Below are 177,240 nucleotides of genomic sequence, written 5' to 3' on the forward strand. Positions count from 1 at the left end.
ATCGGGGAGGACCTGGTGGCGTGGCTGCGGCGTCCGGCCCCCGTAGCCGGCGCAGCAGACCGGGACGAGGAGGTCTCGGGCGGTGCGGTGTCGGACGGCGGGGACCTGGACAGGCCGGATCTTGCGGCGGAGCTCGGGTTCGGCGACGCGCCGGGCGGGACCGACGAGGACGCGGACCCGCCCGGCGACTGGGCACGTACCGAGGCATACGCCGTCTCGGATCCTGAACCCGACGCGGAGCCGTCGGCAGCCGGCTCGGCTGATGACGACGAGGCTCGCGAGGCGGACCCGGGAAAGTAGGCTGGGCCCGTGCAGACGCCCTCCGGTCACCCCGTCGAGTCCACTTCCGCCAAGCGCCTGGTGGTGCTCGCCTCGGGCGGCGGGTCCAACCTCGCCGCGCTCCTCGCGGCGCACGACGACGCGGCGTACGGCGCGCGCGTGGTCGGCCTCGTGACGGACCGGCCGACGGCGGGAGCGCTCGACCTGGCGCGGGACGCCGGGGTGGCCTCCGCCGTCGTCGCGCTGAAGGACTTCGACGACCGCGCGGCCTGGAACGACGGCGTGCTCGAGGCCATCTCGGTGTTCCAGCCCGACTACGTGATCCTGGCCGGGTTCATGCGCATCCTGGCGCCGGGCGTCGTGCGCAAGTTCGAGGGCCGGATGATCAACACGCACCCGGCCCTGCTGCCCGCCTTCCCGGGTGCGCACGGCGTGCGCGACGCGCTCGCCCACGGCGTCAAGGTCACCGGCTGCACGGTGCACGTGGTCGACGACGGGGTGGACACCGGCCCGATCCTCGCCCAGACGGCCGTCCCGGTGCTCGACTCCGACGACGAGCCCACCCTGACCGATCGGATCAAGGTCGCCGAGCGCGCGCTCCTGGTCGAGACCGTCGGCCGCCTGGCCCGCGAGGGCCTGCACGTCGCGGGCCGCACGGCCGCGATCGGCCGCTGACATCGGTGCTCCGCCGTCCGCCCGTGCTGTCAGCTCTCCTTTGAGGCCCGGCTTTCTCCGCTTTCCGGCTGTCCAAAGCGAAGAAACCCGGGCCTCAAGGGCGAGCGGCGGACGCCGGTTGTCCACAGCTTGATGATGTTTGATCAGCGTTGATGGTTTTTGCGTGCTCATATTGACTCATGCGACCACTCAAGCCCTTGCCCGTGCAGCTGGAGCTCATCGCCTGCCGGCAGGAGGGTCTGATCTCCGCCGCGCAGCTCGACGGCATCGGCGTCGACGCCTCGTGGCGGTACCGCCTCGTCCGGCAGTGCCGGCTGATCCGCGTCACGCAGGGTGTGTACGACACCGACGTCGTGCCACCCGCCGAGCGGTCACGTCCTGACCTGCTCGACCACCTCCGACGTCGTCCCGCGTGGGTCGGCCTGCTGGCCGCCGGCCCGGGATCGACCGCCGTCGGCCTGTGCGCCCTCGCGCTGTACAAGGTCAAGGGGCTGCCGCGCACCATCCCCTCCGAGGTGGTCACGCCCGACGGGCACTGGCGGCCCGGGCGGGACGGAATCACGTTCCACAAGCGCGGCGACATGGTGACCGGCCGGTTCGCCGGCGACTTCCGGATCGCGAGCGTCACGGACGCCCTCGCCCTCGGCGTCGGGAAGATGCGCCGGGACGACGCCGTGGCCGCGATGGACGACCTGCTGCACACGCGGTCGGTCACGGCGGACGATCTGGCCCGGGCCCACGACCTGGCGCGAGGGCACCGCGACGTCGAGGCGACACATCCCTGGTGGCGCCTTGCGGACGGCCGGTCGGAGTCGCCCCTCGAGTCCGTCGCCCGTCTGGTCTGCCTCGACACGGGGATCCCGCCGGACACCCTGCAGCTCGTGCTCCTGGGGCCGGACGGCGCCCACCTCGGCCGGATCGACCTCGCCTGGCGGCTGCCGGACGGCACCTGGCTGCTCGTCGAGATCGACGGCGTCGAGGTGCACGGCGCGCCGGCCGCGGTGTTCCGGGACCGCACCCGGCAGAACGCGCTGGCCTCCGCGGGCGACTCGCGCCTGCTGCGGTTCACGGCGAAAGACCTCCGGGTCCGCATGCCGGAGGTCCTGACCGCGTTGCTGCGCCAGGCCGGCTGGACGCCGGGTTGCTACGACGACGCCGGTGTCCCGGTAACCCTGGGCGCCCGGTCGCTGTCCCGCCCTCCGCCTCGATGACTGCCCCGGCGAGTCGTCTTCGAGGCCCGGCTTTCTCCGCTTTCAGGCGGTCCGAAGCAAAGAAACCCGGGCCTCAAAGGTGAGTGGGCGACCGCGCTTGACCTCCAGGCGTCGTGAGGCGGACATTTCACCCGGTACCTTGTGCGGCGTGAGCGCTGAGACCCCGACGTCCGAGACCCTGACATCCGCGACATCGGCAGCCGGGCGTGGGTCCGGGTCGTCGCTCGTCGTCGGCGGGCCGACGCCGCCCGGGCCGACGCCGCCCGGGCCGACTCCGCCCGGGCCGACGCCGCCCGGCACGGTCGCCCCCGAGCCGCCTCTCCGGCACAACTCCGCCTACGTGCTGCTCACGACCGGGCGGTTCGCGCAGGCGATCGGCGCCGGCGTCGGCACGTTCGCGATCCCGCTGCTGGCGTTCGAGGTCACGGGGTCCGTGGGCCAGGCGGGCCTGATCAGCGGCATCGGCCAGGCGGGCGCGCTGCTGGCGACGCTGCCGGCGGGCGTCGTCGCGGACCGGGTCAACCGGCGGCTGCTCCTGGTGGTCGCCGCCGCGACGGGCACTGCCCTGTGGGCCACGGTGGTCGCGGCAGGGCTGGCCGGGTCCCTCGGCGCCTGGCACCTGGCGGCGGTGTTGTTCGGCTCCTCGCTGGTCAGCGCGTTCGTGAACCCGGCGTCGGGCGGCGCGCTGCGCGCCGTCGTCCCCGCCGCCCAGATGGCGAACGCGATGGCCGTGAACCAGGGGCGGATGGCGGCGGTCGCGCTGTTCGCCGGACCGGTCGGCGGGTTCCTGTACGGCATGGCGCACGTGCTGCCGTTCGTCGCGTCCGTGGTGGGGCACGTGATCGAGGTGGTGGCTGTCTCGTTCGTGCGCAAGCCGCTCAACGGTGAGCGGACCGAGCGGTCCCACCCGCTCGTCGACCTGCGCGAGGGGCTGCGGTTCGTCGGCGCGGTGCCGCTGTTCCGGGCGGTGCTGGTGCTGATCACGCTGCTGAACCTCACCTCGATCGCCCTTGTGGTGGCCATCAACCTGGAGCTGGTGCGCACCGGGACGGATCCCCGGCTCATCGGCCTGGTGGACGCCTGCGCCGGCATCAGCATGCTCGCGGGCGCGATCGTCGCGGGCCCGATCGTGCGGCGCGTCCGCGTCGGGCGGTTCGGGATCCTCACCATCGGGCTGCTCGCCACCGCGCTGGTCGTCATGGCGCTGGCGCCCACGTACTGGGTGTTCGTCGCGATGCTGGCCGTCGGGGTGTTCCTCTACCCGGCGCTCAACGCGGGCTTCACCGGCTACCTCACGGTGATCATCCCCGACCGCATGATGGGCCGCGCCACCTCGCTGCTCGGGCTGACCGGCCTGATCGCGGCGCCGGCCGCGCCCGTGCTGGGCAGCGCGCTCCTGGAGGGCTGGGGCATCGGCGTCACGTTGTGGGTGATGGTGGGCGCCATGGTCGCGGTGCTCGTGGCGCTCCGCCTCACCCGCCCGCTGATGCGGATCGGCAAGCCCGACACCTGGGCGGCCGACGCGCTGGAGTAGCCCGCCGGCTCACTCCTGAGGGCTCTGCTCGGCCGCGAGGTCACGAGGGCCGACGGCGAAGATGACCTGGTAGTACTTCCGCTCCGTGGCGTCGGGTGCCGCCCGCTTGCGCTCGATGGTCAACTCGGACCAACGGTCGAGGACCGCTTTGACCTCGTCGGCCATCTCGCGTGCCTCCTCGCTGGTGAAGAAGCCGTCGTGGGCCAGGCCGAGCCTGAGGTCCTCCTGTTCCTCGGGAGCCGTGCGGTCCCGGAGGAACATGGCGCGCAGCCATCGGAGGTAGGGGTCGAACAGGGTGCCCGCGTCCGCCAGGCCCGGGTCCACGGTGAACTGCTGGATGACCCGCTTCCAGACCCGGTCCCGCTTGTCGCGGGCGAGCTCCGGCGCTTCCTCGATGAGGCCGGCCTTGGCGAGCACCCGCAGGTGGAAGCTCACCGAGTTCGCTGGTTCGTCCAGCGCCTTGGCCAGGTCGGCGGCGCGCGCATGTTCCTGGACCGCGAGCTCGAGCACGATGCGCTGCCGCAGCGGGTGCGCGATCGCTTTGAGCGTCTCGGGGTCGTTGATGCGGAACACCTCGTCCTGGCTCACCCGGCGAGACTACCAACTACCCGCACGATAAATTGCGCAAGGAGCATTGCGCAATGCCTGTTGCGGGATCTACGGTTCCCACATGACGACCGACGAGGTAGCGGGGCAGGGGCCGGGCGAAGCCCCCGCGACGGACGTGACAACGACGAACAATCTGTGGAAGAACCGGTCCTACCGCCTGCTCCTGACCGGAGCGACGGCGGAGGACGTCGGCGCGGCCGTCGGCGCATTCGCCGTACCGCTGGTCGCCTACGCGGTGACGGGGTCGGTGGTGCAGGCCGGTGTGATCGCGTTCGTCGGCCAGCTCGGGTCGGTGCTCATGACGCTTCCGGCCGGCGTGATCGTGGACCGGGTGGACCGCCGTCGCCTCATCATGGTCGGCGGCACCATCGCGGCGCTCGCCTGGGCCGGCGTCGTGGTCGCCGGCCTGGTGGACGGGCTGACGATCACCGCCCCGCACCTCGCCGCGGCCCTGTTCGTCTCGTCGGCGGTGGGCGCGCTCATGGACCCTGCCGGAACAGCGGCGCTGCACGCCGTGGTGCCCAAGGGCCAGCTCGGCCAGGCCATGTCCGTGGCGCAGGGGCGGGACGCCGCGGCCACGCTGCTCCAGGGGCCGCTCGGCGGGCTCCTCTACGGCATGAGCACCGTGCTGCCGTTCGTCGTCTCGGCGGTGGGCCGGCTGGTCGCCGTGGTTGCCACGTCATTGGTGCGCGAGCCGCTCAACGGCGACCTCGCCGCGGCGCGGGCCGAGCACCCGCTCGCGGCGCTCCGGGAGGGGCTGCGCTACGTGTTCCACGTGCCGTTGCTGCGCACCGCGATCTGGCTGTTCATGCTGGTCAACGTGGTTCTGAACGGCATGATGGTCGCGATCAACCTGCACCTGGTGAGCACCGGGACGCCGCCCCTGCTCGTCGGCCTGGTCAACACGGCGGTCGGCGTGGGGGTCCTGGCGGGCTCGGTCCTGGCAGGCGTCCTCGTCGGGCGGGTGCGCGTGGGCGCACTGACCGCGCTCGCGCTCGGGGTCTCCGGCCTCGCGGTGGTCGCGATGGCCGTGTTCCCGACCTACTGGGGCTTCATCGGGGCGCTGACCGGGATGATGCTCTTCGCCCCGGCGCTCAACGCCGGCCTCATCTCCTACGTCACGGCGATCACGCCCGGCGGCATGCAGGGGCGGATGTCCGCCACGATGGGGCTGACCGGGCTCGTCGCCCTGCCGACTGCGCCGCTCCTGGGCAGCCTGCTGCTGGCGGGCGTCGGGATCGGTACGGCGATGTGGTGCTTCGCCGCGGCGTGGGCGGTGCTCTTCGGGGCGGTGTTCCTGGTGCGTCCGCTGTGGCGCATCGGCCTCCCGGACACGTGGGAGGCCGATGCGATCGAGTGGCCGGCGGCGACGTCGTCGGCCACCTGACCGTCAGACGGCGGACCAGCCGCCGTCCGCCGCGATGATCGCCCCGTTGAGGTTCACCGAGTCGCGCGACAGCAGGAAGGTGATGGTCGCGGCCAGCTCCTCGGCCATGGCGAGGCTGAGGATGTTGACCTGGTGGGGCCGCAGCACCGGCGCGCCGAACTCGGCCTGCCCGGGTACCGGGATGCCCGTGGCGACGCCGCCGGGCGCCACGGCGTTGGTGCGGATGCCGTGCTTCGCGTACATCACGGCGTTGGACTTGGTCAGGCCGACCACCGCGTGCTTGGAGGCGGTGTAGGCGACGCCGGCGGCCGAGCCGCGCAGCCCGGCCTCGGAGGCGACGTTGACGATGCGCCCCTCCTTCGCCGCCAGCATCCCGGGCACGACGGCGCGGGTGAGCCGCATGGTGCCCTCCAGGTTCACGCGCAGCACCCGCTCCCAGAGGGCGTCGCTCACCTCGTGGATCGCCGACATGTCGTCCATGATCCCGGCGACGTTGGCCAGCGCGTCCACGCGGTCGCCCGCGGCGGCCACGATGCGGTCGACGTCGTCCTGGTCGGAGATGTCGCCCGCCACGGGGACGATCTCGGCGCCGGCGGGCAGGCCCGTCAGCGTGGTCGTGAGCTCGTCGAGCTTCTCCTTGGAGATGTCGGCGGCGATCACGCGCCCGCCCTCGCGCGCCACGCGCGAGGCGACGGCCCGGCCGATGCCGGAGGCCGCGCCGGTGACCACGACGGTCTGGCCGGCGAAACGGCCGGGCGTGATCTGCTCGGCCCAGCCGGCGGCGGTCCGGGCGCCTCCGGCGGCCGCCGCGTCGGCCGCGTCAGCCTCCTCCGGCGCCGCCTCCCGGTACGCCGCGATCAGCCCGTCGAGCGCCTCGGCGGGGAACTTGCCGCCGGACATCGCGACGAGCTGTTCGAGCTGCAGGCCGCGGGCGGGGGTCAGCGAGTCCGGGGTCGCCCCGCCCTGCGCGAGGAGGCCGGCGAGGATCTGGCTGCCGACGGGGTGGTCGAGCCACTCGCCGACGGTGGAGTGAACGGTCAGTGCCATGGTCTGCTCTCCTCGAACGGGGTTGGTACCGGACAACACTGTCCGGTATCTAGAATACCGCTATGACCGGCGTACTTCGCGACCCCCGCCCCGGTGCCGTCCCCCGCGCGACGACGCGCCGCGGGGGAACGCCCAACCTCGGCCCGCGCGCCGCGGCGGGCAACCGGGCGGCGCTGCTGGCGGCGGCCCGCGAGGTCTTCGGGTCCGCCGGGACCGGCGCGCCGCTGAGCGCGGTCGCCAAGCGGGCCGGCGTCGGGCAGGGGAGCCTGTACCGGCACTTCCCGGACCGTATGGACCTCGTGGTCGCGGTGTTCGACGAGCAGGTGATCGCCGTGGAGGAGCTCGCCGCGACCCCCGAGGCCGGCCTGGCCGACCTGCTCGGCCTGGTCACCCGGCACGCCGTCGACTCGGTGGGGTTCGTGGACCTGGTGCGCTCGCGGGTGCCCGCGGACGAGCGGGTCGTCGCCCTGGGGGAGCGGGTCGCCGTCGCGCTGGGCACCCGGCTGGCGGGTGCGATCGAGTCGGGTGACGTCCCGGCCGGGACGACGCCGGACGACCTGCTGCTCGCGGTGGCCATGATGGCCGGCGGGCTGTCGCAGGCCGAGGGCGAGGACCGGGAGCGCCGGGCGAGCCGGGCCTGGGAGCTGCTGGGCTTCGAGGTGCGGATCCCGGACGGCGTCTGACCGCGCCGCGCGCGTCCGGTCTCAGCCGCGCCGCCCTGCTGCCTGCTGCCCCCCGATCCAGCCGAACACCGCGGCCGGCCCGATCGTCGAGCCCGGCCCCGGATAGGTGCGCCCCATCACCGACGCGGTCGTGTTGCCCGCCGCGTACAGGCCCGCTATCGCGCTGCCGTCCTCCCGCAGCACGCGCGCGTGCTCGTCGGTGAGCAGCCCGCCCTTGGTGCCGAGGTCGCCGGGCACGATCCGGAGCGCCGAGAACGGGCCGCGTTCGATCGGCGCGAGGTTCGGGTTGGGTTTGACCGTCGGGTCCGAGTAGTAGCGGTCGTACGCGGAGTCGCCCCGGCCGAAGTCGAGGTCCTTCCCGGTGCGGGCGAACCCGTTGAACCGCTGGACGGTGTCGCGGAAGGTGTCGGGGTCGAGCCCGAGCTTGCGGGCCAGCTCCTCGAGGGTGTCGGCGTACACGAGCGTGCCGTTGGCCACGTGCCGCTCGCGGCCGTTCAGGAGCGACGTGTTGAGGTACCGGCGGCGCGCGCGGACGTCCATCACCACCCACGACGGGATGGCGGGCACCTGCTGGTCCCGCTCCAGCATGGCGTGGCCGAAGTCGATGTAGCTCGTGGACTCGTTGACGTACCGGGCGCCGGAGGAGTCCACCACGATCGAGTACGGCATGGACCGCTCGGACAGCACGAACCCGTTCATGCCCGCGCCTCGGGTGTCCACCCCGGCGCCCCACCAGGCGTCGTCCATGAGCGCGAGCGCGCCTCCGGCCCTCGCCCCTGCCTCGATGGCCGTGCCCTGGTCGTCCTGGGAGGCGGCGCTCCAGCCGGGCACACCGTGGTGCTTCTGGCGCCACTCGGTCCGGTGCGCGAACCCGCCGGCGCCGAGCACGACGCCGCCCCGGGCCCGGACGGCGCGCCGGTCCTCCGGGGGCCCGACGACGGCGCCGACCACGGCGCCGTCCTCCACCAGGAGCTCGGCCAGCGGCGTGCCGAGCCGCACCTCGGTGCCCTGCTGCCGCACGATCTCCATCAGGGAACAGGCCAGGGCCGCACCCATCCCGACCTGCCGCTTGCCCGTGACCAGGCCGCCCAGCACCCGGAACACCAGCCGGGCCCCGCGGACGAAGCCGGAGGGCGTGGACCAGGCCCGGTTCAGCTCGTAGAAGTCGTCGTTCAGCACGGCGAGCGGCACGCCGTCCTTGACGCGCGACTGCTCGATCCAGCTCCCGAGCCGCTTCGTGTCGTACGGCCGGGGCTCGATGGACCGGCCGATCTTGCCGCCCGGTCGCTCCGGGTAGTAGTCGGGGTACTTCTTCGCGGCCGACCAGCGCACCCCGTGCCGCTCCAGCGTCGTGACCAGCTCGTCGACGGTGTCGACGAACACCTCCCGGCGGGCGGTCGAGCTCGCCGGGCCGACGTCGCCGATCGCCGCCTTCAGGTACGTCAGCGCCTCCGCGCGGGAGTCGGCGATCCCCGCGCGCCGCATCACCGGGTTGTCCGGCAGCCACAGCCCGCCGCCGCTGCGCATCGTGGTGCCGCCCCAGCGGTCCGCCGACTCCACGACCAGCACCTTCGCCCCGGCGTCCGCCGCGGCGATCGCCGCGCAGAGCCCGGCCGCGCCCGTCCCGGCCACCAGTACGTCGACCACTTCTTCCTGCGTCATCGCTCGTTCCTGCGCCATCGCAGATCCCTCCGGCTCCTACCGGACGACGTTGTCCGGTTGGGGCACAACCTACCCCCGTGCCCCCGGAAGGCCGCAAGACCCACGCGCCGGAACGGCACGGCCCCGCCACCGCTAGACTGCACCTGGCCGTGACTGGCGAGGGTGGGTCACCACCGGGGAGCGGCCGACCGACCCGTGATGCGCGCCGCCCGCCTGGGTGCCAGGGTTTTCCACGAGGCTACTTCCGAGGAGAACCGCCATGTCCGGCGCCCCGTCCACCCCTGACGTCCAGCTCACCGACGACTCGCAGCGCCCCGTGCGGCGCGCGCTGCTGAGCGTCTACGACAAGACCGGCCTGATCGAGCTCGCCACCGCGCTGCACGACGCCGGCGTCGAGCTGGTCTCGACCGGCTCCACCGCGTCGAAGATCGCCGACGCGGGCATCCCCGTCACCCCGGTCGAGGAGCTCACAGGCTTCCCCGAGTGCCTGGAGGGCCGCGTCAAGACGCTGCACCCCCGCGTGCACGCCGGCATCCTGGCCGACACCCGCAAGCAGGACCACCTCGACCAGCTCGCCCAGCTCGAGATCTCGCCGTTCGAGCTCGTCGTCGTCAACCTCTACCCGTTCGCGGCCACGGTCGCGTCCGGCGCCGGGCCGGACGCCGTCGTCGAGCAGATCGACATCGGCGGGCCCTCCATGGTGCGCGCCGCGGCCAAGAACCACCCGTCCGTCGCCGTCGTCGTGGACCCGGCGCGGTACGCCGACGTCGTGACGGCCGTGCAGGCCGGCGGCTTTACCTACGCCCAGCGCAAGGCGCTCGCCGCCGCCGCGTTCGTGCACACCGCGACGTACGACGTCGCCGTGGCGTCCTGGATGGGCTCCGTCGTCGCCCCGACGGACGCCGTGGACGGCGCCGACGGGCCCGTCTCGACCGGCTTCCCCGCCTGGGTCGGCGGCACCTGGGAGCGCGCCGACGTGCTGCGCTACGGCGAGAACCCGCATCAGCGCGCCGCCCTGTACACCCGCGGCGACGGCGTCACGGGCCTGGCCCAGGCCGAGCAGCTGCACGGCAAGGCCATGAGCTACAACAACTACGTCGACGCCGACGCCGCGTGGCGGGCCGCCTGGGACCACGAGGGCCCCGCCGTGGCGATCATCAAGCACGCCAACCCGTGCGGCATCGCCGTCGGTGGCGACATCGCCGAGGCGCACGCCCGGGCACACGCGACCGACCCGGTCAGCGCGTACGGCGGCGTGATCGCGGCCAACCGCACCGTCACGGCCGCCGCCGCCCGGCAGATCGCCCCGGTGTTCACCGAGGTCGTCGTCGCGCCCGGCTTCGAGCCGGAGGCGCTGGAGATCCTCCAGGCCAAGAAGAACATCCGGCTGCTCGTGGTCCCCGAGGCACCGGCCGGCTCCGTCGAGACCCGGCCCATCTCGGGCGGGCTGCTCATGCAGGCCACCGACCGGTTCCAGGCCGACGGCGACGCCCCCGAGAACTGGACCCTGGCGACCGGCGAGGCCGCCTCGCCCGACGTGCTGGCCGACCTCGCGTTCGCCTGGAAGGCCGTGCGTGCCGCCAAGTCGAACGCGATCCTCCTGGCCAAGGACGGCGCGGCCGTGGGCATCGGCATGGGCCAGGTGAACCGCGTGGACTCCTGCCGCCTCTCGGTGGAGCGCGCCAACACCCTGGCCGACGGTGAGTCGGGCCCCGTCGAGCGCGCCCGCGGCGCCGTCGCGGCCTCCGACGCGTTCTTCCCGTTCGCGGACGGCCTCCAGGTGCTGCTCGACGCCGGGGTCACCGCCGTCGTGCAGCCGGGCGGCTCGATCCGCGACGAGGAGGTCGTCAAGGCCGCCGCGGCGGCCGGCGTCACGATGTACCTGACGGGCACCCGCCACTTCGCGCACTGACTAGACGACGGCGTCCTTGAGCTTGACCGCCGGGTCCAGCGCGCGCTCCAGGTCGACCTCCAGCGGCACCCCGCGGTTCATCAGCTTGCGCAGCTGCCCCACCTCGCGCGGGGAGTCGACCAGCAGCATCGCCCGGACGGTCGCCACACGGTGGCCGTCCGGGGTGCGGCGCAGGTGCCGGTCGAGCGCGTTCTCCAGGTACAGGACGCCCCAGCCGCCCGACGCCGCGGGGGTGCCGCGCAGCACCACGTCGTCGAACGGGGACGGCACGCCGAACAGAGCCAGGTCGTGCCCGAGCTGCTGCGAGAAGACGTACGGCGCGTGCGCCGGGATCGGGGCGAGGCCGAGCCGTTCGCGCACGTGCTCGGGCTCCGCGGCGCGCTCGTCGAGCCCGAGCAGGGCGCGCACCGTGACCTCGGGATCGTGCAGGGCGGCCGACCAGTGCCCACCCGGCACCGGCCCGAACACCGGGTGCTCGCGGGTCGCGATGTCGCCCACGGCCCAGATGCGGCGCAGGGCGTCGAGGTGCAGGCGTCCCGCCGGGTCGGTGGGGGAGTGCATGCCCATGAACCGGCCGGCGCGGTTGACCCGGAGCCCGCCGTTCCCCTCCAGCGGCAGGGAGCCCGCGAGCCAGCGCGTCGCGGGGCGTGCTCCCACGGCGGCCAGCACCAGGTCGGCCTCCAGCACCCGGCCGTCGGCGAGCACGACGCTGCCGCCGCCGGGCGCGCCGTCGGGCGGTCCGGGCAGCACCTTCTCGACGGCGACGCCCGTGACCAGGGTCACCCCGGCGTCGTCGTACCAGGGGGCGAGCAGGCCGCCCACCATGCGGCCGAGCTGCCGCTCCAGCGGGACCGGGCCTGCCTCCACGACCGTGACGCGGGCGCCCGCGCCCGCGGCGACGCCCGCCACCTCCGCGCCGATCCATCCCGCCCCGACCACCACGAGCCGCATCCCCGGCACGACGGCGGCGCGCAGCCGCTCGGCGTCCGGGGCCGTGTGCAGGGTCATCGCGGCGTCCCAGCCCGCGGGGCGGACCGGGGCGCTGCCCGTGGCGAGCACCACCACGTCGGCCACGACGTCGTCGCCCGACGCCGTCCGCACCACCACCCGCTCCTGGTCCACCTCGAGACGGGTCGCCGGGTCGGCGAGCCGCAGGTCGTCGGCGAGGGCGGTGAGGTCGATCCCGAGGTCGTCGGAGAGCCAGACCGGCTCCGTGCGCTTGAGCAGCTCCTTGGACAGCGGCGGGCGGTCGTAGGGCGGCAGGCCCTCCGCGCCGAGCACCGTGAGGCGCCCCTCGAAACCGTGCTTCCGCAGCGCGGCGGAGGTCTGCGCACCCGCCAGCCCCGCACCCACGACGACCACGCTGCTGGGGACCTGACCTGAAGGGGACGGCATGGACCTCACGGTAGCTCGCAGGCCGCCAACCTGGGAATGTGCTTTGCGTCAGGTTGCAAGCAGGTCACGGTCCTGCAGAATCGCGACGTTTCGGTTGTACCCTCGTCCCGTGGATCTCAGTGAGATGCGGACTACCCCCGGCGCCACGAGCCTCCTCGAGCCGGGCTCGGTCGGAACCGCTACGCTCGAACGCACCGGACCGGCCGACCTGATGACGGCCACCACGACGACCAGCCAGGAGCTCGACCGCAGTGAGCCAGCCAGCGGCGAGGACTCCGACATGAGTCCGGCCGAGCCGCAGCGGAGCAACCTCGCGATCTGGCTCGTGCTCGCGGGTGTCGGCATCTCCGTGCTGCTCGGGCTGATCGCGGGCGCGCGCGCCGGGGCGATCGGCATCGGGGTGGTCCTCGTGGTCTGCGCGATCTTCCGTGCGGTGCTCGACAGCCCCGTCGGGCTCGTCATCCGGACCCGGACCATCGACATCATCCTGTACGGCGCGACCGCTGTGCTGATCGGCGCCCTCGCCGTCGCGACGCCGAGCATCTGACGCCGAGCATCTGACCGGGCGCCGGACCTGATCCGGCGGCCGGGCCCGGCCTAGCGGCCGGCGCCCTCGAGCGAGCCCGTCACCGGCTGCTCCGACTCCACGACGCAGAGGATGCGGCGGTCGCCCTCGGCCCAGCTCTCCTCCGACGGCGCGATCGGCCAGTAGAGCAGCTCCGACTTGGCCCACCGCAGGCCCACGTACTTGGTGAACTGCGGGTAGCAGTACGCGTCCGCGGCGTCCCACAGCGCCTGCTGCGTGGGGGTCGCGCCGTTCTTGGCGAGGCTGTCGGCCGCCGTCGTCTGCGCGTAGATCTCGCCGCCGTGCGCCGTGGTGCAGGGCACCACCGGGATCCGGTACAGCGTGGTCTGGCCCGACGTCGCCGCTGTGTCGATGCAGTCGCCCACATGCAGGTCCGGGATCTCCGCCCCGGCGGTCGCCTCGGTGTCGGCGTCGGGCGTGGGCGCCTCGCTCGGCTCCAGCCCGCCGCCGGCCTCCGGCGTGGGCAGCGCGTCCGGGTCCTCGGCGTACGGGTCGGCGTACGGGTCCTCGGCGTAGGGGTCGGTCGTGGCGTACGGGTCGTCGGTCGGCGTGAGGGACGGCGTCGGCTCCGTGAGCACGGCGCCGTCGTCGCGCTGCTCGATGCCGAGCGGGCCCGCCAGCGCCGGCGGGACGAAGTCCCGGGCGGCCGAGACGAACCCGGGCGGGAGGGCCGACGCGTAGGTGGGCGCCGCGGCGACGGCGATCCACAGGCTGGCGATCCCGAGCACGCCCACGGTGACCGCGCCCAGGGAGAAGTCGAGGGTGCGCACCGACGACTTCTTCGCGCGGCGCACGTTGCCCGTGCCGTTCGCCTCGGCGGTGCGCATCGACTGCACGAGCGCGGGGATCGCGAGCGGCCAGAAGAACAGGAACGCCGCGACCACCCAGCCGGCACGGGTCGGGTAGGGGAGCTCGTTCGGGTCGGCCTGCTCCCCGGTGCCCTCGGGCTTCTGGTCGTCCGGGCCGTCGTCGTCGGTGCCGTCGTCTTCCGGGCCGTCGGCGTCCCGGCCGGCGTCCGAGCCGTCGTCGTCCGGTCCGTCCACCACCGGGGCTTCGGCCGGCACGGTCTCCGTCGCCTCGCCGGCCCCCGGGTCCGTCACCTCCGGGTCCGTCACCTGCGGTTCCGTCACCTGCGGTTCCGTCCCGTCGGGCTCGGTGGCGGCGCGGGGAGTCTGCGTGGTGTCGGCCATGATGCGCGATCGTAGCGCTGGGAGGTTTCGTGGTGGAAGACGGCGGCCCCGGGCTCCGGATCCCTACGAGCTGCCGACCCGCCCGGTCAGAGCGGTGTCGGACTCGACGAGGCACGCGATCCGCCGGTCCAGCGTGCGCCAGTCCCAGGCATCCGGCGCCATGTACCAGTGGTGCAGCCCCGACCGCTCCACGGGTGTCGCGGTCCGCTCCTCCAGCTCGGCCAGGCAGACCTCGTCGGCGTACTCGGCCATCCATGCGTCACCCGGGTAGTCCGGATAGCTGCCGTCCTCGTTCTGGACCAGCGCCTTGTCGGCCACGTACGTGATGTCGTACAGCTCTCCGCCGTGCGGCTCGTCGCACGGCACGACGGCGACGGTCCGCACCACGTCGGTCAGGTCGTCGGTGAGGTAGCAGTCGCCCTCGTGGAGCTCCCACACGCTCGTCCCGGCCGCCGGGCCGGAGCCGGGTTGGTCGTCGGCGGCGTAGCTCGTCGCCGACTCCGTCCGGTCGTCCTGCGCCGCGGCCCAGAAGCCGAGCGCGAAGAGCCCGGCCGTCGTCGCGACCAGCGCCGCGCAGGTGACCACGATCGTGAACACGAGGGCTGCGATCCCGATCCGGCGTGCCTTCGTTCCCTCGGCGGCGGCCTGCTCGCGGTCGCCGGCGGCCAGAGCCGCCGTGGCCCGCTGGGTGTGCGGGTAGGCCGCGACACCGAACGGCCACCAGGTCAGCAGCGCCACGAAGGCCCAGCCCGAACCGGTGGACGGCTCGGGTGCGGGCCGGGGCGCCACCTGATGGGGTGCCGGCCCCGGCTGGTAGGGGGCGGGCAGGTAAGGGTCAGGGCGGAGCGCGAGGGGCGCGTACGGGTCAGGAACGTCGCTCATGAGTTGACCTTCGGCTCGAAGACCTGCGGGTGCGCCGAGAACTCACCCTCCACGGGGTACAGCGCCTCGATGAAGCACACGCTCGTGCGGTCGCCCGCCGCCCAGTCCTGCCGGGTGGGCTGGAAGGTCCACACGGGGGAGCTCTCCACGGCCGGTCTCCCCGAGTAGGACTCGTACCGGGACCAGCAGTCGTACCAGACGTCGTCCTCGAGGGCCTTGGTGCCGGGGAACTCGGTGTGGTGGTGCTCGGTGACCCCGATCACCTGTCCGTCGTGCAGCCGGCTGCAGGGGATGACGTCGATCCCCGCCCAGGGCGAGTCCCAGTCAGGTGCCATGAAGCAGTCGCCGGTCTGCAGGTCGAGCGGGTCGAGCGAGATCGGCTCCCGCTCCGGCGCGGCGGCCGTGCGGTAGGACTCGACGACCGGTGGGGCCTCCGCCGTCCGGATGCCGGCCTGGTCGAGCAGGCCCGGCCCGTACTGCAGGCCGAGCACGACGAGGGTCGCGTCGACCGCGAGGGCGAGTGCCGTCCAGACCGAGCCGACCAGCACGCCGGTCCGGGCGCGGCTGCGTGCGGCCTCCCCCTCCCTGGCGGCGGTCACGACGTCTCCGGCGCCGACGGCGCGTGCCGCCCGGTTGGCTGCGAGCACGGCGGCGACGGCGAGCGGCCAGAAGAGGATCGCGCAGGCGGTGATCCAGCCACGGTGCAGCGGCACCTGCGGGACGGGTGAGGGGACTGTCACGACAGATCTCTATCAGGTGATTCGTCCTCGTCCTGCTGGTGTGACCGTTTCGTAAGCCGACTTCACCCTCGGGATCGCCGCGGTCCACACCGTCGCTCGCCGGTACGACGCCGGGGCCGCACCTCCCGTACGGAAGGTGCGGCCCCGGCGTCGTGCGGGTGCGGCGAGCGGTCAGGCCTTGTCGTCGGCCTTCTTCTCCGGCGTGGCGGCGGGCTCGGCCTCGGCGGTCTTCTCCGGGGACTCGTCCGTGGACTCGGCCACGGGGGCGGACTGCGCCGTGACGGGCTCGGCCGGCTCGTCGTCCTCGTCGTCCTCCTCGTCGAGCTCGAGCTCCTCGGGCTCGACCGAGGCGAACGCGCGGTAGAAGAGCGCGGCGAGGGCGGCACCGACCAGCGGGGCGAGCCAGAACAGCCAGAGCTGGCGGCCGGAGCCGTCGCCGCCCCAGTTGTTCGCGAAGAGTGCGGCGGCCGTCGAGCGGGCCGGGTTCATGCCGGTGTTGGTGACGAACCACGAGACCAGGGTCAGCGCGGCGATGGCGCTGCCCACGGCGACGGGGGCGTAGCCGATCTTGCTGCGGCGGTCGTGCACGCCGAGGTACACGCCGACGAGGATCGCCGAGATGATGACCTCGACGAGCAGCGCCGGGAGCCAGTCGAACTGCGCCTGGCCCTGGGTCTGCAGGTAGAGCGGGGAGTGCTGCGAGAAGCCGTTGACGGCCGAGTCGAACGCGTCGGAGGTGTTCTCCTTGCCGAGCAGCGCGAGCAGCGGCTGCGGCACGGTCGCGAACAGCACGGCGGCCGCCAGGATCGCACCCACGAGCTGGGCGCCCCAGTAGCTGAACATGTTGCTGACCGAGATGCGGCCGCTGAGCCAGGCGCCCAGCGAGATCGCCGGGTTGAAGTGCGCACCGGAGACGCGGCCGACGGCTGCGGCACCCGCGATGTAGGCGAAGCCTCCACCGAGCGCCACGCCGAGCCCGCCGACCGTGTTCAGCGGGCTGTAGACGAGCACACCCACGATCACGAGCGTCAGCAGGAACGTGCCGAAGGTCTCGGCGAGCAGGCGGGAGAGCAGGCTGGGCGACCGCTCCTCGACCTCGGTGACGCCGCTGGTCGCGGCGAGGTCCTGGGACATGAAGTCAGATCCTTTCGGTGGCACACCATTCGGTGCGCGTCATGGCGGCGTGCAGTGCGATGTCGCGCACATCCTGCCATTACCCGCCTGAACAAATCCTGAATACGCGCGGGCATTTTCTTCACCGTACCCGCGCTCGGTACCAGGCGGGACACGGATCGTGCCAGGGGCTGGGCGAGGCGGGGCGGTCGATGCAAGAGTGGGGTCATGACTGAACCCGTGAATGTCACCGTCACCGGAGCCGCTGGCCAGATCGGGTATGCGCTCCTCTTCCGCATAGCCGCGGGCGAGATGCTCGGCGCGGACACGCCAGTACGGCTCCGACTCCTCGAGATCCCGCAGGCCGTCGCGGCCGCGGAGGGCACCGCCATGGAGCTCGACGACTGCGCCTTCCCGAACCTGGCCGGCGTCGAGATCTTCGACGACCCGGTCAAGGCCTTCGACGGCGTCAACGTCGCCCTCCTCGTCGGTGCCCGCCCCCGCGGCGCGGGCATGGAGCGCGCCGACCTGCTGGAGGCCAACGGCGGGATCTTCGGCCCCCAGGGCCGGGCGATCAACGACGGCGCCGCGGACGACGTCCGGGTGCTCGTGGTCGGCAACCCCGCCAACACCAACGCCCTCATCGCGGCGTCGAACGCCCCCGACGTGCCGGCGACGCGGTTCACCGCGATGACCCGGCTCGACCACAACCGGGCGCTCTCGCAGGTCGCGGCCAAGACCGGGACCCCCGTCAGCGAGATCCGCAGGCTCACCATCTGGGGCAACCACTCCGCGTCGCAGTACCCGGACCTGTTCCGTGCCGAGGTCGGCGGCCGGCCCGGCGCCGACGTCGCGGCCGACACCGCCTGGCTCACCGACGACTTCATCCCGACGGTCGCCAAGCGCGGCGCCGCGATCATCCAGGCGCGCGGGGCCTCCTCGGCGGCGTCGGCGGCCAACGCGGCGATCGCGCACGTGCGCGACTGGACGCACGGCACCCCCGAGGGCGACTGGACCTCGGCGGGCCTGTGGTCCTCCGGCGAGTACGGCGTGCCGGAGGGGCTCGTCTCCTCGTTCCCGGTCACGTCCGACGGCACGGGCGAGTGGAAGATCGTCGAGGGGCTGGAGATCGACGAGTTCTCGCGCGGCCGGATCGACGCGAGCGTCGCCGAGCTCGTGGAGGAGCGCGACGCCGTCCGTACCCTGGGCCTGATCTGATCCGCCCGCGCCGACGTGTCAGACGCTCAGGTCTCTCGGGTGACCTGAGCGTCTGACACGTCGGGCGTGAGGTGCGTCTCGTGATTCCGGGGAGGCGGGGCCTCTCAGGTATCTTGATATCGAGAGATCGGCACATTCCAACATCCCGGGGAGTCAGCCACACCCATGTCCAAGATCATCTATACCCACACGGACGAGGCCCCGCTTCTGGCGACGTACTCGTTCCTGCCGATCGTCTCGGCGTACGCGGCCAAGGCCGGTGTGGACGTCGAGACCCGCGACATCTCGCTCGCCGGCCGGATCATCGCCCAGTTCCCGGAGCGGCTCACGGAGGAGCAGCGCCAGGCGGACGCGCTCGCCGAGCTGGGCGAGCTGGCGAACGACCCGGCGGCCAACATCATCAAGCTGCCGAACATCTCGGCGTCGGTGCCGCAGCTCAAGGCGGCCGTCGCCGAGCTGCAGGCCCTCGGCTACGACCTGCCGGACTTCCCGGAGAGCGTCGAGACCGACGAGCAGAAGGACGCGCGCGAGCGCTACGGCCGCGTCATGGGTTCCGCCGTGAACCCGGTGCTGCGCCAGGGCAACTCGGACCGCCGCGCCCCCGCCTCGGTCAAGAACTACGCGAAGGCGCACCCCCACCGCATGGGCGCGTGGTCGGCCGACTCCAAGACCAACGTCGCGACCATGGGCCAAGACGACTTCTTCTCCAACGAGAAGTCCGTGATCGTCGAGGCCGACGACACGCTGCGCATCGAGCACGTCGCCGCCGACGGCACCGTGACCGTGCTGAAGGAGTCGCTGCCGGTGCTGGCCGGGGAGGTCGTCGACGGCACGTTCCTCGACGCCGCCGCGCTGGACGCCTTCCTCGCCGAGTCGATCGAGCGGGCCAAGGCCGAGGGCGTCCTCTTCTCGGTGCACCTCAAGGCCACGATGATGAAGGTCTCCGACCCGATCATCTTCGGCCACGTGGTCCGCGCGTTCTTCAAGCCGGTCTTCGAGAAGTACGGCCAGGACCTCGCCGCCGCCGGCCTGTCGGCGAACGACGGCCTGGGCGGCATCTTCGCCGGCCTGGCCGCGCTGCCGAACGGCGCCGAGATCCGCGCCGCGTTCGACGCCGCGCTGGCCGACGGCCCGAAGATGGCCATGGTGAACTCCGACAAGGGCATCACCAACCTGCACGTCCCGTCCGACGTCATCGTCGACGCCTCGATGCCCGCCATGATCCGCATCGGCGGCCACATGTGGGGCCCGGACGGCGAGGAGGCCGACACCCTCGCGGTGATCCCCGACTCCTCGTACGCCGGGATCTACCAGACCGTCATCGACGACTGCCGCGTCAACGGCGCCCTGGACCCGGCCACGATGGGCTCCGTGCCCAACGTCGGTCTCATGGCGAAGGCGGCCGAGGAGTACGGCTCGCACGACAAGACGTTCGAGATCGGAGGCGACGGCACCGTCCGCGTCGTCGACGGCTCCGGCGCCGTGCTCATCGAGCACGCCGTCCACGCCGGTGACATCTGGCGCGCCTGCCAGACCAAGGACGCGTCGATCCGCGACTGGATCAAGCTGGCCGTCACACGGGCCCGCCTGTCGGAGACGCCCGCCGTCTTCTGGCTGAACTCGCGCCGCGCGCACGACGCCAACCTGATCCGCAAGATCGAGCAGTACCTGCCGGAGCACGACGCCGAGGGCCTCGAGATCCACGTCATGGACCCGGCGGAGGCCACGGCGTTCTCGCTCGCGCGCATCCGCGAGGGCCTGGACACCATCTCGGTGACCGGCAACGTGCTGCGCGACTACAACACCGACCTGTTCCCGATCCTCGAGGTCGGCACGTCGGCCAAGATGCTCTCGATCGTGCCGCTGATGAACGGTGGCGGCCTGTTCGAGACGGGCGCCGGCGGCTCCGCGCCGAAGCACGTGCAGCAGCTCGTCGAGGAGGACTACCTGCGCTGGGACTCGCTCGGTGAGTTCTTCGCGCTCGCCGCGTCCTTCGAGCACCTCGCGGTGACCGAGGGCAACGCCCGGGCCCAGGTCCTGGCCGACACCCTCGACCGCGCCACCGGCACGTTCCTCAACGAGGACCGCTCCCCGGGCCGCCGCCTGGGCACGATCGACAACCGGGGCTCGCACTTCTACCTGGCCCTGTACTGGGCACAGGAGCTGGCCGGGCAGTCGGACGACGCCGAGCTGGCCGCCACGTTCAAGCCGCTCGCAGAGGCGCTGGCCACGGGTGAGCAGGCCATCGTGGAGGAGCTCGTCGCGGTCCAGGGCAAGCCTGTAGACATCGGCGGGTACTACCGTCCGGACGACGCCAAGGCGTCCGCGGTGATGCGCCCGAGCGCCACCTTCAACGAGGCGCTCGCGTCCCTCTGACGCTCCCTGAGGGTTGGAGGGCTGTGATGAGGGGGTGGGTGGGAGTCCGGACTCGGACTTCCACCCGCCCCCTGCTCGCACGCCCGACGAGGATCACGCTCGCCGTGGGAACGGTCGGGCTGGTGGTCTGCCTCGCCGCCGCATGCTCGGCCAATGCCGTGGAGGTCCGGCGCGCAGGCGGGCCGGACTCGAACGGGGTCATGTCGAGCGCGATGGCTGACATGAAGCGTGGTGAGCCGATGTTCGTGGGGCTCATGAGCATCTGCGTGGCCGGGGCGGACGACGGGACGGTCACCGAGGTGCGGGCCATCGACGCCGCCGAGGTGACGGTGACCTCGTTCACCGTGGTCCCGGGTGCGGCGGACGATGCGGCGGACCGTGGTTCGCTGACACGATCCGGATACGACGTGTCTCATCATGTGGTGAGCAGCCAGTGCGGCAGTGCCGGGCTCGACGGCGTGTCGACGCTCCTCGTGGAGCTGGAACGTGAGGTCGACCAGAGCCGCACGCTCGAGGGATTCGACGTGGACTGGGTAGCGGGCGGCGGAAGCGGAACGTTCTCCTACCTGTACCAGGTCTCCATCTGTGCGCCGAAGGACGACGCCTGCACCGCGTTGCAGTAGCCGGCACATCGATCGGCCCGTGTGCACGGTTGCCGGCCCGGTGAGCCTCCGGGACCGCTCCACCGTGACCTTGGTCGCTCCTGTGGAAAAAGAGGCGGGGAGTGTCGGTGTCTCGACGTAGCCTCGGGAAACGATGATCGACGCACCGCGCACCCCTGAGACCACGCCACTTCCTGAGGCGTCGCCTCGCCCTGCGCCGACGCCGACCGACCCGGCCCGCCGGCTCGACTGGCGGCGGCTGCGCGGTCCCGCCGCGGTCGTCGCGCTGCTGGCGCTCACCGCGGGTGCTGTCGGCCTGGCGCTGGGCACTGTCGCGGCCGGCCGGCTGGCCGCCGACGCGACCGTCGTCGGGCTGGTGCTGCTCGCCGTGTGCGTCGTCGGTGGTGCCGTGTTCGACGGCATCGGCCAGGTGACCTGGGCGAGCGTCGTGGACCGCGCCGAGGGCAAGCTCCGCAGCGACCTGCTCAGCGCGGCCCTGCGGCAGCCGCTCGCCACGCTCTCGGAGCAGGCGGTCGGCGAGGTGCTCGACCGGGTCGACGACGACACGCACGCCGTCGGCACCCTCGTGCGCCGCCAGCTGTGGGGCGCCGGCCGCACGGTGGTCGGCGTCGTGCCCATGTGGATCATCGCCGGCATCACCTGGTGGCCGGCCTGGCTGCTGTTCCCGGTGCTGGGCGGCATCGTCGCCCTGCTCACCCGGCCTCTGCTCGGCGAGATCGCGCGCCGCAAGGTGATCGAGGAGGCCGCCTGGACGGACCACGCCGCCGCCTTCGAGGAGGCGGTCGCCGCGCGGAACGACCTGCGCACCAGCCTCGGGCAGGCGTTCGCCGTGCGCCGCGTCGCGCAGCTCTCGGCGATCGTGCACCGGAAGTTCCATGAGGTGGTGCGCGTCGAGGAGCGCCTGCTGCGGCGGGCCGGCCTGGTGATGTACGCGCTGCTCGCCGGAACCGCGGTGACCTGTGCGGTCGTGGCCGCCGGGGGCGGCCTGTCGGTGCAGCAGCTCGTCACGCTGTTCCTGGTCACCGCGATGTTCGTGGGGCAGATGGACAACCTGGTGCACCACCTGCCGGACATCCAGGAGGGCCTCGGCGCGGTGCTGCGCATCCGGCAGATGCTGGAGGTCGAGCCCGAGCCTGAGGGCGGCGACGACCTTCCCGAGGGTCCGCTCGGTCTTGAGCTGCGGGACCTGACCTTCGCCTACGACGAGGGCACCTTTGCTCTGAGCGGCGTGGACCTGCTGGTCCCCGCCGGCGAGACCGTCGCCCTCGTGGGCCGTACCGGCTCCGGCAAGTCGACGCTGGCCGCGCTGCTGTCGCGCGCCGTCGAGCCGGAGCGGGGGTCGGTGTTCCTCGGCGGCGCCGACGTGCGCGACCTGGACCTGCAGAAGCTGCGCGGCGCCGTGGGTGTGGTCACCCAGCGCACCGAGATCATCGCCGGCACGCTCGCGGAGAACATCGCGCTGTTCGCCGACGTGCCGCGTGCCGACATCGAGGCCGCGGTCCGCGAGCTCGGCCTGACCGACTGGACGGCCGGCCTGCCCGACGGCCTCGACACGCTCCTGGGCCCCGGCGGCACCACGCTGTCGGCGGGGGAGGAGCAGCTTGTCGCGTTCGCGCGGCTGCTCGTGCGGCACGTGCAGCTCGTCGTGCTCGACGAGGCGACCGCGCGGATGGACCCGCTCACGGAGGCGCGCGTCGTCGCCGCGTCCGACCGGTTGCTCAGCGGGCGTACCGGTGTGCTCATCGCGCACCGGCTCGGCACGATCGAGCGCGCCGGCCTGGTGGCGGTCCTCGACCGCGGCCGCGTCGTGCAGCAGGGCCCCCGGGCGCGGCTCGCCCGCACGCCCGGACCGTTCCGCTCGCTGCTGGAGGCGGGCGCTAGTGACGGCTCGCTGGAGGACTCGGCGGCCGAGCCCACGCCGGCCGTCGCCGAGGTGCGCGCCCAGACGGTCACGGCGTCCGCGGACGGCGAGGCCGACACGGCCGCACCCGACGCCGAGGCCACCGCGCGCGACGCGGGTGCCGGCACCAGCGGCGTGGCCGGGCCCGACGCGGCCACGCCCGACGCCGTCGGCGGCCGCCGACGGGCGGGCACCCCGCCCGACCTGACCCCGCCCGGGGACGGCCCGAGCCTCGCGCGCGGCGTGCTGCACGCGCTGTTCGTCCGCCCGAAGTGGGGCGTGTTCGGCGCGGTCCTGTTCCTCCTGGCGAGCCTCGTCGCGGCGCAGGGCGCGGTCAGCGGGTTCCTGTGGGGCCGCACGGTCGAGGTCGTCGGTACCGGCGAGCTGCCTGTCGGCCTGCTGGTCGCGCTCGCCGCGCTGCTGCTCCTGCAGCCGCTGTTCATCTCCCGCGCGCTGGGCGTCTACCCGCGCTGGTGGGTCGAGGTGCTGCTGCGCATCCGGATGTCGGTCATGCACGGGCAGACCCGGCAGTACCGGCTGCCCGCCACGCCGCCCGGCGAGGTGGTGGCCCGGTCCATGGACGCCGACCGCTTCGTGCGGTACGCCGACCGCTGGGTCGACTTCGTCAACGGCCTCGCGATCGTGGCGGTCACGGCGTTGATCAGCGGCACCTGGACCGCCGGTGCCGTACTGCTCGCGGTCATGGTGGTCTCCGCGGCGGCCTCGGCCATCGGCCGGCCCATCGCGGGCCGCTCCGCGGCCGGCTCCTCGGCGGCGCGTGCGCGGTTCGGCCGTGCCCTGGTGTCGGCGCTCGACTCGGCGCGCACGGTGAAGCTCGCCGCCCGCACGCCCGACGTGCGCCGCCACCTCGGCGATGTCGACTCCGGCCGCGTGAAGGCCGCGATCTTCGAGCACCGGGTGCAGGCGGTGCTCGACTCGGTGCCGCTCGTGACCCTGTACGCGGGCGTCGTCGTCGCGTGGTCGTTCCTGCTCACGGGCAGGTGGGACCTGGCCACGACGCTGCTCGTCGCGAACGCCGTGACCGGCTTCGCGTGGTTCGGGGTCGTGGCGGGCGCCGTGGTCACCGAGGCGCCCGGTACCCGCGCCTGGCAGGTCGCGACCGCCCGGTTCGCCGGCGGCACCGACCTGGTCTCGCGCCAGCCGGGAGTGGACCTGGTGGGAGGCATCGCGCCCGCCCCGGAGCCGGCCCCGCGGGAGCCGCTCGACCTCCTGGAGCTGCGCGATCTGACCGCGGTGCACGACGACGGCACGATCGGCGTCTCCGACGTCGACCTCGAGATCCGCCGGGGCGAGCTGGTGCTGCTGCTCGGGCAGGTCGGGTCGGGCAAGTCGTCCCTGTTGTCCGCGCTGGCCGGGCTCATGGAGCACACCGGCCACGTCCGGTGGAACGGCACCGAGGTGACCGACGCCCAGGCGTTCCTGCGCCCCGGCCAGGTGGCGCACGTGGCCCAGGTGCCGCGGGTGCTGTCCGGCTCGTTCTCCGACAACGTGCAGCTCGACCACGCACGTGACATCGACGGCCCCGTCCAGGGCGCACGCCTCGAGCAGGACATGCGGGACGCCGGCGGCCCGCACGCCCTGGTGGGCCACCGCGGTGTGCGTCTCTCCGGCGGCCAGGTGCAGCGGCTCGCGCTCGCGCGGGCGCTCGCGGCGGACACCGAGCTCCTGCTGGCGGACGACGTCTCCAGCGCACTGGACGCCTCGACCGAGATCGAGCTGTGGGCTGCTCTGCGGGAGCGGGGCACCACCGTGGTCGGCGCGACGTCGAAGCGTGCGGCGCTCGCCCGCGCCGACCGCGTGGTGGTGCTCGTCGACGGCGCCGTGGCCGACGTCGGCCCGTGGTCGGGTCTGGCTCCGCGCTGGAGCCACCTGGCGGGCTGATCGGGGGGCGGGCAGACTCGTTGCCGAGGTGGCGATGAGTCCGCCCGCCCGCCGTCGTCGGACCGGGGGGAGAGCCGCGGTGCGGCACCTAGCGAGGAGAACCCCATGGCGAAGATCGTGTCCAGCCTGTTCATGGCGCTCGACGGCGTCGTCGAGCCGGACAAGGGCAACTGGCACTTCCCGTACTTCAACGACGAGCTGGGTGCGGCGGTCGACGACACGCACAACACCGACGTCTTCCTGTTCGGGCGCATCACCTACGACTCGTTCGCGGGCGCCTGGCCCGAGCGCGAGGAGGCCGGGGGAGAGGACGCCGGGTTCGCCAGGCGGATCGGTGACATCCGCAAGATCGTCGCCTCGCGCAGCCCGCTCGACCTCACCTGGCGCAACTCCGAGCAGCTCCAGGGCGACCTGGTCGAGGCCGTCACCGCGCTGAAGAACGACCCCTCGATCCACAAGATCGGCCTGTCGGGCTCCATCTCGGTGGTGCGGCAGCTGCTCGACGCAGGGCTGCTCGACGAGCTGCACCTGTTCGTGCACCCGGCCACCGCGGGCGGCGGCCTGCGGTTGTTCCAGGACGGCGACCCGGAACGGCCGATGAAGCTCCTGTCGGCGACACCCTTCAAGACGGGTCTCGTCTACCTGGTCTACACCCCGGACCCGAACCCTCCGACCGGCGGCTACGAGGAGGCGGTGGGTCAGCTCCCCGAGGTGTGACCGCGAGCCGCCGGGCCGGCCCCGGTGCTACCGCGGCGCCTCCACCCGGTGCGGCAGCACGAACACCAGCAGGAACGCCCCCACGGACAGCCCCGCGCTGGTCGCCATGGCCAGGGTCGCGCTGTGCGCGAAGGCGTCGGCGACGACCTCCGGTGTCGGGCGGCCGGGCGGGAACGTGAGGGAGCCGAAGAGCACCGAGCCGACCACGGCGATACCCGCCGCCGAGCCGATCCGCTGCATGGTGCCGATCACGCCGGACGCCGCGCCCGCCTCGTCGCGGTCCACGGTGGCGACGATGAACTGCGCGTTCGGCGCGATGAACAGGCCGCTGCCGATGCCGCCGATCAGCAGCGGGCCGGCCAGGTACCAGTGGGTCAGGTCTCCGGTGGGTACCAGCCAGAGCACGAGCCACACCGAGACCAGGCCGACGGCGACCATGCCGGTGCCGATCACGAGCACGGTCCGGCCCAGCCGGTGGGACAGCCGCTCGCTCTGCGACGCGCCCGCGATCGAGCCGATGGCGAACGGTACCGACACCAGGCCCGAGGCCAGCGCCGAGTGGCCCAGCCCGGACTGCCAGAAGATCGAGATGGTGAAGAAGATGCTGGTGAACGCCGCGAAGTAGACCAGCGCGAGGATCACGCCGCCGGTGAAGGCGGGGTGCGAGAACAGGTGCGGCGGCACCAGTGGGCTGCCGTTGCGGGCCACGACCCGGCGCTCCCAGAACGCGAACGCGACGAGCAGCAGCAGCCCGCCCACCAGCGACGCGAAGGTCCACCAGGGCCAGCCGGCGTCCTCGCCCTCGATGAGCGGCACCAGGAGGGCGACGAGCGCCACCGAGACGAGCAGCAGCCCGACGACGTCGACGCCGCGCGCGGCGCCCCCGACGACGATCCGCGGCAGCAGCACGATCGCGGCGGCCACCGCGATCACGCCGAACGGCAGGTTGACGAAGAAGATCGAGCGCCAGCCCTCGTTCTCGCCGAATGCCTCGATGAGCAGGCCGCCGATGATCGGGCCGAGGGCGGTCGAGAAGCCGATGGCCGCGCCCATCACCGCGAACGCCTTGCCGCGGGTGCGGCCGGTGAACATGAGCTGGATCAGCGCCGTGACGGCCGGGAAGAAGATGCCACCGCACAGGCCCTGGACCACGCGCGCCACGATGAGCTCGGTGGCCCCGTTGGCCAGGCCGCACCAGAGGCTGGCGAGCGTGAACCCGGTCAGGCCCACGACGAAGACCCACTTGTGGCCCACCCGGTCGCCCACCCGCCCTGCGGGGATCAGGGCCAGGCCGTAGGCCAGCGCGTACCCGGAGATGATCCAGGAGAGCGTGCCCTCGGAGGCGTCCAGCGAGGTGCGGATGGTCGGCAGCGCGACGTTGACGATGGTGGTGTCGAGCAGAGCCATCGAGACGCCGAGGATGAGCACCGCGAGTGCGAGCCAGGAGCTGCGCGGGGGTGCGCCCGGTGCGTCGTCCGGGGCCGCGGGTGTGGGGGAGGTGGTCACAGGCACGAGCCTAGGGTGGCGCCATGGAACTGACCTTTCGTGAAGCTGAACGGGACGACCTCGAGCGGATCGTCGAACTCATCGCCGACGACGCCGTCGCGGCCACCCGGACCGGCACCTACGGCGCCGCGCACGTCGCGGGTTTCGAGGCCGTCGCGGCGAGCCCGGACAACGAGCTGGTGGTCGCCGAGGCGGGTGGCGAGGTGATCGGCGTCATGCAGCTCACGTTCATCCCCGGGATCTCCCGCAACGGCGCCTCCCGGCTCCTGGTCGAGGCGGTGCGCGTGGACAAGGCGCAGCGCGGCCAGGGCATCGGTCGCCTGATGATGGAGCACGCGCACGACCGTGGCCGGGCGCGCGGCTGCGCGCTGGCCCAGCTCACGTCCGACAAGCAGCGGCCCGAGGCCCACCGCTTCTACCGGAACCTCGGTTACGAGCAGTCGCACGAGGGTTTCAAGCTCCCGCTCTGATACCACTTGCGCGCGTTTCGCCTACCGCTAGAACTGGCGTCCCCCGACTCTTGCTGCAAGGTTCTGCAAGCGTTACAGTCGCGCTCGGATCACACACTTGGGTTCCGGACGACGAAGGGGTCATCCATGTCTCGCACCGCGCGCCCGCGCCCCGTACAGGTCGGCGCGGCCGCCGTGGCCGTCACGCTGGTGGCCTCGGTAGGGCTCGCCGCGTCGGCCTCGGCGGCGCCGGCCAGGCTCACGGCAGCCACGGCAGCCACGGCAGCCACAACGGACCGCACCGCCGCCCTGGTCGGCAGCCTCCAGGACGAGCTCGGCTGCGCCGCCGACTGGGACCCGGCCTGCGCCGCCACGGAACTGGTGGCCCAGGGCGACGGCACCTTCGTGGCCGAGTTCGAGATCCCCGCGGGAACGTACGAGTACAAGGTCGCCCTCGACGACGCGTGGGACGAGTCCTACGGGCGCGACGGCGGCGCGGAGAACGCGCCCCTGCACCTGGCCGGGCCCGCGACGGTCCGCGTCTCCTACGACGACACGACCCACCGCACCGCGCTGACGCCGCTCACCCTGGCCGGGGACTACACGGAGGTGGACGAGGCCCTCGTCCACGACCCCGTGCGCCAGCCGGGCGGCGACGAGCGCTTCTACTTCGTGATGACCGACCGGTTCGCCAACGGGGACGCGTCCAACGACGAGGGTGGCCTGGACGGCGACCGGCTCACGACCGGCTTCGACCCGACCGACAAGGGCTTCTACCAGGGCGGCGACCTCGCCGGCCTGCGGCAGAACCTCGACTACATCGAGGATCTGGGCACCACGGCCATCTGGCTCACCCCCAGCTTCCTCAACCGCCCGGTGCAGGGCTCCGGCGCGGACGTGAGCGCCGGCTATCACGGCTACTGGATCACGGACTTCACGCGGATCGACCCGCACCTGGGCACCAACGCCGAGCTGGAGGCGCTGATCGACGACGCCCACGCCCGCGGGCTCAAGGTCTACTTCGACATCATCACCAACCACACGGCCGACGTCGTCGACTACGCCGAGGGCACCTACGACTACGTGGACCAGGCGACCACCCCGTATCAGGACGCCGCCGGCAACCCGTTCGACCCCGCAGACTTCGCCGGCACGGGCAGCTTCCCCGAGCTCGACGCCGCCGCCAGCTTCCCGTACACGCCCGTCGTCGACCCGGCCGACCAGGACGTCAAGGTCCCGGCCTGGCTCAACGACCCCACGCTCTACCACAACCGGGGCAACTCGACGTGGGAGGGCGAGTCGGTCACCTACGGCGACTTCAGCGGCCTGGACGACCTGATGACCGAGCACCCCACCGTCGTGGACGGCTTCGAGGAGATCTACAAGGCGTGGATCGACCTGGGCATCGACGGGTTCCGCATCGACACGGTCAAGCACGTGAACTTCGAGTTCTGGGAGGAGTGGTCCACCGAGATCCAGGACTACGCCCGGGACCGGGGCAAGGACGAGTTCTTCACCTTCGGCGAGGTGTACGACGCCGACGCCGCCAAGACCTCCCCGTACGTGCGCCGCACCGACATGAGCTCCGTGCTCGACTTCTCGTTCCAATCGGCCGCCACGAGCTACGCGAGCGGCAACAGCGCCCAGCGGCTCGCGGACCTGTACGCCTCCGACGACCTGTACACGACGCCGCACAGCAGCCCGTCCGCCCTGCCGACGTTCCTCGGCAACCACGACATGGGCCGTGTCGGCTACATGCTCGCGGGCGCCGAGAACCCGCTGGAACGCGACGAGCTGGCGCACGAGCTCATGTACCTCACCCGCGGCCAGCCGGTCGTCTACTACGGCGACGAGCAGGGCTTCGCGGGCACCGGCGGCGACAAGGACGCCCGGCAGACGCTCTTCGCGACGCAGGTCGACGAGTACGCCGACCAGCCGCTCGTGACGGGTGAGCAGGCCGGCAGCGTGGACCGCTACGCCACAGACGCGCCGCTCTACGAGCACATCGCCGCCCTGGCCGAGCTGCGCGAGGACCACCCGGCCCTGGCGAGCGGCGCCCAGATCGAGGGCTACGCGGAGGACGGCGCGGGCGTCTACGCCTTCTCCCGCGTCGACCGCGAGGAGCGGGTCGAGCACCTCGTCGCCGCGAACAACGCCGCGCAGCAGCGCACGGTCACGTTCGACACGCTCACCCCGGGCGCGACCTTCGCGCCGCTGTACGGCACCGACACCCCCGTCACGGCCGACGCCGACGGCGCGGTCACGCTGACCGTCCCCGCGCGCTCCGCGGTCGTGCTGGTCGCGGACCGTGCGGTGGGCGCCGACTCGGCCGGCGTCGCCGCCGTCGTCCCCGGGGCGAACGCCCGGCCGGGCGCCGCGGTGACCGGCGTGGCCCCGGTGGCCGCCGGGATCGACGACGCCTGGGCCGAGACCTCCTTCGCCTGGCGCGCCGTGGGCACCGACGAGTGGCACGACCTCGGCACCGCCGAGGACACCTCCCCGCGCGTCTTCCACGACGTCTCCGCGAACGGCGCCGGCCTGCCCGACGGCACGCTGGTCGAGTACCGCGCGGTCACGCGCGACGCGGACGGCGACCACTCCGCCGCCAGCTCGTACGCGTCGGTCGGCGTGGACGTGAGCGGCGTCGTCGACGACCCCACGGACCCCGACATCGACCTGGTCACCGTGCCCGGCTCGCACAACAGCGAGATGGGCTGCGCCGGGGACTGGACGCCGGACTGCGAGGCCGCCCGCCTCACCCTGGCCGACGACGGCACCTACACCGGCACGTTCGAGCTGCCCGCCGGCTCCTACGAGTTCAAGGTGGCCCTGAACGGCTCCTGGGCCGAGAACTACGGCGCCGACGGCGTGCGGGACGGCGCCAACGTCGCCTACTCCACCGGCGGCGGCCCGGTCACCTTCACCTGGGACCCGGCGACCAAGGTGCCGTCGGTCGAGGTCGGCACCCCGGGTACACCCGGCGAGGGCCAGCAGGCCGCGCACTGGGTGCGGCAGGGCCTCGTCCTGGTCCCGGCCGCGGGCTTCGGCAGCGGCGACACCTGGGCGCTGGAGACGGACGCGGCGTCGTACGCCCTGACCCCGGGCGAACTGCCCGCGGACGTCGCCGAGGACTTCCCCCACCTGGCCGGCCACCTCGCCCTGGAGGTCGAGGGCCTGAGCCGGGCCGCGGCGGCGTCGGCCCTGACGGGGGCGCTGCGCCTGACCCGGCACGACGGCGAGACCCTGACCGCCGCCACCGGCGTGCAGATCCCCGGCGTGCTGGACGACCTGTTCGCGACCGACCGTGCGCTGGGCGTGACCTGGCGGGGCAGCAGGAGCGCCTCGTTCGCACTCTGGGCGCCCACCGCCCGCGCCGTGACGCTGCAGGCGTGGCCCGCGGGCCGTTCGCTGGACACCACCCCGCGCACCTTCGCCATGACTCGGCAGCGGGACGGCGCCTGGACGCTCGACGGCGGTCGCGCCGACCGGAGGCTCGACTGGCAGGGCGCCCGCTACCGCTACGCCGTCGAGGTGTACGTGCCGAGCACGGGTCAGGTCGAGACCAACGTCGTGACCGACCCCTACTCGGTGGGCCTCACGCTCGACTCGACCCACTCGGTCGCCGTCGACCTCGACGACAAGGCATGGCAGCCCAAGGTCTGGCGCACCACGCCCGCGCCGCGGGTGGAGCGGGCCGTGGACCAGACGATCTACGAGCTGCATGTGCGCGACTTCTCCAGCTCCGACGAGACCGTGCCCGCCCGACTGCGCGGCACCTACGGCGCGTTCGGGGTCAAGAGCTCGGACGGCATGAGGCACCTGCGCTCGCTGGCCGACGCCGGGCTCACGACCGTGCACCTGCTGCCCACGTTCGACATCGCGACGATCCCCGAGGACCGGGCCGACCAGGCCACCACGGGCGACCTGTCCGGGTTCGCGCCCGACGGCACGGAGCAGCAGGCCGCCGTCGCCGAGGTGCAGGGCAGCGACGCCTTCAACTGGGGCTACGACCCGTACCACTTCATGGCGCCGGAGGGCTCCTACGCGGTCCGGGCCGACGGCGGGGAGCGCGTCGCCGAGTTCCGCTCGATGGTCGGCAACCTGCACGGCGCCGGGCTCCAGGTGGTGTTGGACCAGGTGTTCAACCACACCGCGGCGTCGGGCCAGGACCCGAAGTCGGTGCTGGACCGCGTGGTGCCGGGCTACTACCACCGGCAGAACGCGACCACGGGCGCCGTCGAGACCAGCACCTGCTGCCAGAACGTCGCGACCGAGCACGCCATGGCCCAGCAGCTGATGGTGGACTCCGTGGTCACCTGGGCCCGCGACTACCACGTGGACGGGTTCCGGTTCGACCTCATGGGGCACCACTCCCGCGAGAACATGGAGGCCGTGCGGGCGGGGCTCGACGCGCTCACGCTGCGGCGTGACGGGGTGGACGGCAAGAGCGTGTACCTGTACGGCGAGGGCTGGGACTTCGGCGAGGTCGCGGGCAACGCCCGGTTCGAGCAGGCCACGCAGGGCCAGCTCGGCGGTACGGGCATCGGCACCTTCAGCGACCGCCTGCGCGACGCCGTCCACGGCGGCTCGCCCGTCGACGGGTCGTCCCTGTTCACGCAGGGCTTCGGCACGGGCCTGTTCACCGACCCGAACGGCAACGAGGCCCGGCTGGAGGACCCGGCGTCGGTCAACGACGGCGGCGCGGACGAGGCGGCCGACCTGGCCCACCAGACCGACCTGGTCAAGCTCGGCCTGGCCGGCAACCTGCGCGCCTACGAGGTCACCACCTCGTCCGGGGAGCGGGTCCGGGGCGACGAGCTGGACTACCGGGGCGCGCCTGCGGGCTACGCGGACTCGCCCGAGGAGGTCGTCACGTACGTGGACGCGCACGACAACGAGACGCTGTTCGACCTGCTGACGCTCAAGCTGCCGGCGGACACCACGATGTCGGACCGGGTGCGGATGAACACGGTCTCGCTGGCCACGGCGGCGCTGTCGCAGTCGCCCTCGTTCTGGCACGCGGGCACCGACCTGCTGCGCTCCAAGTCCCTGGACCGCAACTCGTTCGACTCCGGCGACTGGTTCAACACGATCGACTGGTCGGGGCAGGACAACGGGTTCGGCCGCGGCCTGCCGATGGCCGCCGACAACGAGGACACGTGGCCGTACCAGCGGCCGCTGCTCGCCGACGCCGCGCTCAAGCCGGACGCCGACGACATCGGGTTCTCCGCGGCGCAGTCGCGCGAGCTGCTGGAGCTGCGGCACTCGACCGAGCTCTTCCGGCTGGGCTCGGCCGACCTGATCCAGCAGAAGGTGACATTCCCGGGCTCGGGGCCGGACGCCGTGCCCGGTGTGATCACCATGTCGATCGACGACCGCGCGGGCCGGACCGACGTCGACCGGAAGCTGGACGGCGTGCTGGTGGTGTTCAACGCGTCGCCGGACGCGGCCACGGTCGAGGTGCCCGAGCTCGCCGGCCGGGACTACGCGCTCTCGCGCATCCAGGCGCGCGGGGCGGACGCCGTCGTGCGGCAGACCACCTGGGACCGCTCGGCCGGGGCGGTCACCGTCCCGGCGCGGACCGTGGCAGTCCTCGTGGACCCGCGGGGCTGAGCGAAGGGCCACGTCGCGGCGCCCCGCCGTCGCGACGTGGCCCGCCGGGCGCCGGGTAGGTGACAGCGCTGACAATTCTTCGGCGGAGTCCCTTGACTAGGGCCCGCCAGGGGTGAATCGTGTGCGTCAGTTGGCCCGGCGGCGTTGCCGGGTTCGCACGACGCAAGGGAGCTTCATGCGCACGGCACGATTCCTCATCGCACCCGTCACCGCGGCGGCACTCGCCCTCTCGCTCGGTGCCTGTGGCTCCGGTGGAGGCGGCTCGGACTCCTCCACGATCAAGGTGGCCTACCAGAAGTTCGGCAACTTCACGCAGGCCGACGAGCTGTTCAAGGACGTCAAGGCCGACTACGAGAAGGCCAACCCCGGCATCACCGTCGAGCTCGTGCCGATCGAGGCGCAGCAGAACGACTACTTCACCAAGCTCGCCCTGATGAACCGGTCGCCCAGCACCGCCCCGGACGTCATGTACGAGGACACGTACATGATCAAGTCCGACGTCGAGGCCGGGTACCTGGCCCCGCTCGACGACTACCTGGCCGAGTGGGACGAGTGGGAGCAGTTCGTCGACAGCGCCAAGGAGGCGGGCGCGGGCGACGACGGCAAGACCTACGGCGTCTCCATGGGCACCGACACGCGCGGCCTGTGGTTCAACAAGGACGTGCTCGCCAAGGCGGGCCTGCCCGAGGACTGGGCGCCGAAGTCGTGGGACGAGCTGCTGGAGGCGGCCCGGGCCATCAAGGAGTCCGACCCCGACGTGGTCCCGTTCAACATGTACTCCGGCAAGCCCCAGGGTGAGGCCGCGGTGATGCAGGGCTTCGAGATGCTGCTGTACGGCACCGGCGACACCCTCTACGAGGACGGCAAGTGGGTGCTCGGCTCCCAGGGCTTCGTCGACAGCCTCGACTTCATCACCACCGTGTTCACCGAGGGGCTCGCGCCCACGCCGCAGCAGGCGCTGGACACCAACATCGGCAACACCGTGCAGGCCGAGTGGCTGCCCGAGGGCAAGGTCGGCATCGCGCTCGACGGCTCCTGGGTGGCGGGCAACTGGCTCGAGTCCGGCGTCGCGCCGTGGCCCGAGTGGTCCGAGAAGATGGGCACCGCCCCGATGCCCACCCAGGACGGCTCCGACCCGGGTGCCGTGAGCATGTCGGGCGGCTGGACCCTCGCGATGGGCTCCGGCTCCAAGAACCCGGACGCCGCGTTCGAGTTCATCTCGATGGCGCTGAACCGCGAGAACTCCCTCTGGTTCGACGTCGCGAACAGCCAGATCGCGGTCCGGACCGACGTCGCCGAGGACCCCGAGTACACGGCGACCAACCCGACCACCGAGTTCTTCACCGGCCTCGTCGACGTGACCAACTTCCGGCCCGCGACGTCCGACTACCCGAAGGTCTCCAACGAGATCATGGTCGCGATGGAGGCCGTGATGACCGGCCAGCAGACACCGGAGGAGGCGGCCGCCGCCTACGACGAAGCGGTGACGGGCATCGTCGGCGAAGAGAACACGGTCCAGGGCTGACCTGATGGCCGTCACGTCCCGCGGCGTGGCGCGGGTGGTTCCGCTCGCGCCCGCCGTCGTCCTGCTCGCGCTCTTCATGCTCGGCCCCGTGATCTGGTCGTTCTACGGCTCGTTCACCAACGCCGCCCTCACCGGCCCCGCCGCCCTGAGCCCGGAGTGGATCGGGTTCGACAACTACGCGGCGCTGGTCAGCGACCCCGACTTCCCGAAGTCGTTGTGGCTCACCGTCGTGTTCGTGTTCCTCTCCGCCGTGGTGGGGCAGAACGTCATGGGCATCGCCCTGGCCGGGCTGCTCCGCTCCGCGGTCAAGCCGGTGCGCTCGATCGCCTCGACGGTCGTCGTGGCCGCGTGGGTGCTGCCCGAGATCGTCGCGGCGTTCGCCGCGTACGCGTTCTTCCACTCCGAGGGCACGCTCAACACGCTGCTCGGCGGCATCGGGATCACGGGGCCGGACTGGCTCTACTCGACCCCGATGCTCGCGGTGATCCTCGCCAACATCTGGCGGGGTACCGCCTTCTCGATGATGGTCTACTCGGCCGCCCTCGCGGAGGTGCCGCCGGAGCTCACGGAGGCCGCCCAGCTCGACGGGGCGAACGGGTTCCAGCGGCTCGCCTTCGTGACCGTCCCGGTCATCCGGCGCAGCATCTCGACCAACCTGATGCTGACCACGCTGCAGACCCTGTCCGTGTTCACGCTCATCTACGTGATGACCGGCGGCGGACCCGGCACCGACAGCTCGACCCTGCCGATCCTGGCCTACCAGGAGGCGTTCAAGTTCGCGCAGGTCGGCTACGGCACGGCCATCGCGACCGTGATGATCATCGTGGGCGGGATCTTCTCCGTGATCTACATCCGCGCGCTCCGACCGGAGGTGGACTGATGACGGACACGATGACGAGGCCCGCCGCGCCGGCCCGGAGCGGGGCCGGATCGCTGGCCGCGCCCCGCGGCACGGCGACCAAGGTGGCCGCCAACGTGGTGCTGCTCGTGATCGCCCTGTGCTTCGTGCTCCCGATGGCGTGGGTGGTCGTGGCGTCGTTCGACGCCGAGGCGACGCTCTCCTTCGGGCTTCCCGACGCCGTGACCACCGCTAACTTCGCGGCGATCATGACGCCGGAGCTCACCTGGCTGCCGCTGTGGAACGCGTTCGTCCTGTCCGCGGGGTCGGGGGCCATCACGGTGGTGGTCGCGGTGCTCGCGGCCTACCCGCTGTCGCGGTACCGCATGCGGTTCGGCAAGTACTTCCTGTACTCGGTGCTGTTCGGCACCTGCCTGCCGATCACGGCGATCATGGTCCCGGTGTACGCGCTGTTCGTGCAGCTCAACCTGCTCGACTCGCTGCCGGGAACCATCTTCTTCATGGCCGCGACGTCGCTGCCCATGGCGATCTGGATGACCAAGAACTTCATGGACTCGGTGCCGATCTCGCTGGAGGAGGCGGCATGGACCGAGGGGGCGTCCGCGATGCAGGCGCTGCGCCGCGTGGTGCTGCCGCTCATGCGGCCGGGCATCGCCGTGGTGTTCATCTTCGTGTTCGTGCAGGCCTGGGGGAACTTCTTCGTCCCGTTCGTGCTGCTGCTCTCCCCGGAGAAGCAGCCGGCGGCCGTGAGCATCTTCGCGTTCTTCGGCCAGTACGGGTCGGTCGCCTACGGGCAGCTCGCCGCGTACTCGCTGCTCTACGCCGCGCCGGTGCTCGGCCTGTACGTGCTGGTCACCCGCATCTCGGGCTCGGCCTTCGCCCTGGCGGGCGCGGTCAAGGGCTGACGCGGCCTGGCGGTCCGGCCGGCCGGGCTGCCGCCGGGCTGGCCGGGTAGCCGAACGTAGGGTTGGTCGCTCCATGGAGCATCATGAAGCGACCAACCCTACGTTCGGCGCATTACCAGTTCGAGCGGGCGCTCCTCGGGGTGCGCGGAGGTCTTGCGGCCTCGCAGGCAATTAGTACTATTGAGAGCGCGAGGGGCAGTAGCCCCGAGAAGTGAGCCCGAGAGCCTTCCGGACGGTCGGTGTCTCGGGCTTCGCGCTGTCCCCTGCGATCAGGCGTGGATCTCGTGGAGCACGAGAGGGCGCACCTTCGCCCGCCAGGACTGGTCCCGGTTCCAGGCCCAGGCGATGGCGTCCGCGGCCCAGAGCAACGGCTCCTCGTGCCGTTCCCGGTGGTCGTAACGAACGTCGGTCTTGTGCAGCTCCTCGAAGAGCCACCGCTTGTCGTCGGGAACAAGAGTCCGGTCCGTCTCGAGGACGAGGAAGGACGCCTCCTTCTCGACGCACGTCCTGGCGAGAGCCCTGACACAGAGCTCTCGTGGCGTCTGCGGCGTCCGCCGGTCCGGCGCCGAGACGATGAGCGCGTACACGTCCAGCTCGACCAGCGTGCGTACGACGGCGTCCCGCACGGCATCGCGTTCCGAGACGAAATGGATGCTTCTCTGCCCGGGGCGTCGAAGGGCTCGCAGAGCGCTCCGGAGGTGCAACACGGCACCCGACGCGACAAAGACGCCGACCAGCAGAAACCCCTTGGCCTTCGACTCGTCGACGTATACCTGTGCCCTGCGCGGTGGCTCGCGTACCAGTTCCGTGCTGGTCGACACCCACTTCAAGAAAGGTCCCCGTTCGAACGCCAGTGCGCGAGATATCTAGGCCGTGGCATGCGCTTCTGGCCTCGGCAGGGGACAACTCTATGTCTGGAGCGCCGGGACGGCCTCCTGAGGGGGACTGCTCTCAGTGGCTCGTTCGACCCGGGCGGTCAGCGGAAGACGACCGTGCGGCGGCCGTCCAGCAGCACCCGGCGCTCCGCGTGCCAGCGGACGGCGCGGGCCAGGGTGCGGCGCTCGACGTCCTCGCCGATGCCCACCAGGTCCTCGACCGTGCGGGAGTGGTCCACGCGTTCGACGTCCTGCTCGATGATCGGTCCCTCGTCGAGGTCGCCGGTCACGTAGTGCGAGGTGGCGCCGATGATCTTCACGCCGCGGTCGTGCGCCTGCCGGTACGGCCCCGCGCCCTTGAACGACGGCAGGAACGAGTGGTGGATGTTGATGACCTGCCCGCTGAGGTCGCGGCACAGCTCGTCGGACAGGATCTGCATGTACCGGGCCAGCACCACGAGCTCGGCGTCGGTCTCCTTGACCAGGCCCCGCAGCGTGGCCTCCGCCTCGGCCTTGGTGTCCTTGGTGACGGGCACGTGGTGGAACGGCTTGCCGTAGAAGGCGGCGATGTCCTCCAGGTCGCGGTGGTTGCCCACCACGCCGACGACGTCGATCGGCATGCGCTGCGACCGCTCCCGGTAGAGCAGGTCCACGAGGCAGTGCGCGGCCTTGGAGACCATGACGAGCGTGCGGATGCGCCGGCCCACGACGTCGAGCGTCCACGTCATCTGGAACCGGCCCGCCACCTGCGTCATCGCGGTGGTGAGCTCCTCGCGCGACGCCGTCGACTCGACCTGCACGCGCATGAAGAAGAGGCCCGACGTCGGGTCGCCGAACTGCTGCGACTCCGTGATGTTGCCGCCGTGCTCCGCGAGCATGCCGGCCACCGCGTGCACGATTCCCGGCTGGTCCGGGCAGGACAGGGTCAGGATCCAGTGGGTGGCAGCGGTCACGTCGTTCACGCGGTCAGGCTAACCCGGAGCGGCGACTGGCGGGATCTCGTCCCGCGAGAGCTCGCGGCGCATCACCCAGCGCCGTCGGCCGCCGCTCACCCCGCCCGTCTCGGCCGCCCGCTCGAAGCCCGCCGCCTCGAACATGCGCACCGTGCCGACGTAGCCGCTGATCACGTCCACGCGGTCGGGACCCGTGTCGGCCGGGTAGCCCTCGACCACCTCGGCGCCGTGCGCCCGCGCGTGCTCGACGGCACCGGCCAGCAGGTGGTGCATGAGGCCCCGCTTCCGATACCCCGCGCGGACCACGAAGCACACCGCCACCCAGGCGTCGCGGTCGTCGACGAACGGGATGGTGCGGCTGTTCATGAGCCGGCGGTACGTGGAACGGGGCGCGATCGAGCACCAGCCCGCCACGACGTCGTCGACATAGACCAGCACACCGGGGCCGGGCTCGGTCTCGCAGAGGTTCCGCATGTAGTCGGGACGCTCGTCGTTGCGCACGCGGCTGTCCCGGTAGCTCATGCACCAGCAACCACCGCCGCCCGGCTTCTTGACGCCCACCACCTCGTAGAAGTCGTCGTACCGCCCGACGGCGGGCCGCACCTCGATACGCTCCATGACCCCGAACCTACGCCGGGTCACCGACACGCCGGACCGGACCGTGGTCGCCGTCGACCCGGGCGTGTCACCTCTGCCACCATGGACCCATGAGCAACTCCACCACGACGATCGCCCTGGTCGAGGACGACCATGCGGGCGAGCTCCTCACGCTGCGCCGCGCCGCGTTCGTCACCGAGGCCCAGCTGTACGACGACCCGAACATCCCCCCGCTCACCCAGACGCTCGCCGAGCTGCGCGAGGACCTGGCGCGGGACGACGTGGTGACGATCGGCGCGTGGGAGGGCCACCGGATGATCGGCTCGGTGCGCGTCGAGATCGAGGGCGAGAAGGCGACCCTCGGCCGCCTCGCCGTGGCCCCGGACAAGCAGGCCCGCGGCATCGGCACCGAGATGCTGTTCGCCGTGCTCCCGTACCTGCCGGAGCAGACCACGGAGATCTGGGTCTTCACCGGCAAGGACTCCAAGCAGAACCTCGCGCTGTACACCAAGCACGGGTACGAGGAGCAGTACGACAAGGCCGCGGGCGACCTGACCTACACCTACCTGCGGCGTGTGCTCGGTGCCGCGGGCGCGCAGCCGGTGCCGCAGGAGAAGTAGCTCAGAAGCCCCACGCGTGGAAGGACTCGATCTCCATCCACGCGTCGAACCGTGGGTTCTCGCGGTTCGGGTAGGGCTTGCCGCCGTAGTGGACGGAGAGCCGGTCGATGCCGGCCAGTCCCTCGTCGGGCGTGATCGTCACGGTGCCCTGGAGGCTGACGTGCCGGTACCAGCTCTCGCCGTCGAGCACCGTGAGGGACACGCGCGGGTCCGCCCGCAGGTGGTCCAGGCGCTTGCGGGTGCCGTCGAGGTTCAGCAGCACCCGGCCGTCCTCGTACAGGTACCAGGTGGCCACCGACACGGGCGCGCCGTCGGGCCGGACGGTCGCCATGACCGCGTGGTTCGGGCGTTCGAGGACCTTCGCGATGTGCTCCGGGACCGGGGGCTTGGTCACTTCGTGCTCCTTTGACGTCGGGCGTTCGCCGCAGCCAATCAGGTATCGCGGCCCCGGCCAAGTGCGTCCGGCGACCGGAGGAGCTCCGGCGGGTACGGGGCCGGGACGTGCCGCAGCGTGCGGAGCGCGGTGCGCTCGGTCTCCGCGGCGCCGTCGAGCACGTCGAACCGGTCCAGCGCCACCTCCGCCGCGAAGTGCGTCGCGACGACGCCGAGCCCGGCGAACCCCGCCACGTGCTGCACGCGGCCGCCGGCGGCTTGGCCGAGGAGCGGGCCGGACCCGTTGGGGGTGCCGGCCGCGCCGCCCCACCGGTGCGTGAGGCGGACGCCCTCGAGCTGCGGGAACGTCGTCAGGAGATGCTCGGCGAGGCGCCGGGAGGCCGCCGGCCGGTTCTCGTAGGTGCGCCGCATGCGTCCGCCGGGGTGGTAGACGGCGTCGTGCCCGCCGAACACGATCCGGTCGTCGGCCGTGAGCCGGTAGCGGTGGGCCCGGCGGGCCAGGTCCCGCAGCCCCTGCCGGCCGCGCCAGCCGATGGCGCCCAACAGCTCGGCGGACAGCGGCTCCGTCGCGATCGCGTACTCGTACACCGGCACGGTGTGCCGGCCGTACCGCCGCAGCAGGGACGGGAACGCGCCCGTCCCGAGCACCACACGGTCCGCGCGCACGGCGGCCTCGCCCGCGGGCGAGGTGGTGCGCAGGACGACGTCACCGCCCGCGTCCCGCCCCGGCGGCACCAGCCGGGTCACCCGCGTGTGCTCGAAGATCTCGACGCCGAGCGCGCTCGCCGCCCGCGCCAGCTCGGCGGCCAGCCGCGCGGGGTGCGTGAGCACGATGTCGTCGGGGCGGACCAGGCCCGCCTCGTAGGTGGGGCTGGCGATCTCGGCGCGCACCTTGGCCCGGTCGAGGAGGGTGTGCGGTGCGCCGACCCGGGCGGCGGCGCCCGCGGCCTCCTGCAGCCGGTCGATGTGATGGGGCTCCACGGCCAGGTCGACCACGCCGGTGCGCTCCCACGGGCAGTCCAGGCCGAGCTCGACCACGGCGGACCCGACGGCCGCCAGGTTCTCCTGGCCGAGCCGGGTCAGCGCGGCGCGCTCGTCGGCGTCGGGCCGGCCGCCGTGCGTGAGCCGCGTGCCGCAGAACCCGTCGTCGCGGCCGGACGCGGCCCAGCCGACGGACCTGCCCTCGATCAGCACCACCCGCGCGCCGGGGTGGCGCTGCCTGGCCCGCAGCGCCGCCCACAGCCCGGCGTACCCGGCGCCGACCACGGCGACGTCGGCCCGCACCGGGGCCGACAGCACGGGGTAGGCGGCGGGCTCGCCCAGGTCGTCCTGCCAGAACACCGCTTGACGCGTCCTGGACAGGGCATGGTCGACGACAGACCTGGCCGGAACGTTACGCTCGAAGACGGTCTGCCGCCGGTGCCCCATGTCGCAAATCTAGCCAATGCCCGATGAATGCTGGTTTCGGCCAGGTGAGAGCTGGATGACGCCGCAGGTGAACGGTCAGCCGGCGAGGCAGACCGTCTCGAAGCTGCGGGTCGCGTCGTACCCGAGCTCGAGCTTGTCCTGGGTGCCCTCGGGGCACTCCATCCCGCTGACGATGAGCCCCGAGACCTTGCGCGCGCCGTCCGACGAGCAGGCGAGCTCCCCGCCGTTGCCGTCCACGCAGTCGCCGCTCACGAGCTGTCCGCCGCCCTTGCCCGGGTCCCCGGGGTGGTCGTCGGCCAGGTTGCGCGCGCACACCGCCTGCGTCTCGCCGCCGGCCTGGCCGTCCTTCTGGAAGACGACGTCGGTGCCGGCCGGGCAGTGCAGCTGCGCCAACGACACCGCGTCCTGGATCTCGAGGATCGAGACCGTGGCGTCGGGGTCGTCGCACAGCAGGGGTCGGTAGGCGTCGGCCCCGTCCGTGCCCGAGGGCGACGGGTTCGGTCCGGCGCACGCGTCGACCGCCCACGCGGCGGCGGTCTCGTCCGTGCCGTCGGGTCCGAAGAAGTGGATGCCCACGGCGACGATCACGCCGGCGGCGACGAGGAAGGCGACGACGGACCAGATCCAGTCCCGCCGCATGCCGCCCTTGCGCCGCCCGGTCCCGCCGTCGGCCCCGCCGGACGGCAGGTCCGGGCCGGGTGGCGGGGTGCGGCCGGGTGGCTGCGCCTGCCCCAGCGGCGTCGCGCCGGACCGGGCCGGGAACTGACCGGTCCGTGGCTGGAACTGGCCGGGGCGCTGGACCGGCTCGAACTGGCCGGTGTGCCGGCCCGGCTGGGACTGGCGGCGGCGCGGGTCTGGCTGGTGTTCCGGAACACCTGCGTCCGGTGACACGGGGGAGGGCATGGCGGCACAGTAGCGACGTCGGGGTGAATCGCAAAAGGGTCTCAGGTACTTTCGCTGCAATCCTGCGGTTCCTGGCCTGCGGCCGGGTGCGAGGCGGGCGCACCCCGGGCGCACCCCGGCCGCGCGGTACGGGCTCCGGCCGCCGCTGCTACGATCTTCGGGTCGCGACTGGCGTCAGGTGGATCACCACCGGGGAGCGACGAGTCATGCCGACGACGGGTCGTTCGCCTGGGCCCTGGGTCACCTTGTGAGAGGTGCACGCCCGGGCCAGTCGTGTCACGGCGCGTGTGCCCTCCACCGCCGTCCGACCTCTCCCCGTCCCGCATGAATCGAGGAACCATGAGCGCATCGACTCCCGACCCGCTCTCCACCCCGCTCGCCGAGCTCGACCCCGAGATCGCCGCCGTCCTTACCGGTGAGCTGGCCCGCCAGCGCGACACGCTCGAGATGATCGCGTCCGAGAACTTCGTGCCGCGCGCCGTCCTGGAGGCCCAGGGCTCGGTCCTGACCAACAAGTACGCCGAGGGCTACCCGGGGCGCCGCTACTACGGCGGCTGCGAGCAGGTGGACATCGCCGAGAACCTGGCGATCGCCCGTGCCAAGGACCTGTTCGGCGCCGAGCACGCCAACGTCCAGCCGCACTCCGGCGCCCAGGCCAACGCCGCGGTGCTGCACGCCCTCATCAACGCGGGCGACAAGATCCTCGGCCTCGAGCTGGCCCACGGCGGCCACCTCACGCACGGCATGCGGATCAACTTCAGCGGCAAGCTGTACGACGTCGGCGCCTACGGCGTGGACCCGCAGTCCTACCGCATCGAGATGGACGAGGTGCGCAAGAAGGCGCTGGAGCACCGCCCCGACGTCATCATCGCCGGCTGGTCGGCCTACCCGCGCCACCTCGACTTCGCCGCGTTCCGCGAGGTCGCGGACGAGGTCGGCGCCAAGCTCTGGGTCGACATGGCGCACTTCGCCGGCCTCGTGGCCGCAGACCTGCACCCGTCGCCCGTGCCGCATGCCGACGTCGTCTCCTCGACCGTGCACAAGACGATCGGCGGGCCGCGCTCCGGCTTCATCCTCTCCAAGGAGGAGTACGCCAAGAAGATCGACTCCGCGGTGTTCCCGGGTCAGCAGGGCGGCCCGCTCATGCACGTGATCGCCGCCAAGGCCGTCTCGTTCAAGGTCGCCGCGACCGAGTCCTTCAGGGACCGTCAGGAGCGCACGCTCCGCGGCGCGTCGATCATCGCCGAGCGACTCTCGCAGCCCGACGTCGCCGCGGCCGGCGCGTCCGTGCTGACCGGCGGCACCGACGTGCACCTGGTGCTCGTCGACCTGCGCAACTCCCAGCTCGACGGGCAGCAGGCAGAGGACCTCCTGCACGACGCCGGGATCACCGTCAACCGCAACGCCGTCCCGTTCGACCCGCGGCCCCCGCGCGTCACCTCGGGCCTGCGGATCGGCACGCCGGCGCTGGCCACCCGCGGGTTCGGCGACGCCGAGTTCACCGAGGTCGCCGACATCATCGCGACGGCCCTGAAGGACGGCGCCGCGACCGACGTCGACGCCCTCTCGGCGCGGGTCGAGAAGCTCACCGCCGCGTTCCCGCTCTACCCGGGGCTCTGAGCCGATGACCGCACAGATCCTGGACGGGAAGGCCACGGCGGCCACCATCAAGGCGGAGCTCAAGGACCGCGTCACGGCGCTGCGCGAGCGCGGCGTCGTGCCGGGGCTCGGCACGCTCCTGGTCGGCGAGGACCCCGGCTCGCAGTGGTACGTGGCGGGCAAGCACCGCGACTGCGCCGAGGTCGGCATCGCGTCGATCCGGGAGGACCTCCCGGAGACCGCGACGCAGGAGGAGATCGAGGCAGCGGTACGGCGGCTGAACGAGGACCCGGCCTGCACCGGGTACATCGTCCAGCTCCCGCTGCCCAAGGGCATCGACACCAACCGCGTGCTGGAGCTCGTCGACCCCGACAAGGACGCCGACGGCCTGCACCCCACCAACCTGGGGCGCCTGGTGCTGCGGGTCAACGAGGAGATCACGTCCTCGCTGCCCTGCACGCCGCGCGGCATCATCGAGCTGGTGGAGCGGCACGGCATCAAGCTCGCCGGCAAGGAGATCGTGGTCCTGGGCCGCGGTGTCACCGTGGGCCGCCCGATCGGCCTGCTGCTCACGCGGCGCGCCGTCAACGCGACGGTCACCCTGACGCACACCGGCACGCAGGACCTCGCCGCCCTGGTCCGCCGGGCCGACGTCGTCGTGGCCGCCGCGGGCGTCAAGGGCATCGTGTCCGGCGACATGGTCAAGCCGGGCGCCGTGCTGATCGACGTCGGCGTCTCCCGCGAGATCAACCCGGAGACGGGCAAGTCGCGGGTCGTCGGCGACGTCTCGCCCGAGGCCGCCGAGATCGCGGGCTGGGTGTCGCCCAACCCGGGCGGCGTCGGCCCCATGACGCGGGCGATGCTGCTGGCGAACGTGGTGGAGTCGGCGGAGCGCTCGCTGGCCTGACGGGCTGGCTCGTCGGCACTGCCGTCGAACGTAGGGGTAGTCGCACTCTCAGCACCGAGAGGGCGACTACCCCTACGTTCGACTTGGCCGGGCGACGGCCGGGCGGTGGCCGGGCGACGGCCGGGCGGTGGGTGAAGTGCGGGCGATGAGTTGCGAGGCGCCGCGGCGTCTGAAGAGTTGATGCGAGGGCCGACGACGGCCCCGAGCGACTCAGGAGGCCATCATGGTGAGCGTGCGGACCCATCTCTGGTTCGGGAACAACAAGGCCGGCGAGGCCGCCGCGTTCTACGCCGAGCACATCCCGGGGTCGTCGGTCGAGCGCGTGGTGAAGGCGCCGGAGAACGCTCCGGGTGCCGACGCCGGCACGGACTTCGTCGTGGAGTTCACGGTGGCCGGCCAGCCCGTGATCGGGCTGAACGCCGGGCCGCACCGCACCCTCGACGAGGCGTTCTCGTTCTACCTGTCCGTCGAGGGGCAGGAGGAGGTCGACCACTACTGGGACCTGCTCACCGCCGACGGCGGCGAACCCGGCGCGTGCGGCTGGTGCACGGACAAGTTCGGCGTGTCGTGGCAGGTGATCCCCAAGGAGCTCGAACGGCTCAGCGGCTCGTACGCGACGCCCGCCGAGATCGCCACGATGAACGCGATGCTGACGATGGGCAAGATCGACGTCGCCGCGCTGCGGGCCGCGCACGACGCCGCGTAGCTCGCGCACGCGGGATGTTCAGTGCGGACGGCGCCGCACGACCAGGACCTGCTGCTCGGGGAACTGCCAGCCGTACCGGACGGCGAGGAGCCGCAGCAGGGTGGTGAGCACCACCGCGGCGACGGCGGCCCAGAGCACCGGGACCCCGAGCGCCACGAGGGCCACGAGCAGGGCGGCGCCGCCCGCTGCCGCGACCGCGTAGAGCGAGCCCACGTGCAGCAGTGCCACCGGGAGGTTGAGCGTCACGTCGCGCAGCACGGAGCCGCCGACGGCCGCCGCCGCGCCGACGAACACCGCCGGGACGGCGGGCACCCCGAGGGCGAGGGCCTTCGAGGTGCCGATCGCGCCGAACAAGCCGATGACGACGGCGTCCAGCGGCAGGATGACGGGGTCGAGGCGGGCGAACAGCCGTTGCAGGGACAGCCCGGCGAGGGCCGCAGCTGCCGCGACGAGGACGTACCAAGGCCCGTAGATCACCGCGGGCGGCTCGCCGAGCAGGATGTCGCGCAGCAGGCTGCCGCCGAGTGCCACTCCGATACCGACGAGCACCGTGCCCAGGACGTCGATGCGGCGGTCGGTGAACGCGCCGGCGAAGAGCGCGCCCTGGAGTGCGCCCAGTGCCACCGCGATGAGCTCGGCCCAGAGGGGGATGCCGAAGGGGATGATCGTGTCCATGCGGGTGCTCGTTCCCTGAGCTCGTCGTGCCGTGACCGCCGCCGGTCCCGCGCGCACCGTGCGGTGCGCGCGGGACCGGCTGGACGGGTCAGCGGGCGGTGGTCCGCGCGGCCTCGAGAATCACGTCCGTCACGGACTCCGGCTGGGAGACCGTCACGGCGTGCGAGGCGTCGACCTCGACGAGCGTGGCGTCCGCGCGCTCGGCCATGAAGCGAGAGAGCTCCGCGGGGACGGCGAGGTCCTTGGTCGCCGAGAGCACCCACGACGGGATCGACTTCCAGGCGGCGGCGCTGGCCGGCGCCTCGAAGGCGGCGAGCCCGAGCGGGCGCTGCGTGGCCGCCATGTGCTCGGCCGTGGTCGCGTCGACGTCGCCGGCGAACAGCTTGTGGAACTGTGCCGGGTCGATGTAGAGCTCCGTGGCCGTCCCGCCGTCGGGAGTGGTGTACGGGAACGGCTGCGCCGCGCCGCCGAGCCTGGCCCCGGGGAACTTCTCGACGAGGTCGACCAGGCTCTCGCCGGGCTCCGCGAGGAAGCTCGCGACGTAGACCAGGGCGGTCACGTTCGGGTTGCCCTCGGCCGCGTGGCTCATCACGTGTCCGCCGTAGGAGTGGCCGGCGATGACGACGGGTCCGTCGATCGTCTTGAGCACGTCACGCAGGTACTGCGCGTCCTGCTCCAGCTCGCGGAGCGGGTTGGCGACCGCGATCACGCGGTGGCCGGCCTCGTGAAGTGCCGTGATCGAGCCGTTCCAGCTCGACGAGTCGGCATAGGCGCCGTGCACCAGGACGATGGTCTGCTTCGTGGCGGTGGTGTTCATGATGCCCTCTCTCTGGGATCGGTACTGCTTCTTCGAAGACCTGGTGTCTTCGTCCCCCCGCGTAACACATCGTGCATCCAATATATTGCATGCCGGATGGCCGGACAAGAGCTCGCCCTGGAGCAGCCGACGGCGTGGGTGCGTGATCCGGCTCTGTCAGAGGTGACCGTTAGGCTCTCCCGGTGCCCCTGATCGTCGCCACCGCCAATGTCAACGGGATCCGTGCCGCCGTCCGCCGCGGCATCGAGTCCTGGATCGCCACCCGCACCCCGGACGTGCTGCTGCTGCAGGAGGTGCGCGCGCCCGACAAGCTCGTCCGTGAGGTGCTCGACGGCTGGCACGTCGCGCACGCGGAGAGCGAGGTCAAGGGCCGCGCCGGGGTGGTGGTCGCGTCCCGGCTGCCGCTCGGCGACGTCCGCACGGGGCTCGCGACCCACGGGCCCGACGGCGCCGCGGAGACCGGCGCCGACACCGGCCGCTGGGTTGAGGCCGACGTGCGCCTGCCCGACGGCGGCACGCTCACCGCCGTCTCCGCCTACCTGCACTCCGGGTCCACCACCCCGGGCCAGGAGCACACGATGGTGGCCAAGTACGCCTACCTGGAGAAGGTCACGGCGCGCCTCGCCGAACTCTCCGCGGCGCAGGTCCCGGCGGTCGTGGCGGGCGACCTCAACATCGCCCACCAGAACGTGGACATCAAGAACTGGAAGGGCAACCAGAAGAGCGCCGGCTTCCTCCCCGAGGAGCGCGCGTACGTGACCCGCTGGATCGACGAGCACCGGTGGACGGACCTGGGCCGCTCCCACGCGGGCGACGGCCCCGGCCCGTACACGTGGTGGTCGTGGCGCGGCGCGGCGTTCGACAACGACTCCGGCTGGCGCATCGACTACCAGCTCGCCAACCCAGCGCTTGCGGGCGCCTGCCGCAAGGTCGAGGTCGACCGCGCGCCCACCTACGCCGAGCGCTGGAGCGACCACGCCCCGGTCGTGGCGACCTACGAGCTTTAATACCGGATCGCGTCGATCACCTTGACCCGCACCGCGTAGATCGCCGGGATCAGGCCCGCCAGGGCGCCGATCCCGACGGCGCACGCCATGCCGACCAGGGCGGCGTCGAACGGGAAGCCCGGGAGGTCGTCGAGCGGCCGGCCGAAGATGCGGTCGATCGGGATGTTCTTGATCACGGCCACCGCGATCACCACGCCGACCACACCCGCCACGGTGGTGGCGACCACCGACTCCATGAGCACGCCGAAGAACACGCGCCCGCTGGTGGCCCCGAAGGACCGCCGGATGCCGATCTCCCGGATCCGGTACCGCACGGTGACCAGAGCGATGTTGAGCAGCCCGAGGCCGCCCAGCAGCAGCGCGAACCCGCCGACCCCGAGCACCAGGTACTGCAGCACGCGGTCGATCACCAGCGCGTCGGCCATCGGCTGCTGCACGTCGAACGGGACGCCCGCCGCCGCCAGGTCGCGGGGCAGCACCTCGGCGAACCGGTCGGCGAGCTCCGGCGGCACCCAGAACCGGTAGCTGTCGGCCATCACCCGGTCGGGGAACCAGCGCACCGCCTGGTCGAACAGCATGATGGCGCGCGGCCCCTCGTCGTTCCACTGCACGGGCACCACGCCGACCACGGTGGCGGCCACGGGCGACTCGCCCTCGATGACCACCTTCGGGTGCGTGGTCACGGGGGCGCCGTCGGCGTAGGCGTCCAGGAAGGCCTGGTTCACCACGAGAACGGGGGCCAGCCGGTCGGCGTCGGACTCGGTGAACCAGCGGCCCGCCTCGAGGTCCTGGCGGGTGATGATCCCGCTGTCGACGTCGACAGCCGACCACTCGACGTAGGTGCCGCTCTCCCCGCCGCGCACCGCGAGGTCGGCGGTCGCGCGCACGGAGTGGTACGAGATCTTGTGCCGCTCGGCGACGGCGTCGACGACCGCGTCCACCTCGGTCGGCGTCATCCCGGCCTCGGACGGTCCCATCGACCAGGCCTCCAGCGTGGTGTCGCGGCCCGACATGCGCTCGTTCTGCTCCTGCATGGCCTGGCCGAACATCGTCACGGCGGCCGTGATGCCGGTGATCGCGGTGACGGCGCAGGCGACGCCGATCAGCGCGAGCAGCACGCGGACCCGGTGGATCCGCAGCTCGTCCCACGCCTCGACGATCGCGCCCACGACGCCGGTCATGCGGGAAGCCCGGCGGACTCGGGCAAGGTCTCGGGCGCCGTCTCGGCCACGGCCGCGGGCGCGTCGAGGTGGATGGGCACCAGCACACCGTCGGCCAGCCGGAACTGGCGGTCCGCGCGCGCCGCGATCGCCAGGTCGTGCGTGATGGTCACCAGCGCGGACCCGGTCTCGCTCGCGGCATCGTCCAGGAGGGTCATGATCGCCTGCCCGGTCTCGACGTCGAGCGCCCCCGTGGGCTCGTCGGCGAGGATGACGCGCGGCCCGCGCACGAGCGCGCGGGCGATGGCGACGCGCTGCTGCTCGCCGCCGGACAGCTTCTCGGGCCGCGTGTCGAGGCGCTCGCCCAGCCCGACGCGTTCGAGGGACTGCGCGGCGAGCCGGGTGCGGTTCCAGAACTGCTTGCCGCGCGCGTACAGCAGGGGCGCGGCGACGTTCTCGAGTGCCGTCCGGCCCTGCAGCAGGTTGAACTGCTGGAACACGAAGCCGAAGTCGTCGCCCCGGCGCCGGGCCAGGGCCCGGCTGCGCAGGCGGCCGACGGGCTCGCCCTCCAGGAGGTACTCGCCGGAGGTGGGCGAGTCGAGCAGGCCCAGGATGTTCAGCAGGGTGGACTTGCCGGTGCCGGAGCGGCCGACGATCGCCACGTGCTCACCGGGGCCGACCGTCAGGTCCACCCCGCGGAGGATCTCCAGCGTGCTCCCGTCCGGGAGCTCCACGTGCCGGGTGACGCCCTGCAGGTCGACGAGCGGGGTGCCGGTCATCCGAAGCACTCCTCCTCGAACGCCTGCACGGTGTCCATGTCGCCGTCCATCGCCGCCTGGTCGTAGGCGGTCATGTCCTCGCAGTCGACGCCGCCCTCCGTGCCGTCCTCGACGGGCGTGAACTCCAGGATCTGCTCGCCGGCCTTCAGGCCCTTGGTGACCTCGACCTGCAGCCCGTCGGTCAGGCCCAGGGTCACGTCGCGGGGCTCAGGCTCGGCGCCCTCCTCCTTGACGGTCCACACCCGGCCGGTCTGGGAGGTGCCGAGCACCGCGCTGATCGGCACCACGACGACGTCCTTCGCGTCGCCGTTCGTGATCTCGATCTCGGCGCCCAGGCCCGAGAACGCCTTGACCTTCGGCGGGATGGAGCAGTGGACGGCGCCGGTGGCCGCCTCGGGCGCGCCCGAGCCGGCCTCCATGCTTCCCTCGGCGCCGCCCATGGCGCCCGCGGGTGCCTCGCCGATCGTCAGCCTGGTGCACGTGAACGGCGCCGGCCCGCCCTTGAGCGTCACCTGCGCGGAGCCCTTGGCACCGACCAGCCGGTACTGCTGGTCGGCGGTCAGCGTGCCGGAGACCGAGAGGGTGCCGGGCGAGATCGTGCCGATGACCTCGCCCACAGCGACCGCCTGGTCCTTGAGCGCCGTGATGTCCACGGTGCCGGAGACCGGCGCGAGGGCCGAGGTCCAGGTGACCTTGGGCTCCTGCTCGGTGACGGTCTCCTCGCCGGTCTTCTCGTCGACCTCGACCACGGGTTCGACGGGCTCCTCGCTCTTGATCCACAGGACGCGGGTGTCCTTGCCGACCTTGGCGTCGTCCACCTCGATCTCGGCGATGACGCCGTCGGCGGTGGCCTTGATCTCCACCGGCGGGTCGGAGACCACGGACGCCGGCACCGTGACGGCGTTGGTGACGGAGCCCTTCTCGACGGGGATCACGGCCTCGGTGATCTCGCCCGTGGGCTGCAGCGCGTCCGGCGGGTCGAGCTCGGCGCCCTTGAGCGCCAGGACCACGAGCGCGGCGGCGATCACGGCCCAGATGATGATCCGGGCGGTGGGGAAGACGTACTGGCGGACAGCACCCATGGGGGCTCCTCGCGGCGGGGACGGTGAGAGCGTCTGCGGAGTGGCAGTCCGGTGGACATTAGTCCAGGTTCCGGCCCAAAGGGGATGAAAGTACGGGGTGAAGCCAAGCCTTTGCACACGAGGGCCCCGCACCTGACGGTGCGGGGCCCTCGTGGTGCGGACGTGCTCAGCCCGCCGGGGCCGACGGCGGCGCCAGCAGGAACACGGGGGCCGTCAGGTCGGCGTCGGCGAACGCGTCCGCGACCGCCTGGGCGACCGTGTCGACGTCGGACAGGCGGACCAGCGCGATGGCGCTGCCGCCGAACCCGCCGCCCGTCATGCGCGCGCCGAGCGCGCCGGCCGCCATGGCGGAGTCGACGACGAGGTCGAGCTCGCGGCAGGAGACCTCGTAGTCGTCCCGCAGGGAGACGTGCGAGGCGACCATGAACGGGCCGACGTCGGCCGCGCGGCCCTCACGCACCAGGTCGGCGAACCGCGCGGTGCGGTCGATCTCGGACACGACGTGGCGCACGCGGCGGCGCAGCACGCCGTCGGGGTCGTGGGGCTCGAGCTCGGCCAGCGCACGGTCGATGCCCATGCCGCCGAGCGTCGGCGCGATCTCGCGCAGCGACGCCAGGCCCAGCAGCTCCGCGGCCTGCTCGCACGAGGCGCGGCGGGCGCCGTACTCGCCGGAGACGTGCGAGTGCTCGGCCTTGGTGTCGACGACCAGGAGCGTGAGCCCGGCGGTGTCGAGGTCGAACGGCACGGGCACGCCCGACTCCAGCGGCTTCAGGCCTGGCCGGAAGTCGAGCAGCAGGGCGTAGCCCTCGCGGCAGCGCAGCGACGCCGACTGGTCGAGCCCGCCCGTGGGGGCGCCGGCGATCTCGTTCTCCGCGCGGCGGGTGGCGTCGACCAGCTCGGCACGCCCGGCGTCGGACGCCGTGAGGCCGAGGCCCGCCACGGCGTCGAGGGCCACCGCGACGGCCGCCTCCAGGGCCGCCGAGGAGCTCAGGCCGGCGCCGAACGGCACGCACGAGTCGACGGCGGCGTCGAAGCCGCCGACCTTGTGGCCGGCCTCGGCCAGGGCCCAGGCGACACCGGCGACGTAGGCGCCCCAGCCCTGCACCGCGCCGGGCGCGACGTCGGACAGGCGGGCCTCCCACACGCCCTCTGCCTGCGCCGACACCAGCCGGACCAGGTCGTCCTCGCGCGGCCGCAGCGCGATGTAGGTGCGGTGCGGCAGCGCCGTCGGCAGGCAGAGCCCGGCGTTGTAGTCGGTGTGCTCGCCGATGAGGTTGACCCGCCCGGGGGCGGACCAGACGCCCTCGGGGGAGCCGTCGAACGAACGGGTGAAGAGCTCGTCGACCCGGTGCGCGCCGTCCTCGGCGGTCCAGGCCTCGAGCCAGTTGATGGTGGTCACGTACCTGATTATTGCCCGTTGAGCGCGCCGGGCCGACCGCCGGTCAGGCAGCGAGACCGGCGCGCTCGCTATCGGGACGCCGTGTCAGGCGCCCTGGCGCAGCACGCGGACCGCCCCCGCGGGCACGTCCGCGTCGCCCGCGACCTCCTGCCCGGTGAGCAGGTCGGTGGCGGGCGACTCCAGGGGCAGCTTCACGTCGCCGTCGGTGTGGTTGACCGCCACGGTGTAGGTGGCGGCGTCGCCGTACCGGCGCACCACCTCCAGCCCGTCCACGGTGCCCGACTGCGCCAGGCCCGCGCCCGCGTAGACGTCGGTCATGACCGTGGCCAGCGTGTCGGCGTCGAGGGCGGTGGAGACGTACCAGCCCGTGCCCGCGCCGTGCCGGTGCCGCGTGATCGCCGCCCCGCCGGGCTTGGGGCCGTCGACGTAGGTGCCGACCGGCTCGGCGCCGTCCAGGACCAGGTCGTCGGCCCAGACCGTGCCGGTCAGCCGCGTGGTGTCGGTGCTCGCGGCGCCTGCCCCCGCGGCTCCGGCCCGGTAGGCGACGGTGAGCGAGTCGTCCGCGCGCAGCGGCAGGAACTCCTCCACCCACACGCCGAGCGCGTCGCGCAGCGGGGCCAGGAAGCCGCCGGGGTGCACGGCGTCGTGCTCGTCGACGATGCCGCTGAAGTAGCTCACCAGCAGGGATCCGCCGCCGGCCACGTAGGCGGTGAGGTTCGCGGCGTCCTCGGCCCTGAGCAGGTACGACGCCGGGGCGACGACCAGCTTGTACCCCGACAGGTCCTGCCCCGGGCGGACCAGGTCGACCGTGTGGCCGTCCCGCCAGAGCCGGTCGTAGTAGGCGTCCACGCGCTCGCGGTGGCGCGCGCCCTCGCTGGGCCGGAACTCCAGGTCCTGCGCCCAGAACGACTCGTAGTCCCAGACCAGGGCGACGTCGGCCCGCACCGTCGAGCCGCGCAGCTCGGTCAGCTTGCCGAGGTTCGCCCCGAGCTCGGTCACCTCGCGCCACACCCGCGAGCCCGTGCCGGCGTGCGGCAGCATCGCGGAGTGGAACTTCTCCGCGCCGGAGCGGGAGGCGCGCCACTGGAAGAACATGATCGCGTCCGCGCCGCGGCCCAGGTGCGCGAACGAGTTGCGGGCCAGCTCCCCGGGCCGCTTGGCCACGTTGCGCGGCTGCCAGTTCACGGCCGACGTCGAGTGCTCCAGCAGGAGCCACGGCTTGCCGCCCGCGACCGACCGCGTGAGGTCGGCGGCCAGCGACAGCCCCACGTACCCGCGCGGGTTCGCGGCCTGGAGGTAGTGGTCGTTCGAGACGACGTCGACCTCCTTGCCCCACGCGAACAGGTCCGTGGACGGGCAGCTCGCGGCCATGAAGTTGGTGGTCACCGGGGCGGACGAGTGCTCGCGGACGGCGTCGCGCTCCGCGATGAAGCAGGCGCGCAGGGCGGCGTCCGAGAACCGCGCGAAGTCGAGCTGCTGCGCGGGGTTCACCGCCTCCGGGGCTGCTGCCGGGACCTGGACGTGCTCCCAGTCGGCGTAGTGCTGGCCCCAGAAGGCGGTGCCCCAGGCGGCGTTGAGCGCGTCGAGCGAGCCGTACCGCTCGCGCAGCCAGACACGGAACGCGCGCTGGGCGTGCACGGAGTAGTCCAGGGCGACGGGCGCGCCGTACTCGTTGTGCACGTGCCAGCCCGCCAGCGCCGGGTGCGTGCCGTACCGCTCGGCCAGGGCCGTGGTGATGCGCAGCGCGGCCTCCCGGTAGGCGGGGGCGGTGGGCGCCATGAGCCCGCGGCCGCCCGGGCCCATCGGCGTGCCGTCCCGGTCGACCACCCGGGCGTCCGGGTGGGCCGCGTACAGCCAGGCGGGCGGGGCAGCCGTCGGCGTGGCGAGCAGGATCCGCACACCGCCGTCGTGCAGCAGCCCGATGATGCGGTCCAGCCAGCCGAAGTCGAACTCGCCCGGGCGGGGCTCCAGCAGCGCCCAGCTGAAGATGCCGAGGCTGACCAGGTTCACCCCGGCCTCGTTCATGAGCCGCACGTCCTCGGCCCAGACCTCCTCGGGCCACTGCTCGGGGTTGTAGTCGCCGCCGTAGCTGATCTGGTCGACGCCGGTCAGCCAGCCGTCGAACCGCGGTCCGGGGGCGAAGCTGGAGGTCTCAGGCATGAGGGTCCTTTCAGGGGTGTATCAGGTGGAGCTCGGTCAACGGCCGGGCAGTACGTGGACCGTCGCCGTGACCGGACCGTACTCCGTCGTCCCGGTGACCGTGAACGTGCGCGGGACGGCGGTCGCGTCGTCGGGCACGGCCTGCCAGACGACGGGGGTGCGCGCCGTCCGGTGGTCGCCCGGTGACAGCACGTCGACGGTGCGGGGCAGCCGCACGTCGTCGTCCACCCGGGTGACCACGCGGACGTCGTCCTGCAGCACGTGCGTGACGTCGCTCTCGCGGAAGACGTCGAGCGACGCGTTGGCCTCGGGGAACCAGCCGGAGCCGGTCTCGACCCAGGTGAACATGGGCTGCCAGTTCGCGGGTTCCCACACCAGCACGCCCTGCACCCGGTTGCCGGGCACGTCGTTGGCGACCTGGAAGACGCGCTGGATCGCGTCGGCCTGGCCCTGGACGGTCACGGGGAACGGCGAGTTGGGCAGCGGCGTCGGGTCGCCGGGCGGCCAGCTCTCGGCGGGGTAGGCGGTCTCGGCGACGTCCAGCGCGTAGTCCGGGAACGCGGCCGCGATGGTGTGCAGGTTGTGCTCCAGCTCCTCGGGGCTGCCGTGCCACTCGGGGTAGTAGGACAGGGCGAGCACGTCCGGGGCGGCGTCGGCGGCCTCCAGCCGGGTGAGCAGCTGGGTCCAGAACTCCATGGTCTTGTCGAGGCGGCCGGTGTCCACGATCGCGTGGATCTCGACCTCGGACTCCGGGGACGCCTCGCGCACCGCGTCGATGCCCGACGCTATGAGGGTGGCGAACCGGTCCCACTGCTCCGTGTACTGCCGCTGCTCGGCGGGGTCGTCGCTGCGCCAGTAGTCCCAGAGCAGGCCGCCGCCGGGCTGCGACTGGTAGACGTCGGCCTCGTCCGTGAAGTACTGGGGCGCGGTGGTGCCGATGATGGCCGCCTCGCTGCCGTACAGGAACCCGTTGATCACCTCGTTGCCCACCGCGACCTTCGCCGGGGTGGTGCCCTGCTCCCGTAGGCGGGTCAGGTAGTCCGCGGTGAAGTCGTGGACCTGCGCGGTCAGCTCGTCGAACGGCAGCTCGGCCCAGGCGCGCGGCTTGGGCTGCTTGCTCGGGTCGGCCCAGCTGTCGGCGTAGTGGAAGTCGATGCCGAGGCTCATGTCGCGCGCCGTGATCTCGCGTGCGACCGTGAGCGAGCGTTCGGGCCCCTGGTACGCCGGGTCGGTCTCGACGCCGGTGGTCTCGTCGCGCGGGTCGTTCCAGATGCGCAGGCGCAGGTGCTCCATGCCGCGGTCCTTGACCACGTCGAGCAGGTGCGGGCCGGGGTCCGGCTCGCCGGCCAGGGCCGCCTCCGCGTCGAGGTAGTACGGCTGGTCGCGCTCCTGGTCGGCGTAGGACAGGTCGGCGCCGAGCCTCAGGTCGTCACGCAGGTAGTTGTAGGCGTGGACCTCGGCGACTCCTTGCCAGCCCTTGGCGGCCAGGTCGGTGAACCGGACCCGCACGTAGCGGGTGCCGTCCCGGTCGACCAGGGCGGTGGTGCCGGTCGCTCCGCTGCGGCCGTCGCGGTGGTCGGCGACGGTGGTCCAGTGCTTCTTGTCGCGCGAGACCTCGACGACGTAGCGGGCGGGCGCGGCGTCCGCGAGGACCACCTCGATCTTGTGCAGGCCGTCGTAGGCGCCGCCCAGGTCGAGGGTGAGGGCCTGGTCCTTACCCTTCCGCGCGCTGCCGGACGGCGTCCACGCCGTGCTCTCGTCGCCGTCCGTCGCCCGGCCGGAGTCAGCATCGTTGCTGGTGGCGTGGGCTGTGACCCAGTCCTTGCCGGCCAGGTCGGTCTCGACGGGCTCGACCACGGCCTCGCCGTAGCCGGCGGCGGCCGGCCCCACGGCGAGCCCGGCCGTGGTCAGGGCGACGGCCAGGGCGGCGCTGCCCGCGAGGACCCGCGCCCGGTGTGTGCTGTGCGTCATGAGGACTTCCTTGTCCAGGTCGGGAACGGCCCGGAGGGCCGTTCGTCCGGAGTACCCAGCACAACGGTAGGTCCTCGGCGCGCGTGTGGGAATACGCTTCCCACCGTCACCCCCGTACGGCGGCCAGCACCTCCTGCTCCTCGTCCCGCGTGAGGCCCGTGACCTTTGCGTCCGGCGTGGCGCGGAGCCACGCGACGGTGTCGCGGGCCGTCTCGGCGAAGGGCCGGATCCGCAGGCCCGCCGCCAGCGACGACGTGACGTCGTGGGTCATGAACCCGCCCTCCACCAGGTCGCCCGCCCAGAACGGGATCGACCGGGGCCCTGACCAGGGGTTCACCTCGTGCTCCGCGAGGGCCTGCGGTGCGACCGCTACCAGCGCCGGGTGCGCGCCGACGCCGTCGGCCACCCCGGCCAGCAGCTCCGACCGGGGGACCGGTGGGCAGACGGCGTCGAAGTCGCCCTTCGTGCCCTGCTCCGCCGCCGTCACGATCCACTCCGCGAGGTCGCGGACGTCCACGAGCTGCACCGGGTCGTCCACGGGCTCGGGCACCAGCACCGGCAGGCCGTCCTCGGCGGCCTGTGCGAACCGGGCCGGCCAGTACGTGAACCGGCCGCTCGGGTCGCCCGGCCCCACGATCAGGCCGGGCCGGATCACGAGGGCCGCCGCCGCGCCGGCGCGGACGATGTTCTCGCAGGCGACCTTCATGGCGCCGTACACCTCGGGGCCGGAGGCCGGGTCCTCGTCGGTCTCGATCGGGTCCAGGAGCGGAAGGGTGGCCGGGGTGCCGCCGACGGTGGCGGTCTCCGAGTAGACGTTGACCGTCGAGACGAACGTCCAGTGGGCGTCCGGGAAGGCCGCGACGGCGGCGCGCACGTGCGACGGGATGCGGGAGACGTCGACGACGGCGTCGAACTCTCCCTCCGTCAGCTCGGCTGGAACGGCGTCGGCGCGGTCCCAGCGCACCAGCGTGGCGCCGTCGGGCACGGTGCCGCTCACGCCGCGCGCCGCGCACACGACGTCGTGGCCGCGGGCCACCGCGGCCGCCGCTACCGCACGGGACAGGAAGACGGTTCCACCGAGCACCAGGATTCGCATGGGGCTACCGAACCGCATCGCGACAACAGGGGCCAGGTAGATCCGCCGGGATCTGCTCCTGGCGAATCTTCGCGGGGCGTACTCGGGAGCGCCGGGGGGCTGCTCGCGCGAGATCCCCTTCGAGGCCTAAGTTTCTTCGCTTTCAGCCGACCCAAAGCGAAGAAACCCCGGCCTGGAAGAGGAGGAGGGGCCGGTCGCGACAGTCACACGCCGTCCCAGCAGCCCGCGATAACCGCTCGTCTTAGCCGCCCCGCGTGCCCTAGGGTCCTGACCCGACAACAGAACACGGAACGAGCACGGGTGGGCCGGAGAGCGTCGGTTACCACTTCCCATGGAAAGGTTGCGGGTTCGAATCCCGCCGTCGTCCGTCAGGGCGGCGTAGCTCAAACGGTAGATCGTAACGCCGGCGGTCATCAACACGCCCACCTGTGCTTCGTAGAGCGGGCCGGAGCTCCTTCGGTTACCTGGTATATGGCAGTACGGGTTCGACTCCCGGCCCGGCAACGGGTACTGCTCGGCGGCGCGAGCCGCCGTTCCGGAGGGCACTCACACGCCCGCTCGTCCAAACACAGAGAGCGGTAGGGGGCTGGTGCCCGCTGCCGCTCTCTGATGCCCACCCCGACGGGCAACTCCTGAGATCACCGATCACCCGGATATTGTCTGGTCAGGCTACGGGCAAGGCCTCTAGGGTCCTGACTCGACAACAGAACCGCGGAAGCCCGGGTGGGCCGGAGGCGGTCGGTTATCGGCTCTCAAGGTGCGGGTTCGAGTCCCGCCGCCGCCCACGGGCGGCGTAGCTCAGTGGACAGAGCGTGAGACTTCTCGGCCGTCGCAACCACGCCCGCCCGTGCTTCCACGTTCGAGAGCGGTGGCGGGCACACCACCCGCCGCCGCTCTCTTCTGCCCGTCGCCAGCACGACCCACCCCCGAGAGGAGCTTCGCCATGGACATCCTGCGCACCCTGAGCCGCCGTCGGACCCCACAGAACCAGCCCGCCGACGCGCGCCAGCACGCGAACTCCGCGGGTGGTTACACCTTCGTCCTCGACGACGCCGCGCGGCTGCGGCGCTTCCTCACCCTCGGCGTCGACGGCGGCACGTACTACACCTCGGCCGGTGCCCTGGCCCGGGAGAACGCCGAGGTTGTGCGCCGGATGGCGGTCACGGACCCGGTGGTGCTGGTGGACACGATCGTCAAGGTGTCGACGAGCGGCGCCGCGCCCCGGCAGAACCCTGCCCTGTTCGCGCTCGCGTACGCGGCGTCGGTCCCGGAGTCGGCGGCTCTGGCGCTCGCGGCGCTGCCGCAGGTCGCGCGGACCGGCACGCACCTGTTCCTGTTCGCCGCCTACGTCGAGCAGTTCCGCGGCTGGGGCCGCGGACTGCGGCGCGCCGTCGGCGGCTGGTACACGGGCAAGGACGCCGACGCCGTCGCCTACCAGGCCGTCAAGTACCGGCAGCGCGAGGGCTGGTCGCACCGCGACCTGCTGCGGCTGGCGCACCCCGTTACCGCCGACCCCGCCCTGCGGGCGACGTTCGACTGGATCGTGCGTGGGTCGGCGGGCGAGCACACCCCGGCCCTGGTCGAGGCGTTCCTTCGGGCGCAGGAGGCGTCGGACGCGGCGACCTGGTCGGCGCTCGTCCGCGATGCCGGCCTGACCTGGGAGATGCTGCCCGACGCCGCGCTGGCGGAACCGGCGGTGTGGGACGCGCTGCTCGACGTCGGTGTGCCGACGACGGCGCTGATGCGCCAGCTCCCTCGGCTCACGCGGCTGGGCCTGCTGCCTGCTGTCGGCGGACGCACCCACGAGGTCGCGGGCCTGCTCGCCGACCCCGAGCGGCTGCGCCGTGCCCGCGTGCACCCGGTCAACGTGCTGGTGGCGCAGCGGACCTACGCCTCGGGCGTCTCGGCACGAGGTGCGGGGCGGTGGGAGCCCACGCAGCGTGTCGTCGACGCGCTCGACGCCGGTTTCTACGCGGCGTTCGGCGCGATCGAGCCGTCCGGCAAGCGGCTGCTGCTCGCCGTGGACGTGTCGGGTTCGATGAGCGCGCCGATCGCGGGCATGCCGCTCACTGCGCGAGAGGCGTCGGCGGCCCTGGCGCTGGTTCAGCTCGCGACCGAGCCGGGCTCGTCGGCGGTGGGGTTCACGAGGGGGACGGGGCGCGGCTGGCGCGAGGCGCACCTCGAACCGCTGCGCATCTCGCCGCGCCGTCGCCTCGACGACGCGCTGCGCGTGGTCGACGAGATGCCGATGGGCGGCACGGACTGCGCCCAGCCGATGCTGTACGCGCTGGCCAACGGCCTGGAGGTCGACACGTTCGTGGTCTACACCGACAACGAGACGTGGCACGGCGACGTGCACCCGCACCAGGCGCTGCGACTGTACCGGGAGCGCACGGGCATACCGGCGCGGCTCGTGGTGGTCGGCATGACCGCGACCGAGTTCTCGATCGCGGACCCGTCCGATCCGGGGATGCTCGACGTCGCCGGGTTCGACGCCGCCGTGCCGTCCCTGATCTCGCAGTTCGCGGGCGGGCTCTGACGGCGGGTCCCGGCTGGTCGGGCTCAGGCCCGGCTGGTGGTTTTCGAGGCCCGAGTTTCTCCGCATTGAGGCGGCTCAAAGCGGAGAAACTCGGGCCTCGATGGGGAACCGGTCGGGGCGAGCGGTCCGTTCGGTGCCGGGCCAGTCGATCCGGCCCCGCCGAGGTGCTGGTCCGGAAAGCTCGCCTACCGAACGCGCCGCCACGTCACGCCGGGTTGATCCCCAGCTGCATCCCGGCGAGCCCCCGCTTGCGGGTGGCCAGCGCGGAGGCGACCTCGCGCAGCACCTTCGCGCCGGGCGAGTCGGGCGCCGTCAGGACCACGGGGGTGCCGCTGTCCCCGCCCTCACGGACGGCGACGTCGAGCGGCACCTGGCCGAGCAGCGGCACCTCCTTGCCGATCACCTGGGTGAGCCGCGCCGAGACCTGCTCGCCGCCGCCCTCGCCGAAGATCGGCAGGCGGGTCCCGTCCGGCTGCTCCAGCCACGACATGTTCTCGACCACGCCCACCACGCCCTGCGACGTCTGCGTCGCCACCGACCCGGCCCGCTCGGCCACCTCCGCGGCCGCGGCCTGCGGCGTGGTGACCACGAGGATCTCGGACGACGGCAGCAGCTGCGCCACGGAGATGGCGATGTCGCCCGTGCCGGGCGGCAGGTCCAGGAGCAGCACGTCGAGGTCGCCCCAGAACACGTCCGCGAGGAACTGCTCGAGCGCGCGGTGCAGCATCGGCCCCCGCCAGACCACGGGCTGGCCCTGCGGCACGAACATGCCGATCGAGACCACCTTGACCCCGTGGGCGATGGGCGGCAGCAGCATGTTGTCCACCCGGGTCGGCTGGCGGTCCACACCCAGCATCCGGGGGATCGAGAAGCCGTAGATGTCGGCGTCGATCACGCCGACCGACAGCCCGTCGGCGGCCAGGGCCACCGCGAGGTTCGCCGTGACCGACGACTTGCCGACACCGCCCTTGCCGGACGCGACCGCGAACACCTTGGTCATCGAGCCCGGCTGCGAGAACGGGATGACGGGGTCGCCCACGCCGCCGCGCAGCATCGAGCGCAGCGAGGACCGCTGCTCGGGCGTCATCACGCCCAGCTCGACGTCGACACCGGACACGCCCTCGACCGCCGTCGCTGCCGCCGTCACGTCCTTGACCAGCGTCGACTTCATCGGACAGCCCGCGACGGTGAGGTCGACGCCGACGGCGACGTGCCCGCCCTCGGAGACGTCGACCGACCGGACCATGCCCAGGTCGGTGATGGGGCGCCGGATCTCGGGGTCGAGCACACCGGTCAGCGCGTCGCGGACGCGGGTCTCGAGCGTGGGGGAGTCGACTGCGGTCATGGATCGATCCTATGGCCGGGGTCCAGCAGCCAGTTTCAAGGTCGTTTCCCGTCCTTGCAGTGAACGTCAGTTGGGAACGGTACGCTGCCTCACCACCAAGGGTGAGGAGGCCCCATGACCGAGCCACGCGTGCCAGCGCGAGTTCGGCGTGTCGCCTCCGAGGACCAGGCACGCGAGCTCGCCGCCGAGCTGCAGCGCCAGGGCCGCCGCTGGCCCGTGGTGGTCATCTCGACCCCGGCCGGCCATTCCGTGCCCTTCGTGGACCCGCAGCGGGTGCTCGACGACGTCGCCGGGCTTGCCGAGGTCGTCGTCATCCCCACGGGCGACGTGTCGTGGGAGTTCTCGTCGGGCATGCCGCCCGACACGCAGGTCTACGGCGGTGCGTCCCGCGTCTACGGCACCGAGCTGGAGTGGGTGCACCAGCCCCGCCGCTCGCCGCTGCACTTCGCGTACTCGACGGACGAGGACGCGCACGTGCGCGAACGCCTGGTCGGTGACGTCATGCGGTTCGCGGTGCGCGCCGGGATCGTCGGCGCGGCGCGGTCCGCCCCGGACGCGACGACCACCGAGGGCCGGGTGCTGGGTGTGCTCGGCACGCGAGCGCTGGTCAGCACCGACGACGGCGGCCAGGTCACCGTCGCGGAGGAGCTCGTCCTGGCCGACGTGCCGCTCGCCCGCGTGCTCGCGCCCGGGATGCGCGTCACGGGTGTGCTCGACCCGGTCCGCCGGCTCCTCGACGTGCGCGGCATGCTGCCCGGCGCCGACGCGTTGCGCCGGGCGGTGCACCTCGCCTACCGCGTGGGTCAGGTGGTGCTGGCCCGGGTGGAGAGCGTCGAGGACGACGCCGTGCGCGTCGCGTTGGCGCCCGGCGTCCACGTGCGCGTGCGCCGTGCCGACATCACCGGCAACGACCTGGACCTGCTGAGCGACCTCTTCACGGTGGGCGAGGTGATCCTGGCCCGCCGGGTGCCGGCGCCGCTGGACGGCCTGGCGCTGCGGCTGGACGACGTCGACGAGTCCGAGGACCGGCCCGTCCCCGCGATCGCCCTGCTCGACGGCGGGCCGCCGTGGCTCGAACCCCCGGAGCCGGAGCCCGAGCTGCCCCGGTTCGACGGCCCGCTGGTGGTGGGTTCGCTGGCCGAGCCCCACGAGCCCGTCGACCTCGGCGGGACCAGCCCCGCGCCGTCGTCGGGCCCGCCCACCCCCGCAGACCTGTTCGGCCTGCGCCCCGCCGACGTCGGCCCGGTGCCGACGCCGGCCGACGGCCAGCGGAAGCCGACCCCGGCCGGCAAGGCCGCCCGCGACCTCAGCCTGTCTCTCGACGCCGCGCGGTCCCGGGTGGGCGCGCTGGAGAAGGAGCTGCTGGACGACAAGGTCAGGCGGCGCCAGGTCGAGCTGGAGGTCGAGCGTCTGCTGGGGCGGGTCGGCGAGCTCACCGAACGGCTGGACCGCGGCGAACGCCGCGCGGAGCAGCAGGCCACCGCCCTGCGCAAGGCCCGGCAGGAGGCCGCGCGCCTCCGGCGCCGGCTGGGCGACGCCGGGGCCGAGGTACCCGAGGAGCGGTACTTCGCCGACGACGAGGAGCAGCTCCGGTTCGAGGTGCTGACCGAGTGGGCCCGCGCGATCCCCGCGGCGGAGAAGGCCGGGCGCCCCCTGGCCGACTACACGCTCGGCCCGCGGTTCCTCGCCTCCCTGACCGAGGTCGAGGGCGTGAGCCGCGACCGCGTGGTCTGGACGCTCGTCATGGTGCTGACCGGGCTCGCGCTCGACATGAACGGCCTGCAGGTGCACCGCCTCCGCACGGGCGCCGGCGGTGACGACCCGTTCCGGCACCGGGACGACGGCGCCGTGTGCTGGCGGGTGTCGCTGCAGGTCAACACGCCGTCGGCCCGCAGGCTGCACTACTGGAAGCTGCCGGGCGGCGCCTACGAGCTGTCGCGCGTGGTGCTCCACGACGACGTGGAGCCCTGAGCCCGGTCCTTCTCGTCCAGCTCCTCCAGCAGGTTACGGATCTCCGAGCGCACGAAGTCGCGGGTCGCTACCTCCGAGAGGGCGAGACGCAGCGCCGCCATCTCGCGGGCCAGGTACTCCGTGTCGGCGAGGTTGCGCTCGCCGCGCTGCCGGTCCTGCTCCGCGGTGACGCGGTCGCGGTCGTCCTGCCGGTTCTGCGCCAGCAGGATCAGCGGCGCCGCGTAGCTGGCCTGCAGCGACAGCATCAGGGTGAGCGCCGTGAACCCGTTGGCCGCGCTGTCGAACCGCAGGTCCTCCGGGGCCCAGATGTTCCACGCGAGCCAGAGCAGGCAGAACACCGTGAGGTAGATGAGGAACCGCGGCGTGCCCAGGAACCGGGCGATGGCCTCGGTGGCCTTGCCGACGGCGTCGTCGTCCATCCGGATGCGGGGGACCAGGCTGCGTCGCTGCGCGAGCGGGGTGTCAAGGCGGTCAGGCACGGGTGGTCCCCCGTCGTGCGAGGCGCGCCGTCGGCGCCGACTGCGCGGCGATCGCCTCCATGCGCTCGTCGTCGCTGCCGCGCCAGTCGTCCGGGAGGATGTGGTCCAGCACGTCGTCGACCGTGACCACGCCCAGCAGCCGGCGCTGGGCGTCCAGCACCGGGAGGGCGAGCAGATCGTACGCCGCGAGCAGGCGCGTCACCCGGCCCACCGACGCGTCGTGGGTCAGCCACTCCGTCTCCGTGTCCAGCACCGAGGCGACCGCCGCGTGCGGCGGCTCGCGCAGCAGCCGCTGGAAGTGCGCGACGCCGAGGAACCGCCCGGTCGGCGTCTCCAGCGGCGGCCGCACCACGAACACCAGCGAGGCGAGCGCGGGCGGCAGCTCGGAGCGCCGGATCTGGGCCAGCGCGGTCGCGATCGTGTCGTCCGCGCCCAGGATCACGGGCTCCGTGGTCATCAGACCGCCCGCCGTGTCCTCGGCGTACTCCAGCAGACGGCGGACGTCGGCCGCCTCGTCCGGCTCCATCAGGTTCAGGAGCTGGGCGGCCTGCTCGTCGGGCAGCTCGTTCAGCAGGTCGGCGGCGTCGTCCGGCTCCATGACCTCCAGGACGTCGGCCGCACGGTCGCGGTCCAGGCCCGACAGGATCGACACCTGCGCGTCCTCCGGGAGCTCCTCCAGCACGTCGGCCAGGCGCTCGTCGTCCAGCGCGACGGCGATCTCCAGCCGGCGCGCGGCCCCCAGGTCGCGGATCACGTCGGCGAGGTCGGCCGCACGCATGTCCTCGTACGCCTCCAGCAGCCGCGCGGCGCCCTGCTCGGCCGACCGGCTGGTGAGGTCCTGCACGGCGTCGACCGGCACGGTCAGGGTCGAGCCCCGCCGGAACGGGGCCGACCCGCGCGTCGCCCGCCGTCGGACGAAGAGCTGGTCCACCAGCCAGTCGCCCGTGCGCTGCTGCGCGATCGAGACGTCCTCGATCGTCACCTCGCCCGAGCCGTCCTTGAGCTGGACCCGGCGGTCCAGCAGCTCGCCCAGCACCACCGACTCCATGGCCCGCTGCTCGAACCGCCGCATGTTCACCAGGCCCGTGCTGATCACCTGGCCCGCGTCGATGCTCGTCACGCGCGTCAGCGGGAGGAAGACCCGCCGTCGGCCCGGGACCTCGACCACCAGGCCCACCGCGCGCGGCGCGCCCTTCGCCCGGACCAGCACGACGACATCACGGACCCGGCCCACCTGGTCGCCGATGGGATCGAAGACGGCGGTGCCGGCCAGACGTGCGACGAAAACCCTGGTGCTGGCGCTCACGCTGGTCAGCCTACGACCCGTGTCGGGGCGTCGCTCCTCGCCACTATCGTCCGGGTAGGGGAGACTATGGCGTATGAGCATGTCTCGCCCGGGTGCCGTCCCGAAGGTCCCGACCCTGCCGGCCGGTGACGAGGTTGCCGCGTACTCCACCTACCTGGAGGCGCAGAAAGCGGTCGACTACCTCTCCGACAACAAGTTCCCCGTCGAGAACGTCACCATCGTGGGCACCGACCTGCGCATGGTCGAGCGGGTCACCGGACGGCTCACCTACGGCCGGGTGGCGCTCGCGGGCGCCCTGTCCGGCGCGTGGTTCGGTTTCTTCGTGGGCCTGCTGCTGACGCTCTTCGCGGGCTCCTCGGGATTCCAGGTGATGTTCGCCGGCATCGCGCTCGGTGCGGGCTTCGGCCTGCTGTTCTCGATCCTGTCGTACTCCTTCACGGGCGGACGGCGCGACTTCACGTCGTCGTCGCAGATCGTGGCGGCCACCTACGCGATCCTGTGCGGCCACGAGCACGCGAGCGACGCGCGGGCGCTGCTCGTGGAGTCGCCGGGCGGCCTGGGCAAGGCACGCGGCGCGGCTCCGGTCGGGTACCCGGCCCCGGCGGCGCCAGCGCCAGCGGCTCCGGCTCCGGCTCCCGTCGCGCCGACGGCGCCCCCCGCGCCGGCGACGCCCCGGACCCCGGACCCGCGCTGGGTCACGCCCTCGGGCGAGCCCCGCTACGGGGCGATGCGGCCGGGCGCGGCAGGCGCCGCGCCGGCCGACGCGGGCGCGGGCGGTGCGGGCGCGGTGACGCCGGCCGACGCACCGGTCCCGCCGTCGGACGACCCGTCGGACCCGCTGGCCGAGACCGGCGAGCAGAAGGACCGCCCGGGGCCCCACCAGGGCAACCCGTACGCGCCGCCGACGGACGACCAGAAGTAGGCCGTTTCGCACCCAGGCAGTGACTTCGGTCGGTTGCCCTGAGACCGGTCAATCGACCGACCGATCTCAGGGCAACCGGCCGATCTCATTCTCGAGCTGGGCAGAGGACCGAAGTCATCAGGGCCGCCAGAGCTGGTCGAGGTGACGTGGCGCCCCTGCTGACCGTGGTCCAAGGGTTCGAGCGCGACCACAGGGGCTCCGGACCGGGGTTCGTGCACAGGTTCGCTATGTCCGTGCCCCGGACCGCCGTCGGTCGGGCACCGTCGGAGCATGGAAGACGTCGAGATCCCGAAGGTCGCGCTCACGCTGGAGCAGGACCGCAACACAGTGGCCACGGCCGCCCGCAGGGGCGACGTCGTCCGGATCCGGCGCGGGGCGTACTGCGCGCCCGGCGACCTGCGGGTCGACGGCGCCGCTCGCGCCCTGCGGGAGGACCGGAACCGGGCGCTGGCCCGCGTGCGCGCCCTGGACGCCCAGATCCGGGCCGAGCACGTGTTCAGCCACGTGTCGGCCGCGCTGCTCCACGGCTGCCGCGTCTGGCGGAACCCCCGCGAGACGCACGTGTACCAGCACTATCGCGCGTCGGGTCATGCCTCGGCCGATGTGCGCCGGCACTCCTGGACGCTCGCCGCGGACGACGTCGCCGACGCAGCGGGCCTGCCGGTCACCACGCTCGAACGCACCGTCGTCGACTGCGCACGGACCATGCACCCGCTCGAAGGCCTGGTCATCGCAGACTCCGCGCTCGCCATGGGAACGGAACGCGAGGCGCTGTTCGACGTCCTTGAGGCGGGTGCTGGTCACCGCGGAGCCCGGAGAGCCCGGCTCGTGATCGAGCTGGCCGACGCCGGTGCCCAGTCGGCCTGGGAGACCTGGGTCCGCTACGAGCTGCTCCGCCTCGGACTGCCCCGGCCGACGACGCAGATGCCGGTCGAGACCGACCGTGGATGCTTCCACACGGACCTCGGGTACGAGCGGTGGGCCCTGGGCATCGAGTTCGACGGGCAGGTCAAGTACCGGCCCGACGGCGTCCGCCCTGGTCATGACCCCGCTCAGGAGTACCTGCGCGAGAAGGCGCGTGCCGCGGCGATCCGCCGGGCCGGCGTGACGATCGAGCACGTCACCGCCACGGACAAGCGCGACGTCCCGGCACTGGCCACCAGGCTCACCAGACACCTCCCGCCGGACCTGGTCCGGGCCGCCCGCCCGAACCCAGGACTCCCCCCGACCTGACAGATGTCGGGAATGACTTCGGTCGGCTGCCTTGAGACCGGTCAATCGACCGACCGATCTCAGGACAACCGACCGAAGTCGGTTGAAGCACTGTGCCAGACCTCAGCGCAGCGAGGCCATCCAGGCCTCGACATCCTCCGGGCGGCGGGGCAGCGCCGCCGAGAGGTTCTCGTAACCGTCCTCGGTGACCAGCACGTCGTCCTCGATCCGCACGCCGATGCCGCGGAACTCCTCGGGGACGGCGAGGTCGTCGGCCTTGAAGTAGAGGCCCGGCTCGATGGTGAACACCATGCCCGGCTCCAGGGTGCCGTCGAGGTAGAGCTCGCGGCGCGCCTGCGCGCAGTCGTGCACGTCGAGGCCGAGGTGGTGCGACGTGCCGTGCACCATCCAGCGGCGGTGCTGCTGGCCGTCCTCGTCCAGCGCCTCGGCGGCGGTCACGCCGTCGGGCAGGAAGCCCCACTCCTCGAGGCGGGCCGCGATGACCTCCATGGCCGCGGTGTGGATGTCGCGGAACTTGGTGCCCGGCTTCGCGACGGCGAACGCGGCGTCAGCCGCGTCGAGCACCGCCTGGTAGATCTTGCGCTGCACGTCGGTGTACTCGCCGTCCACGGGCAGGGACCGCGTGACGTCGGCGGTGTAGAGGGAGTCGACCTCGACGCCGCCGTCGAGCAGCAGCACGTCGCCCGACCGGACCTCGCCGTCGTTCCGGATCCAGTGCAGCGTCGTGGCGTGCTCGCCCGACGCCGCGATGGTCTCGTAGCCCACGGCGTTGCCCTCGAGGCGCGCGTGCCCGTCAAAGGTGGTCTCGACGACGCGCTCGCCGCGGCGGTGCTCCTTCGCGGCGGGGAGCGCGCGGACGACGGCCTCGAAGCCCTCGATGGTGCGGGCCACGGCCTCGCGCATCTGCTGGATCTCGTACTCGTCCTTGATCAGCCGCAGCTCGGACGTGGCCTCGACGAGCACGTCGTCGGACAGGAGCTGCTCGTCCTCGGTCTCGCCGGCCTCCAGCCGGAGCTCCTCGACGAGGGCCTCGATCGCCTCGTCCGCGCCGGTCACCACGAGCAGGCTGACGCCGCCGTCGCCCACGTCCTTGGCCAGGGCGTCGCCCAGCTCGTCGATGTGGCGGGCCTCGATGCCCGTCAGCGCCTCGATGTCGGCCAGTGACGGGCGGGCGCCCACCCAGAACTCGCCGTAGCGCGCGTCGGCGTAGAACTCCTCGTTGTCGCGCGGGGCCAGGGGGCGCACGTAGAGCACCGCGTGGTGGTTCGAACCGGCGTCGCCGGTGCCCTCCTCGGCCGGGTGCAGCACCAGCACGGCGTCGGGCTCGCGGTCCGTGCCCAGGCCCGTGAGGTGCGCGAAGGCCGAGTGCGGCCGGAACCGGTAGTCGGTGTCGTTCGACCGGGGCTTGAGCGAGCCCGCCGGGATCACGAGGCGCGCGCCGGGCAGGCGCTCCGAGAGCGCGGAGCGGCGGGCGACGGTGAACGGCGCGGCGTCGGACGGCGTCAGGCCGAGCTCGGCGCGCGGGGCCCACTGCGACATCACGAAGTTCTTGAACGCGGTCGAGGCGGGGCGGTGCGAGCGGTTGGAGCCGCGGTCCGCGGTCCCCTGCTCGTCAGGCTGAGAAGTGGTCGTGGGCTCGCTCATGCGCCCAGTGTTTCACGCACGCCGTCCGAAGTCGGCCAGCGCCCGGGTGAGTACCCGGTTGAACGCGGAGGGGGCCTCCGTGTTCACGTCGTGCCCCGCGCCGGGGACGACGACGAGCGCGCCGTCGCGGGCGGCGGCGAGGTGCCGCTGCTCCCCGATGCGCATCGCGTCGCGGGCCCCGTTGACGAACCAGACCGGCACCTGCGCGGCGCGCACGTTCGCGATCGAGGAGCGGCCGGAGAGGTGCGTCAACGCGTCCGTGACGACGTCCCAGGTGGGCCGGTACATCTCGGCGGTCTGGAGCGGCGCGATCTCGATCTGGCGCAGGTCTGCGCCACCCGGAGCGCTCCGCAGCGGGCGGAACGGCATCGTGGGAACCGACAGGCGCGCGCGGTGCGTGGTCGGGTGCACGACGCGGCCGGTCAGGCGGCGGGCGAGATAGGCGCCGTTCGCCACGGTCCGCGCGACGTCACGGTAGAGCCGCACGGGCTTGCCCCTGGGGTCGGACGTGCAGCCCGCGGCCACTACGCCCACCAGGCGGTCGGTGGCGCCGGGCCGGGCGGCCCAGGCGAGCGACGTGTAGCCGCCCAGCGACAGGCCGACCAGGGCGACCGGCCCGGACGGGAGGGAGGCGACGGCGTCGTCCACCGCCTCGAAGGCGCCGTCCATCGTGAACCGGTCGTGGCGGCGCGATCCGTGCGCCGGCAGGTCGACCGCGACGGCCTCGTGGCCGGCCGCGCGCAGGTGCTCCACCTGGTTCTCCCAGATCGCACCGGAGCTGCGCATGCCGTGCACGAAGACCACGCTCGTAGGGGTGTTGTGCGGAGTCTCGTGGTTGCTGCTCATCGCCATCGATGATCCGGGATCGGCTTGGGCACGCGGCGTACGTCGGCGGAACACGGCGTGAACGTGCTGTGTGGGCTTGCTGTCGCAGGGCCTTGCTGCCGCGCCGGCCGCGGCGTGCTGCACCTCACCACGTCCCGGTGCCTCCCGGCGGCCCGGGGATCTCTACCCTTGTGGGGTGATCGACCTCCACACGCACTCCACCGCGTCCGACGGCACCGACTCGCCAGCGCGGCTGGTGGAGGTCGCCGCGCACGCCGGCATCGGCACGCTGGCCATCACGGACCACGACACGACGTCGGGCTGGGCCGAGGCGGCCGAGGCCGCCGGCCGGTACCAGGTGCGCCTGGTGCGCGGCGCCGAGATCTCCGCGATCGCCCGCACGACGGGCTGGGGCACCGGCGTCCACCTGCTGGCCTACCTGCACGACCCCACCCATCCCGACCTGCTGGCCGAGACCGAGCGCACCCGCGCCGACCGCGAGTCGCGCGCCCGGCGCATGGTGGACCTGCTGGCCGAGGACTTCCCGATCACCTGGGACGACCTGCTCGCCCAGACCAAGCCCGGCACGACGCTGGGCCGCCCGCACCTCGCGGACGCGCTGGTGGCGGCCGGCGTCGTCCGCGACCGGGACGAGGCGTTCGCGACCATCCTGCGCCCGGGCACCAAGTACTACGTGGGCCACTACGCGCCCGACGCCGTCGCGGCGGTCCGCGCCGTCCGCGCGGCGGGCGGGGTGCCGGTGCTCGCGCACCCCGGGGCGGACGCCCGCGGCCGGATCGTCCCGGACTCGACGATCGAGGAGCTCGCCGCCGTGGGCCTCGCGGGGCTCGAGGTGGACCACCGCGACCACACGCCCGACACGCGCCGGCGGCTGCGCGACCTCGCCGAGTCCCTGGGCCTGCTGGTCACGGGGTCGAGCGACTTCCACGGGGCGGGCAAGCAGAACAAGATCGGCGAGAACACCACCGCGCCCGGCGTGCTCGAGGCCATCGCGGACCAGGGGGCCCTGGAGGTGCTCGGGTGAGCTGGTTCGACGTCGCGCTGTTCACCGAGGTGTTCGTGACGCTGTTCGTGATCATGGACCCGCCGGGAACGGTGCCGGTGTTCCTCGCGCTCACCTCGCGGATGACGGCGCAGGACCGCAAGCGGGCCGCGCGCACCGCGATCTTCGTGGCGTTCGGCGTGATCGTGGTGTTCGCGCTGTTCGGCCAGCTCCTGCTGGAGCACATGGGCATCTCGCTCGCCGCGCTGCAGGCGTCGGGCGGCCTGCTCCTGCTGCTCGTGGCGCTGGAGCTGCTCATGGGCAAGATGGACGCCGGCGAGTCCGACTCCGGCGGGTCGACGAAGAACGTGGCCCTGGTGCCGCTGGCGACGCCGCTGCTGGCCGGGCCGGGCACGATCGTCGCCACCATGGTGTTCGTGCAGCAGGGCGTGAGCGCCGGTGAGTCGCCCGTGGGCCACTACGCGTCGATCGGGGTCGGCATCGTCGCGGTGTGCATCTGCACCTGGGCCGCGATGCGGTTCGCCGGGCTGGTGCACCGCGTGCTCAAGGACTCCGGCGTCACCCTGGTCACCCGGATCGCGGGTGTGCTGCTCGCCGCGATCGCCGTGCAGATGATCGCCAACGGCGTGATCGAGTTCGTGCGCACGGTCTAGCTCAGACGTCGATCGTCTCCAGGGTCACCGACACCGGCTTCTCCGGCAGGAGGCCCTCGGCCTGCCGCACCTTCTTCTTCATCGGCAGCACGTAGCCGCCGTTGCTGTCGCTCGGGAAGACGGACGTGGTCCAGGTGGTCGCCCCGACCGTGACCCGCACCCGGATTGAGCCGAACCCGCGCGGCGGCAGTGGAAGGTCGGCCAGCTCGTCGGACTGCTCCGGGGGCACGGTCACGAACCACCAGGAGTCGGTACGCACCTGCCACTGCCACAGGGGAGCGGCGAACTCGATCTGCACGCTGCTGAGCCTGTCAGAAACCCGGGAAACTGTCAGACCCACAGGTCACCGGGGTGACCTGTGGGTCTGACACGTCCTCAGGAGTCGGCCTGGGTTCCATCGGCCGGGCGCCCGCCGCGCGTGCGGCGGCGGTTGCGGCTCCGGCGACGGCGCTGGTCGTCCTCGCTGCCCGACGCCGGGCGGTCGGCGGGGGTGCCGGCGCCCTCGGGGCCGGCCGCCGGGCCAGCGTCGGACCGGCCCGCCGAGCGGGAACCGCCGTGCGAGCCGCCGCCCTGGCGCCCACCCGAGCGGGGGCCGCCCGGACGACCGCCGCCGGAGCGCGAGCCGCTGTTGCGCTTGCCGGTCTCGCCCAGGTCCTCGAGCTCCTCGGCGTCCAGGCCGGCGAGGTGCTGCGCGGACCGCGGCAGGCGGCCCTTGGTGCCCTCGGGGATGTTCAGGTCCGCGTACAGGTGCGGCGACGTCGAGTAGGTCTCGACCGGCTCCGGGAAGCCGACCTCGAGCGCCTTGTCGATGAGCGACCAGCGCGGCACGTCGTCCCAGTCGACGAACGTGACGGCGGTACCCGTGTTGCCGGCGCGGCCGGTGCGGCCCACACGGTGCAGGTAGGTGCGCTCGTCCTCGGGGCACTGGTAGTTGACCACGTGGGTCACGTCCTCGACGTCGATGCCGCGGGCGGCGACGTCGGTCGCGACGAGCACGTCGATCTTGCCGTTGCGGAACGCGCGCAGTGCCTGCTCGCGGGCGCCCTGGCCCAGGTCGCCGTGGATCGCGCCGGCGGCGAAGCCACGTGACTGCAGCTCCTCCGCGACCTTCGCGGCCGTGCGCTTGGTGCGCGCGAACACGATGCTGCGGCCGCGGCCCTCGGACTGGAGCAGACGCGCCAGCACCTCGACCTTGTCCAGGGCGTGTGCCCGGTACACGACCTGCTTGATGTTCTTGACGGTCGCGCCCTCGTCGTCCGGCTCGGCGGCGCGGATGTGCGTGGGCTGCTTCATGTAGCGGCGGGCCATCGAGACGACGGCGCCCGGCATGGTCGCGCTGAACAGCATGGTGTGCCGCTGCGCGGGGGTGCGGGCGAGGATCTTCTCGACGTCGGGCAGGAACCCGAGGTCGAGCATCTCGTCGGCCTCGTCGAGCACCACGGTCGCCGCGCGCAGCAGCGTGAGGTGCCCCTGGTTGAGGAGGTCGATCATGCGGCCCGGCGTGCCCACCACGACGTCGACGCCGGACTTCAGCGCGTCGATCTGCGGCTCGTAGGCGCGGCCGCCGTAGACCTGCACGATGCGGACGCTGCGCTTGGCGGACGCGGTGGCCAGGTCGTTCGCGACCTGGACCGCGAGCTCGCGGGTCGGGACCACGACGACGGCCTGCGGCTTGCCGGGGGCGACGAGCTCGTCGTAGCCGGGCTCGCCCGGGGCCACGACGCGGTGCAGCAGCGGGACGCCGAAACCGAGCGTCTTGCCGGTACCGGTCTTGGCCTGGCCGATGATGTCGTGCCCGCTCATCGCGACGGGCAGCGTCATGGCCTGGATGGGGAACGGGTGGGTGATGCCCGAGTCCAGCAGCGCGGCGACGATCTCGGGGCGGACGCCGAAGTCCGCGAACGTCACGTTCTGCGCCTGGATGGCGGACGGGGAGGAATAGTCGGGCCCCGAGGCCACGGTGGGCTCGGGGTCGGTCACGGTGGCCGCGCTCGCGGCCGGGGTGTCGGTGGTAGTCACTGGCGCCTTCATCTTCTCGCGGCGCGGTGGGCCCTCATGGCCCGGCGATCGCGCCTTCGTGCGGCAGCCGATCGTGAAAATCATCGCGCGCCGGGCGGGAGGCCCAGGCTGCGCGTCCTGTCGGCGGCCTCGCTGAGGAGGTCGGAGCACAGGCTCGGGGGTCGGAACGTGACGACCGGGCAACCGATGTACGTCGTTCATGGTACGCGCAGGATGTTTCCGTGTGGTTAGCGAAACGCCACCGGCACCCCGTTAGTAATGAACGCCACGTGGCGGAGGGCCCTCGCGGGCGCCGTCCGCCACGCGGCGTCGGGTACTGCAGGGATCAGACGGCGCCGAAGCCGACCTTGCGCTGCTCCTCGGAGCCGATCTCGACGTAGCCGATGGCGCTGCCAGGGATGATCACCTGACGGCCACGGGAGTCGGTGAGCTCGAGGGGGCCACCGGCCAGGGCCTTCTTGACGGCCGTCGCGACGGCGTCCGCGCTCTCGTCCGTCTCGACCACGACCTCGCGCGTCAGGTTCTGCACACCGATGGTGACGTCCACGTTTACTCCAGTTCGGTCGGGGATTGCGCCGTGTGCCCGGGGGACCGGGGACCCGGCCTGACGATCCTAGTCACGCACCGGGGCGGTCGGCCTGCGGTTTCGCCGTGAGCCGATACGTGTCCACATCCTGTGGACGACATCGTGGGCCCGCGGGCCGGTGCGTGGCACCATGGTCGCCGTGAGCAGCCCGCGGCAGGACCCTCGGCGCGCCATGCTCGCGCTCGGTCTCTGCCTGGTGCTCGGCCTCGGCGCGGGCGTCGCGGTGACGATGGGCGCCGAGCCCGAGGCGTCCGCGGCCGCCGTGGCCGGCGTGGTCGAGGACAACCTCGGCGTCGAGGCGGGTGACGCGATCCGGGACGCGTACGAGGCGGCCCGGTCGGGCGACCGCACGGCGCCGCCTGCCCCGGTCGTCCCCCTGGACGCCGGCGCGGTCGCCGGCAAGTCGGCCCCGCCGGCACCGGCCGCCGAGCCCGAGCCCGAGCCGACGCCGGAGCCTGGCTCCGGCCTGCTCGGTACCCGGGTCCGCGTGGAGCCGGAGCTGTCCGGCACGCTCGTGGTGGCGAGCGGGTCGCGCGCCGCGCCCGCCGAGGGCAAGGTCTGGCGGGTCCAGGTCGCGGTCGAGAAGGGGCTGCCGGTGGACCCGGAGGTGTTCGCCGAGGCCGTGCTGGCGACGCTGAACGACCCGCGTGGCTGGAACGCCGCGGACGGGTCGACCTTCGCCTGGACCGACTCGGACCGCTACGACGTGCGCGTCGTGCTCGCGAGCCCCGGCACCACCGACCGGCTCTGCCTCCCGCTGGACACGATCGGCAAGCTCTCGTGCGGCATCGACGAGACCGCCGTGCTCAACTTCAGGCGCTGGGCCACGGGGTCCACGGCGTGGAAGGACGTCGGGAACTACCGGCACTACCTGGTGAACCACGAGGTGGGGCACGTGATCGGGTACCACCACGACGTGTGCAGGGGCAAGGGCGAGCACGCCACCGTGATGGTGCAGCAGACCACCACGACGAGCGGCTGCATCCCGCAGCCGTGGCCCGCCCCGGACGCGGGCTGAGACCGGGATCACTGCGCCGTCTCTCGTGGTGAATCGGACATTCGCGACGCCTCCGCGCGGGGCGTCGGGGAGTGTCAGTGGCTCGTGGTTCGATCGTCCGCGTGACACCGACCCGCACCCTCGCACCTCGGCTGGCGCCGCCCGGGACCCGTCCCGACGGCGCCACCTCCGTGCGGCTCGACGACAGCCAGGCGGCCGCCGTCGAGTCCGCGCTGAGCCGGCCCGCGACGCTGGTCCTGGGGGCACCGGGGTCGGGCCGGACGACGGTGGCGTGCGAGGTGGCGGTCCGGGCGCTGATGTCCGGGGTGCAGCCGGAGCGGGTCCTGGTCCTGGCCTCGTCGCGCCGTGCGGCGGCGCGGCTCCGGGACGAGGTGGCGGCCCAGGCCGGGCGCACGGTCGGCGCCCCGATGGTGCGCACGGCGTCGTCGGCCGCGTTCGCGGTGCTGCACACGCGCGCCGCGGCGCTGGGGCAGCCCGCGCCCACCCTGGTCTCCGGCCCCGAGCAGGACCTGGTGCTGGCCGAGCTGCTCGCCGGGCACGTCGCCGGCGAGGGGCGGCCGCTGCGGCTGCCGGTCGGGCTGCCGGAGGAGTCGCTGGGCCTGCGCGGCCTGCGCCAGGAGCTGCGAGACCTGCTGATGCGGGCCGCCGAGCGCGGCCTCGGCCCGGTCGAGCTCGACGAGATGGGGCGCGCCAACGACCGCCCCGAGTGGATCATGGCCGCGCAGCTCTACGAGGAGTACCTCGACACCATGACCCTGCGGCTCGCGACGCCCGACGCGGGGCCGCGCTACGACCCCGCCGTCGTGATCGACGAGGCCGCGGAGTCCCTGCGGTCCTGGGAGGACGAGGTGCCGGGCGCGCCGCGGCCCACCTGGGACCTGGTCGTGGTGGACGACTACCAGGAGGCCACGGCCGCGACGGTCCGCCTCCTGCGCGTGCTGCACGACGACGGGGCGCGGCTCGTGCTGCTGTCCGACCCGGACTCGGCCGTCCAGACGTTCCGCGGGGCCGCGCCGGGGCTCACCGGCCGTGCCGCGGCGCCCGCCGGCCCGGGGCGTGCCTTCGGCGCGTTCGACGCCGAGACGGTGGTGCTCGGGACGGTCTGGCGGCAGCGGCCCGAGCTGCGTGCCGTGACCCGCGCGGTCACGAACCGCATCCCGGTGTCGGCGAGCGCGCTGCACCGCCGCGCGACGGCGCGTGCGGACGAGGAGCCCGCGGGCGAGGACGCGCCGCCGGCCGTCCAGGTGGCGGTGCTCGCGGGCGCCGCCCAGGAGGCGGCGTGGATCGCGCGCGAGCTGCGCGCGGAGCACCTGCTGCGGGGCACGCCGTGGGAGCGCATGGCGGTCATCGCGCGCAGCGGCACGCGGCTGGGGGCGCTCCGGCGCGAGCTGGTCTCCGCGTCGGTGCCCGTGGCGCTGCTCGGGTCGGACCTGCCGCTGCGCGACGAGCCCGCCGTGGCGCCGCTGCTGGCCGCCGTCAAGACGTGCGCGGGTGCGCCGCGCGGCAGCCTGGAGGCGCTGATCGCCGAGGAGCTCGACGGCGACGAGCCCGTGCTGGACCCGGAGACGGCGGCGCTGCTGCTCGTCTCGCCGATCGGCGGGCTCGACGCCGTGGCCCTGAGGCGACTGCGGCGCGCGCTGCGGGCGGAGGAGCTGTCGGCGGGCGGTGGCCGCACCTCGGACGCGCTGCTCGTCGAGGTGCTCGCCGACCCGGCACGCGCGGCCCTGCTGCCCACGCAGGTGCGGCGCGGACCGCTCGCGGTGGCCCGCGTGCTCGCCGCGGGCCGGGAGGCGGCGGGGGAGCCGGGCGCCACGGCGCAGACGGTGCTCTGGGCGGCCTGGGCCGCGACCGGCCTGGCCGAACGGTGGAGCGCCGCAGCCCTGGCCGGCGGTCCCGCGGGCCTGCGCGCCGACCGCGACCTCGACGCCGTGCTCGCGCTGTTCCGCGCGGCCGAGACCTTCGTGGACCGGATGCCGGGTGCGCCCGTCGGCGCCTTCGTCGACTACCTGGCGTCGCAGGACCTGCCGGCCGACTCCCTGGCGGCCTCCGCCCAGGGCGCGGGCGCCGTGGAGGCGCTCACGCCCCCCGGCGCGGCGGGACGGGAGTGGGACGTGGTGGTCGTCGCCGGCGTGCAGGACGGCGTGTGGCCCGACCTGCGGCTGCGCGACTCCCTGCTCGGCTCCCAGGCGCTCGTCGAGCTCATCGCCGGCCGGTCCGAGGACGGCCGGGTGGTGGGCGCCGAGGCCCGCCGCCAGGTGCTCACCGACGAGCTGCGCGCCTTCGCGGTGGCGGTCTCCCGCCCCCGGCGGCGGCTGCTCGTGACCGCGGTGGAGGACACCGAGGAGTCCCCGAGCGTGTTCTGCGACCTCGTGTCCCCCCGGGACGACGGCGGCGACGGGCCGGACCCGCGGCGGGTCCCGGTCGGCCCGCCGCTCGACCTGCGCGGCGTCGTGGCCGCGGCGCGCTCGGAGCTCGTGCGGACGTCGGCCGGCCCGGAGCCGGCACCCGGCGCACAGCCCGCGGCCGCGCTGCTCGCGGACCTCGCGGCCGCGGGCGTCGACGAGGCGGACCCGAGCACCTGGTACGGCGTGGCCGGCGTCTCGAGCGAGGTGCCGCTGTGGGGCGCGCGGGACACGGTGACGGTGTCGCCGTCCAAGGTCGAGACCGTGACCACCTGCGCCCTGCGCTGGGCGTTCGAGTCGGCGGGCGGCACCAAGCCGGACGCCACCCACCAGACCCTCGGCACGCTGCTGCACTCGATCGCGCAGAGCCACCCGAAGGGTTCGCTCACCGACCTGAGGACGGAGCTGGACCGCCGCTGGCCCGAGCTCGCGCTGCCCGACGGCTGGCCGTCGCTGCAGCTCCGCAAGCGCGCGGGGCGCATGGTGGAACGGCTGGCGGAGTACCTGGGCGACTCGGGGGAGCCGTTGCTCGTCGAGGCCGACTTCGACCTGCGGCTGGGACGCGCCCGGCTCCGCGGCCAGGTGGACCGCGTCGAGGACGCCGGCGACGGCGCCGTGACCGTGGCCGACCTCAAGACCGGCAAGACCGCGGCCAGCAAGGACAAGGCGGCCGAGAACCCGCAGCTCGGCGCCTACCAGCTCGCCGTCGAGGAGGGCGCGCTCGACCTGCCCGAGGGCACGGTCAGCAAGGGCGCCAGCCTCGTCTACGTCGGCACCGAGACGGTGTCGGCGAGCGTCCGGAACCAGCCGGCGCTCGCCCCGGACGACGAGGGCAGGAGCTGGGCGCGCGACACGGTCGAGGGCGCCGCCGACACCATGGCCGCCGCCCGGTTCGCGGCCCGGAACAACGACCTGTGCGAGATGTGCGTGGTGCGGCGGTCCTGCCCGCTGCAGCCCGAGGGACGGAAGGTGGTCGAGTGACCGGGCACGAGCCGGAGATCCGCCTGTCGGCACGGGCCATCGCACGGCTGCTCGGCCGGCACGAGCCCACCGACGAGCAGGTCCGCGTCATCGAGTCGCCGCTGGAGCCCGCCCTCGTCGTCGCGGGCGCGGGCTCCGGCAAGACGGAGACCATGGCCGCGCGCGTGGTGTGGCTGATCGCCAACAAGCTGGTCCACCCCGAGCAGGTGCTCGGCCTCACCTTCACGCGCAAGGCAGCGGGCGAGCTCACGCAGCGCGTCCAGACCCGGCTGGCGCAGCTCAACCGGGCGCTCGGCGAGGAGTCGGGCGAGGCGCTCGCCGGCCTGGACCTCGACCGGCCCACGGTCGCGACCTACAACGCCTACGCAGCCTCGCTGGTGGCCGACCACGGCCTCCGCCTCGGCGTGGAACCCAGTGCGCGCCTCCTCGGGCAGGCCGAGCAGTGGCAGCTCGCCTCGCAGGTGGTGGAGTCCTGGGACGAGGACCTCGCCACCGACCGGGCCGTCAGCACCGTGACCGCGGCGGTCGTGGCCCTGTCCGACGCCCTGGGCGAGCACCTCGTCGACCCCGCGGACGCCCGGGCCCGCCTCACCGACATGGCCGAGCACCTCGAGTCCGTGCCGCTCGGCCCGCGGCAGAAGAAGCGCACCAAGGACGTGGACAAGCTCATCGGCTCGATCGCCGAGCGGGCCCGGTTCGTGGACCTCGTGGTCGAGTACCGGCGGCGCAAGCGCATCGCCGAGGCGCTCGACTTCGGCGACCAGGTGTCGTTCGCCGCGCAGCTCGCCCGCGAGGTGCCCATGGTGGGCGCCGCCGAGCGGGCCCGGTTCGAGGTGGTGCTGCTCGACGAGTACCAGGACACCTCCTTTGCCCAGGTCGAGCTGCTCTCCGGCCTGTTCGGCGGCGGGCACCCGGTCACCGCCGTCGGCGACCCCCACCAGTCCATCTACGGGTGGCGCGGGGCCTCCGCCGCGGGCCTCGCGCGCTTCCCCGGCCGCTTCCAGCGCGACGACGGCGTCCCCGCCGCCGTGCACTACCTCTCCACGTCCTGGCGCAACGACGCCGCCGTCCTCACCGCCGCGAACATCGTGTCCGGGCCGCTGCGCTCGCGGACCGGCGCGGCCGCGAACGTCGAGGTGCCGCCGCTGGACCTGCGGCCGGGCGCCGGCGAGGGCGTGGTGACGGCGCACGTCGCGGCCACCCTGGAGGAGGAGGCCGAGGCCGTCGCCGAGTGGGTGGCCGAGCGGTGGCGCTCCGGCGCCCATCCGGACGGGCGGGCCACGGCCGCCGTGCTCTGCCGCGCGCGGGCCCAGTTCCCCGCGATCGAGGTGGCGCTGCGCCGCCGCGGCCTCCCGGTCGAGGTGGTCGGCCTGGGCGGCCTGCTGTCCACGCCCGAGGTGGTCGACGTCGTGGCGCTGCTGCAGGCCGCGCACGACCCGTCGCGCGGCGACTCCCTGCTGCGCCTGCTCACCGGCCCGCGCCTCAACCTCGGCGCGGCCGACCTGCACGCGCTCGGTTCGTGGGCGGCCGACCTCGCCCGCCTGGACGACCCGCGCCGGGCCGCGGCCGAACCCGTGCCGGACGACGACCTGCGCGTGGTCGAGGGCGACATCTCCGACCACCGCTCGATCGTGGACGCGCTCGACGACCTCCCGCCGGTGGGTGAGCCGGCGCGCGACGGCCGCGTCCTGTCCGAGGACGCGCACCGCCGGCTGGCGGCGCTCGCCCGGCTGCTGCGCGACCTGCGCGGCCTCACCTACCTGTCGCTCCCGGAGCTGGTCGTCCAGGCCGAGCGCGCGCTCGGCCTCGACGTCGAGGCGGCCACCGCCCTCGCGCTGGCCGGCGCCGGGGTGGGCGGCGCGGTGAGCGACCGCGGCCGCGAGCACCTCGACGCGTTCCGGGACGTCGCGGCCTCGTTCGCGCAGTCGTCGGACACGGCGACGCTCGGCGCCTTCCTGGCCTGGCTCGGCGTCGCGGGCGAGCGGGAGCGTGGGCTCGACATGCCGGTGCACGAGCCCGACCCGGACGCCGTCCAGGTCATCACCGCGCACGCCTCGAAGGGCCTGGAGTGGGACGCCGTGGCCGTGGCCGGCCTCGCCGACGGGGCGTTCCCCACCTGGGACCGTGGCTCCCGGTCGGGCGAGTCGTCGTCCGGCTGGCTGTCCGACCTCGGTGAGCTGCCCTACCACCTGCGCGGGGACGCGGACGACCTGCCGCGCTTCGACTGGGAGCACGCCTCCGACACCAAGGACCTCGTCGCGCTGCGGGACGAGTTCAAGGCCGAGTGCGGCGAGCACCGCCTCGCCGAGGAGCGCCGGCTGGCCTATGTCGCGTTCACGCGGGCCCGGCGCGAGCTCTTCCTGACCGCCTCCTGGTGGGGCACGGCGAGCCGCCCGCGGGGCGTCTCCCCGTTCCTCGCCGAGCTGGCCGACGCCGAGTTGGTGCGCACCGACCTGTGGGCGCCCATGCCCGAGGCGGACGCAGAGAACCCGCGCAACGCGGAGGAGGTCACGGCCGTCTGGCCGGCCCCGGACGGGACCGGCCGGACCGGTGAACCAGACCAGCAGCCCACCGCCCGCGACGTCCTGCGCGCCACGGCAACGCTCGTGGACGAGGCAGCCGACGAGCGACTGGTCGCGCTCGCCGCCATGCGCCTCCCGGCGGACGCGCTGACCGCGCCGCAGGGTGTGCTCGCCGACGCGGCCGGCCACGACCTGGTCGACCTCGCCCGGATGCTCCTGGCCGAGCGGAACCGCCACGCGGACCGCGAGGTCGCATTCCCGGCGCACGTCTCGGCCTCGGGCCTGGTGCGGCTCGCCGCGGACCGCGACGCGTTCGCCCTCCAGCTCCGCCGGCCCGTGCCGGTGCAGCCCACGGTGCATGCCAGGCGCGGCACCCGGTTCCACGAGTGGGTGGAGCAGTTCTTCACGTCGGCCACGCTGCTCGACGTCGACGACCTGCCCAGCGCCGAGGACGACGACCTCCCCGACGACACCGACCTCGACAAGCTGCGCGACACCTTCCTGGGCTCGGAATGGTCCGCGCGGATGCCCGTCGCGGTCGAGGTCGACGTCGAGACGCCGGTCGCCGGCGTCATGCTGCGCTGTCGGATGGACGCCGTCTTCAAGGACCCGGCGACGGGCCCGGACGCCGTCGTGGTCGTCGACTGGAAGACCGGCCGCGAACCCCTCGACGCCACGGCCCGGGCCGCGCGCGAGGTGCAGCTCGCCGTGTACCGGCTGGCGTGGTCCCGCTGGACGGGGCTGCCGCTGGACCAGGTGAGCGCGGCCTTCTACTACGTGGGGTCGGACACCACGGTGCGCCCGGACCGGCTGCTCGACGAGGCCGAGCTCGAGGCGCTGATCCGGGGGGACTGACCGCTGTCAGTCCCCGATCGGCCCGCCGAACCACTCCTCGATCAGGGAGCGCGCGATCGAGGTGTGCCCGGGCAGGCCCAGGTGCCCGTCGGCCACCGCGGTGGCGACCTCGTCGCGGGTGAACCAGTCGGCCTCGGCGATCTCGTCCTCCTGCCGCACCAGCGCCGTGGTGGTCGCGCGGGCGCGGAAGCCCAGCATGAGCGAGGCCGGGAAGGGCCACGACTGGCTGCCGCGGTACTCGATCGACGCCGGGTCGAGGGCGACGCCGACCTCCTCCGCCGTCTCGCGCGCCACCGCCTGCTCCAGGCCCTCCCCGGGCTCGACGAAGCCGGCAAGCACCGAGCGGCGGCCCAGGTCCCACTGCGGGCCGCGGGCCAGCAGCAGGCGGTCGTCCGCGTCGGTGATCGCCATGATCACCGCGGGGTCGGTGCGCGGGAAGTGGTTGGACTCGTCCGCCGGGCAGTGCCGCACCCACCCGCCCTGCCGCACCTCGGTCCGGGTGCCGCACAGCGGGCAGTGCGTGTAGACCGCGTGCCACTGGGCGAGGGCGACCGCCTCGACGACCAGCCCCACCTCCAGGTCGGACGCGTCGAGCGAGCGGATGCCGGTCCACTCCGCGTCGAGGTCGGGCTCCGGCACGGGATCCGACCCCGGCTCGCGGCCGGCGTCGTCCAGGACCACGGCGAGGTGGGCGACGTCGCCGGCCTCCCCGAGAAAGAGGAGCGTGCGAGCGGCCAGGTGCGCGACGTCGTCGGGCGCGAACAGCGCGAGTCGCTGCTCCACCGTGGCGACGCGGGTGCCGCGCACCACCATGACGCGCGTGGCCGGCTCCTCGAGCAGGTCGTCGAGGAGACCGGGCTCGGCGCGCCGGTGCGCGGCTCGGTCGTGGGTGGCGCGGGCGAAGGGGAGGTCGAGAGAACGCACGGGACGACGTTAGTCGCCCCGGGGGAGCGCGCGACGCCAGAAGGCTCGGGCGGAGACGCCGGACACGCCACGCTCCTGCCCCGTCGTGCGCCGGGCGCTGCTCTAGGGTGAGCACGTGTCCCGCACGCCCCTCGCTCTCGCCGCCCTCTCCACCGCCGCCGTGCCGGGTCTCGACGCCCGGTCGGTGCGCGTCGGAGACCTCGCCGGCGACTACGACGTCGCCGTCGTGACCGGCGCGGACGACCAGGAGTGGGTGGTGCGCGCGCCTCGCACCACGGTGGCCGGGGCCGCGCTGGAGGCCGAGATCGAGCTGCTCGACGCGCTCCGGCTGTACATCGACACGGGCGTGCTCCCGTTCGTCGTGCCGCAGGTCGCCGGCCACGCCCTCCTGCCGGAGGGTGGCCGCGCCGTCGTGCACCGCAGGATCATCGGCGACAACCTCGACGTCGAGGTGCTGGAGCAGGGTCCCGGGCTGGCCGCCGACCTGGGCCGGGCGATCGCGGCCATCCACGAGCTGCCAACGTCGGTCGTCGAGACGTGCGGGCTGCCCAGCTACACCGCGTCCGAGTACCGCGAGCGGCGCCTCACCGAGGTGGACGAGGCCGCGAAGACCGGCCGCGTCCCGCCCACCCTGCTGCGCCGCTGGGAGACCGCCCTGGAGGACGTGTCGCTGTGGCGGTTCAAGCCCGTCGTCACGCACGGCGACCTGGCACCGGACCAGCTCCTCGTGGACCGGCAGCGGGTCGTGGCGGTCTCCGGCTGGGCGGAGGCCCGGGTCGCGGACCCCGCGGACGACCTCGCGTGGCTCATCGCGGCGGCGCCGATGGAGGCCGTGGACTCGATCATGGAGGCCTACCAGCTGCGCCGTACCGAGCTGAGCGACTCGCGGCTCGCCGAACGCGCGATGCTCGTCGGCGAGCTGGCGCTCGCGCGCTGGCTCCTGCACGGTGTGCGGCACCGGCTGCCCGAGGTGGTCGAGGACGCGACGTCGATGCTGGAGGACCTGGACGAGGCGACCCTCGACGAGGCCTGACCGGCCGGCTCCGCGGTCGACCGGTCAGGCCTCGTCGAGGGCGCCTCGTGGTCAGTCGCGGACCGGCGTGCGCGGCCGCGCGTGCGCGACGGCGTGGCTCGCCCCGACGGCGAGGAGTACCCCGCCGGCCCACCAGATGCCGAGGACGATCATCCCCGGGTCGAGCGTGGCCATGATCAGCACCGCCACCCCGGCCGTGGCGACGACGGTGCCGGCCCACGTCCTGGGCACCGCGATCAGTGCACCGACGGCGATGAGACCGCCGGTCCAGAGCCAGGACGAGACCTCCATCCCCCACGAGCCGACGAGGCCGCCGATGATGAGCAGGACCGCGGGCAGCGCGGTGAGCACCGCGCCGGTGATGCGCCAGCCGGCCGCGGGGCGACCGGTACGGGCGATCGCCGGCACCGCGAGCGCGGCCCACGCGAGCATGGCGCTGGGGGCGTAGAACATGTAGGTGTCGCCGACGACGCCCAGCGCGGTCAGCACGGTGGCGACCGCCACGGCGGTGGCCGTGCGGGCCCGCACCGGCACGAAGAGCGGGAGCGCGGCGACCAGCGCCGGGACCAGGTTCAGCAGCACGATGCCGAAGCCGTACTGCTCGACCTGGGTGTTCAGGCCCGGGAGGGTCTGGTCGGGCCAGAGGAACGAGACGAACATCGCGGTGAAGACCGCCGCACCCGTCGCCAGCCACTGCAGCACGCGCCGCATCCGGTCCGTCCGGCCGGCGTCGTGCCCCAGCTCGGCCCGCACGCGCTCGGTGAACTGTGCCGGGTCGCCGAGGCTCTCGGCGGCCTGCTCGGGGGAGCGGCCCGCGTCGGCGGCGTCCGCGAAGTGGGCCCGGACGTCGTCGAGCACCGCGGCCCGCTGCTCGGGGGTGAGCGTCCGCAGGCGCTTGCCGACGTCGCGCAGGTAGGTGTCCTCGGCGTTGGCGTTCATCGTGTCCCTCTCGGTCATCGTGATCCCTCCAGAAGGGCGTCGACCTGCGCGCCGATTGACGCCCAGACCTTCGCGAAAGTGGTGAGCTGTTCGGTGCCGTGACCAGTGATGGCGTAGTAGCGGCGGGGGCGCCCGGTGCCGGACGAGTCCCACCGGGGCTCGACGAGCCCGTTCTCGCGCATCCGGGCCAGCAGGGGGTACAGGCTGCCCTCGCTCGCGATGAGCTCGCGCGAGGTGAGGTCGTCGGCCAGCTCGAGGCCGTACTTCTCACCGCGGGAGAGCAGCGCGAGCACGCAGTACTCGAGCACTCCCTTGCGGAGGTTCGTTGCGATGCGCTCTTCGGTCATGGCGGCAACGGTAACCTTGCATAGCAAGACTTGCAATACAAGACTTGCAATACAAGACTTGCATCGCAAGGTATGAGGCGCGAGAAAGGGGGCCGACGCCGTCGTCGACCCCCTTGAACCACCCGCCTCGCGCGTCAGGCCGCGAGGGCCTGCTTCACCTGGGCGAGGCTCGGGTTGGTCGCGGCGGAGCCGTCCGGGTAGACCACCGTGGGCACGGTCTGGTTGCCGCCGTTGACCTGCTCCACGTACGCGGCGGCCTCCGGCTGCTCCTCGATGTCGATGACGGTGTAGCCGATGCCCTCGGAGTCGAGCTGCGTGCGCAGCCGCCGGCAGTACCCGCACCAGGTGGTCGAGTACATGAGGACGGTCCCGTCCTCGGGAAGCGGCGTGGTCGTCTCGGACATCTGTTCTCCTTGTCAGTGGTTGCTGCGAGAATCGCAGACGATGCTCTCCCAGACCAACTCCGCCGACGGTTCGAATCATCCTGGGCCGATGAGCCCGGACGCGATCCTGACCGCCCTCGATCCCGAGCAGCGCGAGGTCGCTCTCGCGCTCAACGGGCCCGTGGTCGTGCTGGCGGGGGCGGGCACCGGCAAGACCCGCGCCATCACGCACCGCATCGCCTACGGCGTCCGCATCGGCGCGTACAAGCCGACCAGCGTGCTCGCGGTGACGTTCACGGCCCGCGCCGCGGGGGAGATGCGCACCAGGTTGCGGGCGCTCGGGGTCCAGGGGGTGCAGGCCCGGACGTTCCACTCGGCGGCGCTGCGGCAGCTCGGCTACTTCTGGCCGCGGGTGGTGGGCGGCGCCCCGCCGCGGCTGCAGGAGTTCAAGGCGCCGATCATCGCCGAGGCCGCGCGACGCGTGGGCCTGAGCGTGGACCGCGTGGCGGTCCGCGACCTGAGCAGCGAGGTGGAGTGGGCCAAGGTCTCGCTGGTCACCGCGGACGACTACGAGAAGGCGGCGTACCGGACGGGCCGCGAGGCGCCCTCGGGCTACGACGCGCAGGCCGTGGCCCGCCTCATCACGGCGTACGAGGACGTGAAGACGGAGCGCGAGCTCATCGACTTCGAGGACGTGCTGCTCATGCTCGCGGACATGCTCAACAGCCACAAGATCGTGGCGGACGAGGTGCGCTCGCAGTACCGGCACTTCGTGGTCGACGAGTACCAGGACGTCTCGCCCTTGCAGCAGTTCCTGCTGGACCAGTGGCTGGGCGGGCGCAGGGAGCTGTGCGTCGTGGGCGACCCGTCGCAGACCATCTACTCCTTCACCGGCGCCACCCCGCGCCACCTCCTCGACTTCCGGCGCACCTTCCCGGAGGCGCAGGAGGTGCGCCTCGTGCGCGACTACCGCTCCACGCCCCAGGTGGTGAACCTCGCCAACGAGGTGCTCAAGCGGGCGGGCCGGGCGGGCGGCGCGCACCAGGCGCTGGAGCTCATCGCGCAGCGCGAGCCGGGTCCGGCGGTCGCCTTCACGGCGTACGACGACGACGAGGCCGAGGCGAAGGGCATCGCCGCCCGGGCCGCGCGGCTGGTCGGGTCGGGCGTGAAGCCCAGCGAGATCGCCGTGCTGTACCGCACCAACGCGCAGTCCGAGGCGTTCGAGGCCGCGTTCGCCGACGCCGGGGTGGGCTACCTCGTGCGCGGCGGCCAGCGGTTCTTCCAGCGCAAGGAGGTGCGGGACGCGCTGGTGCTGCTCCGGGGCGCGGCCCGCTCGGCCGACCCGGCGGCGTCCATGCCGGACCAGGTGCGCGACATCCTCGCGGCCGCCGGGTGGGCCGACCAGCCGCCGTCGGCCCGCGGCGCGGCCCGGGAGCGGTGGGACGCGATGCAGGCGCTCGTCTCGCTGGCCGACGACCTGGCGGCGGCCGCGACGCCGGACAGCCCCGCGACCGTCTCCGCGCTCGTGGCGGAGCTCGACGAGCGGGCCTCCGCGCAGCACGCGCCGACGGTCGAGGGCGTCACGCTCGCCTCGCTGCACGCGGCGAAGGGCCTGGAGTGGGACGCGGTGTTCCTCGCCGGGATGAGCGAGGGCCTCATGCCCATCTCATTGGCGGAGACCGACGACGCGGTGCACGAGGAGCGCCGGCTGCTGTACGTGGGGGTCACGCGGGCCCGCGAGCACCTGGAGGTGTCGTTCGCCCGCTCGCGCAACCCGGGCGGGCGGGCCACGCGCAAGCGCACGCGGTTCCTCGACGGTCTCTGGCCGGACGAGCCGCGGGCGCCCCGCGCGCGGACGGCGCCGAAGGGCCAGGCCCGCGCCCTGCTCACCGACGAGCGCGACACCGCGCTGTTCGACGCCCTGCGCGAGTGGCGGCGGGAGGTGGCCCAGGAGACCGACAAGCCCGCCTACACGGTGCTCACGGACGCGACCCTGGCGGCCATCGCGGAGATCCGACCTTCGGGCACGGCCGAACTTGCTCGCGTGAACGGCATCGGACCCGCGAAGATCGACAGGTACGGCCCCACGATCCTCGCGATCGTGGCGAACGCACCGGCTTCTTGAGCGGTTTCGGGCCCCTCCCGGGGTGGTCCGAAAAACTTCTCAAGAAAGTTTGGAAAAAGAGTTGGCTCGCCACGGCGGCCCGGCATAGTGTTCACATGTCCCTGACAGCAGTGGGCGAGGCCGAGAGGCCTGGCCCGGATTCGAGTGAGGAGGTGGGTGCATTGGAGATGAACATGATTCCGCAGACGGATCTGCAGGTGTGCAAGCACGTGCTCGGCTACGAGCCCGTCCCGGCCACTGGCGCAGCTCTGCCTTTCCGCGCGCGCACTCACCGCGGAGGCGTCAAGCCGTCCGCTCTCGCACCCGACTCCGCATCTCCAGGAGACTCACCGGTCTGACGACCGAAGAGTTCCAGGCCGCGGAGTCCACCTAGGACCCGCGGCCTTCATTCTTGCCCGGAGATCCGGCCCCACCTCGGCCGGCCCGGCAAGGATCTAGCCCCTGGGTCCTGCACCACCAACGTTCATCGACGACGTTCCTTCAGGACACAGGAGACAACCGTGCGCCTCACTGCGCTCCTCGACACTCTTCCCCAGGGCGGCTCGGGCCCCTGGGACCCGCCTCAACACCCCGCCACGAGCGGGACCGGTTCGGACTCGGCGGAGTTCAACCGGCTCATGGACACACTGCTGCCGTGCCGTACCAACGACCCGGAGCTGTGGTTCGCCGAGCACAGCACCCAGGTGGAGCAGGCCAAGGCCCTCTGCCGTACGTGCCCCCTCATCGAGGGCTGCCTCGCGGGCGCCCTCGACCGCAACGAGCCGTGGGGCGTCTGGGGCGGCGAGGTCTTCGTGGACGGTGCCGTCGTGGCCCGCAAGCGCGGCCGAGGCCGGCCCCGCAAGTCGGAGAACGTCGCCGCCGCATGACCCGCGGGTCAGGCCGCCCGGACCGGCAGGACCACGCACCCGCATCGCGGGTGCGGCTCCGCCGGCCGGGCGCGGGGGATCCCCGCCGGGAGCGAGATCTCCAGGCACGCACCGACGGCCGCCGGCCGGTGCCCGTCCAGCTGGGCGAGCACCTGGCCCGCGGCCGTCGCCGCTGCCACGGCGGCGAGCGTCGCCTCGTGCGTCGGCTCCGGCGTCTTGCGGAGCTGGGCCGCCAGCGCCGGCCACTCCCGGTCGGCGTCCGCGTGGGCGAGATCCACGCAGCTCACACAGGCTGACCGGCCCGGCCGCACCAGCGGGCCCACCACGACGTCGGCCTCACGCACCACGACCGGCAGGTGCGGTACCCCGAGGCCCAGCAGCCGCTGGTACCGCGCCGGGTGCGCGGCGTGCGGCTCGGTGACCACGACGACGTCGAGCGCCGCCGGGTCGAGCCCCGCGCCGCCCCCGACGTCGTCCACCCGGACCCCGACGCGCGGGGAGCGTTCCGCGAGGAGGGCCTGGACGGCGAGGTCGCGCGCCTCGCCCACGTCGGCCGCTCGGAGGCCGCCCAGCCCGACGTCGGTGGTCTGCACCGGCAGCGGGTCGCACAGCACGAGGCCGCCGACCCCCGCCGTCGCGAGGTGCAGCGCGACCGCCGTACCCAGGCGCCCGAGCCCGACGACGCCGACGACCCGCCCGGCGCGCTCCGCCAGCGTGGCGAGCCCGGCGCCGTCGGGCCGCAGCATGCCGAGCGCGGTCGCGTCCGCCGCCCCGTCGGCCGGGGCGGTCACCGTGCCGACCGCTCCCGGGACCGGGACGAGCACCCCCGCCCGGGACAGGGCGGCCATGATCTCGTCGCGCCGCTCGGCGGGCACGCCGCACCGCGCGGCCGACTGCTCGATCGTCACGTGCCGCCGTTCCGCGATCTCCTCCAGCCACGACTCCTCGGCCGGCGCGAGCCCGGACAGCACGAACGACCAGCGCGGGTCGGAGCCGCACTGCACCTGACCGCCGCCACGGGTGAGCACGGGCGTGCCGGGCCGGAGCCGCAGGGCTGGGGTGCGCTTCATGCCCACCACGATGCCCGACGGCGGCGTGCCGGGGCCGTTGTCCACAGGCCCGGAGGTATATCCAAAGCACCGAGCGGTCCGGAAGTTCCCGGCTGCGCCCAGAGCCAAATGGACGGCGCAACCCTTGCCGACCCGGTTACGGTGAACACTATGAGCGACCAGCACCAGCCCGGCGATACTCCCCAGTCGTGGGAGGAGATGCTGCGCTCCATGCTCGGCGACGGCGCGGACGAAGTGATGGCCGAGATGCGCGAGCGCGGCATCGACCCGACGGCCCTCGGCGGTGCGCCGGACCCGGTGATGATGCAGTACGCCCTGGCCCAGGTGCAGAAGATGCTCTCGGCCGAGGGCGCAGGCCCGGTCAACGCGGACGTCGCGCACGACGTCGCGCGGCAGGTCGCGGTCAGCGAGGGCGACCCGTCCCTGACCGGCAAGCAGGCCAAGGACGCGACGGACGCGCTCGGCGTGGCCGAGCTCTGGCTCGACGCCGTGACCGACCTCCCGCCCGCGGGCGGCACGCGGCGCGCGTGGAACCGGTCCGAGTGGGTCGAGGCCACGCTCCCGGTGTGGAACGAGCTCGCGGCGCCCGTGGCGTCCTCCGTCTCGGAGGCACTCGCCACGGTGCTGCGCGACCAGCTCCCTGACGGCGTGGACGACGGCGAGGCCGTGCCCGGCATGCCCGCCGGCGTGCTGCACGGCCTGGGCGGCTCGATCGACCCGGCCCAGATGATGCGCCGGCTCGGCTCGGCCGTGTTCGGCATGCAGGTGGGCCAGGCCGCGGGCACGCTCTCGCGCGAGGTGTTCGGCGCCACGGACGTGGGCCTGCCGCTGCTCGACAGCCCCGACACCGTGCTGCTGCCCACCAACGTGGCCGAGTTCGCGGACGGCTTGGACGCCCCGCTCGAGGAGGTGCGGCAGTTCCTCGCCGTGCGTGAGGCGGCCCACGCGCGGCTGTTCACCCACGTCCCGTGGCTCCGCTCGCACCTGCTGTCGATCGTGGAGCGGTACGCGCGCGGCATCACCATCGACCTCGACGCGCTCGAGGCGCAGGTGCGCGACATCGACCTCGCCGACTCCGACGCGCTGCGCAGCGCGCTGTCGGGCGGTGTCTTCGGCCTGCAGAACACGGACGAGCAGAAGGCCGTGCTCCTGAACCTGGAGACGACGCTCGCGCTGGTCGAGGGCTGGGTGGACGAGGTCAGCGCCATGGCCGCGCTGCCGCACCTGCCGCACGCCATCCCGCTGCGGGAGATGATCCGTCGCCGGCGTGCCGCCGGCGGCCCGGCCGAGCAGACGTTCTCGACGCTGGTCGGGCTGGAGCTGCGGCCGCGCCGGTCGCGCGACGCCGCGACCCTGTTCTCGATCGTGGCCCGCGCCCAGGGGACCACCGGGCGGGACGCGGTCTGGGACCACCCGGACCTGCTGCCCGGCACCGAGGACCTGGACGACCCGTCGGGCTACCTGGTGCGCCGCGAGGCGGCGGAGAACGAGCACGCCGACGTGGACGCGGCGCTCAAGGAGATCTTCGGCGAGGACTCGGCCGGCGACGACCGGCCTACCGACGAGAAGGGCTCCAGCGACGGGCCTGCCGAAGAGGGCGGCCCTGCCGACGGGGCGAGGGGCGACGAGTCGGCCTGACCCAGGGCAGGCGCGGAGTAGGTGCTGACCTGCGGACTCGGTCGCAGAATGGCGTGGCTTCCACATCTGATCGTGGGCTAGTGTCAGCGCTGATGGACGTCAGACAGAACTGAAGCACCCGTCGAGCCAGCCGCTCGCCGGGATCTCAGTCATGCCTGTTTCCCATCGAAAGTGGTTCCTCTCGTGCCTCACCATGCACCTGGGCGCATTGACGCCTGCCTCACCCTGTCCCTGTCTCTCGCCTCACTGTCCGGCGGCCTGTTCCTCCCGTTGTCGCTGGTGTACTTCACTGTCCTGACCGACATCCCGCTCCCCGTGCTGGGCATGATCATCAGCGGGAGCGTGCTGATCGGGCTTCCGCTTCCGATCGTGACCGGGATGCTGGTCGATCGCTGGACCGCGCATCCCGTCGTCGTTGCCGGTCTAGGTCTCCAGGCAGTCGCATACCTCGGCTTCGTCGTCGCCCGCGAGCCGATCGAGGTGTTGCTGGCGTCAGCTCTGATGGCCGTCGGCGTACGCCTCTTCTGGTCGTCGGTGTTCACGTTCCTCGCGGACTACGCGGAGACCAGGGTCGCCCTGTCGATGGAGCAATGGTTCGGCCGCCTCAATGCGGCACGGACCGTAGGCATCGTCGTCGGCGGGCTCATCACAGGCGCCGTGATCTCGTTCCAGGCCGAGGGTGCCTACCTGGCGCTCGCCTGGGTGGCATCGGGGTGCACCGCCATCGCGGCCACCTTGATTCTCGGTGTCGTGAAGATACGCCCCCGAGCGGGCCGTACCCCCGGCGAAGCGCCGTCGACCTATGTCTCGATCCTCCGGGACCGTAGGTTCCTGCAGCTTCTCGCTCTGAACAGCGTGCTCGCGCTGTCGACCCTGTTCTTCGGCCTTTCGTTGCCGACCGTCGTTCGTTCGAGACTGGACGGACCGGGCTGGTTGACCGCTGCACTTCTGGTGGCCAACGCACTGCTGGTCGCGGTCCTGTCCTCGCGCGGTGCCCGCCTGGCGTACCACACGTCGAAGGTGCGGCTCCTGAAGCGTGCGGCGCTCCTGTGGACCGGCGCTTTCGCTGCCATCGCAGTCGCCGTGACTCTGCCCTTGGCCGCAGCCGCCGCCGTGCTCCTCGTCGGGGTCGCGCTCCTGAGCATCGCCGAGGTCTTGCACGCCCCGTCGTCCGCGGCGTTGGTCGACGAGTTCGCGCGAGGTGCGCGAGGGAGATACCTCGCCGTCTTCCAGTACTCGTTCGTCGTCGCGGAACTCATCGGGCCGATCATGTTCACCGCTCTGTTCGACCTCGCGGCAGCCCTGCCGTTCGCCGTGGTCGCCGCGAGCTGCGGGCTGGTCGCCTTGTTGCTGGACCGGGGCGGACGCCGGCCGCTGCCCGTCGGCTGACGACGTCGCGTCGGTCGTCAGTCCTCCTCGTCGTCCGGGGTGGCCTGGCCGTTGTCGTCCTGCGTGAACGAGGCGCCCTCCAGGAAGCCGCGTGCGCGGTCCGTCCGGGGGTAGACATCGAGGATCTTCCAGAACTCGGGGCCGTGGCCGGCATGCAGGAGGTGCGCCAGCTCGTGCAGCAGCACGTAGTCGAGCACCCAGGACGGCATGCCCTGCAGCCGGGTGGAGATCCGGATGGAGCCGTCCAGCAGCGTGCAGGATCCCCAGCGCCTGCCCTGGTTGGCCGACCACCGGACGCTGGAGGGCCGGGCCCTGCCGCCGAGGTACTTGGCGGAGAGCTCGCCGGCGCGGTCCATGAGCTCCTGGTCGGACGGGCGGCGGCGCCGTTCCTTGTCCTCGAGCCGGGCCACCATCTTCGCCACCCACTCTCGTTCCTGAGCCCGAGAGAAGCGCGCAGGAATGGCGACGATGGTCCGTCCACCGTCGCGGTATGCGCTCACCGTGGCGGTGCGACGGCGGCTCCGGCGCACCTCCACGGACGTCAGGGCGTCGTGGGCCACGGCACGACCGTACCGGTTATCGGCGTCAAGGTGGGGTATAACACACCGTTCAAGTGGAAAAACTTTGCCTACGGGGCCGTCCTTGGGTGCGATTCACGGAACCCCCAGGCAAGTGAGGAATGATGGGCCGGTGACCGACATGCGCGACCTCCAGCACGCTCCGCAGCCCGAGCCGTCACCGTTCGACGACTTGGCGGTGACCCCTGCGCCGATCACGCGCCGCACGGTCACGCTCGGGGTGTCCTTGCTGCTCACGGCCGTTCTGGCCGCGCTGGCCCTGGTCGTGCCCACGCCCTACGCGATGCGCTCGCCCGGGCCCACCGAGGACACCCTGGAGCGCAACCTCATCCAGATCGAGGGCGCCCGCACGTACGAGTCCACGGGGCAGCTGCGCCTGACCACCGTGTCCGTGCTCGGCGGTCCGGGCTACCCGATGATGGCCGGCCAGGTGATCCAGGGCTGGCTGGACCCGCGGCGCTCGGTGCTACCGGTGGAGGCGATCTTCCCGGAGGCGACCACCAAGGCGGAGCAGCAGGAGGTCAGCCAGGCGGAGATGGTCTCGTCGCAGGAGTCGGCCACGGCCGCGGCGCTGACGGAGCTCGGCTACGACGTGCCCGCCGTGCTGGACGTCGCCGGCACGGAACCTGGTTCCGGGGCCGAGGGCAAGCTCGAGGAGGATGATGTCATCACGGAGTTCCAGGGTGAACCTGTGGGCACCTACGCCGACCTCATCGACGGGCTCGCCGCGACGACCCCGGGGGACGACGTGACGCTCGGCGTGCAGCGGGGCAAGCGCACCATGGACGTGACCGTCACGACTGCCGACAACGGTCAGCGGGCCGTGCTCGGCGTCTTCATCGACCCGCACTACGACTTCCCCGTGGACGTCACCATCGAGATCGAGGACATCGGCGGACCGAGCGCGGGCACGATGTTCGCGCTCGGCATCATCGACAAGCTCACCCCCGAGGACGAGGCAAACGGCGAGGTCATCGCGGGTACCGGGACCATGAGCCCGGAGGGCACGGTGGGTCCCATCGGCGGCATCGAGCAGAAGCTGTACGGCGCCGTACGGGACGACGCCGAGTGGTTCCTCGCGCCCGCCGACAACTGCGACCAGGTGGTGGGCAACGTGCCCGACGGGCTCCGCGTGGTGAGGGTGGCGACGCTGGCGGAGGCGCGCGACGCCGTCGAGCAGATTGGGCGCGGCGAGGGCGCCGACCTCCCGACGTGCTCGTGACGCTCGCGGGCGGGAACCCGGGCATCGACCGCGTGTTGCACATCTGGAGGATGTGGGAACCTTGTGGTGGGAACCTTGACCAGAGCCTGGCCGTTCCAACTGCGTACGGCCCAACCATTCATGACGTGAGGTAACGCAGAAGTGTCCTTCGCCGCAGCACCTCGTCGCCCATCCGGCGGCGCACCCCGAGCCCGACGACGCAGTCCCCTGGGGGTGGCGGTCGTCGCGGTCGCCGTCGTCGTCGCGGCCCTGCTTCTCCTAGCGCAGTTCTGGACCGAGGTGATGTGGTTCGGGCAGCTCGGGTTCTCCCGGGTGATCTGGACCGAGTGGGGCATGCGCGGCGCGCTGTTCGTCGTCGGCTTCCTGGTCATGGCCGGAGCCGTGTTCTGGTCGTTCACCGCGGCCTACCGCTCGCGCCCCGTGTACGCGCCGAGCACCCCCGAGCAGGCCACGCTCGACCAGTACCGCGAGGCGGTCGAGCCGCTGCGCCGGGTCGTGATGATCGCGGCCCCGGTGCTGATCGGCTTCTTCGCGGGCGTCGCGGCGTCGGCGCAGTGGCGCACCGTCCTCCTGGCGTTCAACAGCGAGCCCTTCGGTGAGACGGACCCGCAGTTCGGCATGGACCTCGGGTTCTTCGTCTTCCTGCTCCCCGCGCTGCGGTTCGGCGTCGGGTTCCTCATCTCGGTCGTGGTGATCGCCGGCATCGCCGGGGTGATCACGCACTACCTGTACGGCGGGCTCCGGATCGGCCCGGCCGCCGCCGGCGGCCCCCGCACCACTCCCGCGGCGCGCATCCACCTGGCCGTCATCGGCGCGGTGCTGCTGCTGCTGATCGGCGCCAACTACTGGCTGGACCGGTACTCGATCCTGACCAACGCGGGCGACCGGTTCGACGGCGCCTCGTACTCCGACGTGCACGCCGTGATCCCCGCCAAGGGCATCCTCACGGTGGTCGCGATCTTCGTGGCCGCGCTGTTCATCGTCACCGCGTTCCGCGGCGACTGGCGCCTGCCGGCGATCGGCGTCGGCCTCATGGTCGTCTCCGCCATCGCGATCGGCGGCATCTACCCCGCGGTCGTCCAGCGCTTCCAGGTGAACCCGAACGCGCAGGAGCTGGAGAGCGAGTACATCCAGCGCAACATCGACGCGACCCTCTCTGCCTTCGGCATCGACGACGTCGAGAAGGAACCGTACGACGCCACGACCCAGGCGGAGGAGGGTGCCCTGCGCTCCGACGCGGACACCGCCGCGTCGATCCGGCTGCTGGACCCGCAGATCGTCTCGCCGTCGTTCCGCCAGCTGCAGCAGAACAAGCAGTACTACAACTTCAACGACTCCCTGTCGGTCGACAAGTACGAGATCGACGGCGAGTCCCGCGACACCGTGATCGCGGTGCGCGAGCTGAACCTCGACGGCCTGGGCCAGGACCAGCGCAACTGGGTCAACGACCACACCGTGTACACGCACGGCTACGGCGTCGTCGCCGCGTACGGCAACCAGCCGGGCCCGGACGGACGCCCGGCCTTCTTCGAGGGCGGCATCCCGTCCCAGGGCGCGATCAGCGACCTCGAGGGCGAGTACGAGCCGCGCATCTACTTCAGCCCGAGCACCACCACGTACTCGATCGTGGGCGCGCCCGAGGGCACCAAGGCGTGGGAGCTCGACTATCAGGCCGACGACGCGGACGACGGCGGCCAGGTCAACACCACGTTCACCGGTGACGCCGGGCCCGACGTCGGCGCGTTCGGCAGCAAGCTGCTGTACGCGCTGAAGTTCGGCGAGGAGCAGCTGCTGTTCTCCGACCGCGTCACGAGCGAGTCGCAGATCCTCTACGACCGGGACCCGCAGCAGCGCGTCAGCAAGGTCGCGCCGTGGCTGACGCTCGACAACCGGGTCTACCCGGCGGTCGTGGACGGCCGCGTGAAGTGGATCGTCGACGCCTACACGACCAGCGACGCCGTGCCGTACTCGACGTCGACCCCGCTCGACGAGGCGGTGGCGGACACGCTCACCACCCAGCAGGCCGGCGGCACCGTCGCGCTGCCGGAGGAGGTCAACTACATCCGGAACTCGGTGAAGGCCACGGTCGACGCCTACGACGGTTCGGTCGACCTGTACGCGTGGGACGCCGAGGACCCGATCCTGAAGGCCTGGAGCAACGTCTTCCCGGGGTCGGTCAAGCCGATGGACGAGATCTCCGGCGACCTGATGAGCCACCTGCGGTACCCGGAGGACCTGTTCAAGGTGCAGCGCACCCTGCTCAGCCAGTACCACGTGACGGACTCCGCCGAGTTCTTCTCGGGCCAGGACTTCTGGAACAACCCGACCGACCCGACGTCGGAGGCGACCACCGCGCCGCTGCAGCCGCCGTACTACCTGACGCTGCAGATGCCGGGCCAGGACGAGTCCACGTTCTCGCTGACGTCGACCTTCATCCCGGGTGGTAACACCGACCGTGAGGTGCTCACCGGGTTCCTCGCGGTGGACGCCGACGCCGGCAGCGAGGCGGGTGCCAGGTCCGAGGACTACGGGAAGCTACGTCTGCTGGAGCTGCCACGGGACACGACCGTGCCCGGCCCCGGCCAGGTGCAGAACAACTTCGACTCGAACCCGACGATCTCCGAGCAGCTGAACATCCTGCAGATCGGCGCGTCCACGGTGCGCCGGGGCAACCAGCTCACCCTGCCGGTCGGTGGCGGTCTGCTGTACGTGCAGCCGGTCTACATCCAGTCGACCGGTGGCACGCAGTTCCCGCTGCTGCGCAAGGTGCTGGTCGCCTTCGGCGACGACATCGGCTTTGCCGACACGCTCGACGAGGCGCTGGACCAGGTGTTCGGTGGCGACTCGGGTGCGGAGGCCGGCGACGCCGGTGCGGCGGCCGAGGACGAGGCCCCGGTGGCCCCGCCCACGGGCGAGGGCGACACGGGCACGGAGCCCACGCAGGAGCCGAGCCAGGAACCGTCCGGCGAGTCCACTCCGGACAGCACCCAGGCGCCGTCGTCCGAGCTGGACGCCGCGCTGCAGGACGCGGCCGAGGCCCTCGAGGACTCCAACGCCGCCCAGCGCGACGGTGACTGGGCCGCCTACGGCGAGGCGCAGGACCGGCTGCAGAAGGCGCTGGAGGAGGCGATCGCGGCGGAGGAGGCCCAGCAGGGCTGACGCTCCGACGCACCCCGTCAGACCTGCAGGTCACTTCGGTGACCTGCAGGTCTGACTTCTTTATGCGAGGCGGCGGGCCACCACCACCGAGTTGATGACGTCATCGGTGGGGTGCACCACCTCCAGCACCTCGAACCCCGGCATGGCCCCCAGGTCGACGGGCGGGTACAGCAGGGTGCGGGCGCCCCGCGCGCTGCGCGCGAGCAGCAGGGCGCCGGGCCGCATCGTGTCGGCCATCCTGCGCAGGATCACGGCCTTGGCCGACGGCGTCTCGCCCACCAGCGCCGCGAGCACCACGACGTCGTGCTTGCCGAGGCCCACGTCGGCGGCGTCGGCCTGCTCGAACCGGACCGCCGTCGAGCCGAGGCGCGCGGCGACCCGGCGTGCCAGCGCCACCGCCGTGGCGTCCCGGTCCAGGCCGACGACGGGGGCGTGGAGCGCGGCGGCGTAGCCCAGGGTGCTCAGGGGGAGCGGTCCGCTCCCGACGACGGCGACCGATCCCGGCGTGCCGCCGCCCGCGTGGGCGATCAGCCGGGCCTCCAGGGCCGTGAGCCGGCGGTAGTTGTCGAGGTAGGGGAACGCGGCGAGCGCGGCCCGGGCGTCGATCGCGCCGGCGATGTGCTCCGCCCACGCGTGCTCGAGCTCCGTCTCGCCGCGCGCCGAGAGGTCGCGGATGGCGTCCTTGCGGCGGTGGACCTCGGGATGCGCGAGGACGTCCCGGGCCTGCCGGTCGGGCGTTGCGAGGACCGCTTGGACCAGGCCGCCGAAGAGGGCGTTCGTTCCGGGGTCCGGGCGCAGGTGGGGCAGTGCGGCAAGCTGGTCGGTGAGGTGGACGATCCGGTCGGCGGACAGGGTGGTATCGCTCAGCTCCGTCGTCATGGGGACGATGGTTCCACGGCCGGATCGGTTCGACCGGCTGTGACCTGCGTCTCGACCGGGCGACCCGGTTTGCACTTCGTCGCTCGGGGTGCGTAAAGTAGGGATCACCGACGCGGGGTGGAGCAGCTCGGTAGCTCGCTGGGCTCATAACCCAGAGGTCGCAGGTTCAAATCCTGCCCCCGCTACAAAATGAAGGCCCTGACCAGTGCAGATGCACAGGTCAGGGCCTTCGCTCTTTGAACAAGTCGATGTGCCATTCCGGCTCTGCGATGTCGCGAGACGGTGGAGCTGATGAAAACTGGCCGCTTCGCTCCCCCGGTCGAGGGCTGACTGGCCCGCGTCCTACATTCCACACAGGTGGTACATGCGCGGCCATCCCGTCCGCGCGGACGACGGTGGCGGCATCAGCCGCGGGCATTCAACATGCCGCGTGGACAATCGAAAGGGCCGGCCGGTCCCCGGCGCCCGAACTGACGTGATGCCCGCGTCTGGCCGCGTCCCGGGCCTACGGAGGCTCACCAGGGTGCTGAGCGCTGGTGAGCCTCCGCGACGCATGTTCCACGCCGCGAGCTACATCCGTGGGCAGCATGCGGGCCCACGCCAGCACCAGCCGTACATCGGTGCGGCCGAGCTGTTCGATCGATGCGGCTCTGTTACGTCATTTGACGGATGCTCGGCCGGGAGTGGCGGTGGACTCTGGGTGTGGCGCACATCGTGCCGAGAAACCAAGAGTTCGGAGAGAACGATGAACCACACGCCCCGTCGATCACCATGGCGGAGGACCGCGTGGGCGGCACTGACCGTGGGGGCCCTGCTCCTCGGCGGCAGCAGCCTTGCCAGTGCTGAGCCGCAGACCCACCGTGGCGAAATCGCCAAGCCGACCGTGGTGCTGGTGCACGGTGCGTGGGCCGACGCGAGCGGCTTCGCTGGTGTCGCGACGGCCCTGCAGACGGCGGGCTACCCGGTGCGGGAGTTCGCTAACCCGTTGCGTTCACTCACTGCGGACTCGGGTGCGTTGGGCGCTTACCTCCAGCAGCGCACCGACGGCCCGGTGATTCTGGTGGGGCACTCCTACGGTGGTGCAGTCATCACCGACGCGGCGCTGTCGGACCCGGATGTCAGGGCGCTGGTCTACATCGACGCCTTCGTACCTGACGAGGGTGAGAGCGTCAACGATCTGCTGGGCCGGCAGGATCCGGTCGACCCGACTCAGGTGTTCGACGTGGTGGCCAACCCGGGCGCACCGGAGGGCGTCGTAGACCTGTACCTGAAGGACGCTGTGTTCCCGGTGGTCTTTGCGAACGGTCTGTCGCGTGCGAAGCAGACCCAGCTCCTGGCCTCGCAGCGACCTCTGGCGACGCCGGCCCTCGGTGAGCCTTCGGGAGAGCCCGGATGGAAGACGCTCCCGTCCTGGTACGTGATGGGCACGGAGGACCACATCATCTCTCCGGAGCTGCAGCGGTTCATGGCGCAGCGAGCCGGCGCCAAGATCACCTCCGTCAGTGCCGGTCACCTCGCGATGGTCGCCCGGCCTGACGTCGTCACGGCGACGATCCTGCAAGCCGACCGCGCGACTCGCTGACGTACACCCTGGGGCGGCCCGCTGGGCCGCCCCAGGTTTCGACCCGACTTGAACCATCCTTCGCGCAGCTGCGCTCGGATCGCCACCCCCGAGCAGCGGAAAGACGCGGTACCGCCGAGCGGGTGCTGTCCCCCCACCGGATCCAGAGCCACGATCAGCCACGTGGCATGCGGCCCGCCCTCCATCGCCAGCAGGTAACGCTGCGCCGCGACACCGGATCAGCCGACAGGGCCGGCGGCACACGCCAGCACCCGCGCGGCAGCAGCCCAGCCCGTGTCCACCCGAGCCCCATCGGGTGGAGGAGGGACTGTGGCCCCCCAGCGATAGTTGGAGGCAAGATCGTCCGATGTCGGATGATCTCTTGCGGCTATGATTTTGGAGTGCCCCAACACCGCAAGGACTCGGACCAAGTGTCCCCTCCGGCGATGCCGCCCGTGGATGACCTGGCCTGGCTCGCGATGCGTGCCGCCGATGCGCTGGCAAGTTCGTTCGCGACCGTGTCGAGAGAAGCGGGCCTCTCAGATCTTCGGGACTGGCTCGTCCTCGCCCTCGTCGCCGACGGTCGCCAACGTACCCAGCTCGAGATCGCGGACGAGCTCGCGATCGACAAGACGACCCTGGTCGCTGTCTTGGACCGGCTCGAGCGCGAGGGGTTGGTGGTGCGGACGGCCTCCGATCGTGATCGCCGCGTACGGATCCCGGTCGCGACTGAGAAGGGCGTCGCCGTCAGGGACCAGGTCAAGGTCGCTCGCGATGCCGCGCTGAACCAACGTCTCGCTTCGATAGCCGAGGAGGATCGCGCCCACTTCCATGCCACCTTGTGGGCAATCGTGCAAGGACAGGACGGCTCCTGACGTCCGGTTCCAGGGGCCGGCGCTGAGGCGCGGGGCATGGGGACGCCCGATCATGCGAAGGGATGGGGAGGATGGACTCCAACGGCGAGATCATCGGTCGAGCGCGACAGACGGGCAGGCTCATGGGCCTGCTGACTGATGATCTGCGTGCCCTCGTGGTCGAGGGTGAAGCCGGGATCGGCAAGACCGTGCTCCTGGACGACCTGGGGCGACGTGCCCGGGACGAGGGCTGGTCGGTCGCCCGGCACGAGTGTGTGGAGGCCGAGCGGAGGTTCCCGTACGCGGCCTTGGACCGGATGCTGCGACCGCTCGACGCGTATGTTCACGCGCTGCCAGACCACAAGCGACGTGCCGTTGACACCGTGCTCGGACGCATGGTCGGCGACGCTCCCGCCGTCATGTTGCTGGGTATGGCGGTCCTCGATCTCCTGGTGCTCGCGAGCGTCGACTCACCCCTGTTGCTCGTCGTCGACGACGCGCACTGGATGGACGCCGCGAGTGGTGTCGTGCTGTTGTTCGTGGCGCGTCGGCTCAGCGACGCGTCGGTGTCCGTGGTGCTGGGGGTGCGTGCCGGAGAGCCGACCGACGTCGACTTCGCCGGCATCGAGCACCTCGAACTGCCTCCGCTCGACCCCGGCAGTGCGGCCGAGCTCCTCGACGCTCGTCACCCTGGTCTACGCCCCGCGCTCCGGGCCGAGGTGCTGCGGTGGGCGGTGGGTAATCCATTGGCGCTCACCGAGATGCCGGCTTCGTTGGCCGCTGGCTCGACCGCAGCGTCGAGGCCCGAGCTTCCCTTGCCTCGGCGGCTCGAGAGGGTTTATGTCCAACGGCTCGACAGGCTGCCGCAGGAGGAGCGATCCGCTCTGCTGCTTCTGGCGCTCGACGGCGTAGCGGAGGACGACGCAGAGACGGGCCTCGCGCACCGTCTCGACGGCGCCCGCGCAGCGGGGCTCGTCGAAGTCCACGCGGCGGACGGGCGAGCGTCGTTCCGCCATCCCTTGGTGCGGTCCGCGGTCGTCGGTGCCGCGTCGTCGGAGCAGGTGCGAGCCGCGCACCTGCGTCTCGCCGACGTCCGCGCGGGTGACTCGCTCCGACGCGCGCACCACCTGGCCTCCGCCACGATCGAACCCGACGAGACCGTGGCGCAGGAGATCCAGCAGGCGGCCGAGCGCGCCGTCCGGCGCGGCGGGGCCTCCGTCGCGGTCTCGCTCCTCGTGCGCGCTGCGGCGTTGAGCGAGCATGCGGACCGGCGGGAGAGACGCCTCGCCGACGCCGCTTACGTCGCCAGCCAGGCCGGCCTCCTCGATGACGCCGCCACGTTGCTCGGCCGGCTGGACCGGGTCAACGGTGACCTGACTTCTCCGTCGACGGTGCTCACCGACGCCTACCTGCGGCTCTACGGCGACGGCGCGGTGCTGCCGGCGCACCGCCTCGTCGTGGACACCCTCCAACGGCACGGCCGTGACGTGGACGACGACACGCTTTCTCGCCTGGTCAATGTGCTGCTGGCGATCAGCATGTACTCGGCCGATCCGGTCCTCTGGGAACGTACGGAGGCGGTGGTCGACGAGCACGCCGAGCGACTCGGCCCCGTGCTCCTGCTCGTACGCGACGTCGGGGGAGACCTGCTCCGTCATGCAGACACCGCCCGCGACCGCGTGGCAGCGGCGTTCACCCAGCCCGGCCACGGCCCCCGAGAACTGACGCTGTTGACGCTCTGCGCCTTTTTCGTCGACTCCCTCGAGGAACATCGCTCCTTCGTGGAGAGAGTAGTTGCTCGCGAGGTCGAGGCCGGCGCCCGGGCCGACGCGATGACCCTGCTGCACCTGACGCTCCTCGACCAGACGGTCTCAGGACGCTGGGACGACGCTGCGACGACGTACGCACGCGGTCTGGAGCTGAGCGCCCGACTCGGGTTCGAGATGTACAACTACCTCTACCGCGCGTTCTACGCGCGAATCCTGGCTCAGCGCGGTGACATCGCCGGCGCCCGCGAGCTGGGCCTCGCGATCGATGTGTGGGCGCGCCCTCGGGGGCTGGGGGTGCTCCTTCAGCACGTGGAAGGTGCCGCGCTCGCCGGCTCGCTCGCGATCGGTGCCTACCACGACGCCTGGACCCACGCGCTAGGACTCACCTCGCCCGGCTCCTTCCGGCCCTACGTGCACGAGTCGTTTCACTGCGTGCTCGACGTCGTCGAGGCTGGGATGGCGACAGGGCACGTCGACGAGGCGCGCCTGCACGCCCAGGCTGCTGCGGCTCACCACGTAGGCGCGGTGTCGCCCCGGATGAACATGCTGTGCACAGCTGCCCTGGCGATCACGGAGCCCACCGCGGAGGCGGGTCGGCTGTTCACGAGCGCGGTCGGGAATGCGACCGCACTGGCGTTCCCCTTCGACCTCGCCCGCATCAGCCTGGCCCATGGCAGGTGGCTGCGGCGCAACAAGGACCTTCCGGCCGCCCGCATCGCCTTGACCCGTGCCGTCGAGCTCTTCGAAAGCCTCGGCAGCCCGCCGTGGGCGGAGCGCGCCGCGCACGAGCTCTCGTTGGCGGGCGCCTCGGGCGCCGAGGCCGCCGAACGTCTCGCAGGCCTGACGGCTCAGGAGCTGCGCATCGCTGAGCTCGCCGCGTCCGGGCTGAGCAACAAGGAGATCGGGGCACAGCTGTATCTGTCGCCGCGCACGGTGGGCACGCACCTCTATCGCATCTTCCCGAAGCTCGACATCACGTCTCGAGCCTCGTTGCGCGATGCCCTGGGTGCTGCGGGGCCGGCTGACGCTTCTCGTCCATCCTGAACACTCCACGGCGAGAGCTGGCGCACGGCGCCGCCGGGGGTGGTGTCGGCACGTACGTCGGCCGGTGAAGTCATCTGACGGACGGCGGCGACGTCATCGAGGTGGATCGTTGTTCGTGGCGGTGCCGAGGTCCCTCGCGCAGCCACCTCCATCACCTGAGGGACGGATACGAGAAGGACATGCCGGAAATCTCCGTGGGCAGCGAGAACGGTTCCCCTATCGAGCTCTACTACGAGGTCCAGGGCAGTGGCGCTCCCGTGGTGCTGATCCACGGGTGGCCGCTGAACGGCCGATCGTGGGAGAAGCAGGTCACGGCACTGGTCGAGGCGGGCTACCAGACCATCACCTACGACCGCCGTGGATTCGGCCGCTCGACCCCCAGCCAGAGCGGTCACGACTACGACACCATCGCCGCAGACCTCGACACCCTGCTCAACCATCTCGACCTCGCAGGCGTGACACTCGTCGGCTTCTCAGCCGGCGGTGGGGCGGTCGCCCGCTACATCGGCAACCACGGAACCTCGCGAATCGCCAAGGCGGTCCTCGCCAGCTCGGTCACCCCGTTCCTCCACGTCACCGACGGCAACCCAGAAGGCGGGCTCGACGACGCCACCATCGCGCACTTCGAGGCCGGCATCCGGGCCGACCGAGCGGGCTTCGTCGACACCTTCCTCTCGCTGCTCTACTCCGCCGCGAGCCAGCCCACCGTCAGTGACGCCCAGCGCCTCTACGGCCGCGACCTGGCCAACTCTGCCTCACCCCACGCCACGCTCGTAGGTCCCTCCCGGTTCGGACGCACCGACTTCCGCGAGGACCTCGCCGCAGTCACCGTGCCGACCCTCGTCATCCACGGCGACTCCGACGCCGTGGTGCCCTTCCACATCAGCGGCCGCCGGAGCGCGGAGACGATCCCCGGCAGCGAGCTGGTCGTCATCGAAGGTGGTCCCCACGGCATCAACGTGTCCCACGCGGACGAGTTCAACGAAGCGTTGCTCGCGTTTCTCGCTCGCTGACCAAACCCAACCTTCGGTACCTGCCCCACCCGTCCAGTGATCGGCGTGACTGGGCAAGCACAGGCACACCCGACGAGCTGTCGCCCCGGGGATTGTGGGGCGGCAGCTGGTCGACCTTGTATCCAGACACACCCAGACAAGGACATCATCATGCTTTCGATCAACCGCCTGGCCTTGGCCGAGCTCTCCCACATCGAGGCCGTCAACGGCGTCCGGTACGCCTACCGCCGCTTCGGGCGCACCTTTGATGCTCTCCCGGTCGTCTTCCTCCAGCACTTCCGCGGCAACGTGGACAACTGGGACCCGGCGCTGGTCGATGGCATCGCCGCCCACCGCGAGGTGATCCTCTTCGACAACACCGGCGTCGCCGGCAGCACGGGCACGACCCCGGACACCATCGAACAGATGGCTCGCGACGCCATCGAGTTCCTCGACGCTCTGCACCTGCCTCAGGTGGATCTCTTCGGGTTCTCGCTCGGCGGCTTCATCGCCCAGGAGATCGCCCTGACCAGGCCCGAACGCGTCCGGAAGCTGATCCTTGCAGGCACCGGGCCCAAGGGCGCGCCTGGCATGGAGGGCTGGTCGCCCGAAGTCCTCGAAGGCGTCGTCGTCGACGACAACACACCAGAGGGCTACATCAACGTCTTCTACACGAGCTCCACCGAGAGCCTCGAGGCCGGCCAGAAGTCCGCCGCCCGCATCTTCGCCCGCCAGGAGGGTCGCGATGCTGGACCGTCCATCGAGGCGAAGAACGCCCAGTACCGCGCGGTCGAGAACTGGGGCGCCCAGGACTGGCCAGCGGTCCATCGCCTGACCGGCATCGTCCAGCCGACCCTGGTCCTCCAGGGAGACCACGACGTCATGATTCCGACCAAGGCCAGCCACCTGCTGGCGGCGCTGATCCCTGACGCCCAGATCCACATCTACCCGGACGCCTCGCACGGTTCGATTTTCCAGTACCCGGAGGACGCCGCCGCTCGCGTCGTCGAGTTCCTTGCCTCGTAGATTGCGGGCGGCTGTGAGGTAGTTCGGGGACCCGGTGGTGCTAGGCCGTGTCCGGTGAATCGCGGAGCCAGAGGACGATCGCGTCGAGCGTGTGGCTCGCCCCGGCGTGTCCGGAGACTCTGTTTGTGGGTCAGGCGGCAGTCGTTCCACGGTGCACCGAGCGATGTCGTGCCCGTCCTGACGCAGCCGTGTCGTACGGGCCGAACAGAACCCGAGTCGCCAGTATCGCGGTCGCCGTGGGTCACCCGATGCCGCCATCGTGGTCCAGCCCAGCCGACTCACGCTGTTGGTCCGCCCGGTGGAGGGGAGGCGGTGGCCGCGTTCCGTAGTGCCATCGGTGACGACGTGACCGACCCGCGGGCGGTCGAGCTGGTGGGCGAGCTGTCGCTCGCGAGCGCGCGTTCCGTTCGCTCTGGGCTCGCCATGACGTCCGGCACCTCGAAGGTGGAACCACTACCGTCAACCATCCCACGGTCGGTGCGCTGCAGCTCAACCGGGAAAAGCTCCCGATCGGCGACCTCGTCCTGGTCGTCTACTACCCCGCCGGGGCACAGCGGCAGTGCGGAGAAGCTCCGTCTGCTCGCGTCCCAGGCGTCGGCCACCAGCGCCTGACATGGCGGCTCCCGGAGGTCGCAGCCCAGTCCAGGGCGAAGTCGGCGATCTCCTCCCACCCTCCCTGCCCGACCATGCGGTGCGTCCGCCCTGGGAACTCCTTGTACTCGACGACGGCGGAACTCTCCGTACGCCGGTACTTCTTGACGAGCGCCTTGCCGATCGCAGGCGGCACCACGTGATCCTCGCCGCCCATGATCACGAGCAGCGGTGCCCGGTCGGCACGGGTGTAGTCGACCTTCGTGACGCCGCGTCCTTCGTTGAAGAGTGCGAGCACTCCCTCGAACAGGACCCGGTTGTAGGCGTTCACCGCCTGTTCCTCCCACACCCGGTCCGACTCCGCGCGAGGCAGGTCGTTGCCGAACGCGTAGGTCCGCCAGGACCTGCGTCAGCACGCCCCCGAACGAGTGACCCATGATGATCGGCACCGACGCTAGGAGCGGCCGGGCCCGCCTGACGACGGGCTGGGTGGTACCGCGAGAGCCATGACCAGGGGTACCAGGCAGGCTCTCCCGGCGAGCCGTGCGGCGGGCTTGCAATGGTCGTGGGCCCGAACCTGAGCCCACGACCAAGGAGAAGATCCCGATGCCACTGCCCGCAGCCCCCGCACGCAACACCAGCTCGCCGTTCTCGTCGATGCACGGCCACCACACAGCGATCCGATACCCCGACTTCGAGGCGGCACGCTCGTTCTGGGTCGACACGATGGACTGGCGGGTCCTGCAGACCTGGCCGTACGGAGAGCTCACGCTCGCCTACGTGATGCCGCCCGACCAGGACGACTTCCACCTGGAGATCCTGGCTGGGCCCGGTGCCGCCGCCCAGGAGATCTACGACGACGTGGACGCGAGCCTGGTAGCGAACGGGTTCAACCACGTCTGCCTGTCCGTCGACAGCGTCGACGAGACGCTCGCCGCACTGCGCGAGCGTGGGGTCGACGTCGTCAACCCGCCGTTCGAGATCGACGACATCAGCGCACGGCTCGCCTTCTTCCGCGACCCGTGGGGCAACATGTTCGAGCTCACCGAGCGGACCGGTGGCGACCACGCGCACTGACCCCGTCACGTCACCACACCACGTCAGCACGACGAGATTCATGAGGAGATCTGCCATGGCTGTCTGGTTCGTCACGGGCGCGTCCCGTGGCCTGGGTGCGGAGATCACCCGCGCCGCTCTGGCGAGCGGTCACAGCGTGGTCGCCGCTGCTCGTGACCCGCGAACTGTGCGCGCTGCCTTTCCCGACGCGGGAGATCGGCTGCTGCCGGTGGCGCTGGACGTCACCGACGGGGCGCAGGTCCAGGCCGCCGTCGAAGCCGGCGTCGAGGCCTTCGGCCGCATCGACGTTCTGGTCAACAATGCGGGCCGTGGATTGCTGGGTGCCGTCGAGGAGGCGAGCGACGCGGAGGTCCGCGCGGTGTACGACACCAACGTGTTCGGCGTCCTGACCGTGACCCGTGCGGTGCTGCCGGTCCTGCGCGCACAGCGCTCTGGTCACATCGTCAACCTGTCCTCGGTCGGCGGCTTCGTGAGCTCCGCGGGCTGGGGCGTCTACGCCTCGACGAAGTTCGCCGTCGAGGGCCTCTCCGAGGCGATGGCCCTGGAGCTGGCCCCGGTCGGGATCGGCGTCACGGTGGTCGAGCCCGGGTATTTCCGCACCGACTTCCTCGACTCCTCGAGCCTGCACCGGGTCGCCACCGTGATCGAGGACTACGCCGAGGGACCGGCGGGAGCGATGCGCACGACCGCCGAGCAGGTCAACCACGGCCAGCTCGGCGACCCGGTCAAGGCCGGTCCCGCGATCGTGTCCGCGATCGACTCCGGCCGAGCCCCGCTCCGGCTGCAGCTCGGCTCGGACTGCGTGGCCTCGGTCGAGGCGAAGCTCGGCGCGGTGCGGTCAGAGCTCGACGCCTGGCGCGAGGTCGCCGTCTCCACGGACCACGACGACGTCGCCACGCCGGCACGCTAACGCGAACGGCGGGGTGGGGTGAGCGAGCGCCTCGCTCACCCCACCCGGCGGTGCGTACCGCCCGTCACAGCGGAGCAGGGACGGGTTTCTCGGCCGGCGTCCGGCTGGACATGAGGATCAGCTTCTCCGCCGACGGCGAGCCGCGGTCGGCGCTGTACACGATGACGGTCTGACCGTTGTCGGCCGGGAGCGGCAGCGCCTCGTAGTTGAGCCGCAGGTCGCCCACTGCCTCGTTGAAGAAGAGCTTCACGCCGTGCGTGTGCTCGAACAGCCGGTAGTCGGCCCAGAACCGCGCGAAGTCCTCCGAAGCCGCAGTGAGGTGGTCGACGAGGGCCGACAGGTACTCGTTGGCCCCCGCGGCAGCGGCATTGCGCAGGATCGCCACCATCTGGGGCGCGATGTCCTCCCAGTTCCGGTAGACGACCCGGGCCCGCGGGCTGAGAAACATCCAGCGGGCCATGTTCCGCTCGTCCGACGGCATGGCCGCGAAGTCGTCCAGCAGGAGAGTGGCCGCCCGGTTGATCCCGAGCACCTCCAGGTGCGGCCCGTGGATCACGGCCGGCGCGGGATCGAGCGCCTCGATCATCGAGATCAGCGCCGGCCGGGCTCGCATGGTGATCGGCGGTATCCGCTGGGTGTGGATGCTGTCGGGGTTGAGAAGTGCCCGCAGGTGCAACCGCTCGAGGCGGTCGAGCCGCAGTGCACGCTCGACCGCGTCGAGCACCTGCTCGGAGACGTTCCCGACGCGCCCCTGTTCCAGCTTCACGTAGTAGTCGACGCTCACCCCGGCAAGGATCGCGACCTCCTCACGGCGCAGGCCGCGCACCCGACGTGAGGCACTTGCGGGAGGCAGCCCGACGTCCTCGGGCTCGAGCGCCGCACGGCGCGACGTCAGGAAGTCCCGCAGGGCGTGATCGGTCCTCATCGACCCAGTATCCGCCGTGACAGGGCACTCATCAACGCTGCGCGGTCGGGCGGATGACGACCTCGATGACGTCGACGTCATCGACGTCGAACGGCTGACCGATGGCGTACCCGACGGCGTCGGCGATCGCCGACGCCGGGATCGCCAGCGCCATCTGCTCCCATTCGGTGATGCGCAGGTCGGCGAGCGGGGACCGGCTGGCGGCGTCGGCCGTCGAGCGACGTTGTCAGGCCCGGTGATCCACGGATCTCCGGGCCTGAGCGCTTTCCAGGGTCTGGGACGATGGTCCGCATGACAGCACCCGCACCCCGCCCCGAGCGCACCTCGCGCGTCGTCCTCGCGACCCTCGTCGTGCTCGGCCTCGTGCTGCTGGGTGCGGCGGCCTGGGTGGGGAGCCGTCCGGCGCCCACCGGCTGGTTCGCCTACGCGCCCTTGTCCGACACGACCTACGTGCCGGACGGCACCTCGTCTCCCGGCACCGTGGCCCTGCTCTCGGCCGCCGGCACGCTCCTGCTCGGCGGCGCGGCCGGCTTCGCCGTCGGACGGCGGAGCCGGCCCGCCGCGGACGCGCAGCCGGAGTGACGGCCGGCGCCCGCGCGACGCCCTGGGGTTCAGGCGACGGTGTAGCGGCTGGTGATCGCCACGCGGTTGAAGGCGTTCATCACCGTGACGATCCACGAGACCGCCCCGACCTGGTCGTCGGTGAGGACCGCCGCGGCGTCGGCGTAGTCGGCGTCGGCGACGTGCCCGTCGGCGACCAGGGTGATCGCCTCGGCCAGGCCGAGGGCCGCCCGGTCGGCGGCGGAGAAGTAGCCCGTCTCCCGCCAGGCGGGCAGCACGGCGATCCGGTCGGGGTTCTCGCCCTTCTTCAGGGCGTCGCGCGTGTGCAGCCGCAGGCAGAACGCGCAGCCGTTGATCTGGGAGGTGCGGATCCTCAGCAGCTCGACCAGGAGCGGGTCGAGGCCGGCCGACACGGCGTTGCTCTCGGCCTCCGCGGACAGGGCGGTCAGGGCCTTGTACGCGGTGGGCTGCTGCTTGCCCATGTCGACGCGCTGGGTGGTGGTCATGGTTCTCCTCGGAATCGTCGTGCGGCCGGGATCGGCGCGCGCCGCAGCGGCACCGGGGCCGCCAGGGAGACGACGTGGCCTGCCAGGACGTGACAGCCGGAGACGTGACACTCAGACGCGGGTGAGCTTGTCCGGGTTGAGGATCCGGCGGTAGGCGGTGATCCGCCCGTCCGCGATCTGCAGCGTGTCCACGGAGTACACCTGGCCCTCGCGACGGAACACCAGCGAGAGCTCGCCGCCCACCTCCACCAGGTCGATCCGGTCGGGCCGCCACTGGTGGCCGACCCGCACCATGAGCTCGGCCACCCGCTGACCACCGAGAACGGCCTTGCGTGCCGCGAAGACCTTGCCGCCGCCGTCGGTGACGTAGACGACGTCGGGGTCCAGCAGGCGGACCAGTCCCTCCAGGTCTCCGGTCTCGTAGGCGCCGCGGAAGGCTTCGAGCAGCCGCTCCCGCTCCGCCCGCGACACCCGGGACGTGCGTGGCATCGCGTCCTTCTCGGCGGCCACGCGCCGGCGGGCCCGGGAGGCGAGCTGCCGGGCGCCCGGCACCGTGACGTCGAGGATCTCGGCGATCCGCGCGAACTCGAGGTCGAAGACGTCGTGCAGCACGAAAGCCACCCGTTCGGGTGGGCTGAGCTTCTCCATGACCAGGAGCATCGCCGCGGTGACGGACTCGTCGACGAGCACGGGCTCGGCCGCGTCCGGCCCGGTCAGCAGAGGTTCGGGGAGCCATGGCCCCACGTAGGACTCCCTGCGGTGGCGGGCGCTCTTCAGGATGTCGTACGCCCGCCGGGCGGCGACGGTGATCAGCCAGGCCCGGAGGTTGCGCACCTCGTCCAGGTTCGCGGCGACGGCGCGCAGCCAGACGTCCTGGGCGACGTCGTCGGCGTCCGCCACGCTGCCGAGAATCCGGTACGCCGCTCCGAACACCGCGGGCCGGTGCGTTGCCCACTCGGCACGGAGCCGGTCCTGCCCGGGCAGGTCTGTCGCCACGTGGTCGCTCCCCTCGGTCGGGAGCAGCATAGGCAGAGCGAGCGCCGGGCCCGGAGATCGGGCCCGGCGCCGTGCACGACGACGGTCAGCCGATCCCCGCGCCCTCGGCGTCGGGCGTCAGCACCCGGGCCGCGAGCTGGGCCTGGACGCTCAGCTCGGCGGCCTTGAACGCGTGCTCCTGCGTCATCGCGTTCTCGGTGCGCTCGAGGCAGTCGAGGATGAGCCGGCCGAAGTACGGGTAGCCCACGTTCCCCTTGGCGACGAGGTGGTGCTCGCCCTCACCGTTGGCCAGGAAGACGTGCCCGGGGCCCTCGTCGGTGCCCACGTTCACGTACTTGCGCAGCTCGATGTAGCCCTCGGTGCCGAGGATGAACGTGCGCCCGTCGCCCCAGGTGCTCAGGCCGTCGGGGGTGAACCAGTCGACCCGGCAGTAGCCCGCCGCCCCGTTGTCCATCGCGATGTTGGCCTCGCCGAAGTCGTCCAGCTCCGGGTGCTCCGGGTGGTTGTAGTTGGCGATGGCGGCGTGCGTCACCTGCGCGTCCTTCGCGCCCGCGTAGTGCAGCATCTGCTCGAAGTTGTGGCTGCCGATGTCGCAGAGGATGCCGCCGTACTTGTCCTTCTCGAAGAACCAGTCGGGGCGGCCCGTGCCGAGGCGGTGCGGTCCCAGGCCCATGACCTGCAGCACGCGGCCGATCGAGCCGCGCTCGACGAGCTGGTCGGCCAGGACCGCCGCCTCGACGTGGATGCGCTCGGAGTAGTAGACGGCGTACTTGCGGCCGGTCCGCGCCGTGGCCTCCCGGGCCGCGGCGAGCTGGTCGAGCGTGGTCAGCGGGGCCTTGTCCGTGAAGTAGTCCTTGCCCGCCTCGATGGCGCGCAGGCCCAGGGCGCAGCGCTCGGACGTGACGGCGGCGCCGGCGACCAGCCGCACGTCGTCGTCGTCGAACACCTCGTCCTCGCTGCGCGCGACGCGCACGTCGGGGAACTTCTTCCGGAAGGCCTCCACCTTGGCCGGGTCCGGGTCGTACACCCACTTCACGGTGCCGCCCGCGGCCTGGAGGCCCTCGGCCATGCCGTAGATGTGGCCGTGGTCCAGCCGGACCGCGGCGAAGGGGAAGTCGCCCGCGCCCACCACGGGGTCGGGTACCGGCTCGGGTGCGTAGCTCGCGCCGCTGCTCGCGTTCATCAGATCGCCTCCTGGCTGCTGCCGACGGTGATCGCGCCGGGCAGGTCGCCCACCGACGCGGTCTTCTCGAAGAAGTGGGGCGCACGTGCCACCAGTGTGCCCGTGCGGTAGTACGGGTCGTCGGGCCGCAGCGGCAGGTCCACCGTGCGCCGTTCGATCCCGGCCTGGTAGATCGCGGTCACCAGCTCGACGGCGCGGCGGCCGTCGGCGCCGGTGACGGCGGGCTCGCGGCGCTCGCGGACGGCGGCGAGCGTGTCGCCGATCTGCCCGTTGTGGCCCTCGTGCGCCAGGGGCTCCCGGGCCGCGGCCAGGGCCTCGATCTCCGCGACGCGCCCGGGGTTTCCGCCGGGGGCGGGGAAGCCGTTGGGCGAGGCTGCCGAGGCCACCACCTTCCACGGCTGCGAGACGCGGGCGTCCCGGCCCTGCACGACGATCGCCTGCTCCTCGCCGTGGTGCACCACCGAGCTCGTCACCTCGGCCAGCGCCCGGTCGTACTGGAGCACGGCGACCGAGAGGTCCTCGACCTCCGCGTTCTCGTGCGCGGCATTGGTCAGCACGGCGGTGACCGCGTGGGGCGCGCCGAGCATCCACTGCGTCAGGTCGAGGTGGTGGATCGCGTGGTTCAGGGTGCAGCCGCCGCCCTCGGACTCCCACGTGCCGCGCCACCACAGGTCGTAGTAGGCGGTGCCGCGCCACCACGCGGAGCTCACCTGGACGTGCGAGACCGGCCCGGCGAGGCCGGAGTCCAGCACCTCCTTGAGCGTGGCCATGTCGTCGCGGAAGCGGTTCTGCGCCACGACGGACAGCACGCGGCCGTGCTCGGCGGCGGCCGCGATCATCGCGTCGCACTCCTCCAGGGAGGGCGCCATCGGCTTCTCGACCAGCACGTCCACGCCGGCGCGCAGGGCGGTGACCGTCAGCTCCGCGTGGGTCGACGGCGGCGTCGTGATGCTCACCAGGTCGAGGTCCCGCTCGGCGGCCAGCAGCTCCTCGATGCTCTCGTAGGCCCGCGCACCGGGCACCTGGAGCCGCGCGCGCTGCTCGGCGGCCTTGCCCGGGACGATGTCGCAGACGGCGACGACCTCGCACTCCTGCGTGAAGCGGCGGTATCCCTCGGCGTGCGCACCGGCGATACCGCCGGTCCCGACGATGCCGATCTTGAGCATGCTTCCTCCGGTTGGACGACGACGTCACGACGCCGACCAGCGGAACGGTGCGACGTCGCAGATCGCATCATACGTATGATGCAACGGTTCAACATCGTCATGTCCGGTGCGCGGGATGTCAAGGGCCGGTCTGCCGTCAGGGGACGACGGCGGGCATGAGCGCCCCCGTCGACTCCCGCCACACGACGCGCTGGAGCGGCGCCGTGTGCGCGGGGGGCTCCTCGTGCCGTACCGCCGCGACGAGCCGGCGCATCGCGCGCCGTCCGGCCTCGACGAAGTCCACGGGGATCGTGGTGAGCGACGGCGTCGTGAACGCGCTGAAGTCGGCGTCGTCCCAGCCGGTGACGACGAGATCGCCCGGGACGGACCAGCCGCGCTCCGCAGCCCCGCGCAGCACGCCGAGCGCCACGTAGTCGTTCGCCGCGATCACGGCGAGCGGGGCGGCGCCGTCGGGGAGGGCGAGGATGGCCTCCCGGCCCGACTCGGGGGACCAGGCGCTGCCGACGACGCCCAGCGACTCGACGCCGAGGCGCTCGACCTCCGCGAGGTAGACGTCGCGCCGGGAGCGCGCCGAGGCGAAGTGCTCGGGCCCGGCCACGTGCAGGAACCGGTGGTGGCCCGCTGCGACCAGCGCCGAGATCACGGTGCCCAGCAGGCCCGCGTCGGCGAGCTCGCCGGTGGTGCGCAGCTGCTCGTCCAGGGCCGTCTCGGCCACGACCGGGGCGGCGTCCTCGTCGAGGGTGAGCGCGTCCGGGACCACCGGCAGGAACGTCAGCACGCCCTCGACCTGGCCGCCCCGCGCCAGGTCGACGACACGCTCGGTGCGGGCCTCGGCCGTCCCGTCGACGCTGTGGGTGTCCACGGCGTAGCCGGCCTCGGCGGCGACCTCCGCCGCGCCGGTGAGCATGCGCAGCCGGTTGTCCACCGTCACGCCGGTGACCACGGCGAGCCGGCCCGAGCGCTGGGTGCGCATCGACCGCGCCGCGAGGTTGGGCCGGTAGCCCATCGACGCCGCGACCGCCAGCACGTGCTCGCGGGTCCGGGGCGCGATCGTGCCCTTGCCGGACAGGGCGTAGCTGACCGTCGACTGCGAGACTCCCGCGGCGCGCGCGACGTCGTGGCTGGTGGGCTGGCGGGCTGACATCGACACAGTGTCCCCTCTTGCCGGGACCGGCCGCATCAGCTCGCCGGCGCGGCCGGTGCCGGGCCCGCGGGCACCGGCTCCTCGAAGACCAGCAGCGTGTGGGTGTTCACGATGCCGTTCATGCCCTGGATCTGGTCCAGGATCAGGTGCCGCAGGTCGGCGTTGTCGCGGGCGCGCACGAGCAGGACGAGGTCGAACTCTCCGCCGACCAGGCCGATGTGCTCGACGCCGCGCAGGGTGCGCAGCTCCTCGCGGACCGAGCGCCACTGCGCCTGGTCCAGGTTGACCGTCACGTAGGCCGACGTGCCCAGCCCGGCCAGGACCGGGTCGATCTCCGCGCGGTAGCCGCGGATCACCCCGGTGGACTCCAGCCGCTGCACGCGCACGTACGCGTTGGCCCGCGAGATGTGCAGCGTCTCGGCGAGCGTCCGCATGGACATCCGGCCGTCCCGGCGCAGCTCGTCGATGATGCGCCGGTCGACGTCGTCCAGGCCCGCTGCCACTTGTCTCGTCACCACGCCCTCAGCCCCTTCTGTGCTGGACATTTGGATCGCGTGACCCGGTCATGACTGGACAGGTTCTCGGATCCTCGCCGTTGATGGAATCCGAATGGAACTTTGACCAGTATATCTACATGGCGATCGACGAAGATCTCATGCTGCCCTCGCGGGTGCCGGTCATGCTCCTCGACCCGGACGGCCGGCCGACGGACGACGACACGGCCGCGCTGCCCGCGGCCGACGACCTGCTGCGTGGCCTCGCGGGCATGGTCACCGCCCGCCGGTTCAACGAGCAGGCCTCGGTGCTCGTGCGGCAGGGGCGACTGGCCGTCTACCCGTCGTCGTACGGGCAGGAGGCCTGCCAGGTCGCGGCCGCGCAGGTGCTCACGCAGGGGGACTGGCTCTTCCCGACCTACCGCGACACCGCCGCGGCCGTGGCGCGCGGCGTGGACCCCGTCGAGGTGCTCGGCCTGCTCAAGGGGGACTGGCACTCGGGGTACGACCCGTACGAGCGGCGCGTCGCGCCCCTGGCGACCCCGCTCGCCACGCAGCTCCCGCACGCCGTGGGGGTGGCGCACGCGGCGCGGCTGCGCGGGGAGTCCACCGTGGTGCTGGCGATGTGCGGCGACGGCGCCACGAGCGAGGGCGACTTCCACGAGGCGCTGAACTTCGCCGCCGTCTTCCGGGCGCCCGTCGTCTTCTTCGTGCAGAACAACCAGTACGCGATCTCGGTGCCGCTGTCCCGGCAGACGGTCGCGCCGTCGCTGGCGCACAAGGGCGTGGGCTACGGCGTGCCCGGCGAGCAGGTGGACGGCAACGACCTCGCGGCCCTGCTGCACGTCCTGTCCGCGGCGGTCGGCCGCGCCCGGGCCGGGGAGGGGCCCCAGCTCGTCGAGGGGCGCACCTACCGCATGCAGGCCCACACCAACGCCGACGACGCGACCCGCTACCGGAGCGACGACGAGGTCGCCGGCTGGGCGGCCAAGGACCCGATCCGCCGCCTGGAGACCTACCTGCGCGGGGCGGGCCTGCTCGACGACGCGCGCGCCGCTGCCGACGCCGACGCCGCCGAGCGGCTCGCCCGGCACACCCGGGACGGCATCGCCGTGGACGTCGTACCGGACCCCGAGGACCTGTTCCGCTTCGTCTACTCCACGCCGACGCCGCAGCTCGTGGAGCAGCTCGCCCTGGTCCGGGACGAGCTGAGCCGGGACGAGCCGAGCCGTGAGGAGACGCCCTGATGACCACCACCAGCCCCGCGGTGGAGCGCGAGACGCTCAGCACCGCCCAGGCGATCAACCGGGCGCTGCGCGACGCGCTGGCCGAGGACCCCACGGTGCTCGTGCTGGGCGAGGACGTCGGCCCGCTCGGCGGCGTCTTCCGGGTCACCGACGGGCTCACCGCCGAGTTCGGCGAGGACCGCTGCTTCGACACCCCGCTCGCCGAGGCCGGCATCGCGGGCTTCGCCGTCGGCCTCGCGATGAACGGCATGCGGCCCGTGATCGAGATGCAGTTCGACGCCTTCGCGTACCCCGCCTTCGAGCAGGTGGTCAGCCACATCGCGAAGATGCGGAACCGGACCCGCGGCCGCGTCGAGCTGCCCCTGGTCATCCGGGTCCCGTACGCCGGCGGCGTGGGCGGCGTCGAGCACCACAGCGACTCGTCGGAGGCCTACTACGCGCACACGCCCGGGCTGCACGTCGTCGCGCCGTCGAACCCGTCGGACGCCTACTGGCTCCTGCGCGAGGCGATCGCCTCGCCCGACCCCGTGGTCTTCCTCGAACCGAAGAAGCTCTACTGGGCCAAGGGCGAGGTCTCGTTCGAGACCGGCGGCGGGCGGGGCATCGGCACGGCCGTCGTGCGCCGCCCGGGCACCGATGCCACGCTGATCGCCTACGGCCCGTCCGTGCCGGTCGCGCTGGAGGCCGCCGAGGCGGCCGCACGCGACGGCCGCAGCCTCCAGGTCGTCGACCTGCGCTCGATCGTCCCGTTCGACGACGCCGGGGTCTGCGCGGCCGTGGAGTCGACCGGACGCGCCGTCGTGGTCGCCGAGGCGGCGGGGTTCGCCAGCGTCGCCTCCGAGGTCGCGGCCCGGGTGGGCGAGCGCTGCTTCCACTCGCTGGCTGCGCCGGTCCGGCGTGTCACGGGCTTCGACATCCCCTACCCGCCGCCCAAGCTGGAGCACCTCCAGCTCCCGTCCGTCGACCGGATCCTCGACGCCGTCGACGACCTGCAGTGGGAGGACGCATGACCAGCACCGTGACCGAGCAGACCTTCCTCCTGCCCGACCTCGGCGAGGGCCTGACCGAGGCCGAGGTGGTGCAGTGGCTGGTCGCCGAGGGCGACGTCGTGACCATGGACCAGCCGGTGGTGGAGGTCGAGACCGCCAAGTCCGTGGTCGAGGTGCCGTGTCCGTACGCCGGCCGGGTGGGCGTGCTGCACGCGGCCGAGGGGGAGTGCGTCGAGGTGGGCAGGCCGCTGATCACGATCTCGGCCGAGCTGGAGCCGGAGCCTGACCCGCAGCCCGAACCCGGCCCGGATCCCGACGCCGAGGCCTACCGCACCGAGGAGCAGGCCGGGTCGGGGAACGTGCTGGTCGGGTACGGGACGTCCGCGCATCCCGGCGCGGGGCGGCGGCGGCGGCCCCGGGGCGCCCGGCCGACGGCGCTCGCCGTGCCTGCCGAGGTCGCCGCGCCGTCGGAGAGCGCCGCGACCCCCGCCGTCGCGAACTCCGCCCCGCACGACAGCCGCGCGGTCCGCGTGATCTCCCCGATCGTCCGGCGGCTTGCCCGCGAGGCGGGCCTGGACCTGGCCGCGATCCCGCCCACGGGCGCGGGCGGCACCGTCACCCGGTCGGACGTGCGCGCCGCGGCCGAGCGGGCGCGGGCCACCTCGGCCCCGACCCCCGTCCCCCCGGCGACCCCGGGGCAGCACCACATCCCGCTCAGCGGCTTCCAGAGGGCGGCGTCCCGGGTGCTCTCGCGCAGCCGCGCCGAGATCCCCGAGGCGACGGTCTGGGTCGACGTCGACGCCACCGCGCTCTGGGAGCTGCGCGAGGCCACCCGCACGCCCGACGACCCCGGCCCGGGCCTGCTCGCCCACATCGCGCGGTTCGTCGTGGCGAGCCTGGAGGCCTACCCGGTGCTCAACGCGCGGCTCGACGCCGAGCGCGACGAGATCGTCGTGTCCGACGCCGTCAACCTCGGCATCGCCGTCCAGGGCGAGCTCGGGCTGGTCGCCCCGGCCGTGCTCGGCGCCGACGCGCTGACCACACGCGAGCTCGACGCGGCCCTGCGCGACCTCACCGCCCGGGCCCGGGTCGGGAAGGCCACGCCCGAGGAGCTCAGCGGCGGCACGTTCACGCTGAACAACTACGGCAGCCTCGGGGTCGACGGCAGCGCCGCGATCATCAACCACCCGCAGGTCGCGATCCTGGGGTTCGGCCGCATCATCGACCGGCCCTGGGTCGTGGCCGGCCAGATCGTGCCGCGCAAGATCACCCAGATGTCCTTCGTCTTCGACCACCGGGTCTGCGACGGCGCGACGGCGGCGGCCTTCATGCGCACGGTCGCCGACGCGATGGAGAACCCGCTCCCGGCGATCGTCCGCCTGTGACGCCGTCCTGAGCCGCGTCCAGGTCACCGGCCCGTGAACTTCGGGCGCCGCTTCTCCTGGAAGGCGGCGAAACCCTCGCGGTAGTCGTCGGTGAGGCTGAGGTCGCCCTGCGCCTCGCTCTCGTGGGCCACGGCCGCCCAGAACGCGATCCGCTCGTCGCGCAGCTCGGCGACCAGGCGCTTGGAGGCCAGGAAGGCACTCGTCGCCCCGCCTGCGACCTTCTCGACCCGGGCCCGGGTGAAGGGGAGCAGCTCCGGCCCGGGCACGGCCCGGGAGAACAGTCCGGCGGCGACCGCCTCGGCCCCGCTGAGGAGCTCGCCCGTGTAGACCAGGTCGAGCGCGCGGTGCGCACCCAGGCGCTCGACGAAGAGCGCGTGCCCGCCCGAGTCGAGCGTCGCCCCGAGGTTCGCGAACGGCGAGCCCACCTTGGCGTCGTCGGCCACGTAGACGACGTCGGTGGCGATGAGCAGGCCGAGCCCCACGCCCAGGCACGCGCCGTGCGCCGCGGCGAACGTCGGCGCCGGGAACGCGGCCATGCGCCACAGCAGCGGGGTCACGCGGTTGCGGAGGTAGCCCAGCGCGTCGTCGGTGGCCGGGTCGACCCCCGAGATGTCCCGGCCGGCGCAGAACGCCCGACCCTCGCCCCGCAGGAGCAGCGCCCGCACGCCGGCGGCCTCCGCCTGCCGGTAGGCGTCGTCCAGCTCGGCGAGCCCCACCTCGTCCAGGGCGTTCAGCCGGCCGGGCGCGTCGAGCACCACCTCGGCGATCTCGTCCTCGATCGTGAGCGTGATCATGAGTCGTAGTCCACGAAGATCTCCTCGCTGGTGGGGATCGCTTGGCAGGTCAGGACGTAGCCACGCGCCAGCTCCTCGGGCTCCAGCGCGTAGTTCTCCACCATCTCCACCGTGCCCGAGACCAGTCTCGCCCGGCATGTGCCGCAGACGCCACCCGCGCAGGCGAACGGCACGTCGCCGCGCACCCGCAGGGCGGCGTTCAGCACGCTCTCGCGCGCCCCGGCCGGGCTCGTCACGGTCGACGTCGCGGCGTCGAGCCGGAACGAGATCGCGTGCGACTCGCCGCCCGGGACGTCCGACGCCGGCGGGGCCCCGCGCGGCGCCGTCGGACGCTCGGGACGGCCGGTGGTGAACAGCTCGTGCCGTACCCGCTCCGGCGGCACGCCCAGCTCCTCCAGCACGGCCCGGCAGGTCTGCACCATCTCGAACGGCCCGCACAGGAACCACTCGTCCACGTCGTCCGGCCCGATCAGGGCCGTCACGATGCGGCGCAGCCGGTCGGCGTCGAGACGGCCCGAGAGCAGCTCGGCGCCCCGGCGCTCGCGGGTGAGCACGTGGTGCAGGGCCAGCCGCGCGGGGTAGCGGTCCTTGAGGTCGGCCAGCTCGTCCACGAACATCGTGTCCGTCGTGGTCCGGTTGGAGTAGACCAGGTCGAACGTGCTGTCCGCCGCCGAGCCGAGCGTGTGCTCCACGAGCGACATCATCGGCGTGATGCCGCTGCCCGCCGCGACCCCGACCACGCGGCCGCCCTGGCCGGGCGGGCGGTGCGACACGAACAGGCCCTCGGGGCTCATCACGTCGAGCGTCATCCCCGGGGCGAGGTGGTCGATCGCCCAGGGCGAGAACAGCCCGCCCATGTCGCGCTTGATGCCCACCTTGAGCGAGCCCGGCACGGGCGCCTGGCAGATCGAGTAGGTGCGGCGCACCTCCTCGCCCTCGACCCGCGCGCGCAGCGCGACGTACTGGCCAGGCGCGTAGGAGTAGGCGTCGGCGAGGTCGTCCGGCACGTCGAACGTCACCTCGACGGCGTCCGCCGTCAGCGTGCGCACCGCCACGACGGTCAGCGGGTGGAACCGGGCGCGACGCCGCCTGCCGGGCGCGGCGGGGACACCGGCGTCGGCGACCGGCATCAGTGCTCCTTGAAGTGGTCGAAGGGCTCCCGGCAGCGCTGGCAGACGTACAGCGCCTTGCACGACGTCGAGCCGAACCGCGCGAGCTCGCGCGTGTGCAGCGAGCCGCACCGGGGGCACCGCACGCCCAGGCCCAGCGCGACGACGCCGCCGGCCCGGCGGCCGGGCGGGGCGATCCCGTGCTCCACGAGCTTGCGACGGCCGGCGTCGCTCATCCAGTCGGTCGTCCACGCGGGGGAGAGCACCACGTCCACGCGGGCCCCCGGGTAGCCGCGCTCGCCGAGCACGGCGACGATGTCGTCGCGGATCGCGTCGACGGCGGGGCAGCCCGAGTAGGTGGGCGTGATGTCCACGACGGGCGACCCGTCCACGATCCGCACGCCGCGCAGCACGCCCAGGTCCTCGATGGTCAGGACCGGCACCTCGGGGTCGGTGACGGCCGCAGCGGCGTCCCACATGGCGCGCTCCGGCTCGGTCCTCGGGCGGGGGCGGGCGATTCGCTCGCGTTCGACGGCACTCTCGACGACGCCCATCACCACACCGCCCCCGGGTGCCGCCGGGCCAGCACCTGCATCTCCGCGAGCAGCGGGCCCAGCGCCTCGGAGTGCACCCCGGTCCGGCCGCCGCCGCGGACGGCAGCGACCGCCGGGACGGACAGCTCGGCCTGGTCGAGCACCGGCAGCAGCAGCGCGTCGAACGGTTTGCGCAGGCCGGTGGGCGGCACCGCGGCCTCCGGGACGGCGTCGGCCGCGGGATCCGCTGTGAACAGCTCGTCCACGAACGGCCAGATCTCCTCCAGCCCCGCCGTCATCCGCCGCCGCGACTCCTCGGTGCCCAGCGCCAGGCGCACGGTCCAGAGCGTGGCGTGGTCCAGGTGGTAGTCCACCTCCTTGACCGCCTTGGCGGCGATGGCCGCCAGCGTGGGGTCGGCGCTGCCGGCCAGGCCCCGGTAGAGCACGGTGAAGTAGGCCGACACGATCAGCTGCCGGGCGATCGTGCAGGCGAAGTCGCCGTTGGGCCGCTCGAAGATCTGTCGGCACCGGAAGTCCACCTCGTCCCGGAAGTACGCGAGGTCGTCCTCGGTCTGGTCCCAGGCGGAGCCCGCGTAGGTCAGCAGGCCGCGCGCGTGCCCCAGGGTGTCGAGCGCGATGTTGCCGAGCGCGACGTCCTCCTCCAGCTCGGGCGCGGCGGCGATCCACGAGCCCAGCCGCTGCGCGAGGACCAGGGCGTCGTCGCCCAGGCCGAGCGCGTACCGCGCGACGTCGTCGGCGGCCCGGGCGGGGCTGTCCTGCGGGGCGACCCGGGCGGCGATCGCCTCGGGCGTGAGCACCGCGGACGGGGACTGGTGCTGGTTCTGCATGGGCTCTCCATCGAGCGTCGGGCCGTCCGGCCGGTGGCCGGCGGTACGGGTCAGAGGTGCGGCACTGCCTGCGACGCCGTGTAGTACGTCGCGTGCCGGAAGTCCTTGCCGCGCGGGGACTCGAACCACGCGTCCTTCGCGTCGGGGTCCGACGCCGTGATCGCGGCGGCGGGCACCACCCAGATCGAGACCCCCTCGCTGCGGCGGGTGTAGAGGTCGCGGGCGTTGCGCACCGCCAGCTCGGCGTCCGGCGCGTGCAGCGAGCCGGCGTGCACGTGCGAGAGGCCGCGCGCCGAGCGCACGAACACCTCCCACAGGGGCCAGGTCTCCCGGCGCGGTTCCTCGGTCATGACGCCATCCGTTCGTTCGTCGCGGTGCGCTCGGCGTACGCCCGGGCGGCCTCGCGCACCCATTCGCCCTCGGCGTGCGCGGCGCGGCGCTTGGCCAGGCGCAGCGCGTTCGCCTGCCCGTTCCCGTGCAGGACGGCGTGGAACTCGTCCCAGTCGAGCTCGCCGAAGTCGTGGTGGCCGCGCTCGGAGTTCCAGCGCAGGTCGGGGTCGGGCAGCGTGATGCCGAGGACCTCGGCCTGCGGCACGATCATGTCGACGAACCGCTGGCGCAGCTCGTCGTTCGAGAAGCGCTTGACCTTCCAGGCCATGCTCTGCCGCGAGTTGGGCGACTCCGCGTCGGGCGGGCCGAACATCATCAGGGCCGGCGCGTACCAGCGGTTCACCGACTCCTGCGCCATGGCCTGCTGCTCCCGCGTGCCGTTCATCAGCGCCAGCAGGATCTCGAAACCCTGTCGCTGGTGGAACGACTCCTCCTTGCAGATGCGCACCATCGCGCGCCCGTACGGGCCGTACGACGCGCGGCACAGCGGCACCTGGTTCGCGATGGCGGCGCCGTCCACCAGCCAGCCGATCGAGCCCATGTCGGCCCACGACGGCGCGAGGTAGTTGAAGATCGAGGAGTACTTGGCCTTGCCCGAGTGCAGGGCGTCGAGCATCTCGTCCCGGGTGGTCCCCAGCGTCTCGGCCGCCGAGTAGAGGTAGAGCCCGTGGCCGGCCTCGTCCTGCACCTTGGCCATCAGGATCGCCTTGCGCTTGAGGCTGGGGGCGCGCGTGATCCAGTTGCCCTCCGGCTGCATGCCGATGATCTCGGAGTGCGCGTGCTGCGACATCTGCCGCACCAGCGCCTTCCGGTACGCCGGCGGCATCCAGTCGGTGGGCTCGATCCGCTGGTCGGCGGCGATGAGGGCGTCGAACCTCGCGAGCCGCGCGGCCTCGCGGGACTCGGCCTCACCGGCAGCGGTCGTGGGCGGGTCTTCTGCGGACATGCCGTCTCCTGTGCTGGAGCCCTACTTACCGATCGTTCAGTCAGGCTAGCACCGGGGTGGGGGCGGCGGCAACGGTCGCTCGGTCGGTTAGGTTGGCTCGCATGGATGAATCGGCCGCCGCCCCCGCACCCGCTCGACGGGGCGGGAACGGGCGCGCGGGGCGCGTGGCGTACGACCTGGACGCTGTACTGGCCGTCGCCGTCCAGGCGTTCAACGAGCGCGGGTACGACGCGACGTCGATGGGCGAGCTCGCCGAGCGCCTCGGGACCAGCAAGTCCGCGATCTACTACCACGTCAGCGGCAAGCAGGAGCTGCTGCGGCTGGCGCTGGAGCGCGCGCTCGGCAACCTCGAGGCCCTCCTCCAGGAGCCGGGCGAGGAGGACGGGCAGTCGGACGCCGCCGCGCCGACCGCGCTGGACCGGCTCGAACGTGTGCTCCGTGGCGCCGTGCGCGTGCTCGTGGAGGAACTGCCCTTCGTCACGCTGCTGCTGCGCCTGCGTGGGAACACCGACGTCGAGCGCGAGGCGCTCGCGCGCCGCCGCGAGTTCGACCACGCCGTGGCGCGCCTGGTCGAGGAGGCGGTCGCGGACGGCGCCCTCCGGTCGGACGTCGATGCGCGCACCGCCACCCGCCTGCTCTTCGGCATGGTCAACTCGCTGGTCGAGTGGTACCGCCCCGGCGGCGGGCTCACCGCCGACCAGCTCGCCGACGCCGTCGTCGCCATGGCGTTCGAGGGGCTGCGCGCCCAGCCCGATCCCCGCCGCTGACGAGGCCGCGCTCTTGAACCCGGCCGCCCCGCATGCCATGCTGCACAGAACGAACGGTCAGTAAGTAGCGCGACGACGCTACGCCGGTGCGACCCCCAGGTGATGAGGCCATGGCAGCAGCGTTGCGGTGCGTCGACGACCGCGCGGACCGCCTCCACGTCCGGCTCGACCGGCCCGAGGTGCGCAACGCGATCGACCGGGCGATGGTCGGCGAGCTCCACGAGGTCTGCGCCGAGCTGGAGGCCCGGCCCCGCATCCTCGTCCTGTCCGGCTCCGAGCGGGTCTTCGCCTCCGGCGCCGACATCGCCGAGCTGCGCGAGCGTGGGCGCGACGACGCGCTCGCCGGGATCAACTCCCGGCTGTTCGAGCGGATCGCCCGCCTGCCGATGCCGGTGATCGCCGCCGTCGACGGCTGGGCCCTCGGGGGCGGGGCGGAGCTCGCCTACGCGGCCGACTTCCGGTTCGCCGGCGAGAACGCCCGGTTCGGCAACCCCGAGGTGGGGCTCGGCATCATCGCCGCGGCGGGGGCGTCGTGGCGGCTGAAGGAGCTCGTCGGCGAGACGCTCGCGCTGGAGATCCTGCTCGCCGGCCGCGTGCTCGACGCCCCCGAGGCGCTGGCGGCGGGGCTGGTGAGCGCGGTCCACGCGTCGTCCGACCTGGTCGCCGCGGCCGACGCGCTCGCGGACCGGATCGCGGAGCAGGACCCGACGGCGGTCCGCTACACCAAGCAGGTCTTCCGGGCGCCGCGCGCGGCGCACCCGGACGTCGACGACCTCGCGCAGTCCGTGCTGTTCGAGTCGCCCGCCAAGCGCGAGCGGATGACCGCGTTCCTGGAACGGAAGAAGCCATGACGCTGCCACGGAGCGTCGGTGTGGTGGGCGGCGGCCGGATGGGCGTCGGGATCGCCCACGCCTTCCTGCTGGCGGGAACCCACGTCGTGGTCGTCGAGCGCGACGCGGAGTCGGCGGCCCGCGCGCTGGCGGCGCTGGAGCGTGCGGTGACCGCCAGCGTGGAGCGCGGGACCACCCCGCGCACCGCCGCCGAGCTGGTGGAGCGGGCGCGGGTGAGCACCGACGTCGCGGACGTCGGCCCGGCCGGTCTGGTCGTCGAGGCGGTGCCCGAGGACCTCGCGGCCAAGGTCGAGGTCCTGGCACGCGTCGAGCAGGTGCTGTCGCCGACCGCCTGGCTGGCCAGCAACACGTCGTCGCTGTCGATCGACACCCTCGCGGGGCACCTGGAGCGGCCCGAGCGCTTCGTGGGGCTGCACTTCTTCAACCCCGTGCCCGCGTCGGCGCTCGTGGAGATCGTGCACGGCCGGGCGACGGTGCCGGCGCTCGTCGAGGAGGCCGGCGTCTGGGTCACCGCACTCGGCAAGGCCTCGATCGTCGTGTCCGACACCCCGGGCTTCGCGAGCTCCCGCCTCGGCGTGGTGATCGCGCTCGAGGCGATCCGCATGGTCGAGGAGGGCGTCGCCACGCCCGCCGACATCGACACCGCCATGGTGCGCGGCTACCGGTTCCCGGTCGGGCCGCTGCGCCTGACCGACCTGGTGGGCCTCGACGTGCGGCTCGGCATCGCCGAGCACCTGGAGCGCGAGCTGGGGGAGCGGTTCGCCGTCCCGCGCCTGCTGCGGGCGATGGTCGAGGCGGGCCGGCTGGGGCGCAAGAGCGGCGAGGGGTTCTTCACGTGGGACGAGTGACCTGCACAGACGTCGGAACAGCCGAAAGGAAGACGCCATGACCGCGACGGAGACCCCGGTGCGCACCCTCGACAGCTACGTCCTCGGGGCCTGGCAGCGCCCGCCGTCGGACGCCGAGGCACAGGTCGTGCGGGACGCCTCGACCGGCGAGCCGGTCGCGGCGGTCTCGGGCAGGCCGGTCGACCTGCGGGCCGTCGCCGACTACGGCCGGACCGTGGGCCAGGACGCGCTCGGCGCGCTCACGTTCCACCAGCGCGCCCTGCTGCTCAAACGGCTCGCCCAGCACCTCACCGGCGTCAGGGAGGACCTCTACGAGGTGAGTCTGCGCACCGGCGGCACCCGGCGGGACGCCCTGGTCGACATCGACGGCGGCATCGGCGTGCTGTTCACCTACGGGTCGAAGGGGCGCCGGGAGCTGCCCAACGCGCAGCTCCTGGTCGACGGACCGCCGGAGAGCTTGTCCCGCGACGGGTCGTTCGGCGGCCAGCACGTCCGGGTGCGGCGGCAGGGCGTCGCCTTCCAGGTCAACGCCTTCAACTTCCCGGTGTGGGGCATGCTGGAGAAGTTCGCGCCCGCCTTCCTCGCGGGCGTGCCGACGGTCGTCAAGCCGGCCTCGGCCACCGCCTACCTCGCCGAGGCCGCGGTGCGGGCGATCGTCGACTCCGGCCTCCTGCCCGACGGCGCGCTGCAGCTCGTCAGCGGACCGGCCCGCGGGTTCCTCGACGCGCTCGACGTGCGCGACGCCGTGAGCTTCACCGGCTCCGCGTCGACGGCGCGGGTGCTCGCCGTCGACGACGCCGTGATCCGCCGGGGCGTCGTCCTCACCGCGGAGACGGACTCGCTCAACGCGGCGGTGCTCGGCTCGGACGTGGAGCCGGGGAGCCCGGAGTTCGCGGCGTTCGTCGCCTCGGTGGTCACCGAGATGACCGCCAAGGCCGGGCAGAAGTGCACCGCGATCCGGCGGGTGATCGTCCCGGCCGACCGCGAGGACGCCGTGATCGAGGCCGTCCGCGAGCGGATCGCGCAGCGCGTCGTGGTCGGCGACCCGCGGGCCGACGGCGTCACGATGGGTGCCCTGGCGAGCGTGGGACAGAAGGCGGAGGTGCTGCGCAGCGTCCGCGAGCTGGTCGCCGGCGGCGGTCAGATCGTGGTCGGCGACCTCGCGGAGCCGGAGGTGGTGCACGCCGACGGCAGCCGCGGACCCGCGCCCGACGGCGCGTTCGTCGCGCCCCTCCTGCTGCGGTTCGCCGACCCTGCGGCGCCCGCGGTGCACGACGTCGAGGCCTTCGGGCCGGTCGCCTCCGTGATCGGCTACCGCGACCTCGACGACGCCGTCCGGCTGGCCAACCTCGGCGGCGGCTCGCTGGTGGCCACCGTCGCGTCCGCCGACCCCGCCGTGGTGCGGCACCTCGTCACGGGGATCGCGCCGATGCACGGGCGGGTGCTGGTGCTCGACCGGGACGACGCGCGGTCGTCGACCGGCCACGGCTCCCCGGTGCCGCACCTGGTCCACGGCGGTCCGGGTCGCGCGGGCGGCGGCGAGGAGCTCGGCGGCGTCCGCGCCGTGGAGCACTACATGCAGCGCACGGCGGTGCAGGGCACGCCCGCGGCGCTGACCGCACTGACCGGGCGGTGGCGGGCGGGGGCGCCGTCGCGCACCGACGCGGGCCACCCCTTCCGCAGGTCGCTGGCCGACCTCCGGATCGGCGACGCCGTCGAGTCCGCGCCGCGCGAGGTGACCCTCGACGACATCGCGCACTTCGCCGACTTCACCGGCGACACCTTCTACGCGCACACGGACGAGGAGGCCGCCGCGGCCAACCCGTTCTTCCCCGGGCGCGTGGCGCACGGGTACCTGCTCGTGTCGTTCGCGGCAGGGCTCTTCGTCGACCCCGCGCCGGGGCCGGTGCTCGCGAACTACGGCCTGGAGAACCTGCGCTTCCTGACGCCGGTGTCGCCCGGGGACACGATCCGGGTGCGGCTGACGGCCGCCCAGATCACGCCGCGCGAGGACGAGGACTACGGCGAGGTGCGCTGGGACGCCGTGCTCACCAACCAGCGCGACGAGCAGGTGGCCACGTACGACGTGCTGACGCTGGTCGCGAAGGAGGACCGCGGCGCAGGCGTGGCCTGAGCTATCCCGCGGGACGGGGGAGCAGCGGCAGGAACGCCGTGTCCACGGTCTCGGCGATCTGCTGCGCCGAGACCGTGCCGGTCAGCAACAGCTGGTTACGGACCAGGTCGACCGGGAGGGACACGACCAGCGCGGGCGGTACCGCCTTGATCTCGCCGCGCACCACCGCCCGCTCGAGCACGACCCGCATCGGTCCGCCCTCGTCCACGATGCTCAGCAGCGTACGTACGGAGCTCAGCAGGTCCGGCTCCCGCGCGGCCTCGGCCAGGAGGCCCCACAGCGTCGCGGTCTCGATCTCCGCATATCCGGACGTCACAGAGGTGAGCAGCTCGATCACGTCCGAGCGCAGGTTTCCCGTGTCGGGCGCCTCGCGAGCATCCGGCAGCCGGTCCCGCAGCGCCCCGACGACAAGATCGGCCCTCCGCGGCCACCGGCGGTAGAGGACGGGTTTGCTCGTCCCTGCTCGATCCGCGACACGGCCCATCTGCAGGTCGGCGTACCCGACCGAACGCAGCTCGTCCCAGACCGCCGCGAAGATCGCGGACTCGAGTGCTCGTCCCCGTCGTCGTGTCGCCATGCCGCTCCTTAAGGAACCTTGAGTTTCTTATCCGTCGAGTCTACGGTGGAAATAAGAAACTACTAGTATCCTAGGAGTCTGTCATGCCCATGCCTCGAGCATTTCGTCGCGTCGCGGCGTTCCTGAACCCAGCCGTGCGTCCGCTCGCCCGCAGGATGCCGCCGCTCGCCACGCTGCGCCACCAGGGCCGGAAGTCCGGGCGCACGTACGAGACCCCGGTCATGGCGTTCCCGACCGGGAGCGGCTGGCTGATCGCGCTCGCCTACGGCGCGGACGTCCAGTGGCTGAGGAACGTCGAGCACACCGGGCGTGCGACGCTCAGCCGGCGGGGGGAGCGGTACCAGGTCACGTCCGTCCGGCGCGTTGACGCCGCGGCGGTATCGCCCCTGCTCCCGCCCTGGGCCCGTGCCGTGATGGGGACGGCGAACGTGAGCGACTACGTCATCCTGCGTGGCTGAGCCGGTCGGCGCGGCGGGTCGCCGTCACGTTCCGCGCGTCCCGTCCGTCGCACCTGTGAGGAACCACCGGACGGAAGGGACGGGCAGCGATGACCACGCAACGACAGGACGACGAGGCCGCGATCCGGGAGCGGCTCGACGGGATCGTCGACGGGCTGCGGGCCAAGGACCTCGACAAACTGAGGCGGCTCTACGCGGCCGACGTCGTGTCCTTCGACGTCGAGCCACCGCTGCAGCACGTGGGCGTGGACGCCAAGCTGGCGAACTGGGCGCGCGTCTTCGCGGTCTTCGACGAGGTCGGCTACGAGATCCGCGACCTGGCCCTCACCGTCGACGGGACCGTCGCGTTCGGGCACGCCTTCGGCCGGCTCAGCGGCTCGCTCCGGGACGGGTCCGTGACGAACGGCATGTGGGTCCGGGCCACGTTCTGCTTCCGCAAGGACGACGGCGCCTGGCTGATCGCGCACGACCAGGTCTCGGTGCCGCTCGACCTGCGCACCGCGCGGGACTGGCGGACCTGGAGCCCTGACCGGCCCGGGCCCGGTCGTCGGACCGCGACCGCTGCCGGGCGGCGGCGGTCGCGGTTCCAGGACTGCCTCAGGCCATCTCGGGGACGTGGAGGTGCGCGAACGCGATCTCCATCTCGTCGATGCCGTCGACCGTGGCGCCGAGCTCGCCGACCACGCGCTCGCGGATGCGGGCCGTGGCCTCACGGGCGGCCATGACGGCCCCCATGCTGTCGAAGGCGGTCGTGCCGACGGCGCGGCCCGCCTCGCGGTCCACCATCAGGCTGGCGCTGCAGAACCCGTCCATCTCCTGGAGCTGCGGCAGGATGACCAAGCGGTAGAGGTCGATACAGCGGTCGACCATGTCCTGGCCGCCGCTCAGCCAGGTGAGGCGCGCGCATGCGCCGTCGGGCGTGGCGTGGTCCCGGTGGACCACGGCGGACTCCCACTCGTGGACGTCCCCGCCGCCGGTGCTGCCCAGCGCCTGTACCGCGCGCTCGCGCAGCGGGAGCACGCCGTCGGCGCTGGCCATCATCGCGTCGTGCGACTGCCAGGCCGTCGTGGCGACACAACGCCCGGACTCGCGGTCGACCAGCATCGACATCCCGACGCAGCCGTCCATCCCGGTGACGGCCGGGAAGACTTCCTCGCGGACTATCCGCAGCCCGTCGTCGATCCCCGCGGGATCACCGCGGACCTCCGTAGTGCGTACGTACATGACGGACTCTCCCTGGGCTCGAGGGCAGCAGCGTCCGGACGGCGCTGCCGTCCCTCCTCACACTCCGCCGCCGCGTGGCCCAGGTCAAGGTCCCGCGTCTTCTTTCGGGCCGGTACGAGCTCAGCGCCGGAGCTCGACGGCGCTCAGGCCGGCGAGGCTCAGGATCACGCGGTCGCCGGTGTCGACGACGGTCGCGAGCACCTGGTCGCACCCGGCGCACCGGGCCACGAGGCCGGGGGCGTCGGTGTAGACCATGGCCTCGCCGATGGCGGCCATGTGCCCGCAGCCGCCGCAGCGGCCGCGCGCGGCCGTCACGTCGGTCGTGAAGACCTCGGAGAGCGCGCCCGCGAGCACGTTGCCGTCGAGGTGGTGTGTCATCAAAGACCTCCGAAGCGCTCGGTGTGGATGTCTGCCGCGGCATGGCCGAGCTCCTGCAGCCAGCGGGCCACCGTCTCGACGAAGCCCGTCGAGCCGCAGACGTAGACGTGCGGACGGTGCGCGGCCGGGACCGACCGGGCGGCGAGGGCCTCCCGCGTGAGGCGCCCGACAGCGTCGGGCCAGTCGTGCGGCGCCTCGCGCGTGTAGACGAGGTCCAGCTCGAAGGCTGGGCCGGCCAGCCCCGCGAGCTCGTCCGCGAAGTACACGTCGGCCGGGGTGCGGACCGAGTAGAGCAGGCGGAAGGGCGCGGGGTCCGTGGCCGCGCCGTGCGCCGCGGACATCGCGTACAGCGGCACGACGCCGGAGCCGCCCGCGACGAGCTGGACCGGGCGGTCGCCGGTGCCGGGCCGCCAGACGAAGAACGCGCCCAGCGGCCCGTGCAGCTCGAGCTGGTCGCCGGGCTGGAGCTCGCGGACCAGGAAGGGCGAGACCTCGCCGTCCGGCAGCTCGTCGACCGCGAGGACCACCCGCCCGGGCGTCGACGAGGCGACCGAGTACGACCGGCTCGCCTGGTAGCCGTCCGGGGCGGTGAGCCGCACGTCGAGGTGCGCGCCCGCCTCGTTGCCCGGCCACGTGGGGACGTCCAGGACGAGGCGCGCGGCCGTGGGCGTCTCGTGGCGCGTCTCGACGACGGTCGCGACGTGCCACGCGGGGCGCGGCCGGGACCGGCCCAGGGTCATGGATGGCGCGCTCACCAGTAGCGCTCCTCCTTCCACGGGTCGCCGTACAGGTGGTAGCCGTACTGCTCCCAGAAGCCCGGGTCGTTGTCCGGCATCATCGTCAGGCCCCGGACCCACTTGGCGCTCTTCCAGAAGTACAGGTGCGGCACGAGCAGCCGCGCCGGCCCGCCGTGCTCGGGGTCGAGCGGCCCGCCGTCGGCCTCCGTGGCGATCCACGCCTTGCCGTCCAGCAGGTCCTCCAGCGGCACGTTCGTCGTGTACCCGCCGTAGGAGTGCGCCATGACGTACTCGTGCTCGGACTCCACGTCCGCGAAGATCTTGTCGAGGCTCACGCCGCGCCAGCCCATGTCGAGCCGGGACCAGTGGGTGACGCAGTGGATGTCCACGGTGACGTCCTCGACCCCGAGGGCGAGGAGCTCGTCCCAGCTCCAGCGATGGTCGGTGCCGGTCTCGTCCTGGACGGTGAGCTCCCAGTCCGCGGTGTCGACGTGCGGGGTGGGTCCGGCGCTGAGCACGGGCCAGTCCTGGACCAGCGTCTGGCCCGGCGGGAGGCGCGTGTCGGGCTCACGGCGACGACCGGAGAAACCACGGGTGACGAAGGACATTGCTGAGTCTCCTCCCGGCGACCGTGCCGGGCACGGTTCGATGGTGGGAACAGCGTAGGTCCGGGGCCGTCCGGCGGCGCGCGAACCGGCCCGTGTCAGCGGGTGAGTTCGGGCAGTAGGGTCGCGGCATGACGACCGAGTCGCCGAGCCAGGACGAGCCGGAGCTCTTCGAGAACCTCCGGGGCCGGCTGGAGGCCATCGCCTACCGGCTGCTCGGGTCGGCGGCGGAGGCCGAGGACGCCGCGCAGGAGACGTTCCTGCGCTGGGAGGCGGCCGACCGCGCGCAGATCCGGGTGCCGGAGGCCTGGCTGACCCGGGTGCTGACCAACCTGTGCCTCACCCAGCTCACGTCGGCGCGGGCCCGTCGCGAGGTCTACGTGGGCGAGTGGCTGCCGGAGCCGTTGCTCGGCGGCGACCCGATGCTCGGCCCGGCGGACACGGCGGAGCAGCGCGACTCGGTGTCCACGGCGATGCTCGTGCTGATGGAGCGACTCACGCCCACCGAGCGGGCCGTCTACGTGCTGCGTGAGGCGTTCGCGTTCTCGCACGCGGAGATCGCCGAGATGCTCGACCTCACCGAGGTGGGCAGCCAGCAGGTGCTCCATCGGGCCAGGCAGCACCTGGCGGGGGAGCGGACCCGCGCGGCGGTCGACCTGGCGGTCGCCCGGCCGGTCGTGGAGGAGTTCCTGGCGGCCGCGACGAGCGGGCAGCTCGAACCGCTGGTCAAGCTGCTGACGGCGGACGTGGTCGGGGTGGGCGACGGCGGCGGCAAGGTCGCGGCGCGCGCGACGGCGGTGCTCGGGGCCACGGCCGTGGCCAAGTTCCTGCGCGGCCTGTTCCGCCCGGCCGAGGCCAAGCGCGCGATGCTGGGCGGCAGCCCCGACGTCTACGCCTGGACGGCCAACGGCCTCCCGGCGCTGGTCGTCGTGGTCGGCGACCGGCTGGTGGGCGTGATGACGCTGGAGGCGACCGCCGACGGGATCACCGCCGTGCTCAGCCAGGTCAACCCCGACAAGCTCGGCCGGGCCGGCCGCCGATGGGCGGCCACGGAGCACGGGGAGCCGCTGATCCGGGGCTGGTGATCCTGGGCCGGGCCCTGTGACTGGTGTCACAGGGGCGGGGTGTCAGGGATCGGGGTGCCGTCCGGTTCAGGAGGCACACCACCGTCCTACCGACACCAGTTGAGGGATCCCATGAAGCACCGCATCGTCATTCTCGGGGCCGGGTACGCCGGAGCCTCCGCCGCCGGCCGGCTGGCCCGCCGGCTGCACCCCGACGACGTCGAGCTCACCCTGGTCAACGCCGAGCCGGACTTCGTCGAGCGGGTGCGTCTGCACCAGGTGGCCACGGGCCAGGACCTGCGCCCCCGGCCGCTGCGCGACCTGCTCGCCGGCACGGGCGTGCGGCTGCGGGTGTCCTGCGTGACCGCCGTCGACGTCGACCGCCGGACCGTCTCCCTGACCGGGGAGGACGGCGCGGAGCAGCTCGCCTACGACACGCTCGTCTACGCCCTGGGCAGCGCGCTCGCCGATCACGGCGTGCCGGGCGTCGCCGAGCACGCCCACGAGCTGGCGAGCCGGCCGGGCGCGCTCCGCCTGCGCGAGCGGCTGGCGGGGCTCGCCCCCGGGGGCCGCGTGGTCGTGGTCGGCGGCGGGCTGACCGGCATCGAGGCGGTCACCGAGATCGCGGAGGCCCGCGCGGACCTCGACGTGGCCCTCGCCGTCCGCGGCGGGCTCGGCGACTGGCTCTCGGCGGCCGGGCAGCGGCACCTGCGCGCCGTCCTCGACCGGCTCGGCGTCACGGTCCACGAGCACGCCGACGTCGCCCGGGTCGGGGCCGGCGAGGTCGTGACCGGCGACGGAACCACGATCCCGGCGGACGTCCCCGTCTGGGCCACCGGGTTCGGCGTGCACCCGATCGCCGCGGCGACGGCCCTGGAGGTCACCGACCAGGGCCGCGTCGTCGTGGACGGCACCATGCGCTCGGTCTCCCACCCGGACGTCTACGCCGTCGGCGACGCCGGGCAGGCCTCCGGCCCCCTGGGCAACCCGCTGCGCATGTCGTGCGCCTCCGGTATCCCGATGGCCTGGCAGGCCGCCGACTCGATCGCGGCGCGCCTGACCGGGGGCAAGCTCCCGCACATGCCGCTCGGGTACGTGCACCAGTGCATCAGCCTGGGCCGGCGCGACGCCGTCATCCAGCTCGTCACGGCCGACGACCAGGCCAAGGACGCCGCCCCCGGCGGCCGTCTCGCCGCCCGGTACAAGGAGCTGGTCTGCGCCGGAGCCGCCTGGATGGTCGCCCACCCGGCCCCCTACCCGGTCCGCCGGCGCCGGGTCACGACGCCGTCCGGCACGGACGGCCGGCGGGTGAATGTTGCCGAGCTGCCCGCCGTGAAGGGCTAAGGTCTCGGAAAAAACGAGCGAGCGGGCCCCGTCCGCCCGCCGCCGAGGCAAGGGTGACTTGGCGCGAGCACCTGTGCCAAGGAGGCAGCCATGATCTCGGACGACGTGCGCCGGTCGCTGGACGTCGCGACGCCCCCCACGGTCCGCGTGCTCGACCACCTCGTGGCGCGCGACGCCGTGCCGGAGGCCGGGATCGCCCAGGCGGTGGGCCTCACCGCCGCGGAGGTCCGTGCCGCGCTGACCGCGCTCGAGACGGACGGGCTCGTCGTCGGGGTGCCGGCAGGGCCGGGCCGGGCCCGGCGCTGGTCGGCGCTGCCGCCCCGCTCGGTGCTCACCACGCTGCTCGCCCGGCGACGCCTGGAGATCGCCGTGTGGGAACTGCACGCCGACCACCTCGAGAAGGCCTACCAGGAGGCCACCGGCCAGGCGGGCGACACGGCGCTCGTGGACGTCGTGGTCGGGGCGGAACAGGTCGGCGCGCTGTACTGGCACCTCATGGAGACCGCCACGCACGAGGTGCTGCACCTCGCCCGGCCGCCCTACCTCCAGCCCACGCCCGAGCTGCTCGACGAGGTGGACCGGCCCGCGATGAGCCCCACGGTGGAGCTGCGCAGCGTGTACGAGAGCGCCACGTTCATCGACCCGGTCTCCCTCGAGACCGCGCTCGGCGGGCAGGCGACCGGCGCCGGCCTGCGCCTGTCGCCGCAGGTCCCGCTCAAGCTCGTCGTGGTGGACCAGAAGATCGCCATGCTGCCCGCCGCCGGCGACGACGCCGGCAGCGCCTCGCTCGTGGTGCACGCCCCCGCGCTGGTGGGCGCGCTGACCGACCTCTTCGAGCGGGTGTGGGACGCGGCGATGCCGCAGTCCATGTGGTCGGGAGGCGGGACGCCCGGCGCGCCGCCCGACGGCGAGGCCGGCGTCGCCGGGGCGAACCCGGCCGCGGCCTGGTCGCCGCTGCCCCGGGTACGGCTGGAGCAGCGCACGCGGTCCATCCTCGACCTCATGGCCGGCGGGCTCACCGACGAGGCGATCGCGCGCACGCTCGACATCAGCCGGCGCACGGTCCAGGCCGAGGTCACGGCGCTCGCGGAGAAGCTGGGCGCGCGCACCCGGTTCCAGATCGGGCTGTTCGCCGCCGAGCAGGGTCTGCTCGCCCGGACGCGCGCGTAGCGGCCTCGACCGAAGCCTAGGGCGGCCCGGGGAACCGCGGCGGTACCCGGGCTGCTCATCTGCGCAGGTGCGCAATCTTCTCCTTGTCCGGCATGTCGGGCGTCAGCACAGTTGTCACGTCCGACGGGCGCGAGGGTGCGACCGGTACCAGATCAGTCCGGCCCGAGAGGGTCGTAGGAGAAGCCCATGCGTATCCAGAGACCCAACCGTGCGGTCGCCGTGCTGGCGGCGGCCGCCCTGCTCGGGGCCGCGGTCCCCGCCGCCCACGCCGCACCGGCCGCCCCGGCGCCCGAGACGGACACGCCCGCCCTGGTCGAGGGGCTCGACGAGCCCGTCGACGCCGCCCTCGCCCCGGCCGCCGCCGCGCGGACCCACCTCGAGGGCCACCGGTCGCGCTACGGCATCGCCGACGCCGACGCCACCCTGGTCACCGCCGACGTGCAGCGCGCCGGCACCCGCGAGACCGTCCGGCTGGACCAGCGGTACAAGAAGCTGCCCGTGCTGGGCGGCCAGTACGTGGTCCGCATGGAGAAGCAGGGCGGCGAGCGGACCGTCACCGGAACGTCGGGCTCCTACTTCACCGAGCTCGACGTCGACACGACGGCGCAGACCCTGCCCGCGGCCACGGCCGTCGAGCGGGCCGTCGAGGGGATCGGCAAGAGCCTGACCGGCGGCGCGGCCGTCGTGGCGGGCGGGGTGCGGCCCGGCACGGCGCCGTCGGCGACGACGCCGGACCTCACCGGCACCGACCAGGGCCTCGCCGTCGTCCCGTCGGGGACCGGCATCCTGGCCCGGCACGTGCTGGTGCGCGGTACCGCGCCGGTCACGGGCGAGCCCGTGCTCACCGACGTGTACGTCGACGCCGCCTCGGGCGCCGTGCTGCTCAGCTCGAGCCGCCTGCGCACGCTGGCCGCGCCGCAGCAGGTGGCGGCCCTGCGGGCCGACCAGGAGGCGGCCGACGCGCCCGCGACCGACGGCACCGAGCCGCCGCCGTCCGGCAACGGCGTGACGCCGGTGACCGGCACGGGGACCAAGGCCGACGGCACCACCGTCGACGTCGGGCTGCAGCGGGTGGACGCCACGGGCACCTACCTGACGGCGGACGTGACCCACACGCTGGCCGACGGCCGGACGGTCCCGATCACCACCTGGGACGCGACGCACAACGACTACTACGACACCGCGGGCATGTGGCCCGAGGGCATCGCGCCCTTCGCGTCGCCGTCGAGCACGCTGGGCACCGACCTGACGGATCTCGGCGCGGTCGACGCGCACTGGGCGGCGGCCCAGGTGTTCGAGTACTACAAGGTGGAGCACGGTCGCGACAGCCTGGACGACGCCGGGATGGCGCTCGACTCCTTCGTGGGCATCACCTACGGGGGCAACCCGTTCGTGAACGCGTTCTGGGACGGCACCAAGATGGTCTACGGGACCGGCGACTCGGAGTACAAGTCGCTCGCCGCCGACCTCGACGTCGTCGGCCACGAGATGACGCACGGCGTGGTGGAGCACACCGCGGGCTTCCTCTACAGCGGCCAGCAGGGCGCGCTGAACGAGGCGATCGCCGACTACTTCGGCAACGCGATCGACGTCGACGTGTCGGGGATCCCGATGAGCGACCCGGAGGCGAGCCTCCTGGGCGGCGACCTGTGCCGCACCACGGCCCCGGTCGACTGCGCCCTGCGGGACCTCGACGACGGCATGACGACGGCGGACTTCAACCACCTCATCGACACGGACGCGCGCTTCGACTACGGCGGCGTGCACCTGAACTCGACCATCGTCTCCGGCGCGCTGTGGGACGTCCGCGAGGCGCTGGGCGGCGAGCTGGCCGACAAGATCGTCTACCGGGCGCTGACCGAGTACCTCACGCCGCTGTCCGACTTCGTGGACGGCCGGGAGGCCGTGGTCGCCGCCGCGCGGTCGTACGGCCTCAAGGGCAAGCAGCTGGGGGTCGTCGAGCGGGCGTTCGACTCGCGCGGCGTCACCGAGGCCTGGGAGAAGAACCTGCCGGGCAAGGGCACGTCGCTGCTCCTCGACCGGCTGGACACCGGGCTGTACACCGACATGCAGCCGTCGACGGGCGGCGACTGGTGGGCCGTGGCGCGGTCGAGCGCCGACGGCACGGAGCCGACGTCGATCTGGGTGGGCCGCACCGACGGCCGGGGCGAGCCCCGGCGGGTCTCCGCGGCTGACGGGCGGATCAACAGCTTCGCCCAGACCGACGGCAAGCGGGTCGTGTGGCTGTCCATGGCGGCCGACTACACGGACTTCCGGATCATGTCCGCGTCGCTGACCGGCGGACGGGCCACGACCCTGTACACCACGGCGGGCCGCGTGACCGGGCTCGGCATGGACGGCGACGTCGTCTCCTGGTCGGAGTGGGACGCCGAGACCTGGATCGACGAGGTGCACTACCTCACGGGCCGGTCGAGCACGGTCCGCACCGTGGAGCACGACTGGGTGGGCCCGGCGACCGCGCCGACCGTCAAGGCCGGCCGCATCGCCTACGTGCGCTACGAGGTGTTCCAGCACGACGACGGGAGCTGGGACTGGGCGCTCGGCGTCGAGGTGTTCGACACCCGCACCGGCCGGACCACCCTGGCCGGCCTGGACAACGGCGCCGAGACCGTCAGCTACCCCGCGCTCACCACCAAGGGCGCCTACTGGGTGACGGACCGCGACCCCGGCTACACGGAGGCGGGCGCGTGGAACAACTCGGTGCGGGCGTACTCGTTCCGCACGGGACAGGGCGAGATCCTGTTCGACGAGACCTCGTCCACGGCCAAGCGCGCGTGGGTGCTGACGGCGTCCGACACGACGCTGACGGTGACCGAGGACGCCCCGAAGGAGGCGTGGCAGTCGGCCACGCTGCCGTCGGACGCGCTCATGCCGCGCCTGAAGCAGTACACGCTGGACGGCCGCTACGTGGGCGACGCCTCGTGCAGCCCGGGCGCGCAGATGTTCGCCGAGGCGGGCGAGGGCCGCACCGTGGTCTTCAAGTCCACGGCGACGTCGGTGACCGGCCTGGCGGTCGCGTCGGGCGCGAAGCGTTGCTGACCTGACGGGCTGACCTGAGGGGCGCTGACCGGCCCGGCCTCCGCCGGGCCGGTCAGCGTCTACGCTGGGCGCCATGGACGACAGGCCAGTCATCCTGCTGGCGGGCGGCGACCACGCCGACGTCGTCGAGCAGGAGTTCCGCGCCCGGTATGACCGCGACTACCGGATCGAGCTGACCTACGGTCTGGTCGCGTGCCTGGACCGGGCGCGTGCGCTCGTCGGCGAGGGCGAGCAGATCGCGATGGTCGCCGCCGAGCACCACCTGACCGACGGCACCGCGATCGAGCTGTTGCACCAGCTCCCCTCCGTCGTCGCCACCGCGCGGCGCGTGTCGCTGGTCCCGTTCGAGTACTTCAACGACAGCCTGGACGAGCTGCGGGACGCGATGACGCGCCGCGACCTCGACACGTACGTCATCCTCCCGCGCGGCCCCCGCGACGAGGAGTTCCACACCGCGCTGATCGAGCTGCTCTCCGAGTGGGGCTGGTCGGTGGGCCGGCCCGTCGTGACGGTGACGGACCTGGTGGCCGAGCCCGGCGACCGGAACGCGGCGGCCATCCGGGACCTCCTGGAGCGCCTCGGCTTCCCGTACCGTTCCCTCGCGCCGGACGACGACGAGGCCGAGGCGATCCTCGAGGCCGCCGGCCCGGGCGCCGAGCTGCCCGTGGTCAGCACGTTCCGGGGCCAGGCGCTGTCCGCGGCCACCCCGGCGGCCGTCACCGAGGCGATCTACGGCGGCTTCGACTCGATCCCCGACGGCGTCATCGCCGACGTCGCGATCGTCGGCGCCGGCCCCGCGGGCCTGGCCACGGCCGTCTACGCGGCGTCTGAGGGGCTGGCCACGGTCGTGCTCGAACGGGACGCGATCGGTGGCCAGGCGGGGTCGAGCTCGATGATCCGCAACTACCTCGGGTTCCCGCGCGGCATCTCGGGCATGCGGCTCGCGCAGCGGTCCCGCATCCAGGCCAGCCGGTTCGGCGCGCGTTTCTTCACGGGGCGCCCCGCGGCCCGGATCGAGCCGGGGCCGCCGAACGAGCCCGAGCACCAGCACGTGCACGTCCGCGGCGCGCAGCTCTGCGCCCGGACCGTGGTGCTCGCGACCGGGGTGAGCTACCGGCGGCTGGGCGTGCCCGCGGTCGAGGACCTCGTGGGCGCGGGCGTGTACTACGGCGCGGCCACGTCGATGGCGCGCGAGATGCAGGACCGCGACGTCTACGTGGTCGGGGGCGGCAACTCCGCGGGCCAGGCCGCCGTCCACCTCGCCAAGTTCGCGGGCGGGGTGACCATCCTGGTGCGCCGCGCGAGCCTCGCCGAGACCATGTCGGACTACCTGGTGCGCGAGATCGAGGCGACGCCGACCATCCAGGTGCGCACGCGCACCGTCGTGGCCGACGGCGGCGGGGAGGCCTGGCTGCAGTGGCTGCGGCTGGAGGACCTGGACACGGGCGAGTCGACCAAGACCTCGGCCGACGGGCTGTTCTGCCTCCTGGGCGCCGAGCCGGACTGCGCGTGGCTGCCCGAGGGCGTGGCGCTCGACGAGCGCGGGTTCGTGCTGACCGGCCGGGACGTGCCGCGCGAGGCCTGGGTCGACGGCCAGCCGCCGGCGAGCCTGGAGACGACGGTGCCCGGCGTCTTCGCGGTCGGCGACGTGCGCGCCGGGTCCATGAAGCGGGTCGCCTCGGCGAGCGGGGAGGGCGCCTCGGTGCTCCCGCTCGTGCACGCACACCTGGCGCGGCTGCGCGCCCGGGAGTTCGGGGCCTGATTCCTCCCGGAACCCGATGCGTGCGCATCGCTCCTCGCGCGCTGAGACCGGTTGTCTCATAATGTGTCGAGCGTGAAGCGCACTGCAGGGGGCTTGGGCGCACTCGCGACAGCGGTTCTGGTCGCGATCGGCGCAGTCATTCCGACGATGTCGGCGTCGGCGGAGACCACCGCCGGATGGGCCGGCTGGGATCCGTTGACCGGCTCGGCCGGCGACTGGTCCACCAGCGTGCAGCTGCCTGCCGGCGGCTTCCCGGCGGCCACGGTGACCTCGAACTCGCGCGGCGGCGTCGGCGTGATCTCCGGGGCGTCCTCGTGGCTGAGCCAGGCCACGCCGCCGGGCGCGGTCTACGGGTCGAGCCGCGACCAGGAGTACCTCAACCTGCGCCCGCAGGCGGACCGGCCCACGTCGCCGTCGACCACCACCTACACCTTCGAGCGTCCGACGCCGGCGAGCGGCTGGGCGTTCGTGCTCGGCGACATCGACGCGGACCGCGCGGTCGTGACCGCGCTCGGCGCCGACGGCCGGCAGCTCGCGGGCGCGGAGCTCGGCTTCCAGGGCGGCTTCAACTACTGCACGGTCGCGGGGTCGCCGTCCTGCACGGGAGACCCGGCGGACGTGCCGGCCTGGGACCCGGCCACCGGCGAGCTGATCGGCAACGCCGCCGCGAACGACACGTCGGGCGCCGCCGGCTGGTTCCAGCCCACGACGCCGATCAAGACCCTGACCGTCCAGTTCTTCCAGCGCAGCGGCTTCCCCGTCTACCAGACGTGGTTCGCCTCCCTGGCGCGCGACATCTCCGGCACCGTCAACCACGTCGACGGGTCCGGCGCCCCACAGGGCGTCCTGCCTGGCGCCACCCTGACGCTCTTCGGCCCGGACGGCGCGGAGCTCGCCACGACGACGTCGGACGAGAGCGGCCAGTACTCCTTTCCCGGCTACACCGCCGCGTCGGGCTACAGCGTGGAGCTGACCGTTCTGCCGGAGGCGGACGACGAGCACCCGTTCGGGCTCGTCCCGTACGGCGAGCGGCAGGTCACGGAGATCGACCTCTCCGACGACGACGCGACCGGCGTCGACTTCGCTGCGCGAGACATCGTGCCCGTCGCCGTCAGCGGCGCGGTCCTGACCGACGACGGCACGCCCGTGCCCGGTGCGACGGTCACCCTCACGCCGGTCGGCGGCGGTGCGCCGTTCACTGCCGTGACCGGCTCGACGGGCGAGTACCTGATCGACGACGTCGGGTGGGACGCCGAGAACGACCAGCCGCAGGACTACACGTTCTCGGTGAGCGACCTGCCCGAGGGGTACGTCGTCGGTACCGTGCCGGACGACATCACGGTCGAGGTCGGCCAGGAGGAGGCCAGCACCGGCAACGACTTCGTCGTCCGCGCGCCGGCGTCGGTCGCGGGCACCGTGACCGTGGGCGGCGAGCCCGTCGCGGGGGTCGTCGTCACGCGGGAGGGACCGGACGGGACGGTCAGCACGACGACGGGCGCCGACGGCACCTACCTCTTCGAGGGCGTGCCGGCTGGCGACCACACGGTGAGCGTCACCGTGCCCGACGGGTACCGGGCCGACGGCCCGGACACCCGGGACGTCGCGGTCGGCGCGGACGACGTGACCGACGTCGACTTCGGCCTGTCCCACCCCGGGGCGGTCGGCGGCACCGTGACCGACGACGCGGGGGAGCCCGTGGCCGGCGCGACCGTCACGGTGACCGGCCCGGACGGCCCGGTCACGCTGGTCACGGACGACGTGGGCGGGTACTTCGTGGGCGACCTGCCGCCGGGCGACTACACCATCACGCTCACCGTGCCGGACGGTTACACCGCCGACGTCACCGAGCGGTCCGTCACCGTGACCAGCGCCGGCGAGGAGCTGCTCCAGGAGGACTTCGCGCTGGTCGACGAGTCCGTGGAGCCGCAGGAGCTGCCGGTCGGCGGCACGGTCACCCATGCCGAGGGCGCGCCCGTGCCGGACACCACGGTGACGGTGACCGACGCCGACGGCGCACGGGCCGGCACCGCGACCACGGACGACGACGGGGCCTGGGGCACCGAGCTGCCGCCGGGGTCGTACACCGCCGTCGTGCACCCCGGGGACGGGTACGTGGCGGACGGCGAGGACAGCATCGCCTTCGAGGTCGTGGACGAGGAGGTCACCGGGCTCGACTTCGTGCTGACGAACGCGACGCAGGCGCCGAGCCCGGCACCCGGCACCGACCCGTCGGCCGACCCGGACCCGGACCCGGCCGAGCCGGGCGACCTGGCCGCGACCGGCGCGACCGTCGGCTCGGTGGCACTGGCCGCCGGGGTGCTGGTGGCCGTGGGCGTCGCGATGGTCCGGGGGTCACGCCGCCGGAGCTGAGCGAGGGCGGGACCGGGGTCAGTCCGTGGGGCGGCGGCGGGCCCAGCTGCCCGTGATGTGCTCGTGCATCGCGGCCGACGCCGCCTCGCCGTCGCCCTTCAGCAGCGCGTCCAGGATGTGCGTGTGCTGCTCGTGCGTCAGCTCGATGTCCTCGCGCGTGGGGTGCCCGCTGTACTGCGGCGTGTGCAGGGCCTTGCCCTGGATGTTCGACACGATCGCCCGGCCGAACGCGTCCTGCGAGGCGCGGTGGATCAGCTCGTGGAACTCGACGTCGGCCGCCGCGTAGGCGGTCGGGTCGTCCATCAGGCCCGCGAGCTCCTCGGCCTTGGCCGTCAGCGCCGCGCGCTGCGCGGCGTCCAGCCGGCTCGCCGCCCGCGCCGCCATGGCGCACTCCAGGGTGGCGCGCACATCGACGAGGTTGTCCAGGTAGACCAGCCGGTCCTCGCGCTGGAAGAGCGCGTCGAGGACCATCGGGTCCAGGAGGTTCCACTGCTCCTGGTCGAGCACCACGGTGCCCCAGCCCTGGCGCGTGGCGACGAGCCCCTTCTCGGCCAGGGTGGTGGTCGCCTCGCGGATCACCGTGCGGCTGACCTCGTACTGCTCGCACAGGACGCCGGCCGGCGGCAGGGCGGAGCCCGGTGCGTAGTCGCCGACGACGATCGCCGTGGCCAGGCTCTTGACGACAGCCGCGGCGAGCGGGGGCCGGTGCCGTTGGGGGCGGGGTACGGCTGCGCCGGCCGCGGGTGTCGAGTTCACCAGAGAGAGCGTAGTCGAGTGTTGTACTATCGTCACTCGTATCATAAGTTATGAATGACATGCTGGCGCAGGGTCGCGAGCGTGCTGTCTCGACGACGATGTGGAGCACGATGCGAATCACCGGGTACCGGAGCCTGACCACGATCCATCGCTGGGGTCGTCCCGTGGGCGACGTCAACGGCGTGGTGGCCAGTGGCGTGACCGAGGTGCCGATCGTGCTGGTCGAGACCGACGGCGGGCTGACCGGCGTCGGCCTCGGCGCGCACGCCGACATCGAGCGGGTGTTCCCCGCCCTGGACGGGCAGGACCCGCGGGCCGTCACCGCGCTGTACGACCGGATGCTCGCGTTCGTGTTCAAGTCCGGGCACCACGGCGGCACCTTCGGCACCATCGGCGCGCTCGACATGGCCCTGTGGGACCTCAAGGCGAAGATGGCCGGCGAGCCGCTGTGGCAGACGCTCGGCGCGAGCGACCGGTTCGTGCCGGGCTACGCCTCGGGCCTGGAGTACGCGCTCGACGACGACGAGCTGGTCGGCCTCTACGAGCGGTGGGCCGAACGCGGCTACACCGGCGCGAAGGTCAAGGGCGGCCTGGACATCAACCGCGACGTGAAGCGACTGGCGGCCGTGCGCGACGTGCTGCGCGTCAACAGCGACCAGCCCGCGATCATGTACGACGTGAACGAGTCGTGGGGCCGGCACCAGGCGGTCCGGCTCGCCCGCCGGGTCGAGGAGCAGGTCGACCTCACCTGGATCGAGGAGCCCGTGCGGCGCTGGGACGTCGCCGGGCACCGCGCCGTCGTGTCCGGCGTGCAGGCCGCCGTGGCGACCGGGGAGAACCTCACGGGCCTGGAGCAGTACCGCCAGCTCCTCGACGCCGACGCCGTGGGCGTGGTGCAGGCCGGGAGCGTCTGGGGCATCACCCACTTCCTGCGGGTCTCCGTGCTGGCCCTGGGCCGCGACCTGCCCGTGAGCCCGGTCGCGTACGACACCAACCCGGTGGCGCACGCGGCGGCGGCCGTGCCCAACCACCTCGTCACCGAGGTGCAGGATCTCGAGGCCCCGGTCGGGCTCGCCGTGGACCAGGAGTTCACCGACGGCGGGATACTTCTCGGCAGGTCGCCCGGTCTGGGCATCGAGGTGGACGAGGCGCTCATCGCCGCGCAGCGCGAGTCGGGGGCGTGGTCCACCCCCGCCGGGCCGCACGTCCGCCCCGCCGACGCCGGCCTGCGGCTCGCCCCGCGCCGGCCGTGACCCACCGGCCCCGCCCCATCCACCGGCCCAGCACAGAGAGATGACCACCATGCCCCAGCGCCCCCGCGCCGTCCTGGCGTTCGGGCCCCCGTCCCTCGTAGGCCAGGTCTTCACGCCCGGCGCCCTCGACCGGATCGCCGCGGTGCTCGACGTCGACGTCGCCCACGTGGTGACCGAGACCGGGTCCGCCCCTGCCCGCCGGGCGCTCGCCGACGCCGAGGTGCTGGTCGCGGGCTGGGGCGCGCCGCGGATCGGCGTCGACGACGCCCCGCGGCTGCGCGCCGTGCTCTACGCCGGGGGCGTGGCGAGCACCTGCCTCGACGATCCCGCGGCCCACGCCGCGCGCGGGGTGGTCGCCGCGAACGCCCGGACCGTCAACGCCCTGCCCGTCGCCGAGTACACGCTCGCCACCATCCTGCTGGCCAACAAGCGCACGCGGGCCGCCGAGCGGGAGTACCGCGCCACCCGGCGGCTGCCCGACCGGGAGCACGAGCCCGCGAACCTCGGCAACTACCGCCGGACCGTCGGCATCGTGGGCGCGTCCCAGGTGGGCCGCCGCGTCATCGAGCTGCTGCGCCCGTTCGACCTGGACGTCGTGGTGTACAGCCCCGAGCTGGACCCGGGGAGCGCCGCCCCGCTCGGTGCGCGCTACGGCACCCTGGAGGAGGTCGCGGCGCAGAGCGATGTGCTGTCGCTCCACCAGCCGGTGCTCCCCGAGACGATCGGCCAGATCGACGCCCGGATCCTGGCGCTGCTGCCCGACGGCGCGACGCTCGTCAACACCGCGCGCGGCGCCGTGGTCGACGAGGCGGCACTGGTCGCGGAGCTGCGCACCGGCCGCATCGACGCCGTGCTCGACGTCACCGAGCAGGAGCCGCCGCCGTCCGACAGCGAGCTGTGGGACCTGCCGAACGTCGTGCTCACCCCGCACGTGGCCGGGTCGGCGGGCGGCGAGCTGCACCGCATCGGCGACCTGGTGGCGGCCGAGGCCGAGCGGTACGCCGCCGGACTGCCGTTCGCCCACCCCGACGACCTGGGAGCACCGCATGCGTGAGCACATCCTGCGCACCGGCACCCTCCTGACCGAGCTCGGCTTCGGCGCCGCGCAGCTCGGCAACCTCTACCGCGAGACGACCGACCAGGAGGCGCGCGACGCCGTCGACGCCGCCTGGGACGCCGGGATCCGCTACTTCGACACCGCGCCGCACTACGGGCTCGGCCTGTCCGAGCGGCGGCTGGGCGCGGCGCTCGCGGGCCGCCCGCGCGGCGAGTTCGTCGTCTCCACCAAGGTGGGGCGGGCCCTGGTGCCGACGCCGGAGCGCGCGCACCTGTCCGACGACGGCGGGTTCGCCGTCCCCGCGGCCCACCGGCGCGAGTGGGACTTCTCGCGGGACGGCGTGCTGCGGTCCCTGGAGGGCAGCCTCGGCCGGCTCGGCCTCGACCGCGTCGACGTGGTCTACCTGCACGACCCTGACGCGCACTGGGACCAGGCGTCCACGAGCGGCGTCCAGGCCCTCGTGGAGCTGCGCGACCAGGGCGTCGTCTCGGCGATCGGCGCCGGGATGAACCAGTCGGCGATGCTCGCCCGGTTCGTCCGCGAGACCGACGTCGACGTCGTCATGTGCGCCGGGCGGTTCACCCTCGTGGACGCCGCCGCCGTCGAGGACCTGCTGCCCGCCGCCGTCGAGCGCGGGGTGTCCGTGGTCGCGGCCGCCGTCTACAACTCGGGGCTGCTCGCGAACCCGCGCCCCCGGCCCGGCGCGCGGTTCGACTACGCGGAGGCGCCCGGAGACCTGGTCGCCCGGGTGCACCGCATCGCCGACGTCGCGCAGCCGTACGGCGTCACGGTCCCCGACCTCGCGGCCCGGTTCGCGCTGCGGCACCCCGCCGTGGCCTCGGTGGTCATGGGCATGCGGACCGCCGAGCACGTCACGACGTCGGCCGGACGGATCGCGCGCGACGTGCCCGCCGAGCTCTGGGCCGAGCTCGACCGCCTCGGCCTGGTGCCGCACCTCTCATCACCCACAGGACGGAGCACGTCATGACCACCCATCACGCCACCGGACCCGCGACGTCGCCGAAGGTGACCACGCTCGCCCGCTGGATGCGCACCTGGGTGGGTGCGGAGGGCCAGATCAGGGGCTTCCACAACCACAGCGTGTGGGGCACCAACCCCGCCACGTTCATCGACTTCACCAGCGGGCACCAGGCGTTCTCCGCCCCCGCGACGGCGGCGTTCGCCGAGGCGCTGGCCCGGCACCCCGACGACCGCGGGCTGGACCTGTGGCGCCGGTTGATGCTGTTCCAGGCCCGCACCGTCCAGGACGACGGCCAGTTCAAGCACATCGGCTTCCAGGTGGGGGAGTCGGCCACGGCCGGCCTGATCCACAATATGGCGGGCTGCATCGGGCTGCTGGAGGGGCTGCGGCACGCCGGGCACCTGCTGGACCCCGCGGAGGTCGCGGAGGTGCTGGCCGCGGTCGCGGCGAACCTGGAGGCGTGCCGCGCGTACGGCGGCGGGCGGCCGACGCCCGAGGGCACCGTCAACCAGGAGTATGCGCGGGTCTGGGCCAAGCTCCGGTACACGGAGCTGTCCGGCGACGACCGGTACGCGGACGAGCTGGAGGACGACCTCGACACCCTCGTGCGGCTGAGCACGGCCCCGGGCGTGCCCGACGAGGAGAGCGCCGGGGCCTACCGGCAGCCGACCGAGCGGGCCGGCGGCGGCATCCTGGAGCCGGCCGAGTACTACGGGCTGATGATGGTGCCGCTCGTGCTCGGCGCACGCCGGTTCGGGCGCCGCGACCTGCTCGACGAGGCGGTCCGGCTGGCCCTGCACGTCGCGCGCTCGGCCTGGGTGGACGAGCGGGGCTGCACCCGCTTCCACCGCTACTGGTACGTGAACGGCGAGACCGTGCTGCGCACCACGTCGCCCATGCTCGTCGCGGGCATGGGGCTGAGCCTGTACGGCATCGACGAGATCCTGGCCGAGGTGAGCCACCCCGAGCTCGGCCGGTTCGTCGACGCGTGCCTCGCCACCTACGCGCGCTACCAGACCCCGGCGGGGTACTTCGTGTCGGCCACGGGCTGGCACAACGAGGCCGACGTCGCGCCCAGCACGGCGTGGCACGCCCACGACCTCATGTTCCTGGTGCGGCACGTGAGCACGCTCGACTCGTTCTGGGCCGAGGTGTTCACGGACCCCGACCGGCAGTCCGTGCTGCTCTCCGACCGCGCGTACTGGGTCGAGGACGGCGTGCACTGGGCCGTGCTCAGCCCCGAGACGGCCGGCGACCTCAGCCTCTACGGCCGCAAGGACCGCGACACCTTCGGGCGCTCGTACTTCGCCTGGACCGACAAGGAGCCGCTGCCGCGGGAGCTGGAGTTCCCCGGGGCGCCGCACTTCTTCGTGGCCGACGACGGTATCTACCGCCTCGACGACTCGACCCGGGAGACCGACGTGTCGGTGCTCGGCGAGCTGCCGTACCGGGGGCACCTGCGCGACGCGTAGCGCACCCTTGCACCGGACTTTGAACATGTAGTATGTATGACAACTAGCCGTAGCCCGCGACCGGGCCCGGCTCGGACCCCAAGGTAGGGAGACAAAGATGTCAACTACGTTCCAGCGCCGAGCGCGCGGAGCCGTGGTGCTCGGTATGGCCCCGGTCCTCGCGCTCGCGGCCTGCGGCTCGGAGGGCGGCAGCGGCGACGCGGCCGACGACGGCTCCGTGCGCATGCTCGTGAACATCACGGACAACCTGACCCAGGCCAAGTGGGAGGAGCTCGTCAAGCCCTTCGAGGACGAGACCGGGATCGACGTCAAGATCGAGGGGCCCAGCGGCCAGTCGGTCGCCGAGTCGTTCCCCGCGCTCCTCGCGGCGGGCACCGCCCCCGACGTCATCGAGTCGATCGTGCCGGGGCCCGACACCGCCCCGGAGGTGCTCGACCTGACGGAGTACGACTGGGCGTCCGGCACCCCGATGGCCGACCTGTACTCGACGGACGGCACGATCAACGTCGTCGGCGTCGGCATGCAGGCGCAGTCGCTGATGTACTACAACGCCGACCTCTTCAAGGAGGCGGGCATCACCGAGCCGCCCACCACCTGGGACGAGCTGGACGACGCGCTCGCCGCCCTCGACGAGCAGGGCGTGGCCACCCCCATCGCCTTCGCCTCGGACTGGGCCACCGGTGTGCAGGTCCAGGAGATCTGGCACCCCCAGCAGAACGTCACCACGCCGGGCTGGCAGCAGAGCGTCGCGGACGGCTCGTCCACGCTCGGCGACCAGTTCCAGCCGGTGTTCGAGCACGTCACCGACTGGATCGACGCGGGCTACACGACCGCCGACGACGTGGCGACCGACACCGGTACGCAGGAGGCCAACTTCATCGCGGGCGACGTGGGCGTCTACCCGATGGGCTCCTGGTTCAGCACCACGCTCGCGGCGTCCCCGCCGGAGTTCGAGGTGGGCGTGTTCGCCCCGCCGGTCGACGACGCCGCCGACGCCCCCGGGCCGATGGGCGCCACCCTGGCCTTCCCGTACATGGTGTGGAAGGGCACGGCGAACACGGACGGCGCCACGGCGCTGGTCGAGTACCTGACCACCGACGAGGCCGCCATCGCCGCCCAGGCGGAGATGGACAGCTTCAGCCGCGAGGGCCTGGCGCCCAGCAGCAACGAGTACGCGGGGATGGTGCAGGAGCTGTCCGACGCCGCGCCGTCGTACGTGGTGCCCGGCAACCAGACCGTCGGCGACTACGCGCTGCCGGTCGCGGGGTTCAACCCGAAGTTCACCGAGCTCGTCCAGGGACTGTGGCAGGGTCGCGCGCCGGCCGACGTCGCCGGCGACCTGACGGCCTGGTACGAGGCGGAGAAGCTCGGCTGACATGGCTCGCACCACGACCACCCGGCGGGGCGTCCTCTCCGGTCTCGCGAACGGGCTGATGACGCTCCCGGCCGCCGCCGTCTACACCGGGCTGACGGTGGTGCCGGTCGGGTATGCCGTCTACTACTCGTTCACGCAGTACAACGGGATCCCGAGCCAGGCACCCACCTGGGTGGGCTGGGAGAACTACGCGCGGATCATCGCCGACCCGATCGGCGACCTGCAGTCCGCGGTCTGGGTCACCTCCGTGATCGCCGTGGTCGGCGCCTTCCTCGTGAACGGCGCCGCCCTCGGCCTCGCGCTGCTGCTGCGCCGCACCACGGCGCTCAACACGTTCGCGCGCGCCGTCATGTTCTACCCGCACGTGCTGTCCGCCCTGATCGTGGGCTTCCTCTGGCAGGCGATCCTGGGCCCGCAGGGCGCGGTGAACAACCTGATGGAGAACGCCGGGCGGTCCTCGCTGCCCTTCCTGTCCGACCCGGACTGGGCGCTGGCGACCCTCATCGGGGTGATCGTGTGGGCGCAGTTCGGCGTGCAGCTCGTCCTGTACCTGGCGGGGCTGCAGGCGGTCTCGCCGGAGCTCCAGGAGGCCGCACGGCTCGACGGCGCCAACGCCGGCCAGGTGTTCCGGCACGTCACCTGGCCGGCGCTCGCGCCGACCGTGACGGTCACCATCGTCACGTCGATCCTGTCGCTGCTCAAGGTCTACGACGTGGTGCTGGGCCTGACCAACGGCGGGCCCGGGGACGCCACGCAGACCTGGGCGTACGAGATCCTCGCGGTCTCGTTCGCGAACAACAAGGTGGGCCTCGCGTGCGCGCAGGCCGTCCTGCTGGTCGTCGTCGCCGGGGTCCTGTCATTCACGATCATCGCGCTCCGCAGGCGGGCCGAAGAAGGAGCGGAGGCCGTCGGATGACGCGCACCAGCCCGATCCGCACGGCGGTCCGCGTCGCCGTCGTGGCCGTGCTCTCGGCCGCCATGCTCGTGCCGATGTACATCATGGTCGTCAACGCGTTCAAGCCGCAGCAGGAGATCCTGCTGTCGCCGCTCGGGTTCGACCTGGCCACCCTGACCACCGACCACATCGCGGCCGCGTGGCAGAACACGAGCTTCCCGGTGGTCGAGGGCTACGCCGTCACGCTGTTCCTGGTGGTGGCCTGCAACGTGGTGGCCATCGGGGCGTCCGTCCCGGCCGCGTACACGATCGCCCGCACGCCCACGCCGCTGTTCCGGTTCCTGCTGTTCTTCTTCGTCGCGGGGATGTTCGTGCCGGCGCAGATCATCCTGGTCCCGGCGATCTTCGTGCTCAAGGCGCTCGGGCTCATGGGCACGCTGCCGGGCCTGGTGCTGTTCATGTCGTCCACGATGATCCCGTTCACGCTGTTCATCTTCAGCGGGTACATCCGGATGCTGCCGAGGTCGCTGGACGAGGCCGCGGCGATCGACGGCGCGGGCCGCCAGCGCATCCTGTGGACCATCGTGTTCCCGCTCATGCGGCCCATCGTCGCCACCGCGTTCATCCTCAACGCGCTGAGCGCCTGGAACGACTTCGTCAGCCCGCAGCTCATCCTCGGCCCCGGGTCGCAGTTCCGGACGATCACCACCGGCGTGTACGCCGCGGTGTCCACCTACACGACGAACTACGAGATCGTCTTCCCCACCCTGCTGCTCGCCGTGGTGCCGATCCTGCTGATCTTCGTGGTCATGCAGCGGCACATCATGGGCGGCCTCTCGGCGGGCGCCGTCAAGGGCTGAGCCCGCACACCGCCGCTGGGTCGCCTGGCCGCGCCCTGCCCACCCGCATCCCACCCGTCTTCAAGGAGACCCCGATGACCGTCGACTTCACCGACTCCAAGCAGGTCGCCCAGGCGATCCAGTACACCAACGTCAACCCCGACCTGACCCGGGCCGGTCTCGTGAAGCACGTCGAGACGTGCGTCGAGTACGGGTTCGACGCCGCGATGATCGCGCCCTACTGGGTCTCGCTCGCGAAGGACGTGCTGGCCGGCACGGGCGTGCGCGTGGCCTCGACCCTCAACTTCCCGATGGCCAACGACACCCTGTCGATGCGGCTGGCCGCGCTGCGGGCCCTGGTGGCCGAGGGCGTGGACGAGTTCGACTTCCCGCCGCACCCCGGGCTGCTGCTCGGTGGTGACGAGGACCTGTACGCCCGCGACATCACCGAGATCGTCGCCGTCGCGCACGCCGAGGGCGTCAAGGTCAAGGCGATGCTGGAGTTCGGGTTCCTGGAGACGGACGAGCTCAAGGTCAAGGCCACCCGGATCGCCTACGAGGCGGGCGTGGACTGGGTCAAGCAGTCCTCGGGCTGGGGCAAGGGCGGCCTCGCCGCCACGGAGCACGACGTGCGCCTGCTCGCCGAGAACATCGAGGCGCCGTGCCGGGTCAAGGTGTCCGGCAAGGTCAACTCGCTGGAGAAGATGCGGTCCCTGTTCGAGGCGGGCGCGGAGCTGGTCGGTACCAGCTCGGGCCCGGCGATCGTCGACGGCCTGGTGGGGGACCCGGATGCCTACTGAGACGGGCGCCACGGTCGCCGTCGTCGGCAGCTATGCCAAGGCCCTGGTCATGACGGCGGACCGGATCCCGGCGCCCGGCGAGACGCTGATCGGCCGGGACTTCCGCGGGACGTTCGGCGGCAAGGGCTCTGACATGGCGGTCCAGGCGGCCCGGCTCGGGGCCGGGGTGTCGTACCTCGGCGTGGTCGGCGACGACGTCTACGGCGCCGAGTTCCGCGACCTCCTGGAGCAGGAGGGTGTGGACCCGGTCGGGCTGCGGGTCGCGGACGGCGAGTCGACGGGCGTCGGGTTCATCGTCAAGGACACGGCGGGCGCCAACGTCATCGTCGTCGACCCCGGGGCCAACAACAGCTTCTCCCCGGCCGACGTCGACGCGGCGGCCGGGGCACTGACCGCAGCCGACGTCGCGCTGGCCCAGCTCGAGATCCCGCTGGCCACCGCCCTGCACGCGCTCACCGTGGCGCGCGCGGCCGGGGTCACCACGATCCTCAACCCCGCGCCCGCCGTCGACCTGCGCGGTACCGACCTGACCTGCGTGGACGTGCTGACGCCCAACGAGCACGAGGCCAAGGCGGCGCTCGGCCTCGGACCCGACGACCCGACGCCGCCCGCCGAGCTGGGCCGGCGCCTGCTGGCCCTCGGCCCGCGGGCCGTGGTGATCACGCTCGGCGAGGCCGGCGCCCTGGTCGTTATCGTCGACGGTGCCGCCGAGGTGGCGCCGGTGCGCGTCGCCGTCGTCGACTCGAACGGCGCCGGCGACAGCTTCAACGCGGCCCTGGCCGTGGCGCTCGGGGAGGGCCGGGACCTGCCCTCCGCGGCACTGTTCGCCGGGACGGTCGCGGCGCTGTGCTGCGAGCACTGGGAGACGGTGCCGTCCTACCAGGACCGGGCCACGGTCGAGGCGTTCCTCGCCGCGGCCGCCGCCGGCCCGACGACCGACACGACGACGAGCACGGAGGCGCGACGATGAGAGCTGGACGGATCCTGCACCCGGAGCTGGCCCGGAGCCTGGCCACGCTGGGGCACACCGACGTGGTGCTGGTCACCGACGCGGGCTTCCCCATCCCGGCCGACGCCAACCGGGTGGACCTTGCCCTGACCCGCGGGCAGCTCGACGTGCGGTCGGTGCTGCGGGCGCTCCTGGAGTCGACGTTCTTCGAGGAGGCGCACTTCGCCACCGAGCTCAAGACGCACCACCCGCGCCTGTACGGCGAGGTGCAGGACATCTTCACCGGCTCCGGGGCGACGTTCCACGGGACCACGCACGAGGCGCTCATCGCCGAGTGGGCGCCGCGCGCCAAGGTAGTGGTGCGGTCCGGCTCGTTCGAGCCCTGGGCCAACTTCGCCCTGGTCGCCTCGACGGCGCCGTTCGAGTGGTTCGACGACGACGAGGTGACGATCCTGCCCGCGTACGTGGAGCGACGCCGGCTGATCAGCGAGTCCGTGCGCCCGGACCTCGCCTGAGGCGGGCTGGGCCAGGACGGATCAGGCCAGGAAGGATGACGCCATGACGCACAAGGCCGTGCCCCAGAAGATCGACGCCCACCACCACCTCTGGGTCCGCTCGCGGACACCGCAGCCCTGGATCGACCCCGGCACGATGGGCGCCATCGACGCCGACTTCACGCCGGACGACCTGGACCAGGCGCTGGCGGACCAGGGCGTGACGGGGACCGTCGTGGTGCAGTCCGTCCCGGTCGAGACCGAGACGACGGACCTCCTGGACCTCGCGGCGCGCACGCCGGTGGTCCGCGGCGTCGTCGGCTGGGTGGACCTCGCCGCCCCCGGCGTCGCGGACGCCGTCGCGCGGCTGCGTGCGGGCTCCGGGGGAGCGCACCTGGTCGGGGTGCGGTCGATGGTCCAGGCGGAGCACGACCCCGGGTACCTCGACCGCGCCGACCTGCGGCGGGGCATCCGGACGGCCGCGGACGCCGGCCTGGCCCTCGACCTGGTCACCCGGCACGATCAGCTCCCCGCCGTCGCACGGCTGGTGAACGAGGTGCCCGAGGTGCCGTTCGTGCTGGACCACCTGGGCAAGCCGCCGCTCGCCGGCGACGACCCCACGACCGGCGGCGACCTCGCGGGCTGGGCGGCGGCGATCGACGCGATCGCGGCGGCGCCGAACGTGACGGCCAAGCTGTCCGGCCTGGTCACCGAGGCGTCGTGGGATCACTGGTCGGCGGACGGGCTGCGGCCCGCCGTCGAGCACGCGCTCGCCGCCTTCGGGCCCGGGAGGCTGATGTTCGGCTCCGACTGGCCGGTCAGCCTCCTGGCCGCCCGCTACGACCAGTGGGTCGACACGTTGACCTACCTCCTGGCCGGGCTGTCGCCCGCCGAGCAGGACGCGATCTGGCAGGACACCGCGCGGCGCGCGTACGGCCTGCCCGCCTCCGCCACAGAAGAACCCGAGGAAGAAGAGGAACAAGGATGAAGCTCGCCCGGATCGGAACCCCCGGCCAGGAGCGCCCCGTGGTGCACGACGGCGAGGCCTGGCGGGACCTGAGCCCGCTGACGGCCGACATCGACGGGGCGTTCCTAGCGGCCGACGGCGTCGCGCGCACCCGCGCGGCGCTCGCGGCGGGGACGCTGGAGCCGGTGGACGTCGAGGGCGTGCGGTTCGGCGCCCCGGTCGCCCGGCCGTCGGCGATCGTGTGCGTGGGCATGAACTACGCCGCGCACGCCGCGGAGTCCGGTTCCGCCCCGCCGGAGCGGCCCGTGATCTTCCTCAAGACGCCGAACACCGTGGCCGGCCCGGACGACGCCGTCACCATCCCGCGGGGCAGCCGCAAGACGGACTGGGAGGTGGAGCTCGCGGTGGTGATCGGCCGCCGCGCCAGCTACCTCGACTCGCCCGAGGAGGCCCGCGACGTGATCGCCGGCTACACCGTGGCCAACGACCTGTCCGAGCGCGCGTGGCAGATCGAGGAGTCCGGCGGGCAGTGGTCCAAGGGCAAGAACGCCCCGGGTTTCACGCCGCTGGGCCCGTGGCTGGTCACGCCCGACGAGGCCGACGTGCCGGACCGCGCCTTCGGGGCCGGGCTGCGCCTGCGGTCCTGGGTCAACGGCGAGCCGCGCCAGGACTCGACCACGTCGGACCTGATCTTCGGCGTGGACGTGCTGGTGCACACCCTCAGCCAGTACCTCGCGCTCGAACCCGGCGACGTGCTTCTGACGGGCACGCCCGAGGGGGTCGCGCTGTCGGGCCGGTTCCCGTACCTGACACCGGGCGACGTGGTGGAGGTCGAGATCGAGGGGCTGGGGCGCCAGCGGCAGGAGTACGTGGCGTGGGCGCGTTCCACGGGAAACCCCGGTGCCGTTGAGACCGCCGAGGTGCGCGCATGACCGCCTTCGACGGCCTCGTCGCCGTCGTCACGGGCGGGTCCTCCGGGATCGGCGCCGCGATCGTGCGCCGGCTGCGCGCGGGCGGCGCCCGGGTGGCGGTCTTCGACGTGGACCCTGACGCCGCCGACGCCGACCTCGCGCTGCCGGTCGACGTGACCGCCGCCGCCTCGGTCGAGGCCGCGGTGGCCGCCGTCGAGGCGCAGCTCGGGCGGCTCGACGTGCTGGTGAACAACGCGGGCATCGGCGCGCAGGGCACGGTGGCCGACAACCCCGACGAGGAGTGGCTGCGGGTGCTCGACCTGAACGTCGTCGGCATCGCCCGCACCACGCGGGCCGCGCTGCCGCTGCTGCGGCGCTCGCCCGCCGCCGCGATCGTCAACACCTGCTCGATCGCTGCGACGGCGGGCCTGCCCCAGCGCGCGCTGTACAGCGCCAGCAAGGGCGCTGTCCTAGCGCTGACACAGGCCATGGCCGCGGACCACGTGCGCGAGGGCATCCGGGTCAACGCCGTGAACCCCGGCACCGTGGACACGCCCTGGGTGGGCCGGCTCCTGGCGAGCGCGGCCGACCCGGCGGGCGAGCGCGCGGCCCTGGAGGCGCGGCAGCCGCACGGCCGGCTCGTCTCCGCGGACGAGGTCGCCGAGGCGGTCGCCTACCTGGCGAGCCCGCAGGCGGCGTCGACCACGGGAACGACGATCGCGGTGGACGGCGGCATGCACGCGCTCCGGGTCCGCCCGGTGTCCTGATCTCGACGGCCGGGCGGGCCACCCCGCCCGGTCCGGCCGCGGGTTAGCGTGCAGAGGTGAACACCATTACCTCGGACGTCGTCGTGGTCGGGCTGGGCGGGTTCGGGAGCGCCGCGCTGTGGCGGCTCGCCGAGCGCGGCGTGTCCGTCACCGGGATCGACCGGTTCGACGTCGGGCACAACCTGGGCTCCTCGCACGGTGTGACCCGGCTGTTCCGGGTCGCCTGCATGGAGCATCCCGGGCTCGCCGCGGTGGCCCGCCGGTCGCTGGACCTGTGGACCGAGCTGGGGGAGCGGTACGGCGAGTCGTACGTGGAGCAGACCGGCTGCCTCAACGTGGGTGCTCCGGGCTCGCGCGTGATCGAGGGCACGACGGCGGCGGCCGCGGCGGCCGGCGTCGAGCTCGACCGTCTGTCGCACGACGAGCTGGTGCGGCGGTACCCGCAGTACGCCGCGTACGACGACGAGACGGTCGCCGTGTTCGACCCCGAGGGCGGCCTGTGCTTCCCGGAGCGCAACGTCCGGGCGCAGGTCCGGGCGGCTGTCGAGGCCGGCGCCCAGGTGTACCCCGGCACGCGCGTGACGGCGGTCGAGCTCGTGGGCGGCGGCGTGCGCGTGACGACGCCGACCGCGGTGTTCGAGGCCGGGCAGGCCGTCGTGGCCGCCGGGGCGTGGAACGCGAAGCTCCTGCCCGGCCTGCCGCTGCGGCCGCGGCGCACGCCGCTGTTCTGGTTCGCGCCGAAGGCGGGCGCCTCGCAGCCGTTCGACCTGTCGGCCTTCCCGTCGTTCATCTACGAGCTCGCCGACGGGCGCGGGCTGTGGGGCCACGGCAGCGGCGACGGCTTCCACATCAAGATCGGCCTGAGCGACCACGGGCACGACGACACCGACCCCGACGAGCTCGACCGGTACATCCACCCGCGCACCGACGTCGACCGCCTGGCCGAGACCGTGGCGGCGGCGTTCCCGCAGGTGGACCCGGTGCCGGTCAAGGCGATCCCGTGCATGATCACGAACTCGCCGGACGAGCAGTTCCTCGTGGGCCGGCCCGGCGGCGACCCGCGCCTGGTCATGGCGGGCGGAGACAGCGGGCACGGGTTCAAGCACGTCGCCGGCGTGGGCGAGCTGCTGGCACAGATCGCGGTCGGGGAGCCGACCTACGGCGACGTGGGCTTCATGAACCCGGACCGGTTCGCGTGAAGAATGGCACCGAGCACCCCCTGACATGCGGAAAGATGCGCGCATGAGGTTCGAGTATTTCGCAGCCCCGGACGACGAGACGGCTGCCCTGACCATCGACGGTGGCGAGATCGACGGAGCCGTGGCATCCCACGTGGTCGACCCAGCTTCCGTGCTGGGCCAGCTGGAGCGGCTGCTCGGCGGCCCCACCGGCGACGACGGCCTGCGCAGCGCCCAGCTCGTCGCCGAGAGCCCGGACGGCGCCCGGCTGCTGATCCGGCTGTCCAACCACCTGGTCACGCTGTTCGGCATGGTGCGACCCACCACGCTGGACGACGTCGTCAAGCACTGGTCGCTCTCCCGGCGGTTCCGCCGCGCCGAGCCCGAGGACCTGCACGCCTTCGCCGCCGGCCTGCACCAGCTGTGCGAGGGCACCGGCAAGCGGGTCTACTGCCGCGCGACGGCCGACGAGAGCGAGCTGGCCGCCGCCATGGCCCCGGCCGCGGCGGTCCCGGCGGGCGTGGAGGACGCGGACCCGGCCGAGCCCAAGCCCCTGCCCCGGCGGCGCTGATACGGGGTTTTACCTACTGACAGGTTAGTAAGTGGATCGGTAGGGTGAGGTGCCGCCGCGACGATGCGGCGCCAGACCCTGCCGGAGGCTGCCATGTCCCCTGTTCGGAAGGTGGTCGGCGCGCTGAGCGCCGTCCTGCTCGCTGGCCTGCTGGGGGTGGTCGCGTCCCCCGGCGCGGTCGCCGCCTCCACCGGCACCATCGTCGGTTCGGGCAGCGGCCGGTGCCTCGACGTGACCGACGGGTCCACGGCGAACGGCAACCGGCCCCAGATCTGGGACTGCACGGCGAACAACGCCAACCAGACCTGGACCTTCGCCGACGACGGCTCCGTGCGCGGGCGCGGCAAGTGCCTCGACGTCGCGGACGGCTCGACGGCGAACGGCGCCGTCGTCCACCTCTGGGACTGCTACTCCTCGCTCGCGAGCCAGCGGTGGACCCTGACCTCCGCGGGCGACCTGGTGAACCAGGCCGCGAACAAGTGCCTGGACGTCACGGGCGGCGCGACGGCGAACGGGACCAAGGTGCAGCTCTGGACCTGCACCGGGGCCGCCAACCAGAAGTGGACGCACAGCGGAGGCTCCGTGCCGCAGCCGAACCCCGACCCGGTCCTGCCGGACCCGGCCAACCCGGACCTCGGCCCGAACGTGGCGGTCTTCGACACGTCCATGTCCGACGCCGCGGTCCAGGCCAAGCTCAACAGCGTGTTCGACGCCCAGGAAACCAACCAGTTCGGCCCCCAGCGCCAGGCGCTCCTGTTCTACCCGGGCTCCTACGACGTCGACGCCAACGTCGGCTTCTTCACGCAGGTCGCGGGCCTGGGCCTGGTGCCCGACGACGTGAACATCAACGGCCACGTGCACGTCGAGGCCGACTGGTGGCCGGACGGCTCGCAGAACGCCACGCAGAACTTCTGGCGCTCCGCCGAGGGCCTGTCCGTGACGCCCGCCGACGGCAACGACCGGTGGTCCGTGTCCCAGGCGGCGCCCTACCGCCGCATGCACCTGCGCGGCGGCCTCGCCCTGTCCGACGGCGGCTGGTCGTCCGGCGGCTTCATCGCCGACTCGAAGATCGACGGCCAGATCAACTCCGGCACGCAGCAGCAGTTCCTCACCCGGAACTCCGCCATGGGCAGCTGGACCGGGTCCAACTGGAACCAGGTGTTCGTGGGCAGCACGGGGACGCCGTCCAACAGCTTCCCGAACCCGCCCTACACGACCATCGCCACGACCCCGAAGGTCGCCGAGAAGCCGTACCTCTACGTGGACGACAACGGCTCCTACCGGGTCTTCGTGCCCGCCGTGCGGTCCGGCTCGACCGGGACGACCTGGGCGAACGGCGACCCCGCCGGCCGGTCCCTGCCGATCGGCGACTTCCACGTGGTGCGGCCTGGCGACACCGCCGCCAGCATGAACACGGCGCTCGCCGCCGGCAAGCACCTGCTGGTCACGCCGGGCACCTACCAGATCAACCAGACGCTCCAGGTCAACCGCGCGGACACGGTGGTGCTGGGGCTGGGCCTCGCCACGTTCGTGCCGCAGGGCGGCATCGACGCCATGCGCGTGGCCGACGTCGGCGGCGTGCGCCTGGCCGGGATCATGTTCGACGCCGGGACCGGTGGCTCGAACGTGCTGCTGCAGGTGGGTCCGGCCGGCTCGTCGGCCGACCACGCGGCCAACCCGACGGTGCTGTCCGACGTGTTCATCCGGGTCGGCGGCTCGGTCGCGGGCAAGGCCGTGGTGAGCATGGAGGTCAACAGCGACGACGTGATCGGCGACCACGCCTGGATCTGGCGGGCGGACCACGGCAACAACGGCACGGTGGGCTGGACCGTCAACACGGGCCGCAACGGCCTGATCGTGAACGGCGACGACGTGACGATGTACGGCCTGTTCGTCGAGCACTACCAGCAGTACCAGACCATCTGGAACGGCGAGCGCGGGCGCACGTACTTCTACCAGAACGAGATGCCGTACGACCCGCCGAACCAGGCCGCGTACATGAACGGCTCCACGGAGGGCTGGGCGGCCTACAAGGTGGGCGACGCCGTGACCGACCACCAGGCCTGGGGGCTCGGTAGCTACGCGTTCTTCAACGTCAACCCGGCGGTGGCGAACGCGCGGGCGTTCGAGGTGCCGGTCCGGTCGGGCGTGCGGTTCCACAACATGGTCACCGTGTCGCTGGGCGGGGTGGGCACGATCCGGCGGGTCATCAACAACACGGGGGAGACGGTGAACTCGTCGCGTCAGGTGACGTATCTGACAACGGGGCCGTGACCGAGGCCCGCTGATCCCCTTCGAGGCCCGAGTTTCTTCGCTTTGAGCCCGCTCAAAGCGAAGAAACCCGGGCCTCGAACGTGTCTGCGGCGGGCGTGGTGATGGGCGCGGCAAAAATTGGACTTGCTGGTCCAATTTATCGGGATCACAGTGGACCACACAGTCCAGTCAAGGAGATCCCCATGCACACCAGTACCGCCACCAGCACCACCGAGCGCGAGGCGCGCAACGACGCCCTCGTGCGCGAGTTCGTCGACGCCTTCGAGAAGAAGGACGCCGCTCTGCTCGGGACGTACTTCGCCGACGACATCGTCTTCGAGAGCTACGGCGACCCCGAGATCCGGGGCCGCGCCGGGCTCGTCGAGATGTGGGCCGGTGTGTTCCGCAACTTCGCCGGGGTCCGGTTCGAGACCCTCCACCAGGCCGTCGACGGCGACATCGTGATCGCCGAGCAGGTGCACGGCCTCGGCCTCGCCGGCAAGCCGCTCGCCCCGATCAGGAACCTCGCGGTCTACGAGATCCGCGACGGGAAGATCGCCGCCTGGCGCGACTACACCAACCCGCTGGAGGCCAAGCGCCTCCTGGGCCTCTGACCGATGTCCGACACGCAGAACGGAAGAACGATGAGAGACCTGGAGACCCTGAACGCGATCGAGGACATCCGCCGCCTCGAGGCGCGCTACGCCCGCTACGCCGACGAGAAGCGCTGGCAGGACCTGGCAGGCCTGTTCACCGAGGACGGCTGGTTTCGCTCCCTCGACGTCGACGGCAAGGAGATCGTCAGCATGACGGGTCCCGCTGACATCGCGGGCCAGCTCGGCTCGCGCAACTCGGGCGACGTGCAGCCGCTGCACCAGCTGCTCACCCACGAGATCGACGTCGAGACCCCGGACACCGCCTCGGCAGTCTGGGCGATGGCCGACCTCATCTTCCGCGGGGACAGCGCGATCCCCGAGCCCGGACCCGGGGACACCCTGCCGCCGTTCCGGACCATGCGCGGCTGGGGCCACTACCACGTCACCTACCGCAGGGTCGCCGGCGGGTGGCGCATCGCCACTCGCACCCAGACCCGCACGCGGCTGGAGTTCGCATGACGAGCTCGCCGGTACCCGACCCCCGAAGGAGCACCACCATGTCCACCAGCGAGAACACCGACCTGGAGCGGCACCGGTTCACCGTCTCGATCCCCCAGGAGGCGATCGACGACCTCAAGGACCGCCTGCGCAACACCCGCTGGCCCGCCGACATCGACGAGTCCGACGCCTACTACGGCACCAGCCAGGCCTACATGAAGGAGCTTGTGACCTACTGGCTGGACGAGTTCGACTGGCGGGCGGCCGAGCGCGCGCTGAACGAGGCGAACCAGTACCGGGTCACGGTCGACGGCACGCCGATCCACTTCGTCAAGGAGGCGGGCAAGGGGCCGGCGCCCATCCCGCTGATCATGAGCCACGGCTGGCCGTGGAGCTACCGCGAGTGGTCCAAGGTGATCGGGCCGCTGACCGACCCGGCGGCACACGGCGGCGACCCGGCCGACGCGTTCGACGTCATCGTGCCCTCGCTGGCGGGCTTCGGCTTCTCGACGCCGACGGGCCGCCCGGACATGAACTTCTGGAAGATGGCCGAGCTCTGGCACACGCTCATGACCGACCACCTCGGCTACGAGCGGTACGCCGCCGCCGGCGCGGACTACGGCGCCCTGGTCACGAGCCAGCTCGGCCACAAGTACGCGAAGGACCTGTACGGCATCTGGCTCGGCCACGCCATCCACCTGGACCTCTTCCAGGGCGAACGGCCGTGGGACCTGACCGGCGGCGCGACGGTGCCGCCCGGGGCGTCCGACGAGGTCCGGGACGGCATCCTCACCTTCCAGGACCGGTACGCGTCGCACGTGGCCGTGCACATCCTCGACAACCAGAACCTCGCCTACGGGCTCGCCGACTCCCCGGTGGGGATGCTGTCGTGGATCCTGCGCCGGTGGACCAAGTGGAGCGAGTCGAACGGCGACGTGGAGAGCGTCTTCCCGCGGGAGCACCTCATCACGAACGCGACTATCTGGTGGGTCACCCGCTCCATCACCAGCTCGATCCGCTCGTACGTCAACGCGAACCGCTACCCGTGGACGCCGTCGCACGACCGCACGCCGATCATCGAGGCGCCCACGGGGCTCACGTTCCTCGGCAACGAGAACCCGCCCGGGGTGAGCACGGAGCAGCGGGTCCAGTTCTTCCTCGACGACCCCGCCGAGAAGCCCTGGTACAACCCGACCTACCTCAAGGCGCACGAGCACGGCGGGCACTTCACGCCGTGGGAGAACCCCGAGGCGGTCGTCGAGGACATCCGCGCGACCTTCCGTCCGCTCCGCTGAGCACTGGACCGCGGCGTCCAGTCCCGCGCCGTCACGACTAGCTGTACTGGCCCGGCAGGTTGGTAACGCGGTCGGCTGGGCAGGCGCCTTTGAGTGCGGTGTGGGGCCGGTGGTGGTTGTACCGGTGCAGGAACTGAGGGTAGGCCGCCGCGCGTTCGGATTCGCTGGTGTAGGGGTGGGCGTAGGCCCATTCCTCCTGGAGTGTGCGGTTGAACCGCTCGACTTTCCCGTTGGTCTGGGGCCGGTAGGGGCGGGTGCGCTTGTGCTTGACGCCCGCGGCCTGCAGGACGGCGTCGAAGTCGCGGGAGCGGTAGCAGGCCCCGTTGTCGGTCAGGACCCGGGCTACGGTGATCCCGAGGGTCTGGAAGTGTTGCAGGGCGCGGGTCATGAACGCGGCGGCGGTCTGCTTGGTCTCGTCGGGCAGCATCTCGGAGTAGGCCAGCCGGGAGTGGTCGTCCACGGCGTGGTGCAGGTAGACGTAACCCAGGCTGGGGCGTCCGTGGACCTTGCGGGGTCGCGACGGGTCACGGTGCGCGGAGCTGTTGCGGCCGCCCGCGGCCCGGCCCAGGGCCCGCCAGCCGCCGCCGTCGGGGATGCGTCCGAGTTTCTTGATGTCGACGTGGACCAGGTCCCCGGGTGCTTCGTGTTCGTAACGGGTCGGGCGGGTGCGTCGGATCCGGGTGCCGGTGGCCGGGTCGGTGAAGGTCAGGCGTGGGCAGCCGTAGCGGGTCAGGACCCGGCCGACCGTCGAGATGTTCAGACCCAGGTGGTAAGCGATCCGGGCCGGGCCCCAGCGGCGCGAGACCCGCAGCCCGAGGACTCGCCGCTCGATCCGGCGGGTGGTGCGGTGCGGGCACGAACGGGGCCGGGAGGACCGGTCGACCATGCCGGCAGGCCCGTGCTGGCGGTAGCGGGTGGCCCATCGGTGCGCGCACGTGACCGAGACGCCGAACCGGTCCGCGGCCCGGCGTAGCGGCCAGCCCTGATCGACAACACACCGGGCCAGGCGCAGTCTGCCGGTCGGGGACAGTGGGGCGTTAGCGTGGGGCATGAGGACCTCCGGGTTGGTGCGTGTGATGCCTTCGACAAGCTCCACACTCACCCGGAGGTCCTCTTCAGTTCGTCAACGACCCGCCGTCATGTTCACAACGTCCCGGGCCAGTACAACTAGCCTGAGGAGATGAGCATGCGGATGACGGCGCGGGGCGCCGCGACCAGGCTGCGGCTGGTGTCGGGCGCCGCCCTGCTGATGCGCGAGCACGGCGCGGCGGAGACCAACCTGGACCAGGTGCTGCGGGCGACCTCCACGAGCAAGAGCCAGCTCTTCCACTACTTCCCGGACGGCCGGGCGGGCTTGCTGGTGGCCGTGACGGGGTACGAGGCGGAGCAGGTCATGGAGGCGCAGCGGCCCTACCTCGACGACCTGTCGACGCCGGAGAGCTGGCGCGAGTGGCGCCGGGCCGTGCTGCGGCACTACGTCGAGCTCGGCGAGCGGTGCCCCCTGGGGGCGCTCACCTCCGAGCTCGGCACCTCCTCGCCCGAGGCCCGCAACATCGTCAACGACCTCTACGACCGCTGGGAGGGCGCGCTGATCGCCGGCGTCCAGGCCCTGATCGTGAACGGGTCCGTGCGGCCCGACCTGCCCGTGCGCGACACGGCCCGCAGCATCCTCACCGCCGTCCAGGGCGGTGTCGTGATGCTGCGGGCCACCGGGCGGCTCTCCTACCTGGAGACGACGCTCGACACGACGCTGGAGCCGCTGCTCGGGGCTCCGGAGGCCGCCGCGTGAGCGCGCGTCGCCCCGCTCTCGACGGCCGGAGGATCCTCGTCGTCGGCGCGGGCGTCGCCGGCCTCGCCGTCGTGCGGGCCCTGCACGGGCTGGGTGCTCAGATCGAGGTGGTCGAGCGGGCCCCCGCCCCGGCCACGGGCGGTGCGGGCATCTTCCTGCCCGCCAACGCGGTCCGGGGGCTGCGGCTGCTGGGCCTTGAGGACGCCGTCCTGGGCTCGGCCGTGCGGATCGGCCGGCAGGTGGTGGCGGACCACCGCGGTCGCGTGCTGTACCAGGTGAGCACGGACACCCTGTGGCAGGGCATCGCACCCACTGTCGCGACCCACCGTGCGGCGCTCCTCGGCGCCCTGCTCGACGGCGCCGGGGACGTCAAGATCCGGTGGGGCACCAGCCCGGAGTCGATCGTCCCGGACGGGCCGGAGGTAGGCGTCGCCCTCGACGACGGCGCGTCCGGCCGCTACGACCTGGTCGTCGGGGCCGACGGCGCGCACTCGACGGTGCGTCGCCTGGCGTTCGGGGACGCCGGACTGCGGCACTCGGGGCTGCACGCGTGGCGGCTCCTCGCCCCGCGCGGGGACACCGAGCCCGTGTGGTCGGTCCGGCTCGGCCGCGGGGTCTCGTTCCTGACCTTCCCGATCGGCCCGGACCTGGTCTACCACTACGGCGACGTGCATGCGGACGACGCCGCCGCGGGCCTGGACGGGCTCGTCGCCCGGTTCGGCGCACCCGTCCCCGAGGTGGTCGCGGCGGCGACCGTCGCGCACAGCGGACCCCTCGAGGAGGTGTCGCTCGCCTCGTGGAGCCGTGGGCCGGTCCTGCTGGTCGGTGACGCGGCCCACGCCACGACACCCAACATGGCGCAGGGCGCGGCGATGGCCTTCGAGGACGCCCTGGTGCTGGCCGACGTCCTGCGCCGGACCGCCTCCATCCCTGACGCCCTGCGGGAGTACGAGGAGCGCAGGAGGCCTCGGGTCGAGCGGGTTCAGCAGCAGACCCGCCGTCGTGACGGGACGCGCGGCCTGCACCCCGCCGCGCGCGACGTGCTGCTGCGCGCGGCGGGCGAGCGGCTGTTCCACGCGAACTACCGGGGCCTGCACGCCGCACCCTGACCGGCAGCCCTAGCGCTGGGCCGCCGGGCGCATGATGATCTCGTTCACGTCGACGTCCGCGGGCTGCCCGAGGGCGAAGGAGATCGCGCGGGCGATCGCGTCCGCCGGGATGGCGTTGCGGCGGTAGATCTTCGTGGTGGTCTGCGCGTCGGGGTCGGAGATGTGCTCGGCGAGCTCGCTCTCGACCACACCCGGCGTGATCGTGGTGGCCCGGATGCCCGGGTCCGACTCGAGGCGGAGCCCTTCGGTGATCGCCCAGGCCGCGAACTTCGTGGCGGAGTACACGGCCGACGTCGGGACCACCTCGTGCGCCCCCACCGACGCGACGGTCACGACATGCCCGCCGCCCTGCCGCCGGAAGTGCGGCAGCACCGCGGCGATGCCATGGAGCAGGCCCCGCACGTTGACGTCGATCATGCGGTCCCACTCGTCGACCAGGAGGGCGTCGAGCCGGGACAGGGGCATGACGCCCGCGTTGTTCACGATGACGTCGATCCGGCCGCGCTCCTGGACGACGGTGTCGACGGCGGCGCGCACGGCGTCGGCGTCTGACACGTCGAGGCTCAGGGTGGTGGCGCGGCCGCCGCCCGCCCGGATGCGGTCCGCGACGGCGTCGAGGCGGTCGGTGCGCCGGGCGGCGAGGACGACGTCGTGGCCCTCGGCGGCAAGTCTGACGGCCGTGGCCTCGCCGATGCCGCTGCTGGCGCCGGTGACGAGGACGACCTTGGATGTGTTCGTCGTTGTGGTCATGGCTCCAGGCTGGTTCGCCGTCCGGCGGCCAGGAAGGACGCCGTCCTCCTGGGTGCGGCGCACCCTGGATGGACGACGGCGGCCGTCGTACCGTCGGGGCATGACCGCATCACCGCTCGGCGACTTCCTGCGCGGCCGGCGCGACCGCCTGACCCCGGAGGCGCTCGGGCTGCCTGTCTACGGCCGCCGCCGCGTCGTCGGGCTGCGCCGCGAGGAGGTGGCCATGCTCACCGGCGTGAGCGTGGACTACTACGTGCGCCTCGAGCAGGGTCGCGAGGTGAGCCCGTCGCCGCAGGTGCTCGACTCGCTCGGGGAGGTGCTGCGCCTGGACGACGACGGCCGGCAGCACCTGTACCGCCTCGCCGGCCTCAGCCCCCGGCCGCTGCCGCCCGCCGAGGTCGAGGAGGTGGACGACGCCCTGCTGGAGCTGATGCTCTCCTGGACCGGGAGCCCGGCGCTCGTGTTCGGGCGGGCCTACGACGTGCTGGCCGCAAACCCGCTGGGCGAGGCGCTCTTCGGCGGCTTCCCGTTCTCGCGGAACCTGACGCGCACCGTGTTCCTCGACCCGGGCGCGCGCACCCTCTACCCGGACTGGCACCTGGTCGCGGAGAACGCCGTGGCCGGGCTCCGGCTCGCGGACGGGCTCATGCCCGGCGATCCCCGGATCCGGGCCGTGGTGGACGAGCTGCGCGTGAAGAGCCCGGACTTCGTGACCCTCTGGGACCGGAACGACGCACGGGGCAAGCGGCTGGACACGAAGCGGTTCCGGCACCCCGAGGTGGGGCCGTTGGAGCTGCGCGTGCACGTGTTCGAGGTGCGGGGCGCGCCGGGGCAGGAGCTGGTGGTCTACCACGCGCCCGCGGGGTCGCCGTCGGCGGAGGGGCTGGCGCTGCTGGGGACGCTGGCGGCGACGCGGCGGATCGGCTGACGCCGTCGGCGTCTTCTATCCTTGACCCGTGGCAGACCGGATCCCTACGGGAGTACCCACCCGACCAGGGCCGAGGCCCAGGGTCGTCATCCCGTATCCCCGCCTCTCGCCGGGACTGCGCAGCTACTTCGCGACCGAGGGCGGGGGCGCGACGCTCCTGCTCGCGGCCTCGGCCATCGCGCTGGTGTGGGCGAACGTGGCGGGCGGCTCGTACGAGGCCGTGTGGGACACGCCGATCAACCTCACGGTCGGCACGTGGGAGCTGCACCTGTCGCTGCACCACTGGGTCAACGACTTCCTCATGGCCGTGTTCTTCCTGGTGGTCGGCGTCGAGGTCAACCGCGAGCTGACGGTCGGCGAGCTGCGCAGCTTCCGCGCCGCGTCCGTGCCGCTGTTCGGCGCGATCGGCGGGCTGGCCGTACCGATCGGCATCTACCTGCTGATCAACCCGTCCGGGCCGGACGCCGCCGGCTGGGGCCTGCCGATGTCCACGGACACGGCGTTCGTCATCGGCGTGCTGGCGCTGGTGGGGCCACGCTGTCCGGACCAGCTCCGCATCTTCCTGCTGACGCTGGCGATCTTCGACGACATCGGCGCCATCGCCCTGCTGGGCATCTTCTACTCCGACGCGCTCATGATGGGCGCGCTCGTGCTCGCGGCGGTCCTGGCCGTCGTCCTGTTCGCGATGCGCTGGATCGGCATCTGGCAGATCGCGCCGTACCTGCTGGTCGGCGCGGTGCTGTGGGTCGTCGTCCTCGAGTCCGGGCTGCACCCGACCCTCGCCGGTGTCGTGGTCGGCCTCGCTGTCCCGACCGCCCGCCGCGGGCACGACGACGAGGCGCGGCGGCACCTCGGGTTCTACGGGCGTGCGCTCATGGAGGAGCTCGACCCGGCCCGCTCGCGCCTGGCCGTCAGCGCCGCGCGGTCGGCGGTCCCGACGAGCGACCGTCTGCTCGACGCGCTGCACCCGCTGAGCTCGTACGTCGTGGTGCCGGTGTTCGGCCTGGCCAACGCGGGTGTGGTGCTGTCCGGCGAGTCGATCAGCGCAGCCATGTCGAGCCCCGTCACGCTCGGCGTGCTCGTCGGCCTGGTGTTCGGCAAGGCGATCGGCGTCTTCGCCGGGGCGATGATCGCGCTGATGACGGGACTGGGTGCCCTGCCCGGCCGGGTGCGTTACGGGCACCTCGCGGGCGGCGCGTTCCTGTGCGGGATCGGCTTCACCATCGCGCTGTTCGTCAGCGAGCTCGCCTTCGACGACGAGGCCCTGATCAACGAGGCCAAGGTGGGCATCCTCGCGGCCTCGATCCTGTCGGGCGTGATCGGCGCCGTGATCCTGCGGTACTTCGGCGACCGGCTGCCGCTGTGCTCGCCCCACGAGGGGGCAGGCCCGCCTCCGCTGCCCGAGGGGACGTGGCGCCCGCCGGCCTGAGCCTCCGGTCGGCCTCGGGTACTACCCCTGCCCGTGTGTCGTGGTGGCGTCCTCGCCGCCGGCAGGTGCGTTCGCTGCCGCGGCCGCTGCTTCACGGGCCAGGAAGGAGCCGAGCTCGCCGATGGTGCTCATCAGCGGCGCGGGGAACACGACCGTGGTGTTCTTGTCGACGCCGAGATCGACCAGCGTCTGCAAGTTGCGCAGCTGCAACGCCAGCGGATGCACCATCATGATGTCGGAGGCGTCGCCCAGCCTCGAAGCGGCGAGCCGCTCGCCCTCGGCGTTGATGATCTTCGCGCGCTTCTCCCGCTCGGCCTCGGCCTGACGTGCCATGGCGCGTTTCATGGTCTCGGGCAGCTGGATGTCCTTGAGCTCGACCAACGTGATCTGGAGGCCCCAGTCGGTGGTCGTGCGATCGAGGATCAGGCGGATGCCCTCGTTGATCCGGTCGGTCTCCGCCAGGATCTCGTCGAGCGCGTGCTGCCCGACGACGTTCCGCAGTGTGGTCTGGGCGATCTGGTTGATCGCTGCGGTGACGTTCTCGATCTCGATCACGGACTTCACGGCGTCGACCACCCGGAAGTAGGCGACGGCGGCCACGTCGACGCTGACGTTGTCCTTGGTGATGATGCCCTGGGACTGGATCGGCATGGTGACGATCCGCAACGAGATGCGATGGAGCACGTCGACTATCGGGATGATGACTCGAAGGCCCGGCTCGCGGGTGCCCTTGAGCCGGCCGAACCGGAGGAGCACACCCTTCTCGTACTGCTTGACGATCTTGATCGCCATTCCGAGGCCGATCAGGACCAGGACCAGGACAAGGATGAGGATCCAGGCCCAGGCGCTCATCGGAATGCTCCGCAAGGCCCGCGCAAGGAGCCGTCAACTGGCGGGCCGGCATTCGACGTCATCATGACGCCCACCCCTCAAGGAAGGTTCAGGACCGGTCCCAGGCAGAGGCGTCCTGGACTCGGTCATTCCTCACGATACTCCGGCGACAAGCCCAGGCCTCGAAGGTTGGCGGAGCTGATGGTCGGTAGGTTCGTCCGCGGGTCAGTCGGCGAGGAACGCCGTCAATGCGTTCAGGTGGTCCTGGACCGGGCCTGCCGTCAGGACGCCGCTGCCCGCCGTGATCTCGCCGGCGGCCGGGGCCAGGGCCCCGCGGGCGCGTTCGGCCATCCGGCGGTCGCCCACCGCGACGGCGGCGCGTCCGGCCAGGACCCAGAGGACCTCGGCCAGGAGGCCCGGCGGCGGGTCCGGGATTCGGCGGACGGCCTGTGCTGCCGCCGCGGTCGCCGTGGCGGCGCCGTCGGTCGCGCGGGCCAGGAGCAGGTGCGGGCGGGCCCAGGGCTCGTAGGGGCCCCAGTCGGCGTCGTCGCAGGTTGGCGCAGCACCACCCGCCGCCGGGAGCCCGTGCCAGATCCGCAGCGCGAGGAGGGCCAACGGCAGCAGGCCCTCGGCGAGCCCCGGCATGCCCGCGCCGTCGAGGGTCGCGGCGGCTGCCTGGTACCTGCGCTCGGCGTCCGCGACGGAAGCCGGGCCGCCGCTGTCCGAGGGACCAGAGGCCGACCCCGGGGCGCCGGCGACCGGGTCCCCGCCCGGCGCGCCCGAAGCCGCCGCCCGCAGCGCCCCGAACCACGCGGTGAACACGCCCACCAGCGGGCGCTCGTGCCGCAGCCCGAGCGCCCCGGCACTGTCCGCGTGCCGCTGCGCCACCGCCCAGTCGCCGAGGGCGGACAGAGCCTGCACCCGTACCAGGTGCCCCAGGATCTCGAACGTCGCCAGCCCGTGCCGGGCGGCGAGCGACACCAGCTCGGCGCCGATCGCGTCCCGCTCCCGCGCCAGGCCCGGGTGCTCGAACCGGGTCAGGTACCGGCCGGCCAGCGCGAACGCCAGGACGGCCGGGTCGCCGGACCGCCGGGCGAGCGCCTCCGCCTCGCGCGCAGCCTCGGGGCCTCGGGCCCCGGCCAGCCCCCGCGACTCGACGGCCACGGTCGCCAGGAGCTTGGCCCGGACGGCGTCCGGTGCGTCGTCGGGCAGCGCGGCAAGCGTGCGCTCGGCGGCGGCGACCACCTGGGCGGCCAGGCCGGCGTCGTCGGACCGGGTCCAGGCGCCCGGCACGTCGAACGCGCCGATCACGCGAGCGGTGAGGTCGGGGTCGCCGAGCTGCTCGGCGGCGCCGACCGCGGCCACCCGCTGCGTGCGGGCGGCGGCCAGACCCTCGCCGCCGGTCATCGCCAGCGTGCGCAGCAGCGTGGTGGTGGACTCCAGGCGGGTGCGCGCACCGGCGGCGACCACCCGCTCGTAGGCCGACGTCGTGTCGCGCCAGACGTCGTCGGCGCCGGGCGTGCCGCCCGTGCCCGGATCGTGCCGCAGCACCTGCGCCTCCAGCTCGGCGAGCCGCGGGCCCGGGTCGACGCCGAGCTCGCCGGCCAGCATGGCGCGGGCCCGGCGGAGCACCGCCAGCGCGTCGGCCTGCCGGCCCGACCGGTACAGCGCCAGCGCGAGCAGCCGCCAGCCCTCCTCGCGCCAGGGGTGCTCGGTCACGTGCGCGTCCAGGCCGGGCACGACGTCGGCTGCCTCGCCCAAGATGGTGCGCGCCTCGGCGCGGCGCTCGACGGCGACCAGCCGGAGCTCGGCCAGGCGGCCCCGTTCCGCGACGGCCCAGGGTTGCTCCAGCCCCGCGTACGCCGGGCCGCGCCAGCTGTTGAGCGCCCGGTCGAGCGCGGCGCGGGCCGCGGCGGGGGCCAGGTCGCGGGCGCCCGACACCGCGGCCTCGAACACCCAGGCGTCCACGTCGGCCTGGCGCAGCGCGTACCCCGGGCCGTCGGTGACGAGCACCCGCGCGGGGGTGCGCGCCGCCCGCCCGGGCTCAACCGCCCGGCGCAGCGCCGCGACGAAGGTCCGCAGGGCCACGAGCGCGCCCTGCGGCGGCTCGTCCCAGAGGTCCTCGACCAGCCGGCCGGCGGTCACCACCCGGCCCCGGGCAGCCACCAGGCGCGCGAGCACCGACCGCTGGCGCGGGCCGCCCAGCGCCGCCTCGGCGTCGTCGACCCAGGCTGTGACCGGGCCGAGCACGCCCACCCGGACCTGCGCCGTGGGCCCTCCTGATCGGTCACTCATCGGCTGCTCATCCACGTGGCGGAGATTGGGGGCATGACAACGAAGATCCCTGAGTTCGAGTACCAGAGCGTCGCCGTCGGCGACGTGCACCTCAACGTAGCCGTCGGCGGGGCCGGCAGCCCGGTGGTCCTGCTGCACGGGTTCCCGGAGACCCACCTGATGTGGCGGCACGTAGCGGCGGACCTCGCCCGCGACCACACCGTGATCGTCCCCGACCTGCGTGGGTACGGGGACAGCGACAAGCCGGCCGAGCAGGACCGGGACACCTACTCCAAGCGGACCATGGCGCAGGACGTCGTGGACCTGGCCAGGGCGCTCGGCCACCAGACGTTCGCGCTCGGCGGCCACGACCGCGGCGCCCTCGTCGCCGTCCGCGCCGGCCTGGACCACCCCGATCGCGTGACCCATCTGGCCGTGCTCGACGTGCTCCCGACCCTCGACATGTGGGACGTGCTGCACGGGGCCGACGCCGCCGTCGCGTTCCACCTGTACCTGATGGCCCAGCCGCCGGGCCTCCCGGAGCGGATGATCGAGGGCGCCGCCGACGACTTCTTCGGCTTCTTCCTCGACGCCTGGGGCACCAGCCAGGAGGCGATCCCGCCCGAGGTCCGGGCGGAGTACCTGCGCGCGTCGCGCGAGGCGGTCCCCTCGATCGTGGCGGACTACCGGGCCTCGGCCGGGATCGACGTCGAGCACGACGAGGCGGACCGGGCCGCCGGACGGCGGCTTGCCATGCCCGTCACCGTGCTCCAGCAGGACTGGGGCGCCGCGCTCGGGTACGACGCCGCCGGACTGTGGTCGGCCTGGGCCGCCGACCTGGACCACCGCACGGTGACGGCCGGGCACTTCATGGCCGAGCAGGCCCCGGACGAGATCGTGGGCCACCTGCGCGCGCTGCTCGCGCGCTGACCGGCCCTACCGGCCGAACCGGCCGCGCTTGCGGGACATCGACATCGTGTCCCGCAGGTCGGTCACGGTGACGTCGCCCAGGTAGGGCTCGTCGTTGATGAACAGCGTGGGCGTGCCGTGCACGCCGGAGTCGATCCCGTCCTGGTAGTCCGTGCGCACGGCGTCGGCGAACTTCTGCGCCGGGTCACCCACCAGGGTGCTGGTGTCCAGCCCGAGCTGGTCGCCGTACCGGACGATCGACGCGTCGTCGAGACTGTCCTGGTTCTTGAAGAGCAGGCCGGCCATCGGCCAGAACGCGCCCTGGTGGCCGGCCGCCTCGGCCGCCAGGGCCGCCGTCAGCGCGTACGGGTGCGGCTCGAACAGCGGGAAGTGGCGCCAGACCAGGCGCACCTGGCCGTCCGAGTTCTTGACGAGCTCGTGCAGCACGGGCTTGGCCGCGCCGCAGTACGGGCACTCGAAGTCGCCGAACTCCACGATCGTGAACGGCGCCTCCGGGTTGCCGTAGGCCCAGCGGAACGCGAAGTCGGCGTCGTGGGCGGGGCCTTGTGCGGCGTGGGGCACGGCCTCCCGTGCGCTGCCGTCGGACTCGTCGATGGTCATGGCGTCATCCTTTCACCGGCGGGTGCCGGTCGCGGCGTCGAGCAGGGTCTCGGCGGCTGCCCGCGCGTGGTGCGCGGCCTCCGGGGTACCGGCGATGGCGGCGGTGGTCTGCGCGCCCTCGGCCAGGATGGCGAGCTGCGGGGCCAGGGCGGGCGGCGCCCCGGCGTCGGCCACGAGCCGGGCGACGTACTCCTGGAAGGCGCGCTTCTGCTCGCGGACGGCGTCCGCGACGGCGGTCGACGACGCGCCCAGCTCGCCGTGGGTGTTGATGAACGCGCAGCCGCGGAAGTCCGGCTCGCGGAACCACGCGTCGAGGAAGTCGAAGATCGCCAGGATGCGCTCGCGGGCCGTCGTCGCCGGCTCGGACGCCGCGGCGAGCCCGCTGTCCCAGACCTGCGTGCGGTGGTGCAGGACGGCGACGATCAGCTCGTCCTTCGAGGCGAAGAGCGAGTAGATCCGCTTGAGGGACACGCCCGCCGCCGTCCGCACCGCGTCCATGCCCACGGCCTGGACGCCGCGCGCGTAGAACAGCTCGTCCGCGGCCCGGACGACCTCCTCGCGCGCCGTCTTCTCGTCGATCATGCGATCTCACCCCGTCTTGTGTCCCGCACGAGTTGCGCGGAGAACGTTCGTTCTCTACTGTAGCGGACGTGGGCGGAGAACGAACGTTCTCCGCTGGGATCGAGAAGGGGACGGATCATGGGTTTCATCACGGTCGGCACCGAGAACAGCACCTCCACGGAGCTGTACTACGAGGACCACGGCTCGGGTCAGCCCGTCGTGCTCGTCCACGGCTACCCGCTGGACGGCAACAGCTGGGAGCGTCAGTCGCGTGAGCTGATCGCCGCCGGCTACCGCGTCATCACCTACGACCGCCGCGGGTTCGGCAAGTCGAGCAAGGTCGGCACCGGGTACGACTACGACACGTTCGCCGCCGACCTGGACACCGTGCTGACCACCCTCGACCTCCGCGACGTCATCCTGGTCGGCTTCTCGATGGGCACTGGCGAGCTGGCCCGCTACGTCAAGAACCACGGCCACGAGCGGGTCGCCAAGCTCGCGTTCCTCGCCTCGCTCGAGCCGTTCCTCGTGGCGGCCGACGACAACCCCGAGGGTGTGCCGCAGTCCGTCTTCGACGGCATCGCCGAGGCGGCCCGCTCCGACCGCTTCGCCTGGTTCACCAACTTCTACCAGGACTTCTACAACCTGGACGAGAACCTCGGCTCGCGGATCAGCCAGGAGGTCGTCACGGCCAGCTGGAACACGGCGACGGGCAGCGCCCCGGTCGCGGCGTACGCGGTGGTCCCGACCTGGATCGAGGACTTCCGGGCCGACGTCGCCGCCGTCCGGGCGGCCGGCAAGCCGTCCCTGATCCTGCACGGGACCAAGGACAACATCCTGCCGATCGACGCCACCGGCCGCCGGTTCCACGACGCGTTCCCGGAGGCGGAGTACGTCGAGATCGAGGGTGCGCCGCACGGCCTGCTCTGGACCCACGCGGCCGAGGTCAACGAGGTGCTGCTGCGGTTCGTGCAGGCCTGATCGCCGGCCCCGAGGCCGCCGCGCCGCGCGGGGGCCCGCGGGCAGGGTGATCGGTAAAAGGTCAGGTGATCGGTAGCTCGGGCTGCCGATCGCCTGACCTTTTGCCGATCACCCGGGCGCGACCGGCCCGGGCCGGGCGCAGTCAGCGGGGGAGCGGGCCCGTGTAGTCGGCGCGGGAGCGCTCGACGTCGGCCATGTGCGCGTCGCCCCACTCGCCCAGTGCGGCGAAGACGGCCTGCAGGCTGCTGCCCAGCTCCGTGATCTCGTACTCCACCCGCGGCGGGACCTCCGCGTAGATCCTGCGCTGGACCAGGCCGTCGCGTTCGAGCTGGCGCAGGCGCTGGGTGAGCACCTTCGGCGTGACCCCGATGCGCCGCTCCAGCTCGACGAAGCGCTGGGTCCCGTGCGCCTGCAGCACCCACAGGATCGGCGTCGTCCACCGGCTGAACACGAGGTCGACGACCGGCGAGATGGGGCAGGCGGTGGCCGGGTCGTCGTCGGGCTGCGGGCACCAGGTGGTGGACCCTGGCCTCGTGGCGGGTGTCGCGGTCGGCATGGCGGGCTCCAATACTTTCCTGAGGGAACCTACTGTACTGACGCTCGTAACGTCGGCGGCACGGCGGCCGCAGGGGCCGCCCGGCCCTGTTCGGGCCGTGTCCTACCGACAAGGAGCACCCATGATCGTCGTCACCGGAGCCACGGGAAACATCGGCCGGCCGCTCGTCGCCGACCTCGCCCGGCGGGGGCATGACGTCACCGCCGTCTCCCGCGCGGGCACCGCCCCGCTCGACAGCCCGCTGGTCCGGGCGGTGAGCGCCGACCTGGCCGAACCGGAGGGCCTGCGCGCCGCCGTCGACGGCGCCGACGCCCTGTTCCTGCTGGTGCCGGGCTCGGGCGGGCACCTGGACACCGAGCGGATCATCGGCATCGCCGCCGAGGCCGGTGTGCGGCGGCTCGTCCTCCTGTCCTCGCTGGGCGCCGTCACCCGCGCCGGGTCGGCCTCGCACGGTCCGCTCGCCGAGCTGGAGAAGCGGGTGCAGGGTTCGGGCCTGGAGTGGACGCTGCTGCGGCCTGCCGACTTCGCCAGCAACGCGCTCGCCTGGGTGCCGACGGTCCGGTCGGAGCGCGCCGTCCACGCGCCGTTCGGCGACGTCGGGCTGCCCGCCGTCGACCCGCTCGACATCGCAGAGGTCGCGGCGGCGGCGCTGGCGGAGGACGGCCACGGCGGCCGCGCCTACACGCTGACCGGCCCCGCCTCGATCTCGCCGCGCGAGCGGACCGAGGTGCTCGCGCAGGCACTCGGCGCGCCGATCGCCTTCGTCGAGCAGACCCGGGGCGAGGTACGTGCCGCCATGCTCGCGTACATGCCGGAACCGGTCGTCGACGGCACGCTCGCGATCCTGGGCGAGCCGACGCCGCAGGAGCAGCTCGTCAGCCTCGACATCGAGAAGGTGCTGGGGCGGCCGGCGCGCGGGTTCGCGGACTGGGTGCGCCGGAACGTGGGAGCGTTCAGGGTCTGACCGGTCGAGGCCGATGACCGGGCGCTGCGGGTCGCCCGTCGTGGCCACCACGTGTGGATGACGTCCGGCATCTCAGAACGGTGGCTCGCCCGGGAGGGCACGGGCCTCCGTGACTGCTGTGTTGCCCTCCTCGTTCAGGTGCCTGCCGGTTGGTGGCACCTCGCTCCCGAGGCGGTGTCGGGTGTCGTCGGTGAGGCTGGTGATGTCGTTGCTGACGTGGCCGACCTGGGTGGGTGGTCGGGTGTAGCGGTGGCCGGTGGGTGCGGTCCAGGTCGTGGTTCCGGTGTCGGGGTTGCGGGTGACGTTCCAGCCGTGGTGGGTCTTGGCGAGGTGGTGGGCGCGGCACAGGGGTTGGAGGTTGGTGGCGCGGGTCTGTCCGGGGGTGCCGGGTGGTTGCGTGTCGGGGTCGAGTGCGTGGTCGTAGGGGTGGATGTGGTCGAGGTCTGCCCAGCGGGCGGGTCGGTCGCACTGGGGGAAGCAGCAGGTCTGGTCCCGGGCGGTGACGGCTTGGCGCAGGATCTTGCCGGGTTGGTAGGTGGTGGTGGAGTAGTCGGTCAGGATGCCGGTGGCGGGGTCGGTGATGAGGCGTTGCCAGGTGGCGTCGGTGGCGATGCGGGCGGCGGTCTCGGCGGGGATGGGGCCGTAGCCGTGCAGGTGGCCGGGGGTGTTGTCCAGGCCGAGGAGCATGGTGGCCGGGATGGTGACCCGGATCTGTGGCTTGACGGTGATGACCTGGACGG

At 72.8% G+C, this 177,240-nt stretch carries 155 protein-coding genes, 1 tRNA gene, 2 pseudogenes and 1 riboswitch (1 of these 159 running past the window's edge); of the genes and pseudogenes, 90 read left to right on the forward strand and 68 right to left on the reverse strand.

What is annotated here, in order from left to right; genetic code table 11:
- The 4 genes from ACIPN7_RS05655 to ACIPN7_RS05670 all read left to right on the forward strand — a co-directional run.
- On the forward strand, positions 1-300 hold the end of the coding sequence (locus ACIPN7_RS05655) for a DUF6350 family protein (RefSeq protein ID WP_400538844.1). The gene continues 1,344 nt to the left of window position 1, outside the view; 300 of the gene's 1,644 nt are visible here — the last part of the coding sequence; its start codon lies off the left edge, out of view; the stop codon is at positions 298-300.
- A 9-nt stretch (positions 301-309) separates the two neighbouring features.
- Entirely contained in the window at positions 310-954 is a 645-nt protein-coding gene (purN, locus tag ACIPN7_RS05660) for a phosphoribosylglycinamide formyltransferase (RefSeq protein WP_400538846.1), read from the forward strand.
- Positions 955-1,133: 179 nt separating this feature from the next.
- Positions 1,134-2,165, forward strand: coding sequence for a hypothetical protein (locus ACIPN7_RS05665; RefSeq protein WP_400538848.1), 1,032 nt, complete (start codon positions 1,134-1,136; stop codon positions 2,163-2,165).
- 148 nt (positions 2,166-2,313) lie between these two features.
- Complete coding sequence (locus tag ACIPN7_RS05670) at positions 2,314-3,699, forward strand: MFS transporter (protein ID WP_400538850.1); 1,386 nt, start codon at positions 2,314-2,316, stop codon at positions 3,697-3,699.
- Between the two features lie 9 nt (positions 3,700-3,708).
- On the opposite strand, the gene ACIPN7_RS05675 is transcribed toward ACIPN7_RS05670, so the two are convergent.
- The gene (locus tag ACIPN7_RS05675; protein ID WP_400538852.1) at positions 3,709-4,287 is read right to left on the reverse strand and encodes an ArsR/SmtB family transcription factor; all 579 of its coding nucleotides are present in this window, start codon (positions 4,285-4,287) and stop codon (positions 3,709-3,711) included.
- An 82-nt stretch (positions 4,288-4,369) separates the two neighbouring features.
- On the opposite strand from ACIPN7_RS05675, the gene ACIPN7_RS05680 reads away from it, so the two are divergent.
- Entirely contained in the window at positions 4,370-5,695 is a 1,326-nt protein-coding gene (locus ACIPN7_RS05680; protein WP_400538853.1) for an MFS transporter, read from the forward strand.
- Positions 5,696-5,698: 3 nt separating this feature from the next.
- Here the strand turns inward: ACIPN7_RS05680 and ACIPN7_RS05685 are convergent, their stop codons facing one another.
- Positions 5,699-6,742: an SDR family NAD(P)-dependent oxidoreductase gene (locus ACIPN7_RS05685; RefSeq protein ID WP_400538855.1), complete on the reverse strand. Its 1,044-nt coding sequence runs from the start codon at positions 6,740-6,742 to the stop codon at positions 5,699-5,701.
- 62 nt (positions 6,743-6,804) lie between these two features.
- On the opposite strand from ACIPN7_RS05685, the gene ACIPN7_RS05690 reads away from it, so the two are divergent.
- Complete coding sequence (locus ACIPN7_RS05690; protein ID WP_400538857.1) at positions 6,805-7,425, forward strand: TetR/AcrR family transcriptional regulator; 621 nt, start codon at positions 6,805-6,807, stop codon at positions 7,423-7,425.
- A 21-nt stretch (positions 7,426-7,446) separates the two neighbouring features.
- Here the strand turns inward: ACIPN7_RS05690 and ACIPN7_RS05695 are convergent, their stop codons facing one another.
- Positions 7,447-9,087: an FAD-dependent oxidoreductase gene (locus tag ACIPN7_RS05695; RefSeq protein WP_400538859.1), complete on the reverse strand. Its 1,641-nt coding sequence runs from the start codon at positions 9,085-9,087 to the stop codon at positions 7,447-7,449.
- A gap of 259 nt (positions 9,088-9,346) precedes the next feature.
- Between ACIPN7_RS05695 and purH the strand changes: the two genes are divergently transcribed.
- Entirely contained in the window at positions 9,347-10,999 is a 1,653-nt protein-coding gene (purH, locus tag ACIPN7_RS05700) for a bifunctional phosphoribosylaminoimidazolecarboxamide formyltransferase/IMP cyclohydrolase (protein ID WP_400538861.1), read from the forward strand.
- Here purH and ACIPN7_RS05705 read toward each other — a convergent pair whose 3' ends face one another.
- Entirely contained in the window at positions 11,000-12,394 is a 1,395-nt protein-coding gene (locus ACIPN7_RS05705) for an NAD(P)/FAD-dependent oxidoreductase (RefSeq protein ID WP_400538863.1), read from the reverse strand. It lies immediately after the preceding gene.
- Between the two features lie 109 nt (positions 12,395-12,503).
- Here ACIPN7_RS05705 and ACIPN7_RS05710 point away from each other — a divergent pair, with 109 nt between their 5' ends.
- The gene (locus tag ACIPN7_RS05710; RefSeq protein WP_400538865.1) at positions 12,504-12,941 is read left to right on the forward strand and encodes a DUF3017 domain-containing protein; all 438 of its coding nucleotides are present in this window, start codon (positions 12,504-12,506) and stop codon (positions 12,939-12,941) included.
- Between the two features lie 50 nt (positions 12,942-12,991).
- Here ACIPN7_RS05710 and ACIPN7_RS05715 read toward each other — a convergent pair whose 3' ends face one another.
- The 4 genes from ACIPN7_RS05715 to ACIPN7_RS05730 form a co-directional block, all read right to left on the reverse strand.
- Complete coding sequence (locus ACIPN7_RS05715; protein ID WP_400538867.1) at positions 12,992-14,170, reverse strand: septum formation family protein; 1,179 nt, start codon at positions 14,168-14,170, stop codon at positions 12,992-12,994.
- Between the two features lie 63 nt (positions 14,171-14,233).
- Positions 14,234-15,052: a CD225/dispanin family protein gene (locus ACIPN7_RS05720; protein ID WP_400538869.1), complete on the reverse strand. Its 819-nt coding sequence runs from the start codon at positions 15,050-15,052 to the stop codon at positions 14,234-14,236.
- Positions 15,049-15,792: a septum formation family protein gene (locus ACIPN7_RS05725; RefSeq protein WP_400538871.1), complete on the reverse strand. Its 744-nt coding sequence runs from the start codon at positions 15,790-15,792 to the stop codon at positions 15,049-15,051. Before ACIPN7_RS05725 ends, ACIPN7_RS05720 begins: the two co-directional genes overlap by 4 nt.
- Positions 15,793-15,963: 171 nt before the next feature.
- Positions 15,964-16,926, reverse strand: a complete 963-nt coding sequence (locus ACIPN7_RS05730) for an MIP/aquaporin family protein (RefSeq protein WP_400538873.1) — start codon at positions 16,924-16,926, stop codon at positions 15,964-15,966.
- A gap of 207 nt (positions 16,927-17,133) precedes the next feature.
- Here ACIPN7_RS05730 and ACIPN7_RS05735 point away from each other — a divergent pair, with 207 nt between their 5' ends.
- The 5 genes from ACIPN7_RS05735 to ACIPN7_RS05755 all read left to right on the forward strand — a co-directional run bounded on the left by ACIPN7_RS05735 (position 17,134) and on the right by ACIPN7_RS05755 (position 25,641).
- Entirely contained in the window at positions 17,134-18,123 is a 990-nt protein-coding gene (locus ACIPN7_RS05735; protein WP_400538875.1) for a malate dehydrogenase, read from the forward strand.
- Between the two features lie 165 nt (positions 18,124-18,288).
- Positions 18,289-20,499 (forward strand): NADP-dependent isocitrate dehydrogenase, encoded by a 2,211-nt coding sequence (locus ACIPN7_RS05740; RefSeq protein WP_400538877.1) that lies wholly within the window; start codon positions 18,289-18,291, stop codon positions 20,497-20,499.
- 104 nt (positions 20,500-20,603) lie between these two features.
- The gene (locus ACIPN7_RS05745) at positions 20,604-21,122 is read left to right on the forward strand and encodes a hypothetical protein (protein ID WP_400538879.1); all 519 of its coding nucleotides are present in this window, start codon (positions 20,604-20,606) and stop codon (positions 21,120-21,122) included.
- Between the two features lie 133 nt (positions 21,123-21,255).
- Positions 21,256-24,924: an ATP-binding cassette domain-containing protein gene (locus tag ACIPN7_RS05750; RefSeq protein WP_400538881.1), complete on the forward strand. Its 3,669-nt coding sequence runs from the start codon at positions 21,256-21,258 to the stop codon at positions 24,922-24,924.
- A 105-nt stretch (positions 24,925-25,029) separates the two neighbouring features.
- A complete protein-coding gene (locus ACIPN7_RS05755; protein ID WP_400538883.1) occupies positions 25,030-25,641 on the forward strand; it encodes a dihydrofolate reductase family protein in 612 nt (203 codons plus the stop codon).
- A gap of 27 nt (positions 25,642-25,668) precedes the next feature.
- On the opposite strand, the gene ACIPN7_RS05760 is transcribed toward ACIPN7_RS05755, so the two are convergent.
- Positions 25,669-27,147 (reverse strand): MFS transporter, encoded by a 1,479-nt coding sequence (locus ACIPN7_RS05760; RefSeq protein WP_400538885.1) that lies wholly within the window; start codon positions 27,145-27,147, stop codon positions 25,669-25,671.
- Between the two features lie 23 nt (positions 27,148-27,170).
- On the opposite strand from ACIPN7_RS05760, the gene ACIPN7_RS05765 reads away from it, so the two are divergent.
- The 5 genes from ACIPN7_RS05765 (at position 27,171) to ACIPN7_RS05785 (ending at position 36,498) form a co-directional block, all read left to right on the forward strand.
- Entirely contained in the window at positions 27,171-27,617 is a 447-nt protein-coding gene (locus tag ACIPN7_RS05765; RefSeq protein WP_400538887.1) for a GNAT family N-acetyltransferase, read from the forward strand.
- A gap of 126 nt (positions 27,618-27,743) precedes the next feature.
- Complete coding sequence (gene pulA, locus ACIPN7_RS05770) at positions 27,744-33,209, forward strand: pullulanase-type alpha-1,6-glucosidase (protein ID WP_400538889.1); 5,466 nt, start codon at positions 27,744-27,746, stop codon at positions 33,207-33,209.
- Between the two features lie 175 nt (positions 33,210-33,384).
- The gene (locus ACIPN7_RS05775; RefSeq protein ID WP_400538891.1) at positions 33,385-34,734 is read left to right on the forward strand and encodes an extracellular solute-binding protein; all 1,350 of its coding nucleotides are present in this window, start codon (positions 33,385-33,387) and stop codon (positions 34,732-34,734) included.
- A gap of 4 nt (positions 34,735-34,738) precedes the next feature.
- Entirely contained in the window at positions 34,739-35,614 is an 876-nt protein-coding gene (locus ACIPN7_RS05780; protein WP_400538893.1) for a carbohydrate ABC transporter permease, read from the forward strand.
- Positions 35,614-36,498, forward strand: coding sequence for a carbohydrate ABC transporter permease (locus ACIPN7_RS05785; protein ID WP_400538895.1), 885 nt, complete (start codon positions 35,614-35,616; stop codon positions 36,496-36,498). The genes ACIPN7_RS05780 and ACIPN7_RS05785 overlap by 1 nt, the downstream gene beginning before the upstream one ends.
- A gap of 269 nt (positions 36,499-36,767) precedes the next feature.
- Here the strand turns inward: ACIPN7_RS05785 and ACIPN7_RS05790 are convergent, their stop codons facing one another.
- The 3 genes from ACIPN7_RS05790 to ACIPN7_RS05800 all read right to left on the reverse strand — a co-directional run bounded on the left by ACIPN7_RS05790 (position 36,768) and on the right by ACIPN7_RS05800 (position 38,944).
- Positions 36,768-37,319, reverse strand: coding sequence for a hypothetical protein (locus tag ACIPN7_RS05790; RefSeq protein ID WP_400538897.1), 552 nt, complete (start codon positions 37,317-37,319; stop codon positions 36,768-36,770).
- Positions 37,320-37,474: 155 nt separating this feature from the next.
- Positions 37,475-38,335 carry a formyltetrahydrofolate deformylase gene (gene purU, locus ACIPN7_RS05795; RefSeq protein ID WP_400538899.1) on the reverse strand — a complete coding sequence of 287 codons (861 nt, stop codon included), beginning with the start codon at positions 38,333-38,335 and terminating at the stop codon, positions 37,475-37,477.
- Between the two features lie 9 nt (positions 38,336-38,344).
- Entirely contained in the window at positions 38,345-38,944 is a 600-nt protein-coding gene (locus ACIPN7_RS05800; RefSeq protein WP_400538900.1) for a GNAT family N-acetyltransferase, read from the reverse strand.
- A gap of 89 nt (positions 38,945-39,033) precedes the next feature.
- On the opposite strand from ACIPN7_RS05800, the gene ACIPN7_RS05805 reads away from it, so the two are divergent.
- Positions 39,034-39,543, forward strand: coding sequence for a GNAT family N-acetyltransferase (locus tag ACIPN7_RS05805; protein ID WP_285103188.1), 510 nt, complete (start codon positions 39,034-39,036; stop codon positions 39,541-39,543).
- Between the two features lies 1 nt (position 39,544).
- Here the strand turns inward: ACIPN7_RS05805 and ACIPN7_RS05810 are convergent, their stop codons facing one another.
- From ACIPN7_RS05810 to ACIPN7_RS05820, 3 genes are all read right to left on the reverse strand, one after another.
- On the reverse strand, positions 39,545-39,937 hold the full coding sequence (locus tag ACIPN7_RS05810) for a PPOX class F420-dependent oxidoreductase (protein ID WP_400538901.1): 393 nt from the start codon (positions 39,935-39,937) through the stop codon (positions 39,545-39,547).
- Positions 39,938-39,975: 38 nt separating this feature from the next.
- Positions 39,976-41,364: an NAD(P)/FAD-dependent oxidoreductase gene (locus ACIPN7_RS05815; protein WP_400538903.1), complete on the reverse strand. Its 1,389-nt coding sequence runs from the start codon at positions 41,362-41,364 to the stop codon at positions 39,976-39,978.
- Positions 41,365-41,439: 75 nt separating this feature from the next.
- A complete protein-coding gene (locus ACIPN7_RS05820; RefSeq protein ID WP_400538905.1) occupies positions 41,440-42,267 on the reverse strand; it encodes a hypothetical protein in 828 nt (275 codons plus the stop codon).
- 154 nt (positions 42,268-42,421) lie between these two features.
- Positions 42,422-42,508, forward strand: a riboswitch (ZMP/ZTP riboswitch).
- A 98-nt stretch (positions 42,509-42,606) separates the two neighbouring features.
- Here ACIPN7_RS05820 and glyA point away from each other — a divergent pair.
- The 3 genes from glyA (at position 42,607) to ACIPN7_RS05835 (ending at position 45,479) form a co-directional block, all read left to right on the forward strand.
- Positions 42,607-43,887 carry a serine hydroxymethyltransferase gene (gene glyA / locus ACIPN7_RS05825; RefSeq protein ID WP_400538906.1) on the forward strand — a complete coding sequence of 427 codons (1,281 nt, stop codon included), beginning with the start codon at positions 42,607-42,609 and terminating at the stop codon, positions 43,885-43,887.
- Between the two features lie 4 nt (positions 43,888-43,891).
- Positions 43,892-44,773, forward strand: coding sequence for a bifunctional methylenetetrahydrofolate dehydrogenase/methenyltetrahydrofolate cyclohydrolase (locus ACIPN7_RS05830; protein WP_400538908.1), 882 nt, complete (start codon positions 43,892-43,894; stop codon positions 44,771-44,773).
- 223 nt (positions 44,774-44,996) lie between these two features.
- Positions 44,997-45,479 carry a VOC family protein gene (locus ACIPN7_RS05835; RefSeq protein WP_400538910.1) on the forward strand — a complete coding sequence of 161 codons (483 nt, stop codon included), beginning with the start codon at positions 44,997-44,999 and terminating at the stop codon, positions 45,477-45,479.
- Positions 45,480-45,497: 18 nt separating this feature from the next.
- Here ACIPN7_RS05835 and ACIPN7_RS05840 read toward each other — a convergent pair whose 3' ends face one another.
- Together ACIPN7_RS05840 and ACIPN7_RS05845 are read right to left on the reverse strand one after the other, a co-directional pair.
- Positions 45,498-46,154, reverse strand: coding sequence for a trimeric intracellular cation channel family protein (locus ACIPN7_RS05840; protein WP_400538912.1), 657 nt, complete (start codon positions 46,152-46,154; stop codon positions 45,498-45,500).
- An 88-nt stretch (positions 46,155-46,242) separates the two neighbouring features.
- Positions 46,243-46,971, reverse strand: coding sequence for an alpha/beta fold hydrolase (locus tag ACIPN7_RS05845; protein ID WP_400538914.1), 729 nt, complete (start codon positions 46,969-46,971; stop codon positions 46,243-46,245).
- 182 nt (positions 46,972-47,153) lie between these two features.
- On the opposite strand from ACIPN7_RS05845, the gene ACIPN7_RS05850 reads away from it, so the two are divergent.
- Positions 47,154-47,978, forward strand: a complete 825-nt coding sequence (locus ACIPN7_RS05850) for an exodeoxyribonuclease III (protein ID WP_400538916.1) — start codon at positions 47,154-47,156, stop codon at positions 47,976-47,978.
- On the opposite strand, the gene ACIPN7_RS05855 is transcribed toward ACIPN7_RS05850, so the two are convergent.
- From ACIPN7_RS05855 to ACIPN7_RS05885, 7 genes are all read right to left on the reverse strand, one after another.
- Entirely contained in the window at positions 47,975-49,159 is a 1,185-nt protein-coding gene (locus ACIPN7_RS05855; RefSeq protein WP_400538918.1) for an ABC transporter permease, read from the reverse strand. The two genes, ACIPN7_RS05850 and ACIPN7_RS05855, sit on opposite strands and share 4 nt — an antisense overlap.
- Positions 49,156-49,917: an ABC transporter ATP-binding protein gene (locus ACIPN7_RS05860; protein ID WP_400538920.1), complete on the reverse strand. Its 762-nt coding sequence runs from the start codon at positions 49,915-49,917 to the stop codon at positions 49,156-49,158. The genes ACIPN7_RS05855 and ACIPN7_RS05860 overlap by 4 nt, the downstream gene beginning before the upstream one ends.
- Positions 49,914-50,999, reverse strand: coding sequence for a secretion protein HlyD (locus tag ACIPN7_RS05865; protein ID WP_400538922.1), 1,086 nt, complete (start codon positions 50,997-50,999; stop codon positions 49,914-49,916). Before ACIPN7_RS05865 ends, ACIPN7_RS05860 begins: the two co-directional genes overlap by 4 nt.
- Positions 51,000-51,165: 166 nt before the next feature.
- On the reverse strand, positions 51,166-52,398 hold the full coding sequence (gene galK / locus ACIPN7_RS05870) for a galactokinase (protein WP_400538924.1): 1,233 nt from the start codon (positions 52,396-52,398) through the stop codon (positions 51,166-51,168).
- Positions 52,399-52,482: 84 nt separating this feature from the next.
- Entirely contained in the window at positions 52,483-54,558 is a 2,076-nt protein-coding gene (locus ACIPN7_RS05875) for a beta-galactosidase (protein WP_400538926.1), read from the reverse strand.
- A 36-nt stretch (positions 54,559-54,594) separates the two neighbouring features.
- Positions 54,595-56,529: a glycosyl hydrolase 53 family protein gene (locus tag ACIPN7_RS05880; RefSeq protein WP_400538928.1), complete on the reverse strand. Its 1,935-nt coding sequence runs from the start codon at positions 56,527-56,529 to the stop codon at positions 54,595-54,597.
- Positions 56,530-56,635: 106 nt separating this feature from the next.
- Positions 56,636-57,625, reverse strand: a complete 990-nt coding sequence (locus tag ACIPN7_RS05885; RefSeq protein ID WP_400538930.1) for an NAD-dependent epimerase/dehydratase family protein — start codon at positions 57,623-57,625, stop codon at positions 56,636-56,638.
- Positions 57,626-58,568: 943 nt separating this feature from the next.
- Between ACIPN7_RS05885 and ACIPN7_RS05890 the strand changes: the two genes are divergently transcribed.
- On the forward strand, positions 58,569-60,164 hold the full coding sequence (locus tag ACIPN7_RS05890; protein ID WP_400538932.1) for a TROVE domain-containing protein: 1,596 nt from the start codon (positions 58,569-58,571) through the stop codon (positions 60,162-60,164).
- A 205-nt stretch (positions 60,165-60,369) separates the two neighbouring features.
- On the opposite strand, the gene ACIPN7_RS05895 is transcribed toward ACIPN7_RS05890, so the two are convergent.
- Positions 60,370-61,509 (reverse strand): Mrp/NBP35 family ATP-binding protein, encoded by a 1,140-nt coding sequence (locus ACIPN7_RS05895; RefSeq protein WP_400538934.1) that lies wholly within the window; start codon positions 61,507-61,509, stop codon positions 60,370-60,372.
- Positions 61,510-61,623: 114 nt separating this feature from the next.
- Here ACIPN7_RS05895 and ACIPN7_RS05900 point away from each other — a divergent pair, with 114 nt between their 5' ends.
- Positions 61,624-63,480: a hypothetical protein gene (locus ACIPN7_RS05900; RefSeq protein ID WP_400538936.1), complete on the forward strand. Its 1,857-nt coding sequence runs from the start codon at positions 61,624-61,626 to the stop codon at positions 63,478-63,480.
- Here ACIPN7_RS05900 and ACIPN7_RS05905 read toward each other — a convergent pair.
- Positions 63,435-63,959 carry a DUF1003 domain-containing protein gene (locus ACIPN7_RS05905; protein ID WP_400538938.1) on the reverse strand — a complete coding sequence of 175 codons (525 nt, stop codon included), beginning with the start codon at positions 63,957-63,959 and terminating at the stop codon, positions 63,435-63,437. The two genes, ACIPN7_RS05900 and ACIPN7_RS05905, sit on opposite strands and share 46 nt — an antisense overlap.
- Positions 63,952-65,265, reverse strand: coding sequence for a magnesium transporter MgtE N-terminal domain-containing protein (locus ACIPN7_RS05910; RefSeq protein WP_400538940.1), 1,314 nt, complete (start codon positions 65,263-65,265; stop codon positions 63,952-63,954). Before ACIPN7_RS05910 ends, ACIPN7_RS05905 begins: the two co-directional genes overlap by 8 nt.
- 73 nt (positions 65,266-65,338) lie before the next feature.
- Between ACIPN7_RS05910 and ACIPN7_RS05915 the strand changes: the two genes are divergently transcribed.
- Positions 65,339-66,187: a general stress protein gene (locus ACIPN7_RS05915; protein WP_400538942.1), complete on the forward strand. Its 849-nt coding sequence runs from the start codon at positions 65,339-65,341 to the stop codon at positions 66,185-66,187.
- A gap of 270 nt (positions 66,188-66,457) precedes the next feature.
- Complete coding sequence (locus tag ACIPN7_RS05920; RefSeq protein WP_400538944.1) at positions 66,458-67,420, forward strand: hypothetical protein; 963 nt, start codon at positions 66,458-66,460, stop codon at positions 67,418-67,420.
- Between the two features lie 102 nt (positions 67,421-67,522).
- Here ACIPN7_RS05920 and ACIPN7_RS05925 read toward each other — a convergent pair whose 3' ends face one another.
- A complete protein-coding gene (locus ACIPN7_RS05925; RefSeq protein WP_400538946.1) occupies positions 67,523-69,064 on the reverse strand; it encodes an aminopeptidase P family protein in 1,542 nt (513 codons plus the stop codon).
- Between the two features lie 12 nt (positions 69,065-69,076).
- The gene (locus ACIPN7_RS05930; protein WP_400538948.1) at positions 69,077-69,910 is read right to left on the reverse strand and encodes an alpha/beta fold hydrolase; all 834 of its coding nucleotides are present in this window, start codon (positions 69,908-69,910) and stop codon (positions 69,077-69,079) included.
- A 175-nt stretch (positions 69,911-70,085) separates the two neighbouring features.
- On the opposite strand from ACIPN7_RS05930, the gene ACIPN7_RS05935 reads away from it, so the two are divergent.
- Together ACIPN7_RS05935 and ACIPN7_RS05940 are read left to right on the forward strand one after the other, a co-directional pair.
- Positions 70,086-70,934, forward strand: coding sequence for a PHP domain-containing protein (locus tag ACIPN7_RS05935; RefSeq protein ID WP_400538950.1), 849 nt, complete (start codon positions 70,086-70,088; stop codon positions 70,932-70,934).
- Positions 70,931-71,566: a MarC family protein gene (locus ACIPN7_RS05940; protein WP_400538952.1), complete on the forward strand. Its 636-nt coding sequence runs from the start codon at positions 70,931-70,933 to the stop codon at positions 71,564-71,566. The genes ACIPN7_RS05935 and ACIPN7_RS05940 overlap by 4 nt, the downstream gene beginning before the upstream one ends.
- Position 71,567: 1 nt before the next feature.
- Here ACIPN7_RS05940 and ACIPN7_RS05945 read toward each other — a convergent pair whose 3' ends face one another.
- From ACIPN7_RS05945 to ACIPN7_RS05955, 3 genes are all read right to left on the reverse strand, one after another.
- Positions 71,568-71,864, reverse strand: a complete 297-nt coding sequence (locus tag ACIPN7_RS05945) for a DUF1905 domain-containing protein (protein WP_400538954.1) — start codon at positions 71,862-71,864, stop codon at positions 71,568-71,570.
- Positions 71,865-71,941: 77 nt separating this feature from the next.
- Positions 71,942-73,597: a DEAD/DEAH box helicase gene (locus tag ACIPN7_RS05950; protein WP_400538956.1), complete on the reverse strand. Its 1,656-nt coding sequence runs from the start codon at positions 73,595-73,597 to the stop codon at positions 71,942-71,944.
- A 313-nt stretch (positions 73,598-73,910) separates the two neighbouring features.
- Positions 73,911-74,132 (reverse strand): DUF3107 domain-containing protein, encoded by a 222-nt coding sequence (locus tag ACIPN7_RS05955; RefSeq protein ID WP_400538958.1) that lies wholly within the window; start codon positions 74,130-74,132, stop codon positions 73,911-73,913.
- A gap of 178 nt (positions 74,133-74,310) precedes the next feature.
- On the opposite strand from ACIPN7_RS05955, the gene ACIPN7_RS05960 reads away from it, so the two are divergent.
- From ACIPN7_RS05960 to ACIPN7_RS05970, 3 genes are all read left to right on the forward strand, one after another.
- Positions 74,311-75,189 carry a DUF3152 domain-containing protein gene (locus ACIPN7_RS05960; RefSeq protein ID WP_400538960.1) on the forward strand — a complete coding sequence of 293 codons (879 nt, stop codon included), beginning with the start codon at positions 74,311-74,313 and terminating at the stop codon, positions 75,187-75,189.
- Positions 75,190-75,359: 170 nt separating this feature from the next.
- Positions 75,360-78,572: an ATP-dependent helicase gene (locus ACIPN7_RS05965; protein WP_400539157.1), complete on the forward strand. Its 3,213-nt coding sequence runs from the start codon at positions 75,360-75,362 to the stop codon at positions 78,570-78,572.
- Complete coding sequence (locus ACIPN7_RS05970) at positions 78,569-81,949, forward strand: UvrD-helicase domain-containing protein (RefSeq protein WP_400538962.1); 3,381 nt, start codon at positions 78,569-78,571, stop codon at positions 81,947-81,949. The genes ACIPN7_RS05965 and ACIPN7_RS05970 overlap by 4 nt, the downstream gene beginning before the upstream one ends.
- Before the next feature lie 6 nt (positions 81,950-81,955).
- On the opposite strand, the gene nudC is transcribed toward ACIPN7_RS05970, so the two are convergent.
- On the reverse strand, positions 81,956-82,873 hold the full coding sequence (gene nudC / locus ACIPN7_RS05975) for an NAD(+) diphosphatase (RefSeq protein ID WP_400538964.1): 918 nt from the start codon (positions 82,871-82,873) through the stop codon (positions 81,956-81,958).
- A gap of 115 nt (positions 82,874-82,988) precedes the next feature.
- On the opposite strand from nudC, the gene ACIPN7_RS05980 reads away from it, so the two are divergent.
- On the forward strand, positions 82,989-83,906 hold the full coding sequence (locus ACIPN7_RS05980) for a phosphotransferase (RefSeq protein WP_400538966.1): 918 nt from the start codon (positions 82,989-82,991) through the stop codon (positions 83,904-83,906).
- 51 nt (positions 83,907-83,957) lie between these two features.
- Here ACIPN7_RS05980 and ACIPN7_RS05985 read toward each other — a convergent pair whose 3' ends face one another.
- From ACIPN7_RS05985 to ACIPN7_RS05995, 3 genes are all read right to left on the reverse strand, one after another.
- Positions 83,958-84,863, reverse strand: coding sequence for an HAAS signaling domain-containing protein (locus ACIPN7_RS05985; protein WP_400538968.1), 906 nt, complete (start codon positions 84,861-84,863; stop codon positions 83,958-83,960).
- Positions 84,860-85,192 (reverse strand): PadR family transcriptional regulator, encoded by a 333-nt coding sequence (locus ACIPN7_RS05990; RefSeq protein WP_400538970.1) that lies wholly within the window; start codon positions 85,190-85,192, stop codon positions 84,860-84,862. The genes ACIPN7_RS05985 and ACIPN7_RS05990 overlap by 4 nt, the downstream gene beginning before the upstream one ends.
- Positions 85,193-85,326: 134 nt before the next feature.
- Entirely contained in the window at positions 85,327-85,596 is a 270-nt protein-coding gene (locus ACIPN7_RS05995; RefSeq protein ID WP_400538972.1) for a mycoredoxin, read from the reverse strand.
- Positions 85,597-85,684: 88 nt separating this feature from the next.
- Between ACIPN7_RS05995 and ACIPN7_RS06000 the strand changes: the two genes are divergently transcribed.
- Positions 85,685-87,700, forward strand: coding sequence for an ATP-dependent helicase (locus ACIPN7_RS06000; protein WP_400538974.1), 2,016 nt, complete (start codon positions 85,685-85,687; stop codon positions 87,698-87,700).
- A 500-nt stretch (positions 87,701-88,200) separates the two neighbouring features.
- Positions 88,201-88,566 carry a WhiB family transcriptional regulator gene (locus ACIPN7_RS06005; protein ID WP_285103255.1) on the forward strand — a complete coding sequence of 122 codons (366 nt, stop codon included), beginning with the start codon at positions 88,201-88,203 and terminating at the stop codon, positions 88,564-88,566.
- 8 nt (positions 88,567-88,574) lie between these two features.
- On the opposite strand, the gene ACIPN7_RS06010 is transcribed toward ACIPN7_RS06005, so the two are convergent.
- Entirely contained in the window at positions 88,575-89,681 is a 1,107-nt protein-coding gene (locus tag ACIPN7_RS06010) for a thiamine biosynthesis protein ThiF (protein ID WP_400538976.1), read from the reverse strand.
- Between the two features lie 105 nt (positions 89,682-89,786).
- Here ACIPN7_RS06010 and ACIPN7_RS06015 point away from each other — a divergent pair, with 105 nt between their 5' ends.
- Positions 89,787-91,274, forward strand: a complete 1,488-nt coding sequence (locus ACIPN7_RS06015) for a zinc-dependent metalloprotease (RefSeq protein ID WP_400538978.1) — start codon at positions 89,787-89,789, stop codon at positions 91,272-91,274.
- 183 nt (positions 91,275-91,457) lie between these two features.
- Positions 91,458-92,663 carry an MFS transporter gene (locus tag ACIPN7_RS06020; protein ID WP_400538980.1) on the forward strand — a complete coding sequence of 402 codons (1,206 nt, stop codon included), beginning with the start codon at positions 91,458-91,460 and terminating at the stop codon, positions 92,661-92,663.
- A 17-nt stretch (positions 92,664-92,680) separates the two neighbouring features.
- On the opposite strand, the gene ACIPN7_RS06025 is transcribed toward ACIPN7_RS06020, so the two are convergent.
- Positions 92,681-93,223 (reverse strand): SprT-like domain-containing protein, encoded by a 543-nt coding sequence (locus ACIPN7_RS06025; RefSeq protein ID WP_377235579.1) that lies wholly within the window; start codon positions 93,221-93,223, stop codon positions 92,681-92,683.
- A gap of 139 nt (positions 93,224-93,362) precedes the next feature.
- Here ACIPN7_RS06025 and ACIPN7_RS06030 point away from each other — a divergent pair, with 139 nt between their 5' ends.
- Positions 93,363-94,463, forward strand: a complete 1,101-nt coding sequence (locus tag ACIPN7_RS06030) for a PDZ domain-containing protein (protein WP_400539159.1) — start codon at positions 93,363-93,365, stop codon at positions 94,461-94,463.
- Positions 94,464-94,604: 141 nt separating this feature from the next.
- Positions 94,605-97,622 carry a UPF0182 family protein gene (locus ACIPN7_RS06035; protein ID WP_400538983.1) on the forward strand — a complete coding sequence of 1,006 codons (3,018 nt, stop codon included), beginning with the start codon at positions 94,605-94,607 and terminating at the stop codon, positions 97,620-97,622.
- Positions 97,623-97,682: 60 nt separating this feature from the next.
- Here the strand turns inward: ACIPN7_RS06035 and ACIPN7_RS06040 are convergent, their stop codons facing one another.
- Positions 97,683-98,501, reverse strand: a complete 819-nt coding sequence (locus ACIPN7_RS06040) for a nicotianamine synthase family protein (protein WP_400538985.1) — start codon at positions 98,499-98,501, stop codon at positions 97,683-97,685.
- Between the two features lie 111 nt (positions 98,502-98,612).
- Between ACIPN7_RS06040 and ACIPN7_RS06045 the strand changes: the two genes are divergently transcribed.
- The 7 genes and pseudogenes from ACIPN7_RS06045 to ACIPN7_RS06075 all read left to right on the forward strand — a co-directional run.
- Positions 98,613-98,686, forward strand: a tRNA-Met gene (locus ACIPN7_RS06045).
- A 560-nt stretch (positions 98,687-99,246) separates the two neighbouring features.
- Positions 99,247-100,083, forward strand: a complete 837-nt coding sequence (locus tag ACIPN7_RS06050; protein WP_400538987.1) for an alpha/beta fold hydrolase — start codon at positions 99,247-99,249, stop codon at positions 100,081-100,083.
- Positions 100,084-100,517: 434 nt separating this feature from the next.
- On the forward strand, positions 100,518-100,937 hold the full coding sequence (locus ACIPN7_RS06055) for a MarR family winged helix-turn-helix transcriptional regulator (protein WP_400538989.1): 420 nt from the start codon (positions 100,518-100,520) through the stop codon (positions 100,935-100,937).
- A gap of 71 nt (positions 100,938-101,008) precedes the next feature.
- On the forward strand, positions 101,009-103,729 hold the full coding sequence (locus ACIPN7_RS06060) for an ATP-binding protein (RefSeq protein ID WP_400538991.1): 2,721 nt from the start codon (positions 101,009-101,011) through the stop codon (positions 103,727-103,729).
- Between the two features lie 179 nt (positions 103,730-103,908).
- Complete coding sequence (locus ACIPN7_RS06065; protein ID WP_400538992.1) at positions 103,909-104,742, forward strand: alpha/beta fold hydrolase; 834 nt, start codon at positions 103,909-103,911, stop codon at positions 104,740-104,742.
- A gap of 150 nt (positions 104,743-104,892) precedes the next feature.
- The gene (locus tag ACIPN7_RS06070; protein WP_400538993.1) at positions 104,893-105,747 is read left to right on the forward strand and encodes an alpha/beta fold hydrolase; all 855 of its coding nucleotides are present in this window, start codon (positions 104,893-104,895) and stop codon (positions 105,745-105,747) included.
- Positions 105,748-106,139: 392 nt separating this feature from the next.
- Positions 106,140-106,271 (forward strand): annotated as a pseudogene (locus ACIPN7_RS06075) (hypothetical protein); the annotation flags it as partial.
- Between the two features lie 11 nt (positions 106,272-106,282).
- On the opposite strand, the gene ACIPN7_RS06080 reads toward ACIPN7_RS06075, so the two are convergent.
- A complete protein-coding gene (locus ACIPN7_RS06080) occupies positions 106,283-106,669 on the reverse strand; it encodes a hypothetical protein (RefSeq protein WP_400538994.1) in 387 nt (128 codons plus the stop codon).
- A gap of 275 nt (positions 106,670-106,944) precedes the next feature.
- On the opposite strand from ACIPN7_RS06080, the gene ACIPN7_RS06085 reads away from it, so the two are divergent.
- Positions 106,945-107,415, forward strand: a complete 471-nt coding sequence (locus tag ACIPN7_RS06085; protein WP_400538995.1) for a VOC family protein — start codon at positions 106,945-106,947, stop codon at positions 107,413-107,415.
- Between the two features lie 55 nt (positions 107,416-107,470).
- Positions 107,471-108,325, forward strand: a complete 855-nt coding sequence (locus tag ACIPN7_RS06090; protein ID WP_400538996.1) for an oxidoreductase — start codon at positions 107,471-107,473, stop codon at positions 108,323-108,325.
- Between the two features lie 64 nt (positions 108,326-108,389).
- On the opposite strand, the gene ACIPN7_RS06095 is transcribed toward ACIPN7_RS06090, so the two are convergent.
- Positions 108,390-109,250, reverse strand: a complete 861-nt coding sequence (locus tag ACIPN7_RS06095) for a helix-turn-helix transcriptional regulator (protein WP_400538998.1) — start codon at positions 109,248-109,250, stop codon at positions 108,390-108,392.
- Between the two features lie 31 nt (positions 109,251-109,281).
- Positions 109,282-109,404 (reverse strand): hypothetical protein, encoded by a 123-nt coding sequence (locus tag ACIPN7_RS06100; RefSeq protein ID WP_400539000.1) that lies wholly within the window; start codon positions 109,402-109,404, stop codon positions 109,282-109,284.
- Between the two features lie 137 nt (positions 109,405-109,541).
- Here ACIPN7_RS06100 and ACIPN7_RS06105 point away from each other — a divergent pair, with 137 nt between their 5' ends.
- Positions 109,542-109,832 (forward strand): hypothetical protein, encoded by a 291-nt coding sequence (locus tag ACIPN7_RS06105; protein WP_400539002.1) that lies wholly within the window; start codon positions 109,542-109,544, stop codon positions 109,830-109,832.
- Positions 109,833-109,861: 29 nt separating this feature from the next.
- Here the strand turns inward: ACIPN7_RS06105 and ACIPN7_RS06110 are convergent, their stop codons facing one another.
- The 6 genes from ACIPN7_RS06110 to ACIPN7_RS06135 form a co-directional block, all read right to left on the reverse strand.
- Positions 109,862-110,317, reverse strand: coding sequence for a carboxymuconolactone decarboxylase family protein (locus ACIPN7_RS06110; protein ID WP_400539004.1), 456 nt, complete (start codon positions 110,315-110,317; stop codon positions 109,862-109,864).
- A gap of 111 nt (positions 110,318-110,428) precedes the next feature.
- Positions 110,429-111,343, reverse strand: a complete 915-nt coding sequence (sigJ, locus tag ACIPN7_RS06115; RefSeq protein ID WP_400539006.1) for an RNA polymerase sigma factor SigJ — start codon at positions 111,341-111,343, stop codon at positions 110,429-110,431.
- 55 nt (positions 111,344-111,398) lie between these two features.
- Positions 111,399-112,496, reverse strand: coding sequence for a Gfo/Idh/MocA family protein (locus ACIPN7_RS06120; RefSeq protein ID WP_400539008.1), 1,098 nt, complete (start codon positions 112,494-112,496; stop codon positions 111,399-111,401).
- Positions 112,496-113,662 (reverse strand): Gfo/Idh/MocA family protein, encoded by a 1,167-nt coding sequence (locus tag ACIPN7_RS06125; protein WP_400539009.1) that lies wholly within the window; start codon positions 113,660-113,662, stop codon positions 112,496-112,498. The genes ACIPN7_RS06120 and ACIPN7_RS06125 overlap by 1 nt, the downstream gene beginning before the upstream one ends.
- Positions 113,663-113,798: 136 nt before the next feature.
- Positions 113,799-114,806, reverse strand: coding sequence for a LacI family DNA-binding transcriptional regulator (locus tag ACIPN7_RS06130; RefSeq protein ID WP_400539011.1), 1,008 nt, complete (start codon positions 114,804-114,806; stop codon positions 113,799-113,801).
- 35 nt (positions 114,807-114,841) lie between these two features.
- Entirely contained in the window at positions 114,842-115,321 is a 480-nt protein-coding gene (locus ACIPN7_RS06135) for an Lrp/AsnC family transcriptional regulator (RefSeq protein ID WP_400539013.1), read from the reverse strand.
- Between the two features lie 119 nt (positions 115,322-115,440).
- On the opposite strand from ACIPN7_RS06135, the gene ACIPN7_RS06140 reads away from it, so the two are divergent.
- The 3 genes from ACIPN7_RS06140 to ACIPN7_RS06150 are packed head-to-tail and all read left to right on the forward strand — an operon-like array spanning position 115,441 to position 118,921.
- The gene (locus ACIPN7_RS06140; RefSeq protein ID WP_400539014.1) at positions 115,441-116,547 is read left to right on the forward strand and encodes a thiamine pyrophosphate-dependent enzyme; all 1,107 of its coding nucleotides are present in this window, start codon (positions 115,441-115,443) and stop codon (positions 116,545-116,547) included.
- Positions 116,547-117,557, forward strand: coding sequence for an alpha-ketoacid dehydrogenase subunit beta (locus ACIPN7_RS06145; RefSeq protein ID WP_400539015.1), 1,011 nt, complete (start codon positions 116,547-116,549; stop codon positions 117,555-117,557). Before ACIPN7_RS06140 ends, ACIPN7_RS06145 begins: the two co-directional genes overlap by 1 nt.
- Positions 117,554-118,921: a dihydrolipoamide acetyltransferase family protein gene (locus ACIPN7_RS06150; RefSeq protein WP_400539016.1), complete on the forward strand. Its 1,368-nt coding sequence runs from the start codon at positions 117,554-117,556 to the stop codon at positions 118,919-118,921. The genes ACIPN7_RS06145 and ACIPN7_RS06150 overlap by 4 nt, the downstream gene beginning before the upstream one ends.
- A 23-nt stretch (positions 118,922-118,944) precedes the next feature.
- Here the strand turns inward: ACIPN7_RS06150 and ACIPN7_RS06155 are convergent, their stop codons facing one another.
- Genes ACIPN7_RS06155 through paaA form a run of 6 tightly spaced genes read right to left on the reverse strand, consistent with a single transcriptional unit; the run spans position 118,945 to position 123,541 of the window.
- Complete coding sequence (locus tag ACIPN7_RS06155; RefSeq protein ID WP_400539017.1) at positions 118,945-119,715, reverse strand: enoyl-CoA hydratase/isomerase family protein; 771 nt, start codon at positions 119,713-119,715, stop codon at positions 118,945-118,947.
- Positions 119,712-120,845: a 1,2-phenylacetyl-CoA epoxidase subunit PaaE gene (gene paaE, locus ACIPN7_RS06160; RefSeq protein ID WP_400539018.1), complete on the reverse strand. Its 1,134-nt coding sequence runs from the start codon at positions 120,843-120,845 to the stop codon at positions 119,712-119,714. Before paaE ends, ACIPN7_RS06155 begins: the two co-directional genes overlap by 4 nt.
- Entirely contained in the window at positions 120,845-121,378 is a 534-nt protein-coding gene (paaD, locus tag ACIPN7_RS06165; protein WP_400539020.1) for a 1,2-phenylacetyl-CoA epoxidase subunit PaaD, read from the reverse strand. The genes paaE and paaD overlap by 1 nt, the downstream gene beginning before the upstream one ends.
- A complete protein-coding gene (gene paaC / locus ACIPN7_RS06170; RefSeq protein WP_400539022.1) occupies positions 121,378-122,205 on the reverse strand; it encodes a 1,2-phenylacetyl-CoA epoxidase subunit PaaC in 828 nt (275 codons plus the stop codon). The genes paaD and paaC overlap by 1 nt, the downstream gene beginning before the upstream one ends.
- Before the next feature lie 50 nt (positions 122,206-122,255).
- Complete coding sequence (gene paaB, locus ACIPN7_RS06175) at positions 122,256-122,555, reverse strand: 1,2-phenylacetyl-CoA epoxidase subunit PaaB (RefSeq protein ID WP_285103358.1); 300 nt, start codon at positions 122,553-122,555, stop codon at positions 122,256-122,258.
- Positions 122,552-123,541, reverse strand: a complete 990-nt coding sequence (paaA, locus tag ACIPN7_RS06180; RefSeq protein WP_400539024.1) for a 1,2-phenylacetyl-CoA epoxidase subunit PaaA — start codon at positions 123,539-123,541, stop codon at positions 122,552-122,554. Before paaA ends, paaB begins: the two co-directional genes overlap by 4 nt.
- A gap of 101 nt (positions 123,542-123,642) precedes the next feature.
- Between paaA and ACIPN7_RS06185 the strand changes: the two genes are divergently transcribed.
- From ACIPN7_RS06185 to paaZ, 4 genes are all read left to right on the forward strand, one after another.
- Positions 123,643-124,308, forward strand: coding sequence for a TetR/AcrR family transcriptional regulator (locus tag ACIPN7_RS06185; protein WP_400539025.1), 666 nt, complete (start codon positions 123,643-123,645; stop codon positions 124,306-124,308).
- A gap of 110 nt (positions 124,309-124,418) precedes the next feature.
- On the forward strand, positions 124,419-125,159 hold the full coding sequence (locus ACIPN7_RS06190) for an enoyl-CoA hydratase/isomerase family protein (RefSeq protein ID WP_400539027.1): 741 nt from the start codon (positions 124,419-124,421) through the stop codon (positions 125,157-125,159).
- Entirely contained in the window at positions 125,156-126,007 is an 852-nt protein-coding gene (locus ACIPN7_RS06195; RefSeq protein WP_400539029.1) for a 3-hydroxyacyl-CoA dehydrogenase family protein, read from the forward strand. The genes ACIPN7_RS06190 and ACIPN7_RS06195 overlap by 4 nt, the downstream gene beginning before the upstream one ends.
- 37 nt (positions 126,008-126,044) lie before the next feature.
- Positions 126,045-128,141, forward strand: coding sequence for a phenylacetic acid degradation bifunctional protein PaaZ (paaZ, locus tag ACIPN7_RS06200; RefSeq protein ID WP_400539031.1), 2,097 nt, complete (start codon positions 126,045-126,047; stop codon positions 128,139-128,141).
- A 1-nt stretch (position 128,142) separates the two neighbouring features.
- Here paaZ and ACIPN7_RS06205 read toward each other — a convergent pair whose 3' ends face one another.
- Positions 128,143-128,718 (reverse strand): TetR/AcrR family transcriptional regulator, encoded by a 576-nt coding sequence (locus ACIPN7_RS06205; protein ID WP_400539033.1) that lies wholly within the window; start codon positions 128,716-128,718, stop codon positions 128,143-128,145.
- A gap of 83 nt (positions 128,719-128,801) precedes the next feature.
- On the opposite strand from ACIPN7_RS06205, the gene ACIPN7_RS06210 reads away from it, so the two are divergent.
- A complete protein-coding gene (locus ACIPN7_RS06210; RefSeq protein WP_400539035.1) occupies positions 128,802-129,176 on the forward strand; it encodes a nitroreductase family deazaflavin-dependent oxidoreductase in 375 nt (124 codons plus the stop codon).
- Positions 129,177-129,265: 89 nt separating this feature from the next.
- Positions 129,266-129,604: pseudogene (locus ACIPN7_RS06215) on the forward strand (YybH family protein); the annotation flags it as partial.
- A 169-nt stretch (positions 129,605-129,773) separates the two neighbouring features.
- Here ACIPN7_RS06215 and ACIPN7_RS06220 read toward each other — a convergent pair.
- From ACIPN7_RS06220 to ACIPN7_RS06235, 4 genes are all read right to left on the reverse strand, one after another.
- Positions 129,774-130,400, reverse strand: a complete 627-nt coding sequence (locus tag ACIPN7_RS06220) for a hypothetical protein (RefSeq protein WP_400539037.1) — start codon at positions 130,398-130,400, stop codon at positions 129,774-129,776.
- A gap of 120 nt (positions 130,401-130,520) precedes the next feature.
- Entirely contained in the window at positions 130,521-130,778 is a 258-nt protein-coding gene (locus ACIPN7_RS06225; protein ID WP_400539039.1) for a DUF6510 family protein, read from the reverse strand.
- A complete protein-coding gene (locus tag ACIPN7_RS06230) occupies positions 130,778-131,518 on the reverse strand; it encodes an FAD-binding oxidoreductase (RefSeq protein WP_400539161.1) in 741 nt (246 codons plus the stop codon). The genes ACIPN7_RS06225 and ACIPN7_RS06230 overlap by 1 nt, the downstream gene beginning before the upstream one ends.
- Before the next feature lie 11 nt (positions 131,519-131,529).
- Entirely contained in the window at positions 131,530-132,123 is a 594-nt protein-coding gene (locus tag ACIPN7_RS06235) for a sulfite oxidase-like oxidoreductase (protein WP_400539041.1), read from the reverse strand.
- 128 nt (positions 132,124-132,251) lie between these two features.
- Here ACIPN7_RS06235 and sigJ (ACIPN7_RS06240) point away from each other — a divergent pair, with 128 nt between their 5' ends.
- From sigJ (ACIPN7_RS06240) to ACIPN7_RS06265, 6 genes are all read left to right on the forward strand, one after another.
- Entirely contained in the window at positions 132,252-133,205 is a 954-nt protein-coding gene (sigJ, locus tag ACIPN7_RS06240; RefSeq protein WP_400539043.1) for an RNA polymerase sigma factor SigJ, read from the forward strand.
- A gap of 111 nt (positions 133,206-133,316) precedes the next feature.
- A complete protein-coding gene (locus ACIPN7_RS06245) occupies positions 133,317-134,528 on the forward strand; it encodes an NAD(P)/FAD-dependent oxidoreductase (protein ID WP_400539045.1) in 1,212 nt (403 codons plus the stop codon).
- A 90-nt stretch (positions 134,529-134,618) separates the two neighbouring features.
- Positions 134,619-135,698: a LuxR C-terminal-related transcriptional regulator gene (locus ACIPN7_RS06250; RefSeq protein WP_400539047.1), complete on the forward strand. Its 1,080-nt coding sequence runs from the start codon at positions 134,619-134,621 to the stop codon at positions 135,696-135,698.
- A gap of 186 nt (positions 135,699-135,884) precedes the next feature.
- Entirely contained in the window at positions 135,885-138,758 is a 2,874-nt protein-coding gene (locus tag ACIPN7_RS06255; protein ID WP_400539049.1) for a M4 family metallopeptidase, read from the forward strand.
- Between the two features lie 73 nt (positions 138,759-138,831).
- Entirely contained in the window at positions 138,832-140,520 is a 1,689-nt protein-coding gene (locus ACIPN7_RS06260) for an FAD-dependent oxidoreductase (protein ID WP_400539051.1), read from the forward strand.
- Between the two features lie 72 nt (positions 140,521-140,592).
- Entirely contained in the window at positions 140,593-142,890 is a 2,298-nt protein-coding gene (locus ACIPN7_RS06265; RefSeq protein WP_400539053.1) for a collagen binding domain-containing protein, read from the forward strand.
- Positions 142,891-142,908: 18 nt separating this feature from the next.
- On the opposite strand, the gene ACIPN7_RS06270 is transcribed toward ACIPN7_RS06265, so the two are convergent.
- Entirely contained in the window at positions 142,909-143,646 is a 738-nt protein-coding gene (locus tag ACIPN7_RS06270) for a FadR/GntR family transcriptional regulator (RefSeq protein ID WP_400539055.1), read from the reverse strand.
- A gap of 50 nt (positions 143,647-143,696) precedes the next feature.
- Between ACIPN7_RS06270 and ACIPN7_RS06275 the strand changes: the two genes are divergently transcribed.
- The 19 genes from ACIPN7_RS06275 (at position 143,697) to ACIPN7_RS06365 (ending at position 162,798) form a co-directional block, all read left to right on the forward strand.
- On the forward strand, positions 143,697-144,899 hold the full coding sequence (locus ACIPN7_RS06275) for a mandelate racemase/muconate lactonizing enzyme family protein (RefSeq protein ID WP_400539057.1): 1,203 nt from the start codon (positions 143,697-143,699) through the stop codon (positions 144,897-144,899).
- A 40-nt stretch (positions 144,900-144,939) separates the two neighbouring features.
- Positions 144,940-145,953, forward strand: a complete 1,014-nt coding sequence (locus ACIPN7_RS06280) for a hydroxyacid dehydrogenase (RefSeq protein WP_400539059.1) — start codon at positions 144,940-144,942, stop codon at positions 145,951-145,953.
- Entirely contained in the window at positions 145,946-146,944 is a 999-nt protein-coding gene (locus tag ACIPN7_RS06285) for an aldo/keto reductase (RefSeq protein WP_400539061.1), read from the forward strand. Before ACIPN7_RS06280 ends, ACIPN7_RS06285 begins: the two co-directional genes overlap by 8 nt.
- The gene (locus tag ACIPN7_RS06290; protein WP_400539063.1) at positions 146,941-148,410 is read left to right on the forward strand and encodes a hypothetical protein; all 1,470 of its coding nucleotides are present in this window, start codon (positions 146,941-146,943) and stop codon (positions 148,408-148,410) included. The genes ACIPN7_RS06285 and ACIPN7_RS06290 overlap by 4 nt, the downstream gene beginning before the upstream one ends.
- A 97-nt stretch (positions 148,411-148,507) precedes the next feature.
- Positions 148,508-149,785 carry an ABC transporter substrate-binding protein gene (locus ACIPN7_RS06295; protein WP_400539065.1) on the forward strand — a complete coding sequence of 426 codons (1,278 nt, stop codon included), beginning with the start codon at positions 148,508-148,510 and terminating at the stop codon, positions 149,783-149,785.
- A gap of 1 nt (position 149,786) precedes the next feature.
- Positions 149,787-150,701 carry a carbohydrate ABC transporter permease gene (locus ACIPN7_RS06300; protein ID WP_400539067.1) on the forward strand — a complete coding sequence of 305 codons (915 nt, stop codon included), beginning with the start codon at positions 149,787-149,789 and terminating at the stop codon, positions 150,699-150,701.
- A complete protein-coding gene (locus ACIPN7_RS06305; RefSeq protein WP_400539069.1) occupies positions 150,698-151,540 on the forward strand; it encodes a carbohydrate ABC transporter permease in 843 nt (280 codons plus the stop codon). The genes ACIPN7_RS06300 and ACIPN7_RS06305 overlap by 4 nt, the downstream gene beginning before the upstream one ends.
- A 74-nt stretch (positions 151,541-151,614) precedes the next feature.
- Positions 151,615-152,319 carry a deoxyribose-phosphate aldolase gene (deoC, locus tag ACIPN7_RS06310; protein WP_400539071.1) on the forward strand — a complete coding sequence of 235 codons (705 nt, stop codon included), beginning with the start codon at positions 151,615-151,617 and terminating at the stop codon, positions 152,317-152,319.
- Positions 152,309-153,289, forward strand: a complete 981-nt coding sequence (locus ACIPN7_RS06315) for a ribokinase (protein WP_400539073.1) — start codon at positions 152,309-152,311, stop codon at positions 153,287-153,289. The genes deoC and ACIPN7_RS06315 overlap by 11 nt, the downstream gene beginning before the upstream one ends.
- The gene (locus tag ACIPN7_RS06320; protein ID WP_400539075.1) at positions 153,286-153,783 is read left to right on the forward strand and encodes an RbsD/FucU domain-containing protein; all 498 of its coding nucleotides are present in this window, start codon (positions 153,286-153,288) and stop codon (positions 153,781-153,783) included. Before ACIPN7_RS06315 ends, ACIPN7_RS06320 begins: the two co-directional genes overlap by 4 nt.
- Positions 153,784-153,826: 43 nt before the next feature.
- The gene (locus tag ACIPN7_RS06325) at positions 153,827-154,750 is read left to right on the forward strand and encodes an amidohydrolase family protein (RefSeq protein ID WP_400539077.1); all 924 of its coding nucleotides are present in this window, start codon (positions 153,827-153,829) and stop codon (positions 154,748-154,750) included.
- Entirely contained in the window at positions 154,747-155,661 is a 915-nt protein-coding gene (locus ACIPN7_RS06330; protein WP_400539079.1) for a fumarylacetoacetate hydrolase family protein, read from the forward strand. Before ACIPN7_RS06325 ends, ACIPN7_RS06330 begins: the two co-directional genes overlap by 4 nt.
- Entirely contained in the window at positions 155,658-156,407 is a 750-nt protein-coding gene (locus ACIPN7_RS06335; protein ID WP_400539081.1) for an SDR family NAD(P)-dependent oxidoreductase, read from the forward strand. Before ACIPN7_RS06330 ends, ACIPN7_RS06335 begins: the two co-directional genes overlap by 4 nt.
- Before the next feature lie 56 nt (positions 156,408-156,463).
- Complete coding sequence (gene solA / locus ACIPN7_RS06340; RefSeq protein ID WP_400539083.1) at positions 156,464-157,606, forward strand: N-methyl-L-tryptophan oxidase; 1,143 nt, start codon at positions 156,464-156,466, stop codon at positions 157,604-157,606.
- Between the two features lie 43 nt (positions 157,607-157,649).
- Positions 157,650-158,156, forward strand: coding sequence for a hypothetical protein (locus ACIPN7_RS06345; protein ID WP_400539085.1), 507 nt, complete (start codon positions 157,650-157,652; stop codon positions 158,154-158,156).
- Positions 158,157-158,249: 93 nt separating this feature from the next.
- The gene (locus ACIPN7_RS06350) at positions 158,250-160,430 is read left to right on the forward strand and encodes an RICIN domain-containing protein (RefSeq protein ID WP_400539087.1); all 2,181 of its coding nucleotides are present in this window, start codon (positions 158,250-158,252) and stop codon (positions 160,428-160,430) included.
- Between the two features lie 182 nt (positions 160,431-160,612).
- Complete coding sequence (locus tag ACIPN7_RS06355; RefSeq protein WP_400539089.1) at positions 160,613-161,023, forward strand: nuclear transport factor 2 family protein; 411 nt, start codon at positions 160,613-160,615, stop codon at positions 161,021-161,023.
- Between the two features lie 30 nt (positions 161,024-161,053).
- Positions 161,054-161,524 (forward strand): nuclear transport factor 2 family protein, encoded by a 471-nt coding sequence (locus ACIPN7_RS06360; protein ID WP_400539090.1) that lies wholly within the window; start codon positions 161,054-161,056, stop codon positions 161,522-161,524.
- Positions 161,525-161,562: 38 nt separating this feature from the next.
- Positions 161,563-162,798 carry an epoxide hydrolase family protein gene (locus ACIPN7_RS06365; RefSeq protein ID WP_400539092.1) on the forward strand — a complete coding sequence of 412 codons (1,236 nt, stop codon included), beginning with the start codon at positions 161,563-161,565 and terminating at the stop codon, positions 162,796-162,798.
- Between the two features lie 37 nt (positions 162,799-162,835).
- On the opposite strand, the gene ACIPN7_RS06370 is transcribed toward ACIPN7_RS06365, so the two are convergent.
- Complete coding sequence (locus ACIPN7_RS06370; protein ID WP_400539094.1) at positions 162,836-163,849, reverse strand: IS481 family transposase; 1,014 nt, start codon at positions 163,847-163,849, stop codon at positions 162,836-162,838.
- A 129-nt stretch (positions 163,850-163,978) separates the two neighbouring features.
- Here ACIPN7_RS06370 and ACIPN7_RS06375 point away from each other — a divergent pair, with 129 nt between their 5' ends.
- Together ACIPN7_RS06375 and ACIPN7_RS06380 are read left to right on the forward strand one after the other, a co-directional pair.
- On the forward strand, positions 163,979-164,587 hold the full coding sequence (locus ACIPN7_RS06375; protein ID WP_400539096.1) for a TetR/AcrR family transcriptional regulator: 609 nt from the start codon (positions 163,979-163,981) through the stop codon (positions 164,585-164,587).
- A complete protein-coding gene (locus tag ACIPN7_RS06380) occupies positions 164,584-165,696 on the forward strand; it encodes an FAD-dependent monooxygenase (RefSeq protein ID WP_400539097.1) in 1,113 nt (370 codons plus the stop codon). The genes ACIPN7_RS06375 and ACIPN7_RS06380 overlap by 4 nt, the downstream gene beginning before the upstream one ends.
- A gap of 9 nt (positions 165,697-165,705) precedes the next feature.
- Here the strand turns inward: ACIPN7_RS06380 and ACIPN7_RS06385 are convergent, their stop codons facing one another.
- Complete coding sequence (locus ACIPN7_RS06385) at positions 165,706-166,446, reverse strand: SDR family oxidoreductase (protein WP_400539099.1); 741 nt, start codon at positions 166,444-166,446, stop codon at positions 165,706-165,708.
- 100 nt (positions 166,447-166,546) lie between these two features.
- Here ACIPN7_RS06385 and ACIPN7_RS06390 point away from each other — a divergent pair, with 100 nt between their 5' ends.
- Both ACIPN7_RS06390 and nhaA read left to right on the forward strand, forming a co-directional pair.
- Positions 166,547-167,374 carry a helix-turn-helix transcriptional regulator gene (locus ACIPN7_RS06390; RefSeq protein WP_400539101.1) on the forward strand — a complete coding sequence of 276 codons (828 nt, stop codon included), beginning with the start codon at positions 166,547-166,549 and terminating at the stop codon, positions 167,372-167,374.
- Positions 167,375-167,402: 28 nt separating this feature from the next.
- Positions 167,403-168,803, forward strand: coding sequence for a Na+/H+ antiporter NhaA (gene nhaA / locus ACIPN7_RS06395; protein ID WP_400539103.1), 1,401 nt, complete (start codon positions 167,403-167,405; stop codon positions 168,801-168,803).
- Between the two features lie 21 nt (positions 168,804-168,824).
- Here the strand turns inward: nhaA and ACIPN7_RS06400 are convergent, their stop codons facing one another.
- Complete coding sequence (locus tag ACIPN7_RS06400; RefSeq protein ID WP_400539105.1) at positions 168,825-169,655, reverse strand: slipin family protein; 831 nt, start codon at positions 169,653-169,655, stop codon at positions 168,825-168,827.
- Between the two features lie 204 nt (positions 169,656-169,859).
- Positions 169,860-171,929, reverse strand: a complete 2,070-nt coding sequence (locus ACIPN7_RS06405; protein ID WP_400539106.1) for a BTAD domain-containing putative transcriptional regulator — start codon at positions 171,927-171,929, stop codon at positions 169,860-169,862.
- A gap of 33 nt (positions 171,930-171,962) precedes the next feature.
- On the opposite strand from ACIPN7_RS06405, the gene ACIPN7_RS06410 reads away from it, so the two are divergent.
- A complete protein-coding gene (locus ACIPN7_RS06410; RefSeq protein WP_400539108.1) occupies positions 171,963-172,838 on the forward strand; it encodes an alpha/beta fold hydrolase in 876 nt (291 codons plus the stop codon).
- A gap of 6 nt (positions 172,839-172,844) precedes the next feature.
- Here the strand turns inward: ACIPN7_RS06410 and ACIPN7_RS06415 are convergent, their stop codons facing one another.
- Together ACIPN7_RS06415 and ACIPN7_RS06420 are read right to left on the reverse strand one after the other, a co-directional pair.
- Positions 172,845-173,438: a DsbA family protein gene (locus ACIPN7_RS06415; protein ID WP_400539110.1), complete on the reverse strand. Its 594-nt coding sequence runs from the start codon at positions 173,436-173,438 to the stop codon at positions 172,845-172,847.
- 12 nt (positions 173,439-173,450) lie between these two features.
- A complete protein-coding gene (locus ACIPN7_RS06420; protein WP_400539112.1) occupies positions 173,451-174,020 on the reverse strand; it encodes a TetR/AcrR family transcriptional regulator in 570 nt (189 codons plus the stop codon).
- 117 nt (positions 174,021-174,137) lie between these two features.
- On the opposite strand from ACIPN7_RS06420, the gene ACIPN7_RS06425 reads away from it, so the two are divergent.
- Complete coding sequence (locus tag ACIPN7_RS06425) at positions 174,138-174,980, forward strand: alpha/beta fold hydrolase (RefSeq protein WP_400539114.1); 843 nt, start codon at positions 174,138-174,140, stop codon at positions 174,978-174,980.
- 142 nt (positions 174,981-175,122) lie between these two features.
- Here the strand turns inward: ACIPN7_RS06425 and ACIPN7_RS06430 are convergent, their stop codons facing one another.
- Positions 175,123-175,536 (reverse strand): winged helix-turn-helix transcriptional regulator, encoded by a 414-nt coding sequence (locus ACIPN7_RS06430; RefSeq protein ID WP_400539116.1) that lies wholly within the window; start codon positions 175,534-175,536, stop codon positions 175,123-175,125.
- A gap of 121 nt (positions 175,537-175,657) precedes the next feature.
- On the opposite strand from ACIPN7_RS06430, the gene ACIPN7_RS06435 reads away from it, so the two are divergent.
- Positions 175,658-176,500 (forward strand): SDR family oxidoreductase, encoded by an 843-nt coding sequence (locus ACIPN7_RS06435; RefSeq protein WP_400539118.1) that lies wholly within the window; start codon positions 175,658-175,660, stop codon positions 176,498-176,500.
- Between the two features lie 72 nt (positions 176,501-176,572).
- On the opposite strand, the gene ACIPN7_RS06440 is transcribed toward ACIPN7_RS06435, so the two are convergent.
- Positions 176,573-177,240 (reverse strand): HNH endonuclease (locus ACIPN7_RS06440; protein ID WP_400539120.1); only part of this gene is annotated, 668 nt, incomplete at its 5' end.

The organism is Promicromonospora sp. NPDC090134, from assembly GCF_044746965.1.
In the GTDB taxonomy this organism is placed as follows: domain Bacteria; phylum Actinomycetota; class Actinomycetes; order Actinomycetales; family Cellulomonadaceae; genus Promicromonospora.

Bases quoted from the DNA above. Each gene is read 5' to 3' on its own strand.
- ACIPN7_RS06210 (WP_400539035.1), top strand. From the start codon at position 128,802: ATGCCCATGCCTCGAGCATTTCGTCGCGTCGCGGCGTTCCTGAACCCA.
- paaC (WP_400539022.1), bottom strand. From the start codon at position 122,205: ATGCAGAACCAGCACCAGTCCCCGTCCGCGGTGCTCACGCCCGAGGCG.
- ACIPN7_RS06405 (WP_400539106.1), bottom strand. From the start codon at position 171,929: ATGAGTGACCGATCAGGAGGGCCCACGGCGCAGGTCCGGGTGGGCGTG.
- ACIPN7_RS05840 (WP_400538912.1), bottom strand. From the start codon at position 46,154: ATGGACACGATCATCCCCTTCGGCATCCCCCTCTGGGCCGAGCTCATC.
- ACIPN7_RS05835 (WP_400538910.1), top strand. From the start codon at position 44,997: ATGGTGAGCGTGCGGACCCATCTCTGGTTCGGGAACAACAAGGCCGGC.
- ACIPN7_RS06320 (WP_400539075.1), top strand. From the start codon at position 153,286: ATGAGAGCTGGACGGATCCTGCACCCGGAGCTGGCCCGGAGCCTGGCC.
- ACIPN7_RS05665 (WP_400538848.1), top strand. From the start codon at position 1,134: ATGCGACCACTCAAGCCCTTGCCCGTGCAGCTGGAGCTCATCGCCTGC.
- ACIPN7_RS06015 (WP_400538978.1), top strand. From the start codon at position 89,787: ATGAGCGACCAGCACCAGCCCGGCGATACTCCCCAGTCGTGGGAGGAG.
- ACIPN7_RS05800 (WP_400538900.1), bottom strand. From the start codon at position 38,944: ATGGAGCGTATCGAGGTGCGGCCCGCCGTCGGGCGGTACGACGACTTC.
- ACIPN7_RS05720 (WP_400538869.1), bottom strand. From the start codon at position 15,052: ATGAGCGACGTTCCTGACCCGTACGCGCCCCTCGCGCTCCGCCCTGAC.
- ACIPN7_RS05735 (WP_400538875.1), top strand. From the start codon at position 17,134: ATGACTGAACCCGTGAATGTCACCGTCACCGGAGCCGCTGGCCAGATC.
- ACIPN7_RS06140 (WP_400539014.1), top strand. From the start codon at position 115,441: ATGGCGATCGACGAAGATCTCATGCTGCCCTCGCGGGTGCCGGTCATG.
- ACIPN7_RS05855 (WP_400538918.1), bottom strand. From the start codon at position 49,159: ATGACCGGCGTCGTGGGCGCGATCGTCGAGGCGTGGGACGAGCTGCGG.
- ACIPN7_RS06350 (WP_400539087.1), top strand. From the start codon at position 158,250: ATGTCCCCTGTTCGGAAGGTGGTCGGCGCGCTGAGCGCCGTCCTGCTC.
- paaB (WP_285103358.1), bottom strand. From the start codon at position 122,555: ATGACCGAGGAACCGCGCCGGGAGACCTGGCCCCTGTGGGAGGTGTTC.
- ACIPN7_RS05925 (WP_400538946.1), bottom strand. From the start codon at position 69,064: ATGAGCGAGCCCACGACCACTTCTCAGCCTGACGAGCAGGGGACCGCG.
- ACIPN7_RS06375 (WP_400539096.1), top strand. From the start codon at position 163,979: ATGAGCATGCGGATGACGGCGCGGGGCGCCGCGACCAGGCTGCGGCTG.
- ACIPN7_RS05750 (WP_400538881.1), top strand. From the start codon at position 21,256: ATGATCGACGCACCGCGCACCCCTGAGACCACGCCACTTCCTGAGGCG.
- ACIPN7_RS05845 (WP_400538914.1), bottom strand. From the start codon at position 46,971: ATGAACACCACCGCCACGAAGCAGACCATCGTCCTGGTGCACGGCGCC.
- ACIPN7_RS06245 (WP_400539045.1), top strand. From the start codon at position 133,317: ATGAAGCACCGCATCGTCATTCTCGGGGCCGGGTACGCCGGAGCCTCC.
- ACIPN7_RS05920 (WP_400538944.1), top strand. From the start codon at position 66,458: ATGGAAGACGTCGAGATCCCGAAGGTCGCGCTCACGCTGGAGCAGGAC.
- ACIPN7_RS06275 (WP_400539057.1), top strand. From the start codon at position 143,697: ATGAATGACATGCTGGCGCAGGGTCGCGAGCGTGCTGTCTCGACGACG.
- ACIPN7_RS06300 (WP_400539067.1), top strand. From the start codon at position 149,787: ATGGCTCGCACCACGACCACCCGGCGGGGCGTCCTCTCCGGTCTCGCG.
- ACIPN7_RS05985 (WP_400538968.1), bottom strand. From the start codon at position 84,863: ATGACCGAGAGGGACACGATGAACGCCAACGCCGAGGACACCTACCTG.
- ACIPN7_RS06295 (WP_400539065.1), top strand. From the start codon at position 148,508: ATGTCAACTACGTTCCAGCGCCGAGCGCGCGGAGCCGTGGTGCTCGGT.
- ACIPN7_RS06195 (WP_400539029.1), top strand. From the start codon at position 125,156: ATGACGCTGCCACGGAGCGTCGGTGTGGTGGGCGGCGGCCGGATGGGC.
- ACIPN7_RS06280 (WP_400539059.1), top strand. From the start codon at position 144,940: ATGACCACCATGCCCCAGCGCCCCCGCGCCGTCCTGGCGTTCGGGCCC.
- paaD (WP_400539020.1), bottom strand. From the start codon at position 121,378: ATGGGCGTCGTCGAGAGTGCCGTCGAACGCGAGCGAATCGCCCGCCCC.
- ACIPN7_RS06125 (WP_400539009.1), bottom strand. From the start codon at position 113,662: ATGCTCAAGATCGGCATCGTCGGGACCGGCGGTATCGCCGGTGCGCAC.
- ACIPN7_RS06435 (WP_400539118.1), top strand. From the start codon at position 175,658: ATGATCGTCGTCACCGGAGCCACGGGAAACATCGGCCGGCCGCTCGTC.
- ACIPN7_RS05685 (WP_400538855.1), bottom strand. From the start codon at position 6,742: ATGGCACTGACCGTTCACTCCACCGTCGGCGAGTGGCTCGACCACCCC.
- ACIPN7_RS06420 (WP_400539112.1), bottom strand. From the start codon at position 174,020: ATGATCGACGAGAAGACGGCGCGCGAGGAGGTCGTCCGGGCCGCGGAC.
- ACIPN7_RS06090 (WP_400538996.1), top strand. From the start codon at position 107,471: ATGGCTGTCTGGTTCGTCACGGGCGCGTCCCGTGGCCTGGGTGCGGAG.
- paaA (WP_400539024.1), bottom strand. From the start codon at position 123,541: ATGTCCGCAGAAGACCCGCCCACGACCGCTGCCGGTGAGGCCGAGTCC.
- ACIPN7_RS05820 (WP_400538905.1), bottom strand. From the start codon at position 42,267: ATGCCCTCCCCCGTGTCACCGGACGCAGGTGTTCCGGAACACCAGCCA.
- glyA (WP_400538906.1), top strand. From the start codon at position 42,607: ATGAGCGCATCGACTCCCGACCCGCTCTCCACCCCGCTCGCCGAGCTC.
- ACIPN7_RS05740 (WP_400538877.1), top strand. From the start codon at position 18,289: ATGTCCAAGATCATCTATACCCACACGGACGAGGCCCCGCTTCTGGCG.
- ACIPN7_RS06120 (WP_400539008.1), bottom strand. From the start codon at position 112,496: ATGAACGCGAGCAGCGGCGCGAGCTACGCACCCGAGCCGGTACCCGAC.
- ACIPN7_RS05900 (WP_400538936.1), top strand. From the start codon at position 61,624: ATGACCGAGCCACGCGTGCCAGCGCGAGTTCGGCGTGTCGCCTCCGAG.
- ACIPN7_RS06070 (WP_400538993.1), top strand. From the start codon at position 104,893: ATGCTTTCGATCAACCGCCTGGCCTTGGCCGAGCTCTCCCACATCGAG.
- ACIPN7_RS06060 (WP_400538991.1), top strand. From the start codon at position 101,009: ATGGACTCCAACGGCGAGATCATCGGTCGAGCGCGACAGACGGGCAGG.
- ACIPN7_RS05990 (WP_400538970.1), bottom strand. From the start codon at position 85,192: ATGACCGAAGAGCGCATCGCAACGAACCTCCGCAAGGGAGTGCTCGAG.
- ACIPN7_RS06110 (WP_400539004.1), bottom strand. From the start codon at position 110,317: ATGACCACCACCCAGCGCGTCGACATGGGCAAGCAGCAGCCCACCGCG.
- ACIPN7_RS06030 (WP_400539159.1), top strand. From the start codon at position 93,363: ATGCGCGACCTCCAGCACGCTCCGCAGCCCGAGCCGTCACCGTTCGAC.
- ACIPN7_RS06130 (WP_400539011.1), bottom strand. From the start codon at position 114,806: ATGTCAGCCCGCCAGCCCACCAGCCACGACGTCGCGCGCGCCGCGGGA.
- ACIPN7_RS05915 (WP_400538942.1), top strand. From the start codon at position 65,339: ATGAGCATGTCTCGCCCGGGTGCCGTCCCGAAGGTCCCGACCCTGCCG.
- ACIPN7_RS06400 (WP_400539105.1), bottom strand. From the start codon at position 169,655: ATGAGCGCCTGGGCCTGGATCCTCATCCTTGTCCTGGTCCTGGTCCTG.
- ACIPN7_RS06385 (WP_400539099.1), bottom strand. From the start codon at position 166,446: ATGACCACAACGACGAACACATCCAAGGTCGTCCTCGTCACCGGCGCC.
- deoC (WP_400539071.1), top strand. From the start codon at position 151,615: ATGACCGTCGACTTCACCGACTCCAAGCAGGTCGCCCAGGCGATCCAG.
- ACIPN7_RS06330 (WP_400539079.1), top strand. From the start codon at position 154,747: ATGAAGCTCGCCCGGATCGGAACCCCCGGCCAGGAGCGCCCCGTGGTG.
- ACIPN7_RS06190 (WP_400539027.1), top strand. From the start codon at position 124,419: ATGGCAGCAGCGTTGCGGTGCGTCGACGACCGCGCGGACCGCCTCCAC.
- ACIPN7_RS06205 (WP_400539033.1), bottom strand. From the start codon at position 128,718: ATGGCGACACGACGACGGGGACGAGCACTCGAGTCCGCGATCTTCGCG.
- ACIPN7_RS06360 (WP_400539090.1), top strand. From the start codon at position 161,054: ATGAGAGACCTGGAGACCCTGAACGCGATCGAGGACATCCGCCGCCTC.
- ACIPN7_RS06415 (WP_400539110.1), bottom strand. From the start codon at position 173,438: ATGACCATCGACGAGTCCGACGGCAGCGCACGGGAGGCCGTGCCCCAC.
- ACIPN7_RS06230 (WP_400539161.1), bottom strand. From the start codon at position 131,518: ATGACCCTGGGCCGGTCCCGGCCGCGCCCCGCGTGGCACGTCGCGACC.
- ACIPN7_RS06225 (WP_400539039.1), bottom strand. From the start codon at position 130,778: ATGACACACCACCTCGACGGCAACGTGCTCGCGGGCGCGCTCTCCGAG.
- ACIPN7_RS06355 (WP_400539089.1), top strand. From the start codon at position 160,613: ATGCACACCAGTACCGCCACCAGCACCACCGAGCGCGAGGCGCGCAAC.
- ACIPN7_RS05765 (WP_400538887.1), top strand. From the start codon at position 27,171: ATGGAACTGACCTTTCGTGAAGCTGAACGGGACGACCTCGAGCGGATC.
- ACIPN7_RS06220 (WP_400539037.1), bottom strand. From the start codon at position 130,400: ATGTACGTACGCACTACGGAGGTCCGCGGTGATCCCGCGGGGATCGAC.
- ACIPN7_RS06425 (WP_400539114.1), top strand. From the start codon at position 174,138: ATGGGTTTCATCACGGTCGGCACCGAGAACAGCACCTCCACGGAGCTG.
- ACIPN7_RS05880 (WP_400538928.1), bottom strand. From the start codon at position 56,529: ATGACGCACAGCACACACCGGGCGCGGGTCCTCGCGGGCAGCGCCGCC.
- ACIPN7_RS06315 (WP_400539073.1), top strand. From the start codon at position 152,309: ATGCCTACTGAGACGGGCGCCACGGTCGCCGTCGTCGGCAGCTATGCC.
- ACIPN7_RS06255 (WP_400539049.1), top strand. From the start codon at position 135,885: ATGCGTATCCAGAGACCCAACCGTGCGGTCGCCGTGCTGGCGGCGGCC.
- ACIPN7_RS05680 (WP_400538853.1), top strand. From the start codon at position 4,370: ATGACGACCGACGAGGTAGCGGGGCAGGGGCCGGGCGAAGCCCCCGCG.
- ACIPN7_RS05930 (WP_400538948.1), bottom strand. From the start codon at position 69,910: ATGAGCAGCAACCACGAGACTCCGCACAACACCCCTACGAGCGTGGTC.
- ACIPN7_RS05950 (WP_400538956.1), bottom strand. From the start codon at position 73,597: ATGAAGGCGCCAGTGACTACCACCGACACCCCGGCCGCGAGCGCGGCC.
- ACIPN7_RS06040 (WP_400538985.1), bottom strand. From the start codon at position 98,501: ATGACGACGGAGCTGAGCGATACCACCCTGTCCGCCGACCGGATCGTC.
- ACIPN7_RS06345 (WP_400539085.1), top strand. From the start codon at position 157,650: ATGAGGTTCGAGTATTTCGCAGCCCCGGACGACGAGACGGCTGCCCTG.
- ACIPN7_RS06365 (WP_400539092.1), top strand. From the start codon at position 161,563: ATGTCCACCAGCGAGAACACCGACCTGGAGCGGCACCGGTTCACCGTC.
- ACIPN7_RS06285 (WP_400539061.1), top strand. From the start codon at position 145,946: ATGCGTGAGCACATCCTGCGCACCGGCACCCTCCTGACCGAGCTCGGC.
- ACIPN7_RS05885 (WP_400538930.1), bottom strand. From the start codon at position 57,625: ATGCGAATCCTGGTGCTCGGTGGAACCGTCTTCCTGTCCCGTGCGGTA.
- ACIPN7_RS06390 (WP_400539101.1), top strand. From the start codon at position 166,547: ATGACCGCATCACCGCTCGGCGACTTCCTGCGCGGCCGGCGCGACCGC.
- ACIPN7_RS06335 (WP_400539081.1), top strand. From the start codon at position 155,658: ATGACCGCCTTCGACGGCCTCGTCGCCGTCGTCACGGGCGGGTCCTCC.
- ACIPN7_RS05705 (WP_400538863.1), bottom strand. From the start codon at position 12,394: ATGCCGTCCCCTTCAGGTCAGGTCCCCAGCAGCGTGGTCGTCGTGGGT.
- ACIPN7_RS05995 (WP_400538972.1), bottom strand. From the start codon at position 85,596: ATGTCCGAGACGACCACGCCGCTTCCCGAGGACGGGACCGTCCTCATG.
- ACIPN7_RS06150 (WP_400539016.1), top strand. From the start codon at position 117,554: ATGACCAGCACCGTGACCGAGCAGACCTTCCTCCTGCCCGACCTCGGC.
- ACIPN7_RS06095 (WP_400538998.1), bottom strand. From the start codon at position 109,250: ATGAGGACCGATCACGCCCTGCGGGACTTCCTGACGTCGCGCCGTGCG.
- purH (WP_400538861.1), top strand. From the start codon at position 9,347: ATGTCCGGCGCCCCGTCCACCCCTGACGTCCAGCTCACCGACGACTCG.
- sigJ (WP_400539006.1), bottom strand. From the start codon at position 111,343: ATGCTGCTCCCGACCGAGGGGAGCGACCACGTGGCGACAGACCTGCCC.
- ACIPN7_RS05805 (WP_285103188.1), top strand. From the start codon at position 39,034: ATGAGCAACTCCACCACGACGATCGCCCTGGTCGAGGACGACCATGCG.
- ACIPN7_RS05730 (WP_400538873.1), bottom strand. From the start codon at position 16,926: ATGTCCCAGGACCTCGCCGCGACCAGCGGCGTCACCGAGGTCGAGGAG.
- ACIPN7_RS06260 (WP_400539051.1), top strand. From the start codon at position 138,832: ATGGACGACAGGCCAGTCATCCTGCTGGCGGGCGGCGACCACGCCGAC.
- ACIPN7_RS06305 (WP_400539069.1), top strand. From the start codon at position 150,698: ATGACGCGCACCAGCCCGATCCGCACGGCGGTCCGCGTCGCCGTCGTG.
- ACIPN7_RS06100 (WP_400539000.1), bottom strand. From the start codon at position 109,404: ATGGCGCTGGCGATCCCGGCGTCGGCGATCGCCGACGCCGTCGGGTAC.
- ACIPN7_RS06155 (WP_400539017.1), bottom strand. From the start codon at position 119,715: ATGATCACGCTCACGATCGAGGACGAGATCGCCGAGGTGGTGCTCGAC.
- ACIPN7_RS06410 (WP_400539108.1), top strand. From the start codon at position 171,963: ATGACAACGAAGATCCCTGAGTTCGAGTACCAGAGCGTCGCCGTCGGC.
- ACIPN7_RS06290 (WP_400539063.1), top strand. From the start codon at position 146,941: ATGACCACCCATCACGCCACCGGACCCGCGACGTCGCCGAAGGTGACC.
- ACIPN7_RS06000 (WP_400538974.1), top strand. From the start codon at position 85,685: ATGAGCCCGGACGCGATCCTGACCGCCCTCGATCCCGAGCAGCGCGAG.
- ACIPN7_RS06325 (WP_400539077.1), top strand. From the start codon at position 153,827: ATGACGCACAAGGCCGTGCCCCAGAAGATCGACGCCCACCACCACCTC.
- paaZ (WP_400539031.1), top strand. From the start codon at position 126,045: ATGACCGCGACGGAGACCCCGGTGCGCACCCTCGACAGCTACGTCCTC.
- ACIPN7_RS06185 (WP_400539025.1), top strand. From the start codon at position 123,643: ATGGATGAATCGGCCGCCGCCCCCGCACCCGCTCGACGGGGCGGGAAC.
- ACIPN7_RS05865 (WP_400538922.1), bottom strand. From the start codon at position 50,999: ATGGGTGCTGTCCGCCAGTACGTCTTCCCCACCGCCCGGATCATCATC.
- ACIPN7_RS05785 (WP_400538895.1), top strand. From the start codon at position 35,614: ATGACGGACACGATGACGAGGCCCGCCGCGCCGGCCCGGAGCGGGGCC.
- ACIPN7_RS05755 (WP_400538883.1), top strand. From the start codon at position 25,030: ATGGCGAAGATCGTGTCCAGCCTGTTCATGGCGCTCGACGGCGTCGTC.
- ACIPN7_RS05860 (WP_400538920.1), bottom strand. From the start codon at position 49,917: ATGACCGGCACCCCGCTCGTCGACCTGCAGGGCGTCACCCGGCACGTG.
- ACIPN7_RS06235 (WP_400539041.1), bottom strand. From the start codon at position 132,123: ATGTCCTTCGTCACCCGTGGTTTCTCCGGTCGTCGCCGTGAGCCCGAC.
- pulA (WP_400538889.1), top strand. From the start codon at position 27,744: ATGTCTCGCACCGCGCGCCCGCGCCCCGTACAGGTCGGCGCGGCCGCC.
- ACIPN7_RS05895 (WP_400538934.1), bottom strand. From the start codon at position 61,509: ATGACCGCAGTCGACTCCCCCACGCTCGAGACCCGCGTCCGCGACGCG.
- ACIPN7_RS06145 (WP_400539015.1), top strand. From the start codon at position 116,547: ATGACCACCACCAGCCCCGCGGTGGAGCGCGAGACGCTCAGCACCGCC.
- ACIPN7_RS05780 (WP_400538893.1), top strand. From the start codon at position 34,739: ATGGCCGTCACGTCCCGCGGCGTGGCGCGGGTGGTTCCGCTCGCGCCC.
- ACIPN7_RS06065 (WP_400538992.1), top strand. From the start codon at position 103,909: ATGCCGGAAATCTCCGTGGGCAGCGAGAACGGTTCCCCTATCGAGCTC.
- ACIPN7_RS05690 (WP_400538857.1), top strand. From the start codon at position 6,805: ATGACCGGCGTACTTCGCGACCCCCGCCCCGGTGCCGTCCCCCGCGCG.
- ACIPN7_RS06105 (WP_400539002.1), top strand. From the start codon at position 109,542: ATGACAGCACCCGCACCCCGCCCCGAGCGCACCTCGCGCGTCGTCCTC.
- sigJ (WP_400539043.1), top strand. From the start codon at position 132,252: ATGACGACCGAGTCGCCGAGCCAGGACGAGCCGGAGCTCTTCGAGAAC.
- ACIPN7_RS05775 (WP_400538891.1), top strand. From the start codon at position 33,385: ATGCGCACGGCACGATTCCTCATCGCACCCGTCACCGCGGCGGCACTC.
- ACIPN7_RS05830 (WP_400538908.1), top strand. From the start codon at position 43,892: ATGACCGCACAGATCCTGGACGGGAAGGCCACGGCGGCCACCATCAAG.
- ACIPN7_RS05875 (WP_400538926.1), bottom strand. From the start codon at position 54,558: ATGCCTGAGACCTCCAGCTTCGCCCCCGGACCGCGGTTCGACGGCTGG.
- ACIPN7_RS06430 (WP_400539116.1), bottom strand. From the start codon at position 175,536: ATGCCGACCGCGACACCCGCCACGAGGCCAGGGTCCACCACCTGGTGC.
- ACIPN7_RS05695 (WP_400538859.1), bottom strand. From the start codon at position 9,087: ATGACGCAGGAAGAAGTGGTCGACGTACTGGTGGCCGGGACGGGCGCG.
- ACIPN7_RS05815 (WP_400538903.1), bottom strand. From the start codon at position 41,364: ATGGGGCACCGGCGGCAGACCGTCTTCGAGCGTAACGTTCCGGCCAGG.
- ACIPN7_RS05715 (WP_400538867.1), bottom strand. From the start codon at position 14,170: ATGGCCGACACCACGCAGACTCCCCGCGCCGCCACCGAGCCCGACGGG.
- ACIPN7_RS06050 (WP_400538987.1), top strand. From the start codon at position 99,247: ATGAACCACACGCCCCGTCGATCACCATGGCGGAGGACCGCGTGGGCG.
- ACIPN7_RS06250 (WP_400539047.1), top strand. From the start codon at position 134,619: ATGATCTCGGACGACGTGCGCCGGTCGCTGGACGTCGCGACGCCCCCC.
- ACIPN7_RS05890 (WP_400538932.1), top strand. From the start codon at position 58,569: ATGGACATCCTGCGCACCCTGAGCCGCCGTCGGACCCCACAGAACCAG.
- ACIPN7_RS06085 (WP_400538995.1), top strand. From the start codon at position 106,945: ATGCCACTGCCCGCAGCCCCCGCACGCAACACCAGCTCGCCGTTCTCG.
- ACIPN7_RS06370 (WP_400539094.1), bottom strand. From the start codon at position 163,849: ATGCCCCACGCTAACGCCCCACTGTCCCCGACCGGCAGACTGCGCCTG.
- paaE (WP_400539018.1), bottom strand. From the start codon at position 120,845: ATGCCGGTCGCCGACGCCGGTGTCCCCGCCGCGCCCGGCAGGCGGCGT.